This window comes from Pseudobdellovibrionaceae bacterium (assembly GCA_023898385.1).
Lineage (GTDB): Bacteria > Bdellovibrionota > Bdellovibrionia > Bdellovibrionales > UBA1609.
Map to the genome: position 1 here is coordinate 519,043 of CP060220.1, position 230,686 is coordinate 749,728.

209 protein-coding genes, 2 tRNA genes and 2 pseudogenes (2 of these 213 running past the window's edge) are annotated in these 230,686 nt (G+C 45.4%); 129 read left to right on the forward strand and 84 right to left on the reverse strand.

Features of this window, described 5'->3' with window-relative positions:
• Positions 1 to 2,277, reverse strand: the 5' portion of a protein-coding gene (locus H6626_02110; GenBank protein USN47906.1) for a zinc-dependent metalloprotease. 360 nt of this gene lie to the left of the window's left edge; only the first 2,277 of its 2,637 coding nucleotides appear in the window; the start codon lies at positions 2,275 to 2,277; its stop codon lies beyond the left edge, outside the window.
• 147 nt (positions 2,278 to 2,424) lie between these two features.
• Entirely contained in the window at positions 2,425 to 3,099 is a 675-nt protein-coding gene (locus H6626_02115; GenBank protein ID USN47907.1) for a hypothetical protein, read from the reverse strand.
• Positions 3,100 to 3,342: 243 nt separating this feature from the next.
• On the opposite strand from H6626_02115, the gene H6626_02120 reads away from it, so the two are divergent.
• Both H6626_02120 and H6626_02125 read left to right on the forward strand, forming a co-directional pair.
• Positions 3,343 to 4,230 carry an ankyrin repeat domain-containing protein gene (locus H6626_02120; protein USN47908.1) on the forward strand — a complete coding sequence of 296 codons (888 nt, stop codon included), beginning with the start codon at positions 3,343 to 3,345 and terminating at the stop codon, positions 4,228 to 4,230.
• 159 nt (positions 4,231 to 4,389) lie between these two features.
• The gene (locus H6626_02125) at positions 4,390 to 5,142 is read left to right on the forward strand and encodes a hypothetical protein (protein ID USN47909.1); all 753 of its coding nucleotides are present in this window, start codon (positions 4,390 to 4,392) and stop codon (positions 5,140 to 5,142) included.
• Here the strand turns inward: H6626_02125 and H6626_02130 are convergent.
• Positions 5,139 to 5,639, reverse strand: a complete 501-nt coding sequence (locus tag H6626_02130; GenBank protein USN47910.1) for a YiiD C-terminal domain-containing protein — start codon at positions 5,637 to 5,639, stop codon at positions 5,139 to 5,141. The genes H6626_02125 and H6626_02130 overlap by 4 nt on opposite strands.
• A 69-nt stretch (positions 5,640 to 5,708) precedes the next feature.
• On the opposite strand from H6626_02130, the gene H6626_02135 reads away from it, so the two are divergent.
• The 8 genes from H6626_02135 (at position 5,709) to H6626_02170 (ending at position 15,819) form a co-directional block, all read left to right on the forward strand.
• Positions 5,709 to 7,499, forward strand: a complete 1,791-nt coding sequence (locus H6626_02135; protein USN47911.1) for an adenosylcobalamin-dependent ribonucleoside-diphosphate reductase — start codon at positions 5,709 to 5,711, stop codon at positions 7,497 to 7,499.
• 15 nt (positions 7,500 to 7,514) lie between these two features.
• Positions 7,515 to 8,108 carry an RNA 2',3'-cyclic phosphodiesterase gene (gene thpR / locus H6626_02140; GenBank protein USN47912.1) on the forward strand — a complete coding sequence of 198 codons (594 nt, stop codon included), beginning with the start codon at positions 7,515 to 7,517 and terminating at the stop codon, positions 8,106 to 8,108.
• Positions 8,108 to 9,787: a Na/Pi cotransporter family protein gene (locus tag H6626_02145; GenBank protein ID USN47913.1), complete on the forward strand. Its 1,680-nt coding sequence runs from the start codon at positions 8,108 to 8,110 to the stop codon at positions 9,785 to 9,787. The genes thpR and H6626_02145 overlap by 1 nt, the downstream gene beginning before the upstream one ends.
• A 273-nt stretch (positions 9,788 to 10,060) precedes the next feature.
• The gene (locus H6626_02150) at positions 10,061 to 11,206 is read left to right on the forward strand and encodes a hypothetical protein (GenBank protein USN47914.1); all 1,146 of its coding nucleotides are present in this window, start codon (positions 10,061 to 10,063) and stop codon (positions 11,204 to 11,206) included.
• A gap of 139 nt (positions 11,207 to 11,345) precedes the next feature.
• Complete coding sequence (locus H6626_02155) at positions 11,346 to 12,839, forward strand: SpoIIE family protein phosphatase (GenBank protein USN47915.1); 1,494 nt, start codon at positions 11,346 to 11,348, stop codon at positions 12,837 to 12,839.
• Between the two features lie 89 nt (positions 12,840 to 12,928).
• Positions 12,929 to 13,996, forward strand: coding sequence for a putative porin (locus H6626_02160; GenBank protein USN47916.1), 1,068 nt, complete (start codon positions 12,929 to 12,931; stop codon positions 13,994 to 13,996).
• Positions 13,997 to 14,023: 27 nt separating this feature from the next.
• Positions 14,024 to 15,088 carry a hypothetical protein gene (locus tag H6626_02165; GenBank protein ID USN47917.1) on the forward strand — a complete coding sequence of 355 codons (1,065 nt, stop codon included), beginning with the start codon at positions 14,024 to 14,026 and terminating at the stop codon, positions 15,086 to 15,088.
• Between the two features lie 308 nt (positions 15,089 to 15,396).
• Positions 15,397 to 15,819, forward strand: coding sequence for a hypothetical protein (locus tag H6626_02170; protein ID USN47918.1), 423 nt, complete (start codon positions 15,397 to 15,399; stop codon positions 15,817 to 15,819).
• Between the two features lie 51 nt (positions 15,820 to 15,870).
• Here H6626_02170 and H6626_02175 read toward each other — a convergent pair whose 3' ends face one another.
• Both H6626_02175 and H6626_02180 read right to left on the reverse strand, forming a co-directional pair.
• Positions 15,871 to 17,214, reverse strand: a complete 1,344-nt coding sequence (locus H6626_02175) for a hypothetical protein (protein USN47919.1) — start codon at positions 17,212 to 17,214, stop codon at positions 15,871 to 15,873.
• A gap of 62 nt (positions 17,215 to 17,276) precedes the next feature.
• Positions 17,277 to 17,939, reverse strand: a complete 663-nt coding sequence (locus H6626_02180; protein ID USN47920.1) for a hypothetical protein — start codon at positions 17,937 to 17,939, stop codon at positions 17,277 to 17,279.
• A gap of 254 nt (positions 17,940 to 18,193) precedes the next feature.
• On the opposite strand from H6626_02180, the gene H6626_02185 reads away from it, so the two are divergent.
• Together H6626_02185 and H6626_02190 are read left to right on the forward strand one after the other, a co-directional pair.
• Positions 18,194 to 20,476 carry a right-handed parallel beta-helix repeat-containing protein gene (locus H6626_02185; protein ID USN47921.1) on the forward strand — a complete coding sequence of 761 codons (2,283 nt, stop codon included), beginning with the start codon at positions 18,194 to 18,196 and terminating at the stop codon, positions 20,474 to 20,476.
• A gap of 351 nt (positions 20,477 to 20,827) precedes the next feature.
• Positions 20,828 to 21,358: a GNAT family N-acetyltransferase gene (locus H6626_02190; GenBank protein USN47922.1), complete on the forward strand. Its 531-nt coding sequence runs from the start codon at positions 20,828 to 20,830 to the stop codon at positions 21,356 to 21,358.
• An 82-nt stretch (positions 21,359 to 21,440) separates the two neighbouring features.
• On the opposite strand, the gene H6626_02195 is transcribed toward H6626_02190, so the two are convergent.
• Both H6626_02195 and H6626_02200 read right to left on the reverse strand, forming a co-directional pair.
• A complete protein-coding gene (locus H6626_02195; GenBank protein USN47923.1) occupies positions 21,441 to 21,932 on the reverse strand; it encodes a hypothetical protein in 492 nt (163 codons plus the stop codon).
• Positions 21,929 to 22,123, reverse strand: a complete 195-nt coding sequence (locus H6626_02200; GenBank protein ID USN47924.1) for a DUF4160 domain-containing protein — start codon at positions 22,121 to 22,123, stop codon at positions 21,929 to 21,931. Before H6626_02200 ends, H6626_02195 begins: the two co-directional genes overlap by 4 nt.
• A gap of 256 nt (positions 22,124 to 22,379) precedes the next feature.
• Here H6626_02200 and H6626_02205 point away from each other — a divergent pair, with 256 nt between their 5' ends.
• The gene (locus H6626_02205; GenBank protein ID USN47925.1) at positions 22,380 to 22,607 is read left to right on the forward strand and encodes a ferrous iron transport protein A; all 228 of its coding nucleotides are present in this window, start codon (positions 22,380 to 22,382) and stop codon (positions 22,605 to 22,607) included.
• On the forward strand, positions 22,580 to 24,499 hold the full coding sequence (locus H6626_02210; GenBank protein USN47926.1) for a ferrous iron transporter B: 1,920 nt from the start codon (positions 22,580 to 22,582) through the stop codon (positions 24,497 to 24,499). Before H6626_02205 ends, H6626_02210 begins: the two co-directional genes overlap by 28 nt.
• 310 nt (positions 24,500 to 24,809) lie before the next feature.
• Here the strand turns inward: H6626_02210 and H6626_02215 are convergent, their stop codons facing one another.
• On the reverse strand, positions 24,810 to 25,244 hold the full coding sequence (locus H6626_02215) for an Hsp20/alpha crystallin family protein (protein ID USN47927.1): 435 nt from the start codon (positions 25,242 to 25,244) through the stop codon (positions 24,810 to 24,812).
• Between the two features lie 221 nt (positions 25,245 to 25,465).
• Between H6626_02215 and H6626_02220 the strand changes: the two genes are divergently transcribed.
• The 5 genes from H6626_02220 to H6626_02240 all read left to right on the forward strand — a co-directional run bounded on the left by H6626_02220 (position 25,466) and on the right by H6626_02240 (position 30,711).
• On the forward strand, positions 25,466 to 27,628 hold the full coding sequence (locus H6626_02220; GenBank protein ID USN47928.1) for an amino acid permease: 2,163 nt from the start codon (positions 25,466 to 25,468) through the stop codon (positions 27,626 to 27,628).
• A gap of 146 nt (positions 27,629 to 27,774) precedes the next feature.
• Positions 27,775 to 29,001, forward strand: coding sequence for a hypothetical protein (locus H6626_02225; protein ID USN47929.1), 1,227 nt, complete (start codon positions 27,775 to 27,777; stop codon positions 28,999 to 29,001).
• Between the two features lie 609 nt (positions 29,002 to 29,610).
• A complete protein-coding gene (locus tag H6626_02230; protein USN47930.1) occupies positions 29,611 to 29,850 on the forward strand; it encodes a hypothetical protein in 240 nt (79 codons plus the stop codon).
• A 271-nt stretch (positions 29,851 to 30,121) separates the two neighbouring features.
• On the forward strand, positions 30,122 to 30,322 hold the full coding sequence (locus H6626_02235) for a type II toxin-antitoxin system VapB family antitoxin (GenBank protein USN47931.1): 201 nt from the start codon (positions 30,122 to 30,124) through the stop codon (positions 30,320 to 30,322).
• Positions 30,319 to 30,711 carry a PIN domain-containing protein gene (locus tag H6626_02240; GenBank protein USN47932.1) on the forward strand — a complete coding sequence of 131 codons (393 nt, stop codon included), beginning with the start codon at positions 30,319 to 30,321 and terminating at the stop codon, positions 30,709 to 30,711. Before H6626_02235 ends, H6626_02240 begins: the two co-directional genes overlap by 4 nt.
• A gap of 54 nt (positions 30,712 to 30,765) precedes the next feature.
• Here H6626_02240 and H6626_02245 read toward each other — a convergent pair whose 3' ends face one another.
• The 3 genes from H6626_02245 to H6626_02255 all read right to left on the reverse strand — a co-directional run bounded on the left by H6626_02245 (position 30,766) and on the right by H6626_02255 (position 33,148).
• Positions 30,766 to 31,245, reverse strand: a complete 480-nt coding sequence (locus H6626_02245) for a hypothetical protein (protein USN47933.1) — start codon at positions 31,243 to 31,245, stop codon at positions 30,766 to 30,768.
• Positions 31,242 to 32,648, reverse strand: a complete 1,407-nt coding sequence (locus H6626_02250; GenBank protein ID USN47934.1) for a hypothetical protein — start codon at positions 32,646 to 32,648, stop codon at positions 31,242 to 31,244. Before H6626_02250 ends, H6626_02245 begins: the two co-directional genes overlap by 4 nt.
• Before the next feature lie 95 nt (positions 32,649 to 32,743).
• Positions 32,744 to 33,148, reverse strand: a complete 405-nt coding sequence (locus H6626_02255; protein ID USN47935.1) for a hypothetical protein — start codon at positions 33,146 to 33,148, stop codon at positions 32,744 to 32,746.
• A 419-nt stretch (positions 33,149 to 33,567) separates the two neighbouring features.
• On the opposite strand from H6626_02255, the gene H6626_02260 reads away from it, so the two are divergent.
• Positions 33,568 to 33,972 (forward strand): hypothetical protein, encoded by a 405-nt coding sequence (locus H6626_02260; GenBank protein USN47936.1) that lies wholly within the window; start codon positions 33,568 to 33,570, stop codon positions 33,970 to 33,972.
• A 6-nt stretch (positions 33,973 to 33,978) separates the two neighbouring features.
• Here the strand turns inward: H6626_02260 and H6626_02265 are convergent, their stop codons facing one another.
• A complete protein-coding gene (locus H6626_02265) occupies positions 33,979 to 34,734 on the reverse strand; it encodes an endonuclease/exonuclease/phosphatase family protein (protein ID USN47937.1) in 756 nt (251 codons plus the stop codon).
• Between the two features lie 23 nt (positions 34,735 to 34,757).
• Positions 34,758 to 35,918, reverse strand: coding sequence for a phosphatidylserine/phosphatidylglycerophosphate/cardiolipin synthase family protein (locus H6626_02270; GenBank protein ID USN47938.1), 1,161 nt, complete (start codon positions 35,916 to 35,918; stop codon positions 34,758 to 34,760).
• A 127-nt stretch (positions 35,919 to 36,045) separates the two neighbouring features.
• Between H6626_02270 and H6626_02275 the strand changes: the two genes are divergently transcribed.
• A complete protein-coding gene (locus H6626_02275) occupies positions 36,046 to 36,996 on the forward strand; it encodes a universal stress protein (protein USN47939.1) in 951 nt (316 codons plus the stop codon).
• 16 nt (positions 36,997 to 37,012) lie between these two features.
• Entirely contained in the window at positions 37,013 to 38,401 is a 1,389-nt protein-coding gene (locus H6626_02280) for an MBL fold metallo-hydrolase (GenBank protein USN47940.1), read from the forward strand.
• 207 nt (positions 38,402 to 38,608) lie between these two features.
• Here the strand turns inward: H6626_02280 and H6626_02285 are convergent, their stop codons facing one another.
• A complete protein-coding gene (locus H6626_02285; GenBank protein ID USN47941.1) occupies positions 38,609 to 40,546 on the reverse strand; it encodes a hypothetical protein in 1,938 nt (645 codons plus the stop codon).
• A 360-nt stretch (positions 40,547 to 40,906) separates the two neighbouring features.
• Between H6626_02285 and H6626_02290 the strand changes: the two genes are divergently transcribed.
• Both H6626_02290 and H6626_02295 read left to right on the forward strand, forming a co-directional pair.
• Positions 40,907 to 43,933, forward strand: coding sequence for a hypothetical protein (locus tag H6626_02290; protein ID USN47942.1), 3,027 nt, complete (start codon positions 40,907 to 40,909; stop codon positions 43,931 to 43,933).
• 39 nt (positions 43,934 to 43,972) lie between these two features.
• On the forward strand, positions 43,973 to 44,500 hold the full coding sequence (locus tag H6626_02295) for a lipocalin family protein (GenBank protein USN47943.1): 528 nt from the start codon (positions 43,973 to 43,975) through the stop codon (positions 44,498 to 44,500).
• A gap of 9 nt (positions 44,501 to 44,509) precedes the next feature.
• On the opposite strand, the gene greB is transcribed toward H6626_02295, so the two are convergent.
• Entirely contained in the window at positions 44,510 to 44,977 is a 468-nt protein-coding gene (greB, locus tag H6626_02300) for a transcription elongation factor GreB (GenBank protein ID USN47944.1), read from the reverse strand.
• A 410-nt stretch (positions 44,978 to 45,387) separates the two neighbouring features.
• Here greB and H6626_02305 point away from each other — a divergent pair, with 410 nt between their 5' ends.
• Complete coding sequence (locus H6626_02305; protein ID USN47945.1) at positions 45,388 to 46,800, forward strand: sigma-54-dependent Fis family transcriptional regulator; 1,413 nt, start codon at positions 45,388 to 45,390, stop codon at positions 46,798 to 46,800.
• A gap of 91 nt (positions 46,801 to 46,891) precedes the next feature.
• Positions 46,892 to 48,046 carry a hypothetical protein gene (locus H6626_02310; protein USN47946.1) on the forward strand — a complete coding sequence of 385 codons (1,155 nt, stop codon included), beginning with the start codon at positions 46,892 to 46,894 and terminating at the stop codon, positions 48,044 to 48,046.
• A gap of 223 nt (positions 48,047 to 48,269) precedes the next feature.
• Here H6626_02310 and H6626_02315 read toward each other — a convergent pair whose 3' ends face one another.
• Genes H6626_02315 through H6626_02325 form a run of 3 tightly spaced genes read right to left on the reverse strand, consistent with a single transcriptional unit; the run spans position 48,270 to position 52,071 of the window.
• Positions 48,270 to 50,798: an FtsX-like permease family protein gene (locus H6626_02315; GenBank protein USN47947.1), complete on the reverse strand. Its 2,529-nt coding sequence runs from the start codon at positions 50,796 to 50,798 to the stop codon at positions 48,270 to 48,272.
• Positions 50,795 to 51,454 carry an ABC transporter ATP-binding protein gene (locus H6626_02320; protein ID USN47948.1) on the reverse strand — a complete coding sequence of 220 codons (660 nt, stop codon included), beginning with the start codon at positions 51,452 to 51,454 and terminating at the stop codon, positions 50,795 to 50,797. The genes H6626_02315 and H6626_02320 overlap by 4 nt, the downstream gene beginning before the upstream one ends.
• Complete coding sequence (locus tag H6626_02325) at positions 51,451 to 52,071, reverse strand: arylesterase (GenBank protein ID USN48931.1); 621 nt, start codon at positions 52,069 to 52,071, stop codon at positions 51,451 to 51,453. Before H6626_02325 ends, H6626_02320 begins: the two co-directional genes overlap by 4 nt.
• A gap of 336 nt (positions 52,072 to 52,407) precedes the next feature.
• Between H6626_02325 and H6626_02330 the strand changes: the two genes are divergently transcribed.
• From H6626_02330 to H6626_02345, 4 genes are all read left to right on the forward strand, one after another.
• The gene (locus H6626_02330; GenBank protein ID USN47949.1) at positions 52,408 to 54,015 is read left to right on the forward strand and encodes an FMN-binding glutamate synthase family protein; all 1,608 of its coding nucleotides are present in this window, start codon (positions 52,408 to 52,410) and stop codon (positions 54,013 to 54,015) included.
• 88 nt (positions 54,016 to 54,103) lie between these two features.
• Positions 54,104 to 54,736 (forward strand): hypothetical protein, encoded by a 633-nt coding sequence (locus H6626_02335; protein ID USN47950.1) that lies wholly within the window; start codon positions 54,104 to 54,106, stop codon positions 54,734 to 54,736.
• 244 nt (positions 54,737 to 54,980) lie between these two features.
• Positions 54,981 to 55,301, forward strand: coding sequence for a hypothetical protein (locus H6626_02340; protein USN47951.1), 321 nt, complete (start codon positions 54,981 to 54,983; stop codon positions 55,299 to 55,301).
• Positions 55,302 to 55,464: 163 nt separating this feature from the next.
• Positions 55,465 to 56,826 (forward strand): hypothetical protein, encoded by a 1,362-nt coding sequence (locus H6626_02345; GenBank protein USN47952.1) that lies wholly within the window; start codon positions 55,465 to 55,467, stop codon positions 56,824 to 56,826.
• Between the two features lie 82 nt (positions 56,827 to 56,908).
• Here the strand turns inward: H6626_02345 and H6626_02350 are convergent, their stop codons facing one another.
• Positions 56,909 to 57,211, reverse strand: a complete 303-nt coding sequence (locus tag H6626_02350; GenBank protein ID USN47953.1) for a hypothetical protein — start codon at positions 57,209 to 57,211, stop codon at positions 56,909 to 56,911.
• A 33-nt stretch (positions 57,212 to 57,244) separates the two neighbouring features.
• On the opposite strand from H6626_02350, the gene H6626_02355 reads away from it, so the two are divergent.
• Genes H6626_02355 through H6626_02365 form a run of 3 tightly spaced genes read left to right on the forward strand, consistent with a single transcriptional unit; the run spans position 57,245 to position 61,558 of the window.
• On the forward strand, positions 57,245 to 59,062 hold the full coding sequence (locus H6626_02355) for a hypothetical protein (GenBank protein USN47954.1): 1,818 nt from the start codon (positions 57,245 to 57,247) through the stop codon (positions 59,060 to 59,062).
• Positions 59,063 to 59,070: 8 nt separating this feature from the next.
• Entirely contained in the window at positions 59,071 to 61,353 is a 2,283-nt protein-coding gene (locus H6626_02360; GenBank protein USN47955.1) for a hypothetical protein, read from the forward strand.
• A complete protein-coding gene (locus H6626_02365) occupies positions 61,322 to 61,558 on the forward strand; it encodes a hypothetical protein (protein ID USN47956.1) in 237 nt (78 codons plus the stop codon). The genes H6626_02360 and H6626_02365 overlap by 32 nt, the downstream gene beginning before the upstream one ends.
• Positions 61,559 to 61,673: 115 nt before the next feature.
• Here the strand turns inward: H6626_02365 and H6626_02370 are convergent, their stop codons facing one another.
• Both H6626_02370 and typA read right to left on the reverse strand, forming a co-directional pair.
• Entirely contained in the window at positions 61,674 to 62,354 is a 681-nt protein-coding gene (locus tag H6626_02370) for a hypothetical protein (GenBank protein ID USN47957.1), read from the reverse strand.
• 52 nt (positions 62,355 to 62,406) lie between these two features.
• Complete coding sequence (gene typA, locus H6626_02375) at positions 62,407 to 64,221, reverse strand: translational GTPase TypA (protein ID USN47958.1); 1,815 nt, start codon at positions 64,219 to 64,221, stop codon at positions 62,407 to 62,409.
• Between the two features lie 162 nt (positions 64,222 to 64,383).
• Between typA and H6626_02380 the strand changes: the two genes are divergently transcribed.
• Entirely contained in the window at positions 64,384 to 65,640 is a 1,257-nt protein-coding gene (locus H6626_02380; protein USN47959.1) for a hypothetical protein, read from the forward strand.
• A gap of 226 nt (positions 65,641 to 65,866) precedes the next feature.
• On the opposite strand, the gene H6626_02385 is transcribed toward H6626_02380, so the two are convergent.
• Positions 65,867 to 66,856, reverse strand: a complete 990-nt coding sequence (locus H6626_02385) for a nitronate monooxygenase (GenBank protein USN47960.1) — start codon at positions 66,854 to 66,856, stop codon at positions 65,867 to 65,869.
• A gap of 487 nt (positions 66,857 to 67,343) precedes the next feature.
• Here H6626_02385 and H6626_02390 point away from each other — a divergent pair, with 487 nt between their 5' ends.
• The gene (locus H6626_02390; GenBank protein ID USN48932.1) at positions 67,344 to 67,841 is read left to right on the forward strand and encodes a peroxiredoxin; all 498 of its coding nucleotides are present in this window, start codon (positions 67,344 to 67,346) and stop codon (positions 67,839 to 67,841) included.
• 61 nt (positions 67,842 to 67,902) lie between these two features.
• Here the strand turns inward: H6626_02390 and H6626_02395 are convergent, their stop codons facing one another.
• Both H6626_02395 and H6626_02400 read right to left on the reverse strand, forming a co-directional pair.
• Positions 67,903 to 68,811 carry a 2OG-Fe(II) oxygenase gene (locus H6626_02395; GenBank protein ID USN47961.1) on the reverse strand — a complete coding sequence of 303 codons (909 nt, stop codon included), beginning with the start codon at positions 68,809 to 68,811 and terminating at the stop codon, positions 67,903 to 67,905.
• A gap of 6 nt (positions 68,812 to 68,817) precedes the next feature.
• Positions 68,818 to 69,984 (reverse strand): acyl-CoA dehydrogenase family protein, encoded by a 1,167-nt coding sequence (locus tag H6626_02400; protein USN47962.1) that lies wholly within the window; start codon positions 69,982 to 69,984, stop codon positions 68,818 to 68,820.
• A gap of 199 nt (positions 69,985 to 70,183) precedes the next feature.
• Between H6626_02400 and H6626_02405 the strand changes: the two genes are divergently transcribed.
• The 3 genes from H6626_02405 to H6626_02415 all read left to right on the forward strand — a co-directional run bounded on the left by H6626_02405 (position 70,184) and on the right by H6626_02415 (position 73,502).
• Complete coding sequence (locus H6626_02405; GenBank protein USN47963.1) at positions 70,184 to 71,974, forward strand: putative Ig domain-containing protein; 1,791 nt, start codon at positions 70,184 to 70,186, stop codon at positions 71,972 to 71,974.
• 613 nt (positions 71,975 to 72,587) lie between these two features.
• Positions 72,588 to 72,890 carry a hypothetical protein gene (locus tag H6626_02410; GenBank protein ID USN47964.1) on the forward strand — a complete coding sequence of 101 codons (303 nt, stop codon included), beginning with the start codon at positions 72,588 to 72,590 and terminating at the stop codon, positions 72,888 to 72,890.
• A gap of 201 nt (positions 72,891 to 73,091) precedes the next feature.
• Positions 73,092 to 73,502: a hypothetical protein gene (locus tag H6626_02415; protein USN47965.1), complete on the forward strand. Its 411-nt coding sequence runs from the start codon at positions 73,092 to 73,094 to the stop codon at positions 73,500 to 73,502.
• 92 nt (positions 73,503 to 73,594) lie between these two features.
• Here the strand turns inward: H6626_02415 and H6626_02420 are convergent, their stop codons facing one another.
• Entirely contained in the window at positions 73,595 to 74,542 is a 948-nt protein-coding gene (locus tag H6626_02420; GenBank protein ID USN47966.1) for a trypsin-like serine protease, read from the reverse strand.
• Positions 74,543 to 75,217, reverse strand: a complete 675-nt coding sequence (locus H6626_02425; GenBank protein ID USN47967.1) for a DUF3011 domain-containing protein — start codon at positions 75,215 to 75,217, stop codon at positions 74,543 to 74,545.
• Between the two features lie 240 nt (positions 75,218 to 75,457).
• On the opposite strand from H6626_02425, the gene H6626_02430 reads away from it, so the two are divergent.
• The 5 genes from H6626_02430 (at position 75,458) to H6626_02450 (ending at position 82,826) form a co-directional block, all read left to right on the forward strand.
• The gene (locus H6626_02430) at positions 75,458 to 76,771 is read left to right on the forward strand and encodes an MltA domain-containing protein (protein ID USN47968.1); all 1,314 of its coding nucleotides are present in this window, start codon (positions 75,458 to 75,460) and stop codon (positions 76,769 to 76,771) included.
• A 49-nt stretch (positions 76,772 to 76,820) separates the two neighbouring features.
• Positions 76,821 to 78,404 carry a TldD/PmbA family protein gene (locus H6626_02435; protein ID USN47969.1) on the forward strand — a complete coding sequence of 528 codons (1,584 nt, stop codon included), beginning with the start codon at positions 76,821 to 76,823 and terminating at the stop codon, positions 78,402 to 78,404.
• 6 nt (positions 78,405 to 78,410) lie between these two features.
• The gene (locus tag H6626_02440) at positions 78,411 to 79,775 is read left to right on the forward strand and encodes a hypothetical protein (GenBank protein ID USN47970.1); all 1,365 of its coding nucleotides are present in this window, start codon (positions 78,411 to 78,413) and stop codon (positions 79,773 to 79,775) included.
• 14 nt (positions 79,776 to 79,789) lie between these two features.
• On the forward strand, positions 79,790 to 80,806 hold the full coding sequence (locus tag H6626_02445) for a tryptophan--tRNA ligase (protein ID USN47971.1): 1,017 nt from the start codon (positions 79,790 to 79,792) through the stop codon (positions 80,804 to 80,806).
• A 133-nt stretch (positions 80,807 to 80,939) separates the two neighbouring features.
• The gene (locus H6626_02450; protein USN47972.1) at positions 80,940 to 82,826 is read left to right on the forward strand and encodes a PDZ domain-containing protein; all 1,887 of its coding nucleotides are present in this window, start codon (positions 80,940 to 80,942) and stop codon (positions 82,824 to 82,826) included.
• Positions 82,827 to 83,057: 231 nt separating this feature from the next.
• Here the strand turns inward: H6626_02450 and H6626_02455 are convergent, their stop codons facing one another.
• Genes H6626_02455 through H6626_02470 form a run of 4 tightly spaced genes read right to left on the reverse strand, consistent with a single transcriptional unit; the run spans position 83,058 to position 89,317 of the window.
• Complete coding sequence (locus H6626_02455) at positions 83,058 to 83,840, reverse strand: hypothetical protein (GenBank protein USN47973.1); 783 nt, start codon at positions 83,838 to 83,840, stop codon at positions 83,058 to 83,060.
• A 32-nt stretch (positions 83,841 to 83,872) separates the two neighbouring features.
• Complete coding sequence (gene lpdA, locus H6626_02460) at positions 83,873 to 85,282, reverse strand: dihydrolipoyl dehydrogenase (GenBank protein USN47974.1); 1,410 nt, start codon at positions 85,280 to 85,282, stop codon at positions 83,873 to 83,875.
• Positions 85,283 to 85,303: 21 nt separating this feature from the next.
• On the reverse strand, positions 85,304 to 86,551 hold the full coding sequence (odhB, locus tag H6626_02465; protein USN47975.1) for a 2-oxoglutarate dehydrogenase complex dihydrolipoyllysine-residue succinyltransferase: 1,248 nt from the start codon (positions 86,549 to 86,551) through the stop codon (positions 85,304 to 85,306).
• Positions 86,552 to 86,575: 24 nt separating this feature from the next.
• Positions 86,576 to 89,317 (reverse strand): 2-oxoglutarate dehydrogenase E1 component, encoded by a 2,742-nt coding sequence (locus H6626_02470; protein ID USN47976.1) that lies wholly within the window; start codon positions 89,315 to 89,317, stop codon positions 86,576 to 86,578.
• A 220-nt stretch (positions 89,318 to 89,537) separates the two neighbouring features.
• On the opposite strand from H6626_02470, the gene H6626_02475 reads away from it, so the two are divergent.
• The 4 genes from H6626_02475 (at position 89,538) to H6626_02490 (ending at position 94,043) form a co-directional block, all read left to right on the forward strand.
• A complete protein-coding gene (locus H6626_02475) occupies positions 89,538 to 91,274 on the forward strand; it encodes a hypothetical protein (GenBank protein ID USN47977.1) in 1,737 nt (578 codons plus the stop codon).
• A 71-nt stretch (positions 91,275 to 91,345) separates the two neighbouring features.
• On the forward strand, positions 91,346 to 92,266 hold the full coding sequence (locus H6626_02480) for a mechanosensitive ion channel (GenBank protein USN47978.1): 921 nt from the start codon (positions 91,346 to 91,348) through the stop codon (positions 92,264 to 92,266).
• 126 nt (positions 92,267 to 92,392) lie between these two features.
• The gene (locus tag H6626_02485; GenBank protein ID USN47979.1) at positions 92,393 to 93,439 is read left to right on the forward strand and encodes a squalene/phytoene synthase family protein; all 1,047 of its coding nucleotides are present in this window, start codon (positions 92,393 to 92,395) and stop codon (positions 93,437 to 93,439) included.
• Entirely contained in the window at positions 93,432 to 94,043 is a 612-nt protein-coding gene (locus tag H6626_02490) for a phosphatase PAP2 family protein (GenBank protein USN47980.1), read from the forward strand. Before H6626_02485 ends, H6626_02490 begins: the two co-directional genes overlap by 8 nt.
• A 39-nt stretch (positions 94,044 to 94,082) precedes the next feature.
• Here H6626_02490 and H6626_02495 read toward each other — a convergent pair whose 3' ends face one another.
• The 3 genes from H6626_02495 to H6626_02505 form a co-directional block, all read right to left on the reverse strand.
• Positions 94,083 to 95,723: a trypsin-like serine protease gene (locus H6626_02495; protein ID USN47981.1), complete on the reverse strand. Its 1,641-nt coding sequence runs from the start codon at positions 95,721 to 95,723 to the stop codon at positions 94,083 to 94,085.
• Positions 95,724 to 95,730: 7 nt separating this feature from the next.
• On the reverse strand, positions 95,731 to 96,552 hold the full coding sequence (locus tag H6626_02500) for a DUF547 domain-containing protein (protein USN47982.1): 822 nt from the start codon (positions 96,550 to 96,552) through the stop codon (positions 95,731 to 95,733).
• 62 nt (positions 96,553 to 96,614) lie between these two features.
• The gene (locus H6626_02505) at positions 96,615 to 97,304 is read right to left on the reverse strand and encodes a TVP38/TMEM64 family protein (GenBank protein USN47983.1); all 690 of its coding nucleotides are present in this window, start codon (positions 97,302 to 97,304) and stop codon (positions 96,615 to 96,617) included.
• Between the two features lie 285 nt (positions 97,305 to 97,589).
• On the opposite strand from H6626_02505, the gene H6626_02510 reads away from it, so the two are divergent.
• Both H6626_02510 and H6626_02515 read left to right on the forward strand, forming a co-directional pair.
• A complete protein-coding gene (locus tag H6626_02510) occupies positions 97,590 to 98,549 on the forward strand; it encodes a GTP cyclohydrolase I FolE2 (GenBank protein USN47984.1) in 960 nt (319 codons plus the stop codon).
• A gap of 44 nt (positions 98,550 to 98,593) precedes the next feature.
• Positions 98,594 to 99,115 carry a hypothetical protein gene (locus tag H6626_02515; protein USN47985.1) on the forward strand — a complete coding sequence of 174 codons (522 nt, stop codon included), beginning with the start codon at positions 98,594 to 98,596 and terminating at the stop codon, positions 99,113 to 99,115.
• On the opposite strand, the gene H6626_02520 is transcribed toward H6626_02515, so the two are convergent.
• A complete protein-coding gene (locus H6626_02520) occupies positions 99,093 to 100,031 on the reverse strand; it encodes a hypothetical protein (protein USN47986.1) in 939 nt (312 codons plus the stop codon). The genes H6626_02515 and H6626_02520 overlap by 23 nt on opposite strands.
• Before the next feature lie 48 nt (positions 100,032 to 100,079).
• On the opposite strand from H6626_02520, the gene H6626_02525 reads away from it, so the two are divergent.
• Entirely contained in the window at positions 100,080 to 101,855 is a 1,776-nt protein-coding gene (locus H6626_02525) for an OPT/YSL family transporter (protein USN47987.1), read from the forward strand.
• A gap of 215 nt (positions 101,856 to 102,070) precedes the next feature.
• Complete coding sequence (locus tag H6626_02530; GenBank protein USN47988.1) at positions 102,071 to 102,478, forward strand: hemerythrin family protein; 408 nt, start codon at positions 102,071 to 102,073, stop codon at positions 102,476 to 102,478.
• A gap of 152 nt (positions 102,479 to 102,630) precedes the next feature.
• On the opposite strand, the gene H6626_02535 is transcribed toward H6626_02530, so the two are convergent.
• The gene (locus H6626_02535) at positions 102,631 to 103,359 is read right to left on the reverse strand and encodes an outer membrane beta-barrel protein (protein USN47989.1); all 729 of its coding nucleotides are present in this window, start codon (positions 103,357 to 103,359) and stop codon (positions 102,631 to 102,633) included.
• A 305-nt stretch (positions 103,360 to 103,664) separates the two neighbouring features.
• On the opposite strand from H6626_02535, the gene H6626_02540 reads away from it, so the two are divergent.
• Together H6626_02540 and H6626_02545 are read left to right on the forward strand one after the other, a co-directional pair.
• Complete coding sequence (locus H6626_02540) at positions 103,665 to 103,904, forward strand: hypothetical protein (GenBank protein ID USN47990.1); 240 nt, start codon at positions 103,665 to 103,667, stop codon at positions 103,902 to 103,904.
• Positions 103,901 to 104,260 (forward strand): type II toxin-antitoxin system PemK/MazF family toxin, encoded by a 360-nt coding sequence (locus H6626_02545; protein USN47991.1) that lies wholly within the window; start codon positions 103,901 to 103,903, stop codon positions 104,258 to 104,260. The genes H6626_02540 and H6626_02545 overlap by 4 nt, the downstream gene beginning before the upstream one ends.
• Positions 104,261 to 104,304: 44 nt before the next feature.
• Here H6626_02545 and H6626_02550 read toward each other — a convergent pair whose 3' ends face one another.
• The 6 genes from H6626_02550 to H6626_02575 form a co-directional block, all read right to left on the reverse strand.
• Positions 104,305 to 104,577: a type II toxin-antitoxin system RelE/ParE family toxin gene (locus H6626_02550; GenBank protein ID USN47992.1), complete on the reverse strand. Its 273-nt coding sequence runs from the start codon at positions 104,575 to 104,577 to the stop codon at positions 104,305 to 104,307.
• A complete protein-coding gene (locus H6626_02555) occupies positions 104,564 to 104,809 on the reverse strand; it encodes a type II toxin-antitoxin system prevent-host-death family antitoxin (protein ID USN48933.1) in 246 nt (81 codons plus the stop codon). The genes H6626_02550 and H6626_02555 overlap by 14 nt, the downstream gene beginning before the upstream one ends.
• Before the next feature lie 264 nt (positions 104,810 to 105,073).
• Positions 105,074 to 105,499 (reverse strand): hypothetical protein, encoded by a 426-nt coding sequence (locus H6626_02560; protein ID USN47993.1) that lies wholly within the window; start codon positions 105,497 to 105,499, stop codon positions 105,074 to 105,076.
• A 356-nt stretch (positions 105,500 to 105,855) separates the two neighbouring features.
• A complete protein-coding gene (locus H6626_02565) occupies positions 105,856 to 106,074 on the reverse strand; it encodes a helix-turn-helix transcriptional regulator (protein USN48934.1) in 219 nt (72 codons plus the stop codon).
• A gap of 103 nt (positions 106,075 to 106,177) precedes the next feature.
• Complete coding sequence (locus H6626_02570; protein ID USN48935.1) at positions 106,178 to 106,450, reverse strand: type II toxin-antitoxin system RelE/ParE family toxin; 273 nt, start codon at positions 106,448 to 106,450, stop codon at positions 106,178 to 106,180.
• A gap of 240 nt (positions 106,451 to 106,690) precedes the next feature.
• The gene (locus H6626_02575; protein ID USN47994.1) at positions 106,691 to 107,035 is read right to left on the reverse strand and encodes a hypothetical protein; all 345 of its coding nucleotides are present in this window, start codon (positions 107,033 to 107,035) and stop codon (positions 106,691 to 106,693) included.
• Between the two features lie 560 nt (positions 107,036 to 107,595).
• On the opposite strand from H6626_02575, the gene H6626_02580 reads away from it, so the two are divergent.
• From H6626_02580 to H6626_02600, 5 genes are all read left to right on the forward strand, one after another.
• Positions 107,596 to 108,015 carry a transcriptional repressor gene (locus H6626_02580; protein USN48936.1) on the forward strand — a complete coding sequence of 140 codons (420 nt, stop codon included), beginning with the start codon at positions 107,596 to 107,598 and terminating at the stop codon, positions 108,013 to 108,015.
• Complete coding sequence (uvrA, locus tag H6626_02585) at positions 107,994 to 110,618, forward strand: excinuclease ABC subunit UvrA (protein ID USN47995.1); 2,625 nt, start codon at positions 107,994 to 107,996, stop codon at positions 110,616 to 110,618. Before H6626_02580 ends, uvrA begins: the two co-directional genes overlap by 22 nt.
• Complete coding sequence (locus H6626_02590; protein USN47996.1) at positions 110,618 to 111,550, forward strand: DUF3445 domain-containing protein; 933 nt, start codon at positions 110,618 to 110,620, stop codon at positions 111,548 to 111,550. The genes uvrA and H6626_02590 overlap by 1 nt, the downstream gene beginning before the upstream one ends.
• Positions 111,551 to 111,799: 249 nt before the next feature.
• The gene (locus tag H6626_02595) at positions 111,800 to 113,599 is read left to right on the forward strand and encodes a serine/threonine protein kinase (GenBank protein USN47997.1); all 1,800 of its coding nucleotides are present in this window, start codon (positions 111,800 to 111,802) and stop codon (positions 113,597 to 113,599) included.
• A 306-nt stretch (positions 113,600 to 113,905) separates the two neighbouring features.
• Complete coding sequence (locus tag H6626_02600; GenBank protein USN47998.1) at positions 113,906 to 114,556, forward strand: HD domain-containing protein; 651 nt, start codon at positions 113,906 to 113,908, stop codon at positions 114,554 to 114,556.
• Between the two features lie 17 nt (positions 114,557 to 114,573).
• Here the strand turns inward: H6626_02600 and hemB are convergent, their stop codons facing one another.
• Both hemB and maf read right to left on the reverse strand, forming a co-directional pair.
• Positions 114,574 to 115,554: a porphobilinogen synthase gene (gene hemB, locus H6626_02605; GenBank protein USN48937.1), complete on the reverse strand. Its 981-nt coding sequence runs from the start codon at positions 115,552 to 115,554 to the stop codon at positions 114,574 to 114,576.
• A 32-nt stretch (positions 115,555 to 115,586) separates the two neighbouring features.
• On the reverse strand, positions 115,587 to 116,189 hold the full coding sequence (maf, locus tag H6626_02610; GenBank protein USN47999.1) for a septum formation protein Maf: 603 nt from the start codon (positions 116,187 to 116,189) through the stop codon (positions 115,587 to 115,589).
• A gap of 76 nt (positions 116,190 to 116,265) precedes the next feature.
• On the opposite strand from maf, the gene H6626_02615 reads away from it, so the two are divergent.
• A complete protein-coding gene (locus tag H6626_02615) occupies positions 116,266 to 117,423 on the forward strand; it encodes a prolipoprotein diacylglyceryl transferase (protein ID USN48000.1) in 1,158 nt (385 codons plus the stop codon).
• Here H6626_02615 and H6626_02620 read toward each other — a convergent pair.
• From H6626_02620 to acs, 4 genes are all read right to left on the reverse strand, one after another.
• Positions 117,420 to 117,812, reverse strand: coding sequence for a two pore domain potassium channel family protein (locus tag H6626_02620; protein USN48938.1), 393 nt, complete (start codon positions 117,810 to 117,812; stop codon positions 117,420 to 117,422). The genes H6626_02615 and H6626_02620 overlap by 4 nt on opposite strands.
• Positions 117,813 to 117,912: 100 nt before the next feature.
• On the reverse strand, positions 117,913 to 118,911 hold the full coding sequence (locus tag H6626_02625) for a ribonucleotide-diphosphate reductase subunit beta (GenBank protein ID USN48001.1): 999 nt from the start codon (positions 118,909 to 118,911) through the stop codon (positions 117,913 to 117,915).
• Between the two features lie 47 nt (positions 118,912 to 118,958).
• Complete coding sequence (locus H6626_02630) at positions 118,959 to 121,406, reverse strand: ribonucleoside-diphosphate reductase subunit alpha (GenBank protein USN48002.1); 2,448 nt, start codon at positions 121,404 to 121,406, stop codon at positions 118,959 to 118,961.
• 634 nt (positions 121,407 to 122,040) lie between these two features.
• The gene (gene acs, locus H6626_02635; protein USN48003.1) at positions 122,041 to 123,993 is read right to left on the reverse strand and encodes an acetate--CoA ligase; all 1,953 of its coding nucleotides are present in this window, start codon (positions 123,991 to 123,993) and stop codon (positions 122,041 to 122,043) included.
• 142 nt (positions 123,994 to 124,135) lie between these two features.
• Here acs and H6626_02640 point away from each other — a divergent pair, with 142 nt between their 5' ends.
• The 5 genes from H6626_02640 (at position 124,136) to H6626_02660 (ending at position 133,533) form a co-directional block, all read left to right on the forward strand.
• Positions 124,136 to 125,455, forward strand: coding sequence for a hypothetical protein (locus H6626_02640; GenBank protein ID USN48004.1), 1,320 nt, complete (start codon positions 124,136 to 124,138; stop codon positions 125,453 to 125,455).
• Between the two features lie 10 nt (positions 125,456 to 125,465).
• The gene (locus tag H6626_02645; protein USN48005.1) at positions 125,466 to 126,833 is read left to right on the forward strand and encodes a hypothetical protein; all 1,368 of its coding nucleotides are present in this window, start codon (positions 125,466 to 125,468) and stop codon (positions 126,831 to 126,833) included.
• The gene (locus H6626_02650) at positions 126,823 to 128,973 is read left to right on the forward strand and encodes a hypothetical protein (GenBank protein ID USN48006.1); all 2,151 of its coding nucleotides are present in this window, start codon (positions 126,823 to 126,825) and stop codon (positions 128,971 to 128,973) included. Before H6626_02645 ends, H6626_02650 begins: the two co-directional genes overlap by 11 nt.
• Before the next feature lie 524 nt (positions 128,974 to 129,497).
• Positions 129,498 to 130,892, forward strand: coding sequence for a hypothetical protein (locus H6626_02655; protein USN48007.1), 1,395 nt, complete (start codon positions 129,498 to 129,500; stop codon positions 130,890 to 130,892).
• On the forward strand, positions 130,882 to 133,533 hold the full coding sequence (locus tag H6626_02660) for a hypothetical protein (protein ID USN48008.1): 2,652 nt from the start codon (positions 130,882 to 130,884) through the stop codon (positions 133,531 to 133,533). Before H6626_02655 ends, H6626_02660 begins: the two co-directional genes overlap by 11 nt.
• A gap of 43 nt (positions 133,534 to 133,576) precedes the next feature.
• Here H6626_02660 and H6626_02665 read toward each other — a convergent pair whose 3' ends face one another.
• Complete coding sequence (locus H6626_02665) at positions 133,577 to 134,875, reverse strand: hypothetical protein (protein USN48009.1); 1,299 nt, start codon at positions 134,873 to 134,875, stop codon at positions 133,577 to 133,579.
• A 620-nt stretch (positions 134,876 to 135,495) separates the two neighbouring features.
• On the opposite strand from H6626_02665, the gene H6626_02670 reads away from it, so the two are divergent.
• Positions 135,496 to 136,722, forward strand: coding sequence for a hypothetical protein (locus H6626_02670; protein ID USN48010.1), 1,227 nt, complete (start codon positions 135,496 to 135,498; stop codon positions 136,720 to 136,722).
• The gene (locus H6626_02675; GenBank protein ID USN48011.1) at positions 136,709 to 141,022 is read left to right on the forward strand and encodes a hypothetical protein; all 4,314 of its coding nucleotides are present in this window, start codon (positions 136,709 to 136,711) and stop codon (positions 141,020 to 141,022) included. Before H6626_02670 ends, H6626_02675 begins: the two co-directional genes overlap by 14 nt.
• 43 nt (positions 141,023 to 141,065) lie before the next feature.
• Here H6626_02675 and H6626_02680 read toward each other — a convergent pair whose 3' ends face one another.
• Both H6626_02680 and H6626_02685 read right to left on the reverse strand, forming a co-directional pair.
• Positions 141,066 to 142,385 carry a hypothetical protein gene (locus H6626_02680; protein USN48012.1) on the reverse strand — a complete coding sequence of 440 codons (1,320 nt, stop codon included), beginning with the start codon at positions 142,383 to 142,385 and terminating at the stop codon, positions 141,066 to 141,068.
• Positions 142,382 to 143,386, reverse strand: a complete 1,005-nt coding sequence (locus H6626_02685; protein ID USN48013.1) for a glycosyltransferase family 9 protein — start codon at positions 143,384 to 143,386, stop codon at positions 142,382 to 142,384. Before H6626_02685 ends, H6626_02680 begins: the two co-directional genes overlap by 4 nt.
• Positions 143,387 to 143,537: 151 nt before the next feature.
• Between H6626_02685 and H6626_02690 the strand changes: the two genes are divergently transcribed.
• The 4 genes from H6626_02690 to H6626_02705 all read left to right on the forward strand — a co-directional run bounded on the left by H6626_02690 (position 143,538) and on the right by H6626_02705 (position 146,676).
• A complete protein-coding gene (locus tag H6626_02690; protein ID USN48014.1) occupies positions 143,538 to 143,834 on the forward strand; it encodes a hypothetical protein in 297 nt (98 codons plus the stop codon).
• A gap of 73 nt (positions 143,835 to 143,907) precedes the next feature.
• Complete coding sequence (locus H6626_02695; GenBank protein USN48015.1) at positions 143,908 to 144,939, forward strand: hypothetical protein; 1,032 nt, start codon at positions 143,908 to 143,910, stop codon at positions 144,937 to 144,939.
• Positions 144,940 to 144,952: 13 nt separating this feature from the next.
• Positions 144,953 to 145,861: a zinc ABC transporter substrate-binding protein gene (locus tag H6626_02700; GenBank protein ID USN48016.1), complete on the forward strand. Its 909-nt coding sequence runs from the start codon at positions 144,953 to 144,955 to the stop codon at positions 145,859 to 145,861.
• A complete protein-coding gene (locus tag H6626_02705) occupies positions 145,858 to 146,676 on the forward strand; it encodes a metal ABC transporter permease (protein ID USN48017.1) in 819 nt (272 codons plus the stop codon). Before H6626_02700 ends, H6626_02705 begins: the two co-directional genes overlap by 4 nt.
• A gap of 40 nt (positions 146,677 to 146,716) precedes the next feature.
• Here H6626_02705 and H6626_02710 read toward each other — a convergent pair whose 3' ends face one another.
• On the reverse strand, positions 146,717 to 148,711 hold the full coding sequence (locus tag H6626_02710) for a PD40 domain-containing protein (protein USN48018.1): 1,995 nt from the start codon (positions 148,709 to 148,711) through the stop codon (positions 146,717 to 146,719).
• Positions 148,712 to 148,916: 205 nt separating this feature from the next.
• On the opposite strand from H6626_02710, the gene H6626_02715 reads away from it, so the two are divergent.
• The 3 genes from H6626_02715 (at position 148,917) to H6626_02725 (ending at position 155,059) form a co-directional block, all read left to right on the forward strand.
• The gene (locus H6626_02715) at positions 148,917 to 149,978 is read left to right on the forward strand and encodes a DDE-type integrase/transposase/recombinase (GenBank protein ID USN48019.1); all 1,062 of its coding nucleotides are present in this window, start codon (positions 148,917 to 148,919) and stop codon (positions 149,976 to 149,978) included.
• Positions 149,979 to 150,491: 513 nt separating this feature from the next.
• Positions 150,492 to 151,733, forward strand: a complete 1,242-nt coding sequence (locus H6626_02720; protein ID USN48020.1) for a cation:proton antiporter — start codon at positions 150,492 to 150,494, stop codon at positions 151,731 to 151,733.
• Between the two features lie 125 nt (positions 151,734 to 151,858).
• Entirely contained in the window at positions 151,859 to 155,059 is a 3,201-nt protein-coding gene (locus H6626_02725; GenBank protein USN48021.1) for a PAS domain S-box protein, read from the forward strand.
• Between the two features lie 918 nt (positions 155,060 to 155,977).
• Here H6626_02725 and ltrA read toward each other — a convergent pair.
• On the reverse strand, positions 155,978 to 157,333 hold the full coding sequence (ltrA, locus tag H6626_02730; GenBank protein ID USN48022.1) for a group II intron reverse transcriptase/maturase: 1,356 nt from the start codon (positions 157,331 to 157,333) through the stop codon (positions 155,978 to 155,980).
• Positions 157,334 to 158,231: 898 nt separating this feature from the next.
• Between ltrA and H6626_02735 the strand changes: the two genes are divergently transcribed.
• Complete coding sequence (locus H6626_02735) at positions 158,232 to 158,588, forward strand: recombinase family protein (GenBank protein ID USN48023.1); 357 nt, start codon at positions 158,232 to 158,234, stop codon at positions 158,586 to 158,588.
• On the forward strand, positions 158,585 to 158,758 hold the full coding sequence (locus H6626_02740) for a hypothetical protein (GenBank protein USN48024.1): 174 nt from the start codon (positions 158,585 to 158,587) through the stop codon (positions 158,756 to 158,758). Before H6626_02735 ends, H6626_02740 begins: the two co-directional genes overlap by 4 nt.
• On the opposite strand, the gene H6626_02745 is transcribed toward H6626_02740, so the two are convergent.
• From H6626_02745 to H6626_02805, 13 genes are all read right to left on the reverse strand, one after another.
• Positions 158,755 to 159,276 (reverse strand): hypothetical protein, encoded by a 522-nt coding sequence (locus tag H6626_02745; GenBank protein ID USN48025.1) that lies wholly within the window; start codon positions 159,274 to 159,276, stop codon positions 158,755 to 158,757. The two genes, H6626_02740 and H6626_02745, sit on opposite strands and share 4 nt — an antisense overlap.
• Positions 159,273 to 160,001: a class I SAM-dependent methyltransferase gene (locus tag H6626_02750; protein ID USN48026.1), complete on the reverse strand. Its 729-nt coding sequence runs from the start codon at positions 159,999 to 160,001 to the stop codon at positions 159,273 to 159,275. The genes H6626_02745 and H6626_02750 overlap by 4 nt, the downstream gene beginning before the upstream one ends.
• Before the next feature lie 13 nt (positions 160,002 to 160,014).
• Positions 160,015 to 160,698: a hypothetical protein gene (locus H6626_02755; protein ID USN48027.1), complete on the reverse strand. Its 684-nt coding sequence runs from the start codon at positions 160,696 to 160,698 to the stop codon at positions 160,015 to 160,017.
• Positions 160,695 to 161,198, reverse strand: a complete 504-nt coding sequence (locus tag H6626_02760; protein ID USN48028.1) for a GNAT family N-acetyltransferase — start codon at positions 161,196 to 161,198, stop codon at positions 160,695 to 160,697. Before H6626_02760 ends, H6626_02755 begins: the two co-directional genes overlap by 4 nt.
• A 13-nt stretch (positions 161,199 to 161,211) precedes the next feature.
• Positions 161,212 to 161,523: a hypothetical protein gene (locus tag H6626_02765; GenBank protein USN48029.1), complete on the reverse strand. Its 312-nt coding sequence runs from the start codon at positions 161,521 to 161,523 to the stop codon at positions 161,212 to 161,214.
• Positions 161,520 to 161,897, reverse strand: a complete 378-nt coding sequence (locus tag H6626_02770) for a hypothetical protein (protein ID USN48030.1) — start codon at positions 161,895 to 161,897, stop codon at positions 161,520 to 161,522. The genes H6626_02765 and H6626_02770 overlap by 4 nt, the downstream gene beginning before the upstream one ends.
• Positions 161,898 to 161,899: 2 nt before the next feature.
• Positions 161,900 to 162,310, reverse strand: coding sequence for a GFA family protein (locus tag H6626_02775; GenBank protein ID USN48031.1), 411 nt, complete (start codon positions 162,308 to 162,310; stop codon positions 161,900 to 161,902).
• 154 nt (positions 162,311 to 162,464) lie between these two features.
• A complete protein-coding gene (locus tag H6626_02780; protein USN48032.1) occupies positions 162,465 to 164,063 on the reverse strand; it encodes a HAMP domain-containing histidine kinase in 1,599 nt (532 codons plus the stop codon).
• A gap of 2 nt (positions 164,064 to 164,065) precedes the next feature.
• On the reverse strand, positions 164,066 to 165,040 hold the full coding sequence (locus H6626_02785; GenBank protein USN48033.1) for a YcaO-like family protein: 975 nt from the start codon (positions 165,038 to 165,040) through the stop codon (positions 164,066 to 164,068).
• Entirely contained in the window at positions 165,019 to 166,569 is a 1,551-nt protein-coding gene (locus H6626_02790) for a hypothetical protein (protein ID USN48034.1), read from the reverse strand. Before H6626_02790 ends, H6626_02785 begins: the two co-directional genes overlap by 22 nt.
• Positions 166,570 to 166,575: 6 nt before the next feature.
• On the reverse strand, positions 166,576 to 166,866 hold the full coding sequence (locus H6626_02795) for a hypothetical protein (GenBank protein ID USN48035.1): 291 nt from the start codon (positions 166,864 to 166,866) through the stop codon (positions 166,576 to 166,578).
• A 14-nt stretch (positions 166,867 to 166,880) separates the two neighbouring features.
• Positions 166,881 to 168,329, reverse strand: a complete 1,449-nt coding sequence (locus tag H6626_02800; protein ID USN48036.1) for a sigma-54-dependent Fis family transcriptional regulator — start codon at positions 168,327 to 168,329, stop codon at positions 166,881 to 166,883.
• A 417-nt stretch (positions 168,330 to 168,746) separates the two neighbouring features.
• A complete protein-coding gene (locus tag H6626_02805) occupies positions 168,747 to 169,007 on the reverse strand; it encodes a hypothetical protein (protein USN48037.1) in 261 nt (86 codons plus the stop codon).
• A 160-nt stretch (positions 169,008 to 169,167) separates the two neighbouring features.
• On the opposite strand from H6626_02805, the gene H6626_02810 reads away from it, so the two are divergent.
• The gene (locus H6626_02810) at positions 169,168 to 169,335 is read left to right on the forward strand and encodes a helix-turn-helix domain-containing protein (protein ID USN48038.1); all 168 of its coding nucleotides are present in this window, start codon (positions 169,168 to 169,170) and stop codon (positions 169,333 to 169,335) included.
• An 8-nt stretch (positions 169,336 to 169,343) separates the two neighbouring features.
• Here H6626_02810 and H6626_02815 read toward each other — a convergent pair whose 3' ends face one another.
• Together H6626_02815 and H6626_02820 are read right to left on the reverse strand one after the other, a co-directional pair.
• Positions 169,344 to 169,913: a HEAT repeat domain-containing protein gene (locus H6626_02815; protein ID USN48039.1), complete on the reverse strand. Its 570-nt coding sequence runs from the start codon at positions 169,911 to 169,913 to the stop codon at positions 169,344 to 169,346.
• Positions 169,914 to 169,922: 9 nt separating this feature from the next.
• Positions 169,923 to 170,717 (reverse strand): GNAT family N-acetyltransferase, encoded by a 795-nt coding sequence (locus H6626_02820; GenBank protein USN48040.1) that lies wholly within the window; start codon positions 170,715 to 170,717, stop codon positions 169,923 to 169,925.
• A gap of 329 nt (positions 170,718 to 171,046) precedes the next feature.
• Here H6626_02820 and H6626_02825 point away from each other — a divergent pair, with 329 nt between their 5' ends.
• The 28 genes and pseudogenes from H6626_02825 to H6626_02960 all read left to right on the forward strand — a co-directional run bounded on the left by H6626_02825 (position 171,047) and on the right by H6626_02960 (position 190,285).
• Positions 171,047 to 171,520, forward strand: coding sequence for a sigma-70 family RNA polymerase sigma factor (locus tag H6626_02825; GenBank protein ID USN48041.1), 474 nt, complete (start codon positions 171,047 to 171,049; stop codon positions 171,518 to 171,520).
• Positions 171,521 to 171,814: 294 nt separating this feature from the next.
• Entirely contained in the window at positions 171,815 to 172,066 is a 252-nt protein-coding gene (locus H6626_02830) for a hypothetical protein (GenBank protein USN48042.1), read from the forward strand.
• Positions 172,067 to 172,080: 14 nt separating this feature from the next.
• Positions 172,081 to 172,443, forward strand: coding sequence for a hypothetical protein (locus tag H6626_02835; protein ID USN48043.1), 363 nt, complete (start codon positions 172,081 to 172,083; stop codon positions 172,441 to 172,443).
• A 96-nt stretch (positions 172,444 to 172,539) separates the two neighbouring features.
• The gene (locus tag H6626_02840; GenBank protein USN48044.1) at positions 172,540 to 172,878 is read left to right on the forward strand and encodes a hypothetical protein; all 339 of its coding nucleotides are present in this window, start codon (positions 172,540 to 172,542) and stop codon (positions 172,876 to 172,878) included.
• 36 nt (positions 172,879 to 172,914) lie between these two features.
• A complete protein-coding gene (locus H6626_02845) occupies positions 172,915 to 173,190 on the forward strand; it encodes a TrbC/VirB2 family protein (GenBank protein USN48045.1) in 276 nt (91 codons plus the stop codon).
• A complete protein-coding gene (locus H6626_02850; GenBank protein USN48046.1) occupies positions 173,183 to 173,509 on the forward strand; it encodes a hypothetical protein in 327 nt (108 codons plus the stop codon). The genes H6626_02845 and H6626_02850 overlap by 8 nt, the downstream gene beginning before the upstream one ends.
• Entirely contained in the window at positions 173,502 to 175,928 is a 2,427-nt protein-coding gene (locus H6626_02855) for a TraC family protein (protein USN48047.1), read from the forward strand. Before H6626_02850 ends, H6626_02855 begins: the two co-directional genes overlap by 8 nt.
• Before the next feature lie 98 nt (positions 175,929 to 176,026).
• Complete coding sequence (locus tag H6626_02860) at positions 176,027 to 176,470, forward strand: hypothetical protein (protein USN48048.1); 444 nt, start codon at positions 176,027 to 176,029, stop codon at positions 176,468 to 176,470.
• Positions 176,471 to 176,511: 41 nt separating this feature from the next.
• Positions 176,512 to 177,210, forward strand: a complete 699-nt coding sequence (locus tag H6626_02865) for a hypothetical protein (GenBank protein ID USN48049.1) — start codon at positions 176,512 to 176,514, stop codon at positions 177,208 to 177,210.
• A gap of 1 nt (position 177,211) precedes the next feature.
• A complete protein-coding gene (locus H6626_02870; protein USN48050.1) occupies positions 177,212 to 177,805 on the forward strand; it encodes a hypothetical protein in 594 nt (197 codons plus the stop codon).
• Positions 177,806 to 178,224: 419 nt separating this feature from the next.
• The gene (locus H6626_02875; GenBank protein ID USN48051.1) at positions 178,225 to 178,887 is read left to right on the forward strand and encodes a hypothetical protein; all 663 of its coding nucleotides are present in this window, start codon (positions 178,225 to 178,227) and stop codon (positions 178,885 to 178,887) included.
• Positions 178,888 to 178,910: 23 nt separating this feature from the next.
• On the forward strand, positions 178,911 to 179,543 hold the full coding sequence (locus tag H6626_02880) for a transglycosylase domain-containing protein (GenBank protein ID USN48052.1): 633 nt from the start codon (positions 178,911 to 178,913) through the stop codon (positions 179,541 to 179,543).
• 499 nt (positions 179,544 to 180,042) lie between these two features.
• Entirely contained in the window at positions 180,043 to 180,858 is an 816-nt protein-coding gene (locus H6626_02885; protein USN48053.1) for a hypothetical protein, read from the forward strand.
• Between the two features lie 114 nt (positions 180,859 to 180,972).
• Positions 180,973 to 181,662, forward strand: a complete 690-nt coding sequence (locus tag H6626_02890; GenBank protein ID USN48054.1) for a hypothetical protein — start codon at positions 180,973 to 180,975, stop codon at positions 181,660 to 181,662.
• A complete protein-coding gene (locus H6626_02895; protein ID USN48055.1) occupies positions 181,663 to 182,676 on the forward strand; it encodes a hypothetical protein in 1,014 nt (337 codons plus the stop codon).
• Between the two features lie 28 nt (positions 182,677 to 182,704).
• A complete protein-coding gene (locus H6626_02900) occupies positions 182,705 to 183,286 on the forward strand; it encodes a hypothetical protein (protein USN48056.1) in 582 nt (193 codons plus the stop codon).
• Between the two features lie 2 nt (positions 183,287 to 183,288).
• Entirely contained in the window at positions 183,289 to 184,023 is a 735-nt protein-coding gene (locus H6626_02905; protein ID USN48057.1) for a hypothetical protein, read from the forward strand.
• Complete coding sequence (locus H6626_02910; GenBank protein ID USN48058.1) at positions 184,020 to 184,985, forward strand: hypothetical protein; 966 nt, start codon at positions 184,020 to 184,022, stop codon at positions 184,983 to 184,985. Before H6626_02905 ends, H6626_02910 begins: the two co-directional genes overlap by 4 nt.
• A gap of 122 nt (positions 184,986 to 185,107) precedes the next feature.
• Positions 185,108 to 186,430 carry a DNA translocase FtsK gene (locus H6626_02915; GenBank protein USN48059.1) on the forward strand — a complete coding sequence of 441 codons (1,323 nt, stop codon included), beginning with the start codon at positions 185,108 to 185,110 and terminating at the stop codon, positions 186,428 to 186,430.
• Positions 186,411 to 187,190: a replication-relaxation family protein gene (locus H6626_02920; GenBank protein ID USN48060.1), complete on the forward strand. Its 780-nt coding sequence runs from the start codon at positions 186,411 to 186,413 to the stop codon at positions 187,188 to 187,190. The genes H6626_02915 and H6626_02920 overlap by 20 nt, the downstream gene beginning before the upstream one ends.
• 77 nt (positions 187,191 to 187,267) lie before the next feature.
• Positions 187,268 to 187,801, forward strand: a complete 534-nt coding sequence (locus tag H6626_02925) for a hypothetical protein (GenBank protein ID USN48061.1) — start codon at positions 187,268 to 187,270, stop codon at positions 187,799 to 187,801.
• A gap of 5 nt (positions 187,802 to 187,806) precedes the next feature.
• On the forward strand, positions 187,807 to 188,076 hold the full coding sequence (locus H6626_02930) for a hypothetical protein (GenBank protein USN48062.1): 270 nt from the start codon (positions 187,807 to 187,809) through the stop codon (positions 188,074 to 188,076).
• A complete protein-coding gene (locus H6626_02935; protein ID USN48063.1) occupies positions 188,063 to 188,410 on the forward strand; it encodes a hypothetical protein in 348 nt (115 codons plus the stop codon). The genes H6626_02930 and H6626_02935 overlap by 14 nt, the downstream gene beginning before the upstream one ends.
• The gene (locus tag H6626_02940) at positions 188,388 to 188,717 is read left to right on the forward strand and encodes a hypothetical protein (GenBank protein USN48064.1); all 330 of its coding nucleotides are present in this window, start codon (positions 188,388 to 188,390) and stop codon (positions 188,715 to 188,717) included. The genes H6626_02935 and H6626_02940 overlap by 23 nt, the downstream gene beginning before the upstream one ends.
• 46 nt (positions 188,718 to 188,763) lie before the next feature.
• Positions 188,764 to 188,997 (forward strand): helix-turn-helix transcriptional regulator, encoded by a 234-nt coding sequence (locus tag H6626_02945; GenBank protein ID USN48065.1) that lies wholly within the window; start codon positions 188,764 to 188,766, stop codon positions 188,995 to 188,997.
• 165 nt (positions 188,998 to 189,162) lie between these two features.
• Positions 189,163 to 189,309 (forward strand): hypothetical protein, encoded by a 147-nt coding sequence (locus H6626_02950; GenBank protein ID USN48066.1) that lies wholly within the window; start codon positions 189,163 to 189,165, stop codon positions 189,307 to 189,309.
• Positions 189,302 to 189,871, forward strand: a pseudogene (locus tag H6626_02955) (recombinase family protein). The gene H6626_02950 and the pseudogene H6626_02955 overlap by 8 nt, the downstream one beginning before the upstream one ends.
• Positions 189,872 to 190,012: 141 nt before the next feature.
• Positions 190,013 to 190,285: pseudogene (locus H6626_02960) on the forward strand (recombinase family protein).
• Between the two features lie 727 nt (positions 190,286 to 191,012).
• Here H6626_02960 and H6626_02965 read toward each other — a convergent pair.
• Positions 191,013 to 191,088 (reverse strand) — tRNA-Ala (locus H6626_02965).
• A 161-nt stretch (positions 191,089 to 191,249) separates the two neighbouring features.
• Between H6626_02965 and H6626_02970 the strand changes: the two genes are divergently transcribed.
• The 8 genes from H6626_02970 (at position 191,250) to H6626_03005 (ending at position 197,233) form a co-directional block, all read left to right on the forward strand.
• Positions 191,250 to 191,762 carry an organic solvent tolerance protein gene (locus H6626_02970; GenBank protein USN48067.1) on the forward strand — a complete coding sequence of 171 codons (513 nt, stop codon included), beginning with the start codon at positions 191,250 to 191,252 and terminating at the stop codon, positions 191,760 to 191,762.
• Between the two features lie 15 nt (positions 191,763 to 191,777).
• Positions 191,778 to 192,158, forward strand: a complete 381-nt coding sequence (locus H6626_02975) for a RidA family protein (protein USN48068.1) — start codon at positions 191,778 to 191,780, stop codon at positions 192,156 to 192,158.
• 9 nt (positions 192,159 to 192,167) lie between these two features.
• Entirely contained in the window at positions 192,168 to 192,725 is a 558-nt protein-coding gene (locus tag H6626_02980; GenBank protein USN48069.1) for a YdcF family protein, read from the forward strand.
• Between the two features lie 289 nt (positions 192,726 to 193,014).
• Positions 193,015 to 193,758 carry an ABC transporter permease gene (locus tag H6626_02985; protein USN48939.1) on the forward strand — a complete coding sequence of 248 codons (744 nt, stop codon included), beginning with the start codon at positions 193,015 to 193,017 and terminating at the stop codon, positions 193,756 to 193,758.
• Complete coding sequence (locus H6626_02990) at positions 193,758 to 194,492, forward strand: ATP-binding cassette domain-containing protein (protein ID USN48070.1); 735 nt, start codon at positions 193,758 to 193,760, stop codon at positions 194,490 to 194,492. Before H6626_02985 ends, H6626_02990 begins: the two co-directional genes overlap by 1 nt.
• Positions 194,489 to 195,418, forward strand: coding sequence for an MCE family protein (locus H6626_02995; GenBank protein USN48071.1), 930 nt, complete (start codon positions 194,489 to 194,491; stop codon positions 195,416 to 195,418). The genes H6626_02990 and H6626_02995 overlap by 4 nt, the downstream gene beginning before the upstream one ends.
• A 2-nt stretch (positions 195,419 to 195,420) precedes the next feature.
• Positions 195,421 to 195,993 carry a hypothetical protein gene (locus tag H6626_03000; GenBank protein ID USN48072.1) on the forward strand — a complete coding sequence of 191 codons (573 nt, stop codon included), beginning with the start codon at positions 195,421 to 195,423 and terminating at the stop codon, positions 195,991 to 195,993.
• Positions 195,994 to 196,015: 22 nt separating this feature from the next.
• The gene (locus tag H6626_03005; GenBank protein USN48073.1) at positions 196,016 to 197,233 is read left to right on the forward strand and encodes an ABC transporter permease; all 1,218 of its coding nucleotides are present in this window, start codon (positions 196,016 to 196,018) and stop codon (positions 197,231 to 197,233) included.
• On the opposite strand, the gene H6626_03010 is transcribed toward H6626_03005, so the two are convergent.
• Positions 197,230 to 198,078 (reverse strand): 2,3,4,5-tetrahydropyridine-2,6-dicarboxylate N-succinyltransferase, encoded by an 849-nt coding sequence (locus H6626_03010; GenBank protein USN48074.1) that lies wholly within the window; start codon positions 198,076 to 198,078, stop codon positions 197,230 to 197,232. The genes H6626_03005 and H6626_03010 overlap by 4 nt on opposite strands.
• Before the next feature lie 16 nt (positions 198,079 to 198,094).
• Positions 198,095 to 198,751 carry a succinylglutamate desuccinylase/aspartoacylase family protein gene (locus H6626_03015; protein ID USN48075.1) on the reverse strand — a complete coding sequence of 219 codons (657 nt, stop codon included), beginning with the start codon at positions 198,749 to 198,751 and terminating at the stop codon, positions 198,095 to 198,097.
• A gap of 29 nt (positions 198,752 to 198,780) precedes the next feature.
• Between H6626_03015 and H6626_03020 the strand changes: the two genes are divergently transcribed.
• The 4 genes from H6626_03020 to H6626_03035 are packed head-to-tail and all read left to right on the forward strand — an operon-like array spanning position 198,781 to position 203,604.
• Positions 198,781 to 199,998: an aspartate kinase gene (locus H6626_03020; GenBank protein USN48076.1), complete on the forward strand. Its 1,218-nt coding sequence runs from the start codon at positions 198,781 to 198,783 to the stop codon at positions 199,996 to 199,998.
• Between the two features lie 11 nt (positions 199,999 to 200,009).
• Positions 200,010 to 201,212: a diaminopimelate decarboxylase gene (lysA, locus tag H6626_03025; GenBank protein USN48077.1), complete on the forward strand. Its 1,203-nt coding sequence runs from the start codon at positions 200,010 to 200,012 to the stop codon at positions 201,210 to 201,212.
• Positions 201,213 to 201,214: 2 nt separating this feature from the next.
• Entirely contained in the window at positions 201,215 to 201,793 is a 579-nt protein-coding gene (locus H6626_03030) for a DUF502 domain-containing protein (protein USN48078.1), read from the forward strand.
• Positions 201,790 to 203,604, forward strand: a complete 1,815-nt coding sequence (locus H6626_03035; protein USN48079.1) for a response regulator — start codon at positions 201,790 to 201,792, stop codon at positions 203,602 to 203,604. Before H6626_03030 ends, H6626_03035 begins: the two co-directional genes overlap by 4 nt.
• A 21-nt stretch (positions 203,605 to 203,625) precedes the next feature.
• Here H6626_03035 and H6626_03040 read toward each other — a convergent pair whose 3' ends face one another.
• Both H6626_03040 and H6626_03045 read right to left on the reverse strand, forming a co-directional pair.
• Complete coding sequence (locus H6626_03040) at positions 203,626 to 204,438, reverse strand: glutamate racemase (protein ID USN48080.1); 813 nt, start codon at positions 204,436 to 204,438, stop codon at positions 203,626 to 203,628.
• A gap of 344 nt (positions 204,439 to 204,782) precedes the next feature.
• Complete coding sequence (locus H6626_03045) at positions 204,783 to 205,844, reverse strand: guanosine monophosphate reductase (protein ID USN48940.1); 1,062 nt, start codon at positions 205,842 to 205,844, stop codon at positions 204,783 to 204,785.
• 138 nt (positions 205,845 to 205,982) lie between these two features.
• On the opposite strand from H6626_03045, the gene H6626_03050 reads away from it, so the two are divergent.
• Positions 205,983 to 206,071, forward strand: a tRNA-Leu gene (locus H6626_03050).
• On the opposite strand, the gene H6626_03055 is transcribed toward H6626_03050, so the two are convergent.
• From H6626_03055 to H6626_03065, 3 genes are all read right to left on the reverse strand, one after another.
• Positions 206,033 to 207,616 carry a recombinase family protein gene (locus H6626_03055; GenBank protein ID USN48081.1) on the reverse strand — a complete coding sequence of 528 codons (1,584 nt, stop codon included), beginning with the start codon at positions 207,614 to 207,616 and terminating at the stop codon, positions 206,033 to 206,035. The two genes, H6626_03050 and H6626_03055, sit on opposite strands and share 39 nt — an antisense overlap.
• A gap of 70 nt (positions 207,617 to 207,686) precedes the next feature.
• Complete coding sequence (locus H6626_03060; protein ID USN48082.1) at positions 207,687 to 207,881, reverse strand: hypothetical protein; 195 nt, start codon at positions 207,879 to 207,881, stop codon at positions 207,687 to 207,689.
• A gap of 122 nt (positions 207,882 to 208,003) precedes the next feature.
• The gene (locus tag H6626_03065) at positions 208,004 to 208,798 is read right to left on the reverse strand and encodes a hypothetical protein (GenBank protein ID USN48083.1); all 795 of its coding nucleotides are present in this window, start codon (positions 208,796 to 208,798) and stop codon (positions 208,004 to 208,006) included.
• 370 nt (positions 208,799 to 209,168) lie between these two features.
• Between H6626_03065 and H6626_03070 the strand changes: the two genes are divergently transcribed.
• Genes H6626_03070 through H6626_03090 form a run of 5 tightly spaced genes read left to right on the forward strand, consistent with a single transcriptional unit; the run spans position 209,169 to position 212,382 of the window.
• Complete coding sequence (locus H6626_03070; GenBank protein USN48084.1) at positions 209,169 to 209,456, forward strand: hypothetical protein; 288 nt, start codon at positions 209,169 to 209,171, stop codon at positions 209,454 to 209,456.
• Positions 209,456 to 210,736: a hypothetical protein gene (locus H6626_03075; GenBank protein ID USN48085.1), complete on the forward strand. Its 1,281-nt coding sequence runs from the start codon at positions 209,456 to 209,458 to the stop codon at positions 210,734 to 210,736. Before H6626_03070 ends, H6626_03075 begins: the two co-directional genes overlap by 1 nt.
• Entirely contained in the window at positions 210,720 to 211,610 is an 891-nt protein-coding gene (locus H6626_03080) for a hypothetical protein (protein ID USN48086.1), read from the forward strand. The genes H6626_03075 and H6626_03080 overlap by 17 nt, the downstream gene beginning before the upstream one ends.
• 20 nt (positions 211,611 to 211,630) lie before the next feature.
• Positions 211,631 to 211,867 (forward strand): hypothetical protein, encoded by a 237-nt coding sequence (locus tag H6626_03085; GenBank protein ID USN48087.1) that lies wholly within the window; start codon positions 211,631 to 211,633, stop codon positions 211,865 to 211,867.
• Positions 211,867 to 212,382 (forward strand): hypothetical protein, encoded by a 516-nt coding sequence (locus tag H6626_03090; GenBank protein USN48088.1) that lies wholly within the window; start codon positions 211,867 to 211,869, stop codon positions 212,380 to 212,382. The genes H6626_03085 and H6626_03090 overlap by 1 nt, the downstream gene beginning before the upstream one ends.
• Here H6626_03090 and H6626_03095 read toward each other — a convergent pair.
• Together H6626_03095 and H6626_03100 are read right to left on the reverse strand one after the other, a co-directional pair.
• Positions 212,379 to 212,561 carry a hypothetical protein gene (locus tag H6626_03095; protein ID USN48089.1) on the reverse strand — a complete coding sequence of 61 codons (183 nt, stop codon included), beginning with the start codon at positions 212,559 to 212,561 and terminating at the stop codon, positions 212,379 to 212,381. The two genes, H6626_03090 and H6626_03095, sit on opposite strands and share 4 nt — an antisense overlap.
• Before the next feature lie 242 nt (positions 212,562 to 212,803).
• Entirely contained in the window at positions 212,804 to 213,097 is a 294-nt protein-coding gene (locus H6626_03100) for a helix-turn-helix transcriptional regulator (GenBank protein USN48090.1), read from the reverse strand.
• Positions 213,098 to 213,215: 118 nt separating this feature from the next.
• Between H6626_03100 and H6626_03105 the strand changes: the two genes are divergently transcribed.
• Both H6626_03105 and H6626_03110 read left to right on the forward strand, forming a co-directional pair.
• Positions 213,216 to 213,614 (forward strand): PEGA domain-containing protein, encoded by a 399-nt coding sequence (locus H6626_03105; protein USN48091.1) that lies wholly within the window; start codon positions 213,216 to 213,218, stop codon positions 213,612 to 213,614.
• A 223-nt stretch (positions 213,615 to 213,837) separates the two neighbouring features.
• Positions 213,838 to 215,343: a DUF4105 domain-containing protein gene (locus H6626_03110; GenBank protein USN48092.1), complete on the forward strand. Its 1,506-nt coding sequence runs from the start codon at positions 213,838 to 213,840 to the stop codon at positions 215,341 to 215,343.
• A 575-nt stretch (positions 215,344 to 215,918) separates the two neighbouring features.
• On the opposite strand, the gene H6626_03115 is transcribed toward H6626_03110, so the two are convergent.
• Entirely contained in the window at positions 215,919 to 216,287 is a 369-nt protein-coding gene (locus tag H6626_03115) for a hypothetical protein (GenBank protein ID USN48093.1), read from the reverse strand.
• Complete coding sequence (locus tag H6626_03120; GenBank protein ID USN48094.1) at positions 216,284 to 216,574, reverse strand: hypothetical protein; 291 nt, start codon at positions 216,572 to 216,574, stop codon at positions 216,284 to 216,286. The genes H6626_03115 and H6626_03120 overlap by 4 nt, the downstream gene beginning before the upstream one ends.
• 228 nt (positions 216,575 to 216,802) lie before the next feature.
• Between H6626_03120 and H6626_03125 the strand changes: the two genes are divergently transcribed.
• Together H6626_03125 and H6626_03130 are read left to right on the forward strand one after the other, a co-directional pair.
• On the forward strand, positions 216,803 to 217,816 hold the full coding sequence (locus H6626_03125; GenBank protein ID USN48095.1) for a succinylglutamate desuccinylase/aspartoacylase family protein: 1,014 nt from the start codon (positions 216,803 to 216,805) through the stop codon (positions 217,814 to 217,816).
• A 116-nt stretch (positions 217,817 to 217,932) separates the two neighbouring features.
• On the forward strand, positions 217,933 to 218,643 hold the full coding sequence (locus H6626_03130; protein USN48096.1) for a TerC family protein: 711 nt from the start codon (positions 217,933 to 217,935) through the stop codon (positions 218,641 to 218,643).
• A gap of 47 nt (positions 218,644 to 218,690) precedes the next feature.
• Here H6626_03130 and H6626_03135 read toward each other — a convergent pair whose 3' ends face one another.
• Positions 218,691 to 221,522, reverse strand: coding sequence for a hypothetical protein (locus tag H6626_03135; GenBank protein ID USN48097.1), 2,832 nt, complete (start codon positions 221,520 to 221,522; stop codon positions 218,691 to 218,693).
• A 345-nt stretch (positions 221,523 to 221,867) separates the two neighbouring features.
• Here H6626_03135 and H6626_03140 point away from each other — a divergent pair, with 345 nt between their 5' ends.
• Positions 221,868 to 222,773, forward strand: a complete 906-nt coding sequence (locus H6626_03140; protein USN48098.1) for a Fe3+-siderophores ABC transporter protein — start codon at positions 221,868 to 221,870, stop codon at positions 222,771 to 222,773.
• Between the two features lie 290 nt (positions 222,774 to 223,063).
• On the opposite strand, the gene H6626_03145 is transcribed toward H6626_03140, so the two are convergent.
• Positions 223,064 to 223,465, reverse strand: coding sequence for a hypothetical protein (locus H6626_03145; protein USN48099.1), 402 nt, complete (start codon positions 223,463 to 223,465; stop codon positions 223,064 to 223,066).
• Between the two features lie 387 nt (positions 223,466 to 223,852).
• Here H6626_03145 and H6626_03150 point away from each other — a divergent pair, with 387 nt between their 5' ends.
• On the forward strand, positions 223,853 to 224,662 hold the full coding sequence (locus H6626_03150; GenBank protein USN48100.1) for a sterol desaturase family protein: 810 nt from the start codon (positions 223,853 to 223,855) through the stop codon (positions 224,660 to 224,662).
• On the opposite strand, the gene H6626_03155 is transcribed toward H6626_03150, so the two are convergent.
• Positions 224,646 to 226,070, reverse strand: coding sequence for a glycoside hydrolase family 15 protein (locus H6626_03155; protein USN48101.1), 1,425 nt, complete (start codon positions 226,068 to 226,070; stop codon positions 224,646 to 224,648). The two genes, H6626_03150 and H6626_03155, sit on opposite strands and share 17 nt — an antisense overlap.
• A gap of 383 nt (positions 226,071 to 226,453) precedes the next feature.
• On the opposite strand from H6626_03155, the gene H6626_03160 reads away from it, so the two are divergent.
• On the forward strand, positions 226,454 to 227,938 hold the full coding sequence (locus tag H6626_03160) for a hypothetical protein (GenBank protein USN48102.1): 1,485 nt from the start codon (positions 226,454 to 226,456) through the stop codon (positions 227,936 to 227,938).
• Positions 227,939 to 228,408: 470 nt separating this feature from the next.
• Here the strand turns inward: H6626_03160 and H6626_03165 are convergent, their stop codons facing one another.
• Both H6626_03165 and H6626_03170 read right to left on the reverse strand, forming a co-directional pair.
• A complete protein-coding gene (locus H6626_03165) occupies positions 228,409 to 229,119 on the reverse strand; it encodes a hypothetical protein (GenBank protein USN48103.1) in 711 nt (236 codons plus the stop codon).
• Between the two features lie 15 nt (positions 229,120 to 229,134).
• Positions 229,135 to 230,686, reverse strand: partial view of a hypothetical protein gene (locus tag H6626_03170; GenBank protein USN48104.1) — the 3' portion only. It continues 179 nt past the right edge of the window; only the last 1,552 of its 1,731 coding nucleotides appear in the window; its start codon lies beyond the right edge, outside the window — the gene reads right to left on this strand; it ends in the stop codon at positions 229,135 to 229,137.

Genomic DNA, 230,686 nt, shown 5'->3' on the forward strand with positions numbered 1-230,686 from the left:
AGCTTCGACCATGTTTCCAAGATGACTTTCGATGGCGTAAAGTGAAGATGGCTCCACAAATTCAGAAGCCCCAGCTAAACCTTTAAGCTGTGCCTTTACGAGACCCTCTTCGATGGCCGCGAAATATTTTTCGGCAGTATCCCTGATGAGAGCCAAATCGGACTCTGTTAGAGTGTATGACTCGCCATTGCCACCCACACCTTGAATCACCCCAGGCCGAGACAAATAGTCTTCAAGGGCGGCGGTGAGACCTTCAGCAATAGGGAGGTCCGAACTGGATGTGTTGGGCAGGTATTTAAATAATATGGCTTCAACGCCACCGTTTTTGTTGGTGAATTTTCTCACTTGTTCAAAGCGCATAGCATTCACTTCGTCCAAGTTGAGAGCGCCTACTGCAGGAAACTGCCTTTCAATTTGAATGGACTGCACACCTTCAGAATACCAACTGGCCGCACTCACAAGGGGACTTACAAATTGGGAAATAGCGCTTTGTGGGTCCGGTAGAATTTCAGTTAATTCTTTACGGGCCTCTTCATTCAGCGGGGTTTTGGCGCGGATGTAGTCCTCTACGAGTCCTTGCGCAATTTTTGTAATGGCAGATTTGCGATTCCAGTTGGCGTACTCCATGGGGTCTGAGCCAGAGTCAAATCGATTGCAATCAATATAACTTCCGGCATGGGAGTCAGTACAAAACAAAGTTTCATTGGTCTTCGCCAGAGGCCTGTTGTTGTAGCCCCACTGAATGGCATCATAGTCGTAGTCCAGTGCATCGGGGCGGTCTTGCATCATGGCACCTGTGATGACATCGTCAGCAAAACCCAAGTAGTCCATCACCGTGCTGGTGAGAGTCACTTGTCGAAAATGCGGCACTTCACGCGTTAATATATAGTGATAGAAGTGTTCATCACGTTCTTCATTGGTGATATTTGCGGCCAGTGTGCCGGCAAAGTTGTGGCGAAGCCCCAAGTTGTGACCCACTTCGTGGGCGGTAACCACTCGAACAAAATCTTGTGAGAGTCGGGCTAAGGCTTCATCACTCGCGCCAGACGACAGCGCCGTTTCTAGCCCATGAATAAGATGTCGACTGAGATCCAAGTGACACAACCGTGCCGTTGGTAAAAATCGATGGCCCACGGTTTTCTCTGGGTTTTTGGCTTCGTCTTTAAGCCGGCGAAGAAGGCGTCTGGCATCAAGTCGGCCGCCAAAAGCAAATGCACTAGTGAGGTAAGTTTGAGCGTGGAGAATCTCACCCGTGCGTGGGTCCATCAAGGCATCTGCATAGGCAAAACCAGCATAATCCCACGGAACCCACTGTACAAGGTTATGATGTGCGGCCGGAGCTGTGACTCCGGCCGGAGCTTCAGCCACTTCAATCACTTCTTTGCCAAAGGCCTTGTTCCAATAGAGGATGCCCTCTTTGACCGCACTCTTATAGTCCTCAGGTGTGTTCGCGCTATAGTAAAATTGAATCTTTTTTGAGTGGTCAAATCTTGAAATCGGGATGAGGTTTCTTCCAGATCCGTCTTCATAAAAGGGTGGCACTTCAAAAAAGCCAACCCACTTAAAATCACTGGTGTATTTTGTCGAGAAGTTCGGATTATTTTTGTATGGCGAAATAAAGTATCGAATTTCCACAGAGGGTGCGGTGTTGTTGAGTCCCAGATCACCCGGTGCAACTTTCAATGCCACACCATTGACCTGTCCGATTTGTCTGATTTCAAGCGTGTTGTTCTCCATTCGAATGGAATCAATAAAGCTTGTTTGAATCGGCAGTGTTTCATAGGGATCGGGTCTTTGGCCAAAACCAGGGACGTAGTCGCTCGCAAACCAGTTTTCTAGCACGAAGGCTTTGTTCATGCCTTGGTTAAAATCCAATATAATACTGGTGTCGGTTTCTTCCACGATGGGAATCTCTGCCAAGATCAGCTTCGAAGGAAGATCCTCAGTAACCACATGGCCTTGAGTGGCTTCCATCAAAAACACAGAGTCGTTGTACTTTTTAAATGCCACCACTCGGCTTTGTAGGCCTTGGCTGGTCGGCGCGCCGGCTTGTGGGATCAGCGAGGCTCGCATAAGGTACTCTTTATCAAGTGCCCCTTTATTCAAAACAAGATGGTAGTTTTTGTGGTAAGCCGTCACAACGCCTTGGGCCGAAAATGACTCCTCCACCTTTTCTGAGGCCTTCACCGAAGTTGCGGAATTATCACACCCGAGAAGACTCGCTGCGGCAATGAATATTGTACTGATAACAGCTGATACAGCTCTTGTATTTTTCATGGACTCCCCCCCGAGAGATTAAAAAACTACCCAAGAGCTAATCAAAACATGAAAATTCTGCAAGATAATGCAGCATGACTCTAAAATTTATAGGATATTTGCGAGAAAGGGCCCACTAAATGGGCGCCTTCCTTATATATTTTATAACTAGTTGCGAGCTTGCAGTTGTTGAACGCGATTTTGCAATTGTTGAGCTTTTTGTTCAAGCTCGTAGGTTCGGTATCCCAACTCTCGATTTCTTTTGTTAAGGACCCGACGCTGTTTATTCAAATCGCGAAGAGCTTTTTCGTGTTTTTTGATGATGCGAAGAGCATTTTTTTGTCGCTTCGTCAGGGCTGTTTTCACTCGCTCAGCAGTCTTAATATCTTTGCGAGCCTGATCGCGGTCGGCTTTCACCTTAACGGCTTTTTCTTCCACTTGGCGAACATTGGCTTCAAGGGCTTCCACTTGTTTAGCGATTTTGTCTCGCTTGCTCATTTCTACTTCCGCTTGGGCCGCTACTTTTTTCTGAAAAGAACGTGATTTGTCATATCGCTTTTGCAAGTGGGCTGATTTTGTAACCAGTCGCGCTCGGTCTCGTCGAAGTCGTTCAATGTCTCGCTCTTTTTGACGAGCGTCTTTATTCAGGCGGTGTGTTTCTTGCTTTTCTAATTCAATGGCAGCACCTTCGCCGTATGACATCATTTCTTCGACGTCTTCCTCTAAATCCAAGGTATCCATCTTGTCGCCCAAAGCGTCTGAATTGTTGGCATGGGCCGATGAGAGTGTCATTGAGCTAATGAGCACCATGGCGGCTAAATAGGACCAAAATATCTTAGACATGAGAATTCTCCTTGTCATCTCACTGCCCACTAAAGGTTTGGGGCTTTAAGTGGGATTAGAGCAAGTTAGGGGCCGAAATCTAAGGCCATTTGGGGGCATTTCGTACAGTTAGAGGTGTTTTTATTTCTTAGGGGTGACAAAAATTGGCGGCCTTGGCACCATATCGTCATGAGGTGGAGTGTTCTTTTTCTATTGTTTTTGGCATCTTGTGCATCAAAGCCCAAGCCGAATTTGAATCCTGAGATGGGTCCAGCTGAAGGAGCCATTCCCATTGTAAAGTGGGCCGCTCGGGGGCACTTAGAAAAGGTCATCGGTCAGCATGAGGGCCAGAGTATTTCAGTGAATATTCAAAATTCCCAAGGCACCACAGCGTTGATGGTCGCCTGTTTCAATGGGCACAAGAATGTTGTGGAGTACCTTTTATCAAAAGGGGCTGATGTCTCACTAAAAGACCGTTGGGGGGCTACGGCTTTGCATTATGCGGTTCAAAAAAGTCGTGTGGAGGAAGTGGATCTATTGATTAAGGCGGGGGCGCCGCTAGAGTCAAAAAACGAGTTCGGTTTTACTCCGTTAATGATGGCCACTCGATTTGCTTCAGCTGAAACTGTGGAGCAGCTTATAAACAGAGGCTCGGCTCTTGATGCTGAAGCCGAAGACGGTTGGACCCCTGTGTTTTTTAGTATCCCGCGGGGCGAAATAGAAATTCTAAATATATACCTACAAAAAAAGGTGAACCTTGAAGTTACGGATGATTTTGGCGACACGCCCATGATCGTGGCCGCCCAGTATGGTCAGTTGGATATGGTTAAGGCGTTGAAAGCTCAAGGGGCTAAGATCGACGTTCAAAATTTTGAAGGGGAGAGCCCCTTTTATGTGGCGGTCAAAAATAATTTTCGGAAGTTGGCGCAATACCTTAATAAAATGGGGGCCAAGGTGAACCATCAACGTCTTGATGGGCGAACACCCCTGATGGAAGCGGTGTCTAATGGCAGCGAAAATATGGTGCAATGGTTACTAAAAGCAAAAGCCAAGGTGAATCTTCAAGACAAATCGGGTGCAACGGCCGTTGATCTTGCCCGATCGCTTAATAATGAGAAGTTGCTGGGCTTGTTAAATGGTTCAGTTAAATAGGCGAGTTTAATAGGTGACTCTGTTAAAAAACGTTACGCCTGTTGTTTCAGGGTGTTGCAGAGAAGCCTGTGTGTTTGCATTTGCTTAGATTTGGCTTTGGCCCCGTTTATGCTCTTCTTTTCTTTAGAGTTTTGAATGCACCAAAAATCGGGGGCTGAGATGTTGATAAGATGGGTGCTGATCCTAATCACCGAAGCTATGTTAACCGCGATGGTTCATGCCGGTGAGCATCCGCACACATTGATACTCGAATTTGGTGATTCTCATATAAGAGGGCATCATTTTTTGCCTTTGGCCGAGTTTCAACATTTCGCCCCCAACATGTTACGAGAAAATTCTTCTCAGTTAGTCCGGGTACAGGTGATCGCCAAGTCCAAGTTCGCGAATTCTGATTCTGAGGTGAGGGTGAGCTTAGGACAGTGGGAGTCACAGTGGAAGCCTGTACCCGGCGATTTGTTGTCGTTTAAAGAAAATAATGAAAAATCCTATCACCGAGTGGATTTCTTAGTGTTGTTAAATCCAACGTCTGAAAGCAAATCTCTACTTTCTGAGATGGAAGTTGAAGTGGCAGGAGAATTGAAGCTGAAGCGAGTGGTCATCGGGAGCGACTCAAGTAATATGGCCATGGACGAAGGTCGTTATGCCGAGTCAATGGACGTCAACTGTGAAAGTGACCCGTTGGTGTTTAAAACCTGCGCGGTGGATTCGCCTTACCCCATTGTCGATGTGGTCCCCATCGCCTCAAAAGTCACAGAACATTGCCAGATTCCTGAGAGTTTTGGATTTATTGGTTCTCGCCTTTGGGTAGACAAGGGTTGCAGCGGGCTTTTCAAGATTTACACAATGCCCAAGGAGCACTTCGAGGGGCAGTCAATTACAAGAAATGTAGAAACTCAGGCATTTAGCTTTTAAGGGTTTGGATTCTTTAGTGACAAAGTGAGTTTGAATTGGGCAATGGGAGTGTGGGGAGAACTAGCTAAAGCCGCAAAGGCATTAAAAGTGGCGTGCACCCTTTCGCCGCTGTTGTTTGCTTGCAGAACTAAATCTCTGATTGCATCCCCTTCGTTACAAATAAATAAGACGTCTTCAGTGGCTCGCTTTAAAAATTCTGCGGTAAAATCCTTAAACACAAAGTGCAATGAAATCTTAAGACTTCGCATGTGAAACAGAGCCAGGGCGCCTACGGATAAATCGGCGCCGCAGGCCAAGGCTCCAAAGTACATGGAGCCAACATGATTTTTTGAGCGTTTGGTTAACGGAATTCGCACAGTCACTTTGCTGCCTTCAATGGACTCAATTTTTGGCCACAAAAAAGCGAGCATGGGAATTTTGGCTAAGCCAAATCCGCGAAGAATCCAAGTGTATTGAAGTCGAGTGAGTGTATCTGCCACAAAAGAAATTATAGCCACATGGGGAGAACTTCAGCAACTTTTGTTTTTTAGGTAGAAATCAAAGAGAGACATTGTTAGAAATTAAATATGAAGAAAAACAATTCGCCAGAATCTCCCTTTAAGATCAGTCTGTCCCAACACATTTGGCAACAAAAGTACCGTTGGGTGGAGTCGGGTGAAGTGCGCGATCAAACCATCGAAGATACCTGGCAGCGAGTGGCCAGGGCGCTGGCCGCCAACGAAGTGAACAAAGTCAATTGGCAAGATGCATTTTTAAAGGCGCTTCAGAGTTTTTCTTTTCTGCCAGGGGGCCGCATTCTGGCCAATGCCGGCACCACTCACAGAGCCACATTGTTAAATTGTTTTGTTATGGGAACCCTAGGGGACTCTATGGAAGGGATCTTTGAGGGGCTCAAAGAAGGGGCTCTCACCATGCAGCAAGGTGGTGGTGTGGGTTATGATTTTTCACCGCTTCGACCAAAGGGCTTTTTAGCGCATGCGACCGGTCGAGTGGCCTCGGGGCCTGTTTCATTTATGAGAATATGGAACACCATGTGCGCCACAATTCTGACAGTGGGGGCCCGGCGCGGAGCGATGATGGCCACACTTAGGTGTGATCATCCGGATATCGAAGATTTTATTACCGCAAAAAGTTTTTCTGGGGAGCTGAAACATTTCAACCTCTCGGTATTGGTCACCGATGCATTTATGCAAGCCGTAGAAAAAGACGAAATGTGGCTTTTGGTGTTTCCTGTGGAGAAGGGAGACGACGCTGCCGGGGAGTATGTGGAACGCCGGTGGTCGGGTCAGAGTGAGGTGACCAGGTGCCGTGTTTGTAGAAAAATTCGGGCTCGGGATTTGTGGAAAAAAATATTAAAGCAGACTTACGAGTATTCAGAGCCGGGTGTTTTATTCATCGATCGTATCAATCAGCAAAACAACTTGTGGTACGACGAGCAAATCACGGCCACCAATCCTTGTGGTGAAATACCGCTTCCGCCTTATGGTGCTTGTAATTTGGGTTCAGTGAATCTGACGCAGTTTATTCTAGACCCCTTTCGGTCATCGGCGGCCTTTGATTTTGCCAAACTCCAATCGATGATTGGCGTGTATGTTCGCATGCTGGATAATGTGTTAGATATTTCTCACTATCCGTTGGGTCAGCAAAGAGCGCAAGTTCTAAAGGCTCGGCGAATTGGGCTCGGACTGACGGGTTTAGGCGATGCCTTGACCATGTTGAACCTTAATTATGGTGACGATAAGGCTTGTGAGTGGGCGTCCTCAGTTATGAAGATGATCTGCCATGAGGCCTATCGGGCTTCGATTCAGTTGGCTCAAGAAAAAGGGAGTTTCCCGCAGTTTGACCGCGCCAAGTTTTTAGAGGGGGCTTTTGTTCAAACTCTGCCTTTGGATATTCAGCAAGGAATATTTGATTTTGGATTGCGAAACAGTCACCTCACGGCCATTGCTCCAACGGGAACGATCAGTTTATTGGCAAATAATGTATCCAGTGGCATTGAACCAATTTTTGCTACAGAATATTCAAGAAAAATTTTGCAACAAAATGACCGCTTTAAAGATTATGTGGTGCGCGATTTCGCCAGGCAAATTTGGGAAGAGGTATATCCAGGTGCCCCGATGCCTCAGCATATGGTCACGGCTTATGATTTGTCTCCAAAAGTCCATTTGAAAATGCAGGCCGCCCTTCAGCCTTATGTGGATAATTCCATTTCTAAAACGATCAATGTGCCAAAGGCTTTGAGCTTCGACGACTTTGCCATGGTCTATGATTGGGCGTTCAAGTTGAACTTAAAAGGTTGCACCACTTACAGAGAAAGTGATGTGCGTGGCTCCGTCTTATCAAGTGGGCCATCATAGAGAAATGAGGAAGTGATGCAGCAAAAACGTTTGTTCTTCGGTATTCCGATGGGAAGTGATTTGGGGCTGGCCTTTCAGGACACCATGAAAAAGCTTAAGGCCAATGCAGATAAGAAAAATATTGAAGTTCAATGGGTACCTGAAGAAAATTTACATATCACTTTAAGGTTTTTGGGAGAAACGCCCGTAGATAGAATTTCAGACCTTGTGGGTTTAGTTGAGCCGATCTTAAGCGATACGGCAGGCTTTTCACTAAAGGTGCAGGGCCTCGGTGCTTTTCCGGATGACAATCATGCCCGCGTGCTGTGGGCGGGCGTCCAAAATAAATTGGCTCTTCGCCATTTACAATCGGCCATGGATGAGGCGGTTTTAGAGTGGGGCGGAGAAGAAGACGCACGAGAGTTTCACCCACACCTCACCGTGGGACGTATCCGAAAAACAAGAAGTGTCAGAGATTTGTTCTCGCCCTTTGTGCGAAAAAAATTTGGTGCGCTTTCGGCCAAAGAAGTCTGGCTTTTTGAGAGTGTTCAGCGTAGAGATTTTGCCCCAGAATACCGTCCTGTTCACAAATTTTTGTTAAAACCTATTGAAGTCGAGGATGAAATTTAATGGCATCCATTGATGTGTGGCAGTTTTTAGCTGGCCTCGGACTATTTCTTTTTGGTCTTATTCAGCTTGAAAGTTCGTTAAAGCTAATCGCCGGGCGATCCTTTAAAAAATTTTTGCGAAAGCAAACAGGCAACATGTTAAAGGCCATTCTCGGCGGAACGGTAGCCACCGCCATTCTGCAAAGCAGCAGTGTTGTGATGCTGATGGTGCTGGCATTTGTCGGCGCCGGCGTGCTGGATTTGCGCCATGCCTTGGGTGTGATACTTGGCTCAAATTTGGGCACAACTTTTACGGGTTGGATTGTGGCCGCTGTAGGTTTTAAAGTGGAGGTAGCTAGAGTCTCATTGCCTCTACTTACGTTGGGGACACTGGGCGCCATTTTGTTTGCGAGGCTTAAGATTTTGCGGCAGGTGTTTTTGCTGCTGGCGGGTCTTGGGTTTTTATTTTTTGGCCTCGACTTTATGAAAGCCGGGATGGTGGACTTGGCAAAAGTGGTGGATGTGTCCGAGTTCGCTGCGGCACCCGCTGTAGTTTTTCTCGTTCTCGGTTTTGTGCTGACGGCCTTCATACAATCAAGCTCCGCCATGATGGTGATCACCCTGAGTGCGATCGACGCCGGAGTCATCCCACTGCAGGCCGCGGCGGCCATTGTGATTGGTGCCGATTTAGGAACAACAACCACTGCGATGTTGGGGTCATTGGGCGGTATACCAGAGAAAAAACGAGTGGCATTGGCCCACTTTCTTTTTAATCTCATCACAGATTTAACCGCTTTTGCGGTTCTAGTTCCGCTGTTGCAAGGGCTCACCTCTATTGTAGGGGTATCTGATCCTCTTTTTACGCTGGTGGCTTTTCACAGTGCCTTTAACTTTTTGGGCATTTTATTGTTTATTCCGTTTCTTGGGGGATTTTCTCGGTTTTTGCAGAATCGATTCAAGGACGAGAGCGACAGCGTGGGGGTGTATTTATCAAAGGTACCTGTTACGGTTCCTGAGGCGGCGCTTGAGGCGTTGTATAACGAAGGCCGGCATTTGATGGGTCAGGTGGTGTCTATTAACAGCCATGTTTTTAAGTTGACCACTTCGTATTCCACCTGGCCAAGTCTGCCCTCAGAAGGCGGTCCCACCGATTTAATATCTAGTTATAGCTTTACACGAGAGTACGAGTTACTAAAGCGCCTTGAGGGCGAGATCCTTTCTTATGTGACGCACCTTCAGGGTGAACCTCTGCAACCCGACGAGTCCGAGAAATTGGCTCGGTCGTTGTCTGTTGTTAGAAACAGTGTGCAAGCTGTAAAATGTGTCAAGGACATTCGTCACGACCTCGAAGAGTTCGAAAGTGCCATAGATGACGACGTGGAGTCTCAGTATCAAAGTTTTCGGTTTCAAATCAAAGAATTCTACGAAGCTTTAGACGCAATTTTTCAAGTGAAAGAAGCGTCGGTAGTATTTGAAGAGTTGGCGCAATTGTTAAAACTAAGTCGCGAACAATACGACCAGGTCATGCGATCCGTTCATAAATTCAATGGGCAAGCGAGGCTTGGAGAAGGCATGGTGTCTGAGGTTCTCAACGTCAATCGTGAGCTCTATTTATCTAAGAAAGCCACAATCTTAGCTAGCAAGGACCTGTTGTTGTCAGTAACGGCAGCAAGAGATTTTGATAGTTTGCCTCATGCCTAGTAGGTTTAAGTGTTGCGGCAATGTGGGGCCGAAAGGCTGCAAACTAAAACAAAATGGCCATATGTTTTACAGGACTTTGGTCGACCTTCGTTTTGATGAAAAAATCATTTTTTCGTCTATCTTTTAGTGCCCCATCTCGGGATGGGAATTTCTGAAAAATTGTACCCAAATCAGGGATCGCTTAAGCTTAAAAGTGACGTGTAGAAGTGATCTGTAAATCTGATTAATGAATAGAAACTTTAAATAATAAAAATTGCAATAGGTAGGTTTCTTATGAAAAGCAAGGCGTTTTCTTTGTGGACAATTGGGGTTTTGGGACTAATGGTGGCAGGCTGTTCAGACACCCATCTCATTGGGGCGACCAATGTTTCAAAACAAGACCTGGGTACATCGGCTCACGATGTGAATATTTATAAACTCAATAACCTGGTCTGTGACCCTATGGGAAACTCGGGCAGTTTGGGTTTGGGGTATGGTCTCAAGGCTGAGCTGTTTTACACAAACGGCACCAACTACGATGCAGTTCAAGACTACATGGATCACGGCACCAAGGCTGAATTTGACCTTTTTTATAGTGCACTAAATGTACCTACTCGGGCTTTTAGCTTAGGGTTTCCTACCGAAACCGGAGTTATGGTGAAAGACGACCAGGGTAATGACCTAGTCGAGTATTTTGGGCTGCGTTTTAATACTCACTTTCAGTTAGGCGAGGCTGACGAGCCCGGTGTGTATGAATTTGCAGTATTGTCTGATGATGGCACCATCATTCGCGTGCGTGATGGGGAAGGGACGGCCAGAGAGCTTGTGGCCAATGATGGAGATCATCCCACCCGCATGGGTTGTTCCACAAGCACTTTATATGTGGATCATAACTCATTGATTCCTATGGAAATTGATTACTATCAAGGGCCAAGATACCACATTTCTTTAGTGCCGCTTTGGCGAAAAGTAGATGAACAGCGGCAGGCCGAGCCCCTTTGTGGTCGCCAGGGCAATTCGCTGTTTTTTGATTCCACAAACAATTCAAAGCCCCAACAAGCTTATTTGGATTTGATGAACCGCGGATGGAAGGTGTGGGAGCCTGAGAATTTTCGTCTTCCTGCGGGAGCGGGGTTTAACCCTTGCGTAGAGGGCGAAATGCCTTTGATCACTGAATTTACCGTGATTGACAGTCTTGATGGTGAAATCACTGTATCCTGGACCACAGACATCCCTTCAACAGCTCAAGTTCGAATTGTGGATTTGGGCACGGGGCAGGAGACCGTCACAGATAGCGACAATGTTTTAAGAACCAGTCATTCCCAGGTGATCAGGGGGCTTGTGCCAGGCAACGAATATAGCTTGCAGGGCATTTCTATATCTGATTCTTATGGAAAAGCTCGAAGTGAAGAAGTCTTTCTCGTTCCTCTGTACAATTAAAAATGAGAGGGCCGTCACTAGCGAAGTGACGGCCTTGATGAAGGGATCGGGTTAAAGAAAGTTTATCGGCTTTTATTGACCGGGCCATGACCGTTAAATATGATTGGGCTTATTAATGTCTGAAAGGTTTTAGGCGGTCATGTTGCGACGGTTTCCTATACGAGCCAAAATGTTGGCTTACACCTTGATTATCGTGCTTGGCTTAGGCGGCAGTTTGGCCGTGACTCAGGTGATCTCCGAATCCGAACGGATTTTAACAACCTTTACAAATAGCGCCAAAAAAACCAGCCAGTTTATTTCCAACTCCATCCGGGATCAGATTGAGGCTCAAAACATAGAAGCCATTCAAGAGATTCTTTCCTCCGCCGACGTGAATCCCAATATCGATAGTATCAGAGTCACCGACCGCGTAGGCCTTCCCCTTTACTCCTGGAAACGAGGCGAAGGAGTTTCGACTGATAAAAAGCGAATATCCCATCGAAGTTTAGATGCCATTATGGATTCACGGGGATGGGTGGTTTATCAAGAAGGTGAACTGCTGCAAATTGGCGGCGTTATGCAAAAAGGTGAAGAAGACGTTTTTGGTTATATTCTTGTGACCTTTTCTTTGGAAGACATCACTTCGTTTATTCGAGCCAGTGCCATGAGTAGTGTAACCATCACGTCGTTATTTATGTTGATAACAGCACTGATGGCCGTATTGCTTTCTGATCGCGCCATAGGCGGATTACAGGCGTTGTCAGCGGCCACTCAGCAGTTAGCTCGTGGAGACTACTCCGTGCGGGTGAATGTGAGATCCCGCGATGAAATAGGAGACTTGGCTAATAGTTTTAACGCCATGGCTGAAGAAGTGTCGCGGTTGACGGACGAGCAGGTGGAAAAAGCCCGCATGGAGTCGGAGTTAAAGGCGGCTCAACAGGTGCAGGCATCGATTTTTCCACCCGAGTCGGCCCAGTTAGGCCCGGTGGGCGTGTGTGGTTATTATCGGGCCGCCTCTGAGTGCGGGGGGGATTGGTGGCACTACCATGAAACAGATAATAAGGTGTATTTTTGGATGGGGGATGCCACCGGGCATGGGGTGCCGGCGGCGTTAATCACAAGCGTTGCCAAAACCGTCGCCATGGTGGTGGAGCGAATTGGTGAACCCGAGCCCAAGGAGGTGATGGGGCTCCTTAATCGAGTGATCGCCGAAGCCTCTGAGGGGAAGATATTCATGACGTTCTTTTTGTGCGCTATGGATAAGGCCACAGGTGTGGTGCGGTATTCGCTGGCCAGTCACGATCCCCCTTATAAAATTCCAAGAGTGTTTTCTGATATGAAGCGGGGAGACCTTCACCCCATTTTTGAGCCCAACAATGGACGTCTGGGGGCGGTGGCAAGGCCTGCGGCATTTTCTGAAGGCGAGTTCGTGTTAGACAAGGGCGAGTCCCTTTTTGTCTTTACTGATGGGCTTGCCGATTATATGGGCGGATCATCACATTTGGAGCGTTATATTGCACGAAATCTTCCGAATAAGGCTTCTCCTGGCCAATTTGTTCGAAATTTAGGCAAAGAAATTGATGATAAAATCGATGCCGGTTTTGAAATGGTGGATGATGTGACATTCTGTATGATCCATCGAATTGATGCTTGATGGTGAAACTCAAGCAACTCTTGATCGACCCATAAAACCCGTTACAATTGCACCAAAATATAGGTTTAACTGAAAGAGCGGGTATTTATATGCGGGCACTGAGTAGCGTATTAGGATTCATTTTATTGTTTATTGGCAACGTTAGTTTTGCCGCATTTCCTGAAAGCTTATCTTTCAATGGTGACTTACGTTACAGACACGAAAGTCGACAAGTTGAGGGGCAGCGGTATCGCCCATGGAACTCCTTTCGCGTGCGTTTCAATGCACTCACTAAGGTCAACGACACCACAGAGGCCAAGTTACAGTTCACCTCAGGCGATGGCCAACCCCGGGGCATGAATCAAAAATTATCAGACGGTTTTTCGAAAAAACCATTTAATATTAGTCTTGCCTACATTGATTGGAAGCCGATGGCAGGCGGGCAAGTGCATGCGGGCAAAGTGCCGCTGCCGCTTTATAAACCAGGCAACAGCGATTTGATATTTGATCATGATGTGACTCCAGAAGGTGTGGCTGTGAAGTATGAAATGGGTTCCACCTGGAAACCTTTTTTTAGCGCATTTAATTTTTGGTTAAAAGAAGATTCCGGAGGCGATGACGCTCACCTGGTTGGCGGCCAGGTGGGAGTGAAGTCTGAAATGGGATCTCATAAAATGTCCTTAGAGTTGGCCAGGTATTCTTATTTGGGAGCAAAGGGCTCTGCCGCGTTTTACTCGGGATATGAAAATAATAATACAGTTTCTGGTGGGCTCTATTCTTTTGACTACGATATTAATGAGGTGGGTTTTGATTACGCATTGAGCACGGCATGGGGGCCGCTGTCCCTTTGTGGTCAGTATGTTTTTAACTCAGCCATTGATACAGACAACACGGGATATTATGTGGGCGTGGGTTTGGGATCCACCAAAAACGTGGGTGATTTTAAATTCGACCTTAACTATCGGCATATTGAAAAAGATGCCGCGGTGGGGGTGTTTATCGATTCGGACTTTGCCGGAGGCAAGACAGACTCCAATGGGTCTAAAGTGAGAGTGGCTTATAAAATGGCCGAGAACAGTTTTTTTGCTCTTAGTCACTTTGTGAATAAGAATTCCGTTTCCACAAGCAATCCCAGCAAATTTGATAAAACCATGTTTGACTTCTGGGTGACCTATTAATTTGGGTCTATAAAGAGAGGTTTTTAAATGAAAGTCCAGTGGGTGTTGAATATAGCCATAGTGTTGGGGTTTGCATCAGTCGGGCATGCGGCGAAACCTCGATGTCTTTACATCAGCTCTTATCATCAGGGGTATGCGTGGTCTGATGGAGTGGAGCGTGGGGTTCGCGAAGCCCTTGGAGATCAGTGCGAATTCAAGCAATTTGATATGGACACCAAAAGAAATGCCGATGAAAAATTTATTTTAGAACAAGCCAAAAAGTCCAAAGAGTTGGTGGAATCCTGGAAGCCCGATGTGGTGATTGTCTCCGATGATATTGCAGCCAAAGAGGTGATTGTTCCCTATTTTAAAGATGCCAAAACGCCTTTTGTCTTTTGTGGTGTGAATTGGTCGGCAGAAGAGTATGGATTTCCCTTTAAAAACGTAACCGGCATCATTGAGATTGCTCCGGTCAAAGAAATGCTGGAGAAGGCTAAATCCATTACGGGAGGAAATCGGGCCATTTACATCGGTGCTGACACCCTCACCGAGACGAAAAACCTAGATCGGTTTGAAGAAGCCGCACCAACGGTGAATGTTATTTTGGATAAAGCCCTTGTGTCCACCACTGAAGATTGGCTGAAAATTTACAATGAGGCCCAACAAAAATATGATTTCATTGTGGTGGGCTCAAAGGCCGGCATAAACGATTGGGACCCAGATAAAATCGATAGTGAAATCATGAAGACCACTCGCATTCTTTCGGTCACCAACCATTCTTGGATGATGCCATTTACAGTGTATGGAATGGCCAAGGTTCCAAAAGAACACGGTGACAAAGCCGCTCAGTACGCATTGAAAATTCTCTCAGGCACAGCCCCGTCGGATCTGCCCATTATTGCTAACGAGCAATGGGAAACATGGGTTAACGAGCAGCTCATGAACGCTGGGCACATTGATCTAGGCCCGTTGCCCAAAGAAAATGTGTTTGCCGTGGATGGTGGTGAGCTAATGCTAAAAAAGAAGGCGCCCGATCGCGAACAGATTTTATGGATTGTTCTTGGCGGCATCGTCTTTATGATGGTGATCTATTTGGTCAAAAAGAAGAGATAGCAGGGCATTGGGCGCTTCCCATTGGCCTCTGTCTGTGTGCGCGAGGGAGCATTTGGCTTTGCAAATCCTATAAGCGTCAGACAAAAAGCTTAAGCGTCTTATTTTAAGACAATTGTGTCAGGTCTTAACTTTCCAGCGATTTTGTCACCCTGTTAATTCCATGCTGTATCTCGTGCTTTATTAGATACCGCTTTGTACTAAATCTCTTTTTCAGCAAAAAACCTAATCGTATCAAAATAAGACGGAATAGGTTTCTTCTCTGGTCGGAGGGGCCACCCTAAGGTACTATAAAATGAGAGGGGTGGGTTATGAGAAATCTTAAAATTCTGAGCGTGGTCGTTTACTTTCTGGCAGCGCCCTGCTGGGCCCAGCAGCTCGATGAGCATTCTGAACGAGCTCTAGAGCAAACCGTGGACCTATTAAATACAAAATCGCAAAGAGAAAAAGCGGCCGCCGAAACTTCGCAGTCGCGAGAAGCCCACCAAAGGGCAAAAGATCTCGCTGGCAGCGAAGAAAACCTCGATCAGATTTACAATCTATCCGGCAAGATTTTTCAGGATTTAGCAAAAAAAGCCAACGGCGATCCCAAGAAAATGCAAGAACTACTAGATCAAGCGCTAGCTGACCCCCAAGGTTTTGCAAGCCAATTCACGCCCGAACAAAAACAACAGCTAAAAAATATTTCTATCGATATCGAAAAAGTCAAAGGGGCCTCAGGCGGTGCCATGTAATCTCCGGAGCAAAGAGTGGCACGTAGAAAGGTAAGGTAACGTTCCATTTCCTTAGGACGGTTCCATTATTTCGCAGCCCAAAAACGTTAGTCTGACATTTCCTGTAATATTAAGTCGGTTTTTCCAATATTCTTCCCACTCGCCGGCACTTGTTATGCGTTTTATGATGATTTTTGTCATCTTTTCGGCGCCTTTTTTACTCCAACCGAACCCGATCTTTTTTATGCGGCGGCCGATTTCGCGCATCATTCTCTCTATCATTGAACTCACTCGGGGATTCTTTAATCCCATATGAAGCCACGTGCGTAAGTAAGCAAACATCCCTTTTTTGGCTCGTATCAAGTACCTCGCGGCATCTCCGTAACCCTTCGTAATTAATTCATCGATTAAGTCTTGAACGCCTTTTTCTGCCATCCAAATTTTTTTCTCAAGACCTAGCTTTTCCTCTGCGCTGACCTGATCGAAGTCTTCTTCAGGTATATGTAATTCAATCGCTGCAGCTAATTCACCCTGGAACGATCTTGTTTCTTCTATTGAAGCACCTCCTTCTATGCGTAAAGGCTGATAGATATCCTTTACGATGTGCCAGTGACATCGTTGATGATCGAGCGTCAACTTCTTAAGACCATGTATCAGTCCGGCCTCGCCATCTGAGACCAGCACATTAGCTATGGCTTTAAATTTTACTCGCTCATTAGGATGGTTAGCGGCTTTGATCATTTGCCCAATGCTTTGCCAACTCTCATCTGTCCAAGCGCCATATGGACGGACGCCTCCATCTCGATCCACACCAACTACAACCTTCACCTCTCCGCGATTCGACTCGTACTCTGGCTTTTTCTTATAACCAGTGCCATCGGCAACTAACGTATCACAGCGGCCCTTAAGAGGGATTTCGTCACAACAACTTGCCATAACCCACCGATGAAGAGTCGTGTGGGGGATCTCAATCGATCCAATGCTTTTTAAGTGAACCTCACCTCGACGATAGCTCTGCTCACTGAGAAGCTCCACAACAGTCTTCTCTAACTCTACGGATTTTTTCTGATACCGATCGAGTCCTAAAAAAGTTCTCAGTGGGATCGTCGTCTTATGGCAGCTTTTGCATTTGAGCCGGGTCCATAGCACCGTCACTGTACCCACACCCGTTCGAACCGTCTTTTTTTCTTCTCGTCTTGTGACAACAAGATGTGACTTCTTGCAACAGTCGTGGCGACCCACCCCCAGCACTTTCTTGTAGACCATGTCGTCAAGTAGCCTTAACAACACCTGCAAAAACCCGGGTATACCCTCGCGCTCAAATAACTCTTTTGACGCTAAGAGTAGCTCGTCTAAAGTAAATTCATTTTCTGATAGACTTGCGCCCACTTTTAAAGACAATATTTGCTCAATCATTTGGTGGTCTCCTTGTTGTTTGTTTTTAGTCGAGCATCAACAAGGAGATCATTTTTATCTTCTCAACGCCACCACTTATCACTCTTGCGAACAACCTTTCTTCGACGACTCGATGGAGCTTTCAACTGAGCTTGGTGTTCTTTTAAACACCGAGGACACCATTTCGTTCGCTTGGCATTGTGAAGACTTCTTTGCCACTTGCACTTACACTTTAAACACTGCCAATCAAGTGGCGCGTCTATATGCTCGTAGGACTTTGATAAAAGCTTGGCATTGTGATCTTTGGCAAGCTTTCTGATCTCCTTGACTGTGGCCTTTCTTTTTAAAGCCCCCTCTCGCCTTCGACAGATGGGACACCACTTGCCTTGGCTAACATTGGCTGGGGTCATAAAAAACATGTGACCCCATAAACACTTCCACTTAAGCATCGTATGGGCATCGATGTAGATTCTAGATAAACAAAGCCCTTTATGTGCCTTGGCCCGAGCCCTTTGTATTGTAATGTCGCCTCGAAGCTCCTCACCACGACGCTTAAAATAACATCGCCTACACCAACTGCCTTGCTTAATGTTCTCTGGTGTCGCCAACCACTCATGACGAGCCTCGCACCGCCATAACATCTTTGTTCGACCGTTTGCATACTCTTTTGTTAATAACCGACCACCGCGAGTTCTTGCTATTCTTCGCAACTCACGTAGTTGTTTTAGACGGGCTGTCTTAGTCATCACTTCAATCCAGACAATAAGGTGTAAAACTCAAAAATACTCTAGCACTATTCAACAGTTACGGTGAATTCATAAAAACTGTCGCTGTTTGAGACGCCCAATTGGGCTTAAGCTTCGACCCACAACAATGGCGCAGCTATTCTCAAATTGATGCATAAAAAACGAGCAGTACAGCAAAAATAACTAAAGTTATTCACCGCATCAGACGATACTAAGTATATCAATTTTAATGGAGTGCTTAATATGGAGGCAAAATGTCGCCCTACAAAAATGGAACGTTACCAAAGGTAAAATCAATATCGGTGTTTCTGGTCTTTTTAGCAGCGCTGGCGTCTTGCCAGCTTGGCGATAATCGCATGCATGGAAAAATCAGCAGTTCAGGCGCGGCAACGCTGGAACCACCGGTGAACCTTGTTGTTACTAACACTTGGATCGACAGGTTGGCACTCAACTGGCAGCCTCCTAGTGCGACCGTGTCCGCTTATAGGGTCACCTATGCCATGGGAAGTGTTGCACCAGAGTCTTGTGCGGGTGGAGTTGTCGTAGCTTCACCTTCGTTTATTTTAGATGCATTAGTTTCGGATCAAGAATACAGTTTTGCCATTTGTTCGCTGGATTTGGCCACAGGCGAGATGTCGCCCCTTTTGGCCGTTACGAGCCATACACTAAAAGCTGTGAGCTTGAGCGAAGTCTATGTTGGCAACAGCAATTGGAATACATATGTAGATAACGATGGGCTTGACCCCTACAGTGGTACCAATACGGCTTGCAGTGGCGCAGTGACAGGTTTTTTAGGCTGTTTGCACGGCGGTGAAATACGAAAAGTTGAGGTGCCCACATTGGCGAGTTGTGGAAACTATGTGGCGCGAGACTCATTGGGTGTATTCAATTGGATATGCCAAGATTCAGGCACGGTGACATTTTACTCTACCGGGTTAAGGTTGGCTAAGGGCTTGCGAGACCTGCTTGACGGGGATGGGTGGTTTGAAAACCATTTGATCGTAGGGCAGCCCGGTCAAGATGAATTTGCCACACTAATGAGTTCCTCTTGGTGGACAAATCCTATAGAGCCGTTACCTCCGGGTTCGGGGGCGCTGTCAACGCCTGGTACGATTTATTATTTGGCCGCTGATAGAACCGATGACACCCATGAACTCGCTGATGGTGTTGCCGTAGTCACTGCACCCGGCGTCGTTTTGACGGGGGGTGCAACCAGTTATGTGTTTCACGCCTTTGGTAAAAACTATTTTTGGATAGAGGCCGATGTGTCGAGCACAGCCAATCCATCGATTTCTGTTTTTGTAGGAAGCCATTTTCGGATAATCAATTCCGCAGTTAGAAATCAGCCAATCTATGTGAGCAATGCAAGCCGGTTTCGAATCATTAATACAAAGGTAATCGATTCTTTATCAAATGGCATAGAACTTAACAGTTCGAATCAGTTCCAAGTAGCCCATGTCAGCACTGCAAATAGTGCCCAGCGGGGTGTCTACGTATCTGGTGGAACTGAGAACTCTTTTGTCAATATCACCAATATCAATAACGGCGATAGCGGCATTGAGTTCATTGGGTCGAGCCCCGTCACGGTTTCTGGTATTTTGAGTTCGAGCAATAAGGGTTACGCCTTACGCTACTTTCCAGGAGGTACAGCCTCTCACCTGACATCGTTCAATGATTTTCGCGGCTTTTATGCTTCGTCAAAGGCGGACATTTTATTAAATCAATTTTTGCGCTACGGGCACAGTTCGCTGGTATTGAATTTAAATAGCGTGGATAGCTCAACGTTTTCTCAGATCGCTATTTCGGATCCCGGGGAAGGAATAACTTCTACCACCAGCGACAACAACAAGTATACAAACAATATTTTATTGGCCGGCGCACCCACCTGCACGTCCTCGGGTGGTACCAACCCAGGTTTAGATTCGTCCTGCAACCTGACAGATGCCAGTGATGGAGTTCGGCGAACGGTCTTATCGCCGGCCAGTTCCTTTTTTGGTGAAGTGTCCTTCGATGCGACCAACGCTCATGGCGGTGTGAGTTTAACGGCGTATGCGTCTATAACTGATTGGCTTAACTTTGATAATATCTTTAGGGTGTGGGGGCGTAGCGGTTATGTCTACCCTTCGGTAAACCTCACCGACCAGTGCAATGCCGGTGATTGTCAGATATGGGATTTGAGACTTAAAAGTGGAGCTAGCGACTATTTAAACAAAAGCTATGATGGTCTCAATTCAAATTTGGCCTTTGTGGCCGGCCAAACCTGTCCGCCAGCGGTAGACGGTGATTACACATTGACCGATGAGCAGGCCCCAGCCAATACATTCTTAGTGAATGCCACAGAAATTCTTTTTGATTTTGAAGGTGATGATGATGGACTTTGCGAAAACAACGAGTCGTGCATTTACTCTCCCAATTTTGGCTTTTATCAAGGCGAGGGTGACTATAGGTTGCAGGGCACATGTACGTTTCAAGACGGCAGCGGAGGCAATCCCGTCACAGGGGTCAAGATGTTCGCATATCCTGTCAACGGCGCTTGAGAGCTAAGGTTTTTAATTTCGCGGGATCGTTGTGTGCAAAGGGTAAGTGGCTCCCAGCTAAAACCGACACGGGTAGATGAATCACAGGAATAACCTAGTCAAAAGATATTGTTTAAAAATCGGCCGGCATAATAAACCGTTAATTATCTTCCGTTGCCTCAGCTCATATTCATCAAAAAATCTCACCCCCTCAGAAGGTCACAGTGCACCATAAAATCAATGGCACGTTGATTAAGTCGGCAAACCTCTAGATACTTTTTATTAGAAGCCTCTGGGGTTCTGATACTGTGTTGTCGTAGTACAGAGATTTACCTAAAGCCAGTAGATGGAGCTGGCCTCTTTGGAGAAAACGTGAGTCAGCTTAACTTTAAAGCCGTGGATTCAGTTGAATTTTGGCGCATGGTACAACCTCATTTCAAGAGAGTGTTTGAACATCGCCGATCAAGATTTCCGGACCCTTTTTATAGTGATTTAGAAAAAGAGCGACTAAAAACTTTGCAGGCTAATTTAGATGGCCGTTATTCTCTCCATGTGTTGGCCTACCAGTCAGATCAGCTTGTTGGTTGGCATGTTGGGGAGCAAGAAGCTGCAGACACCTATTACATGCGAAACTCAGCTGTATTAGAAGAATATCGTGGCAAATCGTTTTATGAACAGATTCTCGGCCATGTTTTGAACGTTGTTGTTGCCGAAGGGTTTCAGGTGATCTCGAGCATTCATCATCCGAACAACCCAGCTGTTTTGATACCAAAACTGAGAAAAGGCTTCATCATCACTGCCACAGAGATGTCCGATTTGTTTGGTTTTCTTGTGCGTATGAAATATTTTGCCAATGAAGACCGTAAAAAATCATTTTTTGAGAGAATAGGTCTGACTTTTTGAGATACGATGGCAGTCCGGGATCACTCCAGACAGAAGGTTTGAAGGTTTAAAAAGCCATCTAGGAGGGCTGCCGCCGGCTAAATTACGAAGCCTGATTTTTCTTTTTTAAACGAAACTCCACTTTATACCCAGCAAGTTCTGCCAGTTGAAAGAGCTGGATTAGTTGCTTCGAGGCTTTATTTTCCTCAAGTAAACGGAAAACCTGAGCCGGGGAGGTTTTAAGAGCATCTGCGACCACTCGTGAAGAGAGCTGAGCTGCCGCTAACTTGTCCTTTAAGGAGGTTTTTAGTTGATTGATTGGGCCCCAATCATAGGAGGGGTCACAATGGTAAAGTACCAAGTCTGCTGGAAAATCAAAATGGGAGCCATCTTCAAGCTCGATAGTGGCGCCTTGGGAGCCCAAGTCTTTCTCAATCCGAATATTAGTCACGCGATTCTCAGTGCCAATTTCGTGGTCTTCAAAGACAGTAAAGGGTAGTATGTAGCTATTGGATTTCCTTCCTTCTTTGAGAGTGATCTCAAAAGCCTTCTTGCGGTAATTGGGCTGTATATCCTTAAAAATAGGACTTCTCATAGCACACCTTCTTTTCTCAACATTTCTAGGGCCTTCTTTGCTTTTGGAGTTAATTTGCCCTCCATAACTGACCAAGTGTCTACGTCAAACTTCAACATCCGTTGACCGTCTTCAAAAATATGTACATGACGTGGATCATGGTCATAGGCGTACATGATTACAATGACTCCGTTGCGCTTCCATCGGCCCATAAATTAGTGTAATCAAATGTGATACCACTTGTCAAGAAGCAAAGGGAGACCTTACCGATACACTGGCCGTGCCCTAGTCGATTTCAATGGGGACCTATTGTGAGGTTCCCATTCACTAAGTAGTAGGTGCAAAGTAAGCCTATTTGTCGCCCCGTGCACTCTGGCCCCATGCCTATTTTGGGGCGTCCTCATTTAGTTTGTATCTACGATATTTCTTAGAGTTGCTCCGTACTTGTGGTAAATCTCTACGCCAATCATGAACTTATTAGCACTCACACCCGGCAGTGAGGCCACCATCGAGAATTTCGCAGGTGACTCGCAGCAGCTGGAACGATTTTCTGAAATGGGCCTTTACCAAGGGATGCCGGTGAAGGTGATTCACAAAATGCCCTTTAAAGGGCCAGTGGTGGTGCTAGCTGGTCGATTTTTTATTGCTTTGCGTGAGGAGGAGGCTCAGTGCATCAAGATCCACATTCGCCCGTAGCGGCGCTGGTTGGGGCTCCAAACTCGGGAAAAACCACCTTATTTAATTGGCTCACTGGAGCCCGTTTTAAAGCTGTCAACTATCCGGGCGCCACAGTGGATTATGCAGTGGGGCGATCGCAATCTCGGTATGGCGACACTGTTACGCTCATCGATACTCCCGGGGCTTACAGCTTGTTTCCAAAGAGCCCCGATGAGCATGTGACCGTTGATGTTCTTTTTGGCGGAAAAATCGAAAAAATTGAGAAGGTGATTGTTGTGGTCGATGCCACCCAACTGTCACGGCATCTGTATTTAGCCCAGCAGGTGATTGACGCGGGCTTTGACGTGATACTGGCCGTGACCATGGTGGATCTTGTTCGCGCCGACGGCGGAGAGTTGAATCAAAAACAACTTGGTGAAACTCTCAAGTGTCCGGTGGTCTTGATTGATGGCACTTTAGGCGGAGGTGTTGATGAGCTTCTGCAAGAGGTGCGACGACAGGGGTCAATAAAGGAGACTCCAAAGACGTTGTCGCCTTGGAATTCCTCCATGCGAGAGCAAAAATTGAAAGACAGTGTGGCCCTGGCTGAGTCGGTCTTGGTTCGAAAAAATAAAGGCAATGGCGTTAGGCCGTCTCCAGCGCCGTCATTGCTTTTGCGGACAGCTCAATTGGATCAGTGGTTTTTAAACCGTTACTTCGGCCCCCTTATCTTTTTGGCCATAATGACGGGTTTGTTCACATCTATTTTTTGGTTGGCCACGCCGTTTATGGACCTCATTGATGAAGGCACCAGCTTTTTAGCTGAACAAGTGCGAACCTCGTTGGGGCAGGGGCTTTGGGGTGATTTTTTTGCCGATGGTGTGGTGGCTAGTTTTGGAGCTTTTTTGATTTTTGTGCCGCAGATATTTATTTTGTTTTTCGGCATCGGGTTGCTTGAAGACTCGGGCTACTTGGCGCGGGCGGCCACACTCATTGACCGGCCTTTTTCAAAACTGGGATTAAATGGTCGCTCTTTTGTTCCGCTCCTATCGGGCTTTGCTTGTGCCGTACCAGCTATGATGGCCGCAAGGACCATTGGTTCAAAAAAAGAGCGCTGGATCACTCTATTTGTTATACCACTGATGACCTGTTCGGCTCGGCTTCCGGTTTATGCTTTGCTTTTAAGTTTTTTATTTTTTGGAAAAGCGGCCTGGATCCCTGGATTGGCGCTGGCGTTTCTCTACATTGGAGCCGTTGTTGTCGGAGCGTTGGTGGCCGCAGTCCTTGATCGGTTTATCAAAACCAGTGGCCGCTCCCTTTTTATGTTGGAGCTTCCTCTCTACCGTCGCCCACTTGTGAGAGTGGTGGCTCGTAATGCGATGATGCGCACAAAGTCTTACGTGACAAAAGCGGGTCCGATTATTTTTCTATTTGCCATGCTCATTTGGGTGGGCACTACATTTCCTCGAGTTGATTCTCATCAATTGGGAGAAAATCAGCTTCAGGCCAGCTACCTGGGGCAAGTGGGGCACGTGATTGAACCTGTGTTTGAACCCATGGGAGTGGATTGGCGTGTGGGTGTGGGGTTGTTGACGGCATTTGCCGCTCGTGAAGTTTTGGTTTCGTCGTTGGCTGTGATGTTTAATGTTCCTGGTGATGATGTAGAAGAGGATTCTGTGCGGAACTCTTTAATACTAAGCATGCAACAAGCCACCAACAGATCAGGAAATCCCATCTTTACAGTGGCTACAGTGGTGGGCTTGCTATTTTTTGTAATGGTCAGCCTACAGTGTCTTTCAACAACGGCGATAGCTGTCAGAGAGTTGGGTTCTTGGAAGGTGGCCATAGCCCAGGTAGTCGCCTTTAATTTATTAGGCTATGTTGGGGCGGTGATGTTGGTGCAAGGCCTTCGCGCACTCGGTGTGGCGTAATTGGACACCTTCAAATATTTGATCAATCGACTCACTGAGGCCGCGGCCATAAGTAAGTCAACATCTCCATTCCACCTTTAGGCCACCTTTAAAAGACTCTCAATCAAAAAGACTCCAACACATCGCAGATGATACGCCCCGGCCTTTTCTCAATCGAATCTTTTAAATTTGACTCAAATCTGGGCGAAAAAGTTGTCCCACTTATGGCCGTCTTAATGGCTAAACGCAATAACATTTAATCACAACCCCAACAGCTCAAGTGGGGGTTGTGATAGCTTTTGCGCCTGACCGTTGTGATAACTCTCGGCCCTTAGTTGATATCTACAAAATGAGAGGGAGATTCAGAGGATTTCGGTAGCGTCACCTTTAAAACTCCGTCTTCATATTTTGCAGACACTTCTTTGCCGCTCACAGTTTCTGGCAAAGTGAAACGCCGTTCAAAAGTGCCATGACTGCGCTCATAGCGAGTGTAGCCCGGCTTCTCTTCTTTTTCTTCTCGCTTGCGCTCACCAGAAATGCTCAAAGTATTATCTTTCACTTCTACTTTGATGTCTTCACGGTTGAGGCCAGGAATATCAAGAGTGACTAAGTATTGATTAGGCAACTCTTCAATATCGACGGCAGGATTAAATTTAAACTCCGACCGTGTGGTGGGAACAAAAAAGCCTTCAAGCATGCGGTCAAAATCATCCCACGCCGTGGGAAAGGCATTGCCGAAAACACTGGGTGTCATTGATTTTTTCATATTATCGCCTCCTCATAGGACGTTAATTTTCTTACAAACTTATCTTGGTTTCGCATTTAAAGATGTCAAGGTGCCTTGAGTTTTCCTATTTATTTCAAATGTTTATTTTGATTAAAAAAAAACTGCCTTCCGGCAGAGTTATGAAGTAGGTTCGATGGTTTGGGCGCTTTCTCGGGGGACATAAGTGGGGCCCAGTCGACTTCTTACTTTAGGGGGCCATCTTGAAGAAGTTGCAGCGCAGTTTGGGGTTGAGTTCAGTCATCTCGATTTGTACGAGTTCTGCGTTGGGAAGTGGTCTTTTTATCCTACCTGCTATTGCCATTGTACATACTGGATCATCGGCGTGGTTGGCGTTTTTTGTGGCGGGTTTAAGTGTTTTACCCGCGGCTCTTTCAAAGGCAGAGCTTGCCACTGCCATGCCTGAGTCAGGTGGAACCTACATATACCTTGAGCGAACGTTTGGCCCGCTCGCGGGAACCGTGGCGGGACTGGGCGTGTATTTGGTGATGCTGTTAAAAAGTGCCTTTGCCCTTGTGGGGTTTGGCGCCTACTTGTCGGTGATAGCGTCCTTGCCATTATTGCCGACGGCCATGGGGTTGTTGGTCGTGATTTTGGCCTTAAATGTTTTAGGAGTGGGTAAAGTGGGGGGAGTGCTTGTGGTGTCAGTGATCATAAGCATCACAGGGTTGTTCATTTTGGCCACGGGTGCATCGTTCTCCGTGCGGCCAGAGCTATTGGAACCTTTTTTCGCAAATGGTTTGGGTGAATTCATTTACGTTATCGCATTGGTATTTGTATCTTACGCAGGGATTACAAAAATTGCAGCTGTGGCCGAAGAAGTGAAGCAGCCGGGTCGCAACATTCCCCGCGGTATCTTGTTGTCGTTGTTGCTCATTATGGTCTTGTACAGTGTGGTGAATTTTGTATTGGCCGGAAATATTCCACAAAAAGATTTTGTCGGTGATTTAAAGCCTATTTATTCACTGGCAGAGCGTCTGGGGGGATCGTCTTTGGGCGTGGTGTTTTCAGTGCTCGGTGTGGTGACGATGACCTCTATGGCGAATGCCGGAGTGTTAGCCGCCTCACGGTTTCCGTTTGCAATGAGTCGAGACCAGCTGTTGCCTGATTTGCTGGGTCGTTTGCACGAGCGATTTATGACGCCCATATGGAGTATTTTGCTATCAGGACTTGTGGTGGCCGCAGCCATTCTCACGATGGATGTAGAGGGCATTGCCAAATTTGCCAGTGCCTTTATTCTTCTTTTGTTTCTTTTAGAAAATGTAGTGGTGATTGTCTTACGTGAAACAAGAGTGCAGTGGTACAAGCCCGAGTACAAGTCGCCCCTGTATCCTTGGATGCAACTTGTGGGGATTGTTTCGGGCATTGCCATTATGGCGGCGATGGGGTTGACAGTTCTGTTGGCCGTGGTCTCAATATCTGTGCCAGGACTTATTTTGTATGCGGCCTTTTCGAGGCTGCGCACAGACAGAAAAGGGGTTCTAGGTTTTCGAGGGCGACGCAAAGACTTAGTCGACGTGGATGCAACGCCAAAACCGAGGCACCATGTAGAAGTGGTAGATCTTTCAGTTGACGCGTCAGTAGTTGTGGCCCTCTTTGGTAAAGAAAAAACCCCAGAAGTTTTAACAGAATTGGGAGTGGTGTTAGCCGGGGGCGGTAAAGTGGAAGTGGCTTACCTTACCGAGTTGCCCGAGCAAACAGTTCTGGATGATTTAGATGAAGACACGCCAGTGATTCGATCGCTCAGACGACGACTGCTAGCCATGGCCGAAAAAGAAAATGTAGAAATGTCGTTTGACCCCATTGTCACCCATGATCTTTTTAAATCGATCAACGACATCAGCCAAAGGCTGCACAGTCAGTGGTTGGTGGTGGAGTGGGCTGGAAAAGGTCGAGGTGCGTTTACGTTTCATAATCCCATGGGATGGTTACAAGATCACCTTTCGTGCAATCTTGTGACGGTGAGAGACCGAGGGGTGCGCTATTACCGAAAAATTTTGGTGGCGTTGAAGGGTACCGATGTCGATCGTTTTGTCATCGATACGGCCAGGCAATACGCCAGGGCCTTTGATGCCGAAATCACATTTTGCAGATATGTGGACTCACCACTCAGTGAAGAAGGTCGCGCCCGCGAAAATGAATATTTAGAAAAATTCTCAAAATATTGCCGAATCGATGCCAAAACCATGATCTGTGAAGGCGACAACGAAGTAGATCAACTGGTTGCCGCATCCATAGAGTACGATCTACTCATCTTGGCCAACTACGATGAGCCGAATCGCCTAAAACGAATCTTCGGGACCGCCCACGACGAAATCATGTCCCAAGTCGCCTGCACAGCCATCAGCATAAAAGCCCCGAAGTAACGAAAAAGGTATCCCTTTACTTTTTGCTTTGCGCAGCGACATTTTTTATGTCGCTGCGCAAAGCAAAAAGTAAAGGGATACCTTTTTCGTTATTTTGGCACGCCCCCTGCAGTTTGGTTCTTTCCGTTTAACGAAAGCGAATTAAAATGAATTTTAAAAGACATTTGGTGGCTTTATTTGTCGTGGGGTGCCCATTTTTGGGTTTGGCGGGGCATGCAGAGTCGCTCCAGAAAGCATACATTCAAACCTCACGACTAGGAATTGTTGGTGATAGCTTGTCTGCTGCTGGTATGGCCAATCCAGAAATCGATTTGGATGTGAGCCGACTTGCCCTACGGGGAGTGTCGATCTTTGTCCCCTCGGAGCCAAAAATAGAATACTACAGGGATCCTGGTTTTTTTCATATTGAGGAGCCCATTTTAGCTCCCGTGCGGCTATTTCCGGAGCAAGATCCCGGTCGTTTTACTGGTGTTGGGGGATGGATTAGTAAAAATGTTGAAATCGCAAAAAAGAAAAATTTCGAAGTGGAAGAGTATAGTTTTGGTTACATGGTCGGGCGGGCGCTCGGAATAAATCCTGAAAATATCTTAATGGCCGCAGAAAGCGGCCAAAGGGTGTCTGACATTTACCCTCAGTTTGAGCGCCTGGCTAGACACAATGGAGTTTTACCTGAACTGGTTTTGTTATCGTTTAATGCCAATGACATGTGTATGGATGATATTTTAAATCGGTCTGTTCAAGACACCGCCGATAATTATTATAACACTGTTTTTTCTCATCTTGAAAAAGTCTATGAGACGCTCACTCCCAGTGAAAACGGCACCCGAATTTACTATTTGGGTTCGTTAAAGGTGTTGCAGCTTTTGACGAAGCCCAGTCTGCTATTAAAAACCGTGAATTATCGAGGCGAAGGCGCTTTTTGCAGTGAGATCCGAAATCACAAAGTTTTTGGTGGAGTGAAAGTAAGTGGTGACGACGTGCAGGTGGTAGGCCCCCCTCGAGGGATTTTGGACTCATCCATTGAGGGGTCGTTCAAAACCAAAAACTTCAATCGAGAGATTCTAGAAGTGGCCCTGCCGGGCATGTGTCGAGGCATATTCTCAGTGAAGCCAAGCGACAGCAAATCGATATCAAAACTTCAGGCTGTTTATGAAGCGATGATCGAGGCCCAGAAACAAGCTGTGTCTGATATTCAGCAAAGGTACGGGCAAAACTCCCATGGCTTGAGCATTGAGTATGTGGCAGAAACCACCAGGATCGAATTCGAAAACTCAGAAGTGGCCAACGACTGCTTTCACCCCTCAGTATGGGGCCAAGAGAAAGTAGCCAAAACACTGCTTGAATATCTTGTAGGAAGGTACCCGGTTCACTGATTTGCAGCGCGCCAATTAAAAGGTATCCCTTTCCTTTTTGCGTTGCACGGCAACACTAAAAGAACGGGGAGTAGCGCTAGGACTGGACGAAACTAGGGCAGGCGTCGGCGAGTGATGGTCTTTCTCGGAAGGTGCCCGATTCAATTCTGATTTGAAGGGTGCCAATGTTCCGCCTTTAACGCAACTTGACCTTCTGAGAGGGTGGAAATTTTGAGTTGGATCAAGTAAACCAATGGTGGAGTTGATTCACGGTAGTTAGTCTAGCCATATTATTATGTTGAAACCTTAAAGACAGGGTGCCTCAACGGTCACTTGCTATCGCGCTATTGACTCAGTGGCTGCCCTTTGCCCACCCTTTCAGCCCTTTACGGAAGGGTTAGCTTCTTAACATATGGGTGACATTTTTGAGGTCGTCCTGGCACCAGCCATATGCAGATCGGATCAGCTGCCGTTCAGGCTGGTCTCTTTGGACCCTCGGTTGCACCTTAGCCACTCATGTGTAAATTACCGCTGAATCCCCGTGGGCCAAAATATTTGCCGATAACAAGAAGAGTCTGGTGCTCCCTGCTCACATCCATTTTGGTGTTTCAAGGGCCGATGACAATGGCCATGGAAAACGACAAAGTTAAGCACCTCAGTGCTTCGGCGGCGATCAGCAGCGGCATCTATTTGGCCAGCCGTGAAAATGGGGCCAGTCGGTTTAAAGCCAGTGCTGCAGCCCTCGCCCTGACCCTTCTCGTGGGCGCCATCAAAGAGACGCAAGACGTGTATTTTGACCAAAAAGATATGCAGGCCAATGCCGCCGGGGCTGCTGCAGGTGTGTTGTTGCCCATTTCATTTTCGTTTTAATAAAGCTTCACCAGGAACTCCGTACACCAGGAACAGAGGTTTCTAAAGTTTGTGCAAAAATATCAATTTGAGGCAATTCGGTAAATCTAATTGCTTGGGTAATACATTGACCCAATCCATTCAATGCTTGCGAAGCAAGGCCTTAGAGTGGCCAATAACTCCATGATCTCAATACGTTAACTCGATGTAGGAAGATGTGGCCGGCGGGGTTGGCCCCATCTTGATGTGTAGAATGATGTGTGATAAAATGTGTAAAAGTGGAGGTCGGCAAATGCCTACAAATTTAGCGTTAGATGATGAGTTGATAGAAAAGGCGAAAGAAGTGGGTAACCATCCCACAAAAAAAGAGGCCGTCACTGTGGCACTGCAGGAGTATATTCGAAACAAAAAACAAAAAGAAATTCTGAAGCTTTTTGGTGGGCTCGAGTTTAATCCAGAGTATAATTACAAGAAGCAACGAGCGAAAAAATGATATTAGTCGACACCTGCATTTGGTCCGAAGCTCTGCGAAAGAACCACTCAAAGAATCATGTAGCTATTGAAAAGTTTGCCCGTATCATCTCTGAAAACCAGGTCGCAATTATTGGCGCCATTAGACAGGAGCTCCTGTCGGGCATTAAAGAAAAAAGATCTATTATCAAATTGAAAGATCATCTCCGGTATTTTCCGGATATTGAGCTGAGCGAACGAGACTACGAGTTGGCGGCAGAATATTTCAACCAATGCCAGAGGAAGGGAGTTCAGGGGTCAAATACCGATTTTTTAATTTGTTCTGTAGCAAATAGACTAAAATTGCCAATTTTTACATTGGACAAAGATTTTAAAAACTTTCAAAAAATTCTGAAGATCAAACTTTTTTAGCACGCTGAATGAGATGGCTTCAGGTCTTTCAAGCAAAAAGGACAGCTAATAAACCTACTCTTCCGGCATTCTTTGCCAAATGTATTGAAAAGGCTTATCGCCCAGCTGCAGGTGCAACACTAAGTCACCCTCTTGAAAATCGAGCTCGGTGATAGTCTCTCGGCCCACTTTCATGTCGGGATCCGAGGCGCATTCGCGGGTGTTTTGTTTCTGATTGATCCAGGTGATTTTATCCATCAAAAAACAATCGCGGTAAATGTACATACCTCGGCGCTCGCAATAGCTGTGCTCTCCGGTACGTGTCCAGTGCAGGCGGTTTGTGCCGTTGGGGTAAAATTCATACTCCATTACCAGGTTCGGGCTGAGGGGAGGATGCACTCGATCTTCATATACAAACTTATAATAGCGCCAGCGACCCACAATAGTTTGGGGGTCACACTGTCGCGCTTGGTGTTGAGCTTGTGCTGCACTTGAAAAAATATCGAGGGCTGCGATCAGCCCCGCCAAGAACCACCACTTGGACTTTCTAATCACTGAATCCAGCCCCGTTTCTGCAAGACGCGGCGAACGGCAAGAACCTCTGCAGCCGAATGACCGGCCTCAACAGCCTTCAGCATCGACGGAGCAAAATCAACAAATTGCCCCCCGGGACCGAGGTTTGTCAGTGTGTCGATGGCCAAATGCCCGGTGGCATTGGGGCCAAGGGCATTTCGGATCTCCCAAAGGGTGCCACTGACAATAGTGCTATCGTGATATTTGCCGCCGTTAAAGTCTTTAAAGGCCAACAAATTGTTGTCTAGCGTTCGCTTAAAATCTCGCTTCAAATAAGAAAACTCACCCATGCGAGGGGTGTTTAACATATTTGCCGCGAAAAAGTCAGCAAAACCCTCGTTCATGGAGCCGCCCTCACCCTGGCTAGGAAGGCCCGAGAGGACATCGATATAGGCATGCGCCACTTCGTGGGCCACAATAGTGGGATCACGGGGAATATCTTTATACACCGAGTTATCGCCGTCCCCTAGGCGGATATTTCCGTCATAGTAGAAGGCCACATTGCTGGGCGTGTGCCCGCCAACATGAGTTTTAACATCCAATTGAAAGGGGAGGTTGATGCCATATTCAGTGCCAAACCAATCTAGTGTTCGATTCATAAAAAAGTAAGTTTGCACTTCATTAAATGAGGGCTCAGTAGTGGCAAACTTAAATTCATTGGTGGGGCTCTTTACGGCACTCAGTGCTGAACGCACTTTCAGTCGGCTAGAGGTCAAAGTGCCATCGCCAAGAAGTTGTCGCAAGACCACCTCAGCTAGGTCCGACCTTGCGGGTGAGTTAGTAAAAACGGTCGCGACCCCATTTACCAAGTGGTAGCCAATGGAGTTATGGCTTAAAACATAGCCAGAGTCAGACAGATGCATTGCCATGACGTCAGATTCATCTTGCTTAACATACTTTAAGACTAAAACGGGGGTGAGCCCCATCATGTCTTCGACCAATTCAATTTCAGGTGGGTAAAGTTTTTTAGCGTTGTTAATTTCTGAGTTTCGCCGTTTGGCATGTTCTATCAGTTCAGGGACAAGTCGCGTGATTTTATCTAAACGACTTTGGGTTTTTTGATCCATGGTTTGAAACAGCTGCCCCGTTGCTGATTCAATGGTGCCATTTTTCTGAATTAAGTGCACATAAGAGTTGGCCACTGGTATGCCATTGATGGTCTGTTGCCAGCGTTTAATGGATTTTGTTTTTAAATCCACCGACTTTGCATGGGCTCCGGATTTTTCAGTGACTAAAGCGAGGTTGAGTTGCTCGAGCTGTTGGTCATTGAGATCTTTGGGATCAGTGCTGTTCAGCCGAAATCTCACAATATCGCCACTAGGGCTACATGCACTGAGCAAAAAGATCGAAGTTAATATGTAGAAACAATTTTTTATTGAAATCATAAAATGGCCTCCCCCGATACCATTTTACATAAACGGCCGCCCAGGTAGAAACCTGAGCGGACCTTTGTCGAGAATTATAATACTTTTTTAAAGAATTATTCTTCTACGTGAAGAGTACGCTCGATGAAAGTACCGTCGCCATTCATAAACCGAATGGTGTGGTCACCGGAATCTAGCTGGCCAAGGTGCAATTCTTTAGTGAAAGGCACAAGCACCATGATGCACATAGTTTGGCGAACAGTGGCTACTGAACGCACTTCGTGAATGTTGGGCTCAACGTCTTTAGTTACATCAGCGCGGTTCCAGCTGTAGCAACCATTTGGAAACAAGCCGTTGACGACCACATAAGCGTCTGACTCAGAGTCAAAGCCGCCAGGAATGAACGCATCGTTAATGCCGATGGTCACTTCTTTTTCTTTTACTGTGTCATCAGATGCCCAGGCAAAAGTACTTGATGCGACTATGGCTAGTGCTGCCAGTGTTGTTGTGAACAATTTCATGTATTCCCCCTCTTGTATTTGTTTGTGGACGTCTTGTTCAGTTCTATACTAGAGCAAGCGGCGTACCACTTTTAAAATCCCCTCAATTCGTTTTCGCCAGAAAGTTGGGGCAAAGTTTCTCATCAGACAGTGATTGAAAGAGACAAATTGCCCCAAGGCCAAAACTTTAATCGCCTTGCGATTTTCATAGTAGAGATGGGAGTTTCAAAAAAGGCAAGCGCTATTCGAAATCGCAACAAGGAGTGTTGTGACGGCGCCGTCAGGTGACCAACAACTATTTAAGTTTCTTTAATAAACAATCGGAATGGCTGTTGAAAATAAACCCTTCTCGTGACAGAATTTGTAAGAAAGCGTCCGTTGTAGCTTCACTCAAGCGAATGTGTTAGAATACGTTGTTGTTTAGCGTAAAGGAGATTCTAATGCGCCTTTTAAGTGTATTTTTAGCCCTATTTGTTTCTGCGGTGGTTGGATTCACGGCGAGTGCGCAAAACCCAAAGGGTGACGCCCCTCCTGAGTTGCATCGAAAAGGCTTCCAGCAGTTGGAGCAATCGGGAAAACTATTTACCGTTCGGCTGCAGCCTAAAGACAAAGAGCTCCGGCTTTTCGTGGTGGGCAACGAGGCAGCACGCATTGACCTTGAGGAGTTCACGGTCCATGCCAAGTGGATTCGCGGCGAGAAAGAGTCGAAGCTAAAAGTCGAGCCCGTAGGCGAGTATTTCCGACTTCATGAAGCGCCAGAGGGGCCGGGCAATCTTGAGATCACTTTGAAGCCGAAAAAAGAAAAAGAACATAAGGCCGAGTCATTTAAGCTTCGCCTTAACTAGAGCCAACTAAAGTTTAAATTCAGCCAAAATAGGGATGTGGTCCGACAGTTGCGCCCAGGGAGATGTTTCAACCTTATGCCCTCGAATTGGCGACAGTCCGCGGAAATAAATGCGATCAAGAGGCAATAAAGGAAGCCAGCTTGGAAACGTGGGCATATGCCGACCCATCAGCGAGTGAAACACTTCATCGAGAGAGAGTTCTTGCCGGATTGTGGGCGTGGCCCGTTGCCACCAATCATTAAAGTCGCCCGCCAATAGGAGCGGACAGTGCGCGTCCACATGTTCATTAACGCGGTCGATGATCATCTTCAACTGTTGGCGCCGTGACATTTCGAAGAGATCCAGGTGAACGCAGATCAAGTGCAGGTCATTGCTCCATTCAGGAGGACGAACAACGGCATGCAGAAGACCCCTTTTGGCAAAAGGGGCAGCTGATATGTCGATGTTTTCTGAAAACACAATGGGGTATTTGCTCATGATTGCGTTGCCATGGTGGCCGTTGCTGTAGGCCGCATTCTTACCATAGCTGTGATAGGGCCAAAGTTGATCGGCCATGGCCTCAAGGGGGCTCATGTGATCGGTATTTATGCCGCCGTTGCCGATAATCACATTGGGGTGGCGGCCATTTACTTCCTGTAAAAAAACAATGTCTGCACTTAACGCCCTGATGGCATCTCGAATATCTTGTAAGACATAGCGCCGCCCACCGGTGGTGTGTCCTTTATGCATGTTGTATGTGAGCACTCTGAGGCTTGATTCCATAGTATCCTATTTAAGCTTATTTATTATATCCAATTTTTTATAAGAAGCACCAAGCGGGGCATTATGTATTGCCACCACCGTTTTGTTTTTAAGCTGGACATTTCTATTTCATGAGAGAGCTTTAGATCACTTTCAAACTGAGTTTGCAGGGACTTCAAAGAGGTTTCGGACGCCGGGATGACATCTAACTCGAGGTCATGAAAGAGACTTCGGTGATTCAGGTTGCTAGAGCCGATAACAGCCCAATCATCTATGATGGCCGTTTTTGCATGTAAAACGGTGGGCAGGTACTCAAAAATCCGGACCCCGGCAGCAAGCAGGCGGGGGTAAAAATATTGGCTCACTATTTTTACGATCTTCACGTCACTTTTTTCTGGCAGTAATAATACCACTTTGGCTCCGCGCTCAGCCGCCTGGCAAAGGGCTGTAAGTAAATGCGTGGGGGGTACAAAATAGGGGTTGGTGATCAGCACCTGTTTTTTAGCCTTATCGATGCGGTCAATGAGGTCATTCATGTTGTTGAGTCGAGATTTTCGATTCAAGTTGGTCCTGACGAAAGCCGAATTTCTCACTCGCCAGCGCTCGCGGCGTTTTTTAACAAACTGTTGAAAATTGTGTACATGATAAGATTCTGACCAGGTGAGGCTAAAAGAGGCCAAGATGTCATTGGGGCCAGAAACTTCAAGCCCAATGGCCGACTCCCGCCAGCGGAAACTGTCGCTAGTAATATTCATGCTGCCAGTGAAAATTCGTTTGTTATCAAAAATATAAACTTTTCGATGATTGCGGCGGTTAATGGTGGACCACAGTTTAAAAAAACGTCCCGGATTGGTGAGGGCCGAGTAGAAAGTGCGTGCAAATGGCCAGGGCACAGGATTAAAAGCGCGCAGTTCAATTCCTGTTTTGGGCAATGTGGAATAGTGTTTTTCAAGCCAATCAAAAGACCCGATGCCGTCCACTAAAAGGCGAATGCGAACACCGCGGCTTGCGGCCAGCTGCAGCTGTTGCAAGGTTCGGCGCCCGATCCCGTCGTCAGCAAAAATATAGGTTTCTATGTCGATGCTGTGCTGAGCCTCGGTGATGGCCTGGCTGAGGGCTAAGAAAAAGGCATGGCCACTGTGGTAGACCACTTCCCGTTGCCAGGGGGATTGAACTAAAGTGGGTGAGTGGACTTCGTAACGCAATCTGTCGCCTCTGAGTGAAGGAATATCTAGGGACTCTTTGCCATTGTAGGATTTTTTCAATAACTTGAGCAAGGCGACAAAGTGTGAAAATGCATTTTCTTGCAGGCCGTCCTTAGAGGAGGTTGATATGGCTGGTGGAAAGAATTCCCTTAAAAAAGTAGTTTGGGCGGTGGATCCTTTTTCTGAAATGGATGAGACATGGATGCGAGCGGAGCAGGTGCTGTCAAAAGTGTGCGAGTTCTCAAATTGCAATGTGGTGCCCACCTATGTCCTAGGTGCAGATAGCTTGCATTGGATTGGCAACGTCATGCCACCCAATGTGGATCACTTTGTGCCATTGGCCGAAAAAGCGCTGGGTGACATGAGCGAACAGTCCTCGTTGAAAAATCTGGCTGAGCCCGTGGTGGTGGTGAACCACGAAAACTCCCGTCGATTTGATATTAAAGCGCTATTGTCTTTTGCTAAAAACGAAGGCGCCGATCTAATAGTACTTAATACCCACGCCCGAGAGGGTGTGGCCCGTTTTTTTATGGGAAGCTTTGCCGAAAGTACACTTTTGAAATCAGATGTACCGTTGTTGTTTGTAAGTCCTAAGACAGCGCCTCTCGGCAATATTGAAAAAGTACTTTTTCCAACGGATTTCTCTGAAGCCTCAAAGTCGACCTTAGATAAATTTGTAGATCAGTATGCGGGTGTGGTGAAAGAAATTGTCTTATTGAATAAGATCCCGCATCCCGTGGATGCCTTTGTGCAAACCGGTGTGGCCACAGTGGGCGGCGGCTGGGTGAGTGTGGAGCAGTTCATGACCTCAGAGATTGAGGAGCGCACTAAGGCTGCAGAAGCCATGGCTAAGAAAATGGCTACGGATTCGCTCAAAGTGTCTGTGGAGATCGATGATAGCCCCGGACAGGTGGTGGATGTGATTCTTGAGACAGCTAAAAAACACAAATGCCACATGATCGCCATGAGTGCGGAGTCTGGTTTACTTTCATCCATCGTCATTGGTAGTGTGGCTCGCGGAGTGATTCGCGAGGCTGAAATGCCGGTGTGGGTGTCGTATCACGCTACAGAGGATTAAAAAAAAGTGAGGCCACATGCAGATTGAATTTCTGGGGGCAGCGCAGACAGTTACGGGAAGTCGAACGCTCCTACATCATGGGGATAAAAAAATTCTTGTAGATTGTGGGCTTTACCAAGGTTCGCGCGAGTTGCGAGACCGTAACTGGGCTGAGTTCACTGAGGCGCCTGATATTGATTTTGTGGTTCTCACCCACGCCCATGTGGATCATTCTGGATATCTTCCAAAGCTTGTCAGTGAGGGGTTTAAAGGCCCGGTTTATTGTTCACAATCCACTGCGGAACTTTGTAAAATCATGCTTCGGGACTCCGCCCATTTACAGGAGGAAGATGCAAGGTTCGCCAACAAAAAAGGCTACTCCCGCCATCAGCCGGCCCTTCCTTTATACACATCAGAAGATGCCGAAGCTGCGTTGCGACTGTTCAGGCCCGTACCCATGGACACATGGGTGGAGTTAACAGAGGGGTTGAGCTTTCGGTTGTTGCGGGCCGGGCACATATTGGGTGCCTGTATTGTGCAGTTTTCTATGAGCGAAGAGAATGGGGTGAGAACTCTCACCTTTAGTGGTGACCTGGGTCATGGTCGGCAGAATGTCATTAAAGGTCCTGTAGCGGTGGATCAGACGGATTATTTGGTTCTCGAGAGCACCTATGGTGATCGCCTGCATCCGAGAGAAGATGTGATGGGTATCGTTAAGGAGCAGGTGCACTATGTGAAAGAGCAAGGTGGAGTGTTGGTGATTCCCGCCTTCACAGTGGGCCGCACTCAAGAAGTACTCTATATGTTAAAAGTTTTAGAAGAGCGGGGAGAGATCCCTAATCTTGAGGTGTATGTGGATAGTCCCATGGCCACAGCCGTGACAGATCTTTATATGCGACACAAAGATGAGTTGCGTTTGTCTTTTGAAAACGGGCAGTTGCAGTATCCATTGGAACCAAGTTCTTATATTCCGGTGCGATCGGTGGACGAGTCCATGTTGCTTTGTATGCGTAACGGACCAATGATTGTGATCTCTGCCGCAGGAATGTTAACCGGCGGGCGGATTTTGCATCATCTGAAAAAACGTCTTCCCAGCCGTAAGAATGTAGTGCTGTTTGTGGGGTATCAGGCTGAAGACACAAAGGGCAGGCTTCTGCAATCAGGCCTTCCCACTTTGCGCATTCATCATGAGCCGGTTGAAGTGAGGGCTAAAATTGTAACCATAGAGAGCTTATCGGCTCATGCCGATACCAATGACCTCATGGATTGGCTACGCCAGTTTTCGCATCCACCAAAAAAAGTGTTTCTCAACCACGGGGAACCGCAAAGCATTAAGGCTCTATGTTATCGCATTCGCCATGAGTTGGGATGGGATGTGGTCGTGCCCAGTTATGGTGACAAATTCGAGTTGGGTACCAGGTCCTAAGCCTGGTCACGTGGTGTCATGGGGGCGACCGCCGCAGGCAGGGCGAGGGCGCCAACGGCACGAGTGGCCGCATGTCGTCTTCGGATTGCATCACTTTCGTGCCGCAACCCGGATACGCCATGCACATCGTGATGTTGGCGCCCTCGCCCTGCCTGCGGCGGTCGCCCCCATGACACCACGTGACCAGGCTTAGGACCTGGTACCCAACTAATCCAGTCTTGGGTGAGGGCCAGCGGGTGTCATAAACCATGAGTTGGCAAAGTCTAAACCGATGAAGGTATCAATTGTCAGCCAATCGGTATCTGTCACAGCTGTGCCGTAAAACGAAGAGCAACTTGTACATGAATTACTTGAGCGATAGTAGGTATCGATGATTGACGGACCACTTATACCACCAAAGATCGTGCCCCCATTGGTGCTGCTCGTGATCTCTGTGTCGGCCACACACCGTTCGATGGGCCCCCACCCAGACCCAACAAGACCACCAATCCGATCCGTGCCACTCACAGACCCTTTAGCCAAGCTGTCGAATATCTGACTAGAATTCTCTCCAACAAGCCCGCCTACGTTTGTGCCTCCAGAAATGTTACCTTCGGCGATGGAAAGCTCGATCACACCACTGTTGGAGCCGGCGATACCGCCGACGGTCAACCCTGTCGCGGTGACTGTTCCTATAAAATGAGCGTTTGAGATTGTTCCACTACTGCTGGCACCGACAAGGCCACCCACAACGTCCTCGCCGTTCACGGTAACGCCGTCGACCACTATGCCATTGAGAGTGCCACCGATATTTTTGCCCACAGCGCCGCCCACATAATCAAGGCCCGTAACACTAGAGTTCTTGATAAATGAGTAATACATTTGACTTGAGGACGGGGTGTTGCCCATTTCCCCAACAAGTCCTCCTGTGCTGTAGGTATCGCCAGTTATCGAGGAGTATTGAACAGAAGAGTGAGCCACTTTGCAGTTGCCATTTGATTTTCCGATCAGTCCGCCGGTGTATTGTTTGCCCTCAATAGTCGAATTGATCACATGAACATTTTCAATTTCACCGTTTTGACAATTAGACGTCACTACTGCCACTGGTTCGGTGCTGCCACGGTAGTCGAAACTAATGCTGTCAAAGGTGAGGTTGGATATTTGACAGCCTTGGCACCGGTGAATAAATCCGAGTTCCGCAAGCGATGTGATATCAAGGCCTTTGATGCGATGACCATTGCCATCAAGCATTCCCCGAAAAAAATTCGCTCCTGTGGCAAGAGGCGTCCAATTGTTGGTGCCCGTGAACTCAATGTCGTTAGCTAAGACATAAAATTTGTTGGGATCGTTTGGCACAAGGGCCTGAAGTTCAAAAGCGTTGTAAATGTAGTTCACTTGCCAGCTGGTTGCGATTTTGTAGATCCACGTGAAAGCTTTGTGTTCGTGTTGTGGTTCCTGGCTAATGGAGACGTTCTTTGTTCCTTGAGGAGAAGTGAAACTTGGAAATGCCGAATCAGGGGTCCAGTAGTCGATGCTCGCAGAAAAAGTGTTATCCATTTGGCAGGGTACGCTGAAGTCATCGCGCAGCCCAAGACCTTTGATGTCCACTAGTCCGTACTCATTTTCGCATTCACCAGTTAAAACCCACGAAGGATCAGTTTCTGAAATCCGTCTGTTAGGGGGTGCTGCGGAAGGCTGGGAGTTCCCCGTAAACGCCAAGCGAGGGCTTCGCACCTCAAAATCAGCACCATTCACGTTAACTAGTTTTCCATTCACCCGAACCTGTAGGCGAAGCGGCGATGCTGGGATTTTGCCAGTTAACATGGTTTCAAATTCTCCATTGGCCAAAGGCCTCAGAGGCGAGACCTCTGCCCAAATAGGAGTGCTGGGAGGATCTGAAATCGGTGGGGCCCCCGCGCCAGAACCTGAAACTGACAGACTGCCCGCAGACACCTCCACCGATAGGTCAAAAGAAGGATTGCTGTAGACATTGCCATGTTTATCTCTAAACGAAAGCGAGACATTGGTGCTCACTTCAGGCAGAAGCGACGGGTTTTCAATATGTAAGTAAACATCGATATCAGGGCTGCCATCATCTTTTGAACCACCATTCCAGCTCCCAACCAAGATTTCGGCGTTCTCAAAGCACCCTAATGTGGAAAGCATAAGGCCTGCCACCAAAAAAATTTTAAAAAAACAGTTGAAAATCCTCATGGCCATCTCATCGGTAAACCGACAAAAGTCTTAAGCCAGCCACATCAAAAAACAGCCTCTTTTGATCAACTTTTTTTCATTCGCAACAGGATCAGCCACGTAGCCTACAACCTCTCAATCTGAGGCAAACCCAGCCTTCAAAGAAACAATTTGGCAACACCATTTTCGAGTTCGAAGGCGAATAAGTTATTCTGCCGATAGCACCGCCGGGTGGAGCCAGTGCCGACTTTCTTTATTGTGTGAGGCTTCCCAAGCGAGGAGACCTTTTCGGTGTTTAAAACAAGAAGTAACTCTCATTTTGAGGCGAATCAAATGGCACGCCATTTTGGCCTCAAGTTTTTGGACTTACGGCCGATATTAATGACTATGGCATTGAAATTCGAAATGGTGCGAAAACGACATTTTATCGCGATACTTTGGCTGACGTTGGGCCTCGTTGGATGCCAGCTCGGCGATAATCGGATTCGGGGTAGTTATAAAAGTGTGGGCGCCATATCTGTTCTGTCGGTGACTGCACAAAATCAAAATGCGACGTATGAGTACGAAGATACACTCTATTTTGAAATCCACTTTTCATCGCCCGTGGATGTGGTGGGTGCTCCCGTACTTGAGTTAAATATTTCCCCAGCTCCAGGTTTTGCCACATATGAAAGTGGCTCAGGGACAGACACGTTGGTCTTTCGCTATTTGGTACAGCGAGAAGATGTGGCCGTCGATCTTGATTATAGGGGAGTGACCGCTTTGCAGTTAGCTGGCGGTTCAATAAATGCTAGTGGGTCGACCCTGCCTTTAGATTTAACGCTTCCCGAAGTGGGATCTCAAAACTCACTTTCAGCACAAAAAGACATTCGCTTAGAGACTTATTGTAAAGGGGCTCGCCTTACCAACCTACCTTTTGCCGGTGGTGTGGGTTTGCCTGATGACCCCTACACGATTTGTACGGCTGATCAGCTCAATCAAATATCGGATGACGCCACCTATGTGCGTCAGAATTATTCACTTCGGGCCAATGTGGATATGTCATACTTTGACGGCAGCACAGGCGCAAAAACATTCAATGTTATCGGGTCAAATGTTTTGCCGTTTGTGGGCCAATTCAGAGGCAATCGAAAAAAGATCTCCAATTTATACATCAATTCAACAAATTCATACGTTGGCCTGTTTGGGCAAGTGGGTGAATCTTTCTATGTAAATCTTAGTGTTAGTCTTAAAGAATTAACGCCACCAGAAATTTCAGAATTGGTGCTTGTGGACCCCGTAGTAGTTTCAACAGGAGACTACGTGGGAGCGCTAGCGGGCGCCGTGCGCGGTGGGATGTTGAGGGCATGTCATGTTCAGTCCACTACCAATGGTGCTGCACAAGTTTCGGGTGGCAACTATGTGGGTGGGCTTATTGGGGCAATGATTGGTCAGAATAGTAGTACAAGTTGGTATTTAACAAGCTTAACAAAATCTTCAATAAATGCCGTCGTCTCCGGCGCAACAACCGTAGGCGGCCTGATTGGGTGGGCCTCCGACGCGCCAGTGATGTATTCCTTTACGAGAGGGACAGTGAGCGGGACGGGCAGTGATGTGGGCGGTGTAGTGGGATTCCTGGCTGGTGGAGGAAGCCTTTCGCCACCTTGGAGCCAATTCTTGTGGAGTGAAGCCTCTGTTGATGGGGATGCTTTCGTAGGTGGAGTTGTTGGGAGAGTTAGTTCAACCGGAATTAAGTATGGGTTTTCACGGGGCTCAGTTAAAGGGAACAGTGGGGTGGGAGGCGTAGCTGGACACCTTCAAAGTGCTAGTCTCTATAGTACTCTTTTTGTTGGAACTCTAGATCTTGCAAGCACGAACAAAGGCGGTATTTATGGTACGGCTGTTTCAGCGACAGTTAGCGGTGGTCACTATTGGGACCAGACAAAAAATCCCGGCTTAACAGATTCTTCTTATGGCGATGAGCCGAATGTGTATTTGTTGCTTTCCAGCGAAATGGCAGATCCACAAAGTTTTTCTGCCTCCGGATGGGATTTTCTGGAGCGAAGCGATGACGGAGAAGCGGAAGTTTTCAAAATTAGCAGTGATCTGGGGCATCCAGTGTTTGTGAGCGAGGACACTTCTATTTATCGGGATCACTTTTCTGGCGGCGACGGGAGCCCAAAAAGTCCCTGGTCCATTTCGACGATTGAGCAACTTAAGTTTTTAGCGACCAAACCGGCGCTGTATGGCGATTCATTCGTTCTCCATAACGATCTTGATTTAGCGGAGTATGATGGAAGCACCGCTGCCTTAGAGTGGCCCATGATCGGCCATCAAAACCTACCTTTTTCAGGCCAATTGGATGGGGGCGGCCACACAATATCAAACTTGACTATTGAACGCACAGGCGAAACAGCCGTGGGGTTCATTTCTAACCTGCTCGGCGCCCACTTGAAAAATTTAAATTTGCACAGAGTGAGAGTAAGTTCTGACGGATCCAACGTGGGTGCACTGGCCGGATTTGTTTTGGCCTCCTATGTGGATACGGTTCATGTTGAGGGGCGTCTTGAAAACCCTGTTGACGTAGAAAGTACGAGCACAACTGCGCAAAACGTGGGGGGAGTCCTTGGCATAGTCCATTTAAGTGCTATCAATCAGGTGACCACTGATTTAGATGTTAAGTCTGTGGGTACCCTGAATCTGGGGGGCTTAATTGGGTTCACTTATTTGTCACACATTGCGGGCAGCCTGACTCGAGGGACTGTATCCACGGGGGGTGCCGGAGTGGCGTACGTGGCCGGAGTTGTGGGCCATATATATTATGGGATCATCACTGAATGCGGAAGTGAGGCCGATATTACCGCGGGCAATTCCACCTACGTGGGTGGGCTCATGGCTGCCGGGTGGCAGAGTGATGTGATAAAAAGTTTTGCGAGAGGCGCGGTACATGGCGATGTCGAAGTGGGTGGTTTTGTTGGCTATGTGAGTTCAACGGATATCTCGCTGAGCTATGCCGAAGGTGATGTGACCGGTTCGGTCCATGTGGGAGGATTTGCCGGGCAGAATGCCACCCGTGAGATTTACTATTCTTATGCTAACGGCACAGTCACGGGGGTAACAAGTGTGGGTGGGTTCATTGGCTATTTGAGTGGTTCCGCCGATGCCTCATGGTCTTTTTGGAATATCGAAAAAAATCCAGCCCTCACAGGTATTGGATCACACGCCGATCCTGTCATTTTGTACGGCGTCGACAGCACGCAAATTGCAACAGAGAGTACATTCACCACAGAGAATTGGGACTTTGAAGGTGAAACAACCAACGGCACCGACGACTTCTGGCGCATGCCGACATCTGGTCCGCCAGTCTTGAGTTGGGAGTGATCTCTGGAGTACCGTTCCATTGTGACTTGAGGGGTGATCATGAAATTAACGATACTGTTGTTTATGCTGCTAAATTTTGACCTAGTGCGAGCGGATGAAGTTAAGACTGTAGATTACGTAGACCTAAACAAATATTTAGGCGCTTGGTATGAAATTGCATCTTTTCCTCAAAGGTTTCAAAAAGGATGCTATTGCACGAAAGCTGTGTACTCGTTGCGCTCCAATGGCAAGGTTGACGTCGTTAACTCCTGTAAGAAAAACGGTCCCAGTGGAAAACTAAAAGTAGCTAAAGGCTATGCCAATGTGACTGATAAGAAGTCGAACTCGAAGTTGCGAGTGACATTTTTTTGGCCTTTTTTTGGAGACTACTGGATCATAGGGTTAGACAGCATTAATTATAAATGGGCCGTGGTGTCCAATCCAGATAGAGATACATTATGGATTTTATCGCGCACGCCTGTCTTGGAGAAAAATATGTTGCAGCAGGCCTTGGCCACCGCAGAGGCGCAGGGTTTGGATTTGTCCAAGTTAGAATACGGAAATATTCGTGATTGCGATTTTCGGTAAAAAACCACGTTAAGTGATAGCAATAATAGTCAGCCAGATTTCTTTTTTCGGAAGTTTCACTTGCACCTCGTCATCCACTTGCCGGCCCAGTAGGGCTTTTGCCATGGGACTTTTCCAGCTGATTTTGTTGCCATCCACATCGATTTCATCTTCACCCACAATCTGATAGGTTTTTTCAGACCCTTCTTCGGTCTCTATGGTCACCGAAGTTCCGAAGACGACTTTTTTAGGGTTTTTAGGTGGTTCAACAACTTCAGCGGCATCCATGCGCTGTGCTAAATATCTAAGGCGGCGGTCAATTTCGCGCAGGCGTCGTTTTCCGTAGATGTAATCACCATTTTCACTGCGATCACCATTGCCGGCTGCCCAGGCCACCGTTTCAACCACTTTAGGACGCTCAATGCGATGCAAGTGATCCGCTTCTTTCCGAAGAGCCGCAAAACCATTGGGGGTGATGTAGTTTTTAGTTTTAGCCATAAGAAATAATACAGCGGAAGACTGGGTCTGGGTACCAGGTCCTCAATCGGGTCACGGGGTGTCAGGGGGCGGCGGCCATAGGAGGGCGAGGGAGCCAACGGCACGAGTGGCCGCATGTCGTCTTCGGATTGCGTCACTTCGTGCCGCAACCCAGGTAAGGACTGTTCGAACCCTTCTGCGCCGTGCAATTGGCACGGACGCATAAGCGTTTGAACTTGAGTTCATTGATTTGCTGTTCGGCAACCTAGGGTGCCTCTTCATCAAATCAATGCGCCATGCACATCGTGATGTTGGCTCCCTCGCCCTTCTATGGCCGCCGCCCCCTGACACCCCGTGACCCGATTGAGGACCTGGTACCCAAAATTGACTCTTTCTCCATAATGGGGTCACATAGGCCCTTGGGGGGAAAGATGTCGGCAGAAAAAGGCAAGGGCTTGGTGGTGGTTCTTAACGATCCCAGTCGGTCAATGGACTTGTTGTGCGCCGTTTTGCGTGATCAACAATTTGAAACCCATTGTATGTCGGCGGCCGCTCAGCATAAAGAAGTTCTCGGTGCACATCCTGAATCATTCGAATTTCCCTGGGAAGATGCCGATGCGCTAATCCTGCCATCCACTCTGCCCGAAGCCGATATGAATCAATGGTTGGATTGGGTGCATCAACAATATCCTCAGCTACCGATTGTATCTTGTGGTTCTCTTCAGGGTGGGCGAGGAGTGGCGCCCACAGAAAAAGGTTCATTTTTTGATCAGTTATCGTGGCCCATTGATCCCGATCAGGTTCGAACCACAATGACTCGCGCGGTCCATCATCATCACATTCACCGTGAAAACAATGAATTGCGACAACATGTGGCTCGCTCATACAGCTACCATCGCCTTATCGGCAAAAGTAAAGCCATGCGCGAGGTGTTTTCGCTCATCGGTCGTGTGGCGCAGGCTGAGGCGAATGTTCTTATTATGGGTGAAAGTGGTACGGGCAAAGAACTTGTGGCCCGAGCGGTTCACGAAGAGGGCCCGCGGGCGGGCAAGCCCTTTGTGGCCATCAACTGCACGTCTATACCAGAGGCCCTGCTCGAGTCAGAGTTGTTCGGTCATGCAAAAGGAGCCTTTACAGGTGCCATTGCCCATAAAAAAGGTTTATTTGCCGAGGCCGAAGGGGGGACCATTTTTCTTGATGAAATCGGCGACCTCGATATGACTTTGCAAGCTAAACTCTTGCGGGTCATTCAAGAGAGAAAAATCCGGGCTGTGGGTGAAAATCTTTATCGAGACATCGACGTCAGAATCATCGCGGCCACTCATAAAGACTTAAAAAAAGCGATCAAAGAAGATTGTTTTAGAGAAGATTTGTATTACCGCCTAAGTGTTATACCCATCGTGTTGCCACCTCTTCGTCACCGACGTGATGATATTCCGTTGCTTGCAGGATATTTTTTAAAAAAATATTCAACCATTAATCACTCGCCACTTAAAGGATTCACCCCAGAGGCTATGCGCCACCTCATGGCATTGCCTTGGGAGGGCAATGTGCGCGAACTTGAAAACGTCATAGAGCGTCTGACCGTTCTGGCCAGTCATGAATATGTGAAAGTGGAAGACTTAACAGGCACGTCAGCAGATACAGTTGAAGATGTTGTTGGAGGCGCCATTTCCGATTGGCCAACGTTAGAAAAATTAGAACAGCGATATATTCAGCTCGTGCTTTCAAAAACCGGTGACCGAAAAGAAAAAGCTGCTCAAATATTGGGCATCAATCGAAAGACTTTGTATAGAAAAGAACAAGAGCTGAGCGAAAACCAATCGCCGGTAATGGGGCATTAAAATACTGGTATCCGCCACTTGCTTATCAAAAACAGAGTGATAAAATTCTTTTTGTATCAAAAAACTAAGGCATCAACCAGGGAGGCCGTCGGTGAAAATTCTAGGACAACTATTCTGTTCAGGACTATTGGTGGGAGCATTATTCGGTTGTCAAAGCCAAGAATCCACACCGGAGAGTGCGTCTTGGCCAGAAAAAATGCAGGGCATGTCAAAGAGCGTGACATCACTTTTGCCCTATGTTTATAGCCGCAAAGAGTTTCACGATCCAGAAAATGAAAAAGCACTAAAATCTATGATTAAAGACTTTTCAGGCGCTGTGCACGAAGTGCCCGCCGAAGCTGGTAAAAAAATTATTGGCGAAGATCCAATCATCAAATACAGCCTTGATCGCCTGCAAGACGATGTCGATCGAGCCACAAAGAGCTTTGCCTCCGGTCATAAAGAATACGCCAGAAGCATTTTGCGCGGGACAATGAGTAACTGTTTTAGTTGCCACAGCCGCACACAAGTGGGTCCTGAGTACGTGGTGTCAGACTCGGTGTTTAAAAACCGACAAATCGAAGCCACTGAACGGGCCGACCTCTATGTGGCCACTAGACAGTACCAAAAAGCTCTTGAGGCCTTGTCAAAAGTTTTGAATGAGCCAGTGAGTTTTTATGAAGATCCTTACGAGCATGAGCGGGCCTTAAAAAAATATTTGGCCATTTCGGTGCGTGTGAAAAAAGACCCCACGGCCGCCATAGCCACCATCGACAAATTTTTAACTCGCAAAAATGTGCCCTACTACCTATCTGAAGACGCTCGCAGCTGGAGAAAGTCGCTTTCTGATTGGGCCAAAGAGAAAACGGCTCCTAGCAACAAACTTAAAAAAGCCGAGAGCTTGATTAAAGAAGCTCGGCAGCTGCAATCACTGCACAGCTTTCAAACTGGCAATATTGAATACCTTCGAGCCACATCTCTTTTACACGAGCAGCTTGCAGAAACGAAAGACCCCGCTGAGAGGTCGAAAATTTACAGTTTATTGGGCAAGAGTTATGAAATTCTGGCTGACTTGGGCTTTTGGAATTTCCCAGAACTTTATTTTGAAGCCTGCATTCGCGAAACACCTAAAACCAACATGGCAAAAAGTTGCTACAAAGACTTTGAGAAAAATGTCATCTTTGGGTTTTCTGGCAGTGCGGGGATATTCTTACCCACCGAAGAGCGAAATCGGCTGAAACAACTTAAAGAGTTGGCCGGTTACTAGGATTTTTTGATTCATCATAAATTGGATTTGGGCACGGTCCTCAAAGCGCCTCCACCGTCTGAAAAGTGGGGGCATGAGGGGCGAACCGTGCCGACCCGAGTGGCCGCATGGCGTCTTCGGATTGCGTCACTTCGTGCCGCAACCCGGATACGCCATGCACATCGGGAGGACACGGTTCGCCCCTCATGCCCCCACTTTTCAGACGGTGGAGGCGCTTTGAGGCCTAGATTTCTGGTTTTTTGTTGATGGCTTTTTTTACGGCTAACACGGTCACAATCCATGTCAGTATTAATAGCGCTAGTGTTGTGATGGCTGGAGTTTCTAGATCTATGGCCCAGGTGTCATCAAATAGATAGTGCGAGAGCACTAAGCTTACGGCAATCGATAGGGCTACACCAAACACGCTGGCTGCTGTGGCGATGCTTAAAAATTCTTTTAACAAAGTGCCACTGATTTGTGAGGCGGGGGCTCCTAAGATTTTTAACATATTGATGTCTTGCTTTCGAAATTGAGTTTGGTAACTGGCAATCGAGAACAAGATAACTAGTCCAGCAACGAGCGAGAGAAGGGCCATAAAGCGGAGGGCTAGAGACATTTGGTTGGTGATGCCGATGAGTTTTTCTACAAACCGGGTCACGTCAATGGTGGAAATATTGGGAAGGGCTTTGGCTAAGGCTCTTTGTATTTCGGTTTTTGTTTCGAATGTCAAATTGGCCACCGAGGCCACGTGGGTTTTGGGAGCATCATCAAGTATGCCTGGCTGAAATAGGATAAAAAAGTTGGGCTGAAAGCTATTCCAGTTCACTTTTCGTTCGTTGACGATCTTTCCCTTAATAGACACGCCTTGCACGTCGAATGTGAGGACGTCACCAATGGAAAATCCCATTCGCTCGGCGTAACGAGTTTCAATGGAGATTTCGGCAGGGTCTTCGGGGTCAGTGGGCGGCTTTTCTGAGAGTGGACGGCCCTTAATGAGGGTTTCGGATTCAGAAAGAAGCTTCCGGTAAGAGAGATTAAAGCCTCGGTTTCTGGACCGTCTTTTTGATTCTTCTTCTCTTGTAGAAAACCCAGATTCGTTGGCTTCGCGTTCAAAAGGCTTGCCATTGACATCGAGCAATCGGGCGCGAATCATCGGTGATATTTGTTGGAGCTCTTGGCCTTTTTCAGTCAGAAGCTTTGTCAGCGGATCCACTTGTTCGTCTTGTATGTCAAAGAGAAATAAACTAGGAAGCTTTGATCCCTTCGGGTTTTGCAGTTCTTCGTTGAGACTGGCTTTGAGTTGAGGCAGTAGGTTTAAGAGAAGCATTCCTAAAGCTAGCGATAAAAAACCTGTGAGTGTTGAAAATCGATGGTGTTCTAGATTGCGGGTGGCAAGGCGAGTGGTGTAGTGAGAAAAGGTTTTCTTCTTTGCGAGCCACTTGATTGAGTGTCCGGCGACTAATAACAAAAATAGGGTGGCCACAACAAAGATGGCAAAAAAAGTGGTGCCCACTTGCCAAGATCGGGCCTGCCAAACCGCCGCTAACCAAAACAGTAAAAACTGAAAAGAATGGGCCGCTATAATGGCGCCATTAAATCGAAAACCTTCATTGATTCCTTCACTAAAAAGCTGAGCTGGGCGGATTTGGGCCATTCTTAGAAGGACGGGTAGGCAAATCACTAAACTGCTAAGGCTCCCTAAGATTAATGTCTTCAGTACAATGTCACTTGTTAGTCGAGCGGGCAGGTCCACTTGTATCAGGCCTTGGGTCAACTCGTTGACAAAGGGCAAGAGCAGTTGCGAAAAAAGCAGGGTAGGGATGGTTGTCGCTACACCCAAGATTAAGGCGTGTATGGAAAAAATCACTTCCGCACGTAGAGCCGTTAGTCCAAGGCTGTTTAAAATAGCCAATTCGGTTTGTCGTTGGGCAAAAAAGTTTCGGTATAAAAAAGTGGCTCCAACGCCTGATAAAAACAAAGCCACTAGGGCTGCAAGTCCTAAATAATCGTTGAGGTACTTGAGAAAAACGCCCATGTCTTCGTTGGCATTTTTATAAGTGGTGATTTGCACCGCAGGATCGTCAAGTTTTTCTTCAAGGGCTTCATTGATTGCTTCCACCCTCACTGTTGAGGGCAGTTTAATGATCTGTGTGAAAAATGCTGTGCTTCCTGGTCGAATCAGGCGAGTTTTTTTGAGCTGTTCTTGCGAAATATATATTCTTGGAGCCAGACCCACTGAAAACAAGTTGGCCGCATCATCTTCAATGACATTTTCAATACGTGCTGTCCATTCACCCAGTTGGATGGTGTCGCCGATTTCAATATTAAGATGAACCAACACTTCGGGGTAAACCCACACGCCGTCACCTTGTGGCACTGAGCTGCCTTCAGGGTTTTCAACGGGCTTTTGAAGGCGAAGCTTTCCGTAGAAGGGGTAGGGCTCTTCCACGGCTTTTAAGTTCACAAGTTGCGTGTTGTTCTCACTGACGGCCATCGAGTACAGCCAGGTGACTTGCGAAGACTGATGACCTTGCGGTAGGGTTTTGTTGATAAGTTCAACTTCTTTGTCTGTCAGAGGCCGCCTTGCGCCCACTTCAAGGTCTGCAGCAAGTGCGCTTTTTGACCTTTCAACCAGCGTGGTGTCTAATGCCGATTTAAAAGCTTCAATGGTCGTAAAGCCAAGCAGTCCCACCGACAAATTGAGTACAAAAAACAAGTTGAAGCGTTTATTGGCCGTGATTTCTCGCCAAGCCAGACGAAAAAGACGAATCATTCTTGCACTCCGCCAACCAATCGCACCTGTCGATCACAGCGAATGGCCAATTCCGTGTCGTGAGTGACAAGCAGCATGGTCATCTTTTCAGAATTAACCAACTCAAACAGTAGGCTCATCACCTCTTGCCCCGTCTCGGTATCAAGGTTGCCGCTGGGCTCATCAGCCAACAAAATTTTTGGTTGCACCACAAAGGCCCGCGCAATGGCCACCCGCTGCCGTTCGCCCCCGCTGAGTTGATGGGGCTTGTGATCGCAGCGAGTTTCAAGGCCCACGCGCCTCAGCGCTTGAATGGCGAGTTCTTCTGGTTGAGGTCGGTTTAATATTTCAAGAGGGAGCGCCACGTTCTCAAGAGCAGACAGATGCGCCATCAAGTGAAACTGCTGAAACACAATACCAATATTTGCGCCGCGAAACTCCGTCAGTCGACTTTCTGAAAGCTGATTGAGGTCTTGTCCACTGATTTTCACCGTGCCCGATGAAGGTGTGTCGAGTCCGGCAAGCAGAGATAGCAGTGTGGATTTGCCGCTGCCAGAGGGGCCAACGATAGCTACAGTGCTGCCCTCTCTCACCGACAAATCAAAATTTTGCAGGGCCTTAATTTCACGATCACCTTGGATATAACTTCTTGAAAGGGCTTTGGTTTCAAGTATCATAATATTTTCTCCAAGTGTTGTGCCACAAGTTTTGCCATAACTTCGTGGCCTTTTTCATTGGGATGAACGCCGTCGGGTTGGTTCATTTCAACAACTCCGCCAACGCCCTCTAGTAAAAAGGGGATCAGCGGAATGTTGTGTTTTTTGGCAAGGCGGCCAAACAAGGCATCGTACTCTTTAATGTATTGGGGTCCATAGTTACGTGGCACTTTCATTCCGGCAAGAACCACCTTCACTTGGTTTTTTAGTCCCAGGGCAATAGCCCGATCTAGATTTTCTTCTGTTACGGTCACTTTAAACCCCCGCAAGCCATCGTTAGCTCCGAGGGCGAGAACGACAATGTTCGGGTTCGACTTTAGTTGCCACTTCATATTGCTAACACCGCTCGCCGAAGTGGAGCCACTCACTCCGGCATTCACAACCTTCACTGTAGGATGTTTTTTCCGAAGAATGTTTTCAACAAGTGCGGGATACGCGTTGTCTTTGCTGACTCCGTAGCCGGCCGTTAGTGAGTCTCCTAAAAATACAATGCGAATCTCTTTATTGATTGAAGGCGCACTTTTATCAGTTGATGCTGCAAAACTAGGCAAAGTCAGCAACAGTAAGACAGAGACCAAGAGGCGGGATCCTAAAGTGGTTTTATCCACAAATTTTGTGGATATCTCTGGTAGAAGTAAACAATGAATCATAATTTTTCTGGGCTCCTAAAAATATTTCGCGACACTTACTTAGGGCCGCCTCAACAAGTATCTTAAGTTTTTTTCCGTTTTTTTGCCAACCCTGGATCAGATCTTGGTTACCTTGGTCAAGACCTGTCTAAGGCCCAGGCGAAAATAGGGCGGATGGGGTCGCCGTATGGACAAAGACCGTGAAACGAGTGAAAATAATCCTATCAAGATGAATGAGTTTTCATCTTGGTTTACGAACTCACCAACAACCAACGAGTAGCACCCATGAGAAAAGAGTTTGTCATCGCATCGATTATTGTGGTGGTTGCAAACATTGCGGCCATTTTCATTTATCCACCTTTTTTGTGGTCCATGGTTGTCTTTGGTCCACTACTCGTGATTGGATATTTTGATTTTTTCCAACCGCACCGTGGTATTCGACGCAATTTTCCCATCGTGGGAAATTTTCGGTATATATTTGAATTAATACGGCCTGAGATCAATCAGTATTTTGTGGAGTCTAACACAGACGGAAAGCCTTTTAGCCGCGAGCAGCGCTCCATCGTTTATCAAAGAGCCAAAGGTCAGCTCGACACTCTGCCTTTTGGCACGCAAAAGAATGTGGATGAAATCGGTTATGAGTGGGTGAACCACTCGTTTATGGCAAAACTTCCGGTTAACGAAAATCTGCGTGTGGTGGTGGGCGGGCCCGATTGTGCAAAACCCTACAATGCCAGTATCTTGAATATTTCAGCCATGAGCTATGGAGCGCTCAGTAAGAATGCCATTTTATCTTTAAATGGTGGCGCAAAAGACGGGGGCTTTGCTCACAATACGGGAGAGGGTGGGCTTAGTCCTTTTCACTTAGAGCCAGGTGGAGACTTAATTTGGCAAATTGGTACCGGGTACTTTGGTTGCCGAGCCAGTGATGGGCGTTTTTCGCCAGAGCGATTTGCTGAAAATTCACAAGTTGAAAATGTAAAAATGATTGAAATAAAAATTTCCCAAGGGGCAAAGCCCGGTCACGGAGGTATTCTCCCTGCAGCGAAAGTCAGTAAAGAGATCGCTGCGATTCGCGGGGTGCCTGTGGGGCAAGATGTGATGTCACCTCCAGCCCACTCAGCATTTTCCACTCCGCTTGAGTTTGTGGAGTTTGTTCAGACCCTCAGAAAACTCTCCGGCGGGAAACCCGTGGGTATGAAGTTTTGTGTGGGCAAGAGAAGGGAGTTTCTGGCCATTTGTAAAGCAATGGTGGAGACAGGGATCACACCTGACTACGTGGCCGTTGATGGTGGTGAAGGCGGAACCGGAGCGGCGCCTTTTGAATTTTCAAACCATGTGGGAGCCCCACTCATGGAATCATTGATTTTTGTACACAATGCCCTTGTGGGTGTGGGTGTGCGAGAAAAAGTAAAAGTGATTGCCGGCGGCAAGGTCACCACAGGATTTGGCATTATAAAACGAATAGCAGCAGGAGCGGATCTTATTTATTCAGCGCGGGCGATGATGATGGCCTTAGGCTGCATTCAGGCCTTGCGCTGCAACGCCAATGTCTGCCCGGCAGGAATAGCCACACAGGATCCCTATTTGAACGCGGGCATTCACGTGCCGACAAAAAGAAAACGAGTTCAGCGCTTTCACCATGAAACCGTTAAAAGCGCAGCCCATATACTAGGTGCCATGGGGCTTGATGACCCCAGTCAGTTGCGCCCCTGGCATGTGATGCGACGAGTGGGGCCGCTCGAGGTGCGACACTACGGCGAAATCTTCGAGTTTCTCGAAAAAGGGTCACTCTTGGGCGAGCATCCGCCGAAAAATTTTGAGCGGGCCTATAAAGCCGCCACGTCCCGCTCTTTTTCGGCGGGAGATACTGCAGCCACGACAATGGTCTAGTTTGATATTTTGATTTTTGTACTTTCTCAACGGCAACACTATTCTGGCAGCAACGTCAGTATGGCTGTGATTTCCAGAGGGGGAGACCATGTCAAAGATTCGTGCCTTAGGTGTTTCGTCACTTGTCCTATTATTAGTATCATGTAACACAATCAGTGCGCCATTGGTGGTTGAGAAGGCATTTTCACTTCGAGACTCTTTTGGAAATCTCGTAAAAGTGGACCGCGGCGAGTGGGAAGCTACTGCGACGATGACCCGTGATGATCGATTTCGACTAGATATTGATTTAGATTCAAACGACCCGTTTCCTCCAGGCGAAGATAATCCAGATGAAAGCTATTCATTTGAGTTTCGCGTGCCAGCCGGCAATGAACTCCCCTCAGAAAATGGTTCGTTTTATTTACCCAGTGCTGAAAGTGGCCAACCCGTGGATGTCAGCGGTGAACTTCAAACCACCAGATGGCGTTCAGATTTAAGACGTGGATACGAGTGGTGCGACTACAGCTGCCAAGAATACATTTGCTATGGCAATAACGATTGCGGATGGCGTTGGACCACTTGTCGAGGACAACGATATGTAGAGTATTACACCAACTACATGAAGCGCGAATTTCAATTTAAGGTATTGCCTCCCGGAAAGTCTGAAGTCACAAACGCACGGTTTGAAGGCAGTCAAACAGGAGCGCATAACGACTATATACACCAAGGTATGTGTCGGTAATCGACAGGGTACCAGGTCCTAAACCGGGTCAAGGGGCCTCAAAGGGAGCCGGCAAGGGAGAGCCGCGACGCCAACGGCACGAGTGGCCGCGTGTCGTCTTCGGATTGCGTCACTTTCGTGCCGCAACCCGGATACGCCACGCACATCGTGATGTTGGCGTCGCGGCTCTCCCTTGCCGGCTCCCTTTGAGGCCCCTTGACCCGGTTTAGGATCGGGTTTTCTTGCATAGTTGCCTGGGGGCAAAATGTTTTTATGTTTTAAAATATCGTCACTGTTTCGAATGACGGTCCTAGTGAATTTGGTTTTTTTTGCATTGTTGGCGGGATGTCGGCTGGGTGACAATACCGTAAATGGCCAGATCAAGAATCAAACTAACCAGCGTCCCGAATTATTGACAATCAGCACTGATCGGCCACTTGTGTTGGTTGAGCATGAATTCATACCCAACAGCACGTCGGACATTTCTGTGTTGCCCCTGGCCACCGGGTCGGTAGGCACGGGCAGTGGCGTCACCCCTCTCGGGCTCGGATTTATCTGCGCCAATAAGTGGTTTGACTCCGAGTAACGGCCTATCGACCTCAATTGTCGACACGGGTTCATTGTATTCGGGGCTGAATAATTTTACTGCGCAGCTCAATCTAGAGTGGTTGCCGTCGTCATTGATGTTGAATGATTGTCATTTTCTTGCGCCGTTTGAAAGCCTTTCCTGTGACCCTCATGGCTCGACAATGTCGAGTTTGCAAATAACAACTGGGGCGGTTCAGGTGGAAGTCGGAGGAATCCTGAGTAACAGTCTTGAATCCTACAGAATTTTTGTCAAACAGATTAGTGACCCTAGTTTTGCTCCGGAATTTAGGCCGGAAGTCTTGTGCAATGGGTTTATCGTAGGTCGTGGGTGGGATGGTTTGGGCCGTTCTAAGTTGTTTTCCTATTCATTGTCAGATCATGTACTCTACCAAGTTGGCAATACGGATCCGGGATCCAACGATAACCCTGAAATTATCGAATGTTTCGACAATAAAGTCTATTTTTGGTCTGAGCGAGCCAATCGAAGAAAGATATTTAAGTACGATACGAGTGCCGCTCATGTCAGCCAGGTGAGCAATATCAGCAATGACCAAAATACGGGCGAATTGTCCAGTGAAGGATTCGTTACAAATGGGAATTGGTACTTTTGGGCCTACAATAATTCGGGGGTGATGAAACTATTTGAGCTTAACTTTAACAGTGAAGCCATCACCCAAGTGTCTAACTTATCGGGGGTTCAGACCGCCGGCGACACAGTGGCCAACGGTTTGATGACATGGTTTCAATCAAGCGGGAAGATCTATATTTATAGTTATTTGGGCCAATGGTATGAGTTCAATCCATTATTGCCCAGCTTTACGCTAAAGCATCAAAATGCCCTAAAGTACTTTGCATTGGCCAATGGCTTCTTGTATTTCTTTAAACAAAACGGCAATGGGGCATTTAAAATGTATAAACACGATATTGCCACTGATGCGTTGACCCAATTATCAAATACCAGTGGTGATCAGTCGGTGTCGGATGCGACATTTGGGGGCTTACCTATGTTTTTAGTGGGCAATAAAATTTATTTCGGGGCTCAAGATTCGGGACTAACCCAGAGAATGTACGGGTACAATATAAATACCGACGAAATTAGGCTGGTCGCAAACACATTCGCAAGTATGACTGAGTTTAACGGCAAGGGCTATTTTCAAATGAACAACAATCTTGGCGCAAAAAAGCTTCATCAAATTGATCCGGTGAACGATCAGATACGCGAAATTTCGAATACTCGTGGAGATAGAAGTTTGGATGATTGGACACCAAGTTTGTTTGCGTTTGGCGATAGGCTGTATTTTTCATCACGAAACAGTCACGGGGTTTTCAAGCTCTTTTCTTATGACGATGTAGAAAATGTTTTCTTGGAAGTATCCAACACAAGACAGGATGTGACTTTGGATGACATTCCCTACGGCTATTTTGAAGTCAATGGCCATCTTTATTTTGCAAGCCTGAGCCCAGCGGGAGGAGCCATGTTTCGGCTTTGTGACGAGCGGTTGAGTGGCGTCTGTAATCCGTGATCGATAGGTTCATTGCGCCAGATGCGGTGCCACCGGTGTACATCTGAAGTCTGGGTTGAGGATATGGTGCCTGCGAGTTTTCTTAAATAATAATCTCAGAGTCTGCTGGTTCAGAAAAAACCAGTGGTTGGGCAATGTTATTGGTACAGCTTCGACCCCTAAAGAGTCGTCCCAAAATGAGACAAGCAACACAGGCAATAATTGACAAGTGGCCCAAGTCATTGGCTTGATCCAAATGAATCAAAGTGGTTTCTTCAGCTCTCCCTACCAAAGTCTCAAGCAGACCAGCATGGGTTGATTTCGCAATCTCATTTTGAGAGGGAATATCAATAAGACTCTCAAAAGAGTTCCAGTAACTGTCGGTATTATGCGATACTAAAACCATCCATTTTATTGTCGTGCTTGGCGCGGAGGCCGAATGCCTTTTTATAAAAACGGAACGTTATCGATTTGGAAAACGATCCCTAGACTCGGGGCGATCTGTTTTTTGTGCCTGGGTGTATTGAGTTGCAGGCTTGGTGACAATCGTATCAACGGTCAGTATCGCGGTGAACCCAGTGCGGGGCCACTGGTATTGGTTTCGCAGGTCAGTTCCGTACCGTTCTCCTCACAGTATCAAATTGAAACGTCAGGCGGTGTGCCACCGTTATCCTATGAGGTTGTTGTCGGTTCTGGTTCGGTGAGCGGTGCGGGTCTGTATACCGCAGGTACGGCCCTAGAAGATGTCACCGTTCGTGTCACCGATGCGAGTGGTGAATTCGTCGAGATTTCGTTTTCGGTAGAGGCCGGGCATTTTACTTCGGGGATGATAGATAGCAAGGACATCGACAGTCATTTGTATCTGGCCAGCGACGATTTTTCAAAAATAGTGTATAGCATAAATATTGATGGGTCGGGTTATCGTCTTTACTCGGCCGATTTTAATGGCAACAATAGAGTACCTCTCACCCCACCTGGCGCTGGGGTGACTATTTATGATTTTAAGTTCAACTTTGATCAGTCTCGCGTAATCGTGCTTGGTGATATAGATACGGTCGGTGTGCGAGAGCTTTATTCTGTGGCTATTGATGGTAGTGATTTTAAAAAAGTCAATAACCCGCTCAAACAGCCACTAACATTCGTGTCTGGATTTGCCGTGAGTCCCGTAGACAACACGGTTGTGTATATAGCTGATGAAGATGATGTGGGCGAATACGACTTATTTGCTGTGGATGCCGCATCCCCCGGCACATACACCAACTTGTCAACTTCGGCATTAGTGGGGGCAACCGTCTTAGCTGAGATGCCTTTGTTCACGGCTGATGGGCAGTATGTAGTTTTTTTAGGGCAACTTGAGACACTGGGGTATGGAGAAGTGTTCTCCACACTTGTGACTGGTGGTAGTCCTGTAAAACTCAACAGCACGCCAATTGCCAATGTATTTGGAACGTATTTAATGGATGTGGTGGGGAGTACAGTGCTTTATGCCTCCAAAGAGCAACAGTCTTACAAGCAACCTTATCAAGCCACTGTGAACGTGGCGGGAAGTAGCACGCGAACCGCAAACATCAACGGTGACTGCTATATAAATAACTTTCAAATGTCTCACGATTTACAGTCCTATCTTTGGAATTGCGATTTAAATCACTACGGCGACTTGATTCACATGCAAATCGGGTCATCTGTATACAGCGAGGTGCACCCGACTACTTTATTTTCATTTTTCGTATCCGGTCGATTTAACGCGGATGACACGTATGTTGTATATTCGTTTGACACGGGGACAGGGGCTCCTCCTGACCTCAACTTATTTTCTGTAGACACGGCCACATTCACTAACCGGGTAAAGTTAAACTCCAGCAATATTTCAAATTGGTCTACTTTTTTAGTGAAGGGAACAACTCAGGTTTACTTTCCAAGTGGTAATCAGATTTTCGAGTCCACTATAAATTCAACGGGCGAGAATTTACTGGCGACGTTGCCCGTGACAGGGGTCGCTCCAATTAAAGACATGTTCTTCAATTTTGATCAGGCAAAGATCATAGTTCAGACCGTCGATGGCGGGACAGCCAAACATGCACTCTATGTCATAGACCTTGCGACAAGCGAAGTGCACCGAATCACGCCAGACGATTTTGTGAGCGGCAGTACGATCACCTGGCAGTCAATTGTAATCAGCCCCCTGAGCAATGTTCTTCTTTTTCATGCCGATCGGTTTATTGACGAAAAATACGAACTCTTTAGCGTGGCGTTTTGAGGTGATCTGTGAAGGTTGATAGTGCGATAATCACCAAAACAATAAATTCTGCCAAAAGTGGGTTAGGTTTCGACATATCGAAGCTTTCATCGGCCATTTTAAGTCATCTGGTAGTTGTCTTTTTTGCTCTGGCAGGTTGTCGGTTGGGCGACAACACAATCAACGGCAAGGTGGTGGGCTCAGAAGGAAGTTCGGCACCGCCGACATACAATTTTGCCTTAGACTCGAATCTTACTCCTGTGGCCACTGCAGCTGCGCGAAGTTTCAATGAAACGACTCCCTATTTTTCAGTGACTGGAGATTGCATGCCAGAGGCTGGTGAAGTTTACGTCAAAATGCCAGGTGGTCTGAATATGCCCGCATCAGTGAATTGTTCAGCCGAGGGGCGTTTTGCTGTTTCATTTCAAACGGCGTATTCGGCCACAGAGCCGTCCGTGAAAAATGTTGGTGCTTATAATCTGTATCTGCGGCAAGGTGTACAAAAACTTCAAACTACTATCTACCGCACTCATTCATCGTCACCCATCGAAGTAGTAAGTAATGTGTCCGAGTTCGAATCTTTAGTTGTTGGGGCAGGCAGTGAAAATAAGTTCTATATGTTAGGTCAAGATATTGATTTTGCGGAAGGCGGTAACATTACCCTCAACCATTCACCCTTAGGATCAGGGGCCGACAAGTTTATGGGGGCCTTGGATGGTAATGGCTACGTCATAAAAAACTTGAATTTTTCAAGTTCAGGTATTTTTGTCGAAACATCGGAGGCCGTTTTAACTAATCTTAAATTTGAGAATCTTTATAACTCTGGCAGCTCAGGTGTGCGATCAGGGTCTGTTTCAGGCGTATGTGGGTCAAATACTATTATCGACAACGTGCAGGTGCAAGGCGCTGTGCTTGGCGCAATAGGCGCGACAGGCGGGCTTTGCGGCGAAGCTGGCAGCAGCGCACTCATAAATGAAAGTTCATTTAGGGGCACGGTCTATTCGGTGGGCGACTCGGGAGGCTTGGTGGGTGCTATGGATACTTCCAGCCGAATTCACGAGTCTTTTGCATCAGCCCACGTGCACGGTGTGGGTGCGGTCGGTGGACTTGTCGGAGTCGTATCTGGTTCTTTATCCGGAATAACTATGAAAGACAGCTATTTCAGTGGCAAGGTTATTGGGGACAATGCGGGTGGGCTCATTGGAAGCGCCACGGCGGTGAATGTCGCAAGGCTTTACAGTATCGCCGCCGTGGAAGGTTCAACAACAAAGGGCTACACGATTGGTAATCTATCGAGCGGGGATTTTACAAATGTGTATTATGCCAATGATGTACCATGCTCTAGTTGTTCTACGGTTAATGGCATGGGCCTTACAACACAAGATTTTGAATCCATCAACAATCTTTCTGGGTTTGATTTTTCAGAATCTAACGTCGACGGCAACGACCGCGTTTGGCAATATATGGCTGGGGGTGGGCCTCCGGTATTATCGAATCAGAGGGTGATGCCAAGATCAGAGTACTGTTGGTCAGGCCAGCGATTTTTAAATTCTCCTTTTGCCAACTCGGGCGAAGCAAGCATTGACGGTTCTGCGACCTATCCCTTTACGCTCTGTACAGGAGAACAGCTGAACAGTATTGGGGCTAGTGCCGCCAATATGGATAAGTATTTCTACCTCTCTGACCATGTGAATCTCGGACATTTTGATGGCTCGACATTTAATCCTATCGGAACTCCTGCTCAACAATTCAGGGGGGCCTTTCAAGGCAATGGCTATCAAGTGTCTCATTTAAGGTTGAGCACCACAAACACACATGTTGGTCTGTTTGGATTTATTTCATCAAGTGCCCCGACTCAAGCTGTAGTGGATTTGCACCTTCGGGGATTCGATATTGCTGGTGATACTTTCGTTGGAGCGCTGGCAGGGTTTACCTATGGTGGGATTTTTCGGTCCTCAGCAGTGGCGAAAATATCGGGGGCTGGTGGTACACAAAGCGTTATCGGCGGTCTTGTAGGTGGGCGGTCCACTTTTCTGTATGACAATTGGGCTCTCGTCGATGTGACAGCCACAGCAGGTGAAAGACATGGTGGCATTTCAGGGGGCGATGGTGGCTTTAATGGGAGATTGTATGCGGCGGGCAGAGTGAATTCCATGGGGTACAATGTGGGTGGGCTCGGCGGGAATGCAACCGGATTTTGGGATGATTGTTTTTCGCAAGTAACTGTTTCAGGTACTAATTCCGGAGCATTCCATATTAGTCCTACAATGGGGGGGCTCCGTGGGTACTGGATTCACAAATATTTTTTTTGACAGTTCGGGTGCCTACCCCTGTACAAACAGTTTAGGCTCGTGCTTTGATCGAGGCACAGGAATCGACACATCAATGAATACCGATTATTTCACAAGCAAGAGTAGCCCCGTATTTGTAAACTGGGATTTCGATACGAAGTGGCAAGAAAACGAAGGGCATTTGCCAACACTGCAAAATGAAAAAACTCAGTGGATTTCGCCATAGGCCTCGATGCGGAAGTGGATGAGTTTCTTTCTGCCCGGGCAAAATCACAAAACGTGAAAACGTTATACAATCTGATAAATTCTTATTCAGACGCCCACAGATTTATTGTGCATGCCTAGAGATCCGGTGTTTGACCCGTGAAACATTGGACCCAGTGGTAGTCGAAAAATCCAACACCGATGGATTTGAAACTGGAGTTGAGTATGTTTCTTTTGTGTCCATCGCTGTTCATCCAGGCGTCCATTACCTGTTGAGGGGATCGTTGTCCCCAAGCGATATTTTCGCCCCAGGTTCCGCTAATTCCAAAGCGCACCATGCGATCGCGAGTGGTTTCGCCTGTGATCGGGTTGTCGTGCGAGAAAAATCCATTTACGGCCATGTCCTGGGCGTGTGACTGAGCTTCGTTGATGCAATGAGAACGTAAGCCCAATGCAGGCACACCGTTGAGTTGTCTTTGTTCGTTGACGAGGTTTAACACCTCACACTCCCAATCGGACAATCCGCCACAGGCGACCGGGTCAGGGGTGGGATCTGGGTCAGGATCGGGTGAAGGTAGAGGATCGGGATCGGGTGAAGGCAATGGATCGGGTTGAGGCGTTGGCGAGGGGTCAATGTTGTCGACGGGGTTGGTGGCATTCTTGTTATTATCCGCAGGGTCTTGCTCAGAAGACACACTAGATGTCACCGGTTCATAGCTTTGGGCACAGCCCAATTGAAAGCCAGCTAAACTGATTAGAACAGCAGAAGTGAATAAAAAATCGACGAAATCTCGGCCTAAGCTACGATATAAACCCATTTCAACCCCCACTTTTTAAAAAGCAAAATAGGGGCCACACATAGGTCTAAAATCATTTGGTTTTTCGGCGATTAGGATCAAGCTCACGGCAGCGCACGCGAATGTGGCTGGGCGTGATTTCTACCAACTCATCTTCAGTGATCCACTCCAGAGCCTGTTCAAGGGTCATCGGTTTTACGGGAGCCAGCTTGATGTTGTCATCACTGCCGGAGGCTCTCATATTGGTGAGCTTTTTTTCTTTTGTCACGTTCACGTTGAGTTCAAAAGATTTGTTAGCTTCGCCCACGACCATGCCTTGGTACACTTCAGCGCCAGGAGTGATAAACAGTCGGCCCCGGTCACCTAAAGTATCCAGTGCATAGGCTGTGGCCTTGCCCTGTCGATCGGCGACGATGGCTCCCGTGTGGCGGGTTTTTAAGTCCCCACGATACTCTTCAAATCCGGCAAACTGAGTGTTCAAAAGCCCAGTGCCGCGCGTGTCTGTTAAAAACTCCGAGCGGTACCCAATTAATCCTCGTGCCGGAATTTTTATCTCTACTCTTGCGCGACCAGAGCCTTTGTTCGACATATTTGTCATTACACCTTTACGGGTTCCGAGTTTTTCGGTGACCACACCGACAAATTCTTCAGGCACATCTATGATGGCAAGTTCCATAGGTTCAAGAGTTTTGCCGTCTTCTTTTTTTAAAATCACCTGCGGTTTACTTACCGTGACCTCAAACCCTTCTCGTCGCATCTGCTCTAACAAGATGGCGAGTTGCAGTTCTCCCCGGCCAAAAAGTTTAAAACTTTCTGGTGAGTTTCCGGGCTCCACCCGAATGGCCACGTTTCGCAAAAGTTCTTGGTCCAATCGATCTTTAATTTTTCGACTGGTCACTTGCTTTCCATCACGCCCTGAAAATGGCCCGTCATTTACAGAAACAATCACGCCCACCGTGGGTTCTTCCACGGCGATGCGCGGAAGAGGTGCCGGCTTGTCAATGGAAGTAATGGTATCGCCGATATTGATTTCATCAAAACCTGCAACAACCACAATGTCACCGGCAACAGCCGTCTTTACGGGTTTTTGGTCTTTGCCTGAAAACACAAATAGGGCAGAGACTTTGATTTTCTTTGGCGCATCTTCAGTGACCACTAAGACTTCGTCGCCAACAGAAATGTGGCCAGATCGAATTCGACCCACGGCCAGTCTTCCCACAAAGTTATTATAGTCAATGTTCGCCACCAAAATTTGTAGGGGGCCATCAGGGTTTGATTCTGGCGGCGGCACTTTGTCGATGATCAAATCGTAAAGGGGTTTTAAGTTTTCGCCTTTGACTTCGTGGTTTTTTGTGGCCCAGCCCTCGCGAGCTACAGTGTAAACCACATCGAAGTCACACTGTTCTTCGGTGGCATCAAGGTCAATGAACAAATCAAAAATTTCGTCTAAAACTTCGTTCACCCGTGCATCAGATCGATCAATTTTATTGATACAAACAATTACTTTTAGGTTTTGTTTAAGAGCTTTACCCAATACAAATCGTGTTTGCGGCAACGGTCCTTCGCTGGCGTCCACTAGAAGAATAGCTCCATCCACCATATCAAGAATACGCTCCACTTCGCCGCCGAAGTCACTGTGCCCGGGAGTGTCCACGATATTGACTTTGATGTTGTTGTACATAAACGAAGCATTTTTTGCAGCGATGGTGATGCCGCGCTCGCGTTCCAAATCCATCGAATCCATGAGGCGGTCTTCCACCTCTTGGTGGGCCTGAAATGTACCAGCTTGTCGCAACAAGTGATCGACCAGGGTGGTTTTTCCGTGGTCCACGTGGGCAATAATGGCAATATTTCGAAAATTTAAAATATCAGAAGGTGTGTGCGTCATCGGGTTTCCAGGGTCACTTTCAATTTGGAGGTTTTGTAAACCTCAAGATCTATCACAATATTGGGGGTTTAGGCATCCTATGATTTCAAAAAAAGTGAGGGTCTAACGTGCTGCCGCTGACAAGAATAGAATTTGATGAGGGGTCCAAAGGGGGCATGGCATTTGCTAAAGATCTCGTCCATGACGCTAAAAATAGATAATTTTTTTACAGGTGCAGCCTTTTGGGCTGGAGTTTTACTGATAAACCCCATTTATGCTCAGGCCGGAAATGGCTGCAAGGGCCTGCTATTGAAAGACAATTTTGAGGTGACGGTGACCCCAGAGGCACTGGACCACATTGTATGGGGAGAGCTGACGCTAGAGCCAGTGCGTGTGCAGAGATCACAAAATGGTGGCCGAAATGGCATCCTGAGTAAAAAAGTTTCAGTGATCGTTAAGGGAATGCACACTCAGCTGGGCTTTCAGTCGTTTTTGGCGGCTCGGCAGAGGGAAGGGGCGCCAGCGGTGAGGGCTGAGTTTGGAGACCTAGGGAGTCAACTCACTTTTCGCTATCGGGACCAAGATGGAAAACTGAAGCGTGCGGCCCATGCTATTTTTCAAGAAGTTGAAATGGAGTCTGGCGCCAGCGAGGTTCATCTTTCAAGCCAGTTGGTTTCAAGTCACTTTTTAAATCGGACACGAAAAAAGATTGATGCAGCGGAAAAAGAAAAAACCCTGTTGCCGTTTTCATCCGCGCCAGACCCAAATTTAAAAAAACGAGAGACTTTAGATATATCGATAAATACCATTAGCCTGTTTCCGAAGGGTGTGGGGCCGGATGAAATTATAGATCTGATTCAACAGGCCATTGATGATCCTGAGGCTGAAATTCATCGACATGAGAGTCATCAAATTGTTGTGTCGATGGTGACGTACAATGGGAAATCATTCAAAGTTCGGCTAGTCGTTAATGACGCGGGCGAAGTGGTCACCTTTTACCCCTGGTATGGCGAAGGCAATTACACGCAAAAAACAATTGATGGCATTGAGCTTCTTGCAGATGCAGATTTCGAGACGATCAAATCCGCACTGAGTAATCTCTATGTGGTCTTTGCGACGCCAGCCAGTGAATTTGGCGGGGATAGTGTGAAAAAAACCCTTCTCGAATATTTGCTGTTGTCGATTGACGATATGATTTTAAACGAAGCGCAGTTTAAGAAGAAACTAGAAAATCAGTCGAGGGCAAAGCGAAAAATCTGGGAGAAATTCGCTGAAAAATGGCGAAAAATCCGATCGCAAAACCGCAGAGGCCTACGCGAAGCCGTGAATAAATTTTCGCACGATTTGGGCATTGAGGTGAACGATCCCGCGGGTCGGCGCTCGATGGTGGATGCCTTGCTGGGGGCGGCCTGGATTATTCATGATCTTCGTTATGATTAATAAGCCCCCCCAAAGGGATTTAGGTGGTCTTGGCGGCCCATTTTGTGCGCACCAACACATTGAGGCGTACTTTTGTGGGGGTTGAATTTGGACAGGGCGGGAGCAAGAGCCAGGGTCCTCTCCTTCGCAAGTAGACGTTTTTAACACAAGCGGCCAGAGTTAAGGGGGGCCTCAAGTTCGCCTGGGCCCAAGCTGCAAAAGGGCACGGCTACGTCTTTGCATCCCGTCACCGAGGGAGTTGATCCACGCAAGAGAAATACTCCTCCCGCATTTGGTTTAAGATTTCCGCACACGGCAAAATGTCATGGATCAGCCCCACATTTTGGCCGGCACTCCAAACAGTTTTCCAGCTTGGTTTTGTGGCGGCATGCTCAAGGGATCGGGCGCCCAGGTAATGAATCAGTGGCGTGATATATTTTTTGCCCATCCGTGTGTTTTTGGCTTTTTTCAATACCCATGGCAATTCGGTGCCTAGGTTTTTCACATAATCGGTATTAATGACCGACGCCGGAGTGCCAGACACTCGAGTGGTTAGCACAATGTCTTCCGGCGTCGACGACAAGATTGCCGCCTTGTAATCCGGCTGCACTTGCGCCTCAGTGCTGGCAATAAACCGAGTTCCCACATGGGCAGCCGTTGCCCCAAGCGCGAGTACGGAAGCCAGCTGGCTGCCCGTTGCGATGCCTCCAGCCGCCACAATCGGAATAGTAAGCTCGCTCTTTAGCCAAGGAATCAACACCAGTGGGGATAGTGGACCCGCATGTCCACCGGCGCCGGCGCCAACGGCAATTACTCCATCGGCTCCCAAGTCTTCAACTTTTTTTGCATGGGCCAGATTGGTCACGTCACAAAAAACCTTTGCTCCGTTTTTATGAGCTTCTTTGATCACCTGGGCCGGGTTACCAAGGGATGTGATAAATAGCTCAACTCCGGCATCCAGTGCCAAGTGGAGGTCCTCTTTTTGCCTTCGATTGCTTTGATTCACGATGACATTTACGCCAATGGGCTTATTGGTTTGTCGTTTGATTTCAGAAAGGGTCTTTTTATACTCTTCTATGGGGCGAAAATTAAGGGCCGGGAAGGTCCCCACACCACCAGCTTCAGATATGGCAACGACCATTTCCACATTGGAGACTAAAAACATAGGTGCCCCAATAATAGGCAGATCACAGTTCATTAGGCGGGTAAACGGGGTGTCTATTTTTCGAGGGGACATAAGGACCTCTAGTCTTTCGGGTGAGTACGGTGTTCTTGCCAAAATCGAAATGTCGGTGAGGCGTTCACAATTGCTATTGTAGTGGTGCCATTAACTGGTGTAAATATCAATTGCAGACTCTTTTTTAAGAGTGAACCAGTTTAAAAAGTCTTAGGAGAAAAATATGGCAAAGAAAAAAACGAAAGCCACAAAGAAAAAAGCTACAAAGAAAAAACCAGTGACGAAGAAAAAGTCAGCCACAAAAAAAGCAGCCAAAAAGGCGGCAAAGAAAGTCAGTAAGAAGATCGTAAAAAAAGCCACAAAAAAGGCAGCCGTTAAAAAAACAAAAGCTAAAAAAGGGGCCACAAAAAAAGCGGCGACCAAAAAGGCCGTAAGCAAAAAAGCGGCAGCAAAGAAAGCGACTGTAACAACGAAAAAAGCCGCTAAAACGGCTTCCGTTAAGACCACAAAAACAAAGGCCGCGAAGGCAAAGAAAACAGCCCCTAAAATGACAGAGACGCCAATGACGCTACCAAACGCCAAGGTGGCCGTTGGACAAAAGGTTCCTGAATTCACATTGCCAGCCACGGGTGGGCAAAGTGTGTCTTTGCAAGCTCTAGCGGGCAAAAAAACAGTTTTGTTTTTCTACCCTAAAGATGCCACACCTGGTTGCACCATGGAAGGTCAAGACTTCACACGGTTAAAAGGTGACTTCACCGCAGAGAACGTAGAAGTGTTTGGCGTTTCTCGAGACAGCATGAGCTCCCATGAAAACTTTAAGACGAAGCAAAACTACACGGTGGAGTTAATCAGTGATTCTGATGAAACACTTTGCAGTGATTTTGGCGTTATTAAGTTAAAAAACATGTACGGCAAGCAAGTGCGGGGCATTGAGCGTAGCACGTTTCTGCTTGACGAGTCGGGTGTGCTTTTAAAAGAGTGGCGCGGCGTGAGCGTGCCGGGGCATGCCGAAGAAGTTCTTCAGTTTGTAAAATCAAATAAATAAAAGATTTTGGTAAAGAGATAGATCTAAAGCGTCGAAAGTAAAGGCGCTTTAGATCTTTTTTTTATTTAAAGACAAAAGGCAAAGTGACGTCTGTGGCGTGGCGTTTTTTATTAAAAGTGGCCGTTGCCAAGCGGTCTTTAATAGTCGAGATGATTTCAGCTTCAGGGGCCGAGCCCTGTTCGATTGCCTTAAGTGTGTCTGTAAGAAACTCTAGCTTTTCCACTTGCCCTGTGGTCGAAACCCTCAGTCTTACCGTAACTACGCCGTTGTAAGCCCCCAATTCTTCAAGATCGTCATAGAGGGGATCGAGTTGAGGTTGAAGGCCCGATTGAAGTTCTTCTTCTGATAAATCGCCCTCATAATAAGGGCGAGGTTCTGTAAACCAGCCATGAATCACCAAGCGGGCATCCAGGGGGTCTTTAGACCCACGCACCTCAGACACGCCGTGGGGTAGTCGCGGGTCGAACACGGTCAACTGGTTAAAGGGGCTGGCAATCTTTTTTATAAGATCGGTTTCTTCAAATCCTCGTTCACTGTCAAAGTTTTCCCAATAACTGAGAACTTGGGGCTGGAGAATCAGGGTTTCTCCGCCGGTGAATTGGCGATTTTCCCAAGGTGTGAGTGAAAACACAAAGGCCCACGGCCCATGGGGGTTGTCCGCATGCAAGTTTTGGCTGCACCCATCCACGTAGTAGCTAAGCCATGGCGGTGAAATCTCATGACACCCCAAGTGTTTTTTCCCCCAGCTAATCAGTGCGAATTCTAATTCTTCATACAGCGCCTCTGGGAAGTAATGATAAGCCGGCGTACGAACCAGGGTGTACTGATTAGGGATATGCCAGTAATCCCATACAAAGCGATTTTCGTGTGCTACTCTTGGGTTTTTAAATTGGGATTCAAAGTGATCTCGCAACTTTTGAGCTTGAGGGAAAAACTCATCTTGAACCAGCCAATGATTTTTTTTGTGCATAAAGTTTTACCTAAAAGCAGGTTCTCCCGTGACCTGTGCGCCCACAACCAGCCGGTGGATGTCCTCGGTGCCTTCATAGGTGTTCACTGTTTCTAAGTTCATAAGGTGCCGGATGACGGGATACTCATCAATAATACCATTGGCTCCTAACATATCTCGGGCATCTCGGGCAATATCTAGGGCCATTCGACAGTTGTTCAATTTAGCTAAAGAAACCTGCCAATGTTTCAGTTGGCCTTTTTCTTTCAGGCGACCTAGGTGGGTGATGAGTAGCTGCGCTTTGCTGATTTCCTGCACCATGCGGGCAAGTTTGGCTTGCGCGAGCTGGTACCCGGCCAGTGGCCGATCAAAAATGATGCGGTGTTTGGCGTAATCAAGAGCCTGCTGGTAGCAGGCGTTGGCGGCACCTACGACACCCCAGGCGATACCGTAGCGAGCTTGAGTGAGGCAGCTCAGTGCACTTTTTAATCCTTCTGTTTTTGGCAACACACAATCGTCAGGTACAAAACAGTCTTTCATGTGAAGTTCAGAGGTCACACTCACTCGAAGTGAAAACTTGCCATGCATAACACTAGTGGAGAACCCCGGCGTTTTTGTGTCCAAAATAAATCCTTTAATGCCTTCATCGGACTGAGCCCAAACAACAGCTATTTGGGCCAAGGATCCGTTGGTGATCCACATTTTATTGCCAGTGAGTTTGTAGCCCCCCTTAACTTTTACGGCTTTTGTTTGCATGCCTCCGGGATTGGACCCAGCCTCTGATTCTGTGAGACCAAAGCAACCCACCATTTCCCCTGTAGCCAGCTGAGGTAAATATTGGCTTTTTTGAGTTTCTGATCCAAAGGCAAAAATGGGGTACATCACAAGGGCCCCTTGTACGGAACAAAAAGACCGAATCCCAGAGTCGCCTCGCTCCAGCTCTTGCATGATTAAACCATAGGCCACATCCCCCAATCCGGCACAGCCGTAACCGTCGATGGTGGGGCCCAGAAGGCCCATTTCACCAAAACGCGGTATCAAATCCATAGGGAACTGTTCGTTTCGGTTGGCCTCTTGCAAGGCCGGCAGAATGTCTTTTTCTACAAAGTCTCGAATCGAGGCGCGAAGGATCAGTTCATCCTCCGAATACAAACTATCCACATCCACAAAATTCAGTGACTCATAATGGGCCATGTAGGTCTCCTTGTGCTGATCGAGACGATTCTACAACAGTGATATTCCCGAGTCAGGTCAGTCGGTAGCCGAGGACGGGGTGCGGCGTCGGTTAAGAGAGTGTCCCTTTTCGGGGCCTAAAACTCTTAAGGCTATTGGAGTTGACCTTGGATTAGGGTTACAATCAGTATGTCGGAAAAGCTTCAAGTACGGAGGAAGGGTGAAGGCAGAAAGGAAAGGCAAGCTATCAAAATCTAACCTATTTTTGTGGTGTATGTGTGCCATTTTTATATGTGGCGGATGTCAGCTGGCCAACAATGTAATGCGTGGGTCGATTCGAGAAAATGGTAGTGGTGAATCCCCTCCGCCCCCGCTGGTGTTTTCCTATTCAGCAGAACCTGTGTATTTTAAAGGCGAGTCATTAAACTTAAATCCGATGGTGTCTAGTGGCACCGGTGTTTCTTGGTCCATTGCTCCGGATTTGCCTGCGGGGCTAGTGTTTGATAGCAGTACGGGCCAAATTTCGGGAACACCATCTGCCTATTTAAATGAACAAACATTTCAGGTGACAGCGCAGGATGAAAGTCAAAACTTGGTCTCGGCCACGTTTTCACTTATTCTCGGGCAAAGGCTTGTGGTCGATATATTGGCCGACTCATCACAAGACAACAATCCAGGCGATGGCTTATGCGACGATGGGTCTTCGCAATGCTCATTGAGAACAGCCATGACAGAGGCTGAGGGCTTAGGTGATGTTTATTCAAAGATAGAGCTTTCATCAGGAGTGTATTCGGTCAGTGGCTCAGCCATAGCTATTGGCGACGGGAATATCCATGTTTATGGGTTGGGCCCAACACTGACCGAGGTTAGCGGTGGCGGTACGATCCAGATTTTAAATGCGACGGGCACCACTGAATTGTCAGCTGAAGGGGTTGCATTCACCAACGGAAATAGCGGGGGTGTATCTGGTGGTGCTCTTTATTTTTTTGGTAAAAAACTTGAGCTTAGGCGATGTAGGTTTTCAAACAATGCCGGCCACTGGGGCGGCGCAATCAACACCGTCTATGTGGAAAACATTCTGGTGGATGAGTGTACGTTTGAGAACAACTCAACAATAGATGTCTCCTGGGGTTCTGGCGGCGCCCTGCGCATGCAGACGATCTCTTCTGATGCTCAAGCGATTATACAAAATAGTACATTCACATCCAATACGGCTCATTCTGTGGGAGGGGCCATTGAACTTGGTGGGCCCACTGAATTTATTTTGACAGGCAATGTGTACGATCAAAACCATGCTTTGGGGGGCGGCGGTACCAACGGCGGCGCCATTCATGTGTTTTCGAGTGGGGCCTCGGCCTCCATTGAAATCACTGACTCCATATTCACAAGCAATACCGCCGTGGGCTCTGGGGGCGCTGTAAGCATTGAAGACGATGCCCTTCAGGTCGTAATTGCTAGAAATCTTTTTCGTGATAATTCCTCCAACCAAGGGGGCGCGCTCCATCTTGTGAGTGATGACGATATTTTGGTGGAAAACAGTACTTTTTTTGAAAACATAGCTGCAAACTATGGCGGGGCAATCTACGCCCCAGCTTACTTGGGTGAAAAGCCAACGTTGTCCCATTTGACCTTTCACAATAATTCGGCGCCTACCATCGGTGGGCATGTTCGATCAGGCGATATTATTGTGCAAAACTCCATTTTTTCCACTACGGCCTCCGGCGATGGTTGCACCTGGGGCCCTACAGATCTTGTGTCTATGGGCGGTAATCTTGATGTGGGCACAACCTGTGGGTTTGGTGCAACAGGAGCGCCCAACGATGCAGACTCTGTCACTCTTAATTTGGGATCACTTGCAGACAACGGTGGACCGTCTTTAACGATACGGCCTCAAGCCGGGAGTCCCGCCATTGATAACGGTGTGAGTTCGGTATGTGCGGCCAAAGATCAACGAAATATTTCTAGACCTCTTGGCAATTCCTGCGACTCCGGCGCCGTGGAGGCAGAATAAGTAGAGCGCCGCTCGAAACGCCCTTAGGTATGCGTTTTTAAAATAAGTGGTGATCAATTAACTAGGCTATTCGCGCGCCTGGTGGGGAGTCGGCATCCCCGCCGTGGAGTGTTCCGAATACCAGTACGCTTGCGTCGATAAACCTCTATAGTCGAATATTCAGTGGGCGACTACACAAGTCGCCGTTCGCTATCCGCCCATGCCAAGAACAGAACAAAAGTGCCTATAACCATGACTGACCCAATACCTATGCACAATAAACATGTAGAAATAGGGAATAACATCTAAGGCTCCTTTGTTCTTTCAACCCCACAAAACTTAATAAGGTTGCCGTGGTCTTAACCTTTTTGAACCACTAAGTGTCTTGTTTAAGAGCAAGTGCTGTGCCCAAGGTCATGAACGTTCTAAAGGCACTAGGGGCCACGGGGGCGTTACAATATCACGATGAGGGTGTGGCAGATTGTAACGTCAAAAGACCCAATTTGGGTTTTTAAGCGGTGTTTGTAGTTGGCCCGGCCGTTGCAATACTCATGTGTATATCAATGGCCAACTCGATAACTCTTTAATGGGAGAGCGATTGAGGTTATCTGCGGAACGTATAAGGAGTCGCATTATGGGGTACACGAAAAGAGACAAGATAGTAGAGCTCAAAGTGAGCCAAACAGAAAATCAAATTAAAAGGTTATATAACCACAGTCAAAATGTACGACCGTTTGAACTTTCCACTTACCTTGAGGCCTTAAGCCATATCGAGACCAAGCGTGAAGAAGTACTGTCTTGTTTAAAGTTGATCGGTGAATCCCGACGGCAAACCGTATCGGATCAGCGATTGGCCCTTCGTAATTTTCAAAAATCCTGGAAATGCCTTTGCGAGTTGATCGCATCCCTTGAGTTTTATTACGCGCGCCCTGCGTGAGGTTGGGCACCTAAAAGCAATGCTTTGGGGTGCAATTAATTATATTTAGCTACAGTGAAAAAATAGACCGTTAGTGGCAGCATAGGTGAATTATGAATTCACGTATGCTATACAGATTTTCTAGTCACTTAGGCCCAAGTGGGAGGCGTAGAGCCCCAGTGGCATTTAGAATTTCAAATGGGTGATAACGGGAGAATAAGGGTGAAAAAATCAAATCTTGTCAGTTTGGCGCTGGGCTTAGTCCTCATAGTGTCACAGTCAGTTTTTGCGATGACACAAAAATCAACTGAGTCCATCGATTCGGGACTAACCATGGCCGTTTGCGTGGCTGATGCCGAGTGGACGGATGTGAAAGGCGTTCGAGGTGAAAGAGGTGCCGTTTTCGAATCGAACTGGTATTTAGAGTTTTCTTCGGAATGCAAAGCCACAGTAGAAGCCTTTAAGGCTGAGTACCCGGATAAAAATGAGCAATGGCGGCGAGTTTCAGAACTGCGACAGCCCTCGTTAGAAGCGGCACTTTATGCTTGCGAGAAAGTGAATCAAAGGGATTCAGAAATGTTAATGCTCTGCCAGGAGCCTGTATTGGCCGAAGCGCAATCTCGCGGTCTGTAAATTTGGCCATTAAGTGAGCCGAGCCGCGGCGCCTCACCAGGGAGTTTAAAAAAACAAAGCGGGTGGCGCCTCCGATATCGAATATCAGTTTTTTACTTTTCCTCATCAGCAATAATGGCCCCGAAAGCTTTCAATAGTTCGGGGTCGACGGGTGTCACCCAAATGCCATAAGTCGTGGCATTTGGCCCATCGAGGGAGCGTGACACCACAGCCACTGCGGCCACCGCCGGAGTCTCCACTGATGATAGGGCAATGTGACTGCCTGAAGATAGAGAATCCATATATACAGGCGCCACAAGCAATCGTTGATCGGTGGCACCGTTCTCATAAGTCCGAAGGGGTGGCAGGGTACTGCTGACCATGACGCCTGACGGGGATGCGCGACTGTATCCAGCCGTAGTGTACTGATTTCCCGAAGACTCTTCAGGCGGGGCACCCAGCGGAAACGATTTTATTGGCAGCGTGTGTTGGACTGGGCGATCCAGCGTGGCTAAGGCGATGTCTTTATCAGCCCACCCGGTGCCATCAAAGGCCAGCGGCCAATGAATTTTAAGAATTTGGTTGAGGAGGCGGGGGTCCTGCAGTCTCGTGGCTGAAAAACCGGGAACAAAAAATGCGGCAATCGCCCGCGATGGGCCTTTAAAACAATGGGCGGCCGTGAGTATATGCCGAGGGCTAACGGCTGTTGCCGAGCACAAGTGAATCGCTTTTGATGCAAAATAAACAGCTAGAAGGCCCGTTGCTTTTTCACTCTTTGACGGCTCAGTTAATGAGGCGGGGGTGCGTACATCTGTTGCGGGGATCAGGTGATCGGTTTCAGGTTCAATCAGCCAGTGCCACGTTGATGACGTTGAGGTTTCCGTTGCAGTGAGAGCCGCATCGATTTCAGAGGCTGCTGAACTGGCATCAAACTCAGATTGAAGGCTTTTTGTGGCCAGGGCGGTGGCGTTGGTCTTTGCCTCAGGCCACAATTCGTCGGCCCTGGTCGCAGCGGGGTCAATAAGAAGCAGACACAATAATAAAAACAGTGAATCTTTCAATTAGGGCTCCACCCACACGTCAAAAACGCCGTGGCAGCCATAGTCGACCCAAATACGGTTGGAAAAAAAGCCCCAGGTTTGATCTTTTACACAGGGAGCTTCTTTGCGGCTCAAATCTTCTTTTAGATGGGCATTGAGAATGGTGCCGGGAGCTCGGCAGGTGCGATAGGCCCCATAGGGACAACGGCAATCAATGGTGACAATTTTTCCATAGAGGGGGCCCCGTTGATTGGCGTCGTCGCTAAACATAATTCTTCGAAGAATGATCTCGTCACCGCCCACCATAAGATGCCATGGTTGGGTTTTTAATTCTTGCGGGACTTGCGTGAGGTCAAATTCGATGGAGCTAAAGGTGATTTCCAGGTCGTTGTTAAAGTCCAAAAGATCGCCACCAATCAAAAAAGTGGGGGAGACCCAATCTCCTACTTTGAGATGGGCGTATCCGCCGCCCAGCTGAGATTTTGCCGAAAGACGCATGACTTTCATTTGTGGGAGTAGGGCATGGCTATCGAGGCCTTGAGCATTTATTTTGTCAGCTATGCTGATCCAGGTTTCGCCCCGAACATGTCGATCCTCTAAAGGTAAGTGCAAAGGGTCGCTGGCAAGGGTGGTCGACGGGAGGATCAATCCAAAAAATAGGTGAGCAATGAATGTACCCCAGATTTTCACGACCACGACTTTCTGCCGCTAGGCGGGCATTGTTTTTATTAACAATGCCAAGCATAAAGCGTTCCAAGTTTGTTCCGTATTGTTGTGACTTAGTACGTCGAAAGTGGCCATGAATTTCAAAGAGAACGAAATAATTTCAAACAGGACATGACGGGGGCGGATGAACGCGGAGAATAGCGACAAAATCGCCGTGGTTGCCGCTCTCCTCAGGCAGATGTTACCATTGTCCTCAGCGAGGTGGGCGCAATGAAATCAAAAATATTTTTTCTACTCAAATGGGTGCTTGTTTTAGTGGGACTAGGCTCCACCCATTGTGCAAGAAGCCCCATAAAAAACCCGGGGCAGGCCATGCGCGTGGCAAAGGCTTCACCCCCTCAAATTGTCGATGACATGAGGCTTGAGGGGTTGAAAGAGGCCCTGCAAAAAACTCGTTTGGCATTAAGAAAAAAACCGGTGGATTTGCAGTTTGGTCCAACAACGGTGACAGCCGAAAACTACATTTTAGTTTTAGACGATCTCGTTAAAAAATTGGCAAAGATGGGGGGCGGCGAGGAGTTTGCCACTTACCTCGCTGAACACTTTGATCTGTATGAGGTCTATGGGGGTGATCGTTGGGGGGAAGTGTTTATCACTTCTTATTTTGAGCCTATACTGGAAGGAAGAAAACACAAAACAGGGCGATTTTCACAAGCCTTGTACGCCACGCCGAAAGATCTTGTGGAAATTCGGTGGGGGCAGTTTGTAGAGACCTTGCCCCAACTCAGCGATCTCTCAGGAAAGGTTTTTGAACAAAAAAGTCGGCAATCGGTATTGCGGGGCCGGCTTGTGGCCGAGGTGGGGCAGATGCCTTACGTGGTTCCGTATTTTGACCGCGCAGAGATCGATCTTCAGCAGCGCCTTGAGAAATATCCTGGGTTGGTTTTGGCGTGGGTAGATCCTGTGGATGCCTTTTTTATGCACATACAGGGATCTGGTACGATTCAATGGCCGAACGGAAAAAAAACACGCCTCGGATACGCCAGTCAAAACGGTTATCCCTATGTCCCGATTGGTCGCTTTTTGCTTGATGCCATTCCCCTTGAAAACATGAGTCTGCAGTCCATTGAAAGCCATATTCGGTCTCGTTCTCCTGAAGAAGTGCAGTTCATCCTTAATAAAAATCCTAGTTACGTGTTTTTCAGAAAGTTAACTGGAGATGCAGAGACTTTTATGGGCGCAGAAGTCACTAGCGGCAGAACCATTGCTACTGATTACAGTCTTTACCCCAAAGGCGGCCTTGCTCTTCTTCAATATGAAAAACCCGTTTTTTCAACTGACGATACCTTGGCTCCACAGCGGTGGGAAACTTCTATGCGGCTGGTGGTGGATCAGGACACCGGAGGCGCCATTCGCGGGCCGCATCGAGTGGATCTCTATTGGGGAAAAGGGGATGCAGCCAAGCAAATGGCCGGCGTTATGCGCCACTCAGGTCAGTTACATTATTTTGTGCCGAGAAAGTCATATATAGCCGAGCTTCAGCCGTCAAAGCCATTGAATAGTGGGGCGGGGGCTGATAAGTGAATAAGGATTGAATGGGGCGGGATTCGTTTTTGTCGGGAGGTAAGTCAATATGAGTTTAAATCGGAGTCAACTGCATAAGGATTTAGAGGCTCGCAAGGGCGTGTTTGCCCAAGTCTTTACTTTACTCAAAGAAAAAAGCGAACCGCATTGGTATCCCTCACTTTGGGTGGAGCGTCGGGCCAGCCGGCAATTGAGTTTTGATAAAAGGCAAGACTCAGTCAATGAGCCCCTTAATCAAGGGGTGGTGCTGCGTGTATTTGATGGACACAGTCTTTTTGAAGAAGCCTGCGATCAAATGTCTATTGAGGTGTTAGAGCAAAAAGTTAAATCTCTGGTTGAGCGAGTGAAGCGATTAAGTTCAGCCAGCTCCCAAACCAAGGGATATAAGCCGCCGTCATGGTCTGAGCGATTGAAGCTGAATTTGGATTCAGAAATCACTTCACAGATCCCAGGGAACCCCGCAGGAGATGAATGGGTGCACTTCGGAACTCCACAAAAAAAACCAATGTGGTCGCAAACCTCCGATGCAGTGAAGTTTGGAAAAAACTTGTACGCTAAGTTGGTTTCGGTGAACGAGGCCTTGCCTGCGGACAATGCGGCAAAAGACCCTGATTACTTTCGAGTGTCGGTGGTCCTTAATCGCGATGATTTTTTGTTTATTGATGAAAAAGTGAGGATGTCGCAGACGATCCTGCGGAACCTAACAAACGCCATGGTTTTAAAAAATGGCGAGCGCGGATACACATTGATGGGTGGGCTTGGTGGGCAGGAAACCGTGGAAATCCCCGATCATCAATTTTTAGAAACCTATGAGTACCTAGAAAAAACCCTCAATGCTGAAAAACTAAAACCAGGACGCTACAAGTTGCTAATGGGTCCCTCGGTGACAGGGGTGTTTGCCCACGAAGCCTTTGGTCATAGTCAAGAAGGAGACACTTGGGCTCGCGGCCGCTCGCAGGCAAAAATACTGTATGAACAGCAAACCGAAATAGGTAATAAGCATGCCACAATTTATAACAATCCGGCCATTTATAAAAATGGTTCCGACGAGTTTGCGGCTTGGGGCAGTTATTACTTCGATGAAGAAGGCTGGTTAGCGCAAGAGCATTGCTTGGTGAAAGAGGGCAAGTTGCAGCAGCCCATGACGAACCTAACCTCTTCTTTGCGCCTGAATATGCCAAGAACAGCCAATGGTAAGCGTGAAAGTTGGATGCGCGGGATGTATGTGAGGCAGACAAACACTTATTTTTCGGCTGGCGAAAAAACCTATGACGATTTGATTGCTCAAGTGGACTATGGTTTTCAAGCGGTGCATGCTGCCGGCGGTATGGAAGATCCTAAGGGGATGGGTATTCAGGTGGGCATTGCCTATCTTGAGGAGATAAAAAATGGGCAATTAACGGGAAAAACGTTCGTGGGACCAAATGGTGGCAGTGTGCAAATGACCGGTTACGTGCCGGATTATTTGGGTAGTATTGTGGATAAAGCCAAAATCGATCACTTTGATGATAGCTTTGATGAGTCTCAACATCCATGGAACGAAGTGGGCGGCTGCGGAAAATACCATAAAGAAAGTGTGATGGCCGGCTGTGGTGGGCCCTATATGTTACTCGAAAACGTACTGTTAGGATAAATTAAGATGTGGACAGTAGATGATTTAATCAGCAATTTAATGGCAAAACAAAAAACCAAAAGTATCAAGCAGTGGCGTATTCGCTGCTTGGATACAGAGCGAGAAGAGTTTTATCTGATTCAAGATAACTCAACAAAAGTCGCTCTTGATCAGGCGCGAAAAGTGTCGCGAGAGTTTATTGAGGTGTCGCTATTTGTACCAAAGCCTGAGTCAGGAGTACACGGTCAGGCAAGAAAGCAGCTTTTTCCAATCAAAGAACTAGAACCCCAATTGCAAGAAATCTTAGAAGAAGCCCGATTGAGCTCTGAAGAAGCATGGGCATTTACAGAGCAAGTGGAAGCGCCCACTCAAGGGGCGATGACATGTTATCCGCCGCTTGTTGAAAATCTCTCAAAGGCAGCTGCTCAGATTAACGAAGAGTTTTTGTCCACGATAAAGAATCACCAAGAGGCCGAGTTTAATTCTGCCGAATTATTTGTGACCAAAGAAAAAGAGCGGCTCTATCTCTCCAATGGGTTTAGTGGCGAAAATTTGGTTTCAAAAATCTATTCAGAAGTATGTTTTTCGCAAACAGACCCCGACACCGGCATTTCTGAAGAGTATTTGCTTACGGAAAGCGGAGCTCACCCCGAGCAGCTGAATTTTTCTGAGCTGTGTGAGAATTCTTCATCGGGAGCGGGATATTCGTTAGTCACTGAAAAGCCCCAGTCAGGCGAGTACAGTGTGCTCGTTGGCAGTGAAGTGTTGCTTCAGGTTTTAAATGATTTTGTCGGACAATTTGATACGGCCAATAAGTACTTTGGGTTCCCCTTTTTCGAATCCGGCAGTGCGGTGATCAATGGATTCTCGGGTACGCCATTCACACTTTGGCTTGATCCCCAATTAGATTATGCTTATGGCAGCAAAGAATATGACAATAGCGGCACTTTGCAGAAAAAAATCAAACTTGTGGAAAACAACAAGGTGGTCGGCAACTGCAATTCGCAGCGGATGTCGGAGTACAATAAGCAGCCGGTGACCACCACCTTGGGTAACGTCTGTATTGAGGCTTCAGGATTACCGGTGGCCGAACTTCGAGAAAGTGCGCCGAAAGTCATTGAAATCTTGCAATTTTCGGGGCTGTTTTCGGATTCTCGAACACTGACGTTTTCATCAGAGATTCGGCTTGCCCGTTTATTTGACAATGAATCAGGACAGGTGAAGTATTTAAAAGGTGGAAGCATTTCAGGAAGTTTTCGAGACAACTTCAAAAAGGTGAAGTGGTCCAAAGAAACAGGCGTTACCAATACTGATTTTGGAATGATGGGCGGGTCGTCGGCTTACTTCGGTCCAAAATATGCTTTATTAAGTGATGTAACATTATCGTCATAAAAGGTTTAACAACTATGGCAAAACATCGAGTGTTAACAGGGGTGCAGGCCACAGGTTACCCTCATTTAGGAAATTACCTGGGTGCCATTCGTCCGGCCATTGAGCTGGCTAATCAATCAGAAAATGAATCCCTGTTGTTTATTGCTGACTATCATTCGCTCACAGCCATGCAAAGTCCTGAGCAAATCAAAGAAGGTACCCTCGCTGTTGCGGCTTCCTGGCTTGCCAGCGGATTAGACCCCAAAAAGACCATCATCTATCGCCAATCCGATGTGCCTGAAATATTTGAACTGGCATGGGTATTGTCTTGTTTTTCGCCCAAGGGTCTGATGAATCGAGCCCATGCTTACAAGGCAAAGGTGGCATTAAATCAGGAGGCTGGAAAGTCCGATCTTGATGACGGTGTGAATATGGGGCTTTTTAATTATCCCATATTGATGGCTGCGGACATCTTAACCTTCGGAGCCAGTATGGTTCCCATTGGCGAGGATCAAGTGCAACATTTAGAAATTGCCCGAGATCTGGTGCAAAAGTTCAATAACACTTATGGTGAAGTGCTGGTGCTCCCTAAGTTCAAAGTGTCCAGCAAGATCATAGTGGGCCTTGATGGCCGTAAGATGAGTAAAAGCTACGGCAACACGATCCCGTTGTTTGATGAAGCAAAAAGTCTGCGTAAAAAGGTCATGAAAATTAAAACTGACTCAAGTCCACCCGAAGCCCCAAAAGACCCAGATGATTCATTGGTGTTTGATTTGTATAAAGAAGTGGCCTCGCCTGAACAGATTCAGGCTTTGGCTGATCGGTATCGAGTAGGCATCGGGTGGGGGGAAGCCAAACAAGAGCTTTTTGAGGTGCTCGACGCCCACCTGAGCGAGAAGCGGAAGGTCTTTAATGAGTATATGACTTCGCCTGAAAAGCTCGAAAGCATTTTGAAAGATGGGGCCAAGCGGGCCAGAAAACTGGCTCAACCCATACTGAGATCTGTGCGTGAGGCCATTGGCGTGGGGCCCTATCTGGCCTCTGATTCATAGTGATATCAATACGTCACATAAGTGCCACTTATTAAACTCTCACTTATTTTCAGAAAACACACTGGACCTTGAGTCTTTTTAGCTCACGCCATAAGTGATGTTTTATCTTAACAATTAGTCTCAGGGGGATAGCATGGCGATGCCTTCAAAGGTCTTAGGCCTATTGGTTGCCTTTCTTATATCATCAACGGCTTCGGCCACAGTTTGCCGGCAGGCGGTGGGTGAGTTTGGGGGGCTGGCTGCCCTTCACGTCAAATACGATGACAAAAAAGCTTTTGCAGAAGAGATCTTCTCAGACAGCTATGCTGAACGGGTGGTTGAAAAGTATTTTCTAACATTAGACCCCTATAGAATGATTTTTTTCGATACAGAATTCAAAGTGGCTAATGGGTACAAAATGGCCATAACCGAGATGGTAGGTGGGCTCCGAGAGGATTGTCTGTTTTTTGAGGCCACCTATGAGATGTTCGCCAATGCCCTAAGACGTCACAAGGCCATTATGAAAAATACCTTCCGCGATGAGAAACAGTTGGCGGCAGATGTGCAAGCGATTTTAAAAAAGTGGAAATCCGAAGAGGGGTTAGCGGATGAAATCGAATTGATGGAGCGTTTTGCCGACAGCCCCGAGGAGCTTGCTGAAAAGGCTAAACTGATTTTGGCTAAAGAAGTAAATCGCGTGGCCCAAGGCAAAGAAATGACCGAATCGGATTTGCGCACGGGCCTTCGCATTATTAGCCAGTTTCGAAACGGGTATGATTTTCATAAGCCAGAGAGCCTGTACCAGGCCATGGCCAAGTCTATGCTAGATGCTCTTGACGCCCACACTCGCTATTTCACAAAGACCAAGTACGATGCGTTTATGGATGCGTTGACAGCCGGTTTTGCAGGTATTGGTGTGCATATTGTTGAGGCCGAACAAGGCTTAAAGGTTGTTGAAGTGGTTTCGGGTGGGCCCGCAGATCAACAAGGGGTTTTAAAGGCAGGAGATGTGATTATTTCGGCCAACGGTGATGAGGAAGTTTTACTTGAGCCGGTGGAAACAGCGGTCCTAGCCTTAAAGGGTGATCCTGGCACAGCGGTCAGTGTGGACATCATGCGTGATGGTCAACGCATCAACGGCCTAGAAATTGTGCGTGGCTTCGTTAATACCCAAAAAGAGTCAGTCACCTATCGCGTAGAAGAAATTGATGGTGTTAAATACGGATATGTGCACGCCACACAATTTTATTCGGCTTCTGACATGGGTGAAGGTGGTCTCAGTGCGTCTGTGAAAAAAGCACTGATCAGTTTAGAAGACCAAGGAGTTGAGGGTTTACTTCTAGATTTAAGTGGTAATCCCGGCGGTTCGGTAGATGAGGCCGTTCGAATTGTGGGGCTTTTTATTGATGAGGGACCGGTTGTGAGATTAAAGGGCCCGGTAGTTGATGATGTGAAGGTGGATACGGATTCTTCTTACAAGTTCAATAAGCCAGTTGTAGTTATGATAGACCATGGGTCGGCATCGGCGTCAGAAATTGTTTCAGGAGCCTTGCAAGACTACAATCGCGCATTGGTGATCGGTGCTGACAACTCTTATGGTAAGGGTTCAGGGCAATCAGTATTTGCGACGGAGGCCTTTAGTGGACTTCAGGTGCTAGACGGCGGTGTGAAGCTGACCACGTTTTATTATTACTTACCCACGGGGCGTTCCATTCAGCATCGGGGCGTGCAAAGTGATGTGGTGTTGCCTGCAGTAACCTCCAGCGAAGAGGAAAAGCTTGAAAAAGACGTGAATCCTACAAGCTTACCGCCAAAGCCCATTGATAGCTTAATGTCTAGAAATGGTGGCGATAAATGGATGAGCGATACAAAGCGCAAGGGCTACGTCAGTGACCTAAATGAAGGCGTGAGTTTTGGGTACTATGACTCAGCAGAAAAGCAAGCCTTCCAGGTTCTTAAAGGTTGGGTGCGCCTCAGCCAGGGAAAAGCGGCATTAACACCGCTTGAGAGCTATGAATCCCTGATGATGAAGGTGGATTAAGCCGCATAAAAAAAAGAGCCCGCACATTCGTGTGGGGCTTGCGATGTGATTTAAACAACTGATTGCAAAAAAAAAGACTGCCTAGGTTCTGGCAGTCTTTTTTTTTAATGAGAAGACGCTCGCTATGATCAGGCCAGTGCGACCCAAGTGTTAGCTAAACAAGAGACAAGCGGGCGGCAACAAATTTCGATATCCGTTGCCGCACAGGGGATTTATAGGGATGCGTGTTTTTCAAAGGTCCAAGAGCAAGCTTGTGGCTATGGAAAGTCCGGGCGACCAGACATTTGTGTCTTCGTAGGTGGCAGGAACTTGCGTGGTATTGAGCTCAACAGTGAGTTCAAAGCCCGCTGTTTTTCCTGTGGGGTTCAGTGAAAACCCCGCAAGTGGGCCATAGGTGTTGATGTCACGGGTTTCAGAGTAGAATGTTCCGCTCGGCCCACCGTCTCGGTATTCGGATTCAAATCGCAGCTGCATGTATTTTAGACCTAAATAAACAGCAAACCAATCAGACACCTGGTAGCCGTAAGATGCGGCGAGCGTAATGCCAGAGAGGTCCATCTTCTCAACGAAAACATCTGACGAAAAAATACTTTCTGAATTATCAGCCGAGTCCTTATAGCCGGCACTGGCTACATAATCAGCTTTAAGTGAGGCAAGTTGCTCGCCACCTTTTGTCTTAAATAGACTGCTGCCAAGAAATTGCCACTTCACTCCACATCCAGTGGTGCTGCCTGAAAATGGTGATACAAGAAGCTGGCAATTTAAATCTAGATTTTCAAGGACTCCCACCCCAGCCGAGTAGCCCATTCCGGAGGTCACAAGGCTGCCGGTCTCTGTTGAGGATCCAGAGATTAGGGTTGGGCCCACCGTCGGGTTTGATGTCATCAATGCCCCGAGGCGAATTCCCCCTTGCCCCAATGTGTGAGGCGGGTGGCCTTCATGGGTCGGTAAGTTCACGGCGCAGCCGCTAAAGATTAGGCTAGCCAAGGCCCACAGAAAGTGTTTGTGATACATATTTCCCCCTCAATAGAATTCAATTTCATTTATTACATTTGACGAGCACGTCCACTGACAGCCAGGGCCGCCTCGCGAATTACCTCTGACAGTGTGGGATGGGCATGAAAACTTAAGGCCACATCTTCACTACTTCCGGCAAATTCCATGGCCACCACCAGTTCGCCCAACAAATCTGAAGCTCTGGGACCAACAATATGGGCACCTAGAATGCGGTCAGTGGTTTTGTCGGCAAGTATTTTTACTTGTCCTTCGGTGTGGCCAAGCGCCTTGGCGCGGCCATTTGCCGTAAATGGAAAAGTGCCTACGTTGAAAGAAACACCAGCAGCTTTGAGTTCTTCTTCTGTTTTGCCCACCGAGGCGAATTCTGGCCACGTGTATATAACACTAGGTACGGTTTCATAGTTCACATGGCCATGTTTTCCGGCAATGATTTCGGCTACGGCCACGCCTTCTTCTTCTGCCTTGTGTGCAAGCATGGGCCCTGGAATCACGTCTCCAATGGCGTAGATATGACTTTGTGATGTGCGCCAATGTCGATCCACCTCAACGACGCCGCGGTCATTGGTAGAAAGGCCCACGTTCTCAAGGCCAAGACCTTTTGTGTAAGGAGCTCGTCCTGCGGCGACCAGCACCACATCACACTTCACCTCCAGTGTGTCACCTTTTTTCATGCGCTCAATACTCACAGTTACCGTAGACCCTTTGACCTTGGCTTGAGATACTTTTGCATCCAGTTCAAAGGTGAACCCTTGTTTACTCAAGATTTGCTGTAAACGTTTTGAAAGTTTAGCATCCATGGGTCCGCAAATTTTTGAACCATATTCGACAACTGTCACCTTGGCGCCAAGTCGCCCCCAAACAGAGCCCATTTCTAAGCCGATAGCGCCGGCGCCAACAACCACCATGTGTTCAGGTACAGCAGGTAAAGACAAAGCTTCTGTGGAAGTGATAATATGCTTGCCGTCGACATCTAGGCCAGGGAGCGGCCGGGGCACGCTGCCGGTGGCGATCACTATATTTTTACCCACAAGCGTTTGCGTTTTTCCGGCACTATCAGTGACCTCCACTTCGTGGGGGCCTTTAAATTTTCCCGTTCCCTGAAAGGCCGTAATCTTGTTTTTCTTAAACAAGTAATCAATGCCAGTAGTGAGTTCCTCAACAATTTTATCTTTTCGCTTGAGCATGGTCGAAAGATCCAACGACACAGAGCCTACATTTACACCATGATGGCCCAGTTCTTCCTGGGCGGCTAAGAAATGTTCGCTGGATTCAAGTAAGGCCTTTGAAGGGATGCAGCCCACATTCAAACACGTGCCACCAAAAGTTTTATCTTTTTCAATCACTGCCGTGTTGAGGCCGAGTTGGGCGGCGCGAATGGCGCCTACGTAGCCACCGGGGCCTGAGCCAATAAAAATCACGTCAAATTCATTTTGCGACATTAGAAATTCCTTAAGTTTTAATTAAATGCCCAGAAAAATACGCGAGGGATCTTCAATGCATTCTTTAACCCGCACGAGGAAGCTTACAGATTCTTTTCCATCGATGATTCGGTGGTCATAAGAAAGTGCCACATACATCATGGGATGAACTTCTACTTGTCCTTTCACAGCCACGGGGCGCTCTTCGATCTTATGCATACCTAAGATGCCGCTTTGTGGTGGGTTCAATATGGGCGTGGACATCAGTGAACCGTAGACACCGCCATTACTGATAGTGAAAGTGCCTCCACTTAAATCATCTACGGTGAGTTTTCCATCACGAGCTTTCAATGCGTAATGTTTGATACTTTGTTCAATTTCAGCCACAGACAAACGATCGGCATGACGGATCACGGGCACCACCAGACCCTTTTCAGTGCCAACGGCAATGCCAATATGATAGTAATTATGAAACACAATGTCTTTGCCGTCGATGTAGCCGTTTACCCGCGGGTACTCTTTAAGGGCTTCTACTACGGCTTTCACAAAAAATCCCATGAACCCCAAGCCGACACCGTATTTTTCTTTAAATGCATCTTTGTAACGATTGCGAAGGTCCATTATCGGGCCCATGTCGATCTCGTTAAAAGTAGTCAATATGGCTGCACTTTGTTGGGCTTCCACAAGTCGCTTGGCAATGGTTTGTCTGAGCCGAGACATGGGTTCTCGAACGATTTCCTCGGTGCCGCCGCCCAAGTTCTGAGCCATCGGCAAGGGTGGGATTTTAGAGGGAGCCGGCGCAGTTGGCGCACTCACACTAGCGCCCGCCGGAGCACTGGCCGCAGTTAACATATCACCCTTAGTCACTCGTCCGCCACGTCCCGTGCCAGTCACAGTTTGGGGGTTGATGCCCGTTTCTGCGGCCATTCTTTGCACAGCTGGACTGCCGCTGGCTTTAAGATCGGGATGCGCACCGTTGCCCGAGCCATTCGTGCCGGCAGGTGGGGGAGGAGGTGTGGCCGAGGCACGGGGTGTGCCGCCGGCAGGTTTTGCAGCACTGGTGTCGATTTGTCCCACAACTTCGCCAATGGGAACCGTTTCTCCTTCGGGAGTGCTAATTTTTAGTAGGCCTGACTCTTCGGCCACCACTTCAACGCTGGCTTTGTCCGTTTCAAGGACCAAAAGCACATCGTCTCTATTGACGTATTCTCCATCTTGTTTGCTCCACTCGGCAATTGTGGCCTCAGTAATGGACTCGCCAACGGCGGGGATTTTAATTGAAAATGCCATGTTGTGCTCTCTTTCTGTTCATCCTTAAATCATTAAACATTCATTGACGATGGCTTGTTGTTCCGCCACATGCACTTTGTGCGAACCGGTGGCTGGTGTGGCTCGTTCTGTACGGCCTACATATTCTACAGGCATTTTGTTGAGACCCAAATCTTTTAAAAGGTCCTCGATTTTTGGTGCGATGTATGTATATGCACCCATATTTTTTGGTTCCTCTTGCGCCCAGATCACTCGCTTAAGCCCTGGGTAACCACCTAAGAAAGCCGCCAGTTGGATTTTTGGAAAAGGCGAAAGTTGTTCCACTCGAATGATAGCAAGCTTCTTATCAATGGGGCTTTTTTCGCGCTCACTGACAAGATCATAGTAAAGTTTGCCGGTGCACAAAATCACATTCTCTACAGCAGCTGTGTCAGGCTCTTTCGGGTCGGGAATCACCTCTTGAAAGGGACCAGTGGCTAACTCTTCGAGTGTAGACACAACCATGGGATGCCGGAGCAATGATTTAGGTGACATAATGACTAAAGGCTTTCGAAAATCCCGTTTCATTTGTCGCCGTAGAGCGTGAAACAAGTTGGCCGGTGTTGTGAGATTGCAGACTTGCATGCTGGCTCCGGCACAGAGTTGTAGAAAACGCTCTAGTCGTGCGCTTGAATGCTCAGGTCCTTGTCCCTCATAGCCGTGGGGCAATAACAACGTCAGGCCGACCATTCGCGCCCACTTATCTTCGCCAGAGGAGAGGAATTGGTCGATGATGATTTGTGCGCCGTTAGCAAAGTCTCCAAATTGCGCTTCCCAAATGGTCATAAACGAAGGGTCGGTGATGGCGTTTCCATATTCAAAACCCAAGACAGCCATTTCAGAAAGGGGGCTGTTGTAAATGCAAAATTCTTTATTGGGATTGATCTGAGCAATGGGCTTGTAAGGCTCACCCGTTTTTGTGTCAAAATAAACAGCATGTCGATGGGTGAACGTACCGCGCATCACATCTTGGCCGGTGATTCGTACAGAAATATTTTCTGACACTAAGCTTGCGTAGGACAAAAGCTCAGCCATGCCCCAGTCAATGTTATTGTCTTCCATCATCTTGGCTCGCTGCTCAAGAAGTCGCTTCACTTTAGAGTGGATATTAAACCCATCTGGCGTTTGCGTGAGAAACTGGCTTAGCTCTTTTAATTTTTCCGCATTCACCGAGGTGTCCCAGGTCTTTTCAAAGTCCTCTAGTGTACCTCGACGCAATTTTTGCCATTGGCCACCAAACACTTGGGGCTTAAACTCGGGCGGATTCTGGCGAACATCTTCTAAAATCGCCTGCAGGTTGTCCATTTTTTCTTGGTAAAGATTGTCAGCCCAACTTTGATCAATGACGCCCTCTTTAACCAGAGTTTCTGTGTAGATGGCTTTGGCCGTGGGGTGTTTTTTAATCACGTCATACATAAGGGGTTGGGTGAATGCGGGTTCGTCACTCTCGTTGTGACCAAAGCGTCGATAGCAAATGAGGTCAATCACCACGTCTTGTCCAAATTCTTGCCGAAACCGAAGGGCCATGTTCATGGCGCGCACACAGGCTTCGGGGTCGTCGCCGTTGACCAACATAACGGGAGCTTTGATGGCTTTTGCCATATCAGAACTGTAACGAGTGGAGCGATCATCTACTGGATTGGTGGTGAAACCCACTTGATTGTTGATAATCACATGGATGGTGCCGCCCACGGTATAACCTTTAAGTTGAGACAGCTGCAGAGTTTCACTCACAATGCCTTGTCCAGAAAAGGCGGCGTCACCGTGTATGAGCACATTCACCACTTTTTTTCGCTCGCCGGTATCGTTATGAAAGCGTTGTTTGGCTCGGGTCATGCCGCAGGCCACAGGATTGACAGCCTCGAGATGGGAGGGATTAAAGGCCAGCGAAACATGGCAGGTGCCATGTGGAGTTTCTTTGTCAGTGGAATGGCCCAAATGATATTTTACGTCGCCCTCATATCCTGATAGTCCAATGATATTTCCACTGAACTCTCCAAAAATGGTTTCAATGGCTTTATCCATGAAATTAGCAAGGACATTGATTCGGCCTCGATGGGCCATGCCAATAACAATTTCTTTTACACCCTTTTTGGTTCCCGTAGAAACTAAGGTTTCGAGCATGGGCAATAGCGAGTCGCCGCCTTCCACCGAAAATCGCTTTGCACCCACAAACCGAGAGTGAAGGAACTTTTCAAGGGACTCTGTGCGAATGAGCGATCGCAGAATTTGCTTTTTGTCTTCAGCCTCTAGCTGAAAGTCCGGGGACTTTTGTTCCATTTCGCGGTTAAACCACTCGCGCACGTTATCTTCACAGCCAGAAACCTGCACAGCCAGTGTTCCGCAATAGGTCGATTCTAAAAACGCAATAATGTCTTTGAGGGGAGCATTCGGTAGCCCCACCAATCCGCCGGATTTAAAAGGTTTATTTAAATCTGTTTCGCTCAAGCGAAAACGCTCCAATGCAAATTGCGACAGATCTTTTTGGGTCAAGTTCAAAGGGTCAAGATGGGCGGCTTGGTGGCCGTAGTCGCGGTATTCTTTGATGAGGTTATACACACCGATCTCTTGATCAGACAGCTGTCCGGCGCCCGCTAAATTTTGCGCAAACTCCATCCCTTCAAAAAACAAGCGCCATTCAGGGTCGATGCTATCGGGATTTTTTAAAAAGTGACTGTATTGTTCTTCTATGTATTCCAGGTTTCCGCGAGAGAGATAGCTGAATTTCTCTGAAGAGGGTTGCGCCATGATACTGTCCTGATGTTGTGGAATCGAGTTACTATGTGCTTAAGATATAACAATTATTTTTAAAAAGTGGCACCCGAGAAACCAATTGGGGCTGGTTTTCCTAAATTATTAATGCACTGCATGTTTTACCTCCTGGCCCTTTGTGGTGCTAGCCAGCGTTACATAATGTTTGTATGAAGATTCAAGTTTTAATCAGTCAAAGAGAGTTGGGGATGGTTCTATGAAATGGGCAGTGAACCCTGTAGGTTCAGCATTGAAATGGACAAAAATGTTTTCTGTGGTTTTGGGCGGCATCTGGCTCATGTTGGTTCCGTCAACCGTGTGGGGTTTCGGTACTGATTTATCACAAGCCGCAAAGCAATCCCTTGTTGAATTTAAAGCAGACCCCGTAGGGGTGATGAATCGTCCGCTGGTGAAACGATTTTCGCCGAAAACGTCTTTGCCGGTGTCCGCAATGCGAAGCGAGTTGTCGCCAGAGGAGATCTTTCGGCGAAAATTATCTGTTCGCCGACAAATTTGTGGCGACCAAGGTTGTACAATGGACCCATTTGGGTTGCGTGCTTTGATGGAGGCGGACGATTTAGCGGAAAACTTAGTAGACACCCCCGAGGGCTTAGTAAAAAGTTTGGATCAGGTGCAAAATCTAAATTTACTCTCTGGCGAAATTAGCAATCAGCCTTGGTCTGACTATTACTGGCCCGTGTATCAAGGGCTTGTGGGCAATCGCTATGCCGATGGATTTTTGTTTAAAAATGAAAATTGGTTAGAATATCTAAAAGCCGCCATTCAACCCGAGAAGACCCTTTTGTATTTGTGGGACAATCGGTTTCGTCCCGGTGAAGAAGAATCCTTTGCAAAACAAATAGATCGGTTATCACCATCAGAAAAGTACGACTTGCTGATCGGTGTGGAGGATGTCCCGGCTTTTGATAAGGCGTGGCAAGAAGCTGTAAATTGGTCAGAGGGAGATTGGCCGCGGGGGTACATCACCCCATGGCAGTGGGCCGAGGGGCAAAACTATTATAATTCCAGTGAAAAGCACGAAGTGGAGCCGTGGATGGGACTTTGCCATGGCTGGGCGGGTGCCAGCTATAATATGCCACGCCCAGAGAAAGTAGTTCAGGTTCTGGCTGCTGATGGCAAGACGCCCCTTAAATTTTATCCATCAGATATTAAAGCGCTGACCACTTACTTTTGGGCCAAGCACCGAATGCCGGCGCGCTATATCAGCGGTCGTTGCAACGAAAAAGAGCCTGAGCAAGACAAAGACACGGGGCGAGTGCTGCGCGATGAATGTTACGATACAAACCCTGGGTCATGGCACCTTTCTGTGGTGAACCAAGTGGGCAAAAGCCGACGAAGCTTTGTTATGGATTCGGCTTTTGACTATGAGGTTTGGAATCAGCCTGTGAAAAGTTATCGGTACATCTACATGAACCCGGTGACTAACGACACGTCCACGGATTGGCGGAAGGTGATGGTGGGCTTTGACGATCCGGCCACCGTGCAAAATGATGTGTTTAGAAAATTTCGGTTGAAGAAAAAAGAATTCTACAACGACAGACCCAATATGAAGCCTAAATATTTAGTGGCTGTGCTGATGGAAGTGGGGTACTTGGCAGAAACTTTGCCCGTTCAGGCGCCGAAGGACTCGCCGAGCGAGGATGCCGTTTCCTATGTCCAATACATGTATGACCTAGAGCTCAACGAACAGGGCGAAATTCTCGGCGGCGAGTGGTACTCCAATATGCATCCGGATTTTTTATGGAACGTGCCGGCCGGGGTTGTTGAAGAAAAAGCTTACTACACCTACTTAGATCGAGTTCTCGAAGGGGAGTGGAGCGGTGAGGCTGAGCTTCCGCCAGAATGGCAAAAATCAGCAAAACTAGAGGCCATCTTAGAGAGCAAGCCTTTGGCGCGAATACTTGATGTTCTTATTGAGCAGTCGAGGCGCTGACCCCTCTGACCTAAGTAGTTTAAATACTTTAAGTTAATTGTTAATTGCTGGCGATAGTATATGCTAGTCACATGGACTATCTTCACCATCTAGCAAGCTGGACCAGTCAATTTCACTGGCTTCCTGATTTTTGGGATTTCAATATAGCCACCATTGATGGCAAACCCATCACCTTAGGTACGGTTCTTACCGGAATAGTTCTTCTTATTTTAGGATATTTTTTATGTCGACAGCTCAGTCGGTGGTTTGGGCGACGCGTACTCTCCCGTTTAGATATTGATGAATCACTGAAGCACACTCTGCAGACCATCATCTTTTATGTGCTTTTGATAATACTCACGTTGTTTGTTTTGCGATTACTGAATGTACCCGTTACCATCTTCACAGTTCTCGGTGGAGCTCTTGCTATCGGAGTCGGTTTTGGTTCACAAAATATTGTAAATAACTTTATTAGCGGTTTGATTATTATGATTGAACGGCCGGTCCGTGTGGGCGATTTCATCCAGCTAGAAAGCCTAGGGGGCCGGGTGGAACATATTGGGGCCCGCTCCACTCGAATTAAATCTCTCGATAATACCCATATTGTTGTTCCCAATAGTTCTTTCTTAGAGAAAAACGTTTTGAATTGGACTTTGAGTGATGATCTGGTCCGAATCAAAGTGGCCGTAGGGGTGGCCTATGGTTCAGATACAGAGCGAGTGGAGAATTTTCTCAAGCAAGCAGCTGGCGAAGAAGATGCCATTTTGAAATACCCAGAGCCCATCGTTGTGTTTGCGGATTTTGGCGATAATTCACTGAATTTTGAAGTGTATTTCTGGACTCATCTCACAGACATGATGAATATCAAATTGTTGCAGAGCCGATTGCGCTTTCGAATCGATCATATCTTCCGCGAGGGCGGCGTTGTGATCGCCTTTCCGCAACGAGATGTTCACCTCGATACATTGCGCCCCCTGCAGGTGGAAGTGGTTCAGCCAACAAGTAAGCATTAGGCGCCGTGTTATCGGGCTCTAGAGACTTCCTTTTAGGGTCACATGGCGCTATTTTGAAGGCGCTTTACCGCCATTTTAGGATGTAGATAACCTAGGGGACTTGCGATCAAACCTGCCGTTGCAACCATGGACGTAAAAGATTTTGCCTCCATGGATTTCTATCAAGATCACCTCAATCAAGTGAGTCGCAGTTTTGCGTTTTGTATTGAGCAGCTGGAGTGGCCTTTGCGCCATTGGGTGAGTTTGACCTATTTGGTCTGTCGCATGTTAGACACCATTGAAGATGCCGAGTGGTCAGCCGATGAAGATCAAAAAATTCAATTTCATGAGTTTGATCAGCTGATGAGTGGCACCAGCGCCTTGAATAATCTGAAGCTTTGGCAACAGCGATTTCCCAAACACATTCCAAAGGGTGAGCAAAAGCTCATTGCTGAAAGTGAACGGGTATTTTTAGATTTTCACTCCTACCCAGAGGATGTGCGAAGAACAGTGCAGTTTGTCGGCGTGACCATGAGCTCGGGTATGCAGAAGTTCGCGGGGCGAAGTGGCGCAGGGATTGTTCGGTTAAAAAATCTTTGTGATGTGAATCGGTATTGCTTTTTTGTGGCCGGTCTTGTGGGCGAGGGCTTGACGCGATTATTGTCTTTAGTCGACTCAAAAGTGGAGCTCACCTCGAAGCGACTTTTGGCATCCCATCACTTTGGCCAGTTCTTACAAAAAGTGAACTTACTAAAAGATCAAGGCGACGATGAGAAAGTGGGGCGGTTTCTAGTCCCCTCAAGGCGAGAACTCACCGACAGTTTGGGTAAGAATGCTCTTCAGGCCAAAGAATATTTGTACAGTATCCCCCTTGAACATCAAGGATATCGTCTGTTTTGTGCTTGGTCTTTGTTTTTGGGGTTGGCCTCATTGCCTTGGACAAACGCCGCCTATGTGAGTGGTAAAAAATTGAAGATACCTCGTTTTGAAACTGCAAAAATATTAGCCGATGTGAAAAGTCGCATAGATAAGCCCGAAGCCCTCAATCATTTATTTGAAGAGCTATTTACAAAAGCCGGTCTGAAAAGGCGCGAGTTTGCGGTGAATTGTTCAAGTGTGGGGCCTTGGCCCAGTGACCTTTATAGTGGGGCCCTTCAGCGTTCAGACCTCGTGGACCTTGGGGTTTGTGAGTAAAGATATGTTAGAGACCCTGCAGTCTTTTGATGAGTCCCTGTTTTTGTTGATCAACAAATCTTGGGTGAATGGTGCATTTGATGTATTTTTTCCGTTTATTACGGACCTTTTAAAAAAACCTTGGGCTGTGATGGGGGCCTTGCCCTTGTTGTTGGGATTTTGGGTGTATAAACAGCGGGGATACGCGATCAAGGGCATCGTGGCGGCCCTTCTCGTGGTTTCGGCTTGTGATTTGTTTTCCTACCGGGTGATTAAGTCTATAGTTAAGCGCCCACGGCCCAATCATATCGAGGCCTTGGCGTCCACCGTTCGAGTGCCGGGTCGGCCGCCGAGTCCAAGTTTCCCTTCTAATCACGCCACAAATATGTTTGGCCTGGCCGTGGTTCTTAGCTGGTATATCCCTGCGGGATTTTGGTTATTTTATTTATACGCGGCACTTGTGGCTTATAGCCGGGTTTACGTGGGGGTACATTTTCCACTGGATGTGACTGTGGGCGCCTGTCTCGGCGTGGGCGTGGCGTTTTTATTGCGAAAGGGACTTTTTGAAAGGGTGAAGTGGTTTCAGTTTCCCCGAGGCCCTTCGGTGAATCTGAGCCCCAGGTAAAAATCGACCGCCATCACCGGCGGTCCTACTAGTCTTCTGTCAAAAAGGCGACGTGTCAGCAAAGGACTCGCAGGGTGGGAGGTTTAACTCCACTTTATGAGGTCCGTTGTTAGAATAAATTCCCAGGTTGGCAAGTGACGGACCTCCTATACTGTAAGGGTATCCTCTGCCGTCAAAAGAACTCATTCGTTTACTCTTCTGTTCTTTGTGCTCGAAGACCCGAATCACTTTTTGATTTCCTTCAAAAGAAATTTGCATGCTGAAAGTTTTTTTCGCTTCGGATTTGCTCACGTCCATATCTAGCCGGGCTTTTGTATCAGATCTCAAATTTGATAGCGTCCAAAACGGGATGGCGTAAGTGATCTTCTCAGGTAAAACCCTGTTGTAGCATTGAGGGGTGAGGCTCAGCGTGGATACGCCCGGTTCTGGGTCATCACCCAAGGTTGTCCAGTTGAAGTATCCAGAGTTTTCATCAGACCAAATTTCAGCAGCTTCTAAAAAGGCTTTGCTTGTAGTCAAGATCATTTCGTTGGTGGAATAAATAATAGCGCTTTGAAGCGAATCCAAAAACGATTCATCAATTTCTTGAGCGCAGTCATTGTGAGCGGTCAGACCCAAGGCCTTAGAGTCAAGGCATGCAAAGTTGGTAAAATATCCCGGTGAGTCCATGTTCACGTTTCTGAAGAAATCGTTTTCGTCTTGGCTGTCGTATGATGAGCTTTCATAATAAGGTGTTCCATAGAAAGTCCAAGGGGTGTCGTAGGAGTTAGATGGCTGGTACTGTTGATCTTGGTCTTCACCGCTCTTTCCACCAAAGACTATGCCTATGGCCTCGTGATTCAAGTTCTTGACCACAGAGCCTGAATTTCCGCTGATGACATCACAGCCGTGGGTCATTATGATCGGCCCTTTTTTGGAAAAAGAGTATCTGTTGAGCACGGAGTTTCCGACCACCTCACATTGGGTGCGCTTGAAGGTGGCGGTCTTATAGACGTCGTTGTAGTCCACTGAGTCAATAATGACAGGGGTCCTGTTGCCAATGTCCTGCTGAACAATTTTAATTGCAGGCAAATCTATTTTTCGATCCAGTTGAATGAGGGCGATATCTTTGATCAGCTTAATGTTGTCAGTATCTGATTCGGTGTTAATGGCTGAGTGCTCAACAATCCGTTCGCATTTGGCAGAGAGATTGCCTTTAAAGAAGCGAAAAAACACTTTGTCGGTACAGCCACTGGCTTTTTCGATGATATTTTCCACGCAATGTCTGTTGGTAGCCATTAGTGTTTTGCCATTGATTTCGCCGGCGATCCAGGAGGTGCAAACTCCATATTCAATGCTTGATCGTCTATAGTAATAATCCTCAACGGCTGAGGTTCGGTGATATATAAAAGTGGCCGCTGTTGAACTATTGCACTCTGGTCCGCAAATAATGTCATATTTATTCGCCACTTGCTCGATTTCGGGCGACTCGATGTTGCCTTTAGAGCCGGTTTTGAATCCACAACCCACACTAAAAATGGCCAAACTCATTGAAAATATTGAAAAAAACGCGCGCATGTCTTTCCCTGTGTCTAGAAGTTCAATGGCCCTTTTTTGCAGAAATGATGCCAGCCCCAGGTAAAAATGGGGCTGTTTGAGGGTGGTCAGATCCTGGGAAAATCCGAGGGCTCGGACGAACATCTCCCAACTATTGGACGTCGTTCAGGCTCCAATCGTAGCTGAGAAACTTCACGCTGAACTGAGCCAATTGGCCCTGTCGGGTTTTATCGTCGGTCATGTATGGAGCCACAAATTGCGCCACCGTGCGGCCGCCACGGGTAAAATCCCCTTCAAACCAATCGAATATTTTTGAAAGCTGAAGAGTTTTATCATTGTCGTGAGCTGCATTTCTTGAAGTGTCCCGTAAAAAGGCCGTGGCCTGGCGATCCAATTGCTCATCAAGCTCAGTGGCCACAAAGGCTTCGTTAAGAAGCCGTGGGCAGCCTATGGAGGCACAATTTACGGCAAAATGTATGCGCGGTTCTTTGAACTTTTCACGCAATGTGGTGTGCTCGATCCAATCGAGATTTCGCTTTTCTCCTAAGAGTTCAAAGAAGTTTTTTTTCCAAGGTTTTGAAAACCAACTGCCAATATCTTTTATGGATTTTACCGGGTAGTGATCGACAATCAATTTAAGTGTAAATCCATTGTAGGCGTTGATCAAAAAAGCCATTTGTTCATTTTTAGTCCACTTTTCATACTCACCAGGGGTGACGGCACCGAGAGTTTTTAAGTATTGCTCAAGTTCTGATTTTTTAAGTTTAAGGCGTTTGTACATCACTGAGCTTGAGGTCTCTGTCATCACCACATGTTGATGCAATATTGAGGTCAACGCTTTATGGGAGTGATCAAATGTCGGGGATGCGGCCTCTGCCACAGCGGGGCTTTGTAACTCAGGCACCAGTACATAGAGAAATCCCAAGGCCAGTAGTAGCGCAAAAAATAATACGGTTGATCGGATTTGTCTCATTGTCGGGCCCCCAAAGAAAAATTGAATATTTATTCTGACCCAAACTTTCGAAAAAATCCACTTTACGATCTGCTGCGCCGCTGGATGAGAGCATTCAAATGGCGACCCAGCAAAGGGAGAAGGCCAAGTAAAGTGAGGGATCCAATAACTCGCAGTGACATTAGGCCGTGAATAGATTCAATCTGGGCCAGCTGCGTGCCTGCGTTAACGTAAACCATGGTGCCTGGAAGCATGCTGATCTGACTGACCCAATAAAAGGTGAAAAGGGGAATAGGCGTAAGGCCCATGCCAGCATTAATAACAAAAAAAGGCACCGCCGGCATCAGGCGAAGGCTAAACAGGTAGAGCGCACCATCTTTGGCAAACCCTTGGTTCATATTTTTAAGGTGCGAGCCCCATTTGTTTTTAAGCCAGTCAGAAAACAAAAACCGACTCAACGCACAGGCTAATGTGGCTCCCATTGTGCTGGCAAAAGATACAATAACTACTCCCACTTTGAAGTCAAAAATGGCTCCGGCCGCCAGGCCCAAAACTGTGGCGCCGGGAAGCGACAAGGCGGTGACCGTCACATAAAGTGCAAAAAATAGGCTCAATAGGAGGATAGGGTGATCTAAATAATATAGTCGCCAAAATTCTTGAGTGGATTTCAAGTGGTGAAGGCTCAAGGCCTCAGGGCCATCCAAGTAAAAAAATGCGAGGACCACTACAAGTAGAATGACAAGAGTGGCCGTTTTTTTGTGGCGAGTTTTCATGGTGTACTCACTACCACTGAAATGGCGATTTGAACACGTCCTCTCCGCGCGGTGGGGGCATATGTATTTATGTCTGAATATCCGCACGAGGGAAAAGTGGAGATGAAATTGTGAGTTTTTATAAGAAATCACGGCAGTGAGGCGATAGATGCGGGGCCCATTGGGATAGAGTTGTCTAAAAGGGTTGAAATAAGCTGTCAAAGTTAGACAGTTCTTGAGTTCAATTTCGCAAACCGTCAAAAAGCATGGATTCTCGAGTCAAACCCTGTTACAAGGCTTCTAGAGATGAAAACAACACACCCGTACATGAAACAAATGGACGATAATCCCCAAGGGATCAGTTGCCCGCTTCCGGATGTCTCCCACGAAGAGTTGCCGTTGGTAGGGGGCGAGCTGGAGCGAGTGGGCATGGCCGGCATTGAAATGCCCATTTTGGTATCTGACCCATCGGGTTCCATCTCCCGCATCCCAGCTAATATCACAGCCTTTGTGAGCTTAAATCAGCCGGATGCCAAGGGCATCCATATGTCGAGGCTTTATCTGCGCTTGCAGGAAATTGTTGAAGAAGAAGTGTTCTCTCTTAAGGCCGTCAAACACCTGCTCGAAGAATTTGTGCGGGTGCAAGGGGGTTTGAGCAACAATAGTTTTCTTAACGTTGAGTACACATTGCCGGTGAAGCGACCTGCGTTGAAAAGCCAAGAAAGTGGTTGGCGGCAGTACCCTGTGTTTATGGGGGGAGAGTTAACCCAAAAAGGGGTGCGTTTGCACCTTGGCGGGCGTGTGACTTACTCGAGCACCTGCCCTTGTTCGGCGGCCTTGGCTCGGCAGTTAATTCAAGATCAGTTTAAAAAAGATTTTGGAGCCTCTAAGCAGGTCACGGCTGAGGCCGTGATGGAGTGGCTGGGGCAAGAGTCGTCCATCGTGGCCACACCTCATGCACAACGCAGTTGGGCCGACTTTAAAGTCGGTCTCACTGAACAGGCTTGGAACAGCTCGCCAGTGCAATTTATTGATGATCTTGAGAAGGTCTTGGTGACGGCCGTGCAAGCCGCCGTCAAACGGCAAGATGAGCAGGAGTTCGCGCTGTTGAACGGGCGAAACCTGATGTTTTGTGAAGATGCTGCCCGGCGTATCAAAAAATACTTCACTCAAGACTCACGTGTTCAATCCTATTGGGCGCGGGTGGACCACAGTGAGAGTTTGCATCCGCACAGCGCGGTGAGCGAAATTTCTGGTGAAAAATAATTAAAATTCATTAGGCTAGTTTTGTTAACGAGGGGGTAATGCCAATGTTTGGTGCTTTTATGGGGAGCTTTTGGATACCATTGGTTTTGATGGTCCTCGGGGTTCCCATGTTCAGTTTTGCTGCCACAAGGCCCGTGATTTATCCTGGCATGAAGCAAGCCTTGATTGTCATTCAAAGTTTTGATCGACAAACGGGCGAAGTGGATGACGATCCACAAAGGCTCTACGGCCTTATGAGTGGGCCGGTTCGAAAAGCGCCTTCGGGCGATGAGGGCAAAGTCATTGAAACCTCGTCTCGTGATTTTAACTTAACCTGTGTGGAGAGGTTGTCTTCGGGCACCGTTCAATGCCAATTTATCATTCAAAGTACGGGAGAATTTTGTAAGGTGGATGGTGTGTTGCAAGAGGTGTCCTGTAAGATCCTTGGATCAGAAGCCTTAGAGATCATCCGCGATTTGCACATGAAAGAAGGCGAAGAGACTTTGGCTTATAGAACGAGTGACGGTCGCTTGTTATTTGCAGTGATGCCCGATGAGGTGACTCTTAAATTTTCTGGGTCCTATTGAACGATTCAATGGTGCAGAAATTTATTTCTAGTCCAGAACTTGCGCGACGACTCAAGTAGCCCATCATTTGATCGATCTCGGCATAATAATTCGTGGATTTCAAAAGAAAAGTGTCGTCAGTTTGTCGTCGGAGCGCTTGAACAAGTGTTTCTTGATGCCACCCATAATGGAAATAGCCGTCAACTTTTGACTGGCGACTCTTTTCAACCACGGCTTCAAAAACAGCATGGGCTTGTTCAAACGGAACGTAATCAACCAAGCAGGCGTTGTTCGGGAAAAAATTTACGACTTTACCATCTAGGGTAGTGCTGAAGGGAAACGATATTTCGTTTGTAGTCGGCCAGTGCTGTAGGGCCATGTCGTAGAGAAATGTATTCGGGTATTTTTGTTGAACGAGATGCGGCGGCACTGGCGAACTGTCATTGTAAAGGCCAACGGTGGATAAGGCTTTTTGCAGGTGGGGACTTGAGCACCATCCGCCCCCGCGAAAGCTTTTAATGTTGGTGTAACCTTGGTGACTTAAAGTTTTTAGACTAAAGGCAAACAGTGCCTCCAATTCAGATTGCGAATAGCTCGTAACAGGGATATCACCACCGTATTCGTTATTCCAATGCCAAGATTCTCCGCCATCAAAAAAAGAAGGTTGCGAAAGAAAGTTCACATGAGCCGCTCGGAGGAGTCGCTCCCAGCAGTGAACGTGAAGGCCAATCTCGTCAGAGTCTGATATCCCAAGGCGAACCAGCTCGCGTGCGCCGTCGGTTGGCCAATTCTCTGAAGCAATAAAATAGGCGGGATTCAAAAATTGTATACGCGGAATAATTGGATACTTTGCAGAAAGCTCGTTCATGGCTTCGAGATTTTCAGGAAGCAGAGATGTACCCTCCCAATCAACTGAAAACATTACATGAATGGCCATGAACACCTCGGGCGGGGTTGAAATTGCAGTGAGAGAGGCTAACAGTAAGTGAGAGTTTTACGTGAGATCTCAACAGGGGCCAATACATTTATGTCATCACAACTGACCATGCGTTCTATTTTGACTGGTTTGGTCATCGGTGGGTTGTTAACTCCGTGCAATGTCTATAGCGGATTAAAAATTGGTTGGTCATTTAACATGTCCATACTTGCCGCGCTTTTGAGTTATGGTTTATGGGCTGCCTTTAGTCGAGTTACAGGGGCTCCTGAATGGTCCATGCAAGAGAGTGTTTATTCACAAACATCCGCATCCGCAGCGGCATCAATTATTTCAGGTGGGTTAGTGGCGCCTATTCCAGCGTACACCATGATCACAGGCCTGACATTGTCAGCCTCCATTTTGATTTTATGGGTCTTTCTTGTGAGCCTACTGGGCGTATTGGTGGCTGTGGGATTGAGACATCAGATGTTGGTCACAGAAAATCTGGTGTTTCCAGTCGGCGTGGCTACGGCAGAAACCGTCCGCGACATCCATGAATCTAGTGGGCATGGGCGAAGAAAGTTATTGGCCTTGTTCATAGCTTCAATTCTGGCGTTTTCGCAAAAATTGATAAGCGAATTTTGGATGGTGTTACCGAAAATGCCTTTTCTCCCTTCCTTTAACGGGTTGTTGGGCGGGCTTAAGCTCTCAGCTAAAAAACTAGGATTGGTTTTAGACCCCTCCCTGCTAATGGTGGGCTTTGGGATGATTATGGGATTTCGTTCAGGACTATCGATGCTTTTTGGCGCACTTATTTGTTGGTTGGGAATAGTTCCAATGATCATATCTAAGGGCTTTCAAGATTTTGATGCCAATGGTGAATATATTTTTGGATCGGTGGTCGGGTGGACCCTATGGCCCGGGGTAGGGTTGATGGTCTCAGCTTCAATAACCACGTTTTTATTGAGCGTAGGAAGATCTATTTTGAAGAAAAAAACGGCCTTCAAAAAGCTCCCGGAAAACTTCCTATGGCAGCCACGCTTTTTGGGTGCGCTATCTGTTTTTGCGGTGGTATTGGCCGCGGCTCAATATTTTATATTTTCCATATCTTGGGGGACGGGTGTTTTAGCTGTATTAGCATCGGTTTTGTTGGGTGTGGTTTCTTCAAGAGTCACGGGTGAAACTGGAATTGCGCCAATAGGTGCGTTGGGTAAAGTGACGCAACTGAGTTTTGGTTTTATGAACCCAGGTCAAATTGCCACTAACCTGATGACAGCCAATGTGACAGGGGGTGCTGCTGGGCAAAGTTCAGATCTTTTGCACGACTTGAAGGCGGGTTTGTTGTTGCAAGTGAATCACTATCATCAAGTAATTGCTCAATGTTTTGGTATTGCCATGGGCGCGTTGGTGGGCACTATGGTTTATTTGTTTCTCATTCCTGATCCAGCAAAACAGTTGTTGACGGATGAGTGGCCAGCTCCTGCCGTGGCCACTTGGAAATCAGTAGCTGATCTAGTGGCCAAAGGTTCAGAGGCGTTTCCGTTGGGAGCCCAAGAAGCTCTGTGGATATCTCTCATTTTGGGGATAACTATGGCCTTAGTCGAAGGCTGGATGCCCAAGAAGATGCGCCTATTTTGGCCGAGTGCCTCTGCTATGGGGTTAGCATTTATTATTCCAGCATGGACTTCGCTAACATTGTTTGTCGGCAGCCTGTTGGCATTAGTTATTCACAGGCTTCACAGCCGCTTTGCCAAGATGTTTGTGTTGGTCATAGCTGCTGGGTTGGTGACAGGCGAGAGTTTGGCTGGAGTGGTGTCTGTAGTATTAAAAGCGCTGTGGCACTAATCCCATTTGCGTTTTTGGAGGAAGTCGGTCTGATAAAGGCCGCTAGTAAATTCAGCCACACCAGTTTTTATGAATTAATCCATTTTGATATTCATCAGGTGAATTCATGCATGGGTTGTGTTGTGCCGCATCTCTCCTTAAGTCCAGCAACAAACCAATGGTCGAAATGATGAAGCCCTTTTACAATGGAGAGATCTAACAAAAGGGCTTTTCTAATGGAATTCACAAAGTGGGACCGGTCATTCAGCGTGGGCGTGAAAGAGATCGATGAAGAGCACAAAAAGCTCTTAGGCTTGATTGAGGCCCTCTATCAAATTAAAGACCGCGACGATCGCGAGTTTGTGGGGCGGGTGCTAGCCACCTTGATTGATTATATCAATGTGCACTTTTACCACGAAGAACAGCTATTAAAGAATGTAGGCTACACCAAGTATGAGGAGCATCATCGTCAACACGTGGCGTTCACTAAAAAAGTAAGTGAGTTTCAAAAAAGTTTTGAAGCCGGGGATATCGATCTCAGCACTCGTATTTTAGAATACCTCAAGGTCTGGATCACTACCCATATTTTAGTGCATGACAAGGCCTACGAGGCCTACATCAGAAAGCACCATAAATACACGTGACGGTATGTTGTTTTATTTGGTTATATCTTATATGAATCAGGGAGAATATTTGAAGAGGTCTCTGAATCCAGAGGGTATCCTAAGAATAAACTCCAAACGAGTGAGTCACGAAGAGTAGAATATTATTTAAGGTTTAGTTTTATAGATTTCCTTTACTTTTCAAATCCTATGGATATTCCCGCTAACCCACTTATATCTTGGGAGTCGGAAACACTTGATGAAAATCGTGCATCAGCAAAGGCGCCTAAAAATGGGTTGAACCGGTGTCTATATGCAATTGATGTTATAAATCCGAATTCAGTTTCATCCTCTGCACTAGAATCCACAATATCTGTTTTTGTGCCTATTAGCAGTGTTTGTTTCGGTTGCCCAATGCGAAACCTTAAATATGGTCCCAAACCAACATTAAATGCTTCTGTTAGATGGAAGCGTGCCATAAGCGGAAATTGAAGGCTGTCGACTTTATGTTCAAACATGCTTTGTGCATTTCGAATTCTGTACTTCTTGCGTACGAAATTGGCTTCGGTTTCTAGGGAGATATCGCGACTCCTGTAAACTTCAAAGGCTACCGAAGCTCCATAGCCCAGATTTTTTTCAATACTTACGCTTTCATTATTAATTTTCACATCTGGCGTTGCCATATTCATGATGCCAGCAAAGTGCATTTTTACGGTGGGCTTTGGTTTTTGGTAACTGTATTCAGAGGAAACTTGCGAAAAACCAATGCAACTCAGGGGGCAAATGGTAAAGCCCACTATCAGTTGGTTCCGGTATTTCAATGTTTTTTTAAATAGAAAAACAGTATGATGATTCATGACATTCAACTCCCAATCCTTATTACCAATGGTCCTAGCGGCAGGGTATAAGTCAATTCCTTGCATATTGTGCGCCAGGTCCAAAGGCTACCGTTCGTTGCCACAATCCCTAGAGATGCAACTGAGTCACAATAGGGTCAGTTGAAATTGAATCTCTGGTCACATAACGTTTCAGGGGTGAGCTAAAAATGTATCTTAGGGTTTCACAGTTTTTCATGCCCTTTCTACCAGCAAGGCCTCGGTGGTATTTTCTTTGAGTTTGGAGCAATTTCGCTCAAATGATTTGCCCGAATCCACCCAAACGCTTTGACGCCAGATATATTATATGATATACTTAAAAATATATTCGCAGAAATGTTCTGGGAGGAATTATGGGTAAACCTTTAACTATCCAAAGCGAAGACGAGGCGGCCATTGTCAGCCTTAAAAAGAGGCTGGGTGCAAAATCTAAAATTGAGGTGGTTCGCGAGGGTTTGAAATTGTTGGAGGAAAAGGTGAATCGAGAGGACCGGATTCGCAGATGGCAAAAGGCCGTAGAACTTGTGGCTGGATCTAGTCGCAAGGTCAATAAAGAATACCGTCAGCACTCGCGTTTGAAGAGGATTAAATGAAACCTCAGCAATGGCACTTTTATATTGTTAATCTGGAACCACGGGTTGGCACTAAACCTGGAAAACAACGGGCCTGTTTAGCTGTACAGCCTAGTGAGTTCGCGTTGGCTGGGCTTGATAGTACGGTGATACTTCCGTTGACTACCAATGTAGCACAAAGTGACGCGTTCCCTCTGCGAGTCTTCGTGCCAAAGGATACTTGCGGATTGGCTCAGGCCAGCGATTTACTGGTGGATCAAATTCTTTCTTGGGACAATTCGCTCTTTGTGAAAGACTTGGGTGTAGCACCCGATGGTATTATTGAAGAGGTTAAGCACGCGATTCGAGAATTTTTGGATTTGACTACTTGTCATTAAAAGTCTCGGTGAAGTTCTTTTTGGAAACGTAAATTACTCGCCAATTACAAGCGCTTCAGTTTTTTATTAACATCGTCATCGTTTCTTTTCCCAACCAGAACAATAATCAAAATCACTTTCTCTTGGACATAGTAGATAATGCGATACTCGCCAATATCTGTCCGTCTATATTGGGTAAAACCTTTAACTTGAATACTGTCGTGGGGCAGTGGGTTTTTGCTCAATTGAAGTATCTTTGTAGTGATTTGCTTTTTTTGTTTTGCTGGCAACGAGCTAATAAACTTATCAGCCCGTTTTGCGAGTTTAATCCTTAGCATTCATCCACTCGGCAAGTTTCTTTTCGCTTTCTTCCTCACTTAGAAAGCCCTCTTTCATTGCCAATTCAGCTTGTTGCCCCCACCAGGCATCTTCTAATGCTTCCATTCGTTCAAACTCTTCTGCGGAAATTACAACCGCAACAAAACGGCCGTTTTTCTCAATCTTTACTGGACGAGTGCGAGCAAAATCCAGCAACTCGCCAAATTTGCTTTTGGCTTCACTTGCCGTCATTTTGTTTTTCTTTTTAGCTCCCATATTTGGACACCTCATTATTGCGTCTAATATAGGCGAAATAGTTAAAATAGTCAATATTTTTGTAAGTTATTGTTTTTATTAGATACTAACCAGCCTAATTCAGCTAAATTAGCCCTCTGTGCCTCCGTAATAGAACCAACAAGGGCAATCACGGACGAAAATTTCGCACTCTCCACAATATCGCCAAGTTTAAAAGCCAACCGACCGCTTAAAAAAGCAGATGGTCTGCGACTTCCTCTCTTACCTCTTTAAACCAACTTGTCTCGGTAAAGTTGGGCAATAAAATAAGCTGGCGATTATTTCCAAGTTTTTTTGCTCTTTCATTTTCTGGATAAATTGAACCTTTAAAGAGTAGGGGACATTACCCCAAATCCACTCGCCCTCTTTAATTGTCCAGTCAACCGTTAAGGCATTTTGCTCCACTGTAATAACCCGTGGAGCTTTTTTATTTTCTTCTGTCCCACAAATATCCAAAGCTAAATTAAAACCACAACCTTTTAGCTTATCTATCAGTTCTGGCGGTGTTTCGTAATTGTCCCTAAGACTTGCTCTTGCCTCGGTTTCAAGCAGTAGGTTTTTTTCAAGGTCTTCATAGTCTCGCTCGTTTTTATAAATTAAAAGAGTGTCGGCACTCTTATGGTAGGAAGCTTGGGCTTGTATTCTCAAGCACCGCAAGCTTGTGGTGCCCAAGCCGGAAACAAAAGAAGAAGAGAAAAGCGAAACTCTTAGCCCTGCCGCGCAGTCAAATCTTATGACCTGGGCTCAGAGGCTAAAGAGGGTGTTTAACATCGACATCACAACTTGCCCTGAGTGTGCAGGCAAAGTCAGGGTGATTGCTAGCATTGAAGAACCACAAGTGATCAAAAAGATCCTAAACCACTTGGGCTCAGTAAGTCGTGACTCTTACAGCTAGTTTCACCTGTGTTTGTTGGACCCTTTTCTGCGGAGGACAACACCTACGCTTTGAAAAAAGAAAAATCTCGTTGATTCAATTTTGTGCCAGAAAGTGAGCCATGTTGGACTCACTTCGCTTTCGCGGTCAAAATCTCAAACTCTTCCTCGCCATCGTCTTCAGGGATGCCCACGATTTTCACGCCCATGCCGATGCTTTTCATGTAGTCAATCAGTGTTGACAGCTTGATGTCTGAGCGATTCTCAATTTTTGAAATCTCGGTTTGTGTGAAGCCATCGATATCCACTTGGCGAAGACCCATCTTTTTACGAGCTTCTGCCAGTCGCAAGAAAGCCACAATTTCTTCGCCCCGCTCAACAGCTCGTTTGAATTTCTCAGGGGGCATGACTTCTTTGGCACTGTCAAAGAAGTCAGTGTATTTCTTTTTTGTTTTAGCCATTTTGGTCCTCCAAATATTCATCGTACAAATCATCGGCTTTGGCGATCATGCGTTTGTAAAAGCGCTTGTCACCTTGTTTGTTGCCACCGATCAAAAACACCGCTTGCCTTTCTGGATCGAAGGCGAAGAAGATGCGAAAAGGTCGACCTTTGCTCTGAACCCGCAGCTCTTTCATGTTGGGGTGCCGGCTGTCATAAAGCGTGTCAACATAGGGGCGCCCCAGTTGCGGGCCAAAACTTCTCAGCACCTGGGCTGTTTCAACAATATCGGCCTAGGTGTCCTCGTCGAGGTCTGCAAACCAATCCCTGAAGTCACCTGTCTCAACGATCTTCCACATCTATGCAGTATGGCATAGACAGCATATTCTGTCAACAGTATATTGGTGGCAGTCTGTTTTTGCGTCCTAAATGCGTCCTTCTGGAGGATACAAAGGTGCTGCAAGGTCTCTCAGTGAAGCGGAGCTCTCGTGCCTAAGTGATTGAATTGATTAAAAACACAAATGATCTCAAGGTGTTCGGGAGTGGACCAAGGAATCCCTCCACCTGAGCCATTTCTTAAAGTGGGCAAACCTTTTGCCCCAACGGTAGGTGTTGGAGGTGATGTACTCAGTTGTTGCAAATTCAAGCCAGGCACGGGGCAAGGGTGGCCATTGTAAATTGCTGTTCGCCTCAAAATCATCGTCACTTTCTTCTATGATGGCTTTTTTAACCTCGGCAGAACTGGCCCCTGGATAAGTTAAAAAGAAATTAACGTTGGGGGTTTGTATGCCCCGTTTTCCATTTAACGAGTTTGGACTTCTTTCGTTGGATCCCCATGCAGAAACATTCATCCAAAAAACTATGAACACCATCAGGGCCTTCATAACTTCTTATTCCCTTATATATTTGGCTCGTAAATGAGCTCTAACAAAACATAGAGCAAAGCCAATGCCCGGCCATTTTTAAAGCCAAATAAAATTACCGAACAAACCAGGGTGGACTAACCAGTAGCATTTGCACAGCAAGCCTGAAATTGTCAGCCAGGATAAGCGTTCCAAAATCAGCTTTTAGGGATGCGGACTTCTTCAAAAAACAGCAAAAAAGAAATCTTAAAGGCTAACCCAGCTGAAGGAAATCGACCTCTCAGTCTACGATGGCGTGAGCAATGCGGGTGTTTGGTCCGCCCCAATAATAGACTTGTGAATCGGACATGAGACGGGGTCAGGTTTTTAAAGTTGGTATCGTTCATTCCATTGGGGCGGGGGAGGGTTCAGGTCGCCATTGAAAATAGTTATCATTTACGTTGACTGCGGGGTAGCCTAGCCGTTAAATACATGGCATGCCCGATTTTGAATTGCCCCGACAACGCAGTGGAACCGATGTTATCCGTGCTCGCAAAGAAGGCCCTGAGCGCCTGATTCGCCGTGAGAATATGGATGAAGCGAGCTTTCGTCGCATCATTCGTGATATGGGGCTTAAAGTCACCCATCAGCGTATGGCCATTCTTAATGCGCTCAATAGTGGCCGCGCCCATGTGACGGCCCAAGAAGTCTATGAGCTCATTCATGAGGCTCACCCCGAAATAGGCTTTGCCACGGTCTATCGGTTTTTGCGAAATCTCACAGAAAAAGGGTTTGTTACAGAGGTCCGTATGGGAGGTCTGCCGGCTCGCTATGAGCTCACGCCGAAACAACACCATGACCATCTTACCTGCGAGCGCTGTGGACGCATCGTAGAATTTGAAAACCGCCAGATTGAATCTTTACAAACTCAGGTGGCCCGCGAAAATGGTTTTATTCTGACCGGACATGTTCTAGAACTATATGGAATATGTCCAAGCTGTCAGAAGTAGAAACATCATCAGAACCTATCGGAATTATCGTCAAAGGAGCTTCAGAGCACAACCTGAAGCATGTGTCCCTAGAAATCCCGCGCGAAAAAATGACCGTGATCACGGGTATGAGTGGTAGCGGCAAGTCGAGTTTGGCCTTTGATACAATTTATGCCGAGGGTCAGCGCCGGTATGTGGAGAGCTTGTCGGCCTACGCCCGCCAATTTATGGAGCAACTCAAGAAACCAGATGTAGAGAGTATATCTGGATTATCACCGGCCATTGCCATAGATCAAAAATCAGTGGGCACAAATCCCCGTTCCACCGTGGGCACAGTGACTGAAATTTACGATTACATGCGGCTTTTGTATTCGCGGGTGGGAGTTCCGAACTGCCCAGAGCACAATGTTCCCGTTTCAAGTCAAACGCCGGAGCAAATCGTTGACGACGTCATGAGCTTGCCTAAGGGCACCAAGTTTTTCGTCACGGCCCCAATGGCTCAAGGAAAAAAGGGCGAGTTTCTGGCCGAGTTTCAAAAGTGGGTGCGAAAAGGTTTTAGTAAGGCCCGTGTGGACGGACTGTGGGTGGAGCTTGGTGAAGCTAAAAAGTTGGCCAAGCACAAGCGGCATGACATTGATCTGCTCCTTGATCGCCTGGTCGTTGACGAAAAGTACAAGCATCGGCTTAAAGAAAGTATCAACCTCAGCTTAAGTATGGCTGGGGGGCAAGTTTGTATTGAGTCCGTCGGAGGCTCGCCGAAGCTTTACTCGATTCATCGGGCTTGCCCCGTGTGTGGATTTAGTTTTCCTGAGCTGGAGCCACGACTTTTTAGTTTTAATAATCCCAGGGGGGCGTGTGAAACTTGCCACGGTATGGGCACCTTGGACTTTGAAGAAGTGGAATATGACGAAACAGATTCTGAAAGCGGCAAAGAGTACCGCCCCCATTGGAGTTACCACGGAAAAAACGTTGAGAGTGATGAGGGCGACGACGTAGAAATTGACGAGTATTCACTTTCTGTTTGTCCTGACTGTAAAGGTCAGCGTCTCAAACCCGCGGCCCTTAATGTTTACTTGCAAGAAAAAAACATTGCGGATCTGGCCCATCTCTCTGCCGACCAACTTCTGGAGTTTATGCAGTCACTTTCTCTGGGGCGGCGCGATCAATTGGTGGCTGAAAAAATCATCAAACAAATCACCACGCGGCTTCAGTACATGGTGCGTGTGGGAACCGGCTATTTAAGTGTAGATCGACCCACTAGAACATTGTCGGGTGGCGAAACCCAGCGCATTCGCTTGGCCACGCAAGTGGGTTCTGCCCTCATTGGAGTGTTGTATGTTTTAGATGAACCAAGTATTGGGTTACATCCTCGCGATCACCACCGACTATTAGATATACTCAACGAAATTAAAGATCGCGGAAACACCATTTTGTTGGTTGAACATGATGAAGACACCATAAGGGCTGCGGACCATGTGATTGACTTAGGTCCCCGAGCGGGCACGTTGGGAGGTGAGATTTTAGCTGAAGGTACTCCTGTTGAAATCAGCAACAACCCAAAGAGTGTTACGGGTCAGTACCTTTCAGGAAAATTGAAAATTCCAGTGCCCAAAAAACGCAGGTCCGGCCAGGGCAGTTGGTTGAGATTACTTGGTGCCACCGGAAACAATTTAAAAAATGTAGATCTTGAAATTCCATTGGGCACATTGTGTGGCATTACCGGTGTATCAGGTAGTGGAAAAAGCACCTTGATTATCGATACTCTTTATCGAATTCTGGCCAAAGAATTTTACAAAGCTGGTACCACGCCGGCGCCTTATGCTAAAATTGAAGGCCTTGATTTGATTGATAAGGTGATTGAAATCAATCAACGGCCCATTGGACGAACGCCGCGGTCAACACCGGCCACTTATGTGGGTTTGTTCTCATTGATTCGTGGTCTTTATTCGAGTCTTCCTGAGTCTAAGATTCGAGGTTATAAGCCGGGAGATTTTTCATACAATGTCAAAGGTGGGAGATGCGAAGTTTGTCAGGGTAACGGTCTGATAAAAGTCGAAATGCATTTTCTTAGTGACGTCTATGTGAGATGCGAAACTTGCCAGGGGCTGCGGTATAGCTCAGAGATTCGTCATGTCACCTATCGCGATAAATCGGTGGCCGATGTATTAAATCTGACCGTGGCTGAAGCGGCTGAGTTTTTTCAAAATCACAAGTCCATTTACCGAAAATTAGAAACTCTCAACCGCGTTGGTCTTGATTATCTCACGCTCGGGCAGAGTTCGACGACGTTATCGGGTGGGGAGGCCCAGCGAATCAAGCTCAGTAAAGAGTTGTCTAAACGTGGAACCGGAAAAACTCTTTATATTTTAGATGAACCCACGACGGGTTTACATTTTGAAGACATTCGTAAACTCGTGGATCTGCTTCAGGAGCTGGTCGATCAAGGAAACACGGTGTTGGTGATTGAGCACAACTTGGACGTCATAAAAAATTGTGACTATGTGGTGGACTTGGGGCCTGATGGTGGAGTAGGTGGAGGCGAGATTGTCGCCAAGGGCACGCCCGAGACTGTGAGCCAGGTGGAGAAAAGCGAAACGGCCCGTTTCTTAAGAAAGCTTCTTTGATGACACAGCCTTTTTATTTTCCGTGGTCCGATGGACAATACAAAGTTACGCCGGGACTTGAGCCTTTGCAGGGCACAGTATTTCAAATTGATGGACACTTCGACAAATACAGGCGCTCAAAGTTAAAAGCACGAAACGACCGAATTGATAAATACTATCAACCCGGTGAAATGACCGCAGACGAGAAGGCGCAAATCGCACTTTGGATTCTCAATCGTTTAGTGGTGGAGCACCCCAAGCACTTTCATCGAAAGTTTGTGGGGGATAAAGTGATTTTACATAGTAGCCTAACTAATGAAACTTTAGCCTTTACTCAAAAAGGCGAGTTTCAACTTTCTGCAAGCCAGTGCGAGCTGTCTTATGTTGACGGCGTGGATGCGCTGATGATGCAGGTGCAGGCCGACATGGCTGTTTGGAGGCTTAATGGTGAAAGTGAGTGTTTGTCTCTTATTCATTTGTTTTCACCAAACCATTGGCCGGCAGAGGCCAAGATTAACAAGAATTTCTTGCGCGTGCATCGACCGGTGGCGGGGATGGAGCCACTTTTAGAGCAAGGGGTTTCTCTGTTAAAAGGCGTGTTGCACTCGGATCCCGTGCAAAGGTTTGCAGCTGGAGTGGCCACGGACCAGCGCCTGAATCACCACCCCAGGCCACCAGAAAATGAAGATTCAAAGCTTTGGCGAGGTCGCGACTTTCAGCCAGATGATCCAGAATTATATCTTCGGGTGGAGCGGCAGGTGCTTTGGCCCATGCGTGAAGTGAAATGGGCGCTTTTTTTTATAAGGACTTATTTTTACAACATAAATGAATTTAGCCATGAGCAAAAATCAAAAGTAGTCGAAGCTATTCGAGGCATGTCGGAGCAACAGCTCAAATACAAAGGTCTAGTGCGATCAGCTGATGCCATTATAAATCACCTTGAAGCTCAATAATATCAAGAGTTTTACCGATAAGATCCAGTGACTAATGGGGACAGAGTCTGATCCCTTCGCAAGGAGACAGCCCACCTTTGCCAATGCCCCCTGTCACTTTTGGCCGCATGTCGTCTTCGGATGGCGTCACTTGCGTGCCGCAACCCGGATACGCCATGCACAACGTGAGCGGGTGCATTGGTAAAGGTGGACTGTCTCCTTGCGAAGGGATCAGACTCTGTGGTGTTAACTTTTTCGTGGGGAGTCCTGATGTCGGTGCGCGTGGGTCGCTACCGTGTGATAGAACGCCTGGATCAAGGCGGGATGGGTGAAATCTACTTGGCAAAACGCCCTGTGGGTCAAGGTCTATGGAAATTCGTTGCACTTAAAAAAATGAAAGCCAAAGACGGTGAGGATCCCCGTCACTTAAAGCTTTTTAAATATGAAGCCCTAGTAGCATTGCGACTCGAGCATCGCGGTATCGTAAAAATGGAAGAGTTTGGCGAGTGCGACGGTGAGTACTATATGGCCATGGAATACATGGAAGGTAAAGACCTCAATGCCACCACAGAGCGCCTTGAGGGTAAGGGAATGCGATTTTATGTGGCCCATGCTCTTCACATTGTGGCCGAAGTGGCTTTGGCACTAGAGCATGCCCGAAGAACTTTGGATCGCGCCACAGGAAAACCCCTAGGTATTGTACATGGCGATGTGAGCCCGCATAACATCATGATCACCTACGAGGGTGAAGTAAAGATTATTGATTTTGGTGTGGCCAGAAGCGAGGCCGATATCAATGTCACAATGGTTGAAATGAAAATGGGCAAGAAGGGCTATATGAGTCCAGAACAAGCCCTCGGTCAGGATATGGATCAGAGGTCTGATTTGTTTTCGTTAGGTGTGGTGCTATGGGAGCTGATTGCCGGCGAGAAAATGTTTAGTGAACTTTCTCGGCTCGAGTACCTTAAAAAAATCGAAGGTTTTCGATATCCGTCATTGTTAGAGAAAAATGCAGATGCCACCGAAGAACTTGATCAAGTGGTGCGCAAGATGTTGGCCTTTGACCCCACAGACAGATTCAATACAGCCGGTGAACTTTATCGGGAGCTTAAAAAAATCCTGCATCAAGGTTATCCGAATTTCTGCCAAGAGGATTTGCGGGAGGCCATGCGTAGCCTTTACGCGCAAGAAATGGCCGAGCAACGGCTGCGTTTACAAGAGTATGCCTCTGAACCCATCGAAGAAACCGAAGTGTTTGAAGAAACTCGCAGGCAAGCTAAAGCCTCGATGGTTTCACCGCGCAGTGAATCTGTGGTGGCTAATAACCCAATGATGGCCCGACGGGGGCTTTGGGCAGAACTTCATGCTGAAACAAAGCGCTTGCGCAGAAAAGCTCAGACCTTTGTGACTCTGGCCTGGGAAAGAGCGCGTAGTGATTGGACGGGAGTGGTCACTCAAGCATCTGATGGAACTTCGCCGTTGCCTTCACGGGCCTCCACTGTACTGGATCAATCCGGTTCTCGTGATCGAAAGCGCCGGCGGAGAAATCGAAAGATAAAGCGTTGGATAAAATTTTATTATCCAGTTGTGTTGACGGTGGCCTTGGCGTCGACGGTCATCTACATTGGCCTTAAGCCAACTGGGCCGCTTCAAAGTGATCTCCACCATGAGGAGATCTATGACGAAGTTAGTGATCAGATTGGTTTTGATGATGCCACTGGATTTTCAGAACAGGCCAGTGAAGAGGCCAAGCCTTTTCCCGCAGGATCCAATTCACCTTCCACATTTGTGGCGTCACCTGCACAGCCCACAACGAATGTCGCCGCGCCGAATAGGCCAACACTCGCGCCCGCATATACACTGAAGTTAATGAGTCGCCCCTCGGGGGCCAAGATTTATGAAAATGGCAGTTTCACGGGCCGCACAACTCCGGCGGTTCTCACCTATGACAGCAATAAAGGCCGCACGTATTCGTTTAAAAAGCCAGGTTACACAACGGTACAAAAGAAGATTTGGCCAAAAATAGGAGCCTATGAAGTGAGGCTTAAAAAGAGCTCCAAAAAACGATGAGAGCGGTCGAACGGATATTCTCTGCGGGGGTGGCGTTTTTTTGAAGGTTAAAGTGTTGCCTAAAATTTGCGTATAGGTTTGGTGGTGTCTCACTTTGAGATGTCATATCGAAATGAGACAACGGCAGCCGAGGGGACTGTCGATTTTTTAGTGGAAGGCGATAAAATTCAACACCCACCTCTACATAAATCCAGGTCTTGGCCGATAATATTACATGAGGGCGTGGGACGTGTGTGAAAACACGAGTAAGAAAGGGGTGCGAGGCAGCACCCCCAAGATAAGACGTTCAAATTTAGGGGGAACGTGATGTCTTCAGTAGAAATTCCGAGTTGGGCAAAAGATGTAGCCCACTCTATCTTGCAGGCTGTGTTAGTGAAAGATCCTTTCACCTTTCATCATTGTTTGCGAGTGGGGCGTGCCGCCAGAAAAATGGGCCATATTATGGGTCTGCCAGAAAGTCAGAAGACTGTATTGGAGTATACAGGGTTGTTTCATGATATTGGCAAGGTGGCGATTTCTAATGATATTCTTTTAAAGCCAGGTCGTCTTACAAACGAAGAGTACGACGTGATGAAATCTCATGCTGAAAAAAGCGTAGAGATACTTCGCCCATTGACTAATCATCCCTTTTTTCGATTTCTAATTCCTGGAGTTCGCTATCATCACGAAAAATTTGATGGCTCAGGGTACCCATTTAACTTAAAAGGCGAGCAAATTCCGATCCACGCTCGGGTTGTGGCTGTGGTTGATACGGTAGATGCTATGATGAACACAAGACCATATAGGCAAGCCCTTACCTGGGATCATGTGAAAAAAGAGCTGGTGGATTTTTCTGGCAAACAGTTTGATGGCAATCTAGTGCAACTGTACTTGGCCTCTATGCCCACATGGGGACATGTGGAAGAAGAAGCCCGCGACGAAGCCATTGTTAGTCACATTATCAAAAAAGCCGCTTAATCAAACAATCAAAGTGGTTATTTTTGAAGCCAGTTTGCGGCCTTCAATGCAAAGTAAGTAAAGATCATCTGACTTCCAGCGCGTCTCAGTGCCAGTAAACTCTCAACGGCCGTGGTTTTCTCATCTAGCCAGCCGTTTCTAGCCGCAGCCATAATCATCGAGTATTCACCACTGACTTGGTAAGCGGCTATGGGTAGTGAAAAGTGCTGGTATAAGGAAGCAATCACATCCAGATAGGGCAGACCGGGTTTGACCATCAAAATGTCAGCCCCTTGCTGCACATCAAGTTCGGCCTCTCTTAAGGCTTCACTTAGGTTTGCAGGGTCCATTTGATAGGTTTTTTTATCACCAAACTTAGGGGCCGAGTCCAAGGCCTCGCGAAAGGGCCCATAAAATCCAGAGGCGTATTTAGCGGCATAGGAGAGCACTCCGGTCTGGCGGTGGCCCGTTTGATCAAGGGCACTTCGTATATAGCCTATGCGCCCATCCATCATGTCAGAAGGGGCCACTAAATCCGCGCCAGATGCCGCTTGCGCAATAGCCATCTCGGCCAAAATCTCAAGAGATTCATCGTTTAAAATCTCACCCTCTCGAACCAAACCGTCATGTCCCTCTGACGAGTAAGGATCAAGGGCCACATCCGTGATCACCAGCATCTCAGGAACGGCGTCCTTGATGGCTTTTACCGCTGTGGGAATGAGTCCCTGTGGGTTTTTGCTTTCACTTCCAGTGGCGTCTTTTTTATTTTGAGGCAGTACCGGAAATAAAGCCACACCTCTAAGGCCTAGGCCATAGGCTTCTTTAGCTTGGGTTACGGCATGGTCCACACTTAAGCGATAAAAATCAGGCATGCTTGTGATGGGCTGGCGTTCGTGTTTTCCGGGCAAAATAAATTGAGGCAACACGAGGTTTGAAACATCAAGATGAGTTTCGCGAACAAACCCTCTTATGGCCTCAGATCGGCGCAGGCGTCGTGGTCTTATGTGTACGCCACTCATTTCAAAAGCGTGCTGGCGGTCAAAGTGGGAGTTCATAGGGGCGTCCTTGGTTGATGTTGAAAGGGGAGCGGGACTTTGAATTGTAACATAATTTCTGTGAGTGCCATCAGCGGCAGGCCCACAATAGCCGAATGGTCTTTAGAATCAATGGATTCAAAAAGCATACGCCCCATGGATTCGAGTTTGTAGGCGCCGGCACAATCAACGGGCGAGTCTTTGTCGACGTAGTTTTTGATCTCTTCTTCGTTCCACGTTCGCATTTTAAGCTTTGTGGTTTCTGTATAAATAGAAACCTCATCCCGAATTTTCACGCAAAGACTGGTGAGAAGGTGGTGAGTGTGACCACTCAGTTTGAGAAGTTGTTCTACGGCGGCTTGTTTGGTGCCGGGTTTTCCTAAAATTTCTCCATTAAAATCCACAAGCTGATCACTGCCTATGACAAAGTCGTGGGGGTGATTTTTAGCAACACTTTCAGCCTTCAGCCTCGCTAAAAGCTCACAAAGTTGTTTGGGGCTTGAGGCCTCTTTCTTAAAGGCGCCTTCGTCCACATCAGGGGCTTTACAAGAAAAGGTGAGGCCCAGGCTTTCAAGTTGAGCTCTGCGATATTTCGAGGTGCTTGCCAGAATGATTTTCATGGATTCCCGTCCAAGCGTGTCATGGTAAATTGTGGTTTTCCTTGTCAATGTGCAAGTCCAAACCGAAAATGAACTTATGAATAATACAGCATCGGCCTATTTGCATCAACTACAGCCCTTTGCCATTCAATTCACAGAAAGTATCGGCATTCGCTGGTATGGATTGGCCTATTTGTCGGGATTTGCCTTGAGCTACCTTGTGATTTTGTGGGTGGTTCGCCAGGGGCGCTCCCCCATGCGGCGGGATGACATTGTTGATTTTGTCACCATGGTGGCCATTGGCACCATGATCGGCGGTCGTCTGGGATATTGTGTGTTTTACGCTCCAGATTTATTCTTGAAGTTTTCTTCCGACTTCCCGTTTTGGGGTGTGCTTGAAGTTCATAAAGGGGGCATGGCCAGTCATGGGGGCATTCTTGGGGTGATTGTGTCTTCGTCACTATATGCTTATCGTCGGGGTTTTTCACCCTTTCACGCCATGGATCTGACGGTATTTGGTGGGTCTTTGGGGATATTTTTTGGTCGGCTTGCGAACTTTGTTAATGGCGAGCTTTTTGGTCGCATTTGCGAAGAGGCTTGTCGCTTTGGCGTTAAGTTTCCGCAAGAAGTTTATTTGTGGTATCGGCTGGCACTGGAGGGCAAAAATCTTGAGGGTGACCCCTTGGTGAAGCTGAAATCTCTAGGTGAAGCTGTGAGCGCATTGGGGCGAATTCAGCTGAACGGAAAGACCTATGATTCAATTAGCCCGGGCTTGTGGCAGTCTTGGGTCGACAGTTTCGGAGCCAACAGCAGCAAAATTTCAGCGGCATTGGGAAGTTTGGTGGATGCTGTGCAGATGCATAATGCCCAGGTGGTGGCGGCCATTGAACCTGTGTTGAGTGTTCGTTATCCGTCTCAGTTGTATCAGGCCCTGATGGAGGGGCTTGGTGTTTTTGTTGTTTTAGCTTTGATTTGGATGAAGCCACGCAAGGTCGGGGTGGTCTCAGCGTGGTTTGGAATTTTATATGCTTTAGCTCGCATTGTTGGCGAAGCCTATCGATTGCCCGATGCTGAAATTGGTTATCAGTTTTTAGGGCTCACCAGAGGGCAAATCCTCAGTATTGTCATGTTAGCCATGGTGTTTGTCTATTTCATCTACGTGGTGCGAAGATCAGGGTCTAAAGTAGGTGGGTGGGGCGTGCGAAAAAACACTTCGGTTATTGATGAAACAGAAGCGAGCAAAGGGGCTCGTTAACCCTGACCATTGAACCGATCGACCTTTTTATCTAGGGCATCGAGTTTTTGTTCAAAAGCATTGAGTCGTTCTAAGAAATTTTCTGTCTCCGTCAGCATTTTAGCTGAATCCGTAGATGAAAAATGAATGCGGTCAATCAAGACAGTGGCAGAAATGGCTGTGAATCCAACGAAAAACACCACGCCGAGGATCATCAAGACCATTCCGATAATGCGTCCTTCGGTGGTGACCGGCACAATGTCGCCATAGCCCACTGTGGTCACGGTGCTTAAGGCCCACCAAAGCGAGTCAAACCAGGAGTTCACATGGGGATTCACTCCGAGCTCGTGTCGGTGAAACATAAAAATCGAGGACCCCATAATCACGTTGCCCACGATGGCAAAGTACATCACAACCGGTGTTAACAGCGTGTACACTAGATGTTGGGTGTATTGAGGTAAGTGTTTGGCCGGGGAAAACCGATCGTTCATCCTCCCTCGGCCGTCTGGTTTAGAAGCTTTCGTCAAAACTCACATCACCTGAAACGCTCACTTGATAAGCTGAAACCCGGCGCTCAAAAAAGTTAGCAAGCTCTTGTGTGTCTTGCAGCTCCATAAAATCAAAAGGGTTCTTCACGTTGTATTGCGGCTCAATGCCCAGTCTTTCTAGGCGGAGGTCTGCGATATACTGCAAATAAGTTTTCATATCTTTTAAGCTTAAGCCAGCAAGCCCTTGAGCAAGCACATCTTCGGCAAAGGCCAGCTCACATTCAATGGCTTCATTGAGCATCACTTTGACCATATCCTTCATGCGGTCGTCAAATAGCTCAGGCTCCTCTTTTTTAGCAATATCAATGACTTTCATTGCAAAATTAATATGAGCACTTTCATCGCGGAACACCCAATTGGTGCCAGTGGCAAGTCCACTTAATAATCCTTTAGAGCGCAGATAATACACATAAGCAAAGGCGGCAAAGAAGAAAAGGCCTTCAATACAGCAAGCAAAGCACATCATGTTCATTAAAAACTGTCGGCGTTGCTCGCGAGTCTCGATGCGATCAAGGTTTTGAACAGAATCCATCCACTTAAAACTAAAGTCGGCTTTTTTCTTAATGGAGGGAATAGTCTCCACAGCAGCAAACGCCTGCTCGCGCTCTTTCATGTCTGGGATATAAGTATCAAGCAGAGTCAGATAGAACTGAACGTGCAGAGCCTCTTCATAGAGCTGACGAGAAAGATACAATCGGCCCTCGGGTGAGTTCACGTGCTTGTAAAGATTTAGCACCAAGTTGTTACTCACAATAGAATCACCGGTAGCAAAAAATGCCACAAGCCGCTGAATCAAAAAACGCTCAGGTTCAGAGATTTTTGAGTTTAAATCCACAACGTCTGAACTAAAATCCACTTCTTCCACCGTCCAAGTGTTTTTAATGGCATCTTTGTACATTTCATAAAATACAGGGTACTTCATGGGTCGCAATGTTAAGTCAAAGCCAGGATTTAAAAGCATGTGTTGTCCTCCTCTAAAGGGGTCTTTGCTGTTGATTCAAGTGTTGCCTACTGGCAAGCCTCGCAAATCTCAGGGTTTTCCAGCGAACAAGCTAACGCTTCTTCGTCGGTGTATTGTTTCTTTTCTGGGCTCTCTGCTTTTGTCGTCACCTTAGATATGCGCGTGGCAGGCCGAGATCTTAAATAATAAGTGGTCTTCACTCCCTTTTTCCAAGCATACATATACATACTTGAGAGCTTGCCAATAGTTGGTGTCTCCATAAAAAGATTAAGCGATTGGCTTTGGTCTACAAAAGCTCCGCGATCCGCAGCCATGTTAATAAGTTCTTTTTGTGGGATCTCCCAAACAGTGCGAAAAACATTCTTCACGTCTGCAGGAATCTCTGCAACATCTTGTATGGAGCCCTCAGCGGCCTTCACCTTGTTTCTTATTTCTTCCGTCCAAAGGTTTCGCTTTTTAAGTTCAGCCACTAGGTACTTGTTAATCTGGATAAATTCACCCGAGAGAGTCTCGCGTTTGAATAGATTAGATACTTGCGGCTCAATGGCTTCGTACACGCCACTGATGGAGGCGATGGTTGCCGTGGGTGCTATGGCAATCATTAGAGAGTTGCGAAGACCAATCTTTTTGATCTTTCGACGCAACTTCTCCCAGCGCTCCATATCTTCTGGCACCACACCCCAGCTATCAAACTGCAGTTCCCCTTCAGCGGCTCGGGTTTGAGCAAAAGTCTCGTGGGGGCCGAATTTTTCGGCCAACTCACAAGAGGTTTTAAGAGCGGTGTAATAAATTTCTTCTGAAATTTTAGCAGAAAGTCTTTTCGCCTCTGGGCTGTCAAAAGGTATGCCCATTTTAAAAAACACGTCTTGTAGACCCATTAGCCCCAAGCCCACAGGTCGCCACTTGTTATTAGAGTAACCGGCAGAATCTATGGGGTAGAAGTTAATATCCACCACGCGGTCTAAATACTTAACCGCAGTGCGGACGGTGCGAGCGAGTTTATCAAAGTCAAAAGCGCCACCCACGAAGTGATTGCTTAGGTTCACAGATCCTAAGTTGCACACGGCCGTTTCTCTATCATTAGTGATTTCAAGAATTTCAGTGCACAAGTTAGAGAGGTGAATAACATTTCCGGGGTCTTTGGTTTGATTGCTCTTTCGGTTGGAATGGTCTTTAAACGTCATCCAGCCGTTACCCGTTTGTGCTAAGGTTTTCATCATGCGACTGTAAAGATCGCGGGCTTTTACTTGTTTTTTAAAGCGTCCGTCTTTTTCGGCCTGCATGTAAGCCCGCTCAAAATCATCGCCATACAAGTCGGTGAGCTCGGGCAACTCTTTGGGGTCAAACAAAGACCACATGTCGTCACCTTCCACTCGGCGCATAAATAAGTCAGGAACCCAGTTGGCCAAGTTTAAATTGTGCGTGCGTTGAGCCTCATCGCCGGTGTTGTCTCTTAGTTGTAAGAACTCTTCAATGTCGGCATGCCAAGTTTCAAGGTACACACAGGCGGCACCCTTTCGTCGACCACCTTGATTGACTGCGGCCACTGAGGAGTCCAAAGTTTTTAACCAAGGTACTAGGCCATTAGAGTGGCCATTTGTCCCTTTAATGAGAGAGCCTCGCGATCGTACTCGCGTGAACGAAAGGCCAATGCCTCCGGCGTATTTGGAGAGCTTCGCCACATCCATATATTTTTGGTATATGGATGTGAGGTCATCTAAAGGTGAGTCCAATAAATAGCAAGAAGACAGCTGAGGTCTTAATGTGGCCGAGTTAAAGAGAGTGGGTGAGCTGGCCAGATAGTCTAAGCTTGAGATGAGTTCGTAAAATTCTTTGGCTTCTTCAAAAGTGTTAGCTAGGCCGCAAGCCACGCGCAGAAAAAAGTATTGGGGTGATTCAATGACGTTTCGAGATTGCGGATCTTTTAGAAGATAGCGATCGTAAAGCGTTCGAAGGCCAAAGTATTCGAATTTTCTTGTGCGAGTGTCATCGATAATAATATTGAGGGCTTCTTTGTGTTCTTTTACAAACTCGTACTTCTCTTTTGAGATCAAGCCAGCTTTGTAGCCGTGCGTGACTGATTGGTAAAAGTTCATAACATGTTCGTTGGCCACTTCTTCGTCGATATATCGAGCTAAAAGACGAGCAGCCAGTTTGGAGTACTCGGGCTCTTCTCCAATCAGCAGTGAGGCTGTTTGAATGCATAATTGATCAAGCTCTTTCGTGGAAGCTCCATCATAAAGACCACTGATGACTTTAGTGGCTACGCGCATAGGATCGACGTGTCCCAAGCCTGTTGAACAGGCGATATTGACGTTGACGATTTTGTTCACGTTAACCGGCTCGAGCGTGCCATCACGCTTTTTCACGCGCATAACTATGGGAGTGCCCTCGTCTGTATCAATCGTATCCGTCGCAGTGATAGCCGTTTCAGGAGTTGTATCCACGTGAGGCGTGTTGATAATGCTTTGTTGTGATTCTGGTTGTATTTCCATGGCTCCCTCTCCTTTTGCCACTCGCTGTGTGCGGGTTGCCCCATTTTATTTTTTAGCGACGACAATCCCTTTGGGGTGGAATTTGTCGCCCCACGTTTTCAAATCTCTCTCAATAAAACGAAATTAAATTTCGCCAGCTTTTCGAAAAAAAGAATAGAAATCCCAAAAGCTTCTTTCTTGATGAAGATTCGAAACTTTTGGTCAACAGCCCTTGTCGATTTTTACAGTACATCCGTGTACTTCCTCTTCTTTAATTCTTGGCTAAGACCGGGGTTTGTCAGATCCCCTCCAGACAAACATGGTCTCTTAGCTTTGAACGATATTTCTGGCGGATTTTTCTGTCAATTCGGAAACTCTAATGCTTTTCACAAAAAACATTGATCCCGATGAAACCCGCAACTAGTCTACAAAACAGTAAGATCGGCCATGCCCATGAGTGTTAAACGCGGTGAACCTAATAGTTAACGTTCCTTTGTCAAAAAAGTGTTTTTCTTGACTGATCACCAATGCTTAAAATCTAAGCATTGAGAAAGCGCAACGACAAGTCCTAAATCATCAAGGAAAGAGCAAAAGAAATAAAAAAACTGTCAAATACCGCAAAGCGACTCAAATAAACGTCGATCTCATGACGAATTTAGGAGTCAAAGATTTGGCGACCCTCCACCAGCCGGTTGACCACCTGCGGATCAGCTAGCGTAGAAATGTCACCTAAGTCACTGAACTCATTGTTCGCAATTTTTCGCAAAATGCGTCGCATGATTTTTCCGCTCCGAGTTTTAGGTAGCGCATCGGCAAACTGAATCAGATCTGGCTTTGCCAGAGACCCAATTTCAGCTTTGACCGTATCTTTAAGTGAGTTCTTCAGCGCCTCATCTAAAGTGAGGCCGGGGTAAGGTGTGACAAATGCGTAAATGCCTTGGCCTTTAATAGGATGCTTAAACCCCACAACAGCCGCCTCTGCCACAGCATCGTGTCCTACTAAGGCACTTTCAATTTCAGCCGTGCCCAAGCGGTGTCCTGACACATTGATCACATCATCGGCTCGGCCAGCAATCCAAAGGTAGCCGTCTTCATCCCTTCGGCATTCATCTCCCGTGTAGAAGTAGCCGGGTTTTTGCGAAAAATAAGTGTCTTCAAAGCGAGAGTGATCTTCATAGACCGTTCGCATTTGTCCCGGCCAGGACTGTTTAATAAATAAATGACCTTCGCCGGCCCCAGGCACTTCTTCGCCTTTGTCATTGAATATCACCGGTTCGCAGCCGAAAAAGGGTTGGCTGGCTGAACCCGGTTTTAAATCGGTGGCTCCGGGCAATGGGGTGATCATGATTCCGCCGGTTTCTGTCTGCCACCAGGTGTCCACGATGGGGCACTGTTGGCGGCCCACTTTGTCGTAGTACCAATACCAGGCCTCGGGATTGATCGGTTCACCCACCGACCCCAAAAGGCGCAAGCTCGAGCGGGAGGTGGTGTTAAGATATTGGTCGCCGTCTCGCATAAGCGCTCTAATCAGTGTGGGGGCCGTGTACAGAATATTCACTTGGTGTTTGTCGACAATTTGCCAAAGCCGGTCGGCTTTCGGGTAGGTGGGGGCTCCTTCAAAAATCACTGAGGTGGCGGCATTGGCAAGCGGGCCATAAATCATATAGCTGTGTCCAGTGATCCAACCCACATCTGCAGCACACCAGTAGGTTTGATCCGGAGTGTAGTTGAAAACGGCTTCAAAGGTGGTGGCTGCATACACCATATATCCCCCTGTGGTGTGAAGCACGCCTTTGGGTTTTCCGGTGGAGCCAGAGGTGTACAATATAAATAGCGGATCCTCTGCATCCATGGGCTCTGGTGGGCAGTGGGTGGTTTGCCTGGCCACAACTTCGTGGTACCACTGGTCTTTTTTGTCAGTAAAAGACACATCTTGGTTTGAGCGTTTCACCACCAAAACATGCCGCACCTGCGGGCAATTTTTTAAAGCAAGATCCACATTTTCTTTGAGCGGGAGGAGTTGACCAGCCCGATATCCGTGGTCAGCGGTCACGACAAAATCACTTTGGCAGTTGTTGATTCGGCCAGCCAAGGCCTCAGGTGAGAACCCCGCAAAGACCACCGAATGAACCGCGCCAATGCGGGCGCAGGCCAGAAGCGTGTAGAAGGTTTCAGGGATCATGGGCATATAAAGAGTGACGCGGTCTCCCTTTTTGACGCCGAGTTCTCGTAAGGCATTGGCCGTTTGATTAACCCTTTCGGAGAGCTGTTTGAAGGTGATCTGTTGGGAGGCCTTTTCTGGATTTTCAGGTTCCCAAATATAGGCTATGCGCTCGCTGTGCTGGGCCAGGTGTCGATCCACACAGTTGACGCTGGCATTGAGCTTGGCATCTAAAAACCACTGCACGTTCACGGGCTTGTCAAATGACCATTGGCTGACCCTGCTCCAGGGCTTTATCCAGTCAATGCGTTGAGCCTGCTCGGCCCAAAATGAATCGGGTGATGCTAGGGATTTTTGGTACAGCGATCGGTAGGCGGTTTCAGTGACCAATGCAGTGGATTGCCATGATTTCGGTACGGGGAAGTGAGAAGGGCGATCGTGTGTCATCAGAGGTCTCCTGGTTTTTGGGTGCGCCACGTTATTAGATGCGCCCCCGTCAAGCCTAACAAAACACTTGATAAGTGTTTCGAATAGAGAAAATCTTGTTATCAACCTTTTATAAGGTCAACACCAAATCGGGGAGGAAGTGGTGCAACGTATCTGGATTTTGCTTTTAGCACCTTTGGTTTTTATAGGATGTCGGGGCGGCGAAAGCGGCGGCACGTTGGATTTGGGAAGTGGCGGCGGCGGTTCCACAACCGAGTTTGGTCGAAGTACCGATCAATCCATTGGTGAGGTGACTAGCGACAGTTTTTGGGTGAACGTGGTTCGAAAAAACAGTGACGTGAGCCCAGCCACCAACGCTTCCTATTACGTGCATCGCTACGATTCCACAGATCCTACGGATGTGTCATTGGATTGCACGGTTCCTAAAGAAGGCGCCACCGAAACCGATATCATTTGTTATGTAGAGGCTCCCGAATTGGAATTACTCAATGAGGGCATCGCTTTTCATTACAACGTGCCCGCAGGCATGTGTGAGTACCATCAGTTAAAACCCTTTTATTATTTTTCGGCGCAGCCGGTGTTGGGGCCTACGGAAGTCACCATAGATAGAGACGGGGTGTCGTGCACATTGAACGGGCCCACCCAGTTGGGATTAGGCGTTCGTCCTTGTGATACGGACTTAGCCACGGCTCTCGGCAATAGTGACGTGGCCTTCCAGCTCACTATTGATGATCCTGTGCTTTGCGCGGGTGATTACACTAGAAACGGAGTGGAAGTAAGAGGTGGTATTGGCAACTGCTGTATTGGGCGCTACCAGCAAACAGTGATTGATGGGGGCGAAACCACAGTGACCTGGGAAGATTGGGGCGGCAGTTATGGCAATTGCGCGGATGGTCCGGCAACTGCCACAGACGGCCAAGATGCTTTTGATGAGTTGCCCATCAACATTTACGAGTACGCTTGGGACAACGGCCTTAATCGACTCTATGATTTGCGGCGGACCACGATCAATGATGCTTTGGTGCCGGTCAGTTATTACGCCAACTATTATGGGGACCCCACTTCCACGGCGCTATCGGGCATTAGCAGTATTGACCTGGATTGGGTAGGGGACGAAAGGTATGGTCAGCCCTCTTATGAGTTCTTGTGCCTGGACCAGGCAGAAGATGTCAAAGCGCGAATTCGTGTATATGTTCGGGCGTGGAGTAAGAATAGCGAATTTCAAACGTATCTCACCACCGGATCTGGCGATCATTTGGCTTCGGGTTCGGAGACAGACTTTCCCAATCCGTCGCCATTGCCGCCTTACGACTACGATGATTCGAATCATTGGGAAGAAATTAGTGCATGGATTTCTGGTAGTGTTTTGACAAATGGAATGACGCGACTCCGCTTTGATGGCGAAAGCGCCCCCCAAGGCACTGGGCGCCAAGATCCACCCTCATCCATAAGTGCCGAGTAGGGATGTCTTGATGGGTCGTTGGATAGTCGTCGGCCTTTTTGGGGCCACGTGGATTTTTGCAACAGGGGCACAAGCCATGACCACAGCCACGGTCAGCGCCCAATCCACAAGCTATGTGCGATCAAGCACTCCCTACTTTAGGAAAGATCTCAATGCCAGTCAGATGTCTATTTTGGGCATGGAGTTTCAATCCCACTCAAAACCTGTCAGCAAAACCGACATGTTTGTGGATGGCGCTGGTTTTTACAGTGTGGCAGAGGGCGAGGCGTTTTTAAATTTGCGTGAAGCTTATTTGGTCAGGCGTTGGTCTTCGTCGCGGTTCACACTGGGTGTGGGGCGAAAGAAAACCCCATGGAGTTTTGATGATGAGGTTTGGCAAGAGGGCCATTGGCAACCTCGTTTTCAGTGGGATGGGTTGCGTCCCGAATCGCAAGGCCTAACGGGTTTGCATTTAGAATCGGATCACTTCAAAGACCAACATTACGTTTTGTTTGTGTCCCCGATTTTTCTACCCAACACAGGAGTGAGTGTTCGCGAAGAGCGGGGGTCTTTGCTTTCAGAAAATCCTTGGTTTCAAACGCCAAGATCATCCTTTGAGTTTCAAGGTGCTCCCACAGATATTCGCTACTCTTTGGTAAAGCCTGATGTAAATGCTATTGTATTTCAGCCGGGCGTGGCATTGATGGGGAGATGGCAAATGGACCATCACCAGCTGCAAGCGGCCTATGCTTATAAACCACAAAACCCTTTGATGTTGGCAGCTCCGGTACGGCTTCGCACCTATAGCAGTGGTGAAACAGAAATTGAAGTGCCCATTCACCCCCGCAGTGTTTACCATCATTTGGCCACCCTAGAACATAGTTTCACAAAAGGGCCTTTGAAGACAGTGACTTCTTTGACCTATGACAATCCGTTGGTGTCAGAACTGCCAGAAGATTGGTTGGCCCAGTCCATAGGTCGCACCTTTGCAGTGGGTGGTCATGGTCTATGGGATTGGGGCAGGTGGAGCTCTTATCTGGGCGCACGGTATGTGTTTGGGGGAGACCAAAAAGACAAAGGCCAGTTTGCTTTAGATGAAAGCTATTTTGGACGCCGCTATCGATGGGTTGAGGCATGGCGAGCGGGGCTGCAGTTGAACACTTTATATTTCAAGGGTCTTCAGGTTAGCGGATTCATGGAAGCCACTTATGATGTGGCCCAAAACGCCGGCTGGTATTCGGTGCAATGTAGCGTAAAGCCGTCGGTCCCTTGGACCTTTTCGCTGCAAGCAGATGTCTTGGGTATTGTGGATGAAACTCCTGTGGCCATGAATGATGGTTTCTTGCGTACCTACCGGGCCAATGATCGCATTTCTCTTGGGATGAGTTATGTATATTAGCATAAAGGCGGTTTTCTTTTTTTTAGTGATGTGGGTTCTATCAGGGTGTGTGGGGGAGCAAGAGCCCTTTCATGCAGAGGCCAATGTAAAGCTTCAGTCTTCTGAGTGCTTGTCTGAAACGGCAACTGTGGCCACAGCTTTTTTTAAAGGCCATGCGAGTGCCAGTGAAGTGGAAAGTACATGGAACTGCATTCATTCAGCCCTTTGGATGTTTTCTACCTATGTGAAAGGGGCTGAAGATGGTTCTTATCGCCCCGAAGAACTGCGGACTTTTTTGCAAACTTACTTTTTAGGGGATCTGAAGATTTCCAATGAGCTTATGGCCGAGGCCATGGCCATAAAACAACTCTTTGTTTCTGGCAGTCAGTCCCGCATCACCCAAAAAGAATTACAGCTCACCTTAAAGATGATTGCTGAATTTAAAAAGGTCACCTTGGGGCTGCGTCCTCATATGAAGTTAATCACTGGATTGGCGGAACAGCCAGTCACTATAAGAGAGATCGAAGGGGCCGAGCAGTCGGTGACGCAGGCACTTGTGGATCTGGCAGAGCTAATGCAGACCCATGGTGGTGCCTATGATCTGGGTCGTCTGAGGGAGCTATTAAAAACCCTTCAAGAAACCATCGGAGGGGCCAAAGATCCATGGAATAAGGGACAGAGTTTAGTGCCGCTCCTACAAGTGGTGAAAGTTCTTATCACGGGCCAAGAAGGCAGTGAGATCACTGCATCACACTGGCAATCCATCGTTCAACCTTTTTCACAAATGCACAGGGCTTGGCTTCAGTATCACTATTTGGTTCCTTCAGAAAATGGTTGGTCAAAAATTCAAGGTGTGGAGTCGTTAAAAAATATTTTTAGTATCGTTGATGATTTGGCAAAACATGTCATTCGGTCCCAGCCCAAAGAATCAGTCCATCAAGATTTATTGCTTCGTGTTTTGTCGGCCTTGGAGCAAGGGGGGTTGTTGCCGCTCAATATCAGCGCCAGTGCCATGGCCGAGGCCATTGATGTTGTTATGCCAAAACAGGATTTGGATTTATCTTTATGGGATGACTTTTCGCTAGAAGTCTTTGATTGGTTAGAAGTGCAAGGGCGTTTGGTCAGTGGTGAGAAATACAACGATACATTGGCCGGAGCGTTGTTTTCGCGCTTACTCAATTCACCTTGGCCCATAGTTAATGATGATGAAGAAAGAGTGATTATTCCACATCGGTCCAGTCAATTTGAGCACTCCGCCAGAAGTCTCACCCGATTGCATTTAGAAAGCGTCTTAGTGCGATGGGTGATTCACTTTTTTTCTGAAGACAAGGCTCAGCGGTCTGAGGTGGTCGGTTTATCACAAAAGGAATTGGGCCGGGCCTATTTGAAATTGCAACCCATACTTGTAGATCTAGGAGTGGTAACGAAAGAAGATTTGGGTTTTTATAAGTCGGTTTTTAATTATGCGAACTTGTTTATGCCAAGCAGTGATGGCAACGCTGACATAGGATTTGTCGAGGGAGTAGAGTATTTTCATTTTGTTTTGTCTGGGGTGAACTCAGGTCGGCTGGTGCAAGAAAAAATGCAAGGCCGGTGCGCCATCAACTCTTCCTTTGTGACAAGTGGCTCGCTTTATTATTCCGCAAGTTGTATGGCCAAAGAGCTTCATCAGCATTTTGAAATGTACTATCCAAATCTGCCAGGCCTTGTGGCGTTCAGCGTGAGTTTATCGGAAGAAAAATGGCAGAGCTTTTTTTCTGATTTGATGGCTACAGTGGCTGACAAGAAAGTCTTTGAGCAAGGTTATGTGTTATCAAAAGACGTGAACGCGTTTTCTATATTTCTTTTGTACCTAGAAACCATTATGCAAAGATTCGATCGCGATGATGATGAGCGTCTTGATATTTACGAGAGCCTCAATGCTTACCCACTATTTCAAAGAACACTAGAGGGCCTCGTGGGAGAAATTTACGGTCGCCCCCTTTTTACTTACATGTTGAGGTTTGGCTATAACCCATTAAACGAAGAAGATAGTACGCCGATCACGCCAGTGAGATGGCGGTACTGGCGTTGGCATCCTGAACTGTGGGAAGTGTCGGCCGGTCGTCATACCCTAGCGGCCATAATGGCCTCGCTTCGCCCCATGCTGGATGGGTTTTGAAAAAAGTCAGCTGGATTACCTCTGCTGATAGTGATTTTTTTTAATCACGAACAGCGAACAGTATTCGATTTAATATGATCGAACTAAAAATCTCACGTCACTTCGCGCCCTGAATAATTTCTGCAGACGGTGATATTTTAGTTGTCACAAAGCGCGTTTTTTATTGGATTAAATTGGATGTTGTTGAAGATCAGACATTGCGTCACTTTGCTTTGTGGTCCAATAAAAAAACGAAAATAATCGCCGATACAGAGGGTCATTTTTGCTTTTTTTCTCTCGAAATAGGCTCTCGATTAAAGTTATTTTTTCACACTCAAAACCCAATATGGCTTTAGGTTTAATAGGCTTCTTCTGAGACACCCAGTGACAAAAAACGGCATTTTCCCCGTGTTTTATTGGCAAAAAGAGTCGATACGGCATTCATCTGCTGATATAACGGCGTCGGGCTTAGAGTATTGGTCCTCCCCTTGCAACATTTTGATTGGCATTGGATTTTGGGTTTTAGGACAATATAGCGAGGCTACGTGTTATTGAGACAAATTAAGACCTACTGCATAGGGCTTTTTTTAAGCCCGCTTATTGTTGGCGTTTTTACGTCAATGTCAGCCATGGCGGCTCCTGAACAGAGCTTAGAGTTTGAGCTGCGTCAAACAAGCTACCTGTCAGCGCCCGTGGATGAAAACCAATACAACGAATATTCGCGTGTTCGGGTTCGCTATTATTTCTATGGCGAAGATAGCCGCACTAAGGGAAAAGTGGATTTTCGAGGTCTATTTTCGGTGTCTGGCGAAGAGGGTCAGTATTTAGTTTTACCCGAGTTGTTTATGACCGGTAAATTTGGTCACCTCAATCAATTGCAGGTGACATTGGGACGGCAGAAGTTCCCATGGAGTTTTTTCGATGAACATTGGGGGCTTGGAATATGGCAACCCTTGTTTCGAGGCGACTACATTAATCCTGAAGCGCAGGGGTTAACCGGGTTATTTGTCAGAATAAAACAAGATCATTTTCAATTGGCGGGTTTTGTTTCATCACTTTTCTTGCCCGATCAGGGGCCTAACTTCGTACTTGATAATGGGCGCATGTATTCGGCCAACCGTTGGTTTCAACAGCCAGCCAGTGAGGCCATTATAGCTCAAGGTGTATCCAGTGTGGAATATGAGATGGTTTATCCACAAGTCAGTCAAGTGGTGAGTCAACACAGTTTAGCTTTTTGGGGACGTCTGGGGCAGATTCAAGAGGGGTTTTGGGCGCAGACGGCCTATGCCTATAAGCCAGTGAATCAGCTTCATATTGCCATAAATATGGAGCAAAAATATCGAACCGATGAAAATGTGGCTCAGCCTGAAATTCACCCCATGGTGGTGTATCATCACGTTGGAACCGCAGAAGTGGGTTATTCGGGAGATGGAGTGAGTTCATGGTTTTCAATGACCTATGAAAAACCCATTCAGCCAGAATTGAGCAAGAGTTGGATCCAGAGTTCTTTAAATCCCACATCATTTTTGGGCGCAAACTTGCAACATTCTTTAGATGATTTAGGTATTCATCAGACGTCTCTCACTTGGAGTTATTTGCTCAAAGAAGAGACCTTGGATCCAGAAAAAACAAGTGAGTCTTCCGGTGTGGATTCGTCTTTTTCCCGATTTCTCTTTAGCGAAGTCATAGGCTTTGCGGCAAAAAGTCTTTTAGTGGACCGGCCATCAAAACAAATATCATCAGAGGTTCGCTATTTGTATGACATCAAAGAACGAGGTGGTTTGTTGCAAGCCAGTTTGTCGTATAAACCTCGTTACGCATGGACTTGGCATTTGGGGTTTGACGTAATGGGTGTTTCTGATCAGGAAACAGGATCTGGATTTTTTAAACAGTATCAGGGAAATGATCGGGTTTACGGTGGGGTTTCGTATGTGTTTTAATTTACGAACTCTTGGTGCGGTACTGACCGCCGTGTTATTTTTTAGTTTGTCTGGGTGCGGACTCAATATTGGAGAGCCGGCACCTGATCCAAAGCCCGTGACCTTGTCCCCAAAAGAGTTGGCCTGTCTTGGTGAAATTGGCGAGAAGGTTTCTGACTACTTTGCAGCAAAGAGCACAGAAAAGCAGGTTGAAGAGTTCTCTGGTTGTGTAAAAGGGGCTCTTCAGAAATTTGCCCTGTTGACCCGGGGAAAAGACAGCGACAGTTATCGGCCAGAAGAAATTGTTGAGTTTTTACATGAGAATTTCCTGAAAAATAGCCGATATCACATTTCTTCTGAATTCTTGTCTGAGGTAATGAAGCTTAAAAAAACATTCTTCGGTGGTTCAGCTGATAAGATCACGCGCGCTGAGTTTGCTAAAATTATTGATCACGTGGATTTTGTAAAAAAACAGCTGATTCGAATGCGTCCGTACATGGATGTGATTAATGTTGCCGTGGGAGAAGAAAAGCTGACCCAGAGAGGCTGGCAGCCTGACCTCGATGGGGCAGAGCAGGCCCTTTTTGCCACAGCCCAAGATTATGGCACCTTTTTTACTGAAGCCAATGAGCCATTGCCCATTGATTCTATTGAGAGTTATTTCACTGAGTTTCGTCGATTTTTGAAATGGGATGAGGAGGATGCCTCGAGCCATACGCCCAAGGACTGGTCTGAGTTAATTAGAGCCTTTAAATCCATTTCAGTAAGTCCGCCTGCAAACCTAGTAGCAGCCAATGAGTGGCAACCTCTGATTCGGGCAGGTGCTCGCTGGTACATGACCTTTTTAAGATATAAGTATCTTGTGCGCTGGGAGCAAATATCCACAGAAGAGGGTTTGCGAGCCCTAGAGCAAGCGGCCCGCGGTTTATTTGACGCTCTTGATGAGGCTATTGAGCATCAGCCCTCTGGTGTGATTGACTTTGATCAGTTAGATGCCTTGGTGGATGCACTGGGGCAAGTGGGCTTTTTGCCTCATGGCTTTGAGCCCAATGCTGTGAAGCAGGTGATGCGCCCCGTAGTTGCGAAAGTGTTTTCGGATTTGTCGTCAAGAAACAGTCAAGTCGCAGGTGTGATGCTCGTGGCGGGGCTTGATGATATGGCGCGAGTGCAAATGGAGCAGGAGTTTTTTCAGTGGCTTTATGCTCAACGCTACATCAATAAAAACTGGAAGAAAATGGCTGAAAACAGTTATTTAAAGCGCTCAGAACAAAGTGGGTCGTCCTATAAATCTCAGTCCCTTCCTGTGTCTCCCGGTGGCGATTTTGTAGGTGAAATTATGGGGCTTGCCGAGCGTATGCGTCCGTTATTTAAGCAGGGTGACCCAAGGGTGTTTTTACTCGGTGACAATGAAATCTCTCAATACAAGATGGCCTATGGGCACTACAGTTACACGAAGCTCAATGTGATGAGGGTTTTTGCTCGACTACTCATTCGCGGGTGGAGCAAGGACAGCTTTAGGGCGACCAACATGCTGGGTGTGACTGAAGATGAAATGCAAAAGTTTTATTTGGATGTGAAGCCTTTTGGTGTGGCTATGAAGTTCATGGACCCTCGAAACGAATTTACGGGTAAGCGTAGCTTTATGGAAGGCAACCACTTCACTTTTTCTGGAAATGGGTTTCAAGGGGAGCTAGGTGAAGCGGCGAAAGAAACCCCTTTGTTAACGCTCAATGAGACCATTGAGCTGATTACGTTGGTGTATTCAGGGGGGCAGGTACACAAGGCTGTGTATAGGGATCTACTGAAAGTATGTCCGCTGGGTCCCTACGATGTATTTGGAGAGCAGCGAGATGGTGAGATGGTGGATCCAGGCATAGATAAAGGGCGAGCGGAGTCTTCCCCTGAGAATAGGATGATTTCGAGTGCCTGTTTCGAGCGACGTCTCATGCAGATGTTTATTGAGCATTTTGATAATATGCCTAACATGGTAAATTATCTCGCCGGACTAGATCAAGATCGCTGGGTGACTTTTGTAGAGAAGTTGCGTTCAGTAGCTAAGCCTTCACAGGAGCGGCCAGTAGGGGGGCGAAACGATTGGATAGAACGAGGTCAAATTGCGACTATGGCGACGGTGCTGCATTACGTAGAGGCTCTTTATGTGCGCTATGATAAAAATAGTAATGGATTATTGGATAGTGATGAATTGTGGGAGGCCTACCCTCGATTTAAGGGTTTGATTGCGCGAACGGCGGTTGAGCAAAAGAAAAAGAAACTCGATGAACAGAAAAAGATTGGTGAAATATCTGAGGCATTTTACCGCCGTGAGCTGGCCAATGCCGTTCTTTCAGATGCTGATTTAGAAAAGGCTTTTGCCTACATTTTAGCTAAACGCAAGGTGCCGAGAAGTTGTATGGAATTGGCCGATACAGGCGTGCTTTATTGGTGGCGACGAGATGAAATTGCTCTTGATCGTACGGGTATACTTGAAGTGATCCATGGCATTGCAAAACTCAGTGAAGAGTCGGGCGACACCTGCCCCATTGGCGACTGGGTGTCTACGGTGAAGCGTTGGGGTGAGGCAGTGGGTGATTGGTGGAAAAGTGACCCTGAAGGGTCGGGTCCACCGGCACCGGATGATGATGGATGGAAGGTGTCTCCTTGAAAATCCACGCTCCCTTAATTGATTGTTGAGATGGAGCGAGCGATTAACGCGTCAGCTTAGCAACAAGGTCATGGCCCACCCACCAAACCGGTTGGCGGGGTTCTCCGCTTTCTTGAAACATGGCCTCGCCACAAGCTCGAAAAACAGCCTCACTTAAGGGAGCTGTCATTAGGGCTTTTGTATCTTTATGCATTTCAATGAGTTGAGAAGAGGCATTTCTCATCAGCTCCATTTGTTCTGGTCCATTGTGTTGTGGCCACCCCTCAAGGTGAGGCCATGTTTTTACAACTTCATTTTTGAGATAGTTTTGGGTGAGACCGTAGGCTTCATCAAGGGAGTGTTCCGGTTTTAATAGGCTTTGGCATTCTTTAAGAAGTGATTTAATGCGAGGAGAACTAGCACCTTCTTTTCTAAGGGCCCCAATAAGGGGATAGAGAACCACTTCGACACCTAAGAAGATGCTGCTAGAGTTGGTTAAAATTTCTGGCGCGTTATAAACGGTGGCTTTTATGCCGTCATTCCATGCGGTCTTTGCTACCGCTTCAAGGCGCAATTTGGCCCACCCCTGCAAATAGGGAGAATAGGATTGCCATTTGTACTCATCACCATGCAGAACTTCGGTGCCGTGGTAACCGTAGGCTACATACCGCACTTTATTGCCGCGGCTTTCGATTTTTTCGCGTAAAGGGCGACTTAACTCAATAAGATGTCTGAAGGTTTCACCAGTGACTTCATTAAAACTGATGTCACACAAACGTCCTAGTTCACTCTCCCAAAATTCTTTAGAACTTTGATAGCGGGGACCAAAACCTTTAAATACCCGATTGGCCACAGGCATAACCACTTTTGCCCGCGGAAATCCTCCGGCCATGGTGTGAACAAAAAGAACATTGGCGCCTTCAGGAATATGGCTTTCAAGTTCCTGCATAAAAGATTGCACAGCGTTTCGAAAGCGGCTGACGCCATTTTGCCGCGACTCTTCGACCTGTTTCCAGTCAATCTTGGCGTCATTCCACGCGCTCATTTTAAGATCTTTAATCTGATCAACGGGAGAGAGTCCCGATGACGACGGTTCAAGGTCAAACCCCGCTTCTAGCGGAACATTAATCAGTGGAGACTGATTTTTTTCTTCAAGCTCAGCCGGATTCAGTGCACGCAATGTTAGATCGGTATCTCTTCGCCCCACAGTGCTGTAGATAATTTTAAGGCCCTCTTCAGCTGCGCGATCAATGAGTCCGTTGACGTACCCACGGCTAAACACCTCTCCAAACACAACAAGTACATCATTTTTTGAAAATCCCGTCTGGGCGGGGACCTCTCGTAAGGGCATCAATGGGCTCATCACTTCCACCTCGTAATTAAATAATGGAGATCTCCTTTTATGAAATCCCTTTGAAAAAACAATGGCCTCACTGTATTCTGTGGCGCCGTAGCTCTCTTAAGTCATTGGTTGAATCATGTAAATTAGTCAAAGTCCATTTCTGTTTTACTCGATATATAGGAGATTGATAGAAGTTTTACAGTGGGTTCCCAGCTAAGTGGTCAATGCCTTGCCCCATTAGATTTTCATGAGATATTTGCCAAATGGCACATATAGAAATTTCTGGAAACCCAAGGTTTTTTTGAAGATTCCCCAGTGCTAAGTCTGCAAAATATTCTCGAAAGTTATGACTTGAAAATTATATACGGGGCATGTTTTGACAAGATTCTTCTGTGTCGGCTTAATGGCTCGCAGACTGTGCTTAGAGGGCCTGTGTGGGGGGGGGGGGCGGCGGCCCCTTCCTCTCGGGTGAGACCTAGTTTTTGCAGCCGCTTTGCGGCAATTGTGGAGGCGAGGATTGTCACTGAGCCCTCTCAAGGTGTAGGAAAACGCTGCGATTTTAGGGGCTTACAGGGTGTTGCCGTGAGTATGAATTTTGAACCTCAAATGAGGTACTGACGATTTTGGAGAGAGAGGAGTCAGTGATTAGTTATAGGTCTGTTTTCCGGTATTTTGCTTGGAACAGGGCCAAGGTTCGCCGAATCGCCCGTTCGCTTTCTCAGTTGGCAATGCTGCTGAGTTTAGCGTTGATGTGTATCTCAACACCTTCACTAGCGACGACTGAAACAACATCAAACTCCTACTTGGGATTGGGATTGTTGTCGCTGGTTCGTCCGCAAAAGCCATGGTCGGGATATTGGAGTTTGAGTCTTGGTGGTCGATACGAAGAATCGGGTTTAGATCATGTGACGGCCACTTATTTAAGGGCCTCAGCGTTGGTTCGGTATCAGTTAGCCAATCATCTTAAAATTCAAATGCAGGCTCTGGCCAAGGCGAACAGTTCGCAAGCACAGTATAGTTTAAGTGAAGAGCCAGAAGATAAGATCAGCTTCCAAGAATTTGTTGTGAGCTATGATTTGTTTCCCTACACAGAGTTGCAGGCGGGAGCTGTTAGCCAGGAGTATTTGGAAACTCCCATTTTGATATCTGAGAGTTTGGCCTTTCCGGGAGCCCGTTTAAGCTATTCAAGACTTTTTCGCGACTGGCGATTTGATTATCAAATCCAAAAAGTTATTCCCACTTCTCAGTCAACCACCGCTGATCTTTCAGAGCAAGAGGGCATTCCATCTTTGTTCACTCAAAAAATCAAGGGGACATACAACTGGAATGCCGATACAAGAGTGGGTTTTTCTTGGTTAGGGTACCAATTTGATGGGTTGCCGTCACAAGTGGCATTTAACAGCGGATTGCGCGGCAACACCACCAACGGACAATCCTATCCGGCCACTCAGTTTATTGATGGATTTAATGGTGGTGTTATTGCTTTGGATGCGGCCACGGCACTCAATGACAAGTTATCATTGGAGCTTGGCGGATTTTGGATAAGAAACGGGAGTGCTCCAGAAAAAAGCAATCAGGGTCAACAACTTCATCTGGCCTCTTCTTATCGTATACAAAGCTATAGAATTCGCCCTTCTGTGACATGGTTTGTTGTGGAATCCGATGTGACGCCGGCCTACTATGCTTCCGGTGGCTTTGGTCATAACGATCGCTACGGGCAGCAGTGGGATTTGGAAGTGGAATTTGTGGAACTTGGATTTAAGTTGGCCTCTTCTTACGTGAAGTCCGATTTGATCAACCCTGACTCTGTTCGCGATGATTTAGAGGGTTTTAGTGTGATGTTGGAGACCTTAGATGTGCATTTCTAGTCAACAAAAACAGGCCTCTATGTTCGCGGCACTTGTAGCGGCCTTTTTTATTTTATCGGGCTGTTGGCAGCCCAGAGTGAAAAACGTCGATGAGCAGACGCGAAAAGGTCAGTCTCAACAGCCTGTGGCCACCTTTTTTGTTGAAAAGGCCGGTGGATCTAGTCGACCAGGGTTAATCACGGAGTGGGAGCCCTCATTGGCGTCAGCGGTGGATGGGTCTTTGAAAATGGCGGCTCAAGAGCGTCGCACTTTGTGGGAGATTCCTGAATACAAATTTATTACGTTCTACGCTTGTGTGAAATCGACGGCCAATCAGCAACCGCTGCGAACTCAAAAGTTTGTGGTGTCCAATTCTTCTATGGAGTTTGATGTTCAAAGCGACGAGCGAGGTTGTTTTACCTGGACTGAGCCCTATCTGTATTCCATCTACAACGATCCAAAGTACCTTCGAGAAAAGCGCACCATCAAAAACGTAGGCAATGCGCCTGGCGAGCTAGATGTGGAGTTTGCCATAAACCCATGGTTGCTTGATCGAGGTGGTCGGGGTCAGGATGAAGTGGTTTTTTTAAAAGATCAGAATTTACCACAGGGCCTGATCAGCGACACCCCTGTTGTCAGTATGATGTCTGAAAGTAAACAGCTTTGGATGAATGACCTGCAGGCTCATATCATTAACAACAGTGAGGCTTTGCAACACGAGGCAAGCTCAGATGAGGATTTTCACCTTCAGTCAAAGTCCATGGGTATTGGTGGTATTGATATTGAAATGAACCTGGAAATGCGACCTGTGGTGATGCTAAAGGGCATGGATGGTCGCACGAAATCTGAGTCCATTGGGGCCGGTCGGTTTCGAGTGTACGCTTATCTTGTGGCAACAGGAATGGGTGATTGCCGCTGTGAGCGCATGATTCTAACGCCTGGGGCGCCTCCGGCCATTGGTGAAGTGCTGGCTGCTGATGGAAAACTACGGGTGCCGATAAAGGCGAGGATGGCCTATTGGGCTGTGGGCAGCAACGTTGAAGTGGCTATACGGGTGGAGGCTGTGGATACTCCGCCGACCGTGGCCCTTAAATCTTATGAGGGGATTTATAAATTAGGAAGCATTGACAGGCTTGAGGGTGGAGCGCGCCCCTTTTTGAGCGAAGTCACTTACGATGCCAACAAAAGAGCCTCGTTTAATTTTGATCGCTACCTTTCTGAAGCGACAAATAGTGTAAAGGCGCTCAAAGAAGCCCGTGAGGCCTTTAATCTTGAGCCATATATTTTTAAAACCATGGACGTTCGGTTTCAAACCATTCGCACCGGAGAAACAGCGACCACTCGGACTGTGATGTTTCGGGTGAAGACGTGTATTGTGGACAGTCTGACAGGTCGGCCGGTGCGCAATGAAGGGTTTTTTATTGAGCGCATCCGGTATCAGGCGCCAGGCTTAATGGTTCAGCCAGATCCAGATCCGCGAGTGTTGCCAAGAGAAACAGACGATGAAGGCTGTCTCACTTGGATGGATGAACACGTCCATAAGTATTATAAACCGGAACAATATGTGTTCCCAAAGGCGATAATTACCAATCAAAGTGCCCAGCGCCGGTCGCGAAACGAACCGGGAAAAGCTTTCAGCAAAACACTCACTATGGTTGTCAACCCTTGGGATGAGAAATGGACCTTCGGGGCCGATGAGCGAGCGTTGTTGCCTGATTATGTGGAGTCGATCCAGAAACGGGAAAAGACACCTTCAAGATTTTTGCTCTATGAATTTACTTATCAAACCATTCGGTTTTTATACGATATTGATGAATTTATGAACCTTCAGGTGAAAAAGACGGTGCTATTAAAGCTTTATCCGAAGGCTTTGAGGTACAGTAGCATCGTCAATGGTCGTCGGGCCACGGAGCCTCTGCGGGACGGAATTTACTTGATGAAAGTAGCCATGCAAAAAGACTATTTGGATCCTGCCTCCAAAGGTATTCAGATAGTCCGGGAAGGCAATGGCACCCACGAGTATGTGGCAGATCCAGACGTAAACACGGATGAAACTCAAGTGGGAGATTCTCAAGATCGGTACACGACGAAAACCGGTGCTCAAGTGAAAGTGAAAGAGCATATCAGCGTCGTGCAAAAGCTTGTGAGGGTGCAAGATGGCCATATTATTACTCCTGTGGAACTATCCATGCGAGACTTGCGTTTGATGAAAATTCGATCTCAGTTTTTGATTCAACTTGAGACCATCGACGAAGCTCGATTGTTAATGGCCAATGTATTTAATGAAATCACCAACAAAAAAATTGATCAGTTTATGGATCAAATGAAAGAGGACTCGCCAGATCGGAAGGCTTTTGATGAGTGTTTGATTCAAAAAACTCCGGATTTCAAAGATCAGTTGTTGGCGGTGATGGATGAGTTAAAAACCTTCCGAGAAGCTCCGGCTGACGTGAAAAAAACCCTTATGCGAGAAAAGCGCGCGGTTTTGTCTGAACTTATCAAGAGCTTAAGAATGCATCCGGCAAATCGAGAGGTGTGGTCAGAGGATAAAAGTAAGCTTCTTGAAAAGCAAAAAGAATCAAAACTTTTGGGTGAGCCCCTCATTGATGAGAATAAACTGAATGAGCATTATCAGTCGCTCTACATTTGTGATGATATCCTGGCGGAGACCATCAAAAGCCTGACTTTAAATGATTTTACCGTGAATCCGGCCGCACCTGTGATCGATCTAAAATCACTAATTGATTTCGACTCAGGGCTTGATCGCAGAACCTTTGTTGGTCCGATCACGCTCATCCACAACAGTAACCATTCTCATATGCGGCCCACAGACAATCTGGATGAGATTTTTTGCGAAAGTGGAAACGACGGTTGTAATGAGTTGGAATTCGACCCTGATCAAATTGATAATAGTGTTTACGAAGATTCAGAGTTGTTTGGATCGATCAGGCATTTGGTGGACAAAAATGTAGACGACCTGATTGAGCGAAAAAAGCAGATGGTTAAGGATTACTATCGAACTATGACCATCGAGTCGCTGCTTTATAACTTTCTAGATTTTACAAATACTAAATTTGTTTCGCTCGGTGGAGAACATCTAAAAAAATACACTTGTGGACCGCTCTCAAAAGAGAACTTAAAAGATCTGAATTTGAGTGCATGTTTAAAAAAGACCGATGAGAACACAGTTAAAGCCGAGGCCCTTGTTGAAAAATTGAATTCATTCAAAACAAAGACATCTGAAGTGGGTCGCGGGGATCTGGAGAATCTAGTAGAGAATCTGGAGCTATCCCCAGCAATGGGTGATCGGATTTGTCAGTACTTCGCTGATCAGATTGTTGACGACAATATAGGGTTGGTCAAAAAAGATAAGTGGGACTTTTTCAATACGGTCCCACGCTGGCTGAGAAATGAGTTTAAATTTCAGTGCCAGTTGCGAAGAGATAGCTCGAAAAGCCCCTTTTCGATCACGCGAAGGTACAGAGTGGAGCGCACGGGTCGATACAAGTTTAAAGGCGGTAAGTCTATGAATATTAACGTGGGATCTAGCTTTAGCGTGTCCCACGACAGTTCTTATGGATCCAACTTAAGTGGTGGGCTCCCCGCATTTTTAGGCCTTGATCGTTTGTTTGGGGCGAGAGTGGGCTGGACCCGCAGTGAGCGAAGAAGCCATGGTGACGGTGTCAGCGTGTCAGCGCAAACCTTTTTGGTGACCCAGATGGCGGCTTTAGATGTGGAGCTACTAAGATATGAAAAATGTGTGACACTCAGATGGAATGATCAATTTGTGGAAGACTCTCCGCAAGGGCGACGTTTGATCCAGCAGCTAGAGGCGTCTGGCACTCGAAACGATTTTAAAAAACCGGGTCTTTTTATATGCTCGGGAAAAATCATCGATGATAGGCCGCTGCCTGTGGACGAACGCTATTATTATTTCACTCAGCATTTTACCGATGGAGATATGCTGGATCCGGGTGATCTTTATAACCACCCATGGCTTTTGGCATTAAGGGGCGTTCGTGATTTTCGAGCTTTCATTGCGCTCATTAACCAAACCAGTAGCAGTTTATTTACTTTAGACAATCTATTGGGGGCTGATCCGACATTTGCCTCCGAGGAGTGGCCCATAGACAAGCTCAGTGATGTTTATAAAAGTGTGCTGCCCTCCTTCCCAGGTCTATATACGGCCATAGGTGAGGGGCGGAACGACTTCGGCCATCCCGAGTATTTTAATTATCCATGGAACAATTTGCCGGTGGATTCTTTTGCTGATGAGTCTTTTAAAAACAGTTGGGACTTGGTGCCAAGGAGCAACTATTAGTTCTCTTCCGTGAAGAAGAGTTATCTCTCTCCAACTTGGGGGGTCACGATAAATGGGGCGACAACCAGTCGACCACCTTTTGCGTGGCCCCCTGTTTTTTTTGGACAGCGTCCTTTAGGGTTTGTTTCCATTTTTCTATGGGGGGATGATCGTCCAAGGCCTCGCGAATTTTTTTCTCTAGTTCCATGACTGAGTGACACACATTCACGGCCATGAGTGAGCGGGAGGGAGTCAAGGGGTATTGGCTAAACTCCAGTCCTTCGCGATTATTTTTGATGTCGGGCCCCACAAAGGTCATACAGCCTGCAGCCAGTGGCTCCATTATGCTATGGACGCTCCCATTAAATGACCCGCCCACAAAAGCCAAATCTCCAAAAGAGTAAATTTCAGCCAATACACCCACGGTGTCCACAATCAGCACTTCGCCGGGTTTGATCCCATCAGTCTCTGTTGTTTCTGTGTAGAGTCTGAATCTGAGCCCATGTTTTGTGAGCAGAGCTTTGAGGGAATCCAGGTGTTTTGAAGTGGGCTCGTGGGGAGCCATAACCAGATAGAGTTTTTTGTCTTTGATCAGAGACTCAGTGGCTTTCAATAAGTGGGCCTCATCCGCCGGCCAGGTGGAGCCAGCTACTAGAGTGAAAGAAGAAGTGCTTGTTTTGAGAAGCTGATTTTTCACAGGTTTTGCATGTTGTAGTCGATAACTGACTTGGTCATAACGAGTGTCACCGGCCACCTGCACAGGAGTTTTTACGCCCGCTTGTTTGAAGCCTTCACGGTCGCTTTCTGTATTGCAGAAAATGACATCCACTTGGTTGTAGAGCCATTTTTTAAAAAAACTCACTCCGGGAAGCGTTTTTTTGTTTAAATTCTTAGTCGCCGAAAAAAGTCCGGTGGGGACACGGGCGGCATGGCATTGCCTTAGCAATTCCGGCCAGAGATCGGTGCGAGCAATGAGCAAGGCTCTTGGGTGATGATGCCGAATAAAGGCGCGAAGGGGGCCTGGAAAGTCCCAGGGCAGGGGAGTAGCCATATCCACTAAGGGGTCTTTGTGGATGGCCTTTGCGAAGGTGGGAGAAAAGTAGGTCACCATTATCGGAACTGCTGGCTTTTTTCGCTTTAGCTCACGAATGACCGGTTTGGCATATTCAAACTCACCAGAGGCACAGTGAATCCATATGGGGCGAGTATTTTTAGAAAAGTTCAGCCAGGGCAGCTTTCCATTTAAGGGCATTCGCATCTGAATGCCTTTTCTGACTTTATCAAAAAATGGAAATCCCACAAAAAAAGCCAAAGTGACTGCAAAGGGCATCACTAGAAATCGGTGAACAAGAAGAAAGAGTTGACTAGAAATCCACTGAATCAAAGCAATGCCTCCCGGGCTCTTTGAGAAACTTGGTGGGGCGTGAGTTGCCGTAGGCATTTTTGAAATATTTCATTGTGGCATTGGCCTCGTCCATCTTTTGAGCAGGGTTTGCATGAAAGCTCAAGTTCGATCACGTGGGAGGTGGGCTGTGCGGGGTAGCCAAAGGCGGTGGGTCCGATCAGCGCCAGAGTGGGAATATGAAGGTAATCTGCGGCATGCATAATTCCGGTGTCACCACTGATCACGAGATCACATTGGACAATAGTGGCGCAGCTTTCCGACCAATTGAGCTTACCTGCGAGATTCTGAACTTGTGCGGGATATAGTCTGGCCAAGTCAGCACAAAACTCATCAGCTGGACCACCTAAAACTACAAAGCGGCAATCAGGGAGTCGTCTTATGAGTTCAACCCAATGAGACAGCGGCCATCGTTTAAGTGGCCACGCCGCCGACGGGGCCAGAGCGATAAGCGGCGCAGCTGACTTTTCAACCTGAGGGCGGGTCACCCAGGCTGGCCTTGGCGGTGTGGTGATGGGATCGGTAGATTTTAGCCAGGAGTGAAGGGGGCGAATGTACGAATCAGCCCCTTTAAATGGTTTGGGCAGTAGTGACCAATGCCACTTAAAAAGCAGCCAGCGTTGCAGTCGATTTTTAGGGCGCCGGACAAAATTTAATAATCCAAAGGCTCTTCGAAACCATGGCGCAATGACTAAACTTGCAAGATGGGAGCGCAAGTTGCTGTGGGCGTCGTAGACATAGGGAAACTGTTGTTGTTTTAAAACTCGGGCGACTTCAAGCAGAGCCCTAAATCCTGAGCCAGTGGGCACACTCCACACGCGATCAATCTCGGGCTGGGCTTGCAGCCAGGCCGCAAAGTCGGCCCTAGTCAGCCAATGAATTTCGGCATCTGGAAAGTCTCTTTTTAGCCAGCGCACACTTTCCATGCACTGTACGATATCTCCAAAGCTACTGAATCGAATGATTAAAAATTTGTGTTTCATAGTTTTAACGAGCGAGCAGACTAACACAAGTCGGATGGGAGGATCTAGATAAAGGCCCGATCTTTACGCACGCTGCGGCAAAAGATTATTGCAGCGTATCTATCAATTGTTCTTGGCTTCTCAACTTATTGTAAACTATCTATCAGATTGTATGGCAAAACTTCTGTCCACGCTTTTATTGTTGTCATTTTTGATGTTGCAGATGCATGGTCTGGCACACGCAGGGGATTTAGGTGTTGAGCCGGCGGGACATCCCTGTGACATTTGTGAAGTGCAAGCCCATTTGCCTAAAATGGAGCCGCCAGCAGAGGTGTCTCTACCCGAAGTGCCGCTTTTGGCCACAGTCGGCCTGATTTTAACCAAAGACATCGTTGCACCCGGCTTGAACCCAGAATGCCGACTTTCTCGCCCTCGCGCGCCCCCAATTCAAATAGCATTCCTATTTTAGTCGTTTATCAATTGCATATTGCTATTGTCCTGTGGATCGCGGGACGGAAATGATTTTCTAGTGAGGTTTTGTCATGAAATGGATCGTTATGTTTGGGGTTTTGTTTTTAAACACATTTGCTAGTGCAGAGAGCATGAAATCAAGGGGGAAGGCTTTTAATCCCGACATCGGAGTCAATGTGTTGTTCTTAGGTCAGTCATCGGAGCGGGACCGGTCAGAAGATGGAATGGCTTTGCAAGAGGCCGAGTTACAATTGAGCTCTGACGTGGATGCCTACCTTCGAGCCAAAGTGTTACTAGCCATTGAGAAAGAAGCCGGTGAGTTCGGCATTGAGCCGGAAGAGGCTTTTGTTGAAAGTTTACAAATACCAGGTGTCACCTTGAAGGTGGGAAAATCCAAGATGCCATTGGGTAAACACAATCAGCTGCACACCCATGCTTATCCGTTCATTAATGCTCCTTTACAGAATGTGGCTATTTTAGGAGACGAGGGTTTTTCAGAGGTGGGAGTGGGTTTTAGCGGACTGATGCCCTTGCCATGGTACAGTGAGGTTTCTTTGGAGTATGTTCAGGGAGAAAATGCGGATCTATTTAATCCGGCCGAGCGCAATCAAAAAGTTTATGTGACGCATTTTAAAAACCTTTGGGAATGGTCTGATTCGGCCACGTTCGAACTCGGACTCTCTGGCGCCGTGGGAAAAAATGACAGTGATGAGATCACGGACCTTTACGGGGCGGATGTCACATTTAAATGGCGTCCGATTGAAGGAGGAAAGTACACATCTTTTGAGTGGGGGGCTGAGTACTTGGGTAAAAACCGTCGAGGCGTTGCAGACAACGAACTCTCGGGTGTTGTAAGCTATCTGAAGTACCAAATGGCTGAACGGTGGTGGGTGCAGTATCGGTATGATCATTTGGGAATTGTAGATTCAACCGGCGCCGAGCCCACCTATCGTCACACGGCCCTGTTAGGTTTTGTTCCCACTGAATTTCAAGCCGTGCGGTTACAGTATGAATCACTAGATGATAATCAGGCAGAGAAAGAAAATCGCCTCAGCTTACAGTTGAATATTAGTATTGGGGCTCACCCAGCCCATGCGTATTAGTGGAGGGTGTCGAATGATACAATCAATGAGTCGCTTACTTTTGTTAAGCTTGATTTTAGTGCCAGGAAAAGGCCATGCAAAGTTAAAGGTCATGACCACCACAACAAATTTGAAAAGCCTCGTGGAGAGTGTGGGCGGAGATCAAGTAGAGGTGGAGTCTTTTAGCCGTGGAACGCAAGACCCTCACTACATCGAGGCGAAGCCTTCATACATGCTCAAAGCTGCCAAAGCAGATCTATTGGTGTCTGTGGGGCTCGATCTTGAAGTGGGGTGGTTACCGCTGATTGTTCGTGGTTCTCGAAATCCAAAAATACGTGAAGGGGAAAAGGGCCACTTTGTGGCCGGCACCTTCATTGAGACACTAGAAAAGCCATCAGGTGAAATCAGTCGGGCCGACGGTGATGTTCATCCAGAAGGAAATCCTCACTTTCTACTGGATCCAGAAAATGCCGTCATTGTGGGTGAGAAATTAAGAGACAAGCTGGTAGAGTTAGATGTCGCCCATGCAGAGTATTACAAGACAAATTTCGATAGTTTTTCAAGTAAGATGCAAAAACACATAAAAAGTTGGCAGAAGCGTTTGCAAGGCAAAGGGGAGATCCGAGTGATCACCTACCATAAAACCCTGACATACTTTTTTTCTAGGTTTGGCATCAAAAATATTTCCATTTTAGAGCCCAAGCCGGGCATTCCTCCAACGGCTAGCCATATTCTTGATGTGATGAAGAAATCAAAAGAGGCGGGAGTTAAGTTGGCCCTTGTTGAAAATTACTTTGACCCTACCATAGCTAAACGAGTGGCCAAGGATGTCAGTGGCATGAGCGTGAAGGTGGTGCCCGTATCTGTGGGTGGAGAACAGGAGATTTCGTCGTTAGTGGATCTTTATGACAGGCTTGTGGGTGTTATTGAGGATTCCATATGATGGAGGTCATCAATTTTTTTCTGCCCCCCTTTGTTATGTGTTTGGTACTTGTGGGGATCCATTGCTATTTGGGTCTTCACGTTTTGCAGCGGGGTGTGATTTTTGTAGATCTGAGTTTGGCCCAAGTGGCAGGACTTGGATCTACGGTGGCACTCCTTTTTGAAATTGAGCATCACTCCACGGGGAGCTACTTCATCTCACTGGCGCACACTTTTGCCGTGGCGGCACTGTTTGCATGGGCTAGGAAATTTGAAGAAAAGATCTCCCAAGAGGTTTTAATCGGAATAGTGTATGCCTTGGCGTCCGCTTCGGTGGTGTTGGTGGTGAACAACCTCTCTCACGGTGCTGAACATATAAAAGAAATTCTTGTGGGCCACATTTTGTGGGTAACATGGGCGGATGTGATTAAGACGGCGGCCATATATTCGGTTGTAGCCGGTGTTCACTATTATTTTAGAAAAGAACTTTTAGGGGCGAGTTTTGCAGGGCGGTCGAGTAAGAATGCGAAATGGGACTTTTTATTTTTTGCTCTCTTTGGTGTAGTGATCACCTCGTCAGTGGGAGTGGCGGGTATATTGTTGGTGTTTTCATTTTTGATTGTGCCAGCACTGGTAAGCACGTTTTTTCAAAGTGGAATTCGTGGTCGTCTTATCTTCGGCTGGGCTTTTGGTTTTGTTATTAGTATTTTAGGCATGGTGATGAGTTATTTAGGAGATTGGCCGGCAGGGGCCGTTTTGGTGGTGTGTTTTACTGTGGTGCCCCTTCTGCTTTTGCCATTTATGGGCCGGCTGCAGGTGCGGGTAGGGGGTTATTGAGGTTGTTAGTCGGCCGCCTCAAATGAATTGCTAGGGAAGGTCATGGTGCCGGAATGGCAAGCTCATACAGCTGATAGACGCCGTCGACAAATCGATCGGATTTATAATGGAGACTCAGTTCGTCAGCGGCGATTTCGAGCGCAGTGATCTGCTCACCGTCGTGGGTGGTTCGTCCAGAGAGTTTTTTAAGGCCCGTGCCGTCGGGGTTCATGATGTATAGGCTTTGAGCTTTGCCATTTTCGGGATTGGCGATAAATATGATGCGGTCATCGCTAAGTAAATAATGATCGGAGACACTACCATCAATCAACAGGTTTTCGGTCAGATCGACTTCCCCGCTAGCGTCGGTTGGTGCGAAAAACAGTTGGTATCTTCCATTGATGGCGACATCAGCCATGTATATGACGCCTGATGAGTTGCTGAGCCAGTTATAATTTGAGGCGACACTAGCATGACTTGGAAGATTGGCATGCATTTTTGTGCCGCCGGCCACACCATAGTCAGAGACATAAAGTTCATAGACTCCGGCAGTGATGCCGAGAACAGAAAATTTCATTAGATTGGGGCTGAATTTCATTGACTGAAACTGTAGCGAGGCCGTTGTGCTGGTGACGGCCACAAGACTATCGTAGCTGCCGATTGTGAAAGTGTAGATATCTCCTGACAGTACATAGGCCGGCGAAGAACCGTAATAAAGCAAAAAACCTCCAGCGTCGCCCACCTGATTGATGCGTACGCCACTGCCCGCGTTGCCGATCGTGGCTGTGAATAGATCATCGCGACTACTCACTTCAAAATCACCCGTAAAAATAACTGAAGTTGAATCAGATTTGAAAATCATGGAACTCAAGGGATCATAGGTATTGCCGGAGCCCGTTTTTAATTTGACATGATTAGTGCCATCAATATTGGCGGAAAACAGATCACAGTAGGTGGATTCATTTCCTGAAAACACCACTTTTTGACCATCGGGTGAGATGCGAAAGGAGTTGGGTAAATTTGTCACTCTCGGCCCGCCGCTACCGATGTCGGCACTGAGCGGTGTCACGACTGTGGGGTTACTCAAGTCCACCACAAAAAGTTCAGAATATCCAGAATGACCGTCTTGATTGGAAGAATAGACAACTTTGGTTTGATCGGGCGTTAACTTGAACTCATGAGTGTGGTCTCCAGGAGTGAAATTAGAGTTATTCAGTGAAACGGGCCCGCTGCTTCCATCGGTTGGTAACATAAAAAGTCGTCTTCCATCACCGGAGATATCGGCAAGAAATAAAATGTATAGACTGTCGTCAGTCACCTCTGGGAAGTAGATCGCATCTGCAGGAGTAAAGTAAGATTCAAGGTCAATCACCGATCCCGTGTCTGTATTTAAAAAATATTTCTTCCAGTCAAAAAAACTGTTTCCCATACGGATTTCTTTTATTGTATCCGTGTTGCCGAAGGGGTGGATGTTCACGTACGGATAGGAGGCATAAACTTGGGTTTGGCCAGAGGTTTTATTTTGACTTACAAGATCCATGTTGCCGTCGTTATCAATGTCTAGAGCGAAGATCCAAAGGGTGTCGGTTTCAATCTGCATACCTGAGCCGAAATTGATTGACACATCGCTGTCGCCCAATAGTTTTTTGGGATCTGTATAGATAACTAAATCGACCGAGGCGCCCGAAGCATCGGTCACTCGGACGGTGTTTTCGCCAAGGGTGTTGTTGGCTGTGAACACACCGGTAGTGGGTGAGATATTACCACTGCCTTCAATTAAAGCATATTGGTAGGGTGGTTTTCCGCCGGAGACAGCTAAGGTAAGGTTTTCGCCAGGATAGATGGCATTTGTAAGACTCGATACTTGCAGAGGGCCCGGATCGGTACTGGCATTCACCTGCCCACGAATGGAGTTATCGGCCAGCTGGCAGCCGAAAATAGAAAGTGTGAGGCCAAAAACAAGTGACCAGAGGCAACGTGACGGTAACGTTCCATTTTTGTAGGACGACATTTTGCGGTAACGTTCCATTTTTGTAGGACGACATTTTGCCTCCATATTAAGCGCTCCATTAAAATTGATATACTTAGTATCGTCTGATGCGGTGAATAACTTTAGTTATTTTTGCTGTATGCTTTAGGCTTCGGTTGATTTTGTCAGTGAAATGGCGGGAAACGTTGATTTTACTTGAAAAACTCCAAGTCTTCTTGGTGAAATTTAAAGTCTCAAATTAAGAAACACCAAGAAGAACAAGGAGTTAGCAATGCGTCTTAATTTAGATAAACTGCGAAGAGAAGCCAAGAAATTTCGAAAAAAAGATAAGATTCTCACTTTGAGACTACTTGCGTTGATAGAGCTAGCTAAAAGGGAACATTCTGGCAACCTTTCGGACTTAGACTATGAACTTGTGGGTCTGGAAATCGGTAAATCTGGCCGTACTGTTTATCGCTGGAGAAAGAGTTACCTCGAGGGTGGACACAGAAAACTAACGCCAAGAAAGGCACCAGGGCGACAAGCACAGGACATCACTGGCTGGACGGCTTATCACATCAGGCGATGGCGCAAACTCTGTGGTTGGGGCGCTGAGGTGATACAAGCCCACCTCAAACGTTACCTTGGAGTGGAGCTGTCACTGTATCGTATCCATCGGTTTTTGAAGAACGCGGGCCTTGTGGGCTCTAAGAGGCGTGCAAAGCCGGCGTCTAGCCACACCACCGTTGTGAAGGTAGAGTTGCCAGGAGTGCACACGCAGATCGATGTTAATTGGCAAACAACGCTCCTTGAAAACGGCAAGAAGTGTTACGTCTATAACTTCGTTGATCACGCATCGAGGTGGGAGTTTAAGAGGGCCTATGAAGGTTATGGTCACTGGGAGACTGAACGCTTTATGATTGAACTACTAAGAGCAGTGCCTTTTTGGATAACCAGCACTCAGACAGACAATGGCGTGGAATTTACGAATAAATTTGTCTCACGAATCGACGATCCTTTGCCGCATATTTTGGATGAACTATGCGATGAACACGGCATCAGGCACAGACTCATACCTCCAGGAGAAAAAGAGCTTAACGGGCTTGTAGAGCGTTCACACCGCATGGACGATGAAGAGTTGTTCCATCGAGCAAGACCGCAAAACATCGAACAGCTTAATGAATACCTCGAACAGTATTGCCAATGGAAAAACTCTTGGCGGCTCCGAAAAGCTCTCGGATGGAAGTCTGCTAACGAGTACCTCTTGCAGTACCCTCAAGTGCTAAAACCCGGGGCTAAAGAAAAATTATTGGCTGCCGATACCCAAAGTGAGACAACCATGAAGGCAGCCTAAGTCACTGACACCATCAACCGCAGTCTACATTTTTGCTGTATGCTGTATGTTATTTTTGCTGTACAGCTCACTTTTTATGCATCAATTTGAGAATAGCTGCGCCATTGTTGCGGGTCGAAGTTTAAGTGCAGGTGACAAGGAAGTCTTCACAATGCCAAGCCAACGAGATAGTGTCCTCGGTGTTTAAAAGAACACCAAGATCAATTGAAAGCTCTATCGAGTCGTCGAAAAGTGGTTGTTCGCAAGAGTGATAAGTGGTGGCGTCGAGAAAATAAAAATGATCTCCTCGTTGGTGCTCGTCTAAAAACAAACAACAAGGAGACCACTAAATGATTGAGCGAAGTAAAATTACTCTTGTAAGTCGGCGTGATCTTTGGATGTGTATGGTTCTTCGCCTTGGTGAAGATATTGGAAAAGACGACTTAATATTACAGATCGCCTGAGGCCTTCGATCACGATCACCGGTCTTTTCATTTCATGGCATCTGTCTTGCAGCCCCTAAGTGGCATGGACATGTTGTTTATTCTATTAATTTTTCTTTTTCTGGCGCGAAGCTTGGGTGAGTTAGCCAATATTGTAGGGCAGCCCGCGTTGATCGGTGAAATCTCAGCTGGAATACTAATTGGCTTGTTTGCCCGTCACTATGCCGAAATATTTCCTTTTTTGTCTCATATTTCCGAAAACAATGCTTTCACTCTCGTTACAGACCTGGCTATTTTCTTCTTGATGCTTGAGGCCGGCCTTGAAATGGCTCCGAAAGAACTGACTAGCTCTTCTTTGAAATCTATGTCTGTGGCATTTTTTGGAACTGTTCTGCCTCTTGGTCTTGGTTTAGCTTTGGGATCATATTATATTCCTGATTCGCCCTATAAATTGGCACAGGTGTTTTTTGTCGGAATCTGTCTCGCGGTGACAGCAGTGCCTGTGACAATGAAAATACTTGCCGACATTGGACAACAACATACTAGTTTGGGGCGACTGATTGCCTCCGCAGCCATTTATGACGACCTCCTCAGCCTCTTTCTGCTCGCCGCTCTAACCGGCGTTGTTTCGACAGGAAAAATCATCACCTTTGAGCAAATTACTTTGATCATAGGCAACGCAGCTATTTTTGTTGTTATTACTGTTCTGATAGGTCACTTCTTTTATCCGAGATTTTGGAATCAGACTTTTTACAAATTCAAGGGTCGGCAGTTTGATTTTAGTATTCTGTTGTTATTCGGCTTAGCCTTTTCGGCTCTCAGCGAGTTTTTTGGTCTCCACTTTATTATTGGAGCATTTGTAGCGGGTCTGTTTTTTGTCACACCCAAAATAGTTAGTAGTGAACGGCACGAAGACTTGAAGAAGGCAATATCTGGTGTGACAGATGGTTTTTTGACTCCAATATTCTTTGTTTCAGTGGGTTTGCGGTTTAGTTTTGAAGCCATTTGGGAGTTTCCCACATTTGTTGCACTTCTTATCTTTATGGCTTTCATCGGTAAAATTGTCGGGTGCGGAGGAGCAGCGTATTTTGCAGGGTTTAAACGAAACGAGGCTTTTGCCATAGGTTTTGGTATGAATGCCCGAGGTTCAGTGGAGCTCATTGTTGTAGATGTCGCACTCAGGGCGGGAATTCTCACTAATCCAGTTCCTACGCCACCACTGGTGAGTCAGCTTTTCTCGGCAGTTGTGACAATGGCTTTGGTGACCACGCTTGTTACTCCTTTTGCATTGAAGCGGCTTCTGCAAGAAAAGGATGTTGCAGAACGTATCTAGGTGTAACTATCTGTTGATAGTTAAGTCTTTGTTTGCTGCCGCGTTACTTTTGTTGAGTCTAGGAAATAAACAAATACTTTTGACCCAATCTATGCCAAGATGTGCTACTGGCACCAAAGGCTACCATGGGAAAAAAGAAAATTTTATCGAGGAATGAAAAGTCTCCACTAAAATCTGAAAGGATTCAAAAGCAAAACCCCGAGTCTAACGATCAGGGTGAGGGTTCGAGCGATGCCCAGTCATTGTCATTTCCCGTAGTCGGCATCGGAGCTTCAGCTGGCGGGTTTGATGCTGCCTCCGAACTGTTTAAACGGCTTCCGGAGAAAACCGGAATGGCCTTTGTTTTTATCCAACACCTTGATCCAAATGCTTCAAGCAATCTACCAGAAATGCTTTCTTATACGACAAAAATTCCAGTGACGGCGATTTCTAATGGAATGCTTCTTAAGCCAAATAATATTTATGTGATGGTTCCAAACACCTTCATTCAGTTGGAAAAAGGAGCCTTTAAAGTGACTTCTCGCGATGAAGTTCCAAAGGCTGAATATCTGCCCATTGATTGTTTCTTGTGTTCGTTAGCACAAGAGCAAAAAAATCTGTCCGTCGGTGTTATTCTTACAGGCTTGGGCTCAGATGGATCAGAAGGCATCAAGGCCATTTGTGCAGAGGGTGGATTTACCTATGCACAAGATGAAGCTTCAGTAGCTTACGCGAGTATGCCCAGAAGAGCGGTTGCAACGGGATGCATCGATTTGATTCTGCCAGCTGAAAAGATCGCTGAAGAACTCGAACATTTGTCCAAACACCCACCAGTAAAACATGAACTGAATTTCGTGCAGGAGCTGACTAAAGCCAAAGAAAATCTTCACGAAATAATTGCAGGACAAGAAGCAGCCAACGAGGAACTTGAATCTTTCAATAAAAAAATTCTCTCAAGCAATGAAGAATTGCAAACCGCAAGAGAAGAGGTCCAGTCGTCCAATAAAGAATTGAGTGCCCTTGTCGAAGAATTGCATTGCCGCAACAGAGAGATCGCTAATATCAATGATGATCTCAATAACATTCTGATTAGCTCTCGCATTCCCGTCGTGATTCTGGATGCTGAGCTCTGTGTTCGACGTTTCACCCAGCCGGCAACAAAGTTATTTCGCTTGGTTTCTGCCGACGTAGGCCGCTCGATTAGAGATATCAAGCTCTCAATTAAGCTTTCTGACCTCGAAGAATTATCGGCAACGGTTGTTGATCTTATGGTGCCTCAGATGAAACAAGTTTGTGACGATGAAGGGTATTGGTATTCGATGAATATTCATCCCTACAGAGCATCCGACAATAAAGTCGACGGTGTCGTCGTCTCATTTGAAGATATTCATGCATTTAAAACGTCAGAATTTGAACGAGAGCGCCTGTTGGCAACGATTATTCGGGATTCTTACGACGCTGTGACGATTCAAGACTCAGTGGGAAGAATCGCTTTGTGGAATAAAGGTGCCAAAAGCATGTACGGCTATAGTGAGTCTGAGGCCGTAAAAATGAATATCCAAGACATCATACCTGAAGGAAAACGTAAAGAGGAATTGGAGTGTTTGCAAAAGGTCATAGGTGGAGGCGTGATCTCGTCTTATGAAACAAAGCGATTGACGAAGGATGGACGCACGTTAGATGTTTGGCTGACGATTACGGCGCTGACAAATGAAAAGGGTGTTGTCGAGTTTGTTGCAACAACTGAACGGGATATTACTGAGCGTAAATATGGCGAGAGAATAAAAGCTTTGTTGGATTCTTCTCCCGCACCCATGGTGATTTCAGATGAGGAGGGAGCTACAGTTCTCGTTAATTTGGCAGCCGAAAAACTTTTTGGATATCAGCATGCTGACCTCGTTGGTAGGAAGACTAGCATTCTGTTTTCCGACATGTGTTACAAAAATGAGGTGAGTTATTTCAAATCACTGCTGGAGCGTCGTCAAAAAAACGGCACACAGGAGATTTATGGAATTTCGAAAGATGGCAAAGAATTTCCGGTGGAAGTCTGTGTTGTCGCCATTGAAATTTCAGGAAAGCAAGTTTTTTCGGCCAGTTTGACCGATCTAACTGAAAGAAAAAAGGTGGAAAAGAACCTTCGGGAGTCAAAGGTGGCCGCAGATTCGGCCAGTCAGGCAAAGACCGATTTTCTGGCCAATATGAGCCATGAAATACGTACACCTTTGGCGGCAATAATAGGCTTTTCAGAGTTACTCACTAACACCTTTTCACCGGCACAGCAAAAAGCTGATTATGCCCTACGGATTCAGAAAAATAGTCATCACTTGAAGCAGCTTATTGACGATATTTTAGACCTTACTAAGATTGAAGCTGGGAAAACGGAAATCGAAAATGTGCGCTTTTCTTTTGTCGAGGAACTGGGCGAGATGTTTGCCACTCTCAAGAGTCAGGCTATGGCAAAAGGCCTTGAATTTATGGCAGATCTTGATGGCACCCTGCCTCTATTTATTGAGTCGGATGATACCCGTTTGCGCCAGATTCTTTTTAACATCATAGGGAATGCTATAAAATTCACTTCACAGGGAAAAATCGAAGTAAGGGTTCGGCTCGAGAATCACACCGCTGATGAAAATTCCGAAAAGAAACTGCTCCCAACCCTCGTGTTTACTGTACAGGATACAGGTAGTGGTATTCCCCCCGAGACGCAAGATAGACTATTTGAACCGTTCCTTCAGGCAACGTCCCCTGCCGCAAAAAAGTATAAAGGCACAGGTCTTGGGTTGACACTATCGCGTAAATTGGCCCGTGCCATGGGAGGAGATGTAACACTTATTGAGAGTTCTCCCGGCCAAGGCAGTACTTTTGTCATTAAAATAGTCCCCGGAGGCATCTATGAACTTTCTGAACCTGCTGAGAGGGAGAATCTAAAGTCTGGAAGTCTTACTGATTTATTGAGAGAGTCGGCTAAAAAATTTGCAGGAGTGCGCATTCTTGTCGCGGAGGACTCAGAGGATCTTCAGAGCCTCATGAGAGCAGTGCTGCAAGGTCTTGGAGCTGAAGTTACTTTCGCTAACGACGGAAGAGAGGCCGAAGACAAAGGTAGACATAGTCACTTTGATTTGATTTTTATGGATGTCCATATGCCTTTCGTGGATGGAAACGAAGTTACCCGTCGACTTCGAAAATCTGGGATAAAAACGCCGATCATAGCTATTACAGCAAGCGCAATGAATGAGGAGCAACAAAAATGTCTTCAATCAGGATGTAATGAATGCCTGCCTAAGCCCTATGAATTTAATCAAATCGTCAGTGTGATTGAGAAATATATCGAGAAGCTTGAAAGTTGATAGACTTTTGAGGTGTTCGATCGCAGTTATATAAATAACAAAGTATGCTGTAGTGACGACCTTATGTGTAGCTCCACATAACTTCATTTGTGGTTAGAGATCTTTTATGTTGCTCTCGCTGGCTAAGTTTATGAATTCACGAGTAAAATGCCTAAGCAACTCCAAATAAGATTGATGGAATAAATGGTTTCCAATAAATTAACCGGCGGTAAAAATGTCAAAAACAAGAAAACGTGAAAGAAAAATTATTAAAGAGTATTGCGCTCGAAGTTGGCCGATCTCGTCGATTAACGGTTTGCTTTTCTCTGTCATGAAGACAGCATGCCACCATCTGCGTCCAGGGTGTAGACGCGAACTACGCAGTGGTTACTTTTATCCTATACAACGCGGAGTATTTTCTGGCCGGGCAGACAGTGAAATTGGGCAGAATCTATCTTAATGGGACCACGTGTGTTACTCCGGTCCACCTGAATACAATGGACAGTTAGCTTTTGGCGGCCAGGCGTCAAGACAGGTGCATTTTTCATAAAAATATTTGACAGCTTTCTCGATGCCCCTAAAAGGCCCACTGCAAAGTTTAATCATCCGAATGCTTAAAAAAGAATACACCATCCTACAGATTGTTGAATGCAGAATCCTTAAAAAAAACTATGTTTGGAGCTCGGGTGTCGGTGCTTTGGAGGCGCCATTTTTATTAAAAAATCGATTGTTGAATTTTACTCGGGCTGGATTTGGTTTGTCCGGCATGGACTTTGCCAAATTTGCTGGAAACTGTTTATTTTTTAATTTTAATAACTTGCTGGGAATTTTTAAAATCAAGATCTACTGGCTCAAAGTAAAAAACCGAGTAGCCAGGGCGCGAAGCCCCAGCCCTCACCGAACCGGACGTGCACGTTGAATGCATCCGGCTCTTTCAACTTAAAACAAGTGTATTTGGACTTGTTTCTGGCGAACTAAATCTGGAATGACTCTAACAGGGCGAAATCCGATCTTCAAACTTCGCAATAGTGGCCATAGCCTGCGCCAAGCCACTGGACGTCGTTGCTGGCGGTACTTGCGTCTGAGGTATCGCACCAAAGCTTTGTGAACAGACCTGACCTCGCGGTAAAATACCCGATTGGCATTGCTGTACCTAAAGTAGTTGGCCCAGCCCAGCCATATCTCCTTTGCTAGCTTGCGAGCCTGCTCCAGAGTGTGGTGGGGCAAAAGCTTTTTCCTTAAGGCCTGATGCAGTTGCTTACGGGCTTTCTCCGAGGGCTGTCTGGCCACCCAAAAACGCTTGGGGTTGTCACGGAATGCTCTTAAGTGGAACTTAAACCCAAGGAAGGTAAATTTGGCGTCATGGTTTCGGCTGCGGTTTTTCATGTTCACCCTGGTGGTCTTTGATCCCTTAAGGGTGAGCTTTACTTCCCGCATCCAGTAGTTGAGCCACTTACTAGCAAGGTCCAGATCCCTCTTTGTTCTGGCCGCGATGACGAAGTCATCAGCGAAGCGAAAAAGATGTATATCCAGTCCTTGCGCTTTCACATCCTCGACTTTCTTATCCAATCCATAGTGGAGGTAAATATTGGCCAGCAGGGGCGACAGGGGGCCACCTTGTGGTGTCCCTTCTGGTGTCGGCTGCCAGGGTTTATTGACCTCTTTAAATCCTGTTTTGAGGATTTGGTGGATAAGATGGAGGATTCTTGGATCGACGATTTGCTCTTTGAGCATGCCAATGAGCTTTTTGTGTGAGACGCGGTCAAAGAAAGACTCAATGTCCGCATCTAGCACGTGGCGATACTTGAAGACCGTGTTTGCCACATCTGCGGCGCAGTCTACGGCTCGTCTATTCGGTCGGAACCCATAGGAGCAAGGCAGGAACTCTTGCTCATAGATAGGCTCTAGTAAAATGAGAAGAGCTGTCTGCACCACCCGGTCTTCGATGTTAGGTATTCCCAAGGGACGCTCTCTGCCATCCGCTTTAGGGATGTAGACTCTGCGGACCGGACCTGGTTGATAGGTCTTCATTTTAAGCTGTTTGGAAAGCTTCGTGGCGTAGGACCATTCCTTACCTTTAAGTTCTTCCACACCCAGACCATCGAGACCGGCAGAGCCGGAGTTATCGATCACCCTTTGTATGGCGTCACATAGTAAGAACGGGTCACACAACCACCTGAAAAGATCCCAGTGTTTGCGCCCTTGTTTTGTTTGAGTTGCCAGTCGGTGTTGCACTCGAATGGTTTGCGGGTGAAGGGACTTGCGCTTCTTCGCCCGGGCGGTATTTGTGTTCATTTTCACTTTCCTCCTTACCTACGAGTGGAACAACGAACTTGCGTTGAACCTGACAACCCCTTCCCCTTATCCTCCTTGAAGTGTAGTGGGCTTTCCCCAGCTTCTGAGTACTATGGGTGTCTCTGACTCCTGCCCTGGCCTCTGTTGCCTTATGTGTTCGGCTTTTGAGTGGGGTGGCTTACCAACCCAGCCACCTCCTGCCAGTCAGGTCTCACCAGTTAACATCATCCTCATACATCCGATCCTACCTGCCCGCACTCTGTGCAAGGAGCCGTCCTTTAAGATGTGATCGCTTTAAGTTCCACGAAGTTAGTGGGGCCTGACGATCACCCAACCAGACACCCTAAAAGATGTAGCCTTCCACGCCACCATACGCTTGGGCACAGACTCAACTTCCTATTAACTCACATTAAGAGTGTTCGTGTTCCTCGGGCCGATAGGTTTGGCTTTCTCAGAGTACCTCCTGATACTTTTCCATCGCAATTTCACCCCCGATGTCACCATCCAAAGGCGGCGATAAGCTTTACCCAGTGGCGTTGGGGCCTTCTGGGACGTTCCCATCCTACTCGTACCGTCCAGGAGGCTAGCCTCCTCGGTTCGCATCACTCTTGTTGCATCCGTGATTTGAGTGGGAAATTTCTTGGTATGAGGAATCGAACCGGCAGGCTTCGCTCCCTCGCCCCCTTGGGGCTCGGTCGCTCGTCTTGCTTCCATGGTTCGTTCTTGATGGTGTCTGTAAGATGTATGTGTCATCTTGGTCATAATGGTGGACGCTACCAACCAATATGCAGAATCCGTCCTCAATCCTCAGTTTTCAATGGAATCAGTAACTTACATTACTTTTCCGACAATTTCAGAGGCCGTCCTCAAGGAAAAATATCTCGAAAAAAGGCTCTCAATGAGGGAAATTGCCAGTGAATTTTCGTCCTCAAAAACTCACATCAGAGACCTGCTTTTAAGGCACAATATTCCGCTCAGAGAGCCTTCAAAATATCACAAAGACCATTCCCGATCTTATGGGAAACGTGTCCTCAATGGGCGAACAATCGACTTTAAAAAGGAACTTCGCACCATAGAGACAATTAAGAAAATGCACGAAGAGGGCATGACGGCCAGGGGCATTGCTCGCACCCTCGACACCATGAAGATTCCCACTAAGCAGCAAGGCAAAGGGTGGCATCATCACATGGTCGTAACAATTTTGAAACGAGAAGGGATTTATAAGTCCAAATGTAAACCAGGGGGGAAGAAATGAATACAATCGTCAACCTAATAATGACTATCATGTTTTTGCTTGGCTCCGGCTATGCAGCCAAAGAATTGCTTTTTAATGTCGAAAAAGCGGCAATCAAGCGTATTGACAAGGGCCTTTCCAAGTCAGAGCCGTTTGCTCAAAAGTTGACGGGCAAAAAGTTACCTTTTTAAGTAAACAACTTTCTTGTTAAGAGACTCTTGATCGGAAAGTCAAATTGGCTTGTGCCTTCTTCTCCGATTGAATTAAGAAGATAAAATGCGCCAGCTAAGTTGAGGTCCAGCCTTTTCATTAACTCGTTGCTTGCTCTTAAAGAAGCCCCAGTATCAATGATGTCATCAACAATTAAAAAGTTTTTCCCTTTTGGTATCGTGTTTTTTAAAATGGTCAGTGCCTCTTTTTCATTTTTCCAATTAAAAAACTCTATCTTTTTGTGTTCCATTTTGTCATAGAAGTTTTTGTGTTTACGAATAACGAGAGAGGGTTTTTTATAGAGTTGAGTAGCCATGCCAGCTAAGAAAAATCCCCTTGCTTCTAAAGCAACGAAGCCATCTATATTGTTTACATCAAAATTTATGGCAATTTTTTCTATAGCTTTATTTGATAATTCTGGCTCACACCAAAATCGAACATCTTCTACTCGTCTTTGATTCCATAAGAATAGAGCATCAAATTCTTTATTATCTGTCATGATTTTGTCTCAGCGATAAAGACAAATTCTTTCCCTGGTCGATCTGGAGCATCTCTAATTTCTTTGATGGCATATCCTGACTTTTCAAGTGATTGAATGATGTCTTCTTTTTCACGAAACCGTAATGTTGAATCGGAAGTGATTGCTTCTCCATCAGCTTCAAAAAAATAATTCCAACGAAAACTTACAAATTCATCTGAAACAGAAGTCACTTCGCACCAGCTATTTACAACTCCTATATTTGGCACTTCCAATTTCTTTTCAGTTTTGTCTTTTGTCCAATCAAGCCAGGCTTTTTTAGACGGGTCTCTAACTTCAAAAACAAGATGACCGTTGGTGTAGAGTGCCTTATGTATTGATTTAAGAGTTTGTTCCCAAGATTTATCTTCAAGAAAGACTTGAGCAACATTTCCAGTCATTACTGCTAAATCAACTTTAATCGAAGGAAGGTCAGTAGTATCTCCCAGAATCCACTTCACATTTTCGGTATAAGGTTTCGTCTTCGCCATATTTAAAGATGCTTCGGCTGGCTCTAAGCCAATTACCTCAAATCCGTTTTTGCCAAGGAGACTAGCAAAGCAACCTGTGCCACAGCCGATGTCGAGGATTGAGTTAGCATTTAATTCATTGGCAATTGCTAAGTAATGTTGGAGGTCATCTCGCTGCCCATCAAAACAATCGTAGATATTTACTAACCGTTGATCTTCAAATATTTTATCAGCCATATTTTCTCTCGCCTTACCAAAACCCTGGAACAGTGCCTTTTGGTGAAGGACTAAGTTCCACATCACATTCAGTATTAGGACAATTTTTTCCTTGGTTAAGTTCTTCAAGCCAATCAAATGCTTTTGTAAGTGATTTTCCTGCGCCTTCTATTCTTAATTTTTCGGGAAATGTTTTTTCAATTTGCTGCATACACCAGCAAGAATTGGGATCATTCACGTTCGATTTAGACGCTTGACTCGCAAAGAGTTGTTTGTGTCCAATATTTACCAAATACCTATCTATTGCTAGTGCCATAAGATGTTTTTGACTTTTATCTCCTAGATCAACAGCTCTTTTAGCCCATATAAAGGCTTGAAAAAAATGATCCGGCACATCTCCATGTTGATATACCAATGCAGCAGCAGAAAAGTCTTTGGCGTCTTTAAAGCATCCTTCTCCAAAAATTTCTCCAACACGCTTTCTTCGTGTAATATCCCTTTTGAGCATTTCAAAGAGTTCATCTTGAGTTTTATTGTTGAAATTTTCACGATCATCTTGATCGGCTTTAACAATTGTTTGCAACTCTTCGGACCTTAATTTTTGTCGTGGAACATCTTGGCGGCAAGGTTGAATATCTGTCAAATCTTGATTAGCTTTTGATATTGAAGAACAACCAAAATGAGCAAATGAAATTAATATTAACAATATCCTTTTCATAGGATAGTCCTTAATGTGGAGGAATCGTTTGACAACCTGTACTCTAGAAGAGGTAATTTTCGGTCCTTCCTGATTGGAGATTGAAATGTACCGATCAACTTACAACCAACCCTTAGATAAAATTTTTCCGCTGCAAATGGGTCGGCAACAATCTTAAACTTCTCCCACCCTTTACTAGCTGCAAATTTGAGAGAGTGTTGCCAAAGTTTCAAGCCAATCCCTTTTCCGATAAAGTCCGGTTCCACAAATAGGTGTTCCATTTCAGGGTCGTTCTCTAATTTGAAACTGTAAAAACCAATAATTTGATTATTTAGTCTCGCAACTCGAAGGAAATCACTTGATGCAAGGTCTTTTGAAATGATTAGATCTATTTTACAGTTTTCAATAAACTCTTTATCATATGGCCAGTGAGCTTTTGATTTTATTGCAAGTTGGCTAAGTTCTTCGGCTTCATGAAATTGACCTTTTGTTATTTTTAAGTTTCTGATTTCATTTTCCATAATAAGTTAAAAACTATCCTAAATAATTGTTTTCTCGATGAGCTATTTGCCAACTACGAACTTCAAAAGATCGAACCCCTTCTTTTACGAAAGGATCACTTTCTGCAATAGAAATGGCCTCACTTTTATCTGAGACAGTCACAATAACCAGCCCCGAACCATGATCGGAAAAAGGTCCACTTAAAACCAATTTATTTTGCTCATCGAGTGATCTTAAATGGCTGACATGATTTTCAATAATCTCTTTAGATAGTTCTTTGCCTTCAACTTTATTTAAAAATATGGCGTATAAGGTCGGTTCCTTCAAATTAATTTCTAGCTTCATTTTCTAACAACTCCATTTCCTGCGACAACTTGGCCAGACTTAGCTTCTCGATAGGTTATAAAAATATTATCTGGGATATTCAGCTCTTTACTCAATGTCGAGGCGGCAACCAAGAGAACCTTTTCTATTGCGTCCTGAGACTTTCCTTCAAAGCAGATAAGTTCACCTATCGGGGGATGGGTGTGCTCTGGCTGAATATCTTCACTGTTAGTTCCTTCAACATAAAGCCTTGGTTGAATTTCTTGCCAGGTGGCCCAAACGTGTTTGGGGTCACAGCCATAAACCTCGCTGATCGCAACAGCAGTCTTTTTGAGTGCGGACTGTATATCAACTCCAACTTTTTGAGGCAGGGCGCGCATATTTAGAACAGGCATCTTTACAACTCCTTCTGTCGCCGAGGGTCTTCAATTTGTGGTAAGCCATCTGTAATGTCGTAATAGTCTCCCTTTTCAGCAGTAAATATGTGCTGCTTTAATTTTGTATTTGTTGGAGTATCAAATGCCCCCAGGGCTATTGCAGTCCAGTCATGCTTACTTTTATCCAATGGGTCCCAAAATAGTGTGGAGCCACAGTTTGAACAGAAACCACGCCTTACTTTTCCAGAAGACTCATACCACTTTACAGAGTCTTCACCAGAAATTGTCACAGCAGATCGAGGAACGTCGGCAGATGCTTCATAATGGCCTGAATGTTTTCTACATTCACGACAATGACAAGCACTGGGCGGTGGCAAATCACAGGAAACTTCAAATTTTATAGAGCCACATAAACAAGACCCTTTGTGCATTTTCCCCCCTCGGTATTAGGCAAATCAACGATGATGCAACGTAACGTATTCGCCAAAAGTTGTCCATTTTGAAGTCTACCAAATAGGGTGATTTGGAGACCTGGCCCGGCGCGCAACTCAAGCTGTTAGTGGAAAATTAACCCCACTACAATAGCTATCGTTGCTGAATCAGCATTTCTTCAATAATGGGCTTTGGAACGATCCAGCCCCCAAGCTCTTTGACCTTTTGGTAAATATCGCTATTTGCATAGTTGTTGGTTACAAGGACCGCTTCCTTTGAAAGACCATAGTCTATGATGATCGAAAGGCCACTGTAGGAGCTGCCGCGAATCTCTTGGTCTATAAGGGCTAAACATTTTTTGCTTCTAATGTTTTCGGCGTATTCTTTAATTTGCCCAGGGCTGTTGATGTAAGCAATTTGTCCTTTGAAATTTTTTAGTTTCCGCGACCATCGCTCAAAAACAGATTTGTCGTCGTCAAGTACAAGAATCGTTTCGTAGCAATCAAGATTTAATTCACTTTTATAAATATCTATCTCTGGCTCAAAAGGAATGAACAAATCAAACCGAGTCCAATCATTCAATTGTGATTCAAGGGCAATATTGCCGTTCCATTGCTCCATTTTTTGAAAAACGTAGTGTAGGCCAAGACCAGTGCCGTTTGGTTTACCAAATGTGAAGCCTTCTTGTTTTATTTTGCCGTAGTGGTCTTTGGGAATACCCACGCCATTGTCATAAAACGAAATCTGAATACAATTATCGTGCTTTTGCATTTTGACTGAAATTTTTCCGCCAACTTGCTCGCTGAATTTAGATTCAATGGCCTCAACAGAATTTCTTAAAAGATTCGAGCAGACACGCAAGAAGTCACTCTCTGATATATAGGCGGCTTTTGATAAGGCTTCGGTATCGACTTCAAATTCCAAACTGAATTGATGGTCTTTGTAGGCAATTTTCTTTTCTTCGCAAAGTTGTTTCAGTGATGAGGCAAAGTGCAATATTTTTTGATCGCTCTTTGCTGGCACAAGACTATCATTTGTAGACTTACCTGATTTAACCAATGACTTTAAATCGCCCGTTATACCTTGAATGCGTTCAATTGCAGAATAAATGGAGTTTTTATCTCGTTCTGATAAATTCTCTGAATCATCCACCACGGCAAAGAGTGTTTGAATAGGAGACTTCAAATCGTGATTCACTTGTCCGATAATTTGTGAAACAAGCGCGTTTTGTTTTTTTGCGTCCTCAGTTTCTAATGAAGACAGCCAGACTTTTCTATAGTGTCTGAATAAGATTACCGATCCAAATACACATAAAATCCAAAAAATAAGGGCGTAAGGAACAAATGAAAATCTTGGATAGACAAACTTGAGGGTTCCCGCAACATTTTTTTGCTCGTCATCAAAGTAAACTTTGATCTCAATAAGGCCGTTGGTGAGAGTTTCCCAAATGCCGCGTTTAGAAAAATAAGATGGATTGAGAGACGCTGGCAGCGTAAAGACCCTATGACCATTTTCATCAAAGTACCCAGTCGCATTAAAGTTTTCAATTTGGGCTGCAGCTAAAGCCTCTGGCACCTCTCGGCTTGGCGCACTTTTAAGCTGCGACTGCACTTGATAGGTAATTTGCTTTGCCATCTCCTGTTTGTTGATGGCCGTTGAAAATAAGAATAAGCCCAAAATAAATGAAATAAAGCCGAGCTGAATTAACAGCAATCGAGTCAATAAATTTTTATCGGCAGCTTGGCTATTCATATCTATCCTATGGGGTGAGGCATCCAGTTAATATTGGACTCATCAACGCTTGACCCAGTAAATTGATGCAATCGTTTCATATTTATTTTTTCCAAAGTTGTCGGACCATAAAAAATATTTTGAAGATCATTCGACATGGCCCTAATAACGACAATGGGAGCTTCATCTAAAATCAAAATATTACTTTTTAAGGTTGAAAGCTCAATTTCGCTTTCCGCTTCAACTGTGTTGCTGGAATTTTCACTATAAAAAATCCAGTTCAAAGAGAGGTCATTGTCATCTTCAAGATAGAGCATCTGGTGATCCATTGAACTGTGATGGCTCTTATTCTTGAAATTTTCAATGTTGATAGTCTTCACATTCTTGTCTTCAAGTCTCCACACGACATTGCTTAGGCATTCAGTGATGGCTTTGGTTGTAGATACTTTTATATCTTCGTGTGATCCCAAACCCAATATGCAGCTAAATGGATTTTCACCTTCGGTTTTGCGAGCAATACATAAAGTGATTTGAGGATAAGAATAGATCACTTTTTTGAGAGTGATTTCGACCCTTAGATTTTTAAGCCTATTTTTAATTTGTTCAAAATCAATATTGATTCCGCTTGGGGTTTTAAGATCAGCAAAAGGTGTTTTTGTTAAAAAATGACAAAGAAACCCGTCGCGCTCAAGAAGCTCCATTTTTGCATTGAGTTTGGCGTTTTCCTCATTGGTATGCAAAGCAATACCGTTTGAGTGAATGCCAAGATTATCGCAATAAGCCCGTTCAATCGCTTCAGCTCCAGCAATGAGAAATGCCTGGTCTTGGTCAGCAGCGATGCCTCTACCTGTATAGGGTTTTCCATCGACTTGTAGCTGAACCCTAATGTCATTAAAGCCAGGAAGCCAATCTTTGACCCAAGTGCCCAATAGCGTTTTGAGCTGAAGTTGATTTCTGTTGTCAAAAAGCCATTGGGCTAATTTTTCTTTACTAGCCATAGTGGGTTGTTCGCATATATTTGTGAAAGTTCAATCTTCCAAGGTTTTCTTGCTAAAGCGACATAGGGCGCACTTACAAGTGGAATCAATGCTGGGCTTGATAGCACTTGATAATGTAATTCCCTGAGTCGCTTTAATCTCTCTTCTTTGTCCAAAATCTGCATATAATCTTTAAGCCAGGCTTGAGCCTCTGATTTTTTATAGCCAAAGATTCCAGCGTTCATGGAGTAAGAAATCAAACCAATGTCCTCCATAAATCCGGTATCAGGACCGCCCAAATAAATATCGGGAATCTCACTTTCATTTTTATATTGAATGAAAGCAGGAATATTGTTGTCTTCTGTAATTTTAATTCCACGCAATGCCTTTTCAATAAGTGGAATATACTCGCTGGCATTACCAAATCGCACAATCGACAAGTGAAGCCCTGTTCCGTCAGTGGCCTCTTCAATATTCTTAAACGTATCTTCGAGTTTTGTACGGTTCTCTTTGGTCAGGCCACCGTCACCGTAAGGTGGAAAAAACTGATCTGTTGGCTCATAGCCAGAGGTATTTTTGTAATAATCTCTGAAAACCTTCTTTAAAGATTTACCAACCATTAAGCGTTTTTCTTGGCTCAACCGAGAAATTGCTTTTGGTGTGTAGACGGCCACGAAGGTTCTAATATTCATTGTGCTGTGAAGTTCGGTGTCTGATTCTTGCTCTGAGAATTGAATGACCTTTTCTGGGTTGAGTTTATCAATGGTAGTGACAAAATCCACTTTTCCTTCCTGAAAGAGAGATAAGGAATTCGCGGCCCCGTCGATGCCACTGGGAACAAGCTCAATTTTTTGTGGCACAGATTTATCATAATGAAAGTGTTTGCTGTTGACAGCTAAAGCAACATTTCCGTGACCGTCATCACTTTCAACGTAGTAAAGGCCAGATGTGTTTCTATAGTCCGTAATTTTCAGCGTATTTTTGTCCACTGAACCAATAGGTATGATGGCAAAATCAATGGCTGCCACCATTTTTAACAAAAATGGCTTTTGTTCCCCAGGTTTTAAAACTAGGGTGTTTCCTCTGACCTCAATCCCGCTACAAGGCTCGTCGATGGACTCCAGTTTTTTCCCAGAACAGATCAAGTCTTTAAAATTGCCGTGGGTGTTTTCTGACAAAACAAGTAGTCGTTTCAAAGAAAATTCAGCATCTTTGGCCGTGATTTTAATGCCGTCAATGGTGAATAAGTCATCGCGAATTTCAAAGTGCAGTTCATCGCCAACCCATTGAAAACTTTTAGCGACCGCCGAAATAGGATCGCCTTTGTCCTTTGATAGATCAATGAGTGGACTGAATGTATTTTCTAGAAAAATATATTCAGGAGCCAGGTGAATTTGTGTCGGCTCGTAATCCGTAACCTTTCGGTTATATGGAAAGGCCACTCGTAATGTGTCACTTGTTGTTTTCATTTGATTTTCCTGATTCAAAGACATGATGCCAGCTAATACTAGCACCAGTCCCGTTACGACAAAAATAATTTTTTTCTTCATATTGCCTTACCAACAAATTGATCCGCCCATAGTTGTTACTTCATTGACTCGACCTTCTTCTCTGAGTTGGTCCAGAATTGACTTTCCATCCTTAGATAAAGTGACGCCATCTTCTGTTTTTTCAGCCAAGCCTTTTTGCAGCATCAACTCCAATACGTCACGAAACTCTAAAACGAGCTGTTCGTTGTTTTGTTGTTCTGAAATATAATCAGTGTATGGATTTTCTGGATTATTTTCCGCGTGCGCCCCGTAGGACAATGTTAAAAATGCGATTGTCGCAATTAGTTTTTTAGTCATGGTTTTCCCTCCCGTTATAAAAAATTTGCTGTTATTTGGTGTAAAAGACCTGACTTTTCCCTTTCAGAAAGGTCTTTAATGTTTAAATGTTTCATTCTTGATCTTAGAGTGGATCTTTTCTCTCCAAGCCCAAGTCGCTTTGTTGCCTCGGTGAAGTTGTAATTGACTTCATCAAGTGTATTTAAAATTAGACTGATTTGTTTCTTACGGTATTCTTCATCTAATTCCGTTAATGTTAGAAGTGAGCTTTCAATAGTTTCTCCCTGACGGATATTTTCTGGAAGGTGCTTTGGTGCAATGACATCTTCATCCACAAGGACATTTAATTTTTCAATGACTTGAAGTAGCTCTCTGACGTTTCCAGGCCAGTCGTATTTTTCTAAAAACTCCAGAGTTCTTGCTGAAATTTGTTTTTCTCTGCCAGTGCGATCTTTGATGCCGTCTAAAAACGATGCAACCAGTGGGCGAATGTCACGTTTTCGATCCCTCAGTGGTGGTATGAGTAAGTCCAAACCTTTAAGACGATAATAGAGATCAAGAGAAAACTTGCCCTTTTCACAAAGCTCTAGCAAGTCGGGTTTTCCCGCAGCAATCAGACGAAACCTCACAGGGTATTCTTTTTGTCCACCAACGCGGCGAATTTTTCTTTCTTGGAGAACTCGAAGCAATTTAGATTGTGCCGCTTCACTAAGATGATGAATTTCATCCAGAAAAACGGTGCCGCCGTTGGCGACCTCCAGTATTCCTGCTTTTTTCTCGGCACCCGTAAAAGAACCTTTTTCGCTACCAAAAAGCTCGACCTCAAGCAGTTGCGAGTTTTCTTTATAGTTTGAGCAGTTGATGGGATAAATCCCTAGATGACTTGATTTTGAATTGTTGTGGATGCCGTGAGCAAATAATTCTTTTCCAGTTCCGGTTTCACCAAGTAAAAGCACATTAAGATCACTTTTTGAAAACCGTAGAGCCACTTTTGCACATTCAACAATGGCTTCTGATTCTCCAATAATTTTTAATTTTTCTAAAATTGCTTTGTTGTCAGATTCTTTATCAAGTCTCTTGATGGGAGCAAAGTCATGTTCATAGCCTAATATATGATGTTCAGTAAAAGTGATCGCCTCGTCTTTTCTTAGTGGCTTGTAAAGATAATTGTCTACAGAGGCTTGAAGCCAAGACTGAAGGGCTTCTTGCGAATCATCTCCTGAAACAATACAGACCGTGAGCATGGGATTGAGTGACTTGATTTGCTTGGCAATTTCAACTCCAAGTCTTTTGACCTCACCATCTCTGCGATACTGGTAATCAATAAATGCCACTGAATATTGAAATGGATTTTCTTTAAATGTTTCCAGAGCCACTTCGGGCGATTGAAAATAATCAATCTCACGGTCAAGATTTGAGAAGATGCGCTTGTAAGCATCAATGCAATCTTGTTCGTCATCTATGATTAAAATTTTTGATCTCATTTACACCCCCAATGTCACGCGACACACTTAAAGCAAGGAAGGGGCCAAGAGCAGGAGCTGCAAACTAAATTGTGTAGGTACTTGTAACTAGAAGCATTTTCCCCACTTTGCTTCTAAACAATTTTCGATTGAAAGTCCAATTGGTGGCGGCATCCCGCCAGTTGCTTAGATAAAAAGCATCTAAGCTATTAAAAACAATGAAAGTTTAGTCAATTGAAGAGGTGGCGAGATCACGCCGATTTAAAAAGTAAAATTTAATGAAAACGAAGTAGGTAATTAAAATTATTTACTTTTCAAGTATTTACTAAGAGGTGGCGAAAAAGTGCCAATCCCATAAAAAACTTTAAAAGTTGAAGTTTTTTCATGGATTTTTAGTGGGATTCGCTAATGGCAGCCATTCCATTTTTAAATTTTGATTTATCCTTTCATGGTTTCGTCGCACTCGGATTTTGCCAAGCTATCGAAGCCGCAGCGAAGAATATCCTCAACACGCATGAGTTCTTTTGAAAACTCTTGAAGGAGAATGCCAATCCCTGCGTACTCATCGCCATCAATACAGGATTCTTGAGCCTGGAATCGAAAGAGGCTGCCGACTCCGTTTAAAGATGAAGAAACGCTAGAAATGCGCTCGGCAACCTTTTGGACCTTTGTCGGTGTTAGATGCTCTATGTTTTCCATTTTAAAGCCTCTTTCGATCTTGTAAATTGAGAGAACTATATATTACAATAATCAGTATTGCAATACTAATTACAGCAGTCAGGCATTTAGCTATACTGTTTTCATGCTTGATAGTTGGCTTAATAATTTAAAAACGAATTTAAAGAGGCGTCGTTCAGAATTGGATTTGACGCAGCAGGAACTTGCCAATAAGTCCAAGCTCTCAATGGCGACCATTCACAAGATTGAACAGGGCCGCTCCGAAGATATGAAGTTTTCTGTTCTTGAAGCTCTTGGTAAAGGCTTGGGCGAGAAAGACCCGCTTCAGCTATTGAAAAAGCCTGAGTAATAAACTAACTAGGCTAATTTTTGCAAAGCATTTTGGGCTGCGACTCTGACCGCTTTTCTTTCGTCTTTTTTTGCAAGACGATCAAGAATGGCTTTTGATTTTATTATTTTAAAATGTCCGCAAGCATTACAAGCCATTTGTCGAATGTACCACATCGGATCTTTTAAACATTTTGGTATTTCAGAAGTATTTGCTTTAGCATCTAGTTCAATTAAAGATGCAATTGCATTGCTACGAATTCCACCACTTTTGTCTTTCAATAAAGTGGCAATTTTTTTTCCCGCTTTTTTATATTTCATCCGAGTTAAGCCGCGAATAGCATGGAGCTTTATTGTCATGTTCTCATGATCTAATGCCTCAATTAAAATGGGAACTGCTCGTATATCTCCAATTGCTCCTAAAGCTTGGAGGCTCCATTTTCTTATTCTCGGGCTCTCTGGATTTTGTGCAGATTCAAGCAAAAGGGGAACTGCGTTTTCACCTATTTTTGCTAATTTTTGAATATATTTTTCTGCAATAGAATCGCTAGGAGTATTCAGTTTATTAATACAGTTTACAATTTCTTTGTTTTTAATCATTACAAATACTCATGGTTTAGATCCAGTTCCATTGTCTACCCAGATTCGATCCTCGGCAAAATCAAAGCCTATTTTTTCATAGGTATGGACGGCTGGAAGATTACTTTTTACAACGGTGACAGTGACAATTTGAGTAAATTCTAAAGCATGAGACACCAATGCAGAGGTTATTTCTGTCGCAAGACCTCTTCTTCGAAAATCTTTGTGAGTCTCTATCGAAACTAAATTCCATGCTTCAGGTATGCTCACCATAGACGAACCAATTGCGGCAAGTCGATCTTCGACAAAAATTCCCAAGAAAAGTTTTGCTCCGTTCAGCCAACCTTTGAAGCGTTCCGCCGCTTGTGGTGGAGCACCAAAAAACTTTGCCAAATAATTTGCATCATCACCACTTAATTTGCGAGCGTTGCCAGTATGTTGCGGAATGTATGTATTTCTTGAAACATCCATTCGTTGCTCTAGAAATACTTTTGCGTCAGGATAAAGTTCTTCAATAACTGGTAGCAAATGCGCTGGAGTTTCTCTAACTACAAAGGGTTCGTGGAGTTCAGCAGAAATAAATAGAGATTTAACAGCATCTTCATTACCATTAGCAATCAAGGTGGGGTGCCCATGTGAAGCTGGATGGCCTGAAATGAGAAGGTAGCTAAATTGATCTGAATTTTGGACATAGAAAAACTTGGACTGGTTTGGCCAAACCGTTAAGTCTTGAATTGACCAGGCATTAGCAACTCCTTGACGCCGTAATTGTTTCAGAACACCTTCCAAATCCACCTTTTTCGCAATTTTAATATCAAAGTTCATAGGCATTCACATATCTTAAACCTGGACATAAAAGCAATATTTAAGCTAATGGGGGAATTCTTTGCATATTCATTTTTTTCAAGAGGTGGCGAATGGTTGGTTTTTCGGCGTAATCTCGCCAGTCATCAAAATATTATTTTTATTACGTTTTTTAAATTTGCCGTCGTAACGCCGCCACCTCATCAAATATTTTTGAAAATTTAGAAATACGGAAAGCCTTTAATTTTAAGTGTTTAGCGAAATCTTATTATTGGCACAATCCCTGTAATAAGAGCCTCCCGAAACCATGCTCGTCATCAAATGTGGCGAGACAACTAACGGGAGGAAAAATGGAAAGTACAAAAAATAAAAAGCCGTGGCTTAATTCTAATGGCAAGCTCAAGTCAGAAGAGGAAATAAAAGAAGATTGCAAATCTTGGGGTCTCGACGCCTGGAATGAATATTTAGAAAACTTTGAAGTCGGTCAACGAGAAGACACGCTTGAAGTTCCCCATGAGATTGAAAACTTCACGGCGAAAGAATGCACAGAGCTTCTTTTTTCTATGGCTTCAGAGGAAAAATATGCCGCTCTTAAATATGCGCTTAGAGGGTGTATTGGTAAGCTCACTTATACTCAGCAACAATTCATCCACAAATTTTATTGGGAAGGTCTTAGCATTCCTAAAATTGCACAAGAGCATGGGGTCAGTCGCCAAGCCGTTTCAAAAATTTTGAAGGCTGCGCGGGAGCAAATCAAAAAAGAACTAGAAAATGGCTCTATAAAAAAGATGGCTGACCTAGCAAAAACACTGATGGCCTCATGATTCGATCTATGGTTGCCAAAAGTTGCAAAAGGTTGCGGTTAGTTTCCAAAAATCCACTTTTGTCGATTTGGTTGACATTTTCCGTATTAGTGAAGGGATAAAAAATATTTATCCCAGAAAACATAAACTACGGAGGTCAATATAAAACTGATTCGCAAAGTTTTAAACTGGTTTTGGTTTAAGTCCAAAATACCTGCTGAAAAGGATTGGGAACAAATCAGAATCCAGCAACACACCATTGAAGAAATGGAAAGAGTTAAATCAAAAGCAATTTTTTTATCAAGGGGGTTTTAAGTGTTTTCAGATTTTTCAGCAGAGGATCAGGTCGTTGTGAGATCGCTCCTTAAAAGACTGCCATCAAAACAGAAGAAAGCCATTGTTCTGCGTTTTTGGCACAACTACTCAATTTTTGAAATTGCAAAATCACTTCGAGTTTCTTGGGGTGAAGCAGACGTATTACTTAAGGACGCCATGATTTCTCTGAAAAAAGACTGCATGAAGCATCCGCGTTTTTCAAGAGCATTAAGAATATCACTATCAGCTTAACTAAAGGGGGCAATATGAATTTATTCGATATATTTAAAGGCAGAAAAAGTAAAAAAGGAAACGTATTAAAAATTCGCAGCATTGGTCATGGGTACTACGATGAAGACGCCGATTTTTGTGAACTTCTCATTAATGGTCTGGAAAAAGAAGGCTACACGTTGGAGCCAGAAACAGACATCAATGCCGCTCATGATTACGTCATCTACTTTGAAAATCTAGAGAACGAAGAATTGGAGCGAGTGGGTGTTGGATACCTTTTGCATGGCCGCAATGCGGGGCTGATTCAATTAGAGTGGGATTTGTACGACAGCACAAACATCTATATCAACCTGGCCCGCTATAAAACTTGTGAAACGGTGCAATTGGCAGTCGCTTAAACATGATAATCACAGGGAGAAAGGGAAAGTCTAAAATTAAGTTTACGGGAAGATTCCAAGGGAAGTGTCAATTTTTTAAATTAAAAGGAGTCTTTCATGACAAATAAAAACGGAGAAACATTGATTCTCGGCTGGCTTGATCCAAGAGATAATACAGTCAACCACGCCGGAGTCAGCTTTTACAACACCAAATATGGTGAATACTTGCTTAAAATTGATGAGGAGCCCAGCGAAAAGCAATACTTCCTCAAACCATTTGCAAGTGAAAATGACCGAGTTGAGTACAGAATGGAGCTAGTCATAAAAAGAAAAGACGGCACATTTCTGAAACGTCAACTTGTGGGAACGGGATATAGTGATGCTAAGACAGATGGAAATGTCTTCATTAATTACGGGTCTAAATTCAAAACATTGGTTCTCTACCTTAACGACTAAATGATTTCAAAAAATATCTGGTTAGTTGGGGCCATTATGATGGTCGGTGGATTGCTGTTTGTTGCTGACCCTGCTTTAGCCCAAAGTTTTGGTGGTAGTGGATTTGAAAGCCGAATCCAAGGCTTTACCAATAACTTGATGTCGGTGATACTTCCCGCCGTGGCAATACTTGGCCTTCTCTATGCGGCCATGCTTGCTGCCAGTGGTGATGAAGGAGCTAAAAAGCGCATGATTTTAGTGGTGATTGCGAGCGTGATTGGATTTCTCGCGCCGCTTATTATTCGCTGGTTTCAATCCGCCGTTGGTGGGTAAAGCTATAGAAGTTCATACTTCTGAAGTGCATCGAAATTTAGATGCAAAATTTAAGATCGGGGGCCTTGAGGCCCTCGATCTTCTTATTGCTCTAATCTTTGGTGCTGTAATGAACCTTTTCTTTGGTGGCACTGCTTTAGAAATTCCATTGGTTATTGGTGGTCCGGTTCTCATTATCGCCGTCTTTTATTTTGGCAAGAAAGGCAAGCCTGAGAATTTCATGGCCCACCTGATTCGGTTTTATTTAGAACCTGGGTTTTTCTCGGCTGGAATGGAATCAAAAAACAATAACAAAATGAGGTTAAAAATCTATGAGTAGCTTAGTTGATGAACTGGGTTTTTGGCATTTTGATGAAAACCTGATGGTTTTCAGTGACGGATCACTGGGCGCAGGATTTAAGCTATCAGGCTTTGATATTACTTGCGCTTCTGAGTCGGCAATTAATCAATTGAGCCAATGCCTTGAAAATTTACTTGTATCTTGTGATGAAGGTATCCGGTTACAGGTTTTCTACAAACTGTCTTCCAATATCGAAAATTTAATTGAAAACCATCAAGAGCTTTCAAAAGATATTGAAGGCTCCTACAAACGTATTGCCGATGCGAGATTAAAGTTTTATAGAAAAAATCAGGAGCAAAAGAAATATTTTGTTCCAAGCATTTATTTTTTTATTAGAAGTCAGTCATTCAACATGAAAAGGCAAAGTCTTTTTGCTTCAAATAAGCAGTTTGAGCCAATTTCTGAAAAAGACTATTTAGAAAAGAAGGAAAAATTTCTTCGTGTGGTCAAACAAGTGGAATCTCTTTTAGGTTCTGCAAAATTGTCGCCCTCGATTCTTTCACCAAGTGAGTGGTTTGATCTTGTCTTTGAATATTTAAACCTAACGAGAGTTGAAAAGATTGGAAAATCCCAGTTTCGAGAATCAGAAAGCTTTCTTGATCCATCCATCAGTGAACAACTGACTCTCACGGATTTGACGTGGGACAAAGACTCAATCAACATTGGTGATTACAAGTTCAGGACAATTAGCCTTGCGCTGCTACCAGAGGGTCAAACTTTTGCTTCGATGGGAAATATATTTTCTTCAGTGCCTTTTCACTTCTGGATCAGCCAGTCGATTCATTTGCTCGACCAGGCGAAAGAAAAATCATCACTGGAATTAAAACGTCGTATTGCTCACTCGATGGCTTCAGGCAGTCAAAACGTCAGCGATTTAGAGTCAGAAAATAAATTGGGTCAAATTGAAGGCTTGCTTTCAAATCTTTTAGAAGGTTCACAAAAACTTTTGTCGTCTGATTTTAACGTCATCATTTGGGGAAAGACAAAAGCGGAGCTTGATGACAAGACCGATGAAATTTTAAAAACCTTTAGAACAATGAACCAAGCCGAGGGTTTGCAAGAAACCTTGGCATCCAAAGAGGTATTTTTAAAATCAATTCCTGGCAGATGTGAAGGTGTTCGACACAAAAAAATGAAATCAAGCAACGCGTCTCACCTGATGCCTGTTTATGCCAGTTGGTCTGGTAATCCGAGAGCCGTTTGCTTGCTCCCAACAAGGGACGGAAGCCTTTTCTCTCTTGATCCCTATGCGGATCATTTGCCCGCTTGGAACGGCATTGTGTTTGGTGGTTCTGGAAGCGGAAAAAGCTACACCGTGGTTCAACTCATGGCGATGTTTTACGGCAAAACCAGAATCAATGAGGCTGGCAAATTGCTCCGCCCTAGAATCGTGTGGATAGATAACGGTGCCTCTTCAAAACGGCTGATTGAGATTTTAGATGGTGAGTTCCTAGACTTAAACCTGGACTCTGATCTATGCCTGAATATGTTTGATCTCAAAGAGGGAGAGACAACACCAAGCCCTGATCGGATTCGTACTGTTTTGGCAGTATTGGAGATGATTCTAAAGGATGAAGACAAAAAAGCACTTGGGAAGCGCGAAAAGGCATTGCTAGAGGAACAAGTTCACAAGGTCTATAGCGAAGTGAAGAACAAAACGCCAACACTTTCAGACTTAAAAATGCTCCTTGATAATCACAAAGATGAGCAGATGAGAAAGTTTGGTGAAATTCTTTATAGCTGGACTGGTTCATCAGCTTACGGGCAAATGCTCGACGGACAAACCAACGTGAAGCTCTCCAAAGACCTTGTTTCGATTGAAGTTCAGCACTTAAGTAATTATTCGGATTTAAAAGACGTTCTTTTACTGTTGCTCACTTCATATATTCAAGACGTTGCCTCTTCAGATATTGAGCGTGAATATTTGCTGATTATCGACGAAGCCGAAAGACTTTTTCAATCAGAGCTTGCAAGGCAAGTCGTTATTACTTGCTATCGGACATGGAGAAAATTTAAAAGTGGCATTTGGTGTTTGAGCCAGAACTACAAAGACTTTATGGCCGACAAAGCTCTACGGGATGCGCTGATGACCAACACAACCAGCGTGATTATTTTAAGGCAGAGAAAAATTGATTGGGATGATTTTAAGAAAACATTTGATTTCAACGACACGCAAGTGGAACGGATCAAAAGTCTCCAAATCAAAAAGGGCGAGTATAGCGAGTTTTATTATCTTCAGGATGAAAACGAAGCCATTTTGCAGCTCGTACCAGAGCCACTGAGCCATTGGTTTTCCACTTCGGACGCCAACGACAAAATGCTCATCGCCCATACGGAGGCTGAGAACCCTGAATTGAGTAAGCTAGATGTGTTGGAACTGCTGGCTTTTGGGTCTTGAGCGGCGCATTATATGAAATATTGGCCGCTTCAGTTATTCATTCGTTTACAAGAAAATGTGCCAAGAGTATTAATCGGAACCATATATAAGGGGGAAAAATGAACCGTGGACAAATATTATTGGTGATTTTGGTAAACTTTATTTCTGGATATGCCATAGCCGCAACTCATGAATGTGTGGCACGAAAATCTCTCTTTTGGCTTGATGCAGATGGTGCTTATCATACTCGTGTAGCAGAGACTAAATCTTTTAAAATTGTTTCTGACGAACATGAAACTCCTTATTTCTTGAAATTGATTGATAAGGAATCGAAAGAATGGGGTCAGATTAAAGTTTCAACGGGTACACTTTTAGATTCTCCAGTAGGAAATGTGTTACAAGCTGAAGCCTTGATTGAAAAAGAAGACGGAAGTATCGCAGCTCGTGTTTCAACAGTTTTTGACAAAGATTCAAAATTTGTTCGAGCCAGTACAATTTTGGATGTTGAAGATACCGACTTCGATCCAAACATTACGTTAGACTGCTATGTCTCCGGCAAATAATACTATTCAAATTTTTTAGAATTTAGTCTTAAGGGGAGTTTATGAAATTGCTACAAAGTTTAATCTGGATTCTTATTTTTGCCTGCGTTGGTTGTGCAAGTAAAAAAGGTTTCAATAGAGGGGATTTGAAAGAACAAATTGGCGTTGTCAATCCAGTTACGGATGATACAGACATTGCTAAGACATTAAAAAAGAAAGCCAATCTGCCAAAACCCTTTAAGCTTGCAGTGTATTTTAAGAACCCAATTCAAAATGGTGCAGTTAATTCAACTTGGAGATGGAGCGAAGAAGATAAAGAATCGTTGATAAAAGAAGCTGAGAAATTAAAAGAAGAAAAAATTGTTTCTCAGGTATTTCCAATTATCAGTTCACTTGTGCAGGAAGAGGACGTTAAGTCTATCCGCATGGCTGCCGCAAAACATGGGGCGGATGCAGTTCTTATTATTAGCGGCGTTGCAGATGTTGATAGGTACATAAATAATTGGGGGTGGACATATATTCTTTTGGCTCCCGCTCTTTTTATTCCAGGGTCAGAGGCCGATACACTGTTTATGGCAAATGCTTCAATGTGGGATGTAAGAAACGAGTTTTTATACATTACTGCTGAGTCTGAGGAAATTTATGAAAAAACCTATGTCGCTGCTTTTGGAGAAAATGACAAGTTTCTTATAGGCGAAGCAAAAAAGAAGGCACTGGAGAAATTGGCTAGTCAATTGGGTAAAATGATTAAAGGTCAGTAATTTGTTAAAGGCTTTTTTATTTCTCTTCGGAATATTTGCTTCAAGTGTCTCCCATGCTAGGGTTTTTTACCCACTCATGCAGATTGGTTATGACGGCGGCGGTGAATCTCTTCGAGATCAATCAGATCAAAGTGATTTTGATATAAATGCTGGAACGGGCCTCTTTATTTCTGGCGGTACAATTATCAGAGTTTCTGACACGAATCCTCATGCTTTTGAAGCCCAACTCACGGTTGCGTATAAGTTTAGTTGGGATACTGACGAAGATAAGGGAGATGTCAATTGGACGAATATTCCATTGGAACTAATGTACTTTTATAAAAATAAAAGAAATGGATTTCGCTTGGGCTATGGAGCTTCTTATTATATGTCGTCAAAACTTGAGGGCGAAGGTGGACGATCTGACATCAATAGAAAATATGAGAACAGGTTTGGCTATATTTTGGCGATAGAGAAAATGATTGAAAACCATCGTGACGAAGGAATGCTTTCGTATGGGATCAGATATAATATTAGGGATTTTGTGCCCAAAAGTGATGGTTCTAAAAAGAGCGGCGATGCCTTCGGCCTATACATGACAGTCGCTTTCCCTTAGTAGAGCCATAAATTTAGGACTAATGTCATTGATTCAACTGGACCAAACCTATCTTCTTTCGTATCTTAAAGTATGAGAAAATTTCTGGGCATTTTTATAATCTTATTTTCTATAGCAGCATTTTTCTCTGGCCACCTTTTTCTTAATGAAACTATGGTGGCAGTTTCTAATCCAAGTGAATATCATTTTGGATCTGAGTCTATGATCGCTGAAGGAGGAGATCACTATAGATCTCTGCCTGCATATGTTGAGCATGGACACTATTTTGCGACAACCTTATTTTTTATTTCAGTTTGCTGTAGTCTTATAGGTACATGGATTATAACAAAGCGAAAATAGTAACTTCATTTTCATTAATTACTACGATGTCATTCCGCTTTGATGGGGTAGCACTAGAAGAAAGATAAGTATTTGATTCCATGAGTTTGCCAGCTAACTTTTTTGCCAAAAGAAAAGGCTGGACCTGCTATATATTCTTTTCTAAGATTGGAGGCATGAACTATCAAATTAAGTGGCTATTATTTGGTTTATTGCTCTTTATCCAACACCTTCATGCATCGCCCAAGTATATTAATAAAAATGGGCAATTCAATCTTGAGCTGGGTGAAAAAGTAAAAAAGACTGTAAAAGAGTATGATGCAAATTTTGAGGTATATAAGTTTGACGATTTCATGCCTACGGTGAAAAAGTCATTGAAGCCGGATTCTAAGCAAAATTTTGTGTCAGTAATTGGAGACATGAATGGGGACAAAGTTCTTGATGTAATTTTGTCTGGCTATAATAAAAAGAATGACATTTTGATTGCAGTCGTTTCGTCAGAAAAAGAATATAAGGTGATTGAAATTTCAAAAGGAGCAAAAACTTCTTTAAAAGAAAATTGGATGGTAACTATCTCCGGTAAGAAAGAATATGGGTTATCGGATTTCATTTCTTATGAAAAGCCAAGGAAAGTAAAATCACCTTATGAGAAGGATGAGCTTGATCTAAAAAATGACGCTTTCTCATTAAATTTTTGGGAAAAGTCATCAACCATTTATTATTTCAAGAATGGGAAATTTGAACCCTATACTACGTCTGATTGATTGCATCGGAGGCTGGATAATTGATGAGAAGGATATTTAACTTTTTCAAAATTGCGAGTTTGGTAATTTTTTTGGGACTTGTCGGCCTTTTATTTGTCTTTATCCTACAAGGTAGAAGTGAATATCAAAAGGCTTGGTCAAATTCTAATGTTTCTTCAGTTCCTTCCTCACCACAGTTTGAATTGGTAGCTAAGAATGCAATTGATTTTAAAACCACAAAAAATATTTTGATTCAATTGAGTGTTGCCAACTTGGTAAAGAATGGAGATGTTGAATCGCGCCCATCAGCCGTAAAACAGAGTCAAATTTTATTGGCACCCTATATCTATCTGTTTGCAGATGGTGAAGAGTCCTATATGCGAATTTTTCATTATGGTTATTTTGGGGCTACCAATAATATTGGAGACCCTTTGTTTGGGGTTGAGTCGATGTCTCAACAATTATGGGGAATAAAACCTCAAGCTCTAACGGTGGCTCAATCTGCTTTGCTGGTGGCTATGAGTTGGTCGCCATCGTATTTCAACCCATATAAACATCCAGATCGCGTAATAGAAAAGAGAAACAAAATTCTTCAGATGCTCGTTGAGAAAGATATTATTACTTCCGAAGCATCCCAACTAGCACGAAATGAGCCACTGGGACTCGTTAAAAAATGATGCTAGAATTTAAGAAGGCAAATTTAATTTTTGTAGTTTCAATTTTCTTTGCCTTACTAAGCTCGTCTTTTATTAATCTTTACTGTGATGACGGAAGCCTAATGGCATCTTTAGGTTGGAATAACTCGTATGATGATTCTTTCGCATTGGTATTTTTTCTGTTTCCTTTGCTGCCATTTTTAATAAGTCGCGTTTTATTAATAAAGAAACCAATAAGTTTGATCGAAGTCTGCTACTTCCCAGCGGCTTTGGTTGTTGGCCTCATGATGTTGGCAACTGACTATCCGTTACATGCTTCTATTGCGGCGACTTTTAATTATGGTACTATTTTGGACAAATTTTCTCTGTTCAGTTATATTGTGTCTTTAGTTTTACTTCTTTACACTTATTTTAGTTTGGTTTTGGAAAGAGCAATTTATTTAATAAGAATATTTCGGTCGGACAATTCAAAACCCTTCGTTTGAACCACAATCGTTTTTGAAGAGGTTAAAAAAAATGAATGAAGTCAAACTACTTAGACTCCTCTGTGGGACAATGGGTCAAAAGTTTTAGAAAGATCAATTTTCATACAGAATTTTCTAAGCTATCTATAGTCATTATGAGTCAGTCATTTGTTATTTTGAAATTACCTAAAGAAATTGATGAATTCTATACTCTTATTAAGTGGGTTGAGAAATCTATTGAGGGTAATCCCAAGGTAAAATCAATCCTTGAGTGCGAGGATGAAATTAGAGAATTTACTCGCTCTCTTGATGGCCTTGCCCCGACGATAGATGTATATCCAAAAGATATTGAAGTAAAATTGACTGTCGCCGAAACCACTCCTAGTTGGCAATCCATATATTGTTGTAATAGGAATCTTGTCGAAGTTGATTTTGGTATAGAGCAGTCTTTTTTAGATCGAAAAGGGAAAAGTTTTGAAAAAAAATTACTTTCACTAGCCGAAAAACTCGGACTCTATGTTATCTATGACTCTGAAATAGTAATAGGTCAAAAGCTTCAAGTAGATCCAAAAAAATCTCCAGATTATCGAGAGAATAAAGCAAAGGTAAAAGTCATTGAGAATCTACCAAAGCTTTCAGAAAAATTTAACTCTGTAATAGAAGCAAGTGTGACATTGACTCATCCGATTAAATATAAATTCGTCGATCATTTTCAACATCCACGAATCGGAATTATTTGTGCAGACGAAGACTATGCCAATGTCTATAGAAGTTTTGACAGATTTTGTTCGGGTCTTTATTTACACTTAAGAAAGGTCACAAAGTCTGATATTAACTTTCAAATTCTGAAAGCAAGCCAAGTAAAAGAATGACAGTTTTAGTCTAGGATTGAAAGTTAGCGATCCCACTGAGTGTAAGGGAACAGCATTATTTTTCAGAAGTATATTTAAATTTGAATAATCAATAACTAATTTATGGAGGTTTTATTGCGAAAAAGACTTATCGCAATGCTATTGCCTCTTTTCTTCATCACTCCTTCTGCAAATGCGTTTATTGATCCAACAGGACCAGCTCAGGTTATGTATCTGACAAAAATTCTGTTGGAAAACTACAAACGCTATCAGCAGCTCAGAATGATGATGGATCAGGCAAAAAATTCAGATAACTATTTTAGAACGATTCACCAGGGACTTGAAAATATCACAGGGCTTTTAGAAAGCCTACCAATTGAAGATCAAGGCGTGCTTAAAGAGCTTCGAGACTTCAATCGCTCCCTAAAAACGGTAGCGACGCTTTATGGTCAAATTCCAAAGTCTCCCGAAGAGGCATTGCAGGAGCTCCACGACCAAACTGTGGCTGAGTCGCTTCGTATGGTAAACTCATTTAAGGATTTTTCTAAATCCCAGGAAAGCAATTCAGATTCTCTTCGGATTCAGAGTGAATCGGCGTCTCCAAAGGGAGCTGCAAGGTCGGCGGCCATTTCAAATGCTTTGATTCTTAAAAGTATCAATCAATTGATTCGGCTTCAGAGTCAGAGTTTAAAAATGCAAAGTGAACAACTTGCCATGAGAAATCGGCAAGATAAAAACTCGGTATCTTCCTATCAAGAGGTTGACCGCAGTCTTGGTCTGGCCTTTAAGAACTTTAAACGTGAGAAAGGTTTTTTAAAATTTTAAGTGTTTGACCAACTCGCGGTTGTTGCGAAGGATATTCGCGGGGAAGTTTTTGAACTTTATTGGATATTACTTGTGCCCCTTGTGCTTCTGTTAATCATCTTAGAATTTTTCAAGGGTAAGCAAGACAATATCGACGTTTTTGATATTTTAAGGCGCGTTGTGATCTCAATGCTTCTACTTTTCTCCTTTGATTATACAATCAATGTCATTGGGATGATTGGCGACGGCATTATAGATAAAATTGACAAGATCACTGATGTCTGGGAAGTCCTGAAGAATTTGGGGCCAAATTATCAAGATTCATCAAGTAGTATGTTTGATTTGAGAGGACATATTCTGTATGTCTTTGCACTTGTCGCTTACATTATCGCCTATCTTGGCTTTTTTGTAGCGGAAGCATTGACCCACTTTGTTTGGGTGGTGCTTTTTACGGTGTCACCCTTGATGATCTTGGCTTATGTTCCAAAATCTACAGCCAATGTGACGGCAAATCTTTATAAAGGTCTGGTAAAAGTCATCATCTGGAAAATTCTTTGGACGGTTTTAGGTGTGCTTTTGTTAAAGCTCGCTATGAACCCCGTACAAGGTGGGCTTGAAGACTATCTGCTGTCGATCATTCTTAATCTTTGCATTGGATTAAGTATGCTTTTTATTCCCATTGCAACTCGCTCACTCATCAATGACGGAATGGAAAGTGCGGCTTCAGCTTTGGCCTCTGCACCAGCAATGGCAGCAGCGACAACGGCGAAGCTATATGCAACAAAGATGATTAAGCAAGGTGCTGCAAAAACCTGGGGAGCTGGAAAATTTGCAGCCAAACCACTGACAAATCCCATCAGTGGCCGAGTCAGTCGGTTTAGAGAAAAGATTGAGCCGAAATTTCAAAACTTTAAGAATGAATACGCAGATATTAATTCTCTTGGGTGGAAGCATCGAAAAAATCAAGAAAAAATATATAGGGCACATGGAATGTCCTATGAAAATCCAAATAAACGTAATGGAGGTAAATCATAGTGAAAGTAAAAAACGAGGTAAGATTTAGATGAAGAAAAGCCCAGCTTTAAATGCTTGGGCAGATATTAATTCATTACTTAGAACACACAAACTCATCAACGCAGGGCTTATCTTGGTCTGCGTTCTACAATTGTTCATAATTGGACTCATGTGTTTTTCTGATCCTATTGTGGTGGTTCAATCAGAAAATTCACAGAGCTATTATGGCGGCAAAAGGGCGAATGTTTCCATTTCCGAAAAAGCTGTGGAGGGGTTCGTTGCTGACTTTTTAAAACGTCGCTACGAATGGACAGAGCTTGATCCAATGACAATGAGAAAAAGTCTTTCTCCTATCGTCACGGATGGACTCAATGCCAAACTGTTTGAGCTGGTTACTTACTTAAAAGATAAGGAGTTTCAAGGTAAGAAAACCTCGCAATCTATTGTCAATATTGAAGTGAATGTCACAGACGACAAGGTTATTGCCAGTTTTGACAAGCTATTAAAAATTGAAGGCATTCCTATTCCAGTTCCAACAACTGTGTCTTTGAATATCATCAAAGGGTCAGCAAATGTTTGGAATCCGATTGGTTTGTACGTCAATGGCATCAAAGAGCATCAATCGAAGTGAAAATGATTCTGTTTTGGGTCAGTTTTTCACTTTTGTGTGTGCCAGTGTCTTTTGCCGGAGGAATTAGAACAGTCAACGTCAATGATACAAAGATGCAGCCCATCCTACTTAGGATGGGTAAGGCATCTGTCTTGAGGTTTTCAGAAAAGCCAAAAAAAGTGGTAATTGGTAATCAAAATTATTACTCGGTGGAGTTTATTGAGAATGATTTGACGATTCAGCCTCTTGGCGATGTGGAAACAAATCTTTTCGTCTATACGCCTTATCACACCTATGGATTTATTTTAAAGGTGTGTCATGGCTGTGACTACGATGATTTGGTCTATGTAAAATGGAAATCAAAATTCTCACCCGTAAAGAATCCGCCTGTGAAAAAAGAAAACCCAGGCTTTCAAGCGATAGGGTTAAAATTTGGTATTGAAAAATCACTCAAAGTTCTCGTTGTTAAAACAAGCACTGATTCAGAGAGGTCATTAAGGATGATTGACCTTGAAATCAAATTTGATGGCAAACCAAAAGAAACGCAAAGTCTCACATCGCTGAGATTTGTTGCGACACGCTGCGGTTCTCCACTGAAAGGGCAAGGCTATGTAGTAGAAAAAGATGTACTGAAAACAGGCGAGGTATCTAAAGCTCGTATTTTTCTACCATTGAAGGAAACTAGGGGCTTCACCCTCAATGCTTTCTTAAATGAGAAAACGTCAAAAATCATCGTTGAGAGGAGGTATTTGCAGTGAAATTTCCAAAACGTGTCACAGGCCTTTTTCTTAAAGTTGATGGGACAAAAGATAAGGCTGATAAAAAATCAATTTTTCTTTCTTGTGTTGCAGTTGTTGTTTTTGGAGTCGCTATAACAATGTGGTTAGGGTCCAAGGAAGATACAAGTGTCGTCATTAATTCGACAGTGCCAATAAAAAATGAGAGCAAGAAAACGAGTCAAGAGGCTCAAGGCTCTCCAAAAGTGAATGGAATGCTTGATGCTTCGGCACAGGCCGCTCAAGCTCAGTCTCGAAGAAACCATAGCGGCAGCCCACAACGCTATGTCAAAAATATTGAGTACAAAGCCACTCAAGTTATTGAGCGTAAAGGGCCAGATGGACTAGAGAGAGGACTTCCACTTGGAACAAATCTCGTCGGAAAACTTTTGACGGCCATTGATACAAGGGAGACAGATCAAATCTACAAGGTTTTGCTTCCTTATGGGGGCAAAGACAAAAATGGCGGCAGCGTTCCTAAGAACACGATTGTATTTGGGAAGATCAGCTACCCTGGAATGGGCGAAAAGGTATTTATTCAATTCACTCAAGGCTTACTGCCAGATGGAAGGGAGGTTAAATTGAAAGCACAGGCATTAAACTCAAAAGATTATTCCCCAGGACTTATGGGTGATTTTCATGGGAAAAGAACAGAAAGAATTGCCGCCACGTTGGGGCTAACAATGGTGTCAGCCATGACCGACACTCTCACCGAGCGTGAAGCTCTAGGAAGTGGGGGTTCAAATGGCTCGACTATAGCGGTTGAAGCCACGCCAAAAGCCAATGCAAAGAACGCATTTTATCAGGGCATTTCAAAAGTGAGCGAAATGGAAGCCGGAAGACAGGCATCAGAGTTAAGCGACTCCGAAGAATATGTCACGATTCCTGCGGGTAAAGAAATGATCGTCAACCTTGTTTCTACTTATTACGGTGAACAGCAGTGAGTGAAAAGAAAAATAAAGGCGACGGTTTAGAAAACGCCGTCATTGGCATCGGAAAGAGTTTCATTCTTATTTTTAAAATATGTGGCTTTGGGATTAAAAGAGTCAAATTCAAGAGCATTGATATGTGGGCCACAATAACAATTGTGGCAAGTCTTTTTTCTATATTGTTGCTTGGGTCAACGAATTATCTCGAACAAGGAATGAAGTTTTTCTTTGGTGATCCTCTGACTTTTTATTTTCGACTGTTCTTTTATTTATCAGAAGCCAGTCAGTATATGACATTGATGACTTTGTTCTTTGTCGGCTCGCTGGTGTTTTTTGGTTTTAAAGAGTTTAGAAAATATGCGGTCTTTCAAAAGGCCATCGACCGTGCTGGATTAAAAACAGCAATGGGTGAAAATCCAAAGGTTAAAGCAATCATTCCCACTGGTGAAAACCGCAGCAAAGTGATTGTAGAAACTTTTGGTGTTGGTCTTGGCAAGTTTGAGGCGCAGAAAGACAGTTTAACGGCGGGCTTTAGGCAAACAGTAGAAAGCATTAATTTGGCAAGTGACAAAGGAAAGGTAGAAATACACCTCTGCGAGCGCGATTTACCGAATGTGGTGGGGTTCCATGAGCTATACGCCCATGTGAAAGAACCTTACTCATTTATCATTGGACAAAGCCTTAAAGGGCCAATGGTGCAACCAATACGCTCTCTGCCCCATTTGCTGATTTCAGGGGCCACAGGTGGAGGGAAATCAGTGTTTTTCCGCTCAACCATGCTTTCGTTGCTGAAAAGCTCTCCGCATATTCAACTCTACCTACTGGACCTTAAGCGAGGTGTGGAAGTCAAAGAATTTGCGGAACTTCCCAACGTAAAAACGGCCAAGGATGAAACCGAGGCGACCAATATCTTAGGGGCATTGGTTAAAGAGATGAATCGTCGCTACAAATTTTTAGAGGACAAAGGACTCAAATCAATTGATCCCATGAGGGATAAGTTAGATTTGATTGTCGTTGGTGTCGATGAGGCGGCGGCGTTATTTGGTAAAAAATCAAATGCTCTTGCCAGTCAACACATTGGAGAGTTAGCACGTTTGGCAAGAGCCGCAGGGATTCATTTGATTCCCTCCACGCAAAAGCCAGTGAAAGAAGCCATTTCGACTGAGACATTGGATAACTTGCCAGGGAGAATGACATTTAGAATGATTTCCTCGGCGGCTTCTAACGTGGCAATGGGTGGAAACCTTGCGAAAAAACTTCCTGCCATCAAAGGGCGAGCGATGTGGACCAATGGCAGCGACCATCAGCAAGTACAGGCACCTTATCTTGATGACGATGCAATGAAAGAAGAATTGAAAGTGCTTAAAGATGAGTTTGACAATGGCGAGCGGAAGAATTTTCAGCCACTATTGGAATCCTCTAACTCATCTAAAATTGATAATGCAAACGAAGATAATTAATTCAAGTAAAAAAGTCTCGAAAGTGATTCTAGGTGATCGTGACTTTAGAATACTTTGTTTTCTGTTTGAAAACAAAGTTGCCACCAGGAATCAAATCAATAGGTATTTTTTTGGAGGTATATCAAAAGATACTGTTAATAGAAGACTTAGGAAAATCTTATCTTTAGGGCTGATATGTAGAATGTCTTTGAATGCAGGAAGAGAAGTCACATACTGCTATTCTCTGACACAAAGAGGACTGACAAAAATCAGGCCACTACTACCATATAGTGTAAAGGGAAAAGCAACTCTAAGTGAATGTCTGATCCACGACACCGCTTTGGTAGATATTCGCAAAGTTTTTGAGAAACAAATATCAGTTCAGCATTACTTCACTGAAAATGTGCTTCAATCGTGTGTCGATTATCAAGACAACGAAGAGTTACATCCATTTGTTGAGCTGAATAGTGATGCTGTGGCTTTTGTGGATTCAAAAGTTGGAGTCCTTAAATTGGCTATAGAGTTTGATACCACACACAAAAGTAAGGTGCGATATGGAAAGAAGGTGGATGAATACTATTGCAGAAATGGTGTTGATGGAGTGCTTTATATCTGTATGGAGAAGTACAATTTGAGAGGTCTGCAAAAGGTAGATCAACAAGTGGCAACCCGTCATGGTAGCAAGCCAAAGATGTACTTTTCACTGTTCAGTAATGTCATCAATGCTGAGAACGAACTGATTTTCAAAAACGCAAATGGGTCGGTCTTTCGGGTCAAGTAGTCGTCAGATGACTGCTCTCGACTTCCGCTCTCAACGTGATCTCGATGAGAGCGGTATTAAAATGGTAAGTATTTAATTTGATTGATTTTGGACAACTGAAAATCAGAGCAGTCCGAAATATGGAGCTAATTTGTATAAACAATGTAACAAGGAGAATATGTATAAAAAATAAAATATTGATGAGTTTAATTATTGGAAGCGTGATGCTATCAGGATGCGCTTCAATGAAGGAGTCTCTTGTAACTGGTGTCGGTGTTGGAGCCGCAGCAGGAGCAATTGGAGGTTCTATTTCAAATAGAGAAGATCAAGGAAAAGGGGCATTAAATGGTGCTTTAATCGGAGCCGCTATTGGTGGAATAAGCAGCTATATTATTCATGGCAGCTTAGAGAAGCGTGATGCTACAACCAGAAAACAGACACTTCTTAATTTAGATAAGTTTTCTGTGTCTACCCCACAAAAAGGTGGCGGCGGTGTTCAAGACTTTAGACTGTCAGCACCTGATGTAGATAAAGAGTGCTTTGATTGGGAGGTCAAGGGCGACAAGCTGGTTCAACAGCATTGTGTCTGGACAATTAATGGTAATTCTTTTTGGACGCCTTCAAAGGACTAACATAGATGAATTTATCTAAAAATGATTTAGCTTTAATGAAAATTGTCTCTTTGGGAATTTTAATTCTTTGTGGAATTTTTGTTTTGGAATCTATTGAAAAGTCCAAGCATGATACAAGCCTATTAGAAGAAGCTAAGATTAGCAATTCGGAGTGCCAAGAGAAAGTTAAGATTGAAAGGAAGAACTCTTTCAATGAGGGGTTTTATAGGGCCTTTCAAATTACTTTGAGTCCTCAATTCAAACAAAATGAGAACCAAAAAGATGAAAATCGTTAAGCGGATTTTACTTGGAGATAACCAGGCAAGCTCGGTCACTCAACTGACCGAAAAGTTGAGACAGGATTCTTGTAAAGTCGATGCATCGAAAGTTGTAAACGAGATTCTGGAACTTTTCTTTAAGAAGTATGAATCAACGGAGTTCAAAACTTTAAGAGAAAAATTCTTTGATAAGAAAAACTATCTCAAGCAGCTCATTAGTCATGCCTCAAGTGACGAAATTGACGAGTCAATTAAACAGTATTTAAGCCAAACAAGGCCCGTCAAAAAACGTGGCAGGAAATCAAAGTCATCAAATATCCCAATAAATAATGAAGAAGCTGCAAGCTCCTGAAGAGTATTGGCGATTAGATGATGAAGAGAAAAAGAAATTACTTAACCAATGCGGCCCTGATGGGCCGCTTAATTCTGTTGTGCCAAATCATTTGCTTGGACTAAACATTTCTGACCAGTGCGATGTCCACGATTTCATGTTTTCAAAGGCACAAAATAGTGAGGATTTTAAGGAGGCTGATAAGGTGTTTTTAAAGAACATGATGACGCATATCGAAAATAACCCTAGCTCGCTCTCTATTTGGCGTAAAATGCTCGCTTATATCTATTTTGGCGCAGTAAGGATATATTCATGGTTTCAGAAATAAATGACTTGATAGTAGATAAAATATCTACTATCATAAGGAGGAAATATTGGCTGGAAGTGCTGTGGAATTGAAGAGAAAGATTCTGGATAAAATTGAAGTTGAGATGAAAAAAAATGGAATGAGCCAAGGTGAACTTGGCCGACAATTGGGTGTGAAACGAACTGATATAAATAGATACTTAAGGGGTACAAATACTGCCGTCAGTCTAGAACGTATTATTGAGATGGCCGAAACAGTTGGTTTGGAAATTGATGTGACAATAAAAAAGAAGAAAGGATAACTCATACCCAACGAAGATTTGGGAAGAGATTGTCGGAGTTGCGATACATTTAAAAAATGGAACCAATTCCATAAAAAGAAAACTGGTCAAAATGGATATGATAGTCGCTGCAAGAAATGTCAAAGAATAGAAAGAGTGACAAGAAACAAATTGGTGAAAGAAAAAATGAAATCCAAGAAGACAATGATTATAGACAGCGAAAAATTGACGGTAGAATCTGTTCTTGTGGGTCAACCAAACCGGAAAACTGTTGATGAGATTTCGATGATTATTGCAAATTCCTATAAAAACCGAGGGATTGCCAATGGCTAGAAAAAGATTGAGTCATAAAGAAATCAAAAGGTTAGTTTTGAAAGTTGTTGCTGATTGTAAGGCCATTGCTGACGATCACGTTAAAAGCTGGAAGCCTTTTGATAAAAACTGGTCTACAATTGAAGGGGCTGTATATTTAAGACTTTCGGATGATACACAAGTTGCAGTAGAAAGAGGGTCTTTAGAGCAGCAGATTCACATTGCAATTGCAGAGTCTCAGTATCGTTCAGAACAAGAGCGAGTCAATTATCGAATCACAGAATTTTATATTGAGCCTGGTATTACTGGAACCCATGATAATCGACCTGAATTTATTCGACTGCAACACAACATAGGACTTAAAAAACATCGCTTCATAATTTTTAAGGAAATTTCTCGATTAGTGAGAGATGTTGAAATTTGGAAGCGATTCTTTAAATTGTGTCAAACTTATGATTGCGAAATTTGTATTCGTGGGTTGCCTTTTAACCCAAATGATCCCGCATCCATTTTGCAGCTCGATCAGTTAGCTGCCTATGCTGAATTTGAGTCCCGTACTACGTCAAAAAGAATTAAGGAGAGCAACCACTCGGCATTAATCACTTCTGGAAAGTTTAATGGGAATTTTCCGTTATTAGGGTTTGATGTTGTAAAAAATGAACATGGGGAAAGTACAGGTGTCTTTAAACCCAATAGTAAGGAGCTTAAACAAGTCGGACTGATAATGTCTGAGTTTTTAAAGGTTGATCGGTATACTACGATTATTGACTGGTGCAAACAGAGAAATATCAAAAACAAGCGAGGAAAAGAATTTAATCGTGCAAGCATTAAGGCATTGCTTACAAATCCTCGATATATTGGAAAATGGTATCGCAATAAACAAAACAAAGGGAAAAGGCAGAATAAATTGATGCCTTATGACCGATTCACTGAGATTCAATTTGATTATGGCTGTGTTGTAGATCAAAAACTATGGGATAAGGTTCAAGCCAAAGTTATGGAAATGGATAATTCAAGAGCGAAGGGAACAAATCGTTGCTATCCACTTTCGGGTTTGCTTGAGTTTACGGATGGCTCCAGATTTGCGGGAAGCGGAGCTTGGGGGAACAGTTATAAATCTACCTATTATTACAATAAGGACAATAACATCAGGGTCAAAACTGATATTTTTGAGGGAGAAGCAGAAAAAATTCTTAATCAAATATACTCAGGTGCTTCTGATTACCAAAACAGCATTGCCAATTATATAGGCAAGAAGGACAATACTCTGTCTGTGACTAGGGAAAAAATTAATGAGGTTGATTTGTTATTAGAGGAAATCAAAGCCAAAAGAGCAAAGCTCGATAGTCGGCTTAGTTTTTTGCTCGAAGACGATGACTTGGAAATGGCTCGATCATTTAAGAATGAGTACAAAAATCAGTTCGTCGCCTTGAAAAGCGAAAAAGAAGAACTCAAAAGCAAAAGGAACCAGCTTCAATTACTGGAAAAACAGCTTCAAGAAGCGCAAGGATTTGGTGAAGAAAAGCAGCTAAAAATCGTGGCTGAAGCCTTAAATTTCGTCAAACAAAAGGACTTGGTATCTCTCAAGTCCATCTATAAAAAATTGTTTCAAAAAATCATTGTCCAGCCTCTGGACAGCTCCAAAGTTCAATTAAAATTTATTTTTCGGGAAGCGTCTTCAACCCTTGGCAGGGTTGAGGACATATTCTGCATATTGGTAAAAATGGTGGAGCTGACAGGGATCGAACCTGCGACCTCAACGCTGCCAGCGTTGCGCTCTCCCAGCTGAGCTACAGCCCCTTATTCGACTTTTGAAGCGTGATATTTAGCCAGGGTGGCTTGCTGTGGCAAGGAAATAATATTTTATTGAAATCCTCGGTGCTTAGCGCATTAATAGGACTTCTGACTTATTTTCAACTCTGACTCTCTCGAGAGCAGGAGAATTATTGGAGGCGACTGTTATGATCGTGCAGGCAGCAAGTGCTAAGAGATATTTGACAACATGGGTCATTGGGGCGGCATTGCTTTTTGCTAGTGGCGCTCAAGCGAAGGATTTAACAAACCGTTTGGGCGTGGGGTATACGGACCAGTTTTCGGTGTCCTTGCCCAGTCTTGCCGTTCAATATTATCCCAACCCTCAAATCGGGTTGTCGGCAGCTCTTGGTGTCGACACGGTGGAAAATGATTCGAAGTTTGGATTTATGGTGAAGCTTTATCGCATTGTTTTTATGGAAGATAACATGAACTTCTATATGGGAACGGGTGCTGGCCTTATCAGCGACGAAGACAATGGAAACACCGATACCGGTTTTGAGCTCAACGGCTTTGTTGGAGGTGAGTTCTTTTTGCCTGGCCTTGATAGTCTGGGCCTTAGTTTTGAAGCGGGTATTGGCGTATCGTCCGTATCCAGCGCTGTTCGGTTTCGCACTTTTGGTGACCATCCCCTTAGAGCGGGCATGATCTTTTACTTTTAATGAGGTGTATTTATTATGAAAAAACGTATTCAAAGTGAGTCGGCACCAGCTCCAGTAGGGCCATATTCACAAGCTATTTCGGTGAACGGATTTTTGTATTGCTCAGGGCAAATTGCCATCGACCCAAAAACAAATGAAGTGCTCAGAGGCTCGGTGACCGATCAGGCCCGTCTTTGTATGGAAAACGTAAAGGCCGTCCTTGGAGCTGCAAATTTAACTTTTGATAATGTCGTTAAGACGACGATATTTCTCACAAACATGGAAGACTTTTCTTTAGTCAATGAAGTGTATGCTTCTTATTTTGGCGAGGTGGCTCCGGCTCGGTCGACCGTGGCCGTGTCGGCTTTGCCAAAGGGCGTTGATGTGGAAGTGGAAGTCATAGCCCATCACAATTGATCAAACTTTATGGGGCGCTACTTACTTTGGGCCATATTTATTGGAGTGCTGTTGTTGTTCAGTTGGGACTTTTACCATCGAGCACTCACTTTAAGAGCGGAGCGACCCACATCCTGGGGGGAAGATCACTCTGCCGATTGTGCCATTGTTCTTACTGGCGGCCCAGGTCGGGTTGCTGAGGGGTTTTCTCTTTTAGCGCAAAGACAAATAAAGAAACTGATTATTTCTGGCGTTTTCCCAAAAGCAAAGTTGCGAGAAATTTTTCCGCAGTGGCCCTACTATGGACAACTAGATGAGCAAGACGTGGTGCTAGAAAAACGATCGCGCACCACCTACGGGAATGCGCTTCAGTCGTTGCCCATTGTTGAGGCTTTGCACTGCAGGGACTTGGTGCTCATTACCACCCGCTTGCATATGCCACGAGCTTTAAGCACATTTCGAGCGGCCTATCCTGAGAACTTTCCCATATACCCCCGCTCGATCATTCGCAATTCTTACGTTCCCTCCTGGCAAAGCGTCACAGTTGAAGTGGTGAAGTCCATGTTTTATGACCTTTGGGTGTACTAAAGGTCATCCTCCTTTTGAGATCCACAGAGCTTGTGTTGTAGCTTCAAAAACACAGCGGTTTGAGTCAGGTAAATTGCCGTTGCTTTCCCACTGGACCTCGACGTTTTGGTAGTTGCAGGCCACTTTATTATATAGAGATTCAAACCGTTAAGTCCCCCGCCGAATTGGCCGATACGGTATCAAGAGGGGAATTTCTGTGGCAAGAATTGCAAATGCACTAATAGGGCGAGTTGACAGTGTGGGCCGGAAGGTCATCGACAACATTGAATACACAGTACAGGTGTTGTTAATGATTTATCTTTCGGTGAGAGCGGCCTTTGTCGATCAAGCCCAAGGGATGCGAACGATATTCAGCGTGATATCAGCACAGATTTATTTCACCGGTTTTCAAGCCATGCCCATTGTGACAAGTCTGGCTCTTGCTTCTGGCGGAATTGTAATCATGCAGTCCACGGCCCAGCTGAATTTGCTTGGCGGCGTTGACAACATAGGAAACTTGCTTGTGGTTATCATCGTTCGCGAAGTGGGGCCGCTTCTAACGGCCCTAATCGTTATTGCTCGTTCGGGCACGGCCGTTGCCTCTGAATTGGGTAATATGCGCGCCAATCGAGAAATCGACGCCCTTGAAGTGATGGGGATTGATCCGCTCAGTTACATTGTGTTTCCTCGTATTTTTGGCGGAGTCATCAGTGTCATCTGTCTTGCCTTTTACTTTGTTGCCATCGCCCTACTTGGCGGATTTGTTGTGAGTCGACTCACAACAGAGATGTCTTTTGCCTTTTACATAGACTCTTTGGCTCAGGCTTTTGCTGCCGAAGATGTGCTTTTATTTTTACTAAAAAACACCTTTAGCGGGGCCATTATTTTTGCCATTTGCTCTTTTCAGGGGCTTTCTGTGAAAAAGAGCCCCCATGAAGTGCCACAAGTTACCACAAAGGCCGTGATGAAAAGTATAATTTATGTGATCGGGTTCAATTTGACGGTGACAACGTTGTTTTACCTCAATCAATTGCGAAAACTGGGAGTGTTTTAATGGCGAACTTTCCCGTGTTTCAAGATCTTCAATTTAAAGACCTTTCATTGGCTTTTGAAAACGACCAAGTGTTATTCAATGACGTCAATGTGCAGTTGCCACTTGAAGAAATAGCTTGGATTCGGGGAGCCAGTGGCGAGGGAAAATCTCAATTGTTAAAAATTATGACGGGACTTTTGATGCCAACAAGGGGAGATTTTTCAATCAATGGCCAGGGCGTAGGGCAGATGTCTTTTTCTGAAATGCTGCCCTACCGATTGAAGATGGGTTACAGCTTTGATTACGGAGGTCTTTTAGCCAACCGAACGATCCATCAAAATCTTTCGCTCCCATTAATGTATCATAAGATTTTTAGTGAAGATGATGTGAACCAAAGAGTTCATGCCATGCTTGAGAGGTTTTTACTGAGTGATGCGGCAGACCTGCGTCCATCAGAAGTCACTGGCGGTAGTCGAAAGGCGGCATGTGTAGCCCGAGCTTTTCTGGCTGATCCTGAAATGGTGTTGTTAGATGAGCCCACCATTGGTTTGCGAGCAGAGGCGCAGACGATTTTAGCGGACCTTATATTAGAGCAAAGACAGCGCGGAACACTAAAGCATGTCTATGTGGCCAGTGCCAATGATGCATTCATGGAACCACTGGCAACAAAAGTGATTGAAATCAGCAATAAAAAATTGGTTTGTAAACCGTCTGTGGGTGTGGTCGCTCCACTCAGGAAGGTGGCAGAGGGATGAGAATAAAATTTAACAAATTCGAAAGAGTCGCTGGAGTCTTTGTGCTTACAGCTGTGGTGGGGTCGGCTGTGGCCACTGTGGGAATCGCAGTCAAAAAAGGATGGTTTTCATCGAAAATCAGATTTGAGACCCGAATTGAATCTGCTGATGGTTTGCACTCGGGGACAGTGGTCAACGTGGCTGGTCTTCGAGCCGGCTCCGTATCTGAAGTGGAACTGCTCTCTGCCGACGAAGTTCTAGTGAAGTTTGATGTGTTTGAGAAGTTTCATGGTCGAATCAGAGAAGATAGTCGGGTTCGGGTGCTACGCCCATTCATTATTGGTGAGAAGGTTCTTGATATCACCGTGGGGAACGAGAGTCATCCTATGGCAAAGCCAGGGGCCGTGCTGGCTTCAGAAAACACTGTGGATATGATGGACCTAATGAGCGGCAAGAAGTTGGGTCCTCTTTTAGGGACACTAGAGGGGCTTATGGAGAATATGAAAATCTTAGCCGAAGCCTTTGCCGACACAAGGCGAACGCAAGCCTTCGTAGACATGTTCGATGCTCTCACGCCATTGATTAATAATATGAATCAGACCTTTGAGAAAACCCCGCGCCTGTTGGGCAACTTTAACGATATGGCCATTGAAGTGGCTCGTATGGTGAACCAATTAAATAAGGTCATGCCGCAGATTCTTGAGGAGGCCCCAGAAATGGCTCATCAAGTGCAGGCGGTGATGTTGCATCTAAATACATTGTTGTCCACCCTGGAGCCGGCCATAAAAGAAGTGGGTCCGGAGTTGCCGCAGGCATCCTTGCGAGCTCTTGAAGCGCTCAACGAGGCCGTCATAGTACTTAAGGCCATGCAAAAAACATTCATGCTGCGTGGAAGTGTAGAAGATGTGAAAGAAGAAGAAAACAAACGAAAGCCTGCTGAAGAATAATTATGAGCTCAGAAGCGAGAAAGCAAAATCAAGTGATCTTTAATCCCAAAGCTCTTGGGCAGTCTCTTTGTGAAATGGGGATGGAGGTCATTTCTGCCGACATGCAACAGGTGGTGAGTCGCTGGTTTCATAGTGAATTTGATGTGGATCTCTTTGTTTGGGAAGATGAGCGCAAAAATATTATTAAGCAACAGGTGTGTTTTTGTGGGCAGGTGGTGGAGTGGAATATCGTCGAAGGGATCCGCACCGGTTTTATCATTGACGAAGAGACGGACAGCGAAGGTCATGCAGAGAGTCAGAGTCGTGTAAAAAATGAACCACCGTCATCCACATCCAGTGAGGTGATTATCTACGACGATGAGCTACAAGGGGCAGCGCTGAGACAGGCCATCGAGCTTCTCCAATACTCAGACCAAATTAAGGCCGATGATCGCTTGATTCTTGTCAATAATTTCATCCACGCGCCGCAGATGGACAAAATGAATCCCAAAGAAGTGTTGAAGCAATTTGGGAAAACTCCAAAGGGTTCCTCTGTCAGCTGGTGGCAAAAACTCCTTAACTTCTTGTCCTCGTAATTTTTTGCGGTGATAATGCCGCATGCTCACCTGGGATCTATTTAAAAATTACCTTCTAAGTCCGCGCACAGGATCATTGATCCGGGTGATCTCTCGTTTATGTATATTCGGAATCGGTGTGAGTGTTTTTGCTTTGATTTTAGTCATGAGTGTGATGAGTGGGTTTCATCGTAACATCAAGCAAAAGTTGCTGGCGGTCGAGCCCCATTTGGTTGTGACAAACTTAAAAGGCCTGCAAGATCAGGTGGTGGCCGAGATCAGCAAAGAGCCCGGTGCTGAATACCATAGTTTTGAACAGCAAGATGTTATCCTTCGCACAGTGGACGGCCTTTTCGGTGGAGCCGTAGCCAATGGACTTGAATCCCCGGCGATGGAGCAGTTTTTAAAACGGGCTGAAAAATTCTCCAACCATAGAAAATCCAGTATGGAAGATGATCTGGATCTGTCGGCGCTGGCACCTGGAGAAGTGTTAATGGGCGTAGATTTGGCTCACAGCTTAGGTGTTTTGTCTGGGGATGAGGTGGTGGTGGTGCCACCGGAGTCTTTGTTGTTGCCGGCCGGTGAGGTTCCTGAGTATGCGCGTGTGCGGGTAAAAAAACTCCTTTCTACGGAGCTCTCAGATATTGACTCGCAAATGATTTACTATGGATTGGGTCAAACGTTCCAGCGATTTGGGAATACGGCTAGCCGACAAACGGGGATTATGGTGCGCCTTAAACATTCGGAAAACTTTAAGCCCTTACAAGGTCGGCTTCAAAAGCTGGGCGTCACAGTGGAATCGTGGGTGGATCGAAACTCCACCTTGTTTTTTGCTCTCACCCTTGAAAAATATGCCATCGCAACCTTTTTAGGGCTGAGTGCTCTCATTACCAGTTTTTCGATTATCACAGTGCTTGTGTTGTTAGTGACCCACAAGCGTGGCGATATTGGCATGTTGAAGGCAATGGGTCTTTCTCGGCGTAAAACGAGACGTGTGTTTGCTGGGATTGGGCTGCTTCTTTCTGCCATCGGCCTTGGAGGAGGTTTACTGCTCGGTGTGGCGGTGGCATCTTTTTTAAAAGCCTATCCATTAAACATACTCCCAGATATTTATTATGATTCATCGATCCCCGCCGAAGTGGATGTGGCCACTTTGATTGTAGCCACCATTGGCGCCATTTTAGTGGCGGTGGCGGCAGCGTGGATACCCTCTCGCATTGCCGCACAAGAAAGTGTGGTCGATGGACTTCGGGCGGACTAAGCTGAAACTTCAAAGTCACGAAGGGCGTCAGTTAAAGATGTTTTCTTGTCTGTGCTTTCGGTTCGTTGGCCAATGATCAAAGCGCAGGGGGTTCCGTAACTTCCTCCAGGGAAATCTTTCATTCGTGTGCCAGGTATGACCACAGAGTTTTTCGGAACACGACCCACATAGGTGGATCCCTCTTTTTTAGTGACATCAATGATTTTGGTGCTGGCTGTGATGGTCACGCCCGCTCCTAGAACAGCACCCTCTTCAATATGGGCGCCTTCGACGACTATACAACGACTGCCCACAAAAACATTGTCTTCAATGATAACGGGATTGGCCTGCAGTGGCTCAAGCACGCCGCCAATGCCCACGCCGCCAGAGAGATGCACATGCCGCCCGATCTGCGCACAAGATCCCACTGTAGCCCAAGTGTCCACCATGGAGCCTGATCCCACATAGGCGCCTATGTTGACATATGAGGGCATTAAGATGGCCCCACTTTCAACAAAAGCCCCTTTTCGAACAAGGGCGTGGGGGACCACTCGCACACCTTCCTCGCCTGTCCACTCTTTTAGCGGGATTTTATCCACAAAGTTTAAGTCGCCAGCCTCGATCACTTTCATTTTTCTCTGGCGAAAATACAAAAGGATCGCCTTTTTTAGCCACTGGTGAGTGACCCATTTTCCATTTTCTGAGCTGGCGACCCGCACCTGGCCCTTATTTAAAAGTTTAATGGCATTTTTAATATCGTCATGTTCTTGTTCTTCAAGTTCGCTTAAGTCCTTCAGTGTAGTTGATTTTTCAAAAATGGAATGAATTCTAGATTCAAGTTCAGTGACGTCGATTTTTTTACTCATGGATATTTCCTTTTATTTAAAAACGATCTTCAGTGGTTTTAAGGGCTTCAGCAATAGCGGGTACGTGGATTTTTAAAATTTCTTTTGCCGGGAGCTCTCGCTGAATTTCATAGGTTAACGTGGGCATATCGCGTTCAAGTCCGCAGTAGGTTCCGAGACACCCCGGCGTGGGATAGCCAATAGAATCTTTGATTTCATAGCCTGTGCGTTTAGAGATAATTTCGGCCTCTGGTTGGCAGTTGCCATTGGTGTTGAGAAGGGGCTTCCATGAATGCAGGCTTATGATCAGCTGGGGTTTGTGTTTATCAAGCCAGTTCACCAGGGCCTGGTTTTCGGGCTCTGAGTTGGCACTCAGGCCTGGAAAGTATTTTTCTTCAGCCACTTCACTTGTCCAATCATTGGTGGGCAAATTTCGATTCAAATCCACCCCTTGAGCATTTTTGCGACGGCACCGTATGACACCATCGGTGTTAAACATGGGGATCAGGGTGAGTTGTAGGCGATAGGTGAAAGAAGAATAAAACATATTCACAAGTCCACCTGAGGCAATGACACCTTCACTTTCATCACCGTGTACACCGCCAAGGATAAGGACTTTGGGGCCACTGCTGCCAAATCGATGTCCCACAATGGGGAGGCCGAGGCTTGTTTGACCAAATATAAAACTTTTCACTGCTGACTCCGTCGTGTAATGTCGTCGCTATGAAAACCCAAGAAGAAATTGTGGTCAAGAAGTTCGGTGGAACCTCTGTGGGTTCTTTGGAGCGCATTGAAGCTGTTGCCGACCGCGTGGTGGGAGACATTGAAAAAGGTCAAAAGCCCATTCTTGTGGCCTCAGCCATGTCGGGAGAGACCAACAGGCTTGTGCGTCTGGCTAACGAAATAAACCCCCACTATCGTGGTCCAGCCTATGATATGCTGCTGGCATCGGGTGAGCAGGTGTCTATTGCTCTTTTGGCCATGGCTCTTAATAAACGGGGAGTGGAGGCTAAGCCGCTTCTCGCGCATCAGTTAGGGATTCAGACAGATTCTATTTTTTCTAAGGCAAAAATCCAAAGTGTGGATAGCGAAAAGCTTTTGGGGTTGGTGGCACGGGGCGTTGTTCCTGTGGTGGCCGGCTTTCAAGGAGTGGCTTCTGGAGACTATATCACAACTCTGGGGCGCGGTGGGTCTGATACAACGGCTGTGGCATTGGCCGCTGCCATTGGGTCATCGATATGTGAAATCTATACGGATGTCCCAGCCATTTTCACTGCCGACCCCCGGCTTGTGCCCAAAGCCAAAGAGATCAAGCGGCTGAGCTTTGATGAAATGATGGAGATGGCTTCATTGGGATCAAAAGTATTGCACTTTCGATGTGTGGAGTTAGCAGCCAAATTTAATGTGAGAATTCATGTGCGCTCCACCTTTGAGCCTCGTGAGGGCACATGGGTGGAATCAGAGGAGGAAGGTATGGAAGATCCAGTGGTGTCGTCGGTCACACACGATGCCAATACAGCCGTGTTAAAGATATTTCCAGTGCCCCACGGGGTGAAGTTTTTAGCTGAACTGTTCTCAAAACTTGCTGAAAAAGGGTTGATTGTCGATATCATTACCCAGAGTCAAAATGAAGAAGGTCAGCGTCTAGCGTTTTCTGTTCCCGAAGAAGACATTTTACTCACCCTCGATATTGTAAAACAGGTTTTAGGTGAGGGATCAGAAATTGTGGTCATGGAGAAAATGGCAAAAATTTCCACTGTGGGCGTGGGTATGAAGAACCACCCCGGTGTGGCGGCCCGTTTTTTTAACACCTTAAATCAATTGAACATCGAACCCCAGCTGGTCACCACATCTGATATTAAAATCAGTGCGGTGGTGCCACTGAATGATCTGCAAAAGGTAGCTAATTCATTGCACACCGAATTTGGGTTGGATGCATAAGGGGATGGCGCTTGGGCTTTTATTGGTCTGATAATGAACTCAAATGCAAGCAGGACCACAAGGTTTACTCGGTTGCCGAGATTGTTGAAGGCTTAACTGACCCCATTTATCTGTACGATCTTGTGGGATTGCGCCACCGAATGAGTGTTTACAAAGATCAGGTGGGCAAGAAGGGTCATGTGCATTATGCTGTGAAAGCCAACGACCATCCGCGCATACTTAAAGAATTTGTTGATGCTGGTTTTGGGGTGGACGTGGTGTCTGGTGGGGAGTTTAGTAAATGCTTGGCCGCCGGATTTTCGCCAGCTGATATTGTATTTTCAGGAGTTGGGAAAACTTCTGAGGAAATTACTTTAGCCATCAGTGAAGGGGTGGGGCAAATAAATATCGAATGCCCTCAAGAGTTAGAGCGAGTGGCTTTTGTGGCAAGCCATTTAGGCAAGAAAGTGTCCGTAGCCTTTCGCATGAACCCTGACGTGGATGCCGAAACCCACCCCTATATAAAAACAGGGTTTAGAGAAAACAAGTTCGGCATGGACCGCAGTTTCTTACCTGAACTTGAGCGGATTTTGGCGGCTAATAGCAGGCATTTAGAGCTTCGAGGTTTGACCATTCACATTGGATCCCAGATTCGTTCGGTGAAGCCCATGGTGGAAGCGGTAGAAAAAACATTGATTGATTTCGAAGTGCTTCGGCGCAGAGGCTTTAATCTTTTGTCATTTGATGTGGGTGGCGGCATTGGCATAGACTATGAAAGTGAAGATCTAGAGGCGGATGAGACCTTCATTCAAGAATACTTAAAAAAAATTCGTGAGGTTTTAGATCCCGTTGGTTGTGAAGTGGTGTTTGAGCCCGGTCGATCTTTAGTGGCGCGATTTGGTGTTTTACTTGGTGAAGTTCAGTATATTAAAAAAACTCCCTTTAAAACTTTTGCCATTCTCAATACGGGCATGCATCACTTGATGAGACCAGCCCTCTATGAAGCTCATCATAGAATTGTACCTGTAAAGGCTCGTCCAGAGGGGAGCGCTGAGCTTTACGATGTGGTGGGGCCCATTTGTGAATCCGCCGATGTGCTGGGGCGAGAGCGGATGCTTCCGAGTCTCAGTCAAGGAGACTGGTTGGGCATTATGGATGCGGGTGCGTATGGTGCCGTGATGGTTTCTGATTACAATTCACATAGGCGGCCCGAAGCGGTGTTTGTTGGAGATTAATTATGGGTAAAATGTTTTTAAGGGGAATATTCACCCTTTTGCCGATTACGGTTTCTATTTATTTTTTGTTTTTATTTTTTGATTGGGCAGAACACATTGTGCGCAACCTCCTAGTTGTGGCCTTTGGCCAAGCCAACTACGTGCCGGGCATGGGCTTGGTGCTGGGTTTGGGTTTGATTTTGTTTCTTGGATTTCTGATGGGCTCTCCGCTTGCGCAGTCCATGTATCAGGCCATCGAGCGGCCTATTTTAAGTGTTCCGATCGTGAAGAGTATTTATTTGGCAGTGAAGGACTTAACAGAGTACTTTGGTCCGAAATCGGAGAATTCCTCTCACCAGGTCGTTTCAGTTTCTATACCGAACCTAGACATACAGCTGGTGGGGTTTATCACTCGAGATAATTTAGATACAATGCCAGAAGGTATGAATAAATTAGATCGAGTGGCGGTGTACTTGCCTATGAGTTACCAAATTGGTGGCTACACTTTATTTGTTCCACGTGCATGGACCACTCCTCTAAATATGAAAGTGGAGCAGGCCATGCGTTCAGCCCTTACGGGTTGGATGCCCGGAAAGAAATGAAAGTAAAACCCTCAGTTGTTGATCTTTATACAGAGCTTCTCAATCGGTCGCGATCCAGTGCCATCGTGTATTTTATTTTGTTTTGTGTGGCAATTTACTACACGGGGGGACTTGAGGGTGTCACGAGCGGCGAAGTTTTTTTAGGGCTGGCTCTGTTGCTCTCAGGGTTGTCTCGGATGGCCATGGGTGTTTTGCCCTCGCTACGAAGTAAGGCCAATTTGCGGTCTGTTCGATTTGGGTACTATTCTTTGATATTTGTTTCTAGTGGCCTCTGGGGTGTGTTTGTCGCCGAAACCGTGATTGTCAAGGGGATGAACGAGGGCGCTTTGCTCCTCTTTTTTGCCACAGCCGGAATTGCCGGAGGGTCGTTGGCGAGTCTGGCGCCCGTGTTGAGCGTGTTGCTCATTCAGCTTGTTGTTCTTTGTGTGCCTCCATTGTTGATTTTGACGTTCGGCGATCATGTGAGCTCCGCTTATGCGATAATGAGTTGGATTTATTTTGCTTGGTTGGTTTTGCAATCCCGTGTGGTGAATAAAGAGGTGATAGAGGGGCTTACGAATAATAAAACTATTAATGAGCAAAATAAGTCTTTAGAGAGGGCGCGGGATCAGGCGCTGCAGGCATCGAAGATGAAGTCTCAGTTTGTGGCCAATATGAGCCATGAAATTCGAACACCGCTGAATAGTATTTTAGGTACGGCTGACCTGCTTTCTGAAATGGTCATCAGTGATCAAAAACGGCAGATGGTGAATGAATTAAAATCTGCCGGCGAGAGTCTATTGACTATCATTAACGATATTCTTGATTTTTCTAAAATTGAGGCGGGTGAGTTAAAAATATCTCCCGGCAAAACCAGTTTGAAGCACCTAGTTGAAGAGGTCTCAGGCATTGTTAAAAGGCGTTGGGGGTTTAAGGGGCAGGTTGAGTATTTTGTTGATTACGGCAGTGGGTTACCCGCCGTTGTGATGACGGATCCCGTGCGTTTAAGGCAGGTTTTAATAAATTTGTTGGACAATGCTTTTAAGTTTACGGCCAATGGGCACGTTAAGCTTTATGTTGTGCCGGTAAACGAAGTGCGTGACAGCCTTGTTGTTCGATTTGTGGTGGAGGATACTGGCCGAGGCATTTTAAAACAAAATATTGAAAGGCTTTTTAAGCCCTTTGAACAGTTAGATGGTTCAACCACCCGAATTTACGGGGGGACTGGATTAGGTTTGAGTATCTGCAAGAACTTAGTCGACCTTATGGGGGGGCAGATTCATGTAGAGAGCACGTTTGGCGTAGGTACAAAATTTTGTTTTGAATTGCCCATGCAAATTGTGGAAGCGGAGGTCGTTTCGTCGCTGGTGGTGCCAGAGGTGGAGAAGTCGCCAAATCGAGCAAAGGCCGAGCGGGCCACCTTTCCTGAATTGTCAGTGCTACTGGTGGAAGACAATGCGATGAACCAGGTGTTGATGAAACACTTTTTTGAAAGACTAGGTATCACCTATCAATTGGCGCAAAATGGTCAAGAGGCTTTGGAGACCATTAAGAAAAATCACTATGATGTGGTATTTATGGATATTCAAGTGCCTGTGATGGATGGTTACACGGCCACTCGGAAGGTTCGTGAAGAGGTGCCAAAGGATAGGCAGCCCTACATCGTGGCCTTAACAGCCAACGCCATGAAGGGTGATGAAGAGCAGTGTTTGCAAGCAGGTATGGATGCCTATTTGAGCAAGCCTGTTCAGTTGACCATGGTGCAATCGGCCCTTGAAAAATACAAAAGCACTTTAGCAGGGCGCGAAGAAGTGGGCCGCTTGCATCAGTGATCAAAAATAAGATAGTGGTTTTTAAATATCCACGTGTTCAATTTGACCAATGGGGAGTGGTGCCATAATCCGGCTGGCCACTTGTGTGAAACGGCGATGGGAATCGGTGGTTAGTAGATGAACTTGTCCGTCGTTTGATTGAGGTGAGCGCATAAGTCGTTGCGAAGTCATATCTTGAAAAATACTTTGTGCAATAGCCTCTGCCGCATGGACAAGGTGCACATTGGGACCTGTGGTTTTTTGTATGGATTTTTTAAGCAGCGGATAGTGGGTGCAACCCATAATGAGCGTATCAATGTCGTGTGCCATAAGGGGTTGCAAATATCGGTGGACCACTAAATTGGTGAGCGGGTCATCAAGCCATCCTTCTTCAATCAGCGGCACCAATAAGGGGCAGGCCTGTTGAAAGACTTGGGTCTCGGGGTCGAGATTGCGCAATGTTCGCAAGTAAGACTCTTGATATACGGTGGATGCTGTACCAATCACTCCGATGCGTTTGGTTGCAGAAAGGGAAAGGGCCAGAGCGGCTCCGGGTTCGATGACATTGTAAATGGGGACGGGGAGGTCGTTGTGATCTATCGAGAGCAGAGCGCTGGAGGCCGAGTTGCAGGCTACCACCACAGCTTTCACATTTTGCCGAAGTAAAAAATCAATATTTTGCATGAGGTATTTAAAAATCGTGCTTGCTGATTTGTTGCCGTAGGGGAGTCTTGCGGTGTCGCCCAGATAAATAAAGTTCTCATGAGGAAACGCGAGGACTAACTCTTTTAAGACGGTGAGTCCGCCCACGCCAGAGTCGAAAACGCCAATCGGTTTTAAGCCATCAGGTAACATAGTTGAGGAAGGATTGCAGAATTACTTAGCGAAAGGCAATAAAAAAACCGGCTCTCATCCTGACAACCGGCCCCGACAAGTAAAATTCTGCAATTCCTTCGCAGAACAAAACTAACTATGGCTACGTGCTCTTAAACGCACACAGTCTGCAGATTTGAAGCCCGACCCTCAAGGTAACCAACTTTGTTTGTTGAGCTCAATTTACAGCAGCGCCCCTCGTAAATAGACTAAGAGGAGAGATAGGGAGTGGTCAAAAACAAAATGAGGGGTCATCCGAGCTAGATACGCAGACGAAAGTTAAGCTGTTGAAATGCTTAGATCACCTGAGAAGAACGTCTGAAAGATCAGGACCTTAGTCCGTGAGCGTGAGACTCCATTCCGCCCATCGCGGTCATCTCCATGAACTGAGATTTCTCGCGAATTTCTTCTATGGAAAGTGCATTCACATAGCTCATACCACTACGAAGGCCGCCGGCGAGTTCATTTACCACATCATCCACATGACCCTTAATTGGGACAAAGGTGGCTTCGCCTTCTGGAGCCATGCCTTCGGGCACCTCACCACGCCATGATACTTGCGCCGCCTTAGAGGCCATGCCTCGGTACTGTTTCATGCCTTTTCGAATGGGTCCTGGAGTTTCAATGGTGCCAGACAGGAGCGAGCCAAGCATGACAACGTCAGCGCCCGCAGCCAAAGCTTTCATCACATCGCCAGAAGCCTTAATGCCGCCGTCAGCGATGATCGGCACGCCAGATTGCCGAGCGGCTTCTGCGCATGTGGCAATGGCTGTGAGTTGAGGCACCCCGCAGCCCGTGATCACTCGGGTTGTGCACATGGAGCCCGGGCCAATGCCCACTTTCACTGCGTCGGCACCAGCCTCGGCAAGGTCAATAACCCCTTGGGGAGTGGCCACATTGCCGGCAATGATTTCTATTTGTGAGAATGTGTCTTTGAGCCATTTCATAGTTTCCATCATGGCCACCGAATGACCGTGGGCAATATCAATGGTGATCACTTCGGCGCCGGCTTCAATCACGGCTTTGGCGCGTTCTTTAAAGTCTTGATTGACTCCAATGGAGGCAGCCACAAAGGGTGCTCCTGAGGCCACCACCTGTCGCACCTGCTCAGCTTGTTCTTCGATAGGTAAGAAGCGGTGTAAAATGCCAAGGCCACCGAGGCGAGCCATGCCTTTGGCCATTTCAGCTTCGGTCACGGTGTCCATGTTGGCGCTCACAAAGGGTAAGTCGAGAGTGCGTTTTTTAGTGATCTGCGAGGTGAGTTGGGGCTGTCGGCGTGAGCGCACATCAGATTTTGCAGGGACAATGAGAACGTCGTCAAAAGTAAGGCCACGGCCACGGGACTTAATGTCTTGCCAGCTAAAAGTTAGTTCCACCAGGGACTCCATGGAAAAAGGATTGTAGGACAAACTTCGACACCCTATTCCAAAAGAATGGAAATGGCAAGTTAACTCCCCGCAGAGATTGACAGAATCTCTGGTTCGGGCGATGGGTTACAGTTCGTTTAAGATGAGAAAGCCCTCGATGCCCGAGTGGCGAAATTGGTAGACGCACAGGACTTAAAATCCTGGGTCCCTTACCGGACGTGCCAGTTCAAGTCTGGCCTCGGGCACCATTTATCATTTTCTTTCATTTCAACCAATACAGCAAAAGGCTTTTTCAAGTTAAATTGAATATTTAGCCCATCTAAAATCGGGTTAGAAAGTAGTTTATCTAACAGATTTCGTCTTTCTTCAGGGGCACCATCTTTCCATAGTGATTTTGCCGACTTACCCAGTTCTAAAACAGTTTTAGCCGTTTCCATTACGGCAGAAGTTAAACCCTTTTGCAGAGTTTCTAATTGGTCAGTTAGGCCTTCACGGTTTGAACGAATACGGGCTAATTGTTTCTCAAAATCCGCTTGCCCTACATTGCCCTGTAATCGCAAATCAAAGAGTTTATCTTCGTGCCCTTGTAGTTCTTGCTCTCTGGCTTTGAACTCGGCTATTTGGGCTTCTGTGGCTCTGTGAGCCTTCTTTTCAGTGGCATTAAGAGCATCGGCAATGGCTTCAGCAAAATCATCGCTAATATTAATTTTTTCAAGCATAGGTTCAAACTGTGCCCAAATATTTTCATTTTTAATATTAACTAACTTTTCGTGTTCTCTTTTTCCATTGGTGCAACGGTAATAATGATAAGTTTTAGTTTCACCCGTGCTTTTAATTTTTTTCTCTTTTGGGTCATAAATAACACGGCAACCGCAAGAGCATTTTAACCAACCGTCAGTAAGCACGGTGTATTCACTATCAAAATGCCGTTTCGTAAATCCCCATTGACCACTTAATTCATCAACTTTTTTAAGCCACTCTTTTGGTATAAAAATCTCGTGGTTCCCGTCATAAAGTTTTTCATTCCATAAAAACTTGCCACGATAAAACGGATTATTAAGCCTTCTTTCAATGGTGTTTTTACGATATTGAATGGCTTTTTTTCCTGTAATTAGTCCTTCTTCTAAAATTGTTTCCCTGATTTTTTCATAAGAAAGGCCTTTGGATCTTAACTCATACTCACGAAGAACAATTTTTCTATTATTAATATTTGGATCAACGGCAATGGTTCCGCCACGATTTTTAACTCTTCCTGTAAGTGGATCAATAGCCTTTTGGCAAATATAACCCAATGGGGGACGGCTATTTGGCCACCAACCAGTTTCAGCCTTGGCGGTCATTGCCTCACTCACTCTTGTTGTTAAGTTTCGTGAATAGTGCCGTGCCATTACCGCATTAAAATCACGGGTTAAAAAATCAGCATCGGGACTATCTTGATGAATGATTTTTCTATCACTCACATAATGAATATTAAAAAGTCCATCTAAAACACATTCTTCATTTTCAGCCACATCTTTAAGATTTCGGGCCTCACGATCTTGCATATAAAACAAAACATTGCCGTGCTTTTGTTTTTTAATAAAGGCCATTGCTTCGTGATATTGCTTTCGGCTTTCGCTTCGTTTGGCACTTTCCGTGATCACGAAAACTTTAATAAGTTTAAAACCCTTTTCTTCGCAATATTCACGGCATTTCGTTTCTTGGACTTCGTGAGAAATCCCATCTTTTTGACGACCGCTACTAACCCGTAAAATTGCTACGGCATTTTTATTTTTATAATTGATTGTTTCCATAAAAAATCCTTTCTATTTTTAATATTTATTCGTTTATTTGTGTAGTTATTTCGGGTTCTAAACCGTCCATTTAGGCGGTTTTTTTGTCCCTTAATTTTATCAAATCTCTGTATATTTCAATAACTTCGGCAAACTCACTTTCGGTTAAAGTGGTGGTTGTGCCATCACGATTTTTAAAGGTTCGTGTTTTGATTTTGACCTGTTCAGTCTCTTGGCTCTCTTTAATTAAATCAGGCTTGGCCGTGCCGTCTGTATTGGGTTTCATTTTTACCACCACTAATCAGGGATTTCGTAAGGCAATCCCAGAGCCCGTTATTAATTACTAATTAAAAAGCATTATCCGTCCTTGGTTCCCACCAAAAAAATCCGTTTTCTTGGTGGGAAAAATTAAGCAATTTCGTCCGTGACAAATTCATCAGGCAAAAAGAAAATGTCGCCAACAAGGCATACCCTTGCCTTTTCCACTAATTTTTCAATAGTGGTTTTAAATTCACCCAATTCCATCCCACACTCTTGGGCTAAAAATTTTTGATTATAAATTCCAGAGCAATAACTTTCTGTTTTACTTAAAAGAAATTGATAAACACGGTTTTCTCTTTCAATGACCCTTTTCGGGTGTCTTTTGAGTTCTATTATTTTTTTCTTTTCAACACTTTCTAATTTCAGTTCAATAAAAGTATTTATTAATTTTTCTTTTAATAAAAGTTCCTGTTCTGGGTCTAAACTTTGAGTATCAGGAATTAGATCACGGAAAGTATCACCATCATTATTAATGGTGTTATCGTAAGAAACCGTTTTTTTAAATTGTAAGGCTCTATTGCTATTTGGGTTTTTGTGGCCTTTTTCAAGTTGTAGCCAATCATTCAAAAGGAAAGAAGCATCGTTAAGATGACCGTTTTTAGTATTGCCATTATTGATTTTTTTAATAGCGGACTCACAAGCCCAATTAGCAAATTCAGGGACTTTATCTGGGTTTACCATTCCTGATGAGATGGCTACATTAAAACAAACAGTATATAGGGTGTTAGTATCCAGCCAACGGAGTTTTCTTTCGTGTTTAAAGAAATAAAATCCAGGATACTTTGGATCTTTCCACCCAACGGTTTTTAGACCTTTTGGTTTCTTTGATTTAGGGTTGAGAGATTTGGATTTTGGGGTTTGGTTTTTACTTGTCTTCTTCATGTTGATATTTATTACATCAACTCATTTTGGACAAGTTTTTTTAATTAATAATTTTTAATAAACAGTCTAACTATATGTATTCACCATCTTTTTTTATACCCAAAAAAGTGAAAAAATAATTTTTAATACAGCATTTTTTTATTAATTTTTAGTTTAATTGCAGAAACCGAAGCAAGCCGAAGCCGTAGAGCGAAGGCGAAGTCTTCGGTGTCTGCCAGTATTCTATAAGGGCAGACATTAATACCCTGTATGCGGATCTAAACACCTTCGGGAAAGTACATTTTTAATCTTCCATTTATTTTTAGCGATGATTTTTGATGGTCAAAAATCACGATTAATAAAAACCGCCGAAAGGCAAAGGAAGGTAAAAATGCAAACATTCATTCTAACAAAGGTACATTCGTGTTCAGCGAATAACGAGCCAAAGGATTTAGCCAAGGGGCTTAATTTTATCGTGGTGGTAGAAACCACGAAAAGAATTGGCGATTTAGTGGTGCCAGATTTTATTAAAACAAAATCGGCCATTAAAGTAGATCCAAGCCCAGAGCCTCAATTATTAGAAGTAGAAGTTTTTAATATTAACGGTCAGGGAGGGGCACGGGTTCAAACCTATTACAGAATTATCCGTAAAGCCGAACTTGCAGGAGGGAAAAAATAATGAAACCCCTCTTGCTTGAATTATTAAAAAACAAGGAAGCCTTTATCACTCTTTCAGGAGTGGTAGGGGCAACCCTGCTTTATATTTTCTTAAAAATCTATAAAGCCAGAAAGTACCACCTAAAAGATTTAAAGGCCCTTGGGTTTTATCAAGACGAAACCAAAGAAGTTAGAAACGAAAAAACGGGATTAAAAGAACGGCGGATCAGTTCAAAAATTAAAATCTACTGGCGAGGGAATAAATTAATCTTTGCAAGATATAACAGGGCCTATGGCTTAAAAAACTTTGAAGCCCTACGGGGAAACCTTGAAACCCTTTTTAATATTAAAATTGAATTGATCACCTTTGAAAAGCAGTGGTTTTCTTCACAGCCTAAAATCATTCTTCACTGTGAAGCCTTCCCGAAAAAGTTTTTAATCAGCGATCGGCCTAAATTAAAAGTGGGACAATTATTTTTAGGAATTGATGCCTTATTAAAACCTGTGATCTTGGAGGCCATAGAACACTTTGAAAATACATTATTAATTTTAGCCCCGAAAGGAAGTGGCAAAAGTTGGCTCATCATTTCGTTAATAATTTCTTTTTTTGAAACACTACGGGAAAACAACCGAACAGACGAATATGAATTAATAATTGCCGACAATAAAGGGACGGACTTTATTGGGGTCATTGAGCAGTTTAACGGCTCTTATTATCAACCCTTCCAACTTGATGAACTTCGGGAACTGGTAGGCCGTTTAAAGGGGCATAAAGCGGAAATTGAAGCGACCCTTGCCTATTTGAAAGCCAATAAGATCAGTCCCCGAACTTGGGACGAAATTAGGAACGGAAAAATTAATTTTCCAGTGCCTAAAAAATTATTTTTAATATTAGACGAAATGAAGGCTTACTTTGGATCTGGCAAAGAAGTACCGAAACTTTCTAAAAATCCTACTGACGACGAATTAGCCCGAAAAGAAAAATATGATTTAATTCAGGAGTTTGGCCATCTTATTAATTTCTTTGCGGAGCAATGTAGAAATACAGGCCTAATATTAGTGGCCAGTAGTCAATCACCTAACAAGGGAGATTATGATTTCCCAGATTTTATTAATTTTAATATTTTAGTACTCGGTCAAACCAATGCACAGCAATCCATTCAACTTATTGGGGACACAAGCCTTAATGATAATTCTTTAACTCGTGGCAAGTTCGTCATTCGTGATGAAATCGGCACCCGTAGATTTTTAGCCCCTATTCCTACTCAATCACAGGGGGCAAAAGATGGCGGTTCTAAATAGGGTTTTCTGTGGCCTTGATACGATCCATATCACGATCACTCGTCCCCGTAGTGTTATAGCCTTTTATGGGGAAAGCCCAGAGCCTACGGATAAACTCTTTTATGGGGTTTTAGATATTCTTTTAGGTAAAAACTTTGTGGTGATGGGCGGTTCTAAAAAGTTTGTTAATAATGGATCAGAGTATATTCAAAGCAACCCGAAAGAAATATTAATTCAACTTCGTTCGGCCCATTTGATGAAGTACGGAAGATCCAAGGTTAATGCGATTATTAATTTTCTACACGAAAACGAAGTAAAGCCCAAAGCCAAAAGAAACCGTAAGAAAGATGCACCTAAAACCGAAAGGCCATTATATTTTTATCAAATTACGAGATTTGATGCCACTTGCGATTATGAAACTAATTTTGATCTGGTTAAAATATTAAGCGAGAAAATTGGCTACACCCGATTTTTTACAGGCATATCAAAAGGCTATTCATACCGAGTTATTCACGAGAATAAGCGACTACCTGACGGCAAGCGAGATCATAAGATTAAAGAAATCAAAGTTTTTAATAAAGGGTGGGAACTTGCGATTTATAATAAGAAGTTGGAGGTTGCGGAACAGGCCACCGCAGAGAAATTAAGCCTTTACCCCGAAGTATATCGGGAGATTTTAATAAATCCAAACCGCCAATTATTTCGGGTTGAACTTCGTCTTTTTCGCTCTCGTAGTGTTTCTTTAAATGATTTTAATACCGATCAACTTTTTGAAGCCGTCAAAACGGAATTAATAAAGTTCGGTAAGACTGTTCAATTATTAAAAATCAAAAATAAAAAATCTGTTGAAAGTTTGCTATTTTCTAAACTTTTTGATTTTTCGGCTTCCATTTAAAAATAGACAAGGAGTGATATATGGGAAACGATAATGTTTTAAGAAGTCTTGAAAAATTGGCCGAAACTTCAATGGCCCATCTAAATCAAGAAATTAAAAAAATGGACTGGGGCAAGAAATGGCAAACCCATTACCCTAAAACTGAACGAGCGACACAAGAAACTGAAGCACTTAAAAAACCTGAAGTGAAAGAAGCCTTAAAAGAGGTTTTTAATGAGCAGTCTTTATTATTAAAAAATCTGGGTGAGGTTGTCTAATGAAAGCCGTTAGAATTACCGAACTGGACGAGGTTAAAGATTTCCCCGTGGGCTATATTTTAAAATCCACCGAGTTTAAAGAAATGGTGGGTTGTTGCCCGAAAGCCTTTTTTAATTTTTTTGGTCTTCTGGGGATTATTGAAGAGTTAAACTCATCATTTTTACTCTGGCTAAAAGCCGAATTGCAAGAAAACGACGAAACACTCATCACACCACCACAGGGAATTAATAATTTTATTAAAAATCCTATTTTTAATAAATTGGATTGTGGCGGTGGTTATATCTACGATCAAACGGCCACCAACTTATTAAACCTTTTGGCCGATGGTTTTGTTATGCTTGTCTTTCTTATTCCGCAAGGATTAGAGAACCCAAGCCACTGTGAGGTATATCACTGCAAAGATGGGCGGTTATTCTGCAATGGTGTAGAAATTGACGGCACAACTTTTAATAAAAAGATTTATTGCCACGAAAAAAATCAATACATTCTGGGAAGAAAAAAAGGCGAGGATTAACCCTCGCCCTGACCTTCAAGAACTTTAAGAAGGTATTTAATATTAATACCAATGCAAGATCCTGCATTGAGATAAACTAAAAGGCTACTACCATTCTTTGTTTTTCTCACTTTGTAGAAGGGCACGAAGGCCAAGCCTTTCTTAATTTCTGTTTGTTTTTGTTCTTTTACTTTTGCCATAAAAACTTCCTTTCGTTTTTAGTTCCAACCCATTTTGGGGTTTTCGTAGAAACCTGAAACCCAAATGGTGTTGAGAACAATAAGAGCCGAAGCCGAGAAATTAATATTAAAAAGCCTATGAGTGGCGGAACCGATGACGGCTATTGCTGGCGGTGGTTTTGATAAACGAATAATCTAACAACGAGGCTGAAGGCCTTATAGAAAGGATCAAATGGCAAAAGGAATATTAATAATGAACTTAATTAATCAAAATTAAAAACTATTGAAATACCCATTATTTTACAGAGATAAAACAAAGTTGGCAGACTTGGGAACCGCCACCCTTGCTCTATGGATTGTAGGGTTAATACAGATATGTCCAATTTTTCGGCTAATTCTTCCTGAGTGAGTCCCATTTCTTTTCGGCGATTTTGAACCAAAAAAGAGATATTCCTTAGTTGAGCCTCAATACTTTTTCTATGTTTTACTGGTATTTTGTCCAGTCTTGATGTTTTTCCCACCAGACTATTTTGATTTTGTATTACTTTAAGTGACACTCACTCTAAGTAAGAGTTTTTTCCTCTTGCTTATAAACAATGAATAGTTACACTTTATTAAAAAGAATAATTAATATTCTGGCTTGCACCGCAAGATTAACAACTGGAGGGGTTAATAATGAAAACTCGTATTTTAGGGATCGTATCAATAGTGTGTTTAGGACTATTCTTGGCTGGCTGTGCCTCAATTGTTGGAGGTACAAGTCAAACTGTCTCTATTAATTCAAATGTAAAAGGGGCTAATGTTATTGTTAATGGTGCAACCATAGGAACAACCCCCTATAATGGCCCTCTTAAAAGAGGAAAATCAACAACAGTAACCCTGCAAAAAGATGGCTATGAAACAAAAACAATTACACTAAACACTGAAATTGAATCAATTTTTTGGGGAAATATCATTATTGGCGGTGTGCTTGGATCAACGACAGACCTATCCACAGGTGCGATGTATAAATATGCCCCGGCGACCTTGCAGATTGATTTAGACAAGGCACAGGCTGAAAAAGCGGGAAACTAAATCAGGACTGTGCTTCTGGCTACTATTCCTTTTTCCTATTAAATTATCATCATCTTATGGGTGAAATTGCTGATGGAGATGGTCGGTTACTTCGCCATCTCTTGATGGCAAGGGAAAAAATCAGCAAACAGTCCGTAATAGATGACTTAAAAAAAATATTAAAAGAGAACTACACCCCAGAAGACTTTTCGTGTTCAGCGAGTTTATTAATGGAGCCATCTAAATGAAAAAGATGATGGTTTTCCTATTTTTAATATTTAGTTCTACTGCATTTGCAAAGTTTGACTGGCTGAAATTGCCAGAAATAGATCAGTTATATTCAAAAAAGCGATTATCTATTGTTTTTGCCAGTCAAAACTTAAAAAGCCCTGTTTCTATGTTCGGGCATACATTTTTAGTTGCCCATAACGAAATGCCACCAGAACCCGATGCTGTCACCATAGAGTTTTTGGGTAAAACTTCTGGTAGTTTTGGTCAGTATTTTAATGCTCTAATTTCTCATATTGATGGTGAATTTCGTTTAGGAAAATTTATTATTAAAAATAGAGAATATGATTATGAGGACAGAAATCTTTGGGTTTATGAGTTGAATATTCCAGAGAATGAAAAAATGCAGGTATTTTCTTTAATATCATCTGTTATTAAAAATCAAGATTTCCCCTATACTTTTTTAAATAAAAATTGCTCTTTTTATATTTTTAATTCCGTTATTAAAAATAGTAGTTTTAAGCAGCGATCTATTTACACATTACCCAAATATACCATTCGTGAATTAAAAAAACTTGGTTACATCAATAAACCGCCAGTTGTTATTGAAACAGATCAAAGCAAACTTATTAATTTTCTAAAATATCGCGATACTTATGAGAGAACTAAAATTAATCAAATTATTGAAGGCTATTCTTACTCTCTTACTGATGAGACTTGGGGAACCAGAAGAGGTTTAGATTTGGCTTTGACTTATAAAATCCCACGAGAACCAAGGTCAGAAAAAAGAACTCAATATTTTAATATTAAAAAGCAGTTGATGGATATAGTCCCAAGGGATCAAACCCTAAATGAGGAGAACTTAAAGAGGAATGATCCTATTGAGGTCTATGGCGATGCAAATATACGGCTGGGTTATGAAGTAAAATCTCAAGCGGCAATCCTTGAAGGGAAATTTGCACAACGAGATTTTTACACATCAAGAAACGATGGGCTTTCTAATTCTTATTTAGAGATAATGAAGGGTAAGTTATCTTTTAATAAAGATGAAAATATTAAACTTCAACAACTCACACTTTTTAAACTTGAAAGCCTTATACCAAGTGGAGATTACAACGAGTCTTTTAATCGCTTGATTGATCTATCTTTTTATAAACACCCCTACGAAGAAGAAAAAGTAGCAAATGAAGCCGTTTTGAGATATGGGCAAGGTCTATCTGCTAAATTAGGAGATATAACTTTCGGGGTAATACCATATTTAGGGCTTCGTTATTTTAATTTTTCTTCTAATAACAGTGTTGAAATGGATCTGGGTACATTAACAAAACTAAATTATTGGTTGAATGACACTGTTTCTATAGAAGGAAGTTTAATAAATCATTTTTTTACAAAACTACCATTTAATTATAAGGCAAATATTAAACTTGCCACAAGACTAAACCCACGATGGACATTAGGTCTTGAAGGCATATTTTACGATAAAAATAATGAGGCGGAGTTTTCTTTAATCTACGGTTTTTAGAAAATTAATATTAAAAAACACCATAGACGATTTAAGCATAGTTGAGCAAACTGGTTCTAAACTCGTCCAATTTGGCGCACCATCACAAAAAGAACCCGCCAATGGCGGGTTTTTTTGCGAAGCGCTCAACCCAGCTTGAGCGCTATAGACTGCGAGTCACTCTTCCGCTGTCGCTGCAGAGCGCCTCTCGTCTACAAGGCGCTTCAAAAAGCCTTTGGCTTTTTGCCGCACTCTTGAAAAGTTCAAGTCTGGCCTCGGGCACCAAATTCCGTCGGATGTCTGATAGCCGATATGAGGTGGTTTTCCTCGCCTGGCCGGGCGTTTGCCTTGTCAGTGCTGAAAAACTATAGTCGTATCTAGCTGGAGGGCGAGTTTTAGATGGAGAGATCAAAATATTTTGTGCTCCTAATTTTAGTTTTTCTGATAGTTCTCATTTCAGTTTGGCGAAGAACGCACACGTGGGCCGACCGCCTAGCAACTCGGACAGTCGCTGTTTTTCCGTTAATAATCCGTTGAAAACTTTATTAGCCCAGTGTGACTATTTTCGCTTATCAAAAGTGACGAAAAATACCTGCTTAAGACGCTTTTAAATCAATTTTTATAGAGTCATAGGGGACTACAGGGGTTTTCACTTGTCGCCCTTTAATGGTGCGTTTTTTAATTTCTACGGCTCCAAGGTCTTCAAAAAATAAAATTGTTTTATTCAGGTTAGAGACATCAATCCCTGAGAGCTGTGCCAGCTCATAGATGGACTTTGGCTTAAAAGTGAGAATGTTAGATAAGATAAAAATGTGTCTAGCGAACTTCTCAAAATCTTTTCTGTTATCAAAAGAGATTTCGTAATGAGGCTTTTTAATCTGGCGTTTGCTAACTTTCTTAAAAGCCTTTTTAAAATCTTTCATCACCTCGGAAGAGGATTTAAGTGAAATCACGAGTTCTTTCATAATTTAACTCCCATGTGTTCTAAAACCAATTGCTCGAAGTCATCAAATAGCTTTTCATCCGTAACAAAATCATAGTCGATCTCTCTGTCGTCAATATGCAGATGAGGTCCTTTGGGATGATGATTGTCCATCAGCACTTTATGGCCCGATTTTGGCTCAATACAGATCAAGCTGTATCTAACGCCCAAAGGGTATTTTTTTGTTTTAGGCACCTCATAAAGTACGATCTCAATAATGTATCTATTGTGTAGTTTTGCTTTGTGATAATACTTCAACTTCGCTGCCATATTGGTATCATGATACCAATATGGTGAATTTAGTCAATATTTTTATTTCTAGCTTCTTCTGGGGGCTGAGGCTTTCATGGGTTGATGGTGGGCATAAAATCGCTTACACGGCCCTTCAGACTCTTTAAATGGCCTGATTGAGAGAAGCACATGGCCAAGCTAGTGAGAACCGCTTTATAGAGCCTTTGCGCATTTACAAGGTTGTCGCCGGGGGATAGTATCACGCCTATGACTAAAATTGCTAAAGCTGAGTTTAAGATTGGGGGGCTTCGAATTCTCCCCGGCGAGCGCAAACGACTTCAGATCAAGGTGGCGGCCCTGTTTGATTATACGGATCTGAATATGCCCCTTGAAGTTATTCGTGGAAAAGCTGATGGCCCAACCATGTTTATAAGTGCCGCCATTCATGGCGACGAAATCAACGGGGTTGAGATTATTAAACGGCTCCTGCAGCACAAAGCACTGAATAAAATTAACGGAACTCTCATAGTCATACCCGTGGTTAACGTTTTTGGTTTTAATCATAAATCCAGGTATCTGCCGGATCGAAGGGATTTAAATCGAAGTTTTCCGGGGTCGCCAAGGGGGTCTCTGGCTGGGCGACTGGCTCATATTTTTATGAAAGAAATTGTGAGTAAATGCACTCACGGAATTGATCTGCACACAGGAGCCAATCATCGTGCAAATCTGCCGCAGATTAGAGCCTATTTGGATGACGTTGAAACCGCTGAGCTGGCTCGCGGATTTGGCGTGCCGATTATAGTGCATTCACAAATCCGAGATGGGTCGCTCAGAGAAGCGGCAAGAAACAAAAAGGTAAAAGTTCTACTTTTTGAAGGGGGCGAGGCTTTAAGGTTTGACGAAGATGTGATCAAGTCGGGTTTGAAGGGGTGTCTTTCTGTCATGAGAAAGATCGGCATGTTACCGGGTTCAAAAGAAATTCGATTAAAGAAAAGAAAGTCTAAATCATTTGTTTCAAGAAATACCTATTGGGTCAGGGCCAACCACAGTGGTTCTTTTCGTTTAAAGAAAAACTTAGGGGATCATGTGAAGAAAGGCGACGTCTTGGCGATCATTTCTGACCCCTTTGGCAGTGAACCTTACGAAATCAAGGCCGAGTCTGGCGGAATAGTAATAGGGGTGAGTCAAATCCCATTGGTCAATCGAGGAGACGCCATTTTTCATATTGCTGAGTTTTTCAATCCGGCAAATGTGAAAAGAGCTATTGATTTGTACGGGTAATAGGCGGAAAAAAGGGGTGTTCTGTATTCAGCATGCCTCATGGAAAATACGGTGCTAGCACAGTCAATGTTTGAACGCCAATTGTCGATACGACCTGATGGGAAAAATAAAACTGTATGGAAATATTTAGTGTAGAAGCTCTCACCGCCCTAGTGACTCTGACAGCCATGGAAATTGTCCTCGGAATAGACAACATTGTTTTTGTATCAATTGTGGTCGCTCGGGCACCAAAAGAAACCCGAGAGCGCACCCGCAAGCTGGGAATTTTTTTAGCTCTTTTTATGCGGCTGTTATTGTTGCTTTCGATCACCTGGGTGATGGGGTTGACAGAGCCCCTGTTTTCAGTGTTCTCAAAAGCATTTTCGGGGCGTGATTTGATCTTGTTGGGGGGTGGGTTGTTCTTGCTAGCAAAATCCACCTTTGAGATACATCACAAGGTTGAGGGGTCGCCTGAAGAAGAAATTCAGCAGCTCTCAGGGTTGGCTGCTCGCATGGTTTTATTGCAGATCATTCTTCTTGATATTGTATTTTCTCTCGATTCCGTCATCACAGCCGTGGGCATGGCCAAAGAGATCTGGGTGATGGTTGTGGCCATGGTGATATCAATGGTCATCATGCTATTGTCAGCAAAATCCATCGGAGACTTTGTGGACAGAAATCCTGCAATTAAAATTCTGGCCCTCGCATTTTTGTTGCTCATCGGAGTCATGCTCGTAGCCGAGGGAATGGGTCAACATATTGAAAAGGGCTACATCTATTTCGCCATGGCATTTTCCCTCGGAGTGGAATTGCTAAACATGCGCTATCGAAGAAAACGGTTGAGTTAGGAAAAAGGCATCCCTTTTACGGGATGGACCTGGATAACTTTTGATGCTTATGGTTCTGTTGAAACTTGCCAAGAAGTGGTGAATTCGCCGATGGTTAATGTGGCTGTGTTTGTAGTCTCGGGGGCGCCGGCTGAGGTGAGGCGAAGCTGGATGTAATTGTCGTTCGATACGACTCCAGTGGCATCGCTGCGCCAGTCATAAAGGACTACGTCGCAATTGGCGTCGGCACAAATTCTATATTCAGGGTCCCCACCACGGCCTATGGAATATTGATAGACTGAGTCCATTTCATTACCCAGCTTATAGAGATCATTGCCGGAGGGACTGATTTCAAAGTGTTGGATTTGTTCACTTATGGGATTGTCGTCTTCTAAGTATTGCCCTATATATTCGCCACCGGTAATCTCCCAGGCCTGATTGAGGCGGTACTGGTAGATGACCTCGCTAGAAAGGCTACCAAGAGCATAAAGTTTTGTACCTTGATCCGCAATGACAAGTGCATTGGGATTCGTCATTTCAGACACTAAAGAGAATGCCATGTTATCATAAGACGCTGTGCTGACATCAAACGGTGTGACAAGGGAATACTGATAAACGGCACTGCTAAATGATCCAAGGATGAACATCTTGGTGCCATCGTCATTGAAAACCATGTCCTTGGCTGAAATATCTTCGCTCGACGAGTCAAAAGATAAGGCATCATAAATTGCCGTTGAGACATCCCACGCAGTCGACAGCGTGTATTGATAAATTGTGGAGGTAAAAAATGAGCTCACTACGTACATTTTAGTGCCGCTGGAATTGAATTGTAGAGATTGAACGGAGGTGCTTTGTGGTGAAACGTCAAAATCAACTCCATCAAAACTGGCGGTAGAAACTTGCCAAGGATTGGTGAGAGTGTATTGATGAACCCTATATGTAGAACCCAGCACATACATCTTTGTGCCGTCAGGTTTAAAGACAAAAGACCGCTGGTTACTTTCCTCATTGATAACTGAGAATCTCTGGCTGTCATGAGGCTGAGCACTGCGTGGGTCCCAAGGGGTGCTCAGTGAATATTGATAGACGGCCAGTTGGTTGCTATCTAAGACGAGAATCTCACTCCCATCAGCGGTGAAAGCCATGCCTCGAGAGTCATCGGCTTCGCCTTGGATGAGAAGCATAGAAGAGTCAATGGAGGCTGATGAGAGATTCCAGGGGGTGCCCAATGTGAAAGATTTGACGGCATCGGACGAGCTTCCAACGAGAAAGAGTTTGCTGCCATCAGGGGTTACTTCAATATTTTGTGGCCAAATGTCGGTTCCCGACACGGAAAGAAAAACAGAGTCGTAGGTGGCGCCTGTTAACGTCCACGGTGTAGGAAGTGTGTATTGATAGACACGTTTGTTACTGCGCCCAAGCAGATACAATTTTGAGCCGTCGGTATTTATGCAAAGCCCGTACGGTAGAGTGTCTTGTCCAGATATTAAAAAGCTCACCCCGTCGTACGTAGCAGAGGTAAGATCCCATGGTGTGGCCAATGTGTACTGGTAAATCCTATCGGTCGAATAGCCCACGACATAGAGTTTTGATCCGTCAGGCTTAAATGCCCACGCGCTCATTCCACCATCTTGGGCCGAAAAGCTTTTGCTCGATCCTGGATATTGGGCAGTTCGAATGTCAAAGGGCGTGGTCAAGGTCAATTGGTGGCCCGCGTTTATTGCAAGGTAATAGAGTTTGGTTCCATCTGGGCTCATAGCGACGTCGGAACCGTTATCAGATAGAGCGCCCACCCCAAAGACTTTTTGATTATCCGGCATTTGCAGAGTGTCAATATCCCATGGGGACTCCAAGTTGTGTTGCGTGATCATGTACTTCGAGATTCCGTCGTTGGAAAGGACAAAAAGTCGAGACCCTAGTTCAGATAAGGCAAACCCCTTACCCGAGTAGACATCAATGTGACCAAGTCCGATCACTTGTGGCACCCCAGTGACCGATGAGATGTCGCCGGTGGTGAATAGAGAGTATCCAAAAAGAGTCAGACTGTTGTCGCCGAGAACATACAATTTTTCGTCGTTTCGGCCGAGAGTAAATCCGTATATGTTGGTATCAACAGTGATAGGAAACGATAGCGTGTCGTAAGTGGCAGACGTGATATCCCCAATGGAGTTTAGCGAATACTGATAGATTGTCCTCGCCGCCCCACCATAAACATAAAGCTTACTTTCAGAACTATTTAGGTCAAAGTTGCGGGGCTGAGCATCTTCTGGTGAGGGGTCAAAAAACGCCGAGTTGTACTGAGCTGAAGTCAGCTCCCAGGGTTCTAACAACTCATATTGGAAGATTTTTTTTGAACTGATATCTAAAACGTAAATTCGCATTCCGTCTGAACTAATTTGTAAGTCATTCGCAATAGTCACCTCGCCAGTTATGTCGAGCACTTGTTGATCGTAGGTGGCGGTAGATACATTCCAGGGCGTGCGCAAGGTAAAACGCAACACTCCGCCAGCAGAGCCGTCCAAAACAAAAAGTTTCGTTCCGTCTCCGGAAAACCGAAGTGCACGGGGAAGGGTCGAGTAGTTTTTAAGGAGGAGTGAGTCTTGGATGTAGGGTTTGACTTCACCCAGTTCAAATGGGGCTCCGCCAGATCCTTGAATAGAGACCGAAAGGGGGGTATCTATGCCCGTCACCTGTTGAATTTCGCTGGCCTTAAGGTAGAGCTGTTTGCTATTTGATACCGTCGAAAATTGAAAGGGGTCAGGGGTTACACTTATAGCGCCCGATGGAGAACTATTGATTTTTCCGCGAACAGTGTTGTCTCCAAGCCGGCATGATGCGGTTAGAAAAGTGAGGAGAATGAAGGTGGAAGTTGTGAACAACAAACGTGAGCTGAATTCCATAGGTAAATATCTTTCTCCTTTGAGATCTAAATTTCCCATACAAATGTATCGGATAGTTGGGCCGAAAACTTTAGGATTCTGGTAGTATTGTCAGGATCGTCTCGAAATGAGATGTCGGCCTCGATATGATAGTGACCAGCGATCTTAAGGGGCTACTTTGGGAATGTTGGGTGACTTACTTGGGCAATCCGTGGGCTTGTGAAAACGGCATTTTGACCCATGTCTTTAAGATGCGTTCTTGGGTTGTGGGGCCATGCCATTTTGTGTTGTGGCTAGTGAGAGCAATGTTCGAAAAAAATCACCCTAAAGTTGAATAAGATTTTTAGTTGAGTTACTGCAGTGGCCATGAAGAGGATTTTAAATCGAGACTATTATTTTGAGGGCCCCTACCAAGTGCAAACGGCCGAGTATCTGTTAGCGCGAGGCGAGTGTTGTCAGTCGGGGTGCAGGCATTGTCCATTTGGCCTTAGTGAAAATAAACAAGGGCGATCAAATGGTCCCCGTATTGTTTCTCTGGTGCCCTCATGGACGGAAACTCTGTTGGCTGCGGGAGCCCATGTTGTTGGTCGTACCCGATTTTGTGTGAGGCCCAAAGATCTTGTAAAGGATATCCCCGTGGTGGGTGGAACAAAGACTCTGGATCTGGATAAATTGAATTGGCTGGCGCCGGACTTTGTGGTTATGGACCAAGAAGAAAACACTTTGGTCATGGCAGAGAATTGCCCGTTCAAAATCTTAACCAGCCACGTGGGTTCGTTGACAGATTTGCACGATGAACTTTTGCACTTTTCAAGCCGATTGAATTTGCCAGGGCTAGCGGCCTATGCAGATAGACTGGATACACTGATTAAACGTCCGCCAACGCGGAAGGCTTCTGCTAGCGATTGGCCAGGGATTATTGAGTGGTGGAGGAGGCCTGAGGGCAGTATTTCTAACTACCACGTGGTGTATGTGATTTGGAACAATCCATTGATGGCCATCAGCAAAGACACCTACATTGGTTCTGTAATGGGGTGGTTCGGGCTCTCAGAAAATCTTTGGCCGGGTGATGGTTCTCAGAAATACCCATCTTTTAAAATGAGCGACGTGCCAGAAAATACTCTTTTCTTATTTTCATCTGAGCCATTTCCCTTTTCAAAATACAAAGAGAAATTTTTAAAAACATCCAATCACCCGGCAGCCCTAGTGGATGGCGAGAGCTATGGCTGGTTTGGCTTGCGGGGGTTGAGGTTTTTAGAAGAGGTTGTGTAAAAGGTGTCCCTTTCGTTTTTAAAAGGTATCCCTTTCCTTTTTGCGTTGCACAGCAGCTACGCTGTAGCGCTGCGCAACGCAAAAAGGAAAGGGATACCTTTTAAAAAGGAAAGGGATACCTTTTAAAAAGGAAAGGGATACCTTTTAAAAAGGAAAGGGATACCTTTTAAAAAGGAAAGGGATACCTTTTAAAAAGGAAAGGGATACCTTTTAAAAAGGAAAGGGATACCTTTTAAAAAGGAAAGGGATACCTTTTAAAAACGAAAGGGATACCTTTTAAAAACGTTTTTTTAGTGGCAGGTGAATGTGCCAATATAGCGCTTGAGTAAATCAATTTTGCAGAAAGCCTTTAGAGCCTGAGTTTGGGTTTCTGAGGTCACCCCAGGGAACTCGGCTTGTTCGCACTGACTGCGATCATCAAAGTACATATTTTTGTCAGACTCACCCAGCATGGGTAAGAAGTCTTTTTCACAAGCGGCAACGGCTGCCTGCCCGAGAGTCAGGTCTCTTTCGGGGTCGTATCCGGCGCAGGTCTCAGCGATCAATGCCGCATCTCCACACAATGAGGACAACGCCACTTCGACGAGTTCTTGGGTGCGCTCGGGGGTCATGTTTTCACAAGTTTGTCTTTTGTCAGCCAAAGACGTTAGGGGAGTCAGGATTAGCGCTAAGACGATAAGTTTAAGTTTCATGTGAGCCCTCTCATTTTTCTGTTACGAGTTTGTGCGATTTTAAAGGTTGGGGCGGGTGATAAATGCCCGAACGCCATGGCCCTCAAAATGATCTCGTTAAATTGTTTGGTGTCATGGGGGAGATACAACACCTGCCGGAGATACCCCAGCCAAATTCAAAAAGTTGAAACCTTTACTCAGAGGGGGAAGCAGACATGATATGGATCTATTATCGGGAACAATCGGCTTTTTGTGGTGTGCACCACTATTTTGACCGCAGACAGGGCTGAGGGGCTCAGATCACCTTTTCGATGATGTATGGACTACGGCCCAGTAACGTGGCGCGTTTTACCCAACTGCAACACGCAGCAGTTGCTTCGGACGAATATGAGTCCTTAGGATATAAACATGAGTGATTTTGTAATGAACTATGAAGTGGTTATTCGATTGGGTTTCTTTTTTGGAGTGTTTTCCCTCGTGGCTTTAGCGGAAGTGATCTGGCCTCGGCGGCAGCTGAAAACACGAAGATGGCGGCGTTGGCCCTCCAATTTAGGAATCGTGGTTCTGGACACCCTGGTGGTGCGATTGTTGTTTCCGGTAACGGGGGTATTATTGGCTCTGCGGATACAGGATCTTGGCTGGGGGTTATTTAATGTATTAAATTGGCCCCAGGTTGTGGAAGTGGTTCTGGCTGTGATTTTTCTTGATATGGTCATTTACTGGCAGCATGTGGTTTTTCACCGAGTGCCTTTTTTGTGGCGATTGCACCGCATGCATCACGCCGACACAGAGTACGATGTCACCTTGGGGGCCAGATTTCATCCCATCGAGATTGTATTGTCGATGATGATAAAGATCGTATTTATTGTGGCCCTTGGGGTTTCACCTGTGGCGGTGATTGCGTTTGAAGTGCTGCTGAATGGTACAGCCATGTTTAATCACGGCAATTTCAAGTTGCCGCCATCAGTGGATCGTTGGTTGAGAAAGTTTTTGGTGACGCCCGATTTTCATCGAGTGCATCACTCTGTTTTTGCGCGTGAGACCCACAGCAATTTTGGGTTTAACCTGAGTGTTTGGGATTACCTATTTAAAACCTACATTGCTCAACCGAAAGAGCCCCATGATCAGATGGAGATCGGCCTTCCAGAGTTTCGCAATCCCCGCTATTTGAAGCTTCATTGGCTTTTGGCCATCCCGTTTATTAAAAGTCGGAATTAGCCTCTAGATAATTTTTTCGAGCTTTTGCGGCTGTTAAGAAAGCTGCATAACTCCAAGTGAGATCTCTGGCTGATTCCATAAAGCCGTGGTTTTTATTCATTTGCTCGGCCATCGAACCATCATGCCCCATGTGGAAGAGCACTCTATGAAAAAGTTGGTTTGCCTTTTGTTCGAGCTGATTTTGAAGCTTTTCAAAAGTGGAACTTTCATGTGTTAAGCGTGAGCCCACGCGAATGAGATCAGAAGCTTTTTTGCCCGTAAGGAGCATGGAGTAAAAAGACTGGTTTCTCGAAGTGATTTCAATTTGTCGATGGACTCGATTTTCGGCGGCCACTTGAAAGTACAGTTCTGCAATGGCGAGTGTGGTTAAAAACCAAGGGTTTCCGCTGTAGTATTGGTCTTCCGGGTATCGTCCGTAGGCAGTGCCGAGTTCAGGAAGTCGGTAATTTATGGCGTAAATGCCATTAAACTTTAAGTGCAATTGATGAGCCGTATTCAGAACCCAATCACTGCTGGCGGGCAAAGTGTTGTCATGGTTCGAGGCGTGCAAAATGGCCAGGATGTTGGCCGTATCTTGATTGCTTGATTTGTAGCCGAGCCCTTCCACTTGATTGAGCGTGGTCAAGATAACGCCCTGATCTCTACTTAAGAATTTGTCTAAGGACTTTGTGATGCGTTCAGCTTGTCTTTCGTACCACGTGGCTGCACGGGTATCACCCATGCGGCGGGCTAAGCGGGCCCCGTCGATAAGTGCTTTTCGTTGCACATAACGGGTGTAGAAGTGGTCCCCTTTAACTTCTTCCCATAAGTCAAAATTGGCCTCCTGCCAGTGGTGCGAGACAAACTCGAGATCTGTTTTGATGATGTGATAGCGATCATTCCGAAGAAGTCCAGAATCATAGAGCTCTTCTCGAACCGTATCCCAATCGCCTCGATCTAAAAGTATTTCTGCCCAGCGGATCATCACCGAAGCCCGCAGTGCGGGGCCGTCGTTTTGAGGTCGCCCCCAGGGGCCATCAAACCCACGTCCATCAACGTAAAACTTAGGCTCGCCAAGGCCAGAGAGGGTGTCTTGGTTTTGTTGATAGCGAGTCAGCTCCACAAAGTCATAAACGCGGTGTAAATAGTAATCGGCAACCACGGGGTCTTTGGTGTCTTCATATAAATTGAGGACCACTTGCATAACAAGAGCCGCATCACGCACCCAATGATAGTAGTAGTCTGGGTTTTCTCTTGAAGGAGAGGCAATCACCGTACCGGGCCGGGCGTCTGTTGGAGAGACATTAGCTAACAATCGCTGGGTGGCCACAAATTCTTGGCGACGGATTTGTTCATCCAGACTGAGCTTCCCGCCCCAAGCTTGACCAGCCACTACCCCAACAAGTAAAAAAGCTGCAAATGTTTTCATAACCCCTCCCGCATAAAATCCTAATGCCCGATTGTCCCTTTGGATGAAATCCTAAATCAAGAAAAAACAGGCTAAAATCAGACGCAGTTTGAGTTTGGACAAAATCCAACATGATGACTCAATGCAAGGCCGAAAATGTGTCGAACCTCCACCGAAGTCCAGTTGGCAAAGTGGGAGTTCGCTTGAATAATAATGAAGAGGGGAAGAGGTGTAGCGCAAAAGGTATCCCTTTCTTTTTAAAAGGTATCCCTTTCCTTTTTGCGTTGCAGAGCGCTACATCGTAGCTGCTCTGCAACGCAAAAAGGAAAGGGATACCTTTTAAAAAGAAAGGGATTTTTACGCTACACCTCTTCCCCTCTTCCAAACAACAATGGGGCAGCAGCATGGGAATGTTTTCTTCGGTGGCACGTGGGGTGAGTTTACTTGGGCTAACTGTTTTTGGATTTTTTCTGTTTTCGGGGATGGCAGAAGGGGAGCCCTGGCTGAGCAATCGATATGCACAAAACTGTGCTTCTTGTCACTCGCCCTCTCGGCGAAATGTGCAGGTGAAGGATCGTCGCTGTACGCTGGCCTGCCAAGGATGCCATACAAATCCCAATGGCGGGGGGATGCGCAACCAATATGGGATATGGAACCAACAACGATGGCTCCGCTCATTTCACAACAAATCGCTTGCGAAATATTTAAGGAAAAAAGGCACGCCGGCTCCATTGAAATATCAAAAATACGGCAAGCAGCCAAAGAAGCTCAGTGATAAGCGTGAGAAATTCGCAGAGAAATTTATAAAAAATGGTCCGAAGCTAAGAGCCATGTCGACAGCCGTCTATGACGAAAGACATTATGATCGCAGTGACAAGCAAGAGCACATCACGGTGCAGGGGCCGGGCGAGTTGATGGAACGTGTGACGTCGGTGGATCCACTAAGAAAAGAACGAGAAGATTTTCTCTACGGAACTGGCGATCTACGATTTTTCTATTTGTCTCGCTATGGCGGCAACAATGAGTCTACGATTTTTCCAATGGCCGTAGATGTGGGCGTGCGCATGCGACCCACGCGTAGGTATTGGTCGTTTGTGGTGGAAAGCCGCTTTCTCAATAGTCCAGGCAATGAATCCTTTGATCAAGCGTTCACAACGGGCGCAAAAGTGAGGTCAGCCTACACCATTTTAGACGATCTGCCTTACGCAACTTATGCCATGTACGGATTATATCGGCCACTATTTGGACATTACACCCCCGATCACGAATCATTGGGGCAAAGACTTTTAGAGTTTGATCACAGTTCGATCAACCATGCGTTCAGTTTTGGTGGCTCACCCAACGTGCCGTTTGCGAACATTCATATGATCATGCCCACTTCAGACAATACAAATAAGGATCAGGGTTTTGTAGTCAACCTGGGCGGGCGCTGGGTGACGTTAGGTGCGTCACTGATGTTGTCTTATTGGGCCACAGAAAATCCAAACGGATTAGATCGCAACATGTGGTCGATTAATATTGGAGGCAAGACTCCGATAATTCCGGTGATTAATAAATTTCTCATTGTCAATGCGGATGTAACCAATTTTGATATCACCGACTCCAATAACGCCAACGACAAGGGCATGGTTTGGACGACGGAGTTGAAGCTAAACTTGTGGAGAGAAAATTATTTAATGTTCAATTACGCCAATTCAAACGTCGGCTACTCAAGAACGGCCAGCGCAAATAGAAAACGGGGCAATGCCACAGAAATCATGATAGGGTTAAAGAGCTTTTTAATTGCCGGTACGGAGATGGAGATTTTAACGATTCATCGAGATAATGAGTTGTTGGGGTCGAAATCATCAGAAGAAGTACTACAAAGTCAGTTTCATATATTTTTCTAAAACCTGAGCGGAAAAAGAAATCGAGGGGAGCGAAAGCGCCCCCCGGCCAAAAGGCTTCGGACATGCGTTCGGCAGCGGTGCTCGCCGATGGCGAGCACCGCACCGATCCGAACTTGCTTTTGGCTGGGGGGCGCTTTCGCTCCCCTCGATTTCTTTTTTGCGCTTTTCCGTGCCAACCCTTTTTTGGGCGGGTGGGGGTGGGGTGGGGTGCGGGGTTTCTGCTGCTTTTGTGGCCCTACCGGTATTGCCACCCCATCCGGTCATCTTTCACCCTCCATTGAGGGGCTCCGGTGCGGGGAAGCGCTGCCTAAAGTTCAAACAAGCTGAAGGGGGAAGCCTGTCGCAAAAGCAAGTTCGGATCGGTGCGGTGCTCGCCATCGGCGAGCGCCGCTGCCGAACGCATGTCCGAAGCCTTTTGCGACAGGCTTCCCCCTTCAGCTTGTTTGAACTTTAGGATCGCTAGGTTTTTTTTAATTATTTTGTGCGCCAGCACTGATCCACGAGAATATCACCTGTTTTTCTGCTGGCGTCAGTGGGTTATTAGGGGGCATTTCATCCCTTGCCACTACGTTGTAGAGTGCGCTTCCTGCCGGACTGCCCGGTGAGACATATCGTCTTACATCAGTGAACTCATTGAGTGTGACGCCGCCTTGGGCATTACCTGCGCCCAAATGACAGGATCCACATTGAATCAATAATAATCCAGCTACCTGTTGGTAAGTGGCCGCTTCAGCGCCCCCGGTGTCTGGGGCGGGTGGAGCTAGAATGGCTGATAAATCATCTTCTGAGGCGTTTCTGCCTAGAATCCATAGGCGGAGAAGTTCTTTGTCTTCTGGGGCCATGGTTCCGTTTTGTGGCATGAGGCCATCGACGATTTCTATAAATAGGGGTGAGCTTTGTGGCTCACCTACGACCACATAGCCGTCGGCAATCATTTTATCTAGATTGAGAATGTCAATGGGTTGATTGGCTGCGTCTGGGCCGTGGCATGAAGCGCAGTTTTTATTGAGCACTTGTAGGGCCTTTCCTTCAACAATAACGAGTTGTTCATCTGTGGAGAGTGAGGAATTGTCCGCGCCTTCGCGGTGATCGGCGTCGAAAACTTGTGCGCAGTTTTGATAGCTGAGTAGCACCATTAAAAAACTACCCAGAATAATAATTTGTTTAAATGCCCCCAACATGACTACGTCCCTTTTTTAGTTGTTTTTTGCCCCGCTCAAAATCCACTGACGAATATCTTCTCTGGCCGTGTCGCCACCATCGAGATTGAGAATTCCGCCTTTAGGCATCGGCTCTTTGCCATCAAGGCCAAGAATCCGCCGCCAACTCTTACTATTATCTAAATCGCCTGGTTTAAATCGATTCAGCGAAATCAAATCTTCATAAGTGGTCATATCGTATTCGCGGCCCAATTGGTCGGCGCTATTGCGATGGTGGCAGCGAACACAGAATCGATCAAAGGCGCCATTGGGTTTCATCAAGTCAGTGAGTGTGACTTCGAAGGCTCCCGGTGCGGCGTCGTTGTCCGGTATATTCACAATATGAGTGCTTTGTCCTGCAATAGAACCATTTTCACCGCTGGCAATAAGGAAGTCATCCAGGCGCAGTGTGATCGTTTCATTGGCGGCATCATCGCGCTGATCATTGATTATTCGAATGGCAATGCTCTTTTCTGTTTCCGTGGGGTCAAAGCGAAGAGTGAATGAGCCGTTACCCACAATATCAAAATCTCTGTCATAATTTCGCACTTCAGTGGTTTCATCATTGATGTCTATGATTTGCGAACAGCAGGGCACACGAGCCGTAGTGCCGCCATTATCTATAGAAAACCCCACAGCTGAAAATGTATCAATGGGTCGGCTGAGAACCACTTTTGCGTAGACACACTTGTCTCCGTTAGTGACAAGAGGGTTGCCTTCGCTGTCGTTGGGGCAATCACTGGTCCCGGCTTCGGTGCTTAAAGTTGTAGTTGCCAATTCGAAGCTAGCCGTGGGGCCAGGAGGTGGAGGCGGTAGAGTCACGGCCGCAATCTCTCCAATTGAGAATGACAAAACATCGCTGGCTCTGAGTGTGCCCACAGCCACCATGGTTCCGGCAGAAAGCAGAGTGGATTGGTTCTTGCGTGCTGAAGCTTCAATAAAATGATAGGTGGTTTCATTCACCACATCTTCGCCGTTAATTTTAAATCGTATGCTTTTTAAAGTGATATCAGTGGCATTGGCGTTTTGAGCCGGATAAATAATTCTCGGTTTACTGATGTAATAAGCCGTAGAAGTGGACTGGACCTGAATGCGAACTGCGATTTCGAAAAAAGCACCAGGCAGCTCTGGCCAAGTCACCCCATCTGGAGGATTGCGCATTTCATTGTTAAGATCCCAACGCAAAGTCACTTCATCTTCAAGGCTTGGGTTAATTGCCTTAGAAATAGAATGCACTCGCACGTCTTCCCAGGGGTCATCGACAAATTCAGAGATCGAATCCACCCCTTGACATCGTACGAGCTCTTCTTGACCTTTTGCCCACAAGTCTTTGAGTTCATTCACTTTAGATTCTTGGTGAGGTCCTGTGTAAGGGCTTTGGTGAGCGGCATCCACGGCAAAAGCTGAAACTTTTGAAAAGCCTACGGCACTAAAAGCTTGCCAGGCCACTTGCAGACCGCTTGTGGCAAAACCGCCTTTACCAATGCCGCCAGGCACGTGACAGGCCGCACAGTTTTCTTCTAAGAAGGGATGGTAAGTGTAAGAAAAC

Bases quoted from the DNA above. Each gene is read 5' to 3' on its own strand.
- H6626_02330 (USN47949.1), top strand. From the start codon at position 52,408: ATGAGAAAAGAGTTTGTCATCGCATCGATTATTGTGGTGGTTGCAAAC.
- H6626_02780 (USN48032.1), bottom strand. From the start codon at position 164,063: ATGAATAGCCAAGCTGCCGATAAAAATTTATTGACTCGATTGCTGTTA.
- H6626_02235 (USN47931.1), top strand. From the start codon at position 30,122: ATGCCTACAAATTTAGCGTTAGATGATGAGTTGATAGAAAAGGCGAAA.
- H6626_02615 (USN48000.1), top strand. From the start codon at position 116,266: ATGAATAATACAGCATCGGCCTATTTGCATCAACTACAGCCCTTTGCC.
- H6626_02580 (USN48936.1), top strand. From the start codon at position 107,596: ATGGATGAAGCGAGCTTTCGTCGCATCATTCGTGATATGGGGCTTAAA.
- H6626_02900 (USN48056.1), top strand. From the start codon at position 182,705: ATGAAGAAAAGCCCAGCTTTAAATGCTTGGGCAGATATTAATTCATTA.
- H6626_02880 (USN48052.1), top strand. From the start codon at position 178,911: ATGAGAAGGATATTTAACTTTTTCAAAATTGCGAGTTTGGTAATTTTT.
- H6626_02720 (USN48020.1), top strand. From the start codon at position 150,492: ATGTTGTTTATTCTATTAATTTTTCTTTTTCTGGCGCGAAGCTTGGGT.
- H6626_02935 (USN48063.1), top strand. From the start codon at position 188,063: ATGAAAATCGTTAAGCGGATTTTACTTGGAGATAACCAGGCAAGCTCG.
- H6626_02295 (USN47943.1), top strand. From the start codon at position 43,973: ATGAAATTAACGATACTGTTGTTTATGCTGCTAAATTTTGACCTAGTG.
- H6626_02865 (USN48049.1), top strand. From the start codon at position 176,512: ATGAAATTGCTACAAAGTTTAATCTGGATTCTTATTTTTGCCTGCGTT.
- H6626_02390 (USN48932.1), top strand. From the start codon at position 67,344: ATGACAGAGACGCCAATGACGCTACCAAACGCCAAGGTGGCCGTTGGA.
- H6626_02690 (USN48014.1), top strand. From the start codon at position 143,538: ATGGCAAAACTTCTGTCCACGCTTTTATTGTTGTCATTTTTGATGTTG.
- H6626_02150 (USN47914.1), top strand. From the start codon at position 10,061: ATGAAAAGCAAGGCGTTTTCTTTGTGGACAATTGGGGTTTTGGGACTA.
- H6626_02200 (USN47924.1), bottom strand. From the start codon at position 22,123: ATGGGCCGATGGAAGCGCAACGGAGTCATTGTAATCATGTACGCCTAT.
- maf (USN47999.1), bottom strand. From the start codon at position 116,189: ATGAAAATCATTCTGGCAAGCACCTCGAAATATCGCAGAGCTCAACTT.
- H6626_02805 (USN48037.1), bottom strand. From the start codon at position 169,007: ATGGAAAACATAGAGCATCTAACACCGACAAAGGTCCAAAAGGTTGCC.
- H6626_02315 (USN47947.1), bottom strand. From the start codon at position 50,798: ATGATTCGTCTTTTTCGTCTGGCTTGGCGAGAAATCACGGCCAATAAA.
- H6626_02940 (USN48064.1), top strand. From the start codon at position 188,388: ATGAAGAAGCTGCAAGCTCCTGAAGAGTATTGGCGATTAGATGATGAA.
- H6626_02240 (USN47932.1), top strand. From the start codon at position 30,319: ATGATATTAGTCGACACCTGCATTTGGTCCGAAGCTCTGCGAAAGAAC.
- H6626_02515 (USN47985.1), top strand. From the start codon at position 98,594: ATGTTTGGTGCTTTTATGGGGAGCTTTTGGATACCATTGGTTTTGATG.
- H6626_02480 (USN47978.1), top strand. From the start codon at position 91,346: ATGGACTATCTTCACCATCTAGCAAGCTGGACCAGTCAATTTCACTGG.
- H6626_03145 (USN48099.1), bottom strand. From the start codon at position 223,465: ATGAAACTTAAACTTATCGTCTTAGCGCTAATCCTGACTCCCCTAACG.
- greB (USN47944.1), bottom strand. From the start codon at position 44,977: ATGGCTAAAACTAAAAACTACATCACCCCCAATGGTTTTGCGGCTCTT.
- H6626_02775 (USN48031.1), bottom strand. From the start codon at position 162,310: ATGCACAAAGGGTCTTGTTTATGTGGCTCTATAAAATTTGAAGTTTCC.
- H6626_03115 (USN48093.1), bottom strand. From the start codon at position 216,287: ATGAAAGAACTCGTGATTTCACTTAAATCCTCTTCCGAGGTGATGAAA.
- typA (USN47958.1), bottom strand. From the start codon at position 64,221: ATGACGCACACACCTTCTGATATTTTAAATTTTCGAAATATTGCCATT.
- H6626_02875 (USN48051.1), top strand. From the start codon at position 178,225: ATGAGTTTGCCAGCTAACTTTTTTGCCAAAAGAAAAGGCTGGACCTGC.
- H6626_03130 (USN48096.1), top strand. From the start codon at position 217,933: ATGGAAATATTTAGTGTAGAAGCTCTCACCGCCCTAGTGACTCTGACA.
- H6626_02575 (USN47994.1), bottom strand. From the start codon at position 107,035: ATGGTGTTCATAGTTTTTTGGATGAATGTTTCTGCATGGGGATCCAAC.
- H6626_02165 (USN47917.1), top strand. From the start codon at position 14,024: ATGAAAGTCCAGTGGGTGTTGAATATAGCCATAGTGTTGGGGTTTGCA.
- H6626_03165 (USN48103.1), bottom strand. From the start codon at position 229,119: ATGTTGGGGGCATTTAAACAAATTATTATTCTGGGTAGTTTTTTAATG.
- H6626_03085 (USN48087.1), top strand. From the start codon at position 211,631: ATGGGAAACGATAATGTTTTAAGAAGTCTTGAAAAATTGGCCGAAACT.
- H6626_02185 (USN47921.1), top strand. From the start codon at position 18,194: ATGTCGCCCTACAAAAATGGAACGTTACCAAAGGTAAAATCAATATCG.
- H6626_02155 (USN47915.1), top strand. From the start codon at position 11,346: ATGTTGCGACGGTTTCCTATACGAGCCAAAATGTTGGCTTACACCTTG.
- H6626_02530 (USN47988.1), top strand. From the start codon at position 102,071: ATGGAATTCACAAAGTGGGACCGGTCATTCAGCGTGGGCGTGAAAGAG.
- H6626_02790 (USN48034.1), bottom strand. From the start codon at position 166,569: ATGAAGAAAAAAATTATTTTTGTCGTAACGGGACTGGTGCTAGTATTA.
- H6626_02170 (USN47918.1), top strand. From the start codon at position 15,397: ATGAGAAATCTTAAAATTCTGAGCGTGGTCGTTTACTTTCTGGCAGCG.
- H6626_03065 (USN48083.1), bottom strand. From the start codon at position 208,798: ATGAAGAAGACAAGTAAAAACCAAACCCCAAAATCCAAATCTCTCAAC.
- H6626_02590 (USN47996.1), top strand. From the start codon at position 110,618: ATGACACAGCCTTTTTATTTTCCGTGGTCCGATGGACAATACAAAGTT.
- H6626_02770 (USN48030.1), bottom strand. From the start codon at position 161,897: ATGCCTGTTCTAAATATGCGCGCCCTGCCTCAAAAAGTTGGAGTTGAT.
- H6626_02550 (USN47992.1), bottom strand. From the start codon at position 104,577: ATGCTAAGGATTAAACTCGCAAAACGGGCTGATAAGTTTATTAGCTCG.
- H6626_02915 (USN48059.1), top strand. From the start codon at position 185,108: ATGTGGGCCACAATAACAATTGTGGCAAGTCTTTTTTCTATATTGTTG.
- H6626_02205 (USN47925.1), top strand. From the start codon at position 22,380: ATGAACTTATTAGCACTCACACCCGGCAGTGAGGCCACCATCGAGAAT.
- H6626_02710 (USN48018.1), bottom strand. From the start codon at position 148,711: ATGGAGGCAAAATGTCGTCCTACAAAAATGGAACGTTACCGCAAAATG.
- H6626_03080 (USN48086.1), top strand. From the start codon at position 210,720: ATGGCGGTTCTAAATAGGGTTTTCTGTGGCCTTGATACGATCCATATC.
- H6626_02785 (USN48033.1), bottom strand. From the start codon at position 165,040: ATGGCTAGTAAAGAAAAATTAGCCCAATGGCTTTTTGACAACAGAAAT.
- H6626_02115 (USN47907.1), bottom strand. From the start codon at position 3,099: ATGTCTAAGATATTTTGGTCCTATTTAGCCGCCATGGTGCTCATTAGC.
- H6626_02535 (USN47989.1), bottom strand. From the start codon at position 103,359: ATGCAAGGAATTGACTTATACCCTGCCGCTAGGACCATTGGTAATAAG.
- H6626_02725 (USN48021.1), top strand. From the start codon at position 151,859: ATGGGAAAAAAGAAAATTTTATCGAGGAATGAAAAGTCTCCACTAAAA.
- H6626_02230 (USN47930.1), top strand. From the start codon at position 29,611: ATGGAAAACGACAAAGTTAAGCACCTCAGTGCTTCGGCGGCGATCAGC.
- H6626_03055 (USN48081.1), bottom strand. From the start codon at position 207,616: ATGGAAACAATCAATTATAAAAATAAAAATGCCGTAGCAATTTTACGG.
- H6626_02520 (USN47986.1), bottom strand. From the start codon at position 100,031: ATGGCCATTCATGTAATGTTTTCAGTTGATTGGGAGGGTACATCTCTG.
- H6626_02340 (USN47951.1), top strand. From the start codon at position 54,981: ATGTTTTTATGTTTTAAAATATCGTCACTGTTTCGAATGACGGTCCTA.
- H6626_02825 (USN48041.1), top strand. From the start codon at position 171,047: ATGGAAAGTACAAAAAATAAAAAGCCGTGGCTTAATTCTAATGGCAAG.
- H6626_02470 (USN47976.1), bottom strand. From the start codon at position 89,317: ATGGCGCAACCCTCTTCAGAGAAATTCAGCTATCTCTCTCGCGGAAAC.
- H6626_02905 (USN48057.1), top strand. From the start codon at position 183,289: ATGATTCTGTTTTGGGTCAGTTTTTCACTTTTGTGTGTGCCAGTGTCT.
- H6626_02430 (USN47968.1), top strand. From the start codon at position 75,458: ATGAAATCAAAAATATTTTTTCTACTCAAATGGGTGCTTGTTTTAGTG.
- H6626_03090 (USN48088.1), top strand. From the start codon at position 211,867: ATGAAAGCCGTTAGAATTACCGAACTGGACGAGGTTAAAGATTTCCCC.
- H6626_02975 (USN48068.1), top strand. From the start codon at position 191,778: ATGAAAAAACGTATTCAAAGTGAGTCGGCACCAGCTCCAGTAGGGCCA.
- H6626_02980 (USN48069.1), top strand. From the start codon at position 192,168: ATGGGGCGCTACTTACTTTGGGCCATATTTATTGGAGTGCTGTTGTTG.
- H6626_02800 (USN48036.1), bottom strand. From the start codon at position 168,329: ATGAGATCAAAAATTTTAATCATAGATGACGAACAAGATTGCATTGAT.
- H6626_02495 (USN47981.1), bottom strand. From the start codon at position 95,723: ATGTTCGTCCGAGCCCTCGGATTTTCCCAGGATCTGACCACCCTCAAA.
- H6626_02285 (USN47941.1), bottom strand. From the start codon at position 40,546: ATGCTTTCCACATTAGGGTGCTTTGAGAACGCCGAAATCTTGGTTGGG.
- H6626_02835 (USN48043.1), top strand. From the start codon at position 172,081: ATGAATTTATTCGATATATTTAAAGGCAGAAAAAGTAAAAAAGGAAAC.
- H6626_02435 (USN47969.1), top strand. From the start codon at position 76,821: ATGAGTTTAAATCGGAGTCAACTGCATAAGGATTTAGAGGCTCGCAAG.
- H6626_02625 (USN48001.1), bottom strand. From the start codon at position 118,911: ATGCTTTTAAATCCTGGCTTTGACTTAACATTGCGACCCATGAAGTAC.
- H6626_03110 (USN48092.1), top strand. From the start codon at position 213,838: ATGAAAAAGATGATGGTTTTCCTATTTTTAATATTTAGTTCTACTGCA.
- H6626_02510 (USN47984.1), top strand. From the start codon at position 97,590: ATGAAAACAACACACCCGTACATGAAACAAATGGACGATAATCCCCAA.
- H6626_02700 (USN48016.1), top strand. From the start codon at position 144,953: ATGATACAATCAATGAGTCGCTTACTTTTGTTAAGCTTGATTTTAGTG.
- H6626_02860 (USN48048.1), top strand. From the start codon at position 176,027: ATGAACCGTGGACAAATATTATTGGTGATTTTGGTAAACTTTATTTCT.
- H6626_02885 (USN48053.1), top strand. From the start codon at position 180,043: ATGAAGTCAAACTACTTAGACTCCTCTGTGGGACAATGGGTCAAAAGT.
- H6626_02760 (USN48028.1), bottom strand. From the start codon at position 161,198: ATGGAAAATGAAATCAGAAACTTAAAAATAACAAAAGGTCAATTTCAT.
- H6626_02855 (USN48047.1), top strand. From the start codon at position 173,502: ATGAGTAGCTTAGTTGATGAACTGGGTTTTTGGCATTTTGATGAAAAC.
- odhB (USN47975.1), bottom strand. From the start codon at position 86,551: ATGGCATTTTCAATTAAAATCCCCGCCGTTGGCGAGTCCATTACTGAG.
- H6626_02620 (USN48938.1), bottom strand. From the start codon at position 117,812: ATGTACTTTGCCATCGTGGGCAACGTGATTATGGGGTCCTCGATTTTT.
- H6626_02715 (USN48019.1), top strand. From the start codon at position 148,917: ATGCGTCTTAATTTAGATAAACTGCGAAGAGAAGCCAAGAAATTTCGA.
- H6626_03135 (USN48097.1), bottom strand. From the start codon at position 221,522: ATGGAATTCAGCTCACGTTTGTTGTTCACAACTTCCACCTTCATTCTC.
- H6626_03095 (USN48089.1), bottom strand. From the start codon at position 212,561: ATGGCAAAAGTAAAAGAACAAAAACAAACAGAAATTAAGAAAGGCTTG.
- H6626_02765 (USN48029.1), bottom strand. From the start codon at position 161,523: ATGAAGCTAGAAATTAATTTGAAGGAACCGACCTTATACGCCATATTT.
- H6626_02180 (USN47920.1), bottom strand. From the start codon at position 17,939: ATGACTAAGACAGCCCGTCTAAAACAACTACGTGAGTTGCGAAGAATA.
- H6626_03020 (USN48076.1), top strand. From the start codon at position 198,781: ATGAAAACCCAAGAAGAAATTGTGGTCAAGAAGTTCGGTGGAACCTCT.
- H6626_03005 (USN48073.1), top strand. From the start codon at position 196,016: ATGCTCACCTGGGATCTATTTAAAAATTACCTTCTAAGTCCGCGCACA.
- H6626_02445 (USN47971.1), top strand. From the start codon at position 79,790: ATGGCAAAACATCGAGTGTTAACAGGGGTGCAGGCCACAGGTTACCCT.
- H6626_02485 (USN47979.1), top strand. From the start codon at position 92,393: ATGGACGTAAAAGATTTTGCCTCCATGGATTTCTATCAAGATCACCTC.
- H6626_02260 (USN47936.1), top strand. From the start codon at position 33,568: ATGCGCCTTTTAAGTGTATTTTTAGCCCTATTTGTTTCTGCGGTGGTT.
- H6626_03030 (USN48078.1), top strand. From the start codon at position 201,215: ATGGGTAAAATGTTTTTAAGGGGAATATTCACCCTTTTGCCGATTACG.
- H6626_02160 (USN47916.1), top strand. From the start codon at position 12,929: ATGCGGGCACTGAGTAGCGTATTAGGATTCATTTTATTGTTTATTGGC.
- H6626_02540 (USN47990.1), top strand. From the start codon at position 103,665: ATGGGTAAACCTTTAACTATCCAAAGCGAAGACGAGGCGGCCATTGTC.
- H6626_02305 (USN47945.1), top strand. From the start codon at position 45,388: ATGTCGGCAGAAAAAGGCAAGGGCTTGGTGGTGGTTCTTAACGATCCC.
- H6626_03070 (USN48084.1), top strand. From the start codon at position 209,169: ATGCAAACATTCATTCTAACAAAGGTACATTCGTGTTCAGCGAATAAC.
- H6626_02320 (USN47948.1), bottom strand. From the start codon at position 51,454: ATGATACTTGAAACCAAAGCCCTTTCAAGAAGTTATATCCAAGGTGAT.
- H6626_02650 (USN48006.1), top strand. From the start codon at position 126,823: ATGTATATTAGCATAAAGGCGGTTTTCTTTTTTTTAGTGATGTGGGTT.
- H6626_02665 (USN48009.1), bottom strand. From the start codon at position 134,875: ATGAGCCCATTGATGCCCTTACGAGAGGTCCCCGCCCAGACGGGATTT.
- H6626_02695 (USN48015.1), top strand. From the start codon at position 143,908: ATGAAATGGATCGTTATGTTTGGGGTTTTGTTTTTAAACACATTTGCT.
- H6626_03075 (USN48085.1), top strand. From the start codon at position 209,456: ATGAAACCCCTCTTGCTTGAATTATTAAAAAACAAGGAAGCCTTTATC.
- hemB (USN48937.1), bottom strand. From the start codon at position 115,554: ATGAGTGGCGTACACATAAGACCACGACGCCTGCGCCGATCTGAGGCC.
- H6626_03000 (USN48072.1), top strand. From the start codon at position 195,421: ATGAGCTCAGAAGCGAGAAAGCAAAATCAAGTGATCTTTAATCCCAAA.
- H6626_02250 (USN47934.1), bottom strand. From the start codon at position 32,648: ATGATTTCAATAAAAAATTGTTTCTACATATTAACTTCGATCTTTTTG.
- H6626_02355 (USN47954.1), top strand. From the start codon at position 57,245: ATGCCTTTTTATAAAAACGGAACGTTATCGATTTGGAAAACGATCCCT.
- H6626_03120 (USN48094.1), bottom strand. From the start codon at position 216,574: ATGGCAGCGAAGTTGAAGTATTATCACAAAGCAAAACTACACAATAGA.
- H6626_02395 (USN47961.1), bottom strand. From the start codon at position 68,811: ATGCACAAAAAAAATCATTGGCTGGTTCAAGATGAGTTTTTCCCTCAA.
- H6626_03040 (USN48080.1), bottom strand. From the start codon at position 204,438: ATGTTACCTGATGGCTTAAAACCGATTGGCGTTTTCGACTCTGGCGTG.
- H6626_02350 (USN47953.1), bottom strand. From the start codon at position 57,211: ATGGTTTTAGTATCGCATAATACCGACAGTTACTGGAACTCTTTTGAG.
- H6626_02455 (USN47973.1), bottom strand. From the start codon at position 83,840: ATGTATCACAAACACTTTCTGTGGGCCTTGGCTAGCCTAATCTTTAGC.
- H6626_02595 (USN47997.1), top strand. From the start codon at position 111,800: ATGTCGGTGCGCGTGGGTCGCTACCGTGTGATAGAACGCCTGGATCAA.
- H6626_02970 (USN48067.1), top strand. From the start codon at position 191,250: ATGATCGTGCAGGCAGCAAGTGCTAAGAGATATTTGACAACATGGGTC.
- H6626_02950 (USN48066.1), top strand. From the start codon at position 189,163: ATGAAATCCAAGAAGACAATGATTATAGACAGCGAAAAATTGACGGTA.
- lpdA (USN47974.1), bottom strand. From the start codon at position 85,282: ATGTCGCAAAATGAATTTGACGTGATTTTTATTGGCTCAGGCCCCGGT.
- H6626_02175 (USN47919.1), bottom strand. From the start codon at position 17,214: ATGATTGAGCAAATATTGTCTTTAAAAGTGGGCGCAAGTCTATCAGAA.
- uvrA (USN47995.1), top strand. From the start codon at position 107,994: ATGTCCAAGCTGTCAGAAGTAGAAACATCATCAGAACCTATCGGAATT.
- H6626_02335 (USN47950.1), top strand. From the start codon at position 54,104: ATGTCAAAGATTCGTGCCTTAGGTGTTTCGTCACTTGTCCTATTATTA.
- H6626_02745 (USN48025.1), bottom strand. From the start codon at position 159,276: ATGACAGATAATAAAGAATTTGATGCTCTATTCTTATGGAATCAAAGA.
- H6626_02930 (USN48062.1), top strand. From the start codon at position 187,807: ATGAATTTATCTAAAAATGATTTAGCTTTAATGAAAATTGTCTCTTTG.
- H6626_03150 (USN48100.1), top strand. From the start codon at position 223,853: ATGAGTGATTTTGTAATGAACTATGAAGTGGTTATTCGATTGGGTTTC.
- H6626_02740 (USN48024.1), top strand. From the start codon at position 158,585: ATGAATACAATCGTCAACCTAATAATGACTATCATGTTTTTGCTTGGC.
- thpR (USN47912.1), top strand. From the start codon at position 7,515: ATGCAGCAAAAACGTTTGTTCTTCGGTATTCCGATGGGAAGTGATTTG.
- H6626_02675 (USN48011.1), top strand. From the start codon at position 136,709: ATGTGCATTTCTAGTCAACAAAAACAGGCCTCTATGTTCGCGGCACTT.
- H6626_02280 (USN47940.1), top strand. From the start codon at position 37,013: ATGCAGATTGAATTTCTGGGGGCAGCGCAGACAGTTACGGGAAGTCGA.
- H6626_02840 (USN48044.1), top strand. From the start codon at position 172,540: ATGACAAATAAAAACGGAGAAACATTGATTCTCGGCTGGCTTGATCCA.
- H6626_03140 (USN48098.1), top strand. From the start codon at position 221,868: ATGAAGAGGATTTTAAATCGAGACTATTATTTTGAGGGCCCCTACCAA.
- H6626_02920 (USN48060.1), top strand. From the start codon at position 186,411: ATGCAAACGAAGATAATTAATTCAAGTAAAAAAGTCTCGAAAGTGATT.
- H6626_02400 (USN47962.1), bottom strand. From the start codon at position 69,984: ATGGCCCATTATGAGTCACTGAATTTTGTGGATGTGGATAGTTTGTAT.
- H6626_02265 (USN47937.1), bottom strand. From the start codon at position 34,734: ATGGAATCAAGCCTCAGAGTGCTCACATACAACATGCATAAAGGACAC.
- H6626_02125 (USN47909.1), top strand. From the start codon at position 4,390: ATGTTGATAAGATGGGTGCTGATCCTAATCACCGAAGCTATGTTAACC.
- H6626_02275 (USN47939.1), top strand. From the start codon at position 36,046: ATGGCTGGTGGAAAGAATTCCCTTAAAAAAGTAGTTTGGGCGGTGGAT.
- H6626_02505 (USN47983.1), bottom strand. From the start codon at position 97,304: ATGAAAACTCGCCACAAAAAAACGGCCACTCTTGTCATTCTACTTGTA.
- H6626_02545 (USN47991.1), top strand. From the start codon at position 103,901: ATGAAACCTCAGCAATGGCACTTTTATATTGTTAATCTGGAACCACGG.
- H6626_02750 (USN48026.1), bottom strand. From the start codon at position 160,001: ATGGCTGATAAAATATTTGAAGATCAACGGTTAGTAAATATCTACGAT.
- H6626_02385 (USN47960.1), bottom strand. From the start codon at position 66,856: ATGTCCCCTCGAAAAATAGACACCCCGTTTACCCGCCTAATGAACTGT.
- H6626_02795 (USN48035.1), bottom strand. From the start codon at position 166,866: ATGACTAAAAAACTAATTGCGACAATCGCATTTTTAACATTGTCCTAC.
- acs (USN48003.1), bottom strand. From the start codon at position 123,993: ATGACACACGATCGCCCTTCTCACTTCCCCGTACCGAAATCATGGCAA.
- H6626_02410 (USN47964.1), top strand. From the start codon at position 72,588: ATGGGGTACACGAAAAGAGACAAGATAGTAGAGCTCAAAGTGAGCCAA.
- H6626_03105 (USN48091.1), top strand. From the start codon at position 213,216: ATGAAAACTCGTATTTTAGGGATCGTATCAATAGTGTGTTTAGGACTA.
- H6626_02820 (USN48040.1), bottom strand. From the start codon at position 170,717: ATGAACTTTGATATTAAAATTGCGAAAAAGGTGGATTTGGAAGGTGTT.
- H6626_02735 (USN48023.1), top strand. From the start codon at position 158,232: ATGAGGGAAATTGCCAGTGAATTTTCGTCCTCAAAAACTCACATCAGA.
- H6626_02685 (USN48013.1), bottom strand. From the start codon at position 143,386: ATGAAACACAAATTTTTAATCATTCGATTCAGTAGCTTTGGAGATATC.
- H6626_02255 (USN47935.1), bottom strand. From the start codon at position 33,148: ATGAAATTGTTCACAACAACACTGGCAGCACTAGCCATAGTCGCATCA.
- H6626_02370 (USN47957.1), bottom strand. From the start codon at position 62,354: ATGGGTTTATATCGTAGCTTAGGCCGAGATTTCGTCGATTTTTTATTC.
- H6626_03045 (USN48940.1), bottom strand. From the start codon at position 205,844: ATGGAGTCCCTGGTGGAACTAACTTTTAGCTGGCAAGACATTAAGTCC.
- H6626_03125 (USN48095.1), top strand. From the start codon at position 216,803: ATGACTAAAATTGCTAAAGCTGAGTTTAAGATTGGGGGGCTTCGAATT.
- H6626_02135 (USN47911.1), top strand. From the start codon at position 5,709: ATGAAGAAAAACAATTCGCCAGAATCTCCCTTTAAGATCAGTCTGTCC.
- H6626_02985 (USN48939.1), top strand. From the start codon at position 193,015: ATGATTTATCTTTCGGTGAGAGCGGCCTTTGTCGATCAAGCCCAAGGG.
- H6626_03160 (USN48102.1), top strand. From the start codon at position 226,454: ATGGGAATGTTTTCTTCGGTGGCACGTGGGGTGAGTTTACTTGGGCTA.
- H6626_02995 (USN48071.1), top strand. From the start codon at position 194,489: ATGAGAATAAAATTTAACAAATTCGAAAGAGTCGCTGGAGTCTTTGTG.
- H6626_02645 (USN48005.1), top strand. From the start codon at position 125,466: ATGGGTCGTTGGATAGTCGTCGGCCTTTTTGGGGCCACGTGGATTTTT.
- H6626_02600 (USN47998.1), top strand. From the start codon at position 113,906: ATGTCTTCAGTAGAAATTCCGAGTTGGGCAAAAGATGTAGCCCACTCT.
- H6626_03155 (USN48101.1), bottom strand. From the start codon at position 226,070: ATGAAAACATTTGCAGCTTTTTTACTTGTTGGGGTAGTGGCTGGTCAA.
- H6626_02990 (USN48070.1), top strand. From the start codon at position 193,758: ATGGCGAACTTTCCCGTGTTTCAAGATCTTCAATTTAAAGACCTTTCA.
- H6626_02120 (USN47908.1), top strand. From the start codon at position 3,343: ATGGGTCCAGCTGAAGGAGCCATTCCCATTGTAAAGTGGGCCGCTCGG.
- H6626_02755 (USN48027.1), bottom strand. From the start codon at position 160,698: ATGAAAAGGATATTGTTAATATTAATTTCATTTGCTCATTTTGGTTGT.
- H6626_02845 (USN48045.1), top strand. From the start codon at position 172,915: ATGATGGTCGGTGGATTGCTGTTTGTTGCTGACCCTGCTTTAGCCCAA.
- H6626_02215 (USN47927.1), bottom strand. From the start codon at position 25,244: ATGAAAAAATCAATGACACCCAGTGTTTTCGGCAATGCCTTTCCCACG.
- H6626_02450 (USN47972.1), top strand. From the start codon at position 80,940: ATGGCGATGCCTTCAAAGGTCTTAGGCCTATTGGTTGCCTTTCTTATA.
- H6626_03010 (USN48074.1), bottom strand. From the start codon at position 198,078: ATGAGTAAAAAAATCGACGTCACTGAACTTGAATCTAGAATTCATTCC.
- H6626_02145 (USN47913.1), top strand. From the start codon at position 8,108: ATGGCATCCATTGATGTGTGGCAGTTTTTAGCTGGCCTCGGACTATTT.
- H6626_02290 (USN47942.1), top strand. From the start codon at position 40,907: ATGGCACGCCATTTTGGCCTCAAGTTTTTGGACTTACGGCCGATATTA.
- H6626_03060 (USN48082.1), bottom strand. From the start codon at position 207,881: ATGAAACCCAATACAGACGGCACGGCCAAGCCTGATTTAATTAAAGAG.
- H6626_02705 (USN48017.1), top strand. From the start codon at position 145,858: ATGATGGAGGTCATCAATTTTTTTCTGCCCCCCTTTGTTATGTGTTTG.
- H6626_02630 (USN48002.1), bottom strand. From the start codon at position 121,406: ATGGAAATACAACCAGAATCACAACAAAGCATTATCAACACGCCTCAC.
- H6626_02440 (USN47970.1), top strand. From the start codon at position 78,411: ATGTGGACAGTAGATGATTTAATCAGCAATTTAATGGCAAAACAAAAA.
- H6626_02475 (USN47977.1), top strand. From the start codon at position 89,538: ATGAAATGGGCAGTGAACCCTGTAGGTTCAGCATTGAAATGGACAAAA.
- H6626_02500 (USN47982.1), bottom strand. From the start codon at position 96,552: ATGAGACAAATCCGATCAACCGTATTATTTTTTGCGCTACTACTGGCC.
- ltrA (USN48022.1), bottom strand. From the start codon at position 157,333: ATGAACACAAATACCGCCCGGGCGAAGAAGCGCAAGTCCCTTCACCCG.
- H6626_03035 (USN48079.1), top strand. From the start codon at position 201,790: ATGAAAGTAAAACCCTCAGTTGTTGATCTTTATACAGAGCTTCTCAAT.
- H6626_02195 (USN47923.1), bottom strand. From the start codon at position 21,932: ATGAGAAGTCCTATTTTTAAGGATATACAGCCCAATTACCGCAAGAAG.
- H6626_02660 (USN48008.1), top strand. From the start codon at position 130,882: ATGTGTTTTAATTTACGAACTCTTGGTGCGGTACTGACCGCCGTGTTA.
- H6626_02555 (USN48933.1), bottom strand. From the start codon at position 104,809: ATGACGGCAAGTGAAGCCAAAAGCAAATTTGGCGAGTTGCTGGATTTT.
- H6626_02225 (USN47929.1), top strand. From the start codon at position 27,775: ATGAATTTTAAAAGACATTTGGTGGCTTTATTTGTCGTGGGGTGCCCA.
- H6626_02345 (USN47952.1), top strand. From the start codon at position 55,465: ATGTCGAGTTTGCAAATAACAACTGGGGCGGTTCAGGTGGAAGTCGGA.
- H6626_02815 (USN48039.1), bottom strand. From the start codon at position 169,913: ATGATTAAAAACAAAGAAATTGTAAACTGTATTAATAAACTGAATACT.